General features: G+C 60.1%; 189 protein-coding genes, 3 tRNA genes, 1 other RNA gene and 4 pseudogenes. 72 read left to right on the top strand and 125 right to left on the bottom strand.

Annotated features, from left to right (window positions below):
- Positions 1–64: 64 nt before the first annotated feature.
- The 6 genes from kwaB to LCU97_RS07435 all read right to left on the bottom strand — a co-directional run bounded on the left by kwaB (position 65) and on the right by LCU97_RS07435 (position 5051).
- Entirely contained in the window at positions 65–1048 is a 984-nt protein-coding gene (gene kwaB, locus LCU97_RS07460; protein ID WP_232776021.1) for an anti-phage protein KwaB, read from the bottom strand.
- The gene (gene kwaA, locus LCU97_RS07455) at positions 1048–1632 is read right to left on the bottom strand and encodes an anti-phage protein KwaA (protein ID WP_232776020.1); all 585 of its coding nucleotides are present in this window, start codon (positions 1630–1632) and stop codon (positions 1048–1050) included. The genes kwaB and kwaA overlap by 1 nt, the downstream gene beginning before the upstream one ends.
- A gap of 191 nt (positions 1633–1823) precedes the next feature.
- Positions 1824–2474, bottom strand: coding sequence for an Eco29kI family restriction endonuclease (locus tag LCU97_RS07450; RefSeq protein WP_092151202.1), 651 nt, complete (start codon positions 2472–2474; stop codon positions 1824–1826).
- Positions 2471–3709: a DNA cytosine methyltransferase gene (locus LCU97_RS07445; protein ID WP_232776019.1), complete on the bottom strand. Its 1239-nt coding sequence runs from the start codon at positions 3707–3709 to the stop codon at positions 2471–2473. The genes LCU97_RS07450 and LCU97_RS07445 overlap by 4 nt, the downstream gene beginning before the upstream one ends.
- Positions 3669–4097: a very short patch repair endonuclease gene (locus tag LCU97_RS07440; RefSeq protein WP_232776018.1), complete on the bottom strand. Its 429-nt coding sequence runs from the start codon at positions 4095–4097 to the stop codon at positions 3669–3671. The genes LCU97_RS07445 and LCU97_RS07440 overlap by 41 nt, the downstream gene beginning before the upstream one ends.
- A gap of 153 nt (positions 4098–4250) precedes the next feature.
- Positions 4251–5051, bottom strand: coding sequence for a hypothetical protein (locus LCU97_RS07435; protein ID WP_139199645.1), 801 nt, complete (start codon positions 5049–5051; stop codon positions 4251–4253).
- Between the two features lie 205 nt (positions 5052–5256).
- On the opposite strand from LCU97_RS07435, the pseudogene LCU97_RS07430 reads away from it, so the two are divergent.
- Together LCU97_RS07430 and LCU97_RS07425 are read left to right on the top strand one after the other, a co-directional pair.
- Positions 5257–5550 (top strand): annotated as a pseudogene (locus LCU97_RS07430) (EI24 domain-containing protein); the annotation flags it as partial.
- A 39-nt stretch (positions 5551–5589) separates the two neighbouring features.
- The gene (locus LCU97_RS07425) at positions 5590–6789 is read left to right on the top strand and encodes a glycosyltransferase family 4 protein (RefSeq protein WP_053152336.1); all 1200 of its coding nucleotides are present in this window, start codon (positions 5590–5592) and stop codon (positions 6787–6789) included.
- A gap of 64 nt (positions 6790–6853) precedes the next feature.
- On the opposite strand, the gene LCU97_RS07420 is transcribed toward LCU97_RS07425, so the two are convergent.
- From LCU97_RS07420 to LCU97_RS07410, 3 genes are all read right to left on the bottom strand, one after another.
- On the bottom strand, positions 6854–7957 hold the full coding sequence (locus LCU97_RS07420; RefSeq protein ID WP_232776017.1) for an NADH:flavin oxidoreductase: 1104 nt from the start codon (positions 7955–7957) through the stop codon (positions 6854–6856).
- Between the two features lie 185 nt (positions 7958–8142).
- The gene (locus LCU97_RS07415; RefSeq protein WP_053152332.1) at positions 8143–8625 is read right to left on the bottom strand and encodes a glutathione peroxidase; all 483 of its coding nucleotides are present in this window, start codon (positions 8623–8625) and stop codon (positions 8143–8145) included.
- Positions 8626–8745: 120 nt separating this feature from the next.
- The gene (locus LCU97_RS07410) at positions 8746–9231 is read right to left on the bottom strand and encodes an FKBP-type peptidyl-prolyl cis-trans isomerase (protein WP_053152330.1); all 486 of its coding nucleotides are present in this window, start codon (positions 9229–9231) and stop codon (positions 8746–8748) included.
- On the opposite strand from LCU97_RS07410, the gene LCU97_RS07405 reads away from it, so the two are divergent.
- The 3 genes from LCU97_RS07405 to LCU97_RS07395 all read left to right on the top strand — a co-directional run bounded on the left by LCU97_RS07405 (position 9200) and on the right by LCU97_RS07395 (position 12608).
- On the top strand, positions 9200–9538 hold the full coding sequence (locus LCU97_RS07405) for a DUF3565 domain-containing protein (RefSeq protein ID WP_082339788.1): 339 nt from the start codon (positions 9200–9202) through the stop codon (positions 9536–9538). The genes LCU97_RS07410 and LCU97_RS07405 overlap by 32 nt on opposite strands.
- A gap of 61 nt (positions 9539–9599) precedes the next feature.
- Positions 9600–11699, top strand: coding sequence for a phosphate acetyltransferase (gene pta, locus LCU97_RS07400; RefSeq protein WP_053152326.1), 2100 nt, complete (start codon positions 9600–9602; stop codon positions 11697–11699).
- Positions 11700–12608, top strand: a complete 909-nt coding sequence (locus LCU97_RS07395) for an acyltransferase (protein ID WP_232776016.1) — start codon at positions 11700–11702, stop codon at positions 12606–12608.
- Positions 12609–12775: 167 nt separating this feature from the next.
- Here the strand turns inward: LCU97_RS07395 and cysN are convergent, their stop codons facing one another.
- The 3 genes from cysN to LCU97_RS07380 form a co-directional block, all read right to left on the bottom strand.
- Positions 12776–14674 (bottom strand): sulfate adenylyltransferase subunit CysN, encoded by a 1899-nt coding sequence (gene cysN / locus LCU97_RS07390; protein ID WP_232776015.1) that lies wholly within the window; start codon positions 14672–14674, stop codon positions 12776–12778.
- Positions 14675–14683: 9 nt separating this feature from the next.
- Positions 14684–15601, bottom strand: a complete 918-nt coding sequence (gene cysD, locus LCU97_RS07385; RefSeq protein WP_041020852.1) for a sulfate adenylyltransferase subunit CysD — start codon at positions 15599–15601, stop codon at positions 14684–14686.
- Between the two features lie 261 nt (positions 15602–15862).
- Complete coding sequence (locus tag LCU97_RS07380) at positions 15863–16621, bottom strand: Nif3-like dinuclear metal center hexameric protein (protein ID WP_053152320.1); 759 nt, start codon at positions 16619–16621, stop codon at positions 15863–15865.
- 104 nt (positions 16622–16725) lie between these two features.
- On the opposite strand from LCU97_RS07380, the gene algW reads away from it, so the two are divergent.
- The 3 genes from algW (at position 16726) to LCU97_RS07365 (ending at position 20975) form a co-directional block, all read left to right on the top strand.
- A complete protein-coding gene (gene algW / locus LCU97_RS07375) occupies positions 16726–17892 on the top strand; it encodes a Do family serine endopeptidase AlgW (RefSeq protein ID WP_053152318.1) in 1167 nt (388 codons plus the stop codon).
- Positions 17893–18137: 245 nt separating this feature from the next.
- Positions 18138–20243, top strand: coding sequence for a TonB-dependent siderophore receptor (locus LCU97_RS07370; RefSeq protein WP_232776014.1), 2106 nt, complete (start codon positions 18138–18140; stop codon positions 20241–20243).
- Positions 20244–20255: 12 nt separating this feature from the next.
- On the top strand, positions 20256–20975 hold the full coding sequence (locus LCU97_RS07365) for a DUF4198 domain-containing protein (RefSeq protein WP_232776013.1): 720 nt from the start codon (positions 20256–20258) through the stop codon (positions 20973–20975).
- A 143-nt stretch (positions 20976–21118) separates the two neighbouring features.
- On the opposite strand, the gene hisC is transcribed toward LCU97_RS07365, so the two are convergent.
- The 10 genes from hisC to LCU97_RS07315 form a co-directional block, all read right to left on the bottom strand.
- Positions 21119–22171: a histidinol-phosphate transaminase gene (gene hisC, locus LCU97_RS07360; RefSeq protein WP_232776012.1), complete on the bottom strand. Its 1053-nt coding sequence runs from the start codon at positions 22169–22171 to the stop codon at positions 21119–21121.
- A 2-nt stretch (positions 22172–22173) separates the two neighbouring features.
- Positions 22174–23496, bottom strand: a complete 1323-nt coding sequence (gene hisD, locus LCU97_RS07355; protein ID WP_232776011.1) for a histidinol dehydrogenase — start codon at positions 23494–23496, stop codon at positions 22174–22176.
- Positions 23497–23618: 122 nt separating this feature from the next.
- Positions 23619–24254 carry an ATP phosphoribosyltransferase gene (hisG, locus tag LCU97_RS07350; RefSeq protein ID WP_053152307.1) on the bottom strand — a complete coding sequence of 212 codons (636 nt, stop codon included), beginning with the start codon at positions 24252–24254 and terminating at the stop codon, positions 23619–23621.
- A gap of 129 nt (positions 24255–24383) precedes the next feature.
- Entirely contained in the window at positions 24384–25649 is a 1266-nt protein-coding gene (gene murA, locus LCU97_RS07345; protein WP_053152305.1) for a UDP-N-acetylglucosamine 1-carboxyvinyltransferase, read from the bottom strand.
- Positions 25650–25671: 22 nt separating this feature from the next.
- Positions 25672–25911 carry a BolA family protein gene (locus LCU97_RS07340; RefSeq protein ID WP_053152302.1) on the bottom strand — a complete coding sequence of 80 codons (240 nt, stop codon included), beginning with the start codon at positions 25909–25911 and terminating at the stop codon, positions 25672–25674.
- Between the two features lie 116 nt (positions 25912–26027).
- Positions 26028–26345 carry an STAS domain-containing protein gene (locus tag LCU97_RS07335; RefSeq protein WP_053152300.1) on the bottom strand — a complete coding sequence of 106 codons (318 nt, stop codon included), beginning with the start codon at positions 26343–26345 and terminating at the stop codon, positions 26028–26030.
- Positions 26342–26995, bottom strand: coding sequence for an MlaC/ttg2D family ABC transporter substrate-binding protein (locus tag LCU97_RS07330; protein WP_053152298.1), 654 nt, complete (start codon positions 26993–26995; stop codon positions 26342–26344). The genes LCU97_RS07335 and LCU97_RS07330 overlap by 4 nt, the downstream gene beginning before the upstream one ends.
- Positions 26996–27005: 10 nt before the next feature.
- The gene (gene mlaD, locus LCU97_RS07325; RefSeq protein ID WP_053152296.1) at positions 27006–27473 is read right to left on the bottom strand and encodes an outer membrane lipid asymmetry maintenance protein MlaD; all 468 of its coding nucleotides are present in this window, start codon (positions 27471–27473) and stop codon (positions 27006–27008) included.
- Positions 27473–28270: a lipid asymmetry maintenance ABC transporter permease subunit MlaE gene (gene mlaE, locus LCU97_RS07320; protein WP_053152294.1), complete on the bottom strand. Its 798-nt coding sequence runs from the start codon at positions 28268–28270 to the stop codon at positions 27473–27475. Before mlaE ends, mlaD begins: the two co-directional genes overlap by 1 nt.
- Entirely contained in the window at positions 28270–29079 is an 810-nt protein-coding gene (locus LCU97_RS07315) for an ATP-binding cassette domain-containing protein (protein ID WP_232776010.1), read from the bottom strand. Before LCU97_RS07315 ends, mlaE begins: the two co-directional genes overlap by 1 nt.
- Before the next feature lie 276 nt (positions 29080–29355).
- Between LCU97_RS07315 and LCU97_RS07310 the strand changes: the two genes are divergently transcribed.
- The 10 genes from LCU97_RS07310 to LCU97_RS07265 all read left to right on the top strand — a co-directional run bounded on the left by LCU97_RS07310 (position 29356) and on the right by LCU97_RS07265 (position 36352).
- The gene (locus LCU97_RS07310) at positions 29356–30330 is read left to right on the top strand and encodes a KpsF/GutQ family sugar-phosphate isomerase (protein ID WP_053152290.1); all 975 of its coding nucleotides are present in this window, start codon (positions 29356–29358) and stop codon (positions 30328–30330) included.
- Complete coding sequence (locus LCU97_RS07305) at positions 30330–30854, top strand: KdsC family phosphatase (RefSeq protein WP_053152288.1); 525 nt, start codon at positions 30330–30332, stop codon at positions 30852–30854. The genes LCU97_RS07310 and LCU97_RS07305 overlap by 1 nt, the downstream gene beginning before the upstream one ends.
- A 7-nt stretch (positions 30855–30861) precedes the next feature.
- Positions 30862–31431: an LPS export ABC transporter periplasmic protein LptC gene (gene lptC, locus LCU97_RS07300; protein ID WP_053152286.1), complete on the top strand. Its 570-nt coding sequence runs from the start codon at positions 30862–30864 to the stop codon at positions 31429–31431.
- A complete protein-coding gene (lptA, locus tag LCU97_RS07295) occupies positions 31418–31963 on the top strand; it encodes a lipopolysaccharide transport periplasmic protein LptA (RefSeq protein ID WP_053152283.1) in 546 nt (181 codons plus the stop codon). The genes lptC and lptA overlap by 14 nt, the downstream gene beginning before the upstream one ends.
- On the top strand, positions 31963–32688 hold the full coding sequence (lptB, locus tag LCU97_RS07290) for an LPS export ABC transporter ATP-binding protein (RefSeq protein ID WP_053152281.1): 726 nt from the start codon (positions 31963–31965) through the stop codon (positions 32686–32688). The genes lptA and lptB overlap by 1 nt, the downstream gene beginning before the upstream one ends.
- A 155-nt stretch (positions 32689–32843) precedes the next feature.
- Positions 32844–34340, top strand: a complete 1497-nt coding sequence (locus tag LCU97_RS07285; protein WP_232776009.1) for an RNA polymerase factor sigma-54 — start codon at positions 32844–32846, stop codon at positions 34338–34340.
- Positions 34341–34416: 76 nt separating this feature from the next.
- Positions 34417–34725: a ribosome hibernation-promoting factor, HPF/YfiA family gene (gene hpf, locus LCU97_RS07280; protein WP_053152277.1), complete on the top strand. Its 309-nt coding sequence runs from the start codon at positions 34417–34419 to the stop codon at positions 34723–34725.
- Between the two features lie 12 nt (positions 34726–34737).
- Positions 34738–35202 (top strand): PTS IIA-like nitrogen regulatory protein PtsN, encoded by a 465-nt coding sequence (gene ptsN / locus LCU97_RS07275; RefSeq protein ID WP_053152275.1) that lies wholly within the window; start codon positions 34738–34740, stop codon positions 35200–35202.
- A 1-nt stretch (position 35203) separates the two neighbouring features.
- A complete protein-coding gene (gene rapZ, locus LCU97_RS07270) occupies positions 35204–36061 on the top strand; it encodes an RNase adapter RapZ (protein WP_053152273.1) in 858 nt (285 codons plus the stop codon).
- A 15-nt stretch (positions 36062–36076) separates the two neighbouring features.
- Positions 36077–36352 carry an HPr family phosphocarrier protein gene (locus LCU97_RS07265; protein WP_053152271.1) on the top strand — a complete coding sequence of 92 codons (276 nt, stop codon included), beginning with the start codon at positions 36077–36079 and terminating at the stop codon, positions 36350–36352.
- Between the two features lie 9 nt (positions 36353–36361).
- Here the strand turns inward: LCU97_RS07265 and LCU97_RS07260 are convergent, their stop codons facing one another.
- The 6 genes from LCU97_RS07260 to pmbA all read right to left on the bottom strand — a co-directional run bounded on the left by LCU97_RS07260 (position 36362) and on the right by pmbA (position 41648).
- Positions 36362–37252 (bottom strand): ZIP family metal transporter, encoded by an 891-nt coding sequence (locus tag LCU97_RS07260; RefSeq protein WP_232776008.1) that lies wholly within the window; start codon positions 37250–37252, stop codon positions 36362–36364.
- 19 nt (positions 37253–37271) lie between these two features.
- On the bottom strand, positions 37272–37895 hold the full coding sequence (locus LCU97_RS07255; protein WP_232776007.1) for a superoxide dismutase: 624 nt from the start codon (positions 37893–37895) through the stop codon (positions 37272–37274).
- Positions 37896–37897: 2 nt separating this feature from the next.
- Positions 37898–38338 carry a hypothetical protein gene (locus tag LCU97_RS07250; RefSeq protein ID WP_053152265.1) on the bottom strand — a complete coding sequence of 147 codons (441 nt, stop codon included), beginning with the start codon at positions 38336–38338 and terminating at the stop codon, positions 37898–37900.
- A gap of 27 nt (positions 38339–38365) precedes the next feature.
- On the bottom strand, positions 38366–39742 hold the full coding sequence (locus tag LCU97_RS07245) for a class II fumarate hydratase (protein WP_053152263.1): 1377 nt from the start codon (positions 39740–39742) through the stop codon (positions 38366–38368).
- Positions 39735–40130: a hypothetical protein gene (locus LCU97_RS07240; protein ID WP_053152261.1), complete on the bottom strand. Its 396-nt coding sequence runs from the start codon at positions 40128–40130 to the stop codon at positions 39735–39737. Before LCU97_RS07240 ends, LCU97_RS07245 begins: the two co-directional genes overlap by 8 nt.
- Before the next feature lie 171 nt (positions 40131–40301).
- Positions 40302–41648, bottom strand: coding sequence for a metalloprotease PmbA (gene pmbA, locus LCU97_RS07235; protein ID WP_053152259.1), 1347 nt, complete (start codon positions 41646–41648; stop codon positions 40302–40304).
- A 152-nt stretch (positions 41649–41800) separates the two neighbouring features.
- On the opposite strand from pmbA, the gene yjgA reads away from it, so the two are divergent.
- Positions 41801–42325 carry a ribosome biogenesis factor YjgA gene (gene yjgA, locus LCU97_RS07230; protein ID WP_053152258.1) on the top strand — a complete coding sequence of 175 codons (525 nt, stop codon included), beginning with the start codon at positions 41801–41803 and terminating at the stop codon, positions 42323–42325.
- A 45-nt stretch (positions 42326–42370) separates the two neighbouring features.
- Here yjgA and tldD read toward each other — a convergent pair whose 3' ends face one another.
- The 8 genes from tldD to mreB form a co-directional block, all read right to left on the bottom strand.
- A complete protein-coding gene (tldD, locus tag LCU97_RS07225) occupies positions 42371–43813 on the bottom strand; it encodes a metalloprotease TldD (RefSeq protein WP_053152256.1) in 1443 nt (480 codons plus the stop codon).
- A 5-nt stretch (positions 43814–43818) separates the two neighbouring features.
- Complete coding sequence (locus LCU97_RS07220) at positions 43819–44682, bottom strand: carbon-nitrogen hydrolase family protein (RefSeq protein ID WP_232776006.1); 864 nt, start codon at positions 44680–44682, stop codon at positions 43819–43821.
- Between the two features lie 136 nt (positions 44683–44818).
- The gene (locus LCU97_RS07215) at positions 44819–48622 is read right to left on the bottom strand and encodes a YhdP family protein (protein WP_232776005.1); all 3804 of its coding nucleotides are present in this window, start codon (positions 48620–48622) and stop codon (positions 44819–44821) included.
- A 61-nt stretch (positions 48623–48683) separates the two neighbouring features.
- Positions 48684–50141, bottom strand: coding sequence for a ribonuclease G (rng, locus tag LCU97_RS07210; protein ID WP_041024433.1), 1458 nt, complete (start codon positions 50139–50141; stop codon positions 48684–48686).
- Positions 50142–50197: 56 nt separating this feature from the next.
- Positions 50198–50794 carry a Maf family protein gene (locus LCU97_RS07205; protein WP_053152250.1) on the bottom strand — a complete coding sequence of 199 codons (597 nt, stop codon included), beginning with the start codon at positions 50792–50794 and terminating at the stop codon, positions 50198–50200.
- 32 nt (positions 50795–50826) lie between these two features.
- Positions 50827–51315 (bottom strand): rod shape-determining protein MreD, encoded by a 489-nt coding sequence (mreD, locus tag LCU97_RS07200; protein ID WP_053152248.1) that lies wholly within the window; start codon positions 51313–51315, stop codon positions 50827–50829.
- Entirely contained in the window at positions 51312–52379 is a 1068-nt protein-coding gene (gene mreC / locus LCU97_RS07195; RefSeq protein WP_232776228.1) for a rod shape-determining protein MreC, read from the bottom strand. Before mreC ends, mreD begins: the two co-directional genes overlap by 4 nt.
- A 171-nt stretch (positions 52380–52550) precedes the next feature.
- Positions 52551–53588, bottom strand: coding sequence for a rod shape-determining protein MreB (mreB, locus tag LCU97_RS07190; protein WP_002555108.1), 1038 nt, complete (start codon positions 53586–53588; stop codon positions 52551–52553).
- Positions 53589–53838: 250 nt separating this feature from the next.
- On the opposite strand from mreB, the gene gatC reads away from it, so the two are divergent.
- From gatC to LCU97_RS07160, 6 genes are all read left to right on the top strand, one after another.
- Positions 53839–54126, top strand: a complete 288-nt coding sequence (gatC, locus tag LCU97_RS07185) for an Asp-tRNA(Asn)/Glu-tRNA(Gln) amidotransferase subunit GatC (protein WP_053152244.1) — start codon at positions 53839–53841, stop codon at positions 54124–54126.
- A 16-nt stretch (positions 54127–54142) separates the two neighbouring features.
- Positions 54143–55594: an Asp-tRNA(Asn)/Glu-tRNA(Gln) amidotransferase subunit GatA gene (gene gatA / locus LCU97_RS07180; RefSeq protein WP_232776004.1), complete on the top strand. Its 1452-nt coding sequence runs from the start codon at positions 54143–54145 to the stop codon at positions 55592–55594.
- Positions 55595–55604: 10 nt separating this feature from the next.
- A complete protein-coding gene (gene gatB, locus LCU97_RS07175) occupies positions 55605–57050 on the top strand; it encodes an Asp-tRNA(Asn)/Glu-tRNA(Gln) amidotransferase subunit GatB (protein ID WP_053152240.1) in 1446 nt (481 codons plus the stop codon).
- A gap of 179 nt (positions 57051–57229) precedes the next feature.
- Positions 57230–57607, top strand: a complete 378-nt coding sequence (locus LCU97_RS07170) for a septal ring lytic transglycosylase RlpA family protein (protein ID WP_053152238.1) — start codon at positions 57230–57232, stop codon at positions 57605–57607.
- 50 nt (positions 57608–57657) lie between these two features.
- Positions 57658–58716 carry a calcium/sodium antiporter gene (locus LCU97_RS07165; RefSeq protein WP_053153223.1) on the top strand — a complete coding sequence of 353 codons (1059 nt, stop codon included), beginning with the start codon at positions 57658–57660 and terminating at the stop codon, positions 58714–58716.
- On the top strand, positions 58713–59093 hold the full coding sequence (locus LCU97_RS07160; protein ID WP_053152236.1) for a carboxymuconolactone decarboxylase family protein: 381 nt from the start codon (positions 58713–58715) through the stop codon (positions 59091–59093). The genes LCU97_RS07165 and LCU97_RS07160 overlap by 4 nt, the downstream gene beginning before the upstream one ends.
- 136 nt (positions 59094–59229) lie before the next feature.
- On the opposite strand, the gene LCU97_RS07155 is transcribed toward LCU97_RS07160, so the two are convergent.
- The 5 genes from LCU97_RS07155 to kdgD all read right to left on the bottom strand — a co-directional run bounded on the left by LCU97_RS07155 (position 59230) and on the right by kdgD (position 65881).
- Entirely contained in the window at positions 59230–60171 is a 942-nt protein-coding gene (locus LCU97_RS07155; protein ID WP_053152234.1) for an AEC family transporter, read from the bottom strand.
- Between the two features lie 206 nt (positions 60172–60377).
- Positions 60378–61931: a galactarate dehydratase gene (gene garD / locus LCU97_RS07150; RefSeq protein ID WP_232776003.1), complete on the bottom strand. Its 1554-nt coding sequence runs from the start codon at positions 61929–61931 to the stop codon at positions 60378–60380.
- A gap of 13 nt (positions 61932–61944) precedes the next feature.
- On the bottom strand, positions 61945–63309 hold the full coding sequence (locus LCU97_RS07145) for an MFS transporter (RefSeq protein WP_053152230.1): 1365 nt from the start codon (positions 63307–63309) through the stop codon (positions 61945–61947).
- 85 nt (positions 63310–63394) lie between these two features.
- The gene (locus LCU97_RS07140) at positions 63395–64840 is read right to left on the bottom strand and encodes an aldehyde dehydrogenase family protein (RefSeq protein ID WP_232776002.1); all 1446 of its coding nucleotides are present in this window, start codon (positions 64838–64840) and stop codon (positions 63395–63397) included.
- 129 nt (positions 64841–64969) lie between these two features.
- Positions 64970–65881, bottom strand: coding sequence for a 5-dehydro-4-deoxyglucarate dehydratase (kdgD, locus tag LCU97_RS07135; RefSeq protein WP_053152226.1), 912 nt, complete (start codon positions 65879–65881; stop codon positions 64970–64972).
- 302 nt (positions 65882–66183) lie between these two features.
- Between kdgD and LCU97_RS07130 the strand changes: the two genes are divergently transcribed.
- Positions 66184–66552: a hypothetical protein gene (locus LCU97_RS07130; protein ID WP_232776001.1), complete on the top strand. Its 369-nt coding sequence runs from the start codon at positions 66184–66186 to the stop codon at positions 66550–66552.
- A 2-nt stretch (positions 66553–66554) separates the two neighbouring features.
- Here LCU97_RS07130 and LCU97_RS07125 read toward each other — a convergent pair.
- From LCU97_RS07125 to LCU97_RS07105, 5 genes and pseudogenes are all read right to left on the bottom strand, one after another.
- Positions 66555–66701 (bottom strand): annotated as a pseudogene (locus tag LCU97_RS07125) (GntR family transcriptional regulator); the annotation flags it as partial.
- 530 nt (positions 66702–67231) lie between these two features.
- The gene (locus LCU97_RS07120) at positions 67232–67978 is read right to left on the bottom strand and encodes a FadR/GntR family transcriptional regulator (protein ID WP_232776000.1); all 747 of its coding nucleotides are present in this window, start codon (positions 67976–67978) and stop codon (positions 67232–67234) included.
- Between the two features lie 198 nt (positions 67979–68176).
- Positions 68177–69904 carry an ABC transporter ATP-binding protein/permease gene (locus LCU97_RS07115; protein ID WP_053152219.1) on the bottom strand — a complete coding sequence of 576 codons (1728 nt, stop codon included), beginning with the start codon at positions 69902–69904 and terminating at the stop codon, positions 68177–68179.
- A gap of 87 nt (positions 69905–69991) precedes the next feature.
- Positions 69992–70552 carry a response regulator transcription factor gene (locus LCU97_RS07110; RefSeq protein ID WP_053152217.1) on the bottom strand — a complete coding sequence of 187 codons (561 nt, stop codon included), beginning with the start codon at positions 70550–70552 and terminating at the stop codon, positions 69992–69994.
- Positions 70545–71807: an ATP-binding protein gene (locus LCU97_RS07105; RefSeq protein WP_053152215.1), complete on the bottom strand. Its 1263-nt coding sequence runs from the start codon at positions 71805–71807 to the stop codon at positions 70545–70547. Before LCU97_RS07105 ends, LCU97_RS07110 begins: the two co-directional genes overlap by 8 nt.
- Before the next feature lie 271 nt (positions 71808–72078).
- On the opposite strand from LCU97_RS07105, the gene LCU97_RS07100 reads away from it, so the two are divergent.
- Positions 72079–72798, top strand: coding sequence for an SIMPL domain-containing protein (locus tag LCU97_RS07100; protein WP_053152213.1), 720 nt, complete (start codon positions 72079–72081; stop codon positions 72796–72798).
- Positions 72799–72842: 44 nt separating this feature from the next.
- Here the strand turns inward: LCU97_RS07100 and LCU97_RS26775 are convergent, their stop codons facing one another.
- Positions 72843–72935: a DUF6124 family protein gene (locus LCU97_RS26775; protein ID WP_371259587.1), complete on the bottom strand. Its 93-nt coding sequence runs from the start codon at positions 72933–72935 to the stop codon at positions 72843–72845.
- 1000 nt (positions 72936–73935) lie between these two features.
- Here LCU97_RS26775 and LCU97_RS07095 point away from each other — a divergent pair.
- The 9 genes from LCU97_RS07095 (at position 73936) to LCU97_RS07055 (ending at position 86548) form a co-directional block, all read left to right on the top strand.
- On the top strand, positions 73936–75537 hold the full coding sequence (locus tag LCU97_RS07095) for an ABC transporter substrate-binding protein (RefSeq protein ID WP_232775999.1): 1602 nt from the start codon (positions 73936–73938) through the stop codon (positions 75535–75537).
- A gap of 255 nt (positions 75538–75792) precedes the next feature.
- Positions 75793–77418, top strand: a complete 1626-nt coding sequence (locus tag LCU97_RS07090) for an ABC transporter substrate-binding protein (RefSeq protein WP_053152209.1) — start codon at positions 75793–75795, stop codon at positions 77416–77418.
- A gap of 304 nt (positions 77419–77722) precedes the next feature.
- A complete protein-coding gene (locus tag LCU97_RS07085; RefSeq protein WP_053152207.1) occupies positions 77723–79327 on the top strand; it encodes an ABC transporter substrate-binding protein in 1605 nt (534 codons plus the stop codon).
- Between the two features lie 168 nt (positions 79328–79495).
- Positions 79496–80911, top strand: coding sequence for an OprD family porin (locus LCU97_RS07080; protein ID WP_232775998.1), 1416 nt, complete (start codon positions 79496–79498; stop codon positions 80909–80911).
- A 75-nt stretch (positions 80912–80986) separates the two neighbouring features.
- Positions 80987–82582, top strand: a complete 1596-nt coding sequence (locus tag LCU97_RS07075; RefSeq protein WP_232775997.1) for an ABC transporter substrate-binding protein — start codon at positions 80987–80989, stop codon at positions 82580–82582.
- Between the two features lie 74 nt (positions 82583–82656).
- Positions 82657–83667 (top strand): ABC transporter permease subunit, encoded by a 1011-nt coding sequence (locus LCU97_RS07070; RefSeq protein WP_053152201.1) that lies wholly within the window; start codon positions 82657–82659, stop codon positions 83665–83667.
- A gap of 10 nt (positions 83668–83677) precedes the next feature.
- Positions 83678–84589, top strand: a complete 912-nt coding sequence (locus tag LCU97_RS07065; protein ID WP_053152199.1) for an ABC transporter permease subunit — start codon at positions 83678–83680, stop codon at positions 84587–84589.
- A 10-nt stretch (positions 84590–84599) separates the two neighbouring features.
- Positions 84600–85568, top strand: coding sequence for an ABC transporter ATP-binding protein (locus LCU97_RS07060; protein ID WP_053152197.1), 969 nt, complete (start codon positions 84600–84602; stop codon positions 85566–85568).
- Entirely contained in the window at positions 85568–86548 is a 981-nt protein-coding gene (locus tag LCU97_RS07055; protein WP_053152195.1) for a peptide ABC transporter ATP-binding protein, read from the top strand. The genes LCU97_RS07060 and LCU97_RS07055 overlap by 1 nt, the downstream gene beginning before the upstream one ends.
- Before the next feature lie 136 nt (positions 86549–86684).
- On the opposite strand, the gene LCU97_RS07050 is transcribed toward LCU97_RS07055, so the two are convergent.
- The 3 genes from LCU97_RS07050 to LCU97_RS07040 form a co-directional block, all read right to left on the bottom strand.
- Entirely contained in the window at positions 86685–87146 is a 462-nt protein-coding gene (locus tag LCU97_RS07050; RefSeq protein WP_232775996.1) for a hypothetical protein, read from the bottom strand.
- Between the two features lie 183 nt (positions 87147–87329).
- Positions 87330–87575 carry a hypothetical protein gene (locus tag LCU97_RS07045; RefSeq protein WP_232775995.1) on the bottom strand — a complete coding sequence of 82 codons (246 nt, stop codon included), beginning with the start codon at positions 87573–87575 and terminating at the stop codon, positions 87330–87332.
- A 332-nt stretch (positions 87576–87907) separates the two neighbouring features.
- Positions 87908–89491 carry a peptide chain release factor 3 gene (locus tag LCU97_RS07040; RefSeq protein ID WP_053152188.1) on the bottom strand — a complete coding sequence of 528 codons (1584 nt, stop codon included), beginning with the start codon at positions 89489–89491 and terminating at the stop codon, positions 87908–87910.
- A gap of 357 nt (positions 89492–89848) precedes the next feature.
- On the opposite strand from LCU97_RS07040, the gene LCU97_RS07035 reads away from it, so the two are divergent.
- The 5 genes from LCU97_RS07035 to LCU97_RS07015 all read left to right on the top strand — a co-directional run bounded on the left by LCU97_RS07035 (position 89849) and on the right by LCU97_RS07015 (position 94919).
- Positions 89849–90538 carry an ABC transporter permease gene (locus LCU97_RS07035; protein WP_232776227.1) on the top strand — a complete coding sequence of 230 codons (690 nt, stop codon included), beginning with the start codon at positions 89849–89851 and terminating at the stop codon, positions 90536–90538.
- A 24-nt stretch (positions 90539–90562) separates the two neighbouring features.
- Entirely contained in the window at positions 90563–91456 is an 894-nt protein-coding gene (locus tag LCU97_RS07030) for a glycine betaine ABC transporter substrate-binding protein (protein WP_232775994.1), read from the top strand.
- Positions 91457–91468: 12 nt separating this feature from the next.
- On the top strand, positions 91469–92122 hold the full coding sequence (locus LCU97_RS07025; RefSeq protein ID WP_053152182.1) for an ABC transporter permease: 654 nt from the start codon (positions 91469–91471) through the stop codon (positions 92120–92122).
- A complete protein-coding gene (locus LCU97_RS07020; RefSeq protein ID WP_232775993.1) occupies positions 92119–93276 on the top strand; it encodes an osmoprotectant ABC transporter ATP-binding protein OsmV in 1158 nt (385 codons plus the stop codon). The genes LCU97_RS07025 and LCU97_RS07020 overlap by 4 nt, the downstream gene beginning before the upstream one ends.
- A gap of 479 nt (positions 93277–93755) precedes the next feature.
- Positions 93756–94919: a type III PLP-dependent enzyme gene (locus tag LCU97_RS07015; protein ID WP_053152177.1), complete on the top strand. Its 1164-nt coding sequence runs from the start codon at positions 93756–93758 to the stop codon at positions 94917–94919.
- A gap of 42 nt (positions 94920–94961) precedes the next feature.
- Here the strand turns inward: LCU97_RS07015 and LCU97_RS07010 are convergent, their stop codons facing one another.
- Positions 94962–95840, bottom strand: a complete 879-nt coding sequence (locus LCU97_RS07010) for a hypothetical protein (RefSeq protein WP_232775992.1) — start codon at positions 95838–95840, stop codon at positions 94962–94964.
- A gap of 122 nt (positions 95841–95962) precedes the next feature.
- Positions 95963–98191 carry an alpha-xenorhabdolysin family binary toxin subunit A gene (locus LCU97_RS07005; RefSeq protein ID WP_232775991.1) on the bottom strand — a complete coding sequence of 743 codons (2229 nt, stop codon included), beginning with the start codon at positions 98189–98191 and terminating at the stop codon, positions 95963–95965.
- Positions 98192–98756: 565 nt separating this feature from the next.
- Here LCU97_RS07005 and LCU97_RS07000 point away from each other — a divergent pair.
- A complete protein-coding gene (locus LCU97_RS07000; protein WP_232775990.1) occupies positions 98757–101282 on the top strand; it encodes a PepSY domain-containing protein in 2526 nt (841 codons plus the stop codon).
- A gap of 132 nt (positions 101283–101414) precedes the next feature.
- Here the strand turns inward: LCU97_RS07000 and LCU97_RS06995 are convergent, their stop codons facing one another.
- The 4 genes from LCU97_RS06995 to ptsP form a co-directional block, all read right to left on the bottom strand.
- The gene (locus LCU97_RS06995; protein WP_232775989.1) at positions 101415–102956 is read right to left on the bottom strand and encodes an alkaline phosphatase D family protein; all 1542 of its coding nucleotides are present in this window, start codon (positions 102954–102956) and stop codon (positions 101415–101417) included.
- Between the two features lie 194 nt (positions 102957–103150).
- The gene (locus LCU97_RS06990; protein ID WP_232775988.1) at positions 103151–104893 is read right to left on the bottom strand and encodes a PTS fructose-like transporter subunit IIB; all 1743 of its coding nucleotides are present in this window, start codon (positions 104891–104893) and stop codon (positions 103151–103153) included.
- Between the two features lie 14 nt (positions 104894–104907).
- Positions 104908–105849 carry a 1-phosphofructokinase gene (gene pfkB, locus LCU97_RS06985; RefSeq protein ID WP_053152168.1) on the bottom strand — a complete coding sequence of 314 codons (942 nt, stop codon included), beginning with the start codon at positions 105847–105849 and terminating at the stop codon, positions 104908–104910.
- Positions 105849–108713 (bottom strand): phosphoenolpyruvate--protein phosphotransferase, encoded by a 2865-nt coding sequence (ptsP, locus tag LCU97_RS06980; protein WP_232775987.1) that lies wholly within the window; start codon positions 108711–108713, stop codon positions 105849–105851. The genes pfkB and ptsP overlap by 1 nt, the downstream gene beginning before the upstream one ends.
- Before the next feature lie 276 nt (positions 108714–108989).
- Here ptsP and cra point away from each other — a divergent pair, with 276 nt between their 5' ends.
- The gene (gene cra, locus LCU97_RS06975; RefSeq protein ID WP_053152164.1) at positions 108990–109985 is read left to right on the top strand and encodes a catabolite repressor/activator; all 996 of its coding nucleotides are present in this window, start codon (positions 108990–108992) and stop codon (positions 109983–109985) included.
- 2 nt (positions 109986–109987) lie between these two features.
- Entirely contained in the window at positions 109988–110764 is a 777-nt protein-coding gene (locus LCU97_RS06970) for a TatD family hydrolase (protein ID WP_053152161.1), read from the top strand.
- Between the two features lie 504 nt (positions 110765–111268).
- Here the strand turns inward: LCU97_RS06970 and LCU97_RS26770 are convergent.
- The 4 genes from LCU97_RS26770 to LCU97_RS06950 all read right to left on the bottom strand — a co-directional run bounded on the left by LCU97_RS26770 (position 111269) and on the right by LCU97_RS06950 (position 117127).
- The gene (locus LCU97_RS26770) at positions 111269–111973 is read right to left on the bottom strand and encodes a methyl-accepting chemotaxis protein (RefSeq protein WP_408636366.1); all 705 of its coding nucleotides are present in this window, start codon (positions 111971–111973) and stop codon (positions 111269–111271) included.
- A 1473-nt stretch (positions 111974–113446) separates the two neighbouring features.
- Positions 113447–114283: a regulatory signaling modulator protein AmpE gene (gene ampE, locus LCU97_RS06960; RefSeq protein ID WP_232775985.1), complete on the bottom strand. Its 837-nt coding sequence runs from the start codon at positions 114281–114283 to the stop codon at positions 113447–113449.
- Positions 114280–114852: a 1,6-anhydro-N-acetylmuramyl-L-alanine amidase AmpD gene (gene ampD / locus LCU97_RS06955; protein ID WP_232775984.1), complete on the bottom strand. Its 573-nt coding sequence runs from the start codon at positions 114850–114852 to the stop codon at positions 114280–114282. Before ampD ends, ampE begins: the two co-directional genes overlap by 4 nt.
- 64 nt (positions 114853–114916) lie before the next feature.
- Complete coding sequence (locus LCU97_RS06950; protein WP_232775983.1) at positions 114917–117127, bottom strand: DUF1631 domain-containing protein; 2211 nt, start codon at positions 117125–117127, stop codon at positions 114917–114919.
- Positions 117128–117418: 291 nt separating this feature from the next.
- Between LCU97_RS06950 and nadC the strand changes: the two genes are divergently transcribed.
- A complete protein-coding gene (gene nadC / locus LCU97_RS06945) occupies positions 117419–118267 on the top strand; it encodes a carboxylating nicotinate-nucleotide diphosphorylase (protein ID WP_053152152.1) in 849 nt (282 codons plus the stop codon).
- A gap of 39 nt (positions 118268–118306) precedes the next feature.
- On the opposite strand, the gene LCU97_RS06940 is transcribed toward nadC, so the two are convergent.
- Positions 118307–118612 (bottom strand): DUF6388 family protein, encoded by a 306-nt coding sequence (locus tag LCU97_RS06940; RefSeq protein ID WP_232775982.1) that lies wholly within the window; start codon positions 118610–118612, stop codon positions 118307–118309.
- 320 nt (positions 118613–118932) lie between these two features.
- On the opposite strand from LCU97_RS06940, the pseudogene LCU97_RS06935 reads away from it, so the two are divergent.
- Both LCU97_RS06935 and LCU97_RS06930 read left to right on the top strand, forming a co-directional pair.
- Positions 118933–119067: pseudogene (locus tag LCU97_RS06935) on the top strand (type II toxin-antitoxin system HicA family toxin); the annotation flags it as partial.
- Positions 119064–119405, top strand: coding sequence for a type II toxin-antitoxin system HicB family antitoxin (locus LCU97_RS06930; RefSeq protein ID WP_053152146.1), 342 nt, complete (start codon positions 119064–119066; stop codon positions 119403–119405). The pseudogene LCU97_RS06935 and the gene LCU97_RS06930, both read left to right, overlap by 4 nt.
- Positions 119406–119418: 13 nt before the next feature.
- Here LCU97_RS06930 and LCU97_RS06925 read toward each other — a convergent pair.
- The 16 genes from LCU97_RS06925 to rlmE all read right to left on the bottom strand — a co-directional run bounded on the left by LCU97_RS06925 (position 119419) and on the right by rlmE (position 134941).
- Positions 119419–119494, bottom strand: a tRNA-Thr gene (locus tag LCU97_RS06925).
- A gap of 125 nt (positions 119495–119619) precedes the next feature.
- Positions 119620–121725, bottom strand: coding sequence for a polyribonucleotide nucleotidyltransferase (gene pnp / locus LCU97_RS06920; RefSeq protein WP_053152145.1), 2106 nt, complete (start codon positions 121723–121725; stop codon positions 119620–119622).
- Between the two features lie 175 nt (positions 121726–121900).
- Positions 121901–122170: a 30S ribosomal protein S15 gene (gene rpsO, locus LCU97_RS06915; RefSeq protein WP_039592311.1), complete on the bottom strand. Its 270-nt coding sequence runs from the start codon at positions 122168–122170 to the stop codon at positions 121901–121903.
- Between the two features lie 144 nt (positions 122171–122314).
- On the bottom strand, positions 122315–123232 hold the full coding sequence (gene truB / locus LCU97_RS06910; protein ID WP_053152143.1) for a tRNA pseudouridine(55) synthase TruB: 918 nt from the start codon (positions 123230–123232) through the stop codon (positions 122315–122317).
- A gap of 3 nt (positions 123233–123235) precedes the next feature.
- Positions 123236–123631, bottom strand: coding sequence for a 30S ribosome-binding factor RbfA (rbfA, locus tag LCU97_RS06905; RefSeq protein WP_053152142.1), 396 nt, complete (start codon positions 123629–123631; stop codon positions 123236–123238).
- Positions 123632–123791: 160 nt separating this feature from the next.
- Positions 123792–126317, bottom strand: a complete 2526-nt coding sequence (infB, locus tag LCU97_RS06900) for a translation initiation factor IF-2 (protein WP_053152140.1) — start codon at positions 126315–126317, stop codon at positions 123792–123794.
- Positions 126318–126344: 27 nt separating this feature from the next.
- The gene (nusA, locus tag LCU97_RS06895; RefSeq protein ID WP_053152138.1) at positions 126345–127826 is read right to left on the bottom strand and encodes a transcription termination factor NusA; all 1482 of its coding nucleotides are present in this window, start codon (positions 127824–127826) and stop codon (positions 126345–126347) included.
- 59 nt (positions 127827–127885) lie between these two features.
- Positions 127886–128344, bottom strand: coding sequence for a ribosome maturation factor RimP (rimP, locus tag LCU97_RS06890; RefSeq protein ID WP_053153211.1), 459 nt, complete (start codon positions 128342–128344; stop codon positions 127886–127888).
- Positions 128345–128481: 137 nt separating this feature from the next.
- Positions 128482–128558 (bottom strand) — tRNA-Met (locus LCU97_RS06885).
- A 97-nt stretch (positions 128559–128655) separates the two neighbouring features.
- A tRNA-Leu gene (locus LCU97_RS06880) sits at positions 128656–128741 on the bottom strand.
- Positions 128742–128763: 22 nt separating this feature from the next.
- Positions 128764–129147, bottom strand: a complete 384-nt coding sequence (secG, locus tag LCU97_RS06875) for a preprotein translocase subunit SecG (protein WP_053152136.1) — start codon at positions 129145–129147, stop codon at positions 128764–128766.
- 4 nt (positions 129148–129151) lie between these two features.
- On the bottom strand, positions 129152–129907 hold the full coding sequence (gene tpiA, locus LCU97_RS06870) for a triose-phosphate isomerase (RefSeq protein ID WP_053152134.1): 756 nt from the start codon (positions 129905–129907) through the stop codon (positions 129152–129154).
- Positions 129908–129973: 66 nt separating this feature from the next.
- Complete coding sequence (gene glmM / locus LCU97_RS06865; RefSeq protein ID WP_053152132.1) at positions 129974–131311, bottom strand: phosphoglucosamine mutase; 1338 nt, start codon at positions 131309–131311, stop codon at positions 129974–129976.
- Positions 131312–131327: 16 nt separating this feature from the next.
- Positions 131328–132179: a dihydropteroate synthase gene (folP, locus tag LCU97_RS06860; RefSeq protein WP_232775981.1), complete on the bottom strand. Its 852-nt coding sequence runs from the start codon at positions 132177–132179 to the stop codon at positions 131328–131330.
- Positions 132180–132187: 8 nt separating this feature from the next.
- The gene (gene ftsH / locus LCU97_RS06855) at positions 132188–134098 is read right to left on the bottom strand and encodes an ATP-dependent zinc metalloprotease FtsH (protein ID WP_053152129.1); all 1911 of its coding nucleotides are present in this window, start codon (positions 134096–134098) and stop codon (positions 132188–132190) included.
- Positions 134099–134290: 192 nt separating this feature from the next.
- Positions 134291–134941, bottom strand: a complete 651-nt coding sequence (gene rlmE / locus LCU97_RS06850) for a 23S rRNA (uridine(2552)-2'-O)-methyltransferase RlmE (RefSeq protein ID WP_053152126.1) — start codon at positions 134939–134941, stop codon at positions 134291–134293.
- 106 nt (positions 134942–135047) lie between these two features.
- Here rlmE and LCU97_RS06845 point away from each other — a divergent pair, with 106 nt between their 5' ends.
- Complete coding sequence (locus LCU97_RS06845; RefSeq protein WP_053152124.1) at positions 135048–135356, top strand: YhbY family RNA-binding protein; 309 nt, start codon at positions 135048–135050, stop codon at positions 135354–135356.
- A 10-nt stretch (positions 135357–135366) separates the two neighbouring features.
- On the opposite strand, the gene LCU97_RS06840 is transcribed toward LCU97_RS06845, so the two are convergent.
- The 8 genes from LCU97_RS06840 to grpE all read right to left on the bottom strand — a co-directional run bounded on the left by LCU97_RS06840 (position 135367) and on the right by grpE (position 145840).
- Complete coding sequence (locus LCU97_RS06840) at positions 135367–135771, bottom strand: hypothetical protein (RefSeq protein ID WP_053152122.1); 405 nt, start codon at positions 135769–135771, stop codon at positions 135367–135369.
- 28 nt (positions 135772–135799) lie between these two features.
- The gene (gene greA / locus LCU97_RS06835) at positions 135800–136276 is read right to left on the bottom strand and encodes a transcription elongation factor GreA (RefSeq protein ID WP_053153208.1); all 477 of its coding nucleotides are present in this window, start codon (positions 136274–136276) and stop codon (positions 135800–135802) included.
- A gap of 2 nt (positions 136277–136278) precedes the next feature.
- A complete protein-coding gene (carB, locus tag LCU97_RS06830) occupies positions 136279–139500 on the bottom strand; it encodes a carbamoyl-phosphate synthase large subunit (RefSeq protein WP_053152120.1) in 3222 nt (1073 codons plus the stop codon).
- 103 nt (positions 139501–139603) lie between these two features.
- Complete coding sequence (gene carA, locus LCU97_RS06825; protein WP_053152119.1) at positions 139604–140740, bottom strand: glutamine-hydrolyzing carbamoyl-phosphate synthase small subunit; 1137 nt, start codon at positions 140738–140740, stop codon at positions 139604–139606.
- A gap of 254 nt (positions 140741–140994) precedes the next feature.
- The gene (gene dapB, locus LCU97_RS06820; protein ID WP_232775980.1) at positions 140995–141801 is read right to left on the bottom strand and encodes a 4-hydroxy-tetrahydrodipicolinate reductase; all 807 of its coding nucleotides are present in this window, start codon (positions 141799–141801) and stop codon (positions 140995–140997) included.
- Between the two features lie 9 nt (positions 141802–141810).
- The gene (dnaJ, locus tag LCU97_RS06815; protein WP_053152115.1) at positions 141811–142935 is read right to left on the bottom strand and encodes a molecular chaperone DnaJ; all 1125 of its coding nucleotides are present in this window, start codon (positions 142933–142935) and stop codon (positions 141811–141813) included.
- Positions 142936–143255: 320 nt separating this feature from the next.
- Positions 143256–145172, bottom strand: a complete 1917-nt coding sequence (gene dnaK, locus LCU97_RS06810; protein ID WP_053152113.1) for a molecular chaperone DnaK — start codon at positions 145170–145172, stop codon at positions 143256–143258.
- Between the two features lie 101 nt (positions 145173–145273).
- Positions 145274–145840, bottom strand: coding sequence for a nucleotide exchange factor GrpE (gene grpE / locus LCU97_RS06805; protein ID WP_053152111.1), 567 nt, complete (start codon positions 145838–145840; stop codon positions 145274–145276).
- 241 nt (positions 145841–146081) lie between these two features.
- On the opposite strand from grpE, the gene recN reads away from it, so the two are divergent.
- Entirely contained in the window at positions 146082–147755 is a 1674-nt protein-coding gene (gene recN, locus LCU97_RS06800) for a DNA repair protein RecN (RefSeq protein WP_053152109.1), read from the top strand.
- A 58-nt stretch (positions 147756–147813) separates the two neighbouring features.
- Here recN and fur read toward each other — a convergent pair whose 3' ends face one another.
- Positions 147814–148218, bottom strand: coding sequence for a ferric iron uptake transcriptional regulator (gene fur, locus LCU97_RS06795; RefSeq protein WP_042730876.1), 405 nt, complete (start codon positions 148216–148218; stop codon positions 147814–147816).
- A gap of 97 nt (positions 148219–148315) precedes the next feature.
- Here fur and LCU97_RS06790 point away from each other — a divergent pair, with 97 nt between their 5' ends.
- Entirely contained in the window at positions 148316–148843 is a 528-nt protein-coding gene (locus LCU97_RS06790) for an outer membrane protein assembly factor BamE (protein WP_232775979.1), read from the top strand.
- A 63-nt stretch (positions 148844–148906) separates the two neighbouring features.
- Here the strand turns inward: LCU97_RS06790 and LCU97_RS06785 are convergent, their stop codons facing one another.
- The 3 genes from LCU97_RS06785 to LCU97_RS06775 are packed head-to-tail and all read right to left on the bottom strand — an operon-like array spanning position 148907 to position 151057.
- Complete coding sequence (locus LCU97_RS06785) at positions 148907–149206, bottom strand: RnfH family protein (RefSeq protein WP_053152105.1); 300 nt, start codon at positions 149204–149206, stop codon at positions 148907–148909.
- Positions 149203–149646 carry a type II toxin-antitoxin system RatA family toxin gene (locus LCU97_RS06780; protein WP_041025009.1) on the bottom strand — a complete coding sequence of 148 codons (444 nt, stop codon included), beginning with the start codon at positions 149644–149646 and terminating at the stop codon, positions 149203–149205. The genes LCU97_RS06785 and LCU97_RS06780 overlap by 4 nt, the downstream gene beginning before the upstream one ends.
- 7 nt (positions 149647–149653) lie before the next feature.
- On the bottom strand, positions 149654–151057 hold the full coding sequence (locus LCU97_RS06775; RefSeq protein ID WP_232775978.1) for a sodium-dependent transporter: 1404 nt from the start codon (positions 151055–151057) through the stop codon (positions 149654–149656).
- 118 nt (positions 151058–151175) lie between these two features.
- On the opposite strand from LCU97_RS06775, the gene smpB reads away from it, so the two are divergent.
- Positions 151176–151658: an SsrA-binding protein SmpB gene (gene smpB, locus LCU97_RS06770; RefSeq protein ID WP_053152101.1), complete on the top strand. Its 483-nt coding sequence runs from the start codon at positions 151176–151178 to the stop codon at positions 151656–151658.
- 115 nt (positions 151659–151773) lie between these two features.
- On the opposite strand, the gene LCU97_RS06765 is transcribed toward smpB, so the two are convergent.
- The gene (locus LCU97_RS06765; RefSeq protein WP_053152099.1) at positions 151774–152541 is read right to left on the bottom strand and encodes an FCD domain-containing protein; all 768 of its coding nucleotides are present in this window, start codon (positions 152539–152541) and stop codon (positions 151774–151776) included.
- Between the two features lie 263 nt (positions 152542–152804).
- Between LCU97_RS06765 and LCU97_RS06760 the strand changes: the two genes are divergently transcribed.
- The 8 genes and pseudogenes from LCU97_RS06760 to LCU97_RS06725 all read left to right on the top strand — a co-directional run.
- Positions 152805–154499 (top strand): lactate permease LctP family transporter, encoded by a 1695-nt coding sequence (locus LCU97_RS06760; RefSeq protein ID WP_053152097.1) that lies wholly within the window; start codon positions 152805–152807, stop codon positions 154497–154499.
- Between the two features lie 150 nt (positions 154500–154649).
- Complete coding sequence (locus tag LCU97_RS06755; protein ID WP_232775977.1) at positions 154650–155474, top strand: (Fe-S)-binding protein; 825 nt, start codon at positions 154650–154652, stop codon at positions 155472–155474.
- Positions 155471–156928: a LutB/LldF family L-lactate oxidation iron-sulfur protein gene (locus tag LCU97_RS06750; protein WP_232775976.1), complete on the top strand. Its 1458-nt coding sequence runs from the start codon at positions 155471–155473 to the stop codon at positions 156926–156928. The genes LCU97_RS06755 and LCU97_RS06750 overlap by 4 nt, the downstream gene beginning before the upstream one ends.
- Positions 156925–157596, top strand: coding sequence for a LutC/YkgG family protein (locus tag LCU97_RS06745; protein ID WP_053152091.1), 672 nt, complete (start codon positions 156925–156927; stop codon positions 157594–157596). Before LCU97_RS06750 ends, LCU97_RS06745 begins: the two co-directional genes overlap by 4 nt.
- Complete coding sequence (locus tag LCU97_RS06740) at positions 157593–160403, top strand: FAD-binding and (Fe-S)-binding domain-containing protein (protein ID WP_232775975.1); 2811 nt, start codon at positions 157593–157595, stop codon at positions 160401–160403. Before LCU97_RS06745 ends, LCU97_RS06740 begins: the two co-directional genes overlap by 4 nt.
- 124 nt (positions 160404–160527) lie before the next feature.
- On the top strand, positions 160528–160815 hold the full coding sequence (locus LCU97_RS06735) for a hypothetical protein (protein WP_232775974.1): 288 nt from the start codon (positions 160528–160530) through the stop codon (positions 160813–160815).
- Between the two features lie 94 nt (positions 160816–160909).
- Positions 160910–161303, top strand: a transfer-messenger RNA (tmRNA) gene (gene ssrA / locus LCU97_RS06730).
- 183 nt (positions 161304–161486) lie between these two features.
- Positions 161487–161801 (top strand): annotated as a pseudogene (locus tag LCU97_RS06725) (integrase arm-type DNA-binding domain-containing protein); the annotation flags it as partial.
- Here LCU97_RS06725 and LCU97_RS06720 read toward each other — a convergent pair.
- From LCU97_RS06720 to zorA1, 8 genes are all read right to left on the bottom strand, one after another.
- Positions 161771–161986, bottom strand: coding sequence for a winged helix-turn-helix domain-containing protein (locus LCU97_RS06720; protein WP_269802869.1), 216 nt, complete (start codon positions 161984–161986; stop codon positions 161771–161773). The pseudogene LCU97_RS06725 and the gene LCU97_RS06720 overlap by 31 nt on opposite strands.
- 54 nt (positions 161987–162040) lie before the next feature.
- Positions 162041–165241, bottom strand: a complete 3201-nt coding sequence (locus tag LCU97_RS06715) for a type I restriction endonuclease subunit R (RefSeq protein WP_232775972.1) — start codon at positions 165239–165241, stop codon at positions 162041–162043.
- Positions 165241–166608, bottom strand: a complete 1368-nt coding sequence (locus LCU97_RS06710; RefSeq protein WP_232775971.1) for a restriction endonuclease subunit S — start codon at positions 166606–166608, stop codon at positions 165241–165243. Before LCU97_RS06710 ends, LCU97_RS06715 begins: the two co-directional genes overlap by 1 nt.
- Positions 166605–168581 carry a type I restriction-modification system subunit M gene (locus tag LCU97_RS06705; protein ID WP_232775970.1) on the bottom strand — a complete coding sequence of 659 codons (1977 nt, stop codon included), beginning with the start codon at positions 168579–168581 and terminating at the stop codon, positions 166605–166607. The genes LCU97_RS06710 and LCU97_RS06705 overlap by 4 nt, the downstream gene beginning before the upstream one ends.
- 252 nt (positions 168582–168833) lie before the next feature.
- The gene (zorD, locus tag LCU97_RS06700; RefSeq protein WP_232775969.1) at positions 168834–172082 is read right to left on the bottom strand and encodes a type I Zorya anti-phage system protein ZorD; all 3249 of its coding nucleotides are present in this window, start codon (positions 172080–172082) and stop codon (positions 168834–168836) included.
- A complete protein-coding gene (gene zorC / locus LCU97_RS06695) occupies positions 172082–173710 on the bottom strand; it encodes a type I Zorya anti-phage system protein ZorC (RefSeq protein ID WP_232775968.1) in 1629 nt (542 codons plus the stop codon). Before zorC ends, zorD begins: the two co-directional genes overlap by 1 nt.
- A complete protein-coding gene (zorB1, locus tag LCU97_RS06690) occupies positions 173707–174450 on the bottom strand; it encodes a type I Zorya anti-phage system protein ZorB1 (RefSeq protein ID WP_232775967.1) in 744 nt (247 codons plus the stop codon). Before zorB1 ends, zorC begins: the two co-directional genes overlap by 4 nt.
- 13 nt (positions 174451–174463) lie before the next feature.
- Complete coding sequence (zorA1, locus tag LCU97_RS06685) at positions 174464–176656, bottom strand: type I Zorya anti-phage system protein ZorA1 (protein ID WP_232775966.1); 2193 nt, start codon at positions 176654–176656, stop codon at positions 174464–174466.
- Between the two features lie 884 nt (positions 176657–177540).
- On the opposite strand from zorA1, the gene LCU97_RS06680 reads away from it, so the two are divergent.
- From LCU97_RS06680 to LCU97_RS06665, 4 genes are all read left to right on the top strand, one after another.
- Entirely contained in the window at positions 177541–178284 is a 744-nt protein-coding gene (locus LCU97_RS06680; RefSeq protein WP_232775965.1) for an SDR family NAD(P)-dependent oxidoreductase, read from the top strand.
- Between the two features lie 237 nt (positions 178285–178521).
- Entirely contained in the window at positions 178522–179427 is a 906-nt protein-coding gene (locus tag LCU97_RS06675) for a LysR family transcriptional regulator (protein ID WP_232775964.1), read from the top strand.
- A gap of 139 nt (positions 179428–179566) precedes the next feature.
- Positions 179567–179995, top strand: coding sequence for a DoxX family protein (locus LCU97_RS06670; protein ID WP_053152076.1), 429 nt, complete (start codon positions 179567–179569; stop codon positions 179993–179995).
- 61 nt (positions 179996–180056) lie between these two features.
- On the top strand, positions 180057–180980 hold the full coding sequence (locus tag LCU97_RS06665; protein WP_232775963.1) for an NADP-dependent oxidoreductase: 924 nt from the start codon (positions 180057–180059) through the stop codon (positions 180978–180980).
- 95 nt (positions 180981–181075) lie between these two features.
- Here LCU97_RS06665 and LCU97_RS06660 read toward each other — a convergent pair whose 3' ends face one another.
- A complete protein-coding gene (locus tag LCU97_RS06660; protein ID WP_232775962.1) occupies positions 181076–182014 on the bottom strand; it encodes an AraC family transcriptional regulator in 939 nt (312 codons plus the stop codon).
- A gap of 24 nt (positions 182015–182038) precedes the next feature.
- The gene (locus LCU97_RS06655; RefSeq protein ID WP_232775961.1) at positions 182039–182872 is read right to left on the bottom strand and encodes an oxidoreductase; all 834 of its coding nucleotides are present in this window, start codon (positions 182870–182872) and stop codon (positions 182039–182041) included.
- A gap of 197 nt (positions 182873–183069) precedes the next feature.
- Here LCU97_RS06655 and LCU97_RS06650 point away from each other — a divergent pair, with 197 nt between their 5' ends.
- The 3 genes from LCU97_RS06650 to LCU97_RS06640 all read left to right on the top strand — a co-directional run bounded on the left by LCU97_RS06650 (position 183070) and on the right by LCU97_RS06640 (position 187049).
- Positions 183070–183585, top strand: a complete 516-nt coding sequence (locus LCU97_RS06650) for a sigma-70 family RNA polymerase sigma factor (RefSeq protein WP_053153205.1) — start codon at positions 183070–183072, stop codon at positions 183583–183585.
- Entirely contained in the window at positions 183572–184555 is a 984-nt protein-coding gene (locus LCU97_RS06645) for a DUF4880 domain-containing protein (protein WP_232775960.1), read from the top strand. Before LCU97_RS06650 ends, LCU97_RS06645 begins: the two co-directional genes overlap by 14 nt.
- A 121-nt stretch (positions 184556–184676) precedes the next feature.
- The gene (locus tag LCU97_RS06640; RefSeq protein ID WP_232775959.1) at positions 184677–187049 is read left to right on the top strand and encodes a TonB-dependent siderophore receptor; all 2373 of its coding nucleotides are present in this window, start codon (positions 184677–184679) and stop codon (positions 187047–187049) included.
- Between the two features lie 220 nt (positions 187050–187269).
- Here LCU97_RS06640 and LCU97_RS06635 read toward each other — a convergent pair whose 3' ends face one another.
- The 7 genes from LCU97_RS06635 to LCU97_RS06605 form a co-directional block, all read right to left on the bottom strand.
- Positions 187270–188754: a leucine-rich repeat domain-containing protein gene (locus LCU97_RS06635; protein ID WP_232775958.1), complete on the bottom strand. Its 1485-nt coding sequence runs from the start codon at positions 188752–188754 to the stop codon at positions 187270–187272.
- Positions 188755–188845: 91 nt separating this feature from the next.
- Positions 188846–189187 (bottom strand): DUF6124 family protein, encoded by a 342-nt coding sequence (locus LCU97_RS06630; protein WP_232775957.1) that lies wholly within the window; start codon positions 189185–189187, stop codon positions 188846–188848.
- A gap of 416 nt (positions 189188–189603) precedes the next feature.
- A complete protein-coding gene (locus tag LCU97_RS06625) occupies positions 189604–190047 on the bottom strand; it encodes a hypothetical protein (protein ID WP_232775956.1) in 444 nt (147 codons plus the stop codon).
- Positions 190048–190239: 192 nt separating this feature from the next.
- Positions 190240–190563 (bottom strand): hypothetical protein, encoded by a 324-nt coding sequence (locus LCU97_RS06620; protein WP_232775955.1) that lies wholly within the window; start codon positions 190561–190563, stop codon positions 190240–190242.
- A 332-nt stretch (positions 190564–190895) separates the two neighbouring features.
- Positions 190896–191252 carry an immunity 8 family protein gene (locus LCU97_RS06615; RefSeq protein ID WP_232775954.1) on the bottom strand — a complete coding sequence of 119 codons (357 nt, stop codon included), beginning with the start codon at positions 191250–191252 and terminating at the stop codon, positions 190896–190898.
- Between the two features lie 3 nt (positions 191253–191255).
- The gene (locus LCU97_RS06610; protein ID WP_232775953.1) at positions 191256–198635 is read right to left on the bottom strand and encodes a two-partner secretion domain-containing protein; all 7380 of its coding nucleotides are present in this window, start codon (positions 198633–198635) and stop codon (positions 191256–191258) included.
- 37 nt (positions 198636–198672) lie between these two features.
- Entirely contained in the window at positions 198673–200382 is a 1710-nt protein-coding gene (locus LCU97_RS06605) for a ShlB/FhaC/HecB family hemolysin secretion/activation protein (protein ID WP_408636357.1), read from the bottom strand.
- A 469-nt stretch (positions 200383–200851) separates the two neighbouring features.
- On the opposite strand from LCU97_RS06605, the gene LCU97_RS26975 reads away from it, so the two are divergent.
- Positions 200852–202771 (top strand): HAMP domain-containing methyl-accepting chemotaxis protein, encoded by a 1920-nt coding sequence (locus LCU97_RS26975; RefSeq protein WP_232775951.1) that lies wholly within the window; start codon positions 200852–200854, stop codon positions 202769–202771.
- 53 nt (positions 202772–202824) lie between these two features.
- Here the strand turns inward: LCU97_RS26975 and LCU97_RS06595 are convergent, their stop codons facing one another.
- The 6 genes from LCU97_RS06595 to LCU97_RS06570 all read right to left on the bottom strand — a co-directional run bounded on the left by LCU97_RS06595 (position 202825) and on the right by LCU97_RS06570 (position 207761).
- A complete protein-coding gene (locus LCU97_RS06595) occupies positions 202825–203244 on the bottom strand; it encodes a type II toxin-antitoxin system VapC family toxin (protein WP_053152051.1) in 420 nt (139 codons plus the stop codon).
- Positions 203241–203486, bottom strand: a complete 246-nt coding sequence (locus tag LCU97_RS06590) for a FitA-like ribbon-helix-helix domain-containing protein (RefSeq protein WP_053152049.1) — start codon at positions 203484–203486, stop codon at positions 203241–203243. Before LCU97_RS06590 ends, LCU97_RS06595 begins: the two co-directional genes overlap by 4 nt.
- 72 nt (positions 203487–203558) lie before the next feature.
- Positions 203559–203927, bottom strand: coding sequence for a glyoxalase superfamily protein (locus LCU97_RS06585; protein ID WP_232775950.1), 369 nt, complete (start codon positions 203925–203927; stop codon positions 203559–203561).
- 116 nt (positions 203928–204043) lie between these two features.
- Positions 204044–205522: an N-acyl-D-amino-acid deacylase family protein gene (locus tag LCU97_RS06580; RefSeq protein ID WP_232775949.1), complete on the bottom strand. Its 1479-nt coding sequence runs from the start codon at positions 205520–205522 to the stop codon at positions 204044–204046.
- A 1-nt stretch (position 205523) separates the two neighbouring features.
- Positions 205524–206384 carry a MurR/RpiR family transcriptional regulator gene (locus LCU97_RS06575; protein WP_053152044.1) on the bottom strand — a complete coding sequence of 287 codons (861 nt, stop codon included), beginning with the start codon at positions 206382–206384 and terminating at the stop codon, positions 205524–205526.
- A 27-nt stretch (positions 206385–206411) separates the two neighbouring features.
- Positions 206412–207761 (bottom strand): GntT/GntP/DsdX family permease, encoded by a 1350-nt coding sequence (locus LCU97_RS06570; RefSeq protein WP_232775948.1) that lies wholly within the window; start codon positions 207759–207761, stop codon positions 206412–206414.
- A gap of 349 nt (positions 207762–208110) precedes the next feature.
- On the opposite strand from LCU97_RS06570, the gene LCU97_RS06565 reads away from it, so the two are divergent.
- Positions 208111–209556, top strand: coding sequence for a SulP family inorganic anion transporter (locus LCU97_RS06565; RefSeq protein ID WP_232775947.1), 1446 nt, complete (start codon positions 208111–208113; stop codon positions 209554–209556).
- 19 nt (positions 209557–209575) lie between these two features.
- Here LCU97_RS06565 and LCU97_RS06560 read toward each other — a convergent pair whose 3' ends face one another.
- On the bottom strand, positions 209576–210478 hold the full coding sequence (locus LCU97_RS06560; protein WP_232775946.1) for a LysR family transcriptional regulator: 903 nt from the start codon (positions 210476–210478) through the stop codon (positions 209576–209578).
- 51 nt (positions 210479–210529) lie between these two features.
- Positions 210530–211120 (bottom strand): NAD(P)H-dependent oxidoreductase, encoded by a 591-nt coding sequence (locus LCU97_RS06555; RefSeq protein ID WP_232775945.1) that lies wholly within the window; start codon positions 211118–211120, stop codon positions 210530–210532.
- A 195-nt stretch (positions 211121–211315) separates the two neighbouring features.
- Between LCU97_RS06555 and LCU97_RS06550 the strand changes: the two genes are divergently transcribed.
- Positions 211316–211630: a putative quinol monooxygenase gene (locus tag LCU97_RS06550; protein ID WP_232775944.1), complete on the top strand. Its 315-nt coding sequence runs from the start codon at positions 211316–211318 to the stop codon at positions 211628–211630.
- Here the strand turns inward: LCU97_RS06550 and LCU97_RS06545 are convergent.
- Complete coding sequence (locus tag LCU97_RS06545; RefSeq protein ID WP_232775943.1) at positions 211620–212384, bottom strand: sulfite exporter TauE/SafE family protein; 765 nt, start codon at positions 212382–212384, stop codon at positions 211620–211622. The two genes, LCU97_RS06550 and LCU97_RS06545, sit on opposite strands and share 11 nt — an antisense overlap.
- A gap of 211 nt (positions 212385–212595) precedes the next feature.
- Between LCU97_RS06545 and LCU97_RS06540 the strand changes: the two genes are divergently transcribed.
- Complete coding sequence (locus LCU97_RS06540; RefSeq protein ID WP_232775942.1) at positions 212596–213480, top strand: LysR substrate-binding domain-containing protein; 885 nt, start codon at positions 212596–212598, stop codon at positions 213478–213480.
- 99 nt (positions 213481–213579) lie between these two features.
- A complete protein-coding gene (locus LCU97_RS06535) occupies positions 213580–213924 on the top strand; it encodes a cupin domain-containing protein (RefSeq protein ID WP_232775941.1) in 345 nt (114 codons plus the stop codon).
- A gap of 75 nt (positions 213925–213999) precedes the next feature.
- Here the strand turns inward: LCU97_RS06535 and LCU97_RS06530 are convergent, their stop codons facing one another.
- The 3 genes from LCU97_RS06530 to LCU97_RS06520 all read right to left on the bottom strand — a co-directional run bounded on the left by LCU97_RS06530 (position 214000) and on the right by LCU97_RS06520 (position 217754).
- A complete protein-coding gene (locus LCU97_RS06530; RefSeq protein WP_232775940.1) occupies positions 214000–215208 on the bottom strand; it encodes an MFS transporter in 1209 nt (402 codons plus the stop codon).
- 121 nt (positions 215209–215329) lie between these two features.
- The gene (gene mmsB, locus LCU97_RS06525; protein WP_053152027.1) at positions 215330–216217 is read right to left on the bottom strand and encodes a 3-hydroxyisobutyrate dehydrogenase; all 888 of its coding nucleotides are present in this window, start codon (positions 216215–216217) and stop codon (positions 215330–215332) included.
- 10 nt (positions 216218–216227) lie between these two features.
- Entirely contained in the window at positions 216228–217754 is a 1527-nt protein-coding gene (locus tag LCU97_RS06520) for a CoA-acylating methylmalonate-semialdehyde dehydrogenase (RefSeq protein WP_053152024.1), read from the bottom strand.
- Positions 217755–217894: 140 nt separating this feature from the next.
- Here LCU97_RS06520 and LCU97_RS06515 point away from each other — a divergent pair, with 140 nt between their 5' ends.
- Positions 217895–218842, top strand: coding sequence for a LysR family transcriptional regulator (locus LCU97_RS06515; protein ID WP_053152022.1), 948 nt, complete (start codon positions 217895–217897; stop codon positions 218840–218842).
- Here the strand turns inward: LCU97_RS06515 and LCU97_RS06510 are convergent.
- The 6 genes from LCU97_RS06510 to recC all read right to left on the bottom strand — a co-directional run bounded on the left by LCU97_RS06510 (position 218839) and on the right by recC (position 230539).
- Complete coding sequence (locus LCU97_RS06510; protein ID WP_053153198.1) at positions 218839–219291, bottom strand: OmpA family protein; 453 nt, start codon at positions 219289–219291, stop codon at positions 218839–218841. The genes LCU97_RS06515 and LCU97_RS06510 overlap by 4 nt on opposite strands.
- 72 nt (positions 219292–219363) lie before the next feature.
- Positions 219364–220614: a diguanylate cyclase domain-containing protein gene (locus LCU97_RS06505; RefSeq protein WP_053152020.1), complete on the bottom strand. Its 1251-nt coding sequence runs from the start codon at positions 220612–220614 to the stop codon at positions 219364–219366.
- On the bottom strand, positions 220611–221186 hold the full coding sequence (locus LCU97_RS06500) for a YfiR family protein (protein WP_053152018.1): 576 nt from the start codon (positions 221184–221186) through the stop codon (positions 220611–220613). The genes LCU97_RS06505 and LCU97_RS06500 overlap by 4 nt, the downstream gene beginning before the upstream one ends.
- A gap of 121 nt (positions 221187–221307) precedes the next feature.
- Entirely contained in the window at positions 221308–223404 is a 2097-nt protein-coding gene (gene recD, locus LCU97_RS06495; RefSeq protein ID WP_232775939.1) for an exodeoxyribonuclease V subunit alpha, read from the bottom strand.
- Positions 223401–227090 (bottom strand): exodeoxyribonuclease V subunit beta, encoded by a 3690-nt coding sequence (recB, locus tag LCU97_RS06490; protein ID WP_232775938.1) that lies wholly within the window; start codon positions 227088–227090, stop codon positions 223401–223403. The genes recD and recB overlap by 4 nt, the downstream gene beginning before the upstream one ends.
- A complete protein-coding gene (recC, locus tag LCU97_RS06485; RefSeq protein ID WP_232775937.1) occupies positions 227087–230539 on the bottom strand; it encodes an exodeoxyribonuclease V subunit gamma in 3453 nt (1150 codons plus the stop codon). Before recC ends, recB begins: the two co-directional genes overlap by 4 nt.
- Between the last annotated feature and the right edge of the window lie 147 nt (positions 230540–230686).

Raw genomic sequence — 230686 nt, 5'->3', positions numbered from 1 at the left:
GTCACTTTTTAGATAGAAATTCACCTCAAATGACCCTACTAAGCAGGGTCAACATCTTCGAAAATCATACCGCCTCGGCAACGGCATCTGCCACTCCCGCATCAATAGCATCTTTTGCCAAACTATCATAGTATCGCTTAGTAAGCTCAGACTGAAGAAAGTCATCATTCAATAGCTTCAAAAACAATCCCTGAGATTTTTTAGTGCGCAAACTAAACCGCTCTCCATCAGCTGTGAATTTGAATCGTCCACGCAATGCCGGATGCGTACTCGCAAAGCTGATAACGTCTGCATTAGGTATCAAATTAAGAACCGGAGAAGAGCTAGCCGCCTTTACTAGTTTTCTCGAAAATGAAATATCATCCAGCCTATCAGAAAACACTTGTACGCTTTCAACCAAATCCGCTTGCCTGATATTTTCAATGCCTTGAGTGGCTATATTCTTGATGGCATCATGAAACCCAAAGAAACGCTCCAACGCTTTCAAGTCAAGAATATAATACTGCCCACCTATCTTGAAAAACTCAAACTTCGCATTAATTTTCAGCACATCTTCATCGAGCTTTTTGAATCTATTACTACCCCGAGCACGCATCAAATTGAAGCCTGTATCTTTACGCAGCAAAGCAACAGGGTACTGATACTTATACAACGCCATCTGATGTTCTGCATTACCGAGCAAAATCAATATACCCTCAAGATTATTAAGCCTATCTTCAGCGAAAGAAAACTCGTCAAAATTATCAGCCGCAATGATGCTTCTCAAGTGTTGTAATTCAGAAGGGATATCAGGAAGATCATAATGATAAACCGTTTCTCTACGATCATCGGCGCTCGAAAGCTCAATCAAGGAAAGATCATCATTCAGTAGAATCTTGTTCGTTATCGCATCAACGAACATACTAGTCAACTCAGATTGTGGAACCTCATCAATATCAGCTTTTTTTACCTGCATGCCATCGTCGGACTCTAAAAGAAAATAGATTTCAGCCCCACATCCATCGGCAGTAACCGCTGATATCTGCGCTTTCAACTCATCTATAGTCATTACGCTTTCCTTACGAAAAAGACTTTATCATCCAGGCTCAAGCGACTTATCTGGTCCCCCACAGCCAAGCGTTCTTTTGAAATAACCACTGCACCTTCCACCAACCCCACGCGCGTCTGCAAGTTTACTTTATATACCCTAAAACCAAGTACCGCCAAAGTCGGATTAGCATAAAATTTATCAGTCTTAACGTATATAACGCCGATGATAAACAGCAAAACTCCCAGGGCAAGCAGATATCTTGCACTCGTCAAATTAAAACAAATCAACGGAATAATATAGGTAGTTAAAAACGTAAGATGCTCATAATTCACATCTTCGATTTTAATCACTCTCGCCGCGATACTTTTAGTTCCCGCAATACGATAATCAAACCGAAAATAATACATCGTGCCGAAAAGTAAAAAAGCGAAGGCAATGACAGAAACGAAATTCCGCGTAAGCAATGATGAAAATCCGATAAATTTACATTTATCACCATAACAAAACGGAATATCAACTGTAATTACTATAATCAGCAGGAATAAAAACCATAGAGAAAGTATATATAACTCAAACTTCTCTCTACTTTCATGTATTCGCATTGAGTCATGATCCCTTCGCTCAAGCCACTATGAATAAGCAGTTTTCTGCACCGTATTCCATTACGCCGTAGATGTCTATAGGCCATCACAAGACAACCCACCATGATTACATGGCGAGTTGCACGGGTCTTAAAATTAGGCGGTTAAGCGATTGGGCGCGATGGCAAAGATACTAGCTGCCTGGAGAGCAGCTATTCGCCTTCCGCTTTAATGAATTGAGTAGAGAGGCTTGGGGCTCGCTCACGAAGATAAGTAGCAGCGTCGTCTGCAATGTCCTTCGCTTTCTCATGCCGCTCAGCAAGATTCATTGCCCATGATCGCCCTGGATGTAACACGTCCCAGCGCGGACGCATCCCAGCATGGCGCCCCTTCCCAGGGTTGTGGTTGCCGAAGCCATCAATTAGCGAATTCCACACGGGGGTAAATCTCGCGATAATTAGCGATTCACCCAATGGAATCCAAATGTCGTCCACGACCAAAAAACGGCAGTGGAAATCATCGAGATTCAGGTTCTCAGCCGCTCGAATACTGTCAGCGTGTTCTTTCAATCGCTTATGTAGAACCTTTCCAGGTGACGATCCTAAATCGCCGCCCATTCGGGCACCGGCAGGAACAGCCTTGCCTACGTAAATCGGCAGCATGAACTGCCCATTTTGGTTCAATAACGCTAACCGCGCATATGCCGGAAAGTCACCAGTGTAGTAAATCGCATACACCCCCGCCCCATCGAACGCAGGTAATGCGCCTAGTGGGTGAACCTCCTTGGATAGCAACGCTTCGGCAACGCTGGCGCCTAGGTTTTTCTTGTCCAACGGATTGAATGGAATAACCTTGCCCGTCATGCGACGTTTACCACCTTCTTGACGGTTTTTTGGATACGGATGATCTCAGCAATTGCTAGCTTTTCCGCAACACTCGAAGCCACGTGCTGCGCTAGTAATACTGGTACCGCATTACCAAGCTGTCGCATCGTTTCGGACCAGCTTCCATGGAACCGGAAGCCGTCTGGGAAGGTTTGAATACGAGCGCTTTCACGCACAGTGAAATAACGCACATCGCCATTTGGCTTGACCAACATATTTTCGCCACCCGGTACGCCATGGTCGCCAGCTTTCAGAGTTTTGGCTGGTAAATCCAACGGGCTACCGGTGTGCCCTGGGTATGAGCGAGCACCGCCCTGGAAGGTATGGTTAGGCACTTTCAATGCAGCCTTGGTTTCAGGATCGGGAAGATCGGCAATCGCATCACGAACGGTCCTCCACGGTGCCTTATCCATGGGAAGCAGATCGCTCCTAAGCTTCCGGACACGTGACAAAAGCTTGGTAGGTACTTCTGGCATTTTGAGACCATGCCTAGCCCAGTATTCCCCGGTGACCCACTGTGAATGCAACAACGCATCATAGCTGTGAGTTTCTTCAGGAAAGGACCATTCAACTCCGAGATCGTCCCTAAAACCAACGATGAAAACCCGCTCCCGTTTCTGTGGAACACCATAATCAGCGGCATTCACAAGTGTCGGCACAACGTTGTAGGTGTGACCCTTACCCTTGCGCTTACCCGAGGTTCGCTCAGCTTGCAGGCGCATCAAATGATCATGCCAACCCTCGTCTTTTCGACGTGGCAATTCTGGGAACTCAAGCTGGAGCAAAATGTACTGGTAGTAATTAGCGAAAGCAGCTCGCGTTAGCCCTTTCACATTTTCGACGATGAACGCCTTCGGCTTTAATTTTCGGATGATTTCAACAGTTGCGGGAAACATGTCGCGGCTATCATCGTACGCGCCATGTTTACCGCCGATGGAGAACGGTTGACAAGGAGGACCACCCGCAAGCAGCTCAATACCTTCAGGAATGCTGCTCCAGTCAAAACCGCGCACATCACCTTCATGTAGCTTCCAGTGGTGCACCAGGGGATAGCCACGCTTTTGGTTTTCACGAACAGTATCGCAAGCCCACCTGTCCCACTCGACGACGGCCAGATGTGAAAATCCAGATATTTCACATCCCATGGCAAGGCCACCCGCCCCCGCGAATAGCTCAACGGATTTCATCGCCTGTTCCCCCACCAAGAAAGCCATTCAGCTTTTTCTCTAATAAATTCAAATCTTTAAGCTCGCATTCCCAAATCACAAGAACATCCCATCCCAGTGACCTCAGCTGATGCAATGTGCGGATATCGCGTTCTCGGTTGCCTTCCAATTTCGGAATCCAGAAGTCCAATCGAGACTTGGGTAATCTTGCGAGTGGACAGCCATCGTGTCGGTGCCAAAAACATCCATGGACGAAAATGACTTTCTTCTTACCCTTGAAAATGATGTCCGGGCGGCCTGGAAGGCTACGATCGTGAAGTCGATAGCGAAATCCCATCGAAAAAAGTAACCGACGCACAACCATTTCAGGCTTTGTGCCCTTCGACTTTACCTTCGCCATGCGAAGGCTGCGGTCAGAGGGGGACAGCGTGTCCACGAATCTTACCAGTCACAGGGGATTCCTTCATTACCAAAAACTACGAATAGTGATGCCTGCAAGCACCAAAAAAATACCGTCAAGGCAGGTAAGGGATCGTCGCGGATCCCATACCTGATGATCATTGCTGGACTCGGTACCCGACAAACGGATTCACCTTTGGGTTGCCCACGTAGGAACCAAGCTTGGTTCGATTGCCATGTAGCTCAACCCAAGCCCAGCGGCCATAACAAAAAACCATAGCTTCCCCGAGAAAAAAATCGTGGAGCCAGTCAAGAACATCCAAAAACCTTGCAGCGGGCCATAGCTACGCTGGTTCATCAATGCCAGATAGTGAAGCAGCGCGACACCAGTGAAAACCATGACAAGGAAAATCAATGCCACGCCGATCACCTGAAAAATCATCAGTGATTGCCCGTACGCCGATAGGCTATGCGCGTAAAAATCCAAAAACGTACGCTGAGATGCCAGTTGCGTTAGCTCAGGATCGAAGGAAGCCTTCGCCAGCAGCAAAAGACGGCCACAAGCAGCAAGAATAGCTATCGGTGCAGCGATGTAAACGCTCCAACTGCTTGAGGTGAATTGCCCTTTAACCAGTGACACCAGGGCAATAGTCAAGTTGAAAGACAGCAAGGTAGCCAAAAGCGCCCAAAGACATTCATGAACAAGGTCAATGTGGATCGCATATTTCCAGACCAAGAAGACCAAACCTAACCCAGCCGCGATCAAAACAGCGATCACACCGCTAGCGTCGTCGCCAGAACCTGATCGTTGTTGATTCACAACGATTTTGGTGATGTAAGTTTTTCTCGTCTGGGACACGGTGATGGGTGCATTCACAGTTGGCGAATTGGTCACCCCCGCGAACAATGCACCAAAGACCACCCCCATCAAAGGTCCCCAAATCCACGCCTGCATCGTCGCGTTATCGATCAAATCCAAGATTGTCTGCATCAAATGCTCTCTGAGAAATTTAGCCAGAACACTGTTTAAAAAAACAGTGATGGCCAATAGAACCATGCGCTTGAAAACAATGCAATTTTGACGTCAAAAAAATTTCTTCCTGTTGGCATCCGTTAACCTTTTCCCATCAACTCAAGACGCCTTCCAAAAAAACTAGGCCGATTCGTACCTTTCGGTAGGTCCATACAACTGGTACATTTTCTACTCACCCCTTTGGGAAAGGGCAGTGAACGGCGTGGCTTTCGGTCAATGTATGCTCACTTTCCAATACATCGACTACCCGGCGGACAACCACAAGCTGGGCTGGAACGAAATGCTCGCCTGGCTGCGGGAAAAACGCTGGCAGAGCCTGGGTTTTGGCGGCAGCGTGTACCTGGTGCTGCTGATCCCGGTGGTGAACATCCTGATGATGCCGGCGGCGGTGGCTGGGGCGACCTTGTTCTGGGTGCGCGAGCAAGGCGCCGAGACCGCGCTGGCCCGGCAAGGCTGAGCCGTCACAAATCCATCATCCTGACGTCACAATGGCGACATGGCCCCGGCCGACACTGGGGTCATGATCACACACCTGCACGTTACCCTCATTACCGAAACCTTCCCGCCGGAAATCAATGGCGTGGCCAACACCCTCGGTCGCCTGTATGACGGCTTGCGTGCCCGCGGACACCGGGTTGAGCTGGTACGACCTCGCCAGGCCACCGACCCACGCCAGCCCGGAGATGAACACGTGTTGCTGTGTCGAGGCTGGCCGTTACCAGGGTATCCAGGCTTGCAGTGGGGCCAGGTCTCCATGCACAAATTGCTGCGCCGCTGGAAACGTCATCGACCGGATGTGCTCTACATTGCCACCGAAGGGCCGTTGGGGTTGTCGGCACTGCGAGCGGCACGACGCCTGGGCATCTCGGTGGTCAGTGGTTTCCACACCAACTTCCAGCAATACACCCAGCAGTACGGTCTCGGATTGTTGAGCCGTGTACTCACCCATTACCTGCGCTGGTTTCATAATCGCACCGCCGTGACGCTGGTACCCAGCCTCAGCCAGCGGCTGGAGCTGGAGCGCCGCCACTTCGAACGCGTTTCGCTGCTGTCCCGCGGCGTGGACAGCCAGTTGTTTCATCCGATCAAGCGGTCAGCAGCCCTGCGTGACGCCTGGGGCCTGGACGATGATGACATTGCCGTGATCCATGTCGGACGTCTGGCGCCGGAGAAGAACCTGGGGCTGCTCAAGCGCAGTTTCGAGACATTGCGCGGCGCTTTCCCGGAGCGGCGCCTGAGGCTGGTGGTCATCGGTGACGGCCCGCAGCGGGCCGCGCTCGAACAGGAACTGCCCGAAGCGATTTTCTGCGGCACCCAGCGGGGCGAAGCACTGGCGAGCCATTATGCGTCGGGGGATGTGTTTGTCTTTCCGAGCCTGACCGAAACCTTCGGCAATGTCGTACTGGAGGCGCTGGCGTCAGGGTTGGGTGTGGTGGCCTACGATCAGGCCGCAGCGGCGCAGCATATCCGCCATGGCTATAACGGCGTACTGGCCATGCCGGGAGATGAAGAAGCGTTCTGTGACGCAGCCCGCTGGTTGCTGGAGGAGCGCGAGACCTTGCGCTGCGTGAGGCTCAATGCTCGTCAGCACGCCAGCCGCCAAGGTTGGGCGTCGGTGATCGAGCAGTTCGAGGCGCAGTTGCGGGGGGCTTTTGTCGGCGAACAGGTGATGCCTGCTGCGCCGACCGTGCCCTGAACCTCCAGTGATGCCGGAGCCGCCATCGCGAACCAGCTCGCGATGGCGTCAGCGCAAACGCCGCTCAGACCAACGTCATCAACGCCTCGCGACTGAACGGCAGAATCTCCTGCTCCCGTCCGTCGCGCACTTTCCGAGCCCAGTCCGGGTCCACCAGCAGCGCACGTCCTACCGCCACCAGGTCGAACTCATCGTTGTTCAAACGTTCCAGCAGCTTTTCCAGACTGGCCGGCTGCGCGACTTTGTCGGTATTGACCATGAACTGCAGGAACTCACCATCCAGGCCAACGCTGCCCACGGTGATGGTGGGCTTGCCGGTGAGCTTGCGGGTCCAGCCGGCCAGGTTCAGCTCGGAACCTTCGAACTCCGGCTCCCAGAAGCGTCGCGTCGAACAGTGGAAAATATCCACGCCGGCCTCGGCTAATGGCTTGAGGAATTCGCCCAGGGCTTCGGGGGTCTGCACCAGACGCGCCGTGTAGTCCTGCTGCTTCCATTGGGAAAACCGGAAAATGATCGGGAACCCTTCGCCCACCGCCGCACGCACGGCACGGATCAATTCAATGGCAAAACGCGAACGGTTGGCCAGGCTGCCGCCATAACCGTCGGTGCGCTGGTTACTGCCTTCCCAGAAGAACTGGTCGACCAGGTAACCGTGGGCGCCGTGGATCTCCACGCCGTCCATGCCAATGCGCCGGGCATCCTTTGCCGCTTGGGCAAAGGCGGCGATGACGTCGTCGATGTCCGCCTGGGTCATGCCATGCACCACGACTTGACCGTCCTTGAGCTTTTCCGAGGGACCGTAGCCCGGCACGCTGGCGTCCGGCTCGGTCCCGATGCGGCGCACGCTGCCGACGTGCCATAGCTGTGGCACGATCTTACCGCCTTCGGCATGGACCGCATCGACCACCTGCTTCCAACCGGTCAGCGCGTCTTCACCATAGAAGTGCGGCACGTTCGGATAGCCGTTGGAAGCCTTGTGCCCGACCGTGGTGCCCTCGGTGATGATCAGGCCAACGCCGGCTGCCGCGCGACGACGGTAGTACTCGACCACTTTGGCATTGGGCACGCCACCTGGCGAAAAGGAACGGGTCATCGGGGCCATCACCACCCGGGTCGGCAGCTCGAAGGCGCCGAGTTGGAAGGGCTTGAACAAGGCTTCTACTGGCATGGGGCACTCCATGGAAATGGGATCGCAGGTCTATATGACGGCGATAATATGCAGCGCCAGCAGTGGTGGGTAGCACTATTGATTGGAGTGATTAAGAGTCAGAAGGCAGCGCTGGAGTATATCCACCGCAATACCTGTGGCGAGGGAGCAAGCTCCCTCGCCACAGTGGACCATGCCCGCCTGGGTCAGCCCAGCGCTTTTTCTATCGCCTGGATCACGGCAGGGTCATCCGGCGCCGTGCGTGGCGAGAAGCGCGCCAGTACGCGGCCGTCCTTGCCCAGCAGGAATTTCTCGAAATTCCAGGTGATCTCCCCTGGAAACTCGGCACCCTCGCCCGCCAGCAGGCGATAGAGCTGATGGCGATCGGGACCGTTCACGTCCAGCTTGCCGGACAGCGGAAACGTTACCCCATAGTTGAGGCTGCAGAACGATTGGATCTCCTGCTCGGTACCCGGCTCCTGCCCGGCGAATTGATTGCACGGCAGGCCCAGCACACTGAAGCCCTTGTCCTTGTAGCGCTGATGAAGCTCCTCCAGCGCCTTGTACTGCGGTGTCAGTCCACATTTGGAGGCGACGTTGACCACCAGCACGACTTGCCCCTTGAAGGGCGCCAGAGCAAGCTCCTGACCATTCAGGGCTTTCAGTTTCAGGTCGTGAAAAGCACTCATGACGAACTCCACATTAGGCTCTAGCCAATCTTTCAAAACAACTGTGGGCGATGCTAACAGCAAGCGACAAAAAAGGCGCCGCAAGGCGCCTTTCCCGTTCACCTGAGCGTAGCGCAGAAATCAGTGATGATGGCCGCCTTCGCCATGGACGTGACCATGAGCAATTTCTTCCTGGCTGGCGTCACGGATGTCGACGACCTTGACCTTGAAGTTCAGACGCTGGCCGGCCAACGGGTGGTTGCCGTCGACGGTGACGTCGTCGCCTTCCAGGTCACGGATAGTGACGATCTGCATCTGACCATCGGGCGCCGAAGCGTGGAACTGCATGCCCACTTCCAGCTCGTCCACACCTTCGAACATGCTGCGGCTCAGCGTGCTGACCAGCTCGGCAGAGTATTCACCGTAAGCGTCTTCCGGCTCGACGGCAACGTTCAGCTCATCACCGGCGGTTTTACCTTCCAGGGCTTTTTCCAGGCCCGGAATGATGTTGCCTGCGCCATGCAGGTAGACCAGCGGAGCGCCGCCGGCAGAGCTGTCGATGACCTCACCAGCGTCGTTGGTCAGGGTATAGTCGATGGAGACAGCCTTATTGGCGGCGATCAGCATGGGGCAAGACCTTTTGCAAAAGAATGAAGAACGGACAAGTCTAAACAAGGATTTGCCCGAAAGCGAACGGAACCCGGACAAACGGGCTCGTCCGAACAGACCGACGGTCACCGGTTTCCATCAGGACGAGGACGGCCACTGGGTGGTCGAGCTGTCCTGCGGACATACACAGCATCTGCGCCACCAACCACCGTGGCAAGCCCGGGCCTGGGTTCTGGACCCACTGCAACGTATTGAAAAAATAGGCCAGTCCTTTGATTGCGGCTGGTGCGCGCAGGCCTCGGTTAGCGATAACCTTGGCGACTGAATTCGATGGCAGGGGCCAACCATAGGCCTCGCCCTTTGTCATGCACCTCTAGGGAATCGGCATGCAAACTTTTTTTATCGCGCCCACCGATTTTGGTGTGGGTCTGACCTCCATCAGCCTCGGGCTGGTGCGTACGCTGGAACGGGCCGGGCTGAAAGTCGGCTTTTTCAAACCCATTGCCCAACCCCATCCTGGCGACACCGGGCCGGAACGCTCCACCGAACTGGTGGCCCGCACCCACGGCCTCAAGCCGCCCCAGCCCCTGGGCCTGGCCCACGTCGAGCGCATGCTTGGCGACGGACAGCTGGATGAATTGCTGGAAGAAATCATCACCCTCTACCAACAGGCAGCCGTCGGCAAGGACGTGCTCGTCGTAGAAGGCATGGTGCCCACCCGCAGCGCCAGTTACGCCGCCCGGGTCAACCTGCACCTGGCCAAGAGCCTGGACGCCGAGGTGATCCTGGTATCGGCCCCGGAAAACGAAGTGCTGACCGAACTTTCCGGACGCGTGGAGCTACAGGCGCAATTGTTTGGCGGGCCGAAGGATCCGAAAGTCCTCGGGGTCATCCTGAACAAGGTGCGTACTGACGAAAGCATCGAAGCGTTCAGCGCAAGGCTGCGGGAACACTCCCCCCTGCTGCGCAGCGGCGATTTCCGCCTGCTGGGCTGTATTCCGTTCCGACCTGAACTCAACGCCCCCCGCACCCGCGACGTCGCCGACCTGATGGGCGCGCAGGTGCTCAATGCCGGCGACTACGAAACCCGGCGCATGAGCAACATCATCATTTGTGCCCGCACCATGCGCAACACGGTGGAACTGCTCAAGCCCGGCGTGCTGGTGGTGACCCCTGGCGATCGCGACGACATCATCCTGGCCGTGAGCCTGGCGGCGATCAACGGCGTACCGCTGGCCGGCCTGCTGCTGACCAGCGACACCCTGCCCGACCCACGCATCATGGAGCTGTGCCGAGGTGCCTTGCAGGCGGGCTTGCCAGTCTTGTCGGTAAGCACCGGCTCCTATGACACCGCCAACCTGCTCAATGGCCTGAACAAGGAAATTCCAATCGATGACCGCGAACGTGCGGAGATCATCACCGATTTCGTCGCCAGCCACCTGGATGCCCAATGGCTGCACCAGCGCTGTGGCACGCCTCGGGAAATGCGCCTGTCGCCGGCAGTGTTCCGCTATCAACTGATCCAGCGCGCCCAGGCTGCCAACAAACGCATCGTCCTGCCCGAAGGCAGCGAACCGCTGACCGTACAGGCCGCCGCCATTTGCCAGGCCCGGGGCATCGCCCGCTGCGTGCTGCTGGCCAAACCGGCCGACGTCGAAGCGGTGGCCCGGGCCCAGGGCATCGAACTGCCGCCAGGGCTGGAGATTCTCGATCCGGACGCGATTCGTGAGCGTTACGTCGAACCCATGGTGAAACTGCGCAAGAGCAAGAGCCTGAACGCACCGATGGCCGAGCAACAACTGGAAGACACCGTGGTCATCGGCACCATGATGCTGGCGCTCGATGAAGTGGACGGCCTGGTTTCCGGGGTGATTCACTCCACCGCCAACACCATCCGCCCGGCCTTGCAACTGATCAAGACGGCCCCGGGTTGCTCCCTGGTGTCGTCGGTATTTTTCATGCTGTTCCCCGAGGAAGTGCTGGTCTACGGCGACTGCGTGATGAACCCGCATCCCAGCGCTGCGGAGCTGGCTGAAATCGCCCTGCAAAGCGCCGACTCGGCCGCCGCGTTCGGCATCACGCCACGGGTGGCGATGCTCAGCTATTCCAGCGGCGAATCGGCCAGTGGCGAAGAGGTGGAAAAGGTCCGCGAGGCCACATTGCTGGCCCATGAGGCGCAGCACGGACTACTGATCGACGGCCCGCTGCAATACGACGCCGCCGCCAACGAAACCGTGGCGCGGCAACTGGCCCCAAACAGCCAGGTGGCTGGCCGGGCGACGGTGTTCATCTTCCCGGACCTGAACACCGGCAACACCACCCACAAGGCCGTGCAGCGCAGCGCCGATTGCGTCAGCCTCGGGCCGATGCTGCAAGGCCTGCGTAAACCGGTGAACGACTTGCCCCGCGGCGCCCAGGTCGATGACATCGTGTACACCATCGCCTTGACGGCGATCCAGGCTGCCAACCGACCCATGGATATTTAAATGCTGGACTTCCTACCCGCCGCCCTGCGCGGCGTCATCGCTTCGCTGCTGTTGGCGCTGAACACGATCCTCTGTTGTACGCCGCTGTTCGTCGTGGCGATCTTCAAACTGTTGCTGCCCTTCCCCGCCGCCCAGCGCTTCACCGATTGGTTGATGAGTCATATCCACGAGGCCTGGATCAGCAACAACAAAGGCTGGATGAACCTGCTGCGCCGCACCCGCTGGCACCTAAGCGGCCTGGAAGGGCTGGATTACCAGCACTCGTACCTGATCACCAGCAACCATCAGAGCTGGGTCGACATCATGGTGCTGCAATACGTATTGAACCGGCGCATCCGCCCGTTGAAGTTCTTTCTCAAGCAGGAATTGATCTGGGTACCCGTGATCGGTCTGGCATGGTGGGCCCTGGGCTTTCCGTTCATGAAGCGCTACTCCAAGGCTTACCTGGAAAAGCACCCGGAGAAGAAAGGCAAGGACTTGGAAACCACCCGCCGGACCTGCGCGAAATTTCGCGACAATCCCGTAGGGATTTTCAATTTCGCCGAAGGCACCCGCTTCACCGAAGACAAGCACGCCCAACAGCAGTCACCGTTTCGCTACCTGCTCAAGCCCAAGGCCGGCGGCATCGCGTTCGTGCTCGATGCCATGGGTGAACAATTGGAGTCGATCATCAATGTGACGATCCATTATCCGGGCGGTCGTCCGGGCTATTGGGATTTGCTGTGCGGCAAGGTCGACGAGGTGGTGGTGCATTTCCAGGAGCTGACAATTCCGCCACAGTTCGTTGGCAAGAACTACGACCAGGACGGCGTCTATCGTCTGGAGTTCCAAGGCTGGATCAACCAGCTGTGGCAGGACAAGGATGCATTGCTTGAGCAGATGCATCAGGAATTCCCAAGCCGCCGCTGACTCCCCCTTGTGGGAGCGGGCTTGCTCGCGAAAGCGGACTGACACTCAAAACAGATGTTGACTGATACACCGCATTCGCGAGCAAGCCCGCTCCCACAGGGTCCGAGTCAATGAAAAAAGCCCGCCGATGATTGCTCACCGGCGGGCTTTTCATTTGCGGCTGACGCTTAGATCGCGCCCCGCTTGCGCAGCAACTCCAACACCTGCTTGACGCTCTCTTCCAGTGTCAGCGACTGGGTATCGATTACCAGGTCGGCATCCAGCGGCACGTCATATGGGAAGGATTCACCCGGGATGTTGTCGCCGGCGGCGGCATACAGCCCTTGCGGATCACGCTGAGCACACACCGTCGGCGAGGCCTGGACGTAGACCGTCAGCAGACGTTCACGACCGATCAGATCCTTGGCCTGCTCACGCCCTTCGGCGCTCGGCGCAACGAAGGCCGCCAGGGTCAGCAGGCCGGCTTCGTTGAACTGGCGGGCGACGTGAGCCGCACGGCGCCAATTTTCGGTGCGCCCGGCACGATCCTGCGGCAGGCCCTTGTTCAGGTCATGGCGCAGATTCTGGCCGTCGAGTACGAAGACCGCACGGCCCATGTCGAACAGCTTGCGCTCCACGGCATAAGCCAAGGTGCTCTTGCCGGCGCCCGACAGGCCGCTGAACAGCACCGTCGCCGGCTGCTGGCCGAAGCGCTGGGTGCGCTCTTCCACCGACACATGGGCCAGCTTGCCGTGGTGGCTACTGCTGCCGTGGGCCAGCGGCTGGGCAACGATCATGCCGGCGCCGACGGTGCCGTTGGTCAAGCGATCGATGACGATGAAAGCGCCGGTGGTGCGGTTGCTCTCGTAGCCGTCCAAGGCAATCGGCGCATCCAGGGCGATCTTCACCTTGCCGATTTCATTGAGCTGCAACGCGCTGGCCGGACCTTCTTCCAGGGTGTTCACGTCGACCCGGTTGACGATGCTGGCAATCGAGCCCGGCACGTAGCTGGTGGCGCGCTTGATGTCGTATTTCTTGCCCGGAAGCATCGGCTCCTCAGCCATCCACACCAGCATGGCTTCGAAGCTGTCGGTGACCGGCGGCACGTTGTCGGCATGCACCAGCAGGTCGCCACGGGAGATATCGATCTCATCTTCCATGGTCAGCGTCACCGCCTGGCCAGGGCCGGCGTGTTCCAGCTCGCCTTCGAAAGTGACGATGGATTTCACGCGGCTGCTCTTGCCCGACGGCAGAACGACCACTTCGTCGCCCTTGTGCACGATGCCGCTGGCCAGGGTGCCGGCGAAACCGCGGAAATTCAGGTTCGGACGGTTGACGTACTGCACCGGGAAACGCAGGTCGGTGAAGTTGCGGTCGCCCGACACTTCCACGGTTTCGAGGATCTCCATCAGCGACTGGCCGGTGTACCACGGCGAGCGCTCGGACTTGTTCACCACGTTATCGCCCTTGAGGGCGGACATGGGCACGAAATGCAAGGTGGTGGGCTTCATCTTCAAGCCCTCGGCGAACTTCAGGTAGTCGGCCTTGATCGACTCGAACACACTCTGGTCGAAGTCCTTGAGGTCCATCTTGTTGATGGCCACGACGATGTGCTTGATGCCCAGCAACGAGGCGATGAAGCTGTGGCGACGAGTCTGGGTCTGCACGCCGTAGCGGGCATCCACCAGGATGATCGCCAGGTCACAGGTGGAAGCACCGGTGGCCATGTTGCGGGTGTACTGCTCATGGCCGGGAGTGTCGGCGATGATGAACTTGCGCTTGGCGGTAGAGAAATAGCGGTACGCGACATCGATGGTGATGCCTTGCTCGCGCTCGGCCTGCAGGCCGTCGACCAGCAGCGCCAGGTCGATGTCGTCACCGGTAGTGCCGACTTTCTTCGAATCGCGGGTGATGGCTTCCAGATGATCCTCGTAGATCATCTTGGAGTCGTGCAGCAGGCGCCCGATCAGGGTGCTCTTGCCGTCATCGACGTTACCGCAGGTCAGGAAGCGCAGCAGTTCCTTACGCTCGTGCTGGCCCAGGTAGGCGAGGATGTCCTCGCTGATCAAATCAGATTGGTGCGACATGACAACCCCTTAGAAATAACCCTGACGTTTCTTATCTTCCATCGAGCCTGCGCCATCGTGGTCGATGACCCGGCCCTGGCGCTCGGAAGTTCGCGTCAGGAGCATTTCCTGAATGATGTCCGTCAGGCTTTCAGCCTCGGACTCCACCGCGCCCGTCAACGGGTAGCAGCCAAGGGTACGGAAACGCACTTTCTTCTTGACGATACGGGCCTTTTCTTCCTCGGACAGGTGTTCGAGGATGCGCTCGTCATCGATCATGATCAGCGTGCCGTTCTTCTCGATGACTTCGCGCTCGGCGGCGAAGTACAGCGGTACGATCGGGATGCCTTCAAGGTAGATGTACTGCCAGATGTCCAGCTCGGTCCAGTTCGACAGCGGGAAGACGCGAATCGACTCGCCCTTGTTGACCTTGCCGTTGTAGACATTCCACAGCTCGGGACGCTGGTTCTTCGGGTCCCAGCGGTGCTTGCTGTCGCGGAACGAGTACACGCGCTCCTTGGCGCGGGATTTCTCTTCATCGCGGCGGGCACCACCGAAGGCGGCGTCGAAACCATACTTGTCCAAGGCCTGCTTCAAGCCTTCGGTCTTCATGATGTCGGTGTGCTTGGCGCTGCCGTGGGTAAAGGGGTTGATACCCTGTGCCACGCCGTCCGGGTTCACGTGGGTAATCAGGTCCAGGCCCATTTCCTCGACCATGCGGTCGCGGAATTTGTACATTTCCTGGAATTTCCAGCGGGTGTCGACGTGCATCACCGGAAACGGCAGCTTGCCAGGGAAAAACGCCTTGCGTGCCAGGTGCAGCATCACGGCGGAATCTTTACCGATGGAGTACAGCATCACCGGGTTATCGAACTCGGCGGCCACCTCGCGGATGATGTGGATGCTTTCCGCCTCCAGCTGTTTCAGATGCGTCAGTTTGTCGACCATGGCTACTCACGAAAACTTTCTTATGAACGGCCAGCGGGCCGTGTTCGAGCGAAGAATCCTAGCACAGCGACCTCTTCTAATCAGGGCGCCTACTAGATCGAAACAGCATATGGATATGCCTGGGGGTTCGGGTGTTGCAATGCCCTGTGCGGGAGCACCTCTGTGGGAGCAAAGCTTGCTCGCGATGACGTCGGCACATGTAACGCCGCTATCGCGAGCAAGCTTTGCTCCCACAGAGTGAACCCACGGGATCTGGTTGCTTCAAATCGGATTCGGGCAATCGATAAAGATATGCTCCAGCGCAAACCGCCTCGCCAGGTAGTCACCCAGCGCCTGGACGCCATAGCGCTCGGTGGCATGGTGCCCGGCGGCGATGAAGCTGATGCCGTTTTCCCGGGCGCTGTGGAAGGTCTGTTCCGATGCTTCGCCGCTGAGGTACAAGTCGACGCCGGCCAATACCGCCTGATCGATGTAGCCCTGGCCGCCACCGGTGCACCAGCCGACCCGGCGGATCATCTGGTCGCCTTCGATCAGCAACGGCTCACGGCCCATGACCTCCTGGACCCTGCGCGCGAAATCCCGAGCCGTCATCGGTTCGGACAAAGAGCCCACCAGGCCGACGACCTTGGGGTTTTCCGGATCCAACGGCCCTTCGACGGTGATCTCCAGTTGCCGGGCCAATTGCACGTTGTTCCCCACTTCGGGATGCAGGTCCAACGGTAGGTGATAAGCCAGCAGGCTGATATCGTGTTTGAGCAGGGTCTTGAGGCGACGCTGTTTCATGCCGGTGATACAAGGGTTCTCGCCCTTCCAGAAATAGCCGTGATGCACCAGCACCAAGTCCGCATCGGCGTCCACGGCGGCATCGAGCAGGGCCTGGCTGGCGGTCACACCGCTGACGATCCGCATCACTTGGGGCGCCCCTTCGACCTGCAGGCCGTTGGGGCAGTAATCGGTAATCCGGCTGCTTCCCAGGTAGCGGTCCGCTTCTTCGACCAGGGTGCTCAGGGCTACGGCCATGAAAAGACTCCTAAATATCCCGTTCAGAGGCACGCGCGGCCTCGTATAATGCGCGACATTATGGGCGGTCCCATCCCGCCTGCAACCTTCGTAGGACGTGTTTAATGCTCAAGGCGCTGCGTTTTTCCGGCTGGCCGCTGTTGGCTGGCGTGCTTGTTGCTCTACTGATAATCCAGCGTTACCCGGAATGGGTCGGCCTGCCCAGCCTCGATGTCAATCTGCAACAGGCACCGCAGGCCAAGGCGCCGCAACAGGGGCCGGTGTCTTATGCCGACGCCGTGACCCTCGCCGCGCCAGCGGTGGTCAACCTGTACACCACCAAAGTCATCAACAAGCCCAGCCATCCACTGTTCGAAGATCCGCAGTTCCGACGTTTCTTCGGCGACAACTCGCCCAAGCAGAAACGCATGGAGTCGAGCCTGGGTTCGGGCGTGATCATGAGTCCGGAAGGTTACATACTGACCAACAATCACGTCACTGCCGGCGCCGACCAGATCGTAGTCGCCCTCAAGGACGGTCGTGAAACCCTGGCCCGCGTGATCGGCAGCGACCCGGAGACCGACCTCGCGGTCCTGAAGATCGACCTCAAGAACCTGCCCGCTATTACCATCGGCCGCTCCGACAGCATCCGCATCGGCGACGTCACCCTGGCTATCGGCAATCCGTTCGGTGTAGGCCAGACCGTGACCATGGGCATCATCAGCGCCACCGGGCGCAACCAGCTCGGCCTCAACAATTACGAAGACTTCATCCAGACCGATGCCGCGATCAACCCCGGCAACTCCGGCGGCGCGCTGGTGGATGCCAACGGCAACCTCACCGGGATCAACACGGCGATCTTCTCCAAATCCGGCGGCAGCCAGGGCATCGGCTTCGCCATCCCCGTGAAACTGGCAATGGAAGTGATGAAATCCATCATCGAACACGGCCAGGTGATTCGCGGCTGGCTGGGCATCGAAGTGCAGCCGCTGACCCAGGAACTGGCTGAGTCCTTCGGCCTTTCCGGGCGTCCCGGCATCGTGGTGGCGGGAATCTTCCGCGACGGCCCGGCACAGAAGGCCGGCCTGCAACTGGGCGACGTGATCCTGAGCATCGATGGCGAACCGGCCGGCGATGGCCGCCGTTCGATGAACCAGGTGGCGCGGATCAAGCCCACCGACAAGGTCACTATCCAGGTGATGCGTAACGGCAAGGAGCTCAAGCTCACGGCTGAAATCGGCCTGCGTCCGCCACCGGCACCGGTGCCCGTGCCGGCCAAGGAAGAACAGTAACGCCCCCGCCTCTCGTGGCGAGGGAGCTTGCTCCCGTTGGGCTGCCCAGCAGCCCTGAAGCCTGTTTTCTCGAAACAGCAGACTGACCACATCCGACACTCCCGCTGCTGCCCACAGCACAGCGGGAACGGTGGTGCTTGCCCTATGCGCACTTTGCGGCTTGGTTTTCGCCCAAAACACAGATAGCATAGATTCTCATTGGTAGTGTTATATTGTTTCAATTATCAAAATTGGAACAACATAACATGTCATCTTCCAAACGGATTTCTCTCGCCAGCCTGGCCTTGGGCCTGCTCGGTAATCCGGTTTTCGCCGAAGACTCCTTGCCTCTGGAACTGGAAACGATCAGCGTGAGATCCGATTACGAATCCCCCACCGGACCGGTGGCGGGCTACCGCGCCACCCGCTCCGCCAGCGCAACCAAAACCGATACCGCCCTGCGCGATATTCCGCAATCGATCAGCGTGATCCCCGCCAGAGTGCTCCAGGACCTGGGCAGCACCCGTGTCGAACGGGCACTGGAGTTCGCCGGTGGCGTATCGAAACAGAATAACTTCGGCGGGCTGACCCTCTACGAATACAGCGTGCGCGGGTTCACGACATCGGAATTCTACAAGGATGGCTTCAGCGCCAACCGAGGCTATCCGAGCACACCGGATGCGGCCAATATCGAACGCATCGAAGTGCTCAAGGGGCCGGCGGCCAGCCTGTACGGGCGTGGTGATCCGGGTGGCACGGTGAACATCGTCACCAAGAAGCCCCAGCCTGAAGCATTCACCACGCTGCAAACCAGTGCCGGCAGCTGGGATCGCTACCGCACCGCCCTGGATGTCAACACGCCTCTGGACGCCGAAGGCAACCTGTTGTCACGGGTCAACCTGGCGGTCGAAGACAACCACAGCTTCCGCGATTATGTCGGTAGCAAGCGGGTCTTCGTTGCTCCCTCCTTCAGTTGGCAATTGAATCCCGACACCCGACTCCTGGTGGAAAGCGAGATCGTGCGCCACAGCTCGACGTTCGACCGCGGCATCGTCGCACCGAACAACCGCTGGAGCGGCGTTTCCCGTTCCACGTTCCTGGGCGAACCCAACGACGGCGACATCGACAACCACAACAACATGCTCCAGGCCGCTCTGGAGCGTCAGCTCAGCGACGCATGGCAACTGCGCCTGGCCAGCCACTACAAGCAGGGTGAGCTCTGGGGATTCGCCTCCGAAGCGCGCCCGCTCAACGCCGACGGGCACACCGTGAACCGACGTTACCGTGAGCGCGATAACGATTGGCACGACAGCATCACCCAACTGGAACTGCGCGGCCTGTTCGATCTTGGCCCCTGGCAGCATGAACTGCTGATCGGTACTGAATACGAGGATTACCGCAAGAACGAACGCGTGACCACCATCAACGGTGGCACCTATCCCATCGATATCTATCAACCGATCTACGGGCAGCCAAAACCCAACGGCCTGCGCACCGGCACGGATTTCTTCGAGCATGTGCAGAGCCGGGCACTGAACCTTCAGGACCAGATTGTCTTCACCGACAAGCTGCGAGGCATGCTGGGCGTACGTTACGAGCATTTCGAACAGAGCATCGACGATCACACCCGCAACGTCACCGATCGCCAACGCCACGACGCCCTGACGCAACGCGCCGGCCTGCTGTACCAACTGACGCCCGAAGTCGGGCTGTTCGCCAACGCCTCCACTTCGTTCAAGCCCAACAACGGTCTGGACGCCAACGGCAAGTCCTTCGATCCGGAAGAAGGCGTGGGTTACGAAGTCGGGATCAAAAGCGAACTGTTCGATGATCGCCTGAGCAGCACCCTGGCGGCGTTCCATATTGAAAAGGAAAACGTTCTGGCGCTGGACCCGGCGACCGACACCAACCGGGCCATGGGCAAGGCACGCAGCCAGGGGATCGATTTGCAAGTGACCGGTCAGGTGACCGACGCCATACGGGTCATCGGCGCCTTTGCCTACATCGATGCGCAAGTCACCCAGGGCGACAAGACCCTTCCCACAGGCAGCCGGATCCTGGGCGTTGCCAAGCGCAGCGGCAGCCTGTTGGGGGTGTACGAATTCCAGAATGGCCATCTACGCGGCTCGGATGTCGGAGCGGCGTTCACCTACGTCGGGGATCGCTCCGGACAGGCCGGTAGCGATTTCGAGTTGCCGGCCTACCACACCGTGGACCTGCTGGCCCATTACAAGGCCAGCGATCAGGTCACCGTGGGCCTGAACCTGAACAACCTCTTCGACGAGAAATACTACGAGCGCTCCTACAGCAACTACTGGGTCAACCCCGGAGAGCCACGCAACTTCACCGTCAGTCTCACCCTCGATCTGTAAAAGGAAATCAGCATGAAATACCCCAAGACTCTCGCCCTTCTCGGCCTGCTCCTGGCAACACAGGCTTCGGCCCATGGCCTGTGGACCGAACAACGGCGTGGCAATATTGAGGTGATCTATGGTCACGGCGCCGAAGACAATGCCTTCAAGGCGCAAAAAGTCAGCGGTGCCTGGGCCTATGACCTGGGCGGCAAGATGATCCCGGTGACGGTGGAGCGCCCGCCGGACCACGCCCGCCTGAAACCGCTCACGTCACCGGCTGTGTTGGCAGTGGCGTTGGACAACGGCATGTGGTCCCAGACCGCCGACAAGAAATGGATCAACGAAGGTCGCAGCAAGGTGCCCGGTGCGATCGAGTCGACTCATACCTTCAAATACAGCCTGGCGATTTATGAGCCAGGGGCGAAGCTGCCGAAGCTGGACGCGGTGAAGTTCCTGATCCTGCCGGAAGTCGACCCGCTGACCGTAGGTCCGGGCCAGTCGCTGCCGGTACGGGTATTGCTGGACGGCAAACCGGCGGCAGGCGTGAAACTGGTGGGAGATTACCGCAGCGCGCCAGACACTGTGTCCGCTGAAACCGACACCGAAGGCCGCGCCAAGGTGCTGGTGCGCAATGAAGGGTTGAACGTGATCGCCGCGCAGATGGAGATTGCGCTCAAGGACAACAAGGACGTAGCGACACGCGGCGTGTTCACCTCGCTGACGTTCGTCGGCGAACCGCATCACGATTAAAGTCCTGCCTGCACAAAACCCTGTGGGAGCAAGGCTTGCCCGCGATGACGGAATGCCAATCGACTGAGATGTCGACTGATAGTCCGCCATCGCGGGCAAGCCTTGCTCCCACAGGTCTGTGACTACCCTTAACGGGGGAGGCTTTAGAGCTCGCCGAGGCCGTCGATCAGCGCCTGGTTCTGCTCCGGCGTGCCGATGCTGATCCGCAGGAACTGGGCGATCCGCTCCTGCTTGAAGTGCCGCACGATCACGCCCTGCTCCCGCAGTTTCGCCGCCAGCCCTGCCGCATCGTGCCGGGGATGACGGGCAAAGATGAAGTTGGCCGCCGACGGCAGCACCTCAAAGCCCTTGGCCTGCAGTTGCGCCACGACCCACTCACGGTGCTCGATGACCAGCCGGCAGGTCTGCTGGAAATACTCACGGTCATCGAACGCCGCCGCGCCACCGACATTAGCCAGGCGGTCCAACGGATAGGAGTTGAAGCTGTTCTTGATCCGCTCCAGCGCCTCGATCAGGTCCGGATGGCCCACGGCCAGGCCCACCCGCAGCCCCGCCAGCGAGCGGGATTTGGACAAGGTCTGGGTCACCAGCAGGTTCGGGTAACGGTCCACCAGGGCGATGGCCGTCTCTCCGCCGAAGTCGATATAGGCTTCGTCGACCACCACCACCGAATCCGGATTCGCCTTGAGGATCTGCTCCACCGCCTCCAGTGCCAGCAGGCAACCGGTGGGGGCGTTCGGGTTGGGGAAAATGATGCCGCCGTTGGGACGGGCATAGTCCGCCGGATCGATCCGGAACTGCTCGTCCAGCGGTACGGCATCGTATTGAATGCCATACAACCCGCAATACACCGGATAGAAGCTGTAGCTGATGTCCGGGAACAGCAGCGGCTGATCGTGTTGCAGCAGACCGTGGAAAATGTGCGCCAGTACCTCGTCCGAACCGTTGCCCAGGAAGACTTGGTTGGCCTGCACGCCGTAATACCGGGCCACGGCGTTTTTCAGCAAGTCGCTGTTGGGGTCCGGATACAGGCGCAGGTTGTCGTTCAGCTCAGTCTGCATCGCGGCCAGGGCCTTGGGCGATGGGCCGTACGGGTTCTCGTTGGTATTGAGTTTGACCAGACGGGTCAGCTTCGGCTGCTCGCCCGGCACGTAGGGCACCAGGTTCTTGACGAACGGGCTCCAGAATTTACTCATGCTCAGTTCCCCTGATCATCAAGAATGCGGTATTCGGCGCTGCGGGCGTGGGCGCTCAGCGATTCGCCACGGGCCAGCACGGAAGCGGTCTTGCCCAGTTCGGAGGCCCCCTGCTCGGAGCAGAAAATGATCGACGAACGCTTCTGGAAGTCGTACACCCCCAGCGGCGAGGAGAAACGCGCCGTGCCGGAGGTTGGCAATACGTGGTTGGGGCCGGCGCAATAGTCGCCCAGGGCCTCGCTGGTGTGGCGGCCCATGAAGATCGCGCCGGCATGACGGATCTGCGGCAACCAGGCCTGTGGATCAGCCACTGACAACTCCAGGTGCTCCGGCGCGATACGGTTGGCCACCTCGATGGCCTGCTCCATGTCATCGACCTTGATCAGCGCCCCGCGACCATTGATCGAGGTGTTGATGATCTCGGCGCGATCCATGGTGGGCAGCAGCTTGTCGATGCTGGCCGCGACTTTGTCGAGGAAATCAGCATCCGGGCTGACCAGGATCGCCTGGGCGTCTTCGTCGTGCTCAGCCTGGGAAAACAGGTCCATGGCGATCCAGTCCGGATCGGTCTGGCCGTCACACACGACGAGGATCTCCGAAGGACCGGCGATCATGTCGATGCCAACCTGGCCGAACACGTGGCGCTTGGCCGTGGCGACATAGATGTTGCCCGGTCCGACGACTTTGTCGACCCGCGGCACGCTTTCGGTACCATAGGCCAGCGCCGCCACGGCCTGGGCGCCCCCAATGGTGAATACTCGGTCAACCCCGGCGATACAGGCCGCAGCCAGCACCAGCTCATTGATTTCACCGCGCGGGGTCGGAACCACCATGACCACTTCGGTCACACCGGCGACCTTGGCCGGGATTGCATTCATCAACACCGAGGACGGGTACGACGCCTTGCCCCCCGGTACGTACAGGCCGGCGCGGTCCAGCGGCGTGACCTTCTGGCCCAGCACCGTGCCGTCGGCTTCGGTGTAGCTCCAGGAGTCCTGTTTCTGCCGTTCGTGATAGCTGCGCACGCGGGAGGCGGCTTTTTCCAGGGCTTCGCGCTGAGGCACGCTGATGCGAGTCAGGGCCAGTTCCAGGCGCTCGCGCGGCAGGATCAAGTCGGCCATGGATGCCGCTTGCAGGCCGTCGAACTTCTGGGTGAATTCCACCAGGGCCTCATCCCCACGCTCGCGCACGGCCTGGATGATGTCCAGCACCCGCTGATTGACCGAGTCGTCGGACACACTTTCCCAGCTCAGCAGATGATCCAGATGACGGGCAAAATCCGGGTCGGCAGCGTTGAGTCGGCGAATCGAAGTGGGAGCGGTCATAGCGAGGGCCTCATTAATGGCAAATGCTCAGGCGCCCTAAGCTACCAGTCCATTCGCGTGGGCACCTGAGAAAATTGGCTATGACACGGATAGACGGGCGCGACCGCAGTCGCGCAGGTATATCAGCCGCGGTGTCGCGATTCCACTGCGTTGCGCAGGGTATCGATCAAAGCCTGGATGCGCGCGTGCTGCATTTTCATCGACGCCTTGTTGACGATCAGTCGGGAGCTGATCTCGGCGATGAAGTCCTGGGGCTCCAGACCGTTGGCCCGCAGGGTGTTACCCGTGTCGACCACGTCGATGATCTTGTCCGCCAGGCCGATCAGCGGTGCCAGCTCCATCGAGCCGTACAGCTTGATGATGTCGACCTGACGGCCCTGCTCGGCGTAGTAACGCTTGGCAACGTTGACGAACTTGGTGGCCACCCGCAAGCGCCCCTTGGGTTCCGGCACGCCGACCTTGCCGGCGGTCATCAGCTTGCAGCGGGCGATTCGCAGGTCCAGCGGCTCGTACAAGCCCTGGCCGCCGTACTCCATCAATACGTCCTTGCCGGCAACGCCCAGATCGGCTGCGCCATGTTCAACGTAGGTCGGCACATCGGTGGCACGCACGATCAGCAAGCGCACATCGGCCTGGGTCGTGGGGATGATCAGCTTGCGGCTCTTGTCCGGATTCTCGGTCGGCACGATGCCCGCTTCAGCCAGAAGCGGCAAGGTGTCGTCAAGGATGCGGCCCTTGGACAGTGCGATGGTCAACATGGGAAACGTCAGTCCTTATCAAGGTACTCATGCCCGGTCGCAAGCGGCGCCGGACACACATCGAGGGTGCAAACACCCTCGATCTGAAACGAAATCAACGGGCAAATCCATATGCCCATGCAGCCGGGACTAGCCCGGCACGCGGCGGATCTTGGCGCCCAACATCTGCAGTTTCTCTTCAATGCACTCGTAGCCACGGTCGATGTGGTAGATGCGATCGATCAGGGTATCGCCTTCAGCGACCAGGGCCGAGATGACCAGGCTGGCCGAGGCCCGCAGGTCGGTGGCCATGACAGGCGCACCCTTGAGCTTCTCGTTACCGGTGACGATGGCGGTGTTGCCTTCCACCTGAATCTTGGCGCCCATGCGGTGCAATTCATACACGTGCATGAAACGGTTTTCGAAGATCGTCTCGATCACCGCGCCGGTGCCTTCGGCAATGGCGTTGAGGGAGATGAACTGGGCCTGCATGTCGGTCGGGAACGCCGGGTACGGAGCGGTCCGCACGTTCACGGCTTTAGGCCGCTTGCCGTGCATGTTCACTTCGATCCAGTCTTCACCGCAGGTCACTTCGGCGCCGGCTTCCTTGAGTTTTTCCAGGACAGCTTCGAGGATGGTCGGATCGGTGTCCTTGACCTTGACGCGGCCGCCGGTAACGGCAGCGGCCACCAGGTAGGTACCGGTCTCGATCCGGTCCGGCATCACCTTGTAGGTGGCCGAGTGCAGGCGCTCGACGCCATCGATGGTGATGGTATCGGTGCCGGCGCCGCTGATCTTCGCGCCCATGGCGATCAGGAAATTCGCCAGGTCGACGACCTCGGGCTCACGCGCGGCGTTCTGCAGTACGCTGCGGCCTTTGGCCAGTGCGGCGGCCATCATGATGTTCTCGGTCCCGGTCACACTCACCGTGTCGAAGAAGAAGTGCGCACCGCGCAGGCCACCCTCAGGCGCCTTGGCCTTGATGTAACCGCCTTCGACGTCAATGACCGCGCCCATGGCTTCCAGGCCACGGATGTGCAGGTCCACCGGACGCGAACCGATGGCGCAACCACCCGGCAAGGCGACTTCGGCCTCACCGAAACGGGCAACCATCGGGCCCAGTACCAGGATCGACGCACGCATGGTCTTCACCAGTTCGTACGGGGCGACCAGGGTCTTGATGGTGCGCGGGTCGATTTCGACGCTGAGCTTCTCGTCGATGACAGGCTCGATGCCCATGCGGCCGAACAGCTCGATCATCGTGGTGATGTCGTGCAGGTGCGGCAGGTTGGCCACGGTCACCGGACCGTCGCACAGCAAGGTTGCGGCCAGGATCGGCAGGGCGGAGTTCTTTGCCCCGGAAATACGGATTTCGCCATCAAGACGAACGCCGCCGGTAATAATCAGTTTATCCATTGGAATCTCGACGCCCTTGGGCTCAGGTGCGCTCGGCCCAGGCCGCGCGGCTGAAAAATTTCATAGTGACCGCGTGGATGCTGCCATCGGCGATCCATGGGTTCAAATGGGCATAGATGCTCTGCTGACGCTTCACCGGGCTCAACGCCGCCAGTTCATCGCTGATAACGTTCAACTGGAAATTGCAGCCTTCGCCTTCAACTTCCACCTGCGTACCTGGCAGCTTTCCTTCAAGAAAGTGCTTCACTTCGTAAGCCTGCATGCTCAACCTCAATCGGCGCCCAGTGCGCGCGGGTCGCACATCATACAAAAAAGCCCCGCGCCTGCGAACCCCGCGAAGCCGGACTCTGACGGGGGGCTTGTTTCAAAGGGTACGGCTCAGGAATGTACCAGCAACTCGGTCAGTTCACTGACCTGGGCGATCTCACGCATGTCATCGGGCATGTTACGGATGCTCCAGGCCTTGCCGGCCGCCTGAGCGTCCCGCATGAAGCACAGCAGCAGGGACAGCCCGACACTGCTGGACTTGTGCACCGCCGAGCAGTCGATAACCAGCTCGGCGGCGCTGGCGGACTTGATCAGCGCCTGGCCCTGCTTGCGCAGGGCCGGACCGGTACGGTAATCCAGCACACCGCTGAGCAGCAATTCGCCACCCTCGCCCAGACGGACGGCAGACTCGCTTACCGTCTCGTTCATTGTTCCTGCTTCTCTTTGGCTTCTTCGGCCACTTCCTTGGCCTTGGCGACTTCACCCGCCCAACCGTTGATGGTCTTGTCCAGGTCGTTGCCATTGCGCTGCATCGCGTCGGCGAACTGGTCGCGGAACAGCTTGCCGATATTGATGCCGTTAATGATCACATTACGCACCTTCCACTCGCCGTTCAGCTTCTCGAGTGTGTACGACACCGGGTAGATCGCGCCGTTGTTACCCTTGACCTGCATGTCGACGCTGGTGCGGGTGCCGCTTTCATCCTTGGCCGGCGAAACGGTGATGCCCTGGTTGTTGTATTCGAGCAGGGCGTTGCCATAGAACTGCATCAGGCTGCGCTTGAAGTTTTCCTGGAAGCGGGTCATCTGCTCCGGGCTCGCCTTGCGCGAATACTTGACGGTCATGATGCTGCGGGAGATACCGTCGGCGTCCACCACGGGACCGACGATACCATTGAGCGCATCATAGAAGGCGCCAGGGTCCTGCTTGTATTTCTCTTTGTTGGCAGAAAGATCGGCCAGCAACCGGTTCGTGGTGTCCTGGATGATGTCGTGCGCCGAAGGCGCCGCCACGGCGTTGGCCATCAGCGGCAAGGCCGCCAGCAGGACCAACAGGGTGCGTCGCAGGATAGAAATCATCGAAAGCTCCTTATTTAGCGTCTTTGCTAACAGTATTGAGCAGGAATTTCCCGATCAGGTCCTCGAGCACCAACGACGATTGCGTATCGTGGATGGTGCCACCATCCTTGAGCAGGGTTTCCTCCCCGCCCACGCTGATACCGATGTATTTCTCGCCCAGCAAACCGGCGGTGAGGATGGATGCAGTGGAGTCGGTCGGCAGGTTATCCACCCGCTTTTCCAGCTGCAGCGTCACCCGGCCGGTGAACGTGTCGCGGTCCAGATCGATTGCCGTGACCTTGCCAATCGTCACGCCGGCCATGGTCACTTTGGCTCTGACCGTCAAACCGGCGATATTGTCAAAATAAGCATAGAGTTTATAGGTATCGGTGTTGGCGGTCGGCGCCAGGCCACTGACCCGCAGGGCCAGCAGCAGCAAAGCCAGGATGCCAGCCAGCAGGAAAAGGCCGACACCGATTTCCAGGGTGCGGTTTTGCATCAGAAATCTCCAAACATCAAGGCGGTCAAAATAAAGTCAAGGCCCAGGACTGCCAGCGAGGCGTACACCACGGTCTTGGTTGTGGCACGGCTGATCCCCTCTGACGTGGGCTCACAGTCATAGCCTTGAAACACGGCGATCCAGGTCACCACGAAGGCGAATACGGCGCTCTTGATGATGCCGTTGAGTACATCGTCGAGGAAATCGACGCTGTTCTGCATATTGGACCAGTAGGAACCTTCGTAGACCCCCAGCCAGTCGACAGCCACCCATGAGCCTCCCCAGATCCCGACGACGCTGAAGATCATTGCCAGCACCGGCAGGGAAATGAAACCGGCCCAGAGGCGTGGCGCGATGATGTACTTGAGCGGGTCGACACCGATCATTTCCAGGCTCGACAACTGCTCGGTGGATTTCATGTTGCCGATCTCGGCCGTCAGCGCCGAACCTGCGCGTCCGGCGAACAGCAACGCGGTGACCACGGGACCGAGCTCGCGCAACAGTGTCAGGGAAACCATCTGCCCGACCGCTTGCTCGGACCCATAGCTGGACAGGATATTGAAACCCTGCAGTGCCAGTACCATGCCGATGAAGATCCCGGAGACCACGATGATCACCAGGGACATCACGCCCACCGAATGCAATTGCTTGACCAGCAGGCCAAAACCACCGCCCGTCGCGTTGCGACCGAGCAGAGCATGGACCAGGAACAGCGTCGAGCGACCCAGTACCGCCAGCACGTCGATGCCGGAGTGACCGAACAGGCGAATTCTTTCTATCAGCGATTTCTTGCGCATCAGCGCTTCCCCAGCAGATCGGTACGGTAATCCGTGGCCGGAAAATGGAACGCCACCGGGCCGTCCGCATCGCCCTTCATGAATTGGCGAATGCGTGGGTTGTCCGATTCCTTCAGCTCTTGAGGCGTACCCTGCCCCAGCACCTGTCCATCACCCACCACATAGATGTAGTCGGCAATGCTGGCGGTTTCGGCCAGGTCATGGGATACCACGATGCTGGTGATGCCCAGCGCATCGTTGAGCAGGCGGATCAGGCGCACGAGCACGCCCATGGCAATGGGGTCCTGCCCGACGAAGGGCTCGTCGTACATGAGGATCTTCGGGTCGAGGGCAATCGCCCGCGCCAGTGCGACACGGCGCTTCATGCCGCCGGACAGTTCGTCCGGCATCAGATCGATGGCGCCACGCAACCCGACCGCCTGCAACTTGAGCAGGACGATGTCGCGGATCATTTCTTCCGGCAGGTCGGTGTGAACCCGCAGGGGAAAAGCCACGTTCTCGAACACATCCAGGTCGGTGAACAGCGCACCGCTCTGGAACAGTACGCCCATGTTCTTGCGCGCATCGAACAGGTCACTGCGCGACAATGTCGGAATATTCTGGCCGTTGACCCAGACTTCGCCGGCGCTGGGGCGCAACTGGGCCCCCATCAGGCGCAGCAGCGTGGTTTTGCCGCACCCGGAAGGTCCCATGATGCCGGTGACCTTGCCGCGCGGGATGCGAATATCGATATTGTTGAAAATGCTGCGCGTCCCTCGCTTGAAGGACAGCCCCTTCAGCTCGACCGCGTAGGCGTTGTCGGCACTCATCTAAACTCCTTGCGATGCAGCCTCAGATCCGGATGCCTGGCCAGTCGGCCAAATTGTCGCGACTGCCGGGCATTCGAACCGGCGGCGAACTATATCACTGCAACGGTCGGGCGCCCAAGGGTTACCCCCCTCCGGTTAAGCGTGGATTAAGGTAAAAGCCCCGGTTTTATGGCAAACCTTGCGAGGCGTTCGCACAAAGCATGACGAACTAGCGTGAGGGAATTGTTCATTGCCGCTATAATCGCCGCCTTTTCATCGGGCTATACGATTTCTGACATGAGCCAATCCAGCGACCTGATTCAATCGGCACAACGTACCATCCGCCTCGAGCTCGAAGCCGTGCAAGGCTTGCTGCCCCATATCGACGCTGATTTCGTACGCGCCTGCGAGATGATTCTGGCCAGCACGGGCCGCGTCGTCGTCGTTGGCATGGGCAAGTCCGGGCACATCGGCAACAAGATCGCCGCGACCCTGGCCAGCACGGGCACCACTGCATTTTTCGTCCATCCTGCCGAGGCCAGCCACGGCGACATGGGCATGATCACCCGGGACGATGTCATCCTGGCCCTGTCCAACTCGGGCTCGACCAACGAAATCCTCACGCTGTTGCCGCTGATCAAGCGCCTTGGCATCCGGATGATCAGCATCACCGGAAATCCAGACTCCCCCCTGGCCAAGGCCGCCGAAGTGAATCTCAACGTACATGTCGAGCACGAAGCCTGCCCGCTGAACCTCGCCCCGACCTCGTCCACCACCGCGGCCCTGGTCATGGGCGACGCCCTCGCCGTGGCGCTGCTGGAGGCCAGGGGGTTCACCGCCGAGGATTTCGCTTTTTCCCATCCCGGCGGCGCCCTGGGTCGCCGCCTGTTGCTAAAAGTCGAAAACGTGATGCACGCCGGCGAAGAGTTGCCGCACGTCCAGCGAGGCACGCTCCTCAAGGACGCCCTCATGGAAATGACCCGCAAGGGACTGGGCATGACAGTGATTCTCGAAACCGACGGCAAGCTCGCCGGTATCTTCACTGACGGCGACCTGCGTCGCACCCTCGACCGCCCCATCGACATCCGCAATGCAACCATCGACGAAGTCATGACCCTTCATGGCAAGACGGCCCGCGCCGACATGCTCGCCGCCGAAGCCTTGAAAATCATGGAAGACCACAGAATCAACGCACTGGTAGTGGTGGATGACGAGGACCGCCCGATCGGCGCCTTCAACCTGTCCGACCTGCTGCGCGCCGGAGTAATGTGATGACGACCGACCTGCTGCTACGAGGCAAAGATATCAAGCTCGCCGTTTTCGACGTTGACGGCGTACTCACCGATGGCCGCCTGTACTTCCTTGAAGATGGCAGCGAATTCAAGACCTTCAACACGCTCGACGGTCAGGGCATCAAGATGCTGATGGCCGCCGGCGTGCAGACCGCCATCATCAGCGGTCGCAAGACTCCCGTGGTCGAGCGACGCGCGAAGAACCTCGGCATCCCCCATCTATACCAGGGACGCGAGGATAAACTGGTGGTACTGGACGAGCTTCTGGGCCAGCTCAATCTAAGCTACGAACAGGTCGCCTATCTGGGTGACGACCTGCCGGACCTGCCGGTGATCCGCCGTGTCGGCCTGGGAATGGCGGTGGCCAACGCCGCCGGTTTCGTGCGCGAGCACGCCCACGGCGTCACCACGGCACGAGGCGGCGAAGGCGCGGCCCGTGAATTCTGCGAACTGATCCTGCGCGCCCAGGGCCGCCTCGAAGCGGCCAACGCCGCGTACCTGTGAGCCATTTATGCTGAGCAAGAAGATTCGCACCATCGTGGTGTTCGGCTGTATCGCAGCGATTTTCGCGGCGGTAGGCTACTGGAACATCAGTCCGGAACGCTTTCTCGACCGGCCTGCGGCCCAGGTCGAAGAGAAGATAGACTGGTACGCGACCAACACGCACACCCTGCAGTACCTGCCCGACGGCAAGGTGCAGTACGAAATGACGGCCGACAAGGTCGATCATGTGAAGGCCACCGACATCACGTTGGTGACCACGCCGGACCTGAACATGTTTCGTGGCACCGATTTCCCGTGGCATGTGCAAAGCAAGCACGCCGAAGTCAATTCCGGTGGCACCGAAGTGGAGCTCATCGACTCGGTACGCGTGGCCCGCACCGACGAGAAAAACCGTACGACCATCATCACCACAAGTCGCATGACCGTGTTCCCGCAGCAGGAATATGCGCAGACCGAGCAACCCGTTAGAATCGACGGCGCCGGCGGTGTATCGACCGGCACGGGAATGAAAGCGTATCTGAAGGAAAGCAGGATACACCTGCTATCGAACGTAAGAGGACAGTATGAAGCTCGCTAAAACCCTCCCTATTTTGCTCAGTCTGGGCGCAGCACTGGGAAGCGCGAGCGCCTGGTCCCTCCCCAACGACCGCGACCAGCCTATCCGCATCCAGGCCGACGACGCTCAGCTTGACGACAAGAACGGCGTGGCGACCTATAAAGGTGACGTGATCATCACCCAGGGCTCGATGAAGGTGACCGGCAATACCGTGACCATCACCCGCACCCAGTCCGGCGATATAGACGTGGTGACCTCCGTGGGCAACCTGGCCTATTTCGAGCAACTGCAGACAGCCGGCGACACCAAGCCCGTCCAGGGCTACGGCGTGACCATCCAGTATCACGCCTCCCAGGACCGCGTTGTGCTGATCGACCGCGCCAAGGTCATCGACAAGGACAACAACGTCACCCAGGGCGAAAAAATCGTCTACGACACCAACAAGAAACTCGCCAGCGCCGGTCGCGCCACCGGCAGCAAGGTGACCGAGCAGCGCCCACGGATCGACATGGTCATCCAGCCGAAAAAGAAAACCGAGCAGAAGGCCCAGTAATGGCAACTCTGAAAGCTCAGCACCTGGCCAAGAGCTACAAGGGCCGCCAGGTTGTGCGTGATGTCAGCCTGTCCATCGACAGCGGGCAGATCGTCGGCCTGCTCGGCCCCAACGGCGCGGGCAAAACCACCTGTTTCTATATGATCGTCGGCCTGGTACAGGCCGATCAGGGCCGCGTACTGATCGACGACCTGGACGTCAGCCACCAGCCCATGCATGGCCGGGCGAAAGCCGGCATCGGCTACCTGCCTCAGGAAGCATCGATCTTCCGCAAGCTGTCGGTGGCCGACAACATCATGGCGATCCTCGAAACCCGCAAGGATCTCGACAAAGCCGGCCGCCGCCAGGAGCTGGAAAGCCTGTTGCAGGAATTCCACATCAGTCATATCCGTGACAACCTGGGCATGAGCCTCTCCGGCGGCGAACGACGCCGGGTGGAAATCGCGCGAGCCCTGGCCACCGCGCCGAAATTCATTCTGCTCGACGAACCGTTCGCCGGCGTGGACCCGATCTCGGTAGGCGACATCAAGCAGATCATTCACCACCTCAAGGCCAAGGGGATCGGCGTGCTGATCACCGACCACAACGTGCGTGAGACCCTGGACATCTGCGAAACCGCCTACATTGTCAATGACGGACAACTGATCGCCGAGGGCGACGCGGCGACCATCCTGGCCAATGAACTGGTCAAGGAAGTCTATCTGGGTCATGAGTTCCGCTTGTAGGCATAACGTGTTTGGTAAATTGGCCCGGCACCGCTGATTTTATTGCTAGGCAAACACTTCAGTTTCAGGCATATAATTTGCTTAAGGTTTGGCGCTCCGGCGCCATGTAGTGGATGGCGCATGTGCGCCGGCGAATAAGGTGTTAAGCCCCTGCCATGAAACCATCGCTAGTCTTGAGAATGGGCCAGCAGCTGACGATGACGCCGCAGCTGCAACAGGCTATCCGCTTGCTCCAATTGTCGACCCTGGACCTGCAACAGGAAATCCAGGAGGCCCTGGAATCCAACCCGATGCTCGAGCGCCAGGAAGAAGGCGACGACTTCGATAACACCGATCCGCTGGCCGACAACGTCGAGCAGAAAACCAGTACCGAGATCCAGGAACCGTCCTTTCAGGAACAATCCGCGCCGACAGTGGACAATCTGGAGGATGGCGAATGGAACGAACGCATTCCCAACGACCTGCCCGTGGACACCGCTTGGGAAGACGTCTACCAGACCAGTGCCAGCAGCCTGCCCAGCAGCGATGACGACGAGTGGGACTTCACCACCCGCACCTCCGCCGGCGAGAGCCTGCAAAGCCACCTGTTGTGGCAGTTGAACCTGGCACCGATGTCGGACACCGATCGCCTGATTGCGGTGACCCTGATCGACTGCATCAACAACCAGGGCTACCTGGACGAGACCCTCGAAGAAATCCTGGAAGCCTTCGATCCCGAGCTGGACATCGAGCTGGACGAGATCGAAGCCGTCCTGCACCGCATCCAGCAGTTCGAACCGGCCGGCATCGGCGCCCGCAGCCTCGGCGAGTGCCTGCTGCTGCAACTGCGCCAATTGCCCGCCAAGACGCCTTGGCTGGCCGAAGCCAAGCGGCTGGTTACCGACTACATCGACCTGTTGGGCGGTCGCGACTACAGCCAGCTTATGCGGCGCATGAAACTCAAGGAAGATGAACTGCGCCAGGTGATCGAACTGGTCCAGAGCCTCAACCCGCGGCCGGGCTCGCAGATCGAGGCCACCGAACCCGAATACGTGGTCCCCGACGTGATCGTGCGCAAACACAACGATCGCTGGCTGGTGGAGTTGAACCAGGAAGCGGTCCCCAAGTTGCGGGTCAATGCCCAGTATGCAGGGTTTGTAAAGCGCGCCGACACCAGTGCCGATAACACCTTCATGCGCAACCAGCTGCAAGAAGCGCGCTGGTTCATCAAGAGCCTGCAAAGCCGTAACGAAACCCTGATGAAAGTCGCCACCCAGATCGTCGAGCATCAGCGCGGTTTCCTGGAGTATGGTGACGAAGCCATGAAGCCGTTGGTCCTGCATGACATCGCCGAGGCGGTGGGCATGCACGAATCGACGATTTCCCGCGTCACCACTCAGAAATTCATGCATACCCCGCGGGGAATCTATGAATTGAAATACTTTTTCTCCAGCCACGTCAGTACCTCCGAAGGCGGCGAATGCTCGTCCACGGCCATCCGCGCGATCATCAAGAAACTGGTGGCGGCGGAAAATCAGAAAAAGCCGTTGAGTGACAGCAAGATCGCTGGTTTACTGGAGGCACAAGGCATTCAGGTGGCCCGCCGTACCGTCGCCAAATACCGCGAATCCCTCGGGATCGCGCCTTCGAGCGAACGCAAGCGGTTGATGTAACAGGCCACGCCACAGCGTTCCAGTGGCAGGTATTTCTGCCTGCCGCTTTATGCACTGGCAACGAAGGAGAAGCTGTATGCAAGTCAACATCAGTGGACACCAACTGGAAGTGACCGAACCTCTTCGTCAATACATCGGCGAAAAACTCGACCGACTGGAGAGGCATTTCGACAAGATCACCAACGTTCAAGTCATCATGACCGTCGAAAAGCTGCTGCAGAAAATCGAAGCCACGTTGCATATCCCCGGTGGAGAAGTGGTCGCCAACGCCTCGCATGAAGACATGTATGCCGCGATTGACCTGCTGACCGACAAACTGGATCGCCAACTCAAAAAGCATAAGGAAAAGACCCAGAGCCTCCTCCAGGGCGCGACCGGTCGTTAATCTCCCCAATCCATGATTCGACTAGAAACCATCCTGACCCCCGGCCGTTCCAAGGTGAACGCGCCGGGAGGCAGTAAAAAGAAAGCTCTCGAACAGATTGCAAACCTGATCCATCACGAAGTCGAGGATCTGGAAATGCAGGACGTCTTCGAGGCCCTCGTTGCCCGAGAAAAGCTCGGTTCGACCGGTTTTGGCAACGGCATCGCCATTCCCCATTGCCGCCTCAAGGGTTGTACCGCACCGATCAGTGCGCTGTTGCACCTTGAAGCCCCTATAGATTTCGACGCCATCGACGGCGCACCGGTCGACCTGCTGTTCGTATTGCTGGTCCCCGAAGCGGCCACCGATGCACACCTTGAACTGCTACGTCAGATCGCCAGCATGCTGGACCGCAAGGAAGTTCGCGACAGACTGCGCAGCGCATCGAGTAACGAAGCCTTGTATCAGGTTGTCCTGGACGAACAGAACGGTCATTAACATGCGCCTGATCATCGTCAGTGGCCGCTCCGGCTCCGGGAAGAGTACAGCCCTCAATGTACTCGAAGACAACGGCTATTATTGTATCGACAACCTGCCGGCAGGCCTGCTGCCGGAGCTGGCCGAGCGCGCCCTGATCCATACCGAACTGGCGCAACCGCTGGTGGCGGTTTCCATCGATGCACGCAATCTGCCCAGCCACCTGTCGCGGTTTCCCGAACTGCTCGCAGAAGTACGCAGCAAGCACATCCAATGCGATGTGCTGTACCTGGACGCCGATGAAGAAACATTGCTCAAGCGCTTTTCCGAAACCCGTCGCCGCCACCCGCTGAGCAATGCCAGCCGTTCCCTGGCCGAAGCCATCCACGACGAAAGCCAGTTGCTGGGGCCGATCGCCGACCTGGCGGACTTGAAGCTCAATACCACGCACCTGAACCTTTATCAGCTGCATGACACCATCAAATTACGTCTGCTGAACCAGCCCGAGCCAGGCACGGCGTTCTTGCTGGAGTCATTCGGGTTCAAGCGTGGCATGCCAGTGGATGCCGACCTGGTGTTCGATGTGCGCTGCCTGCCCAACCCGTATTGGAAGCCGGAACTGCGCGACCAGTCCGGGCTTGACCAGCCAGTGATCGACTACCTGGAGGCCCAGGCGGATGTAGAGGAGATGTTCCAGGACATTTCCGCCTACCTGCTCAAATGGCTGCCCCGCTTCGCCGCGAGCAATCGCGCCTATGTCACCATCGCCATCGGCTGTACCGGTGGTCATCATCGTTCCGTCTACCTGACTGAGCGCCTGGGTCGCCTCCTGCAGCCCTCCCTGAAGAATGTCCAGGTTCGCCACCGCGACCTCAGCTAAAGGATTCACATCGCGATGCCAGCTCAGGAAATTGAAATCATTAACAAACTGGGTTTGCATGCCCGTGCGTCAGCCAAGTTCGTGGGTGTAGCGGGTAGATTTCCTGGTACAGAGATCAGAGTCGGACGAACGAAAGATGCCACGATCGACGGCAAGAGCATCATGGCAATGATGATGCTCGCCGCTGGCAAGGGCACCAAGATCTACCTGGAAACCAAGGGCGAAGAGGAGCGGGAAGCGATGGATGCGCTGGTGGCCTTGATCAACAATTACTTCGACGAAGGCGAATAACCCCCCCTGTCACGCCAACGCCGTATCCAGCACCATCATCAGGCAAAAACCCACCAACAATCCCAGGCTCGCCAGTTTCTCGTGCCCATTGCGGCGGGATTCGGGAATGACCTCGTGGGTCACCACCAGCAGCATCGCCCCAGCCGCCAACGCCAGGCCCAGGGGCAAGAACATCTCGGCCAGGCTCACCACCCAGGCGCACAACAGCGCGAACACGGGCTCGACCAGCCCTGACGCCGCACCAATCAAGAACGCCTTGACCCGCGACATGCCCGCCGTAGCCAGCACCAGCGCGATCACCAGCCCTTCGGGGACATCCTGCAAGGCGATACCCATCGCCAGGCTGTCAGCATCGGGCATGCCGCCCCCTGCCGACACGCCCACCGCCATGCCTTCTGGAATGTTGTGACCGATGATGGCGAACACGAACAACCAGATCCGCGGCGCGATGATCGAACGTCCTGGTGCTGCCACCAGCCTCTCGGGGCTGGCCGAAACCTTGCGGTCCATCAGGTACAACCCGAACGCCCCCGACAGAATGCCAAAGCAGGTAAGGCCGCTGGCGGCCCAAGGCGTGAATCCCAATTGCTCCGCTGCGGCAATGCCCGGCACGATCAGCGAAAACGCCGTGGCAGCGAGCATCACCCCGGCACCGAAGCCCAGTAGCGAATCGCCCACGGCCTGGGGCATGCGCCGGATGACCAGCACCGGCACGGCCCCCAGCGCGGCGCCCAAGGCACAGAGCCCGCCGCCTTGAAGGGCCCGCAGCAGCCTGGGCTCCAGGTCCAGCCACGCCAAGCCCTGGGCCGCCAACAACATCGTCCCGGTCAACACCAGCAATGACCCCAAGGCATAGCGGAACATCCGTCCGCTTCCAATCGCCAGTGTTTGAGTGTCCATAGTCAGCCTTGGAAGGTGTTCATGAAGGACTCGACGCCAGCGCCGCCTGATAGCGTCGGGCGACTTCAGGCCAATTGATCACGTTGTAGAAAGCGTTGATGTATTCGGGCCGACGGTTCTGGTACAGCAGGTAATACGCGTGCTCCCACACGTCCAGGCCCAGGATCGGCGTATTGCCGTTCATCAGCGGGCTGTCCTGGTTGGCGCTGCTCTCCACCACCAGGGTCTTGCCCGGGGTCACGCTCAGCCAGGCCCAGCCGCTGCCGAATCGGCTCAGCGCAGCCTTGGTGAATGCTTCCTTGAATCGCTCCAGCCCCCCCAGTTGTGTCTCGATCGCTGCGCCAAGCGCACCGTCCGGTTGACCGCCGCCCTCGGGGGACATCACTTCCCAGAACAAGGAATGATTGGCATGGCCGCCGCCCTGATTGATCACCGCCGCCCGTAGGTTCTGTGGCAACTGCTCCACGCTGGCCACCAGTTTTTCGATAGGCCATTGGGCGTACTCGCTGCCCTCCACCGCGGCGTTGAGGTTATTGATATAGGTCTGGTGGTGTTTCGTGTAGTGAATCTCCATGGTTTTCGCATCGATGTGCGGTTCCAGGGCATCGTAGGCGTAGGGCAGCGCAGGCAAGGTAAAAGCCATTTTCAATGAACTCCATAATGAAGAGGGGCATTGCGGTGCAAGGGTGACGTGTCTTTGCTGTGGAGCAACCGTTGGGTGCGGGGGTACTCGCCATGCTCACTGATGAAACCCAGCAGTTCGACATAAGTCCTGTGGCTCTGGCGCATCGCGGCCGCACGCAGGGCCGCCGGCATGCACTCGTCCTGCAGGGTCTGCAGCAACCGTTGATGGATGGCGCACAAGTATTCGGCGCTCTCCTCTGGCTGGTTCAGGCGCAGGTGCAAGTCCGCCAGATTGTGGTGGGAGACGACGCAGGCGGCCACGGCCTCATCGGCGTCAGGCCAGCGTTCATAAAGCACCTGGGCCAGGGCCAGGGCTTGCAGGTAGGCTTCGCGGGCATCCACCAGTTCGCCCAGCATGAAATGACGATTGGCTCGTTCGATTGTGCGTTTCCAGTGCTCCATGATGAGTCCTCCACACAGGGATCGGAATTACACACCACCCGCCGTGAGCTTCTCGGGGTCCAGCAAGACCTCCAGTTCGCTACGCGACAGGTCGGTGTGTTCCAGGGCGACATCGATGACCGGGCGGCCTTGTTGATAAGCCGTCTTGGCGATTTGCGCGGCTTTCTGGTAACCGATGATCGGGTTCAGTGCTGTAACCAGGATCGGGTTGCGCGACAGCGCCTCCTTGAGCCTGGCCTCGTTGACCTTGAAAGTGGCAATGGCCTTATCCGCCAGCAACCGGCTGACATTGGCCATCAAGGCGATGCTGCTCAGCAGGTTCTGGGCGATGATCGGCAACATCACGTTCAGTTCGAAGTTGCCCGACTGGCCGGCCACGGTGATCACCGTGTCGTTGCCGATCACCTGGGTCGCGACCATCGCGGTGGCTTCCGGGATCACTGGGTTGACCTTGCCGGGCATGATGGAAGAGCCCGGCTGCAAGCCCTCCAGCTCGATCTCGCCCAGGCCAGCCAGGGGCCCGGAATTCATCCAGCGCAAGTCGTTGGCGATTTTCATCAACGACACCGCCGTGGTCTTGAGTTGCCCGGAAACCGCCACCGCGGTGTCCTGGGAACCGATCAGGGCGAAGAAGTTCTTGCCAGGCGTGAATTGCACCTGAGTCAGCAGGGTCAGCTGTTGGCTGAACAGCTCGGCGAAGCGAGGGTGGGCATTGACCCCGGTTCCCACCGCCGTGCCCCCCTGGGCCAGGGCCTGCAGGCTTGGCAGCAGCTCCTGCAAATGGCCGATATTGGCTTTCAACTGCTGCGCCCATCCCTCCAGCACCTGGCTCAGGCGGACCGGCATCGCATCCATCAGGTGGGTACGACCGGTCTTGATGAACGGATGAACCTCCATCGCCTTGTGCTCGATCACCTGGACCAGATGTGTCAGCGCCGGCAACAACTGCTCATGCAAGGCCAGTGCGGCGCTGACATGAATGCAGGTGGGGATGATGTCGTTACTGCTCTGCCCGCAGTTGACGTGATCGTTCGGGTTGACCGTCTCTCCCAGTAACCGGCTGGCAAGGGTGGCGATCACTTCGTTGGCGTTCATGTTCGAACTGGTGCCGGAGCCGGTCTGGAAGATATCCACCGGGAAGTGATCCATGAAATGACCTTCGAGCAGCCCTTGCGCCGCATCGACAATGGCTTTGCCCTGAGCCGCGCTGATCTGTCCCAGCTCCACGTTGGCCCGGGCGGCGGCGGCCTTGGCAAGGATCAGTGCGCGAATGAACGGCGCAGGCATGCGCTGGCCGCTGACGGGGAAGTTATCCACGGCACGCTGGGTCTGCGCGCCGTACAGGGCATCTGTCGGGACGTGGAGCTCGCCCATGCTGTCGCGTTCGATACGGGTATTACTCATCGGGAAATCCTTGTACCGGTTCATTAAGAGAGAGGGAGGGTGCCAAGACGCAGGTCGCCAGCGCCCAGGCATGGCTCTGCCAACGCCTCAGGCGACATTGGCAGAGTGATTGGCGTTCGAGATCGCGCAATGGGCGCCAGGCCTGATCGAGACAGAGCGCCCGCCAGTGCCAGGGCAGCGCGATATCCGAGGCGGTGTCGAGCAGCAAGCGAAAGGCCGTTTCGCCGATCATCCATGGCGAAGTGGCGGTACAGCAGGCCAGATAGCGCCCTTCGGCCAGGTAGTGCTCGATCAACCGCGGTTCGTCCGGGTTCATCGCACATCGGATCTGACGACTCATCCAGCGCCAGCTTTCAAGGTAAGGCTGTTCGTGCAAGGCAAGACTCATGACCGGGGCTCAATCGGCTAATGAGATTAATTATTAGATGATAATAAGAATCAACACAAGCCTTGAGAGAAACACATTGTTGCCAGGCCCTGGGTCCAAACAGGGTCAAGCGGACATAAAAAAAGCGCGTCACCCGCTAGGTTGACGCGCCGTCCTTATTGCGATGACAGGTCAGCTGCCCGCCACCGTCATCCGCTCGATCAGCACGGAACCGGTGCGGATGTTGCTGCGCAGTTCCAGGTCGTTCCCCACGGCCAGGATCTGCTTGAACATGTCGCGCATGTTGCCGGCGATGGTCACTTCCTGGACCGGGAATTGGATCTCGCCATTTTCGACCCAGAACCCCGCCGCGCCACGGGAGTAATCCCCGGTCACCATGTTCAGGCCATGGCCCATCAGTTCGGTCACCAGCAACCCACGTCCCATGCGGCGCAGCAAGGCCGCCTGGTCCTCTTCGCCATGGCTGACGAACAGGTTGTGCACGCCACCGGCATTGGCGGTACTCGGCATACCGAGCTTACGGCCCGAATAGGTGCCCAGGATGTAGGACACCAGCTCGCCCTTCTCCACGAACGGTTTGGCATAGGTCGCCAGCCCATCGCCGTCGAAGGCCGAACTGCCCATGGCCCGCATCAGATGCGGACGTTCATCGATCGTCATCCATTCCGGGAACAGTTTCTGCCCCAGCGCACCTTCGAGGAACGAAGACTTGCGGTACAGGTTGCCACCAGACACCGCCGACAGGAAGCTGCCGAACAGCCCACCGGCCAGCTCGGCGGCAAACAATACCGGCACTTCGCAGGTGGGTACCGGGCGAGCGCCCAGACGACTGGCTGCTCGCTGAGCGGCTTTCTGACCGATGCTCACCGGATCCGCCAACAAGTTGCCCTGACGGTTCACGTCATACCAATAGTCGCGCTGCATCTGGCCGTCGGCCTCGGCAATCATCACGCAGCTGAGGCTGTGACGGGTCGAGGCATAACCACCAATGAAACCGTGGCTGTTGCCGTACACCCGGCAACCTTGATGGGTATTGAGCGTGGTGCCATCGGCGTTCCTGATCCGGCTGTCGGCGTCGAATGCCGCCGCCTCGCAGCGCAACGCCTGCTCGATGGCCTGCTCGGGCGTAATGTCCCAGGCGTGGAACAGGTCGAAATCCGGCTGTTCCTTGCACATCAGCGCGGCATCGGCCAGGCCCGAAGCTTCATCTTCGGACGTGTGTTTGGCGATTGCCAACGCAGCGGCGACGGTTTCACGAATGGCATCGGGGCCACTGGCCGACGTGCTGGCCGAACCCTTGCGCTGCCCCACATACAAGGTGATACCAAACCCTTGGTCGCGGTTGAATTCGACGGTTTCCACCTCGCGCTGGCGCACCGACGTCGACAGGCCCTGCTCCAGGGACACTGCCACTTCGCAGGCACTGGCGCCCTGTCGCCGGGCTTCGGCGAGGATCTGCTCGACTTGTTCCTGCAGTGCCGGCAACGCTTGCGGACCGACGCTTTGAACTGCACTCATGGTGTTCTCCACTCAAATTCTGCTTTCGGTCGGGGCCTGCGGGAAAAGTGCCTGCGCGACTTTTCATACAAACCCGAGGCCTTCGAGCGACCGGGCCGGACAAGCGGCCCCCGACTGGTTATCATGGCGGCGTTTCTTTGCGGACTGCCCCCATGGTTGATTCTTACGACGACTCCCTCTACGAGGGTGAAAAAAGCAAATCCCAGGTCAAGCGCGAGCTGCATGCTCTGGTTGACCTTGGCGAGCGCCTGACAACACTCAAGCCCGACTTGCTGGCCAAACTGCCCCTGACCGACGCCTTGCGCCGGGCCCTGGCCGATGCGCCCAAGCACACCGCGAACATCGCGCGTAAACGGCACCTGCAGTTCATCGGCAAACTGATGCGCGATCAGGACACCAGCGCCATCCTGGTTCTGCTCGATCAACTCGATGCCTCCACCCGGCAGTACAACGAACGCTTCCACAACCTGGAACGCTGGCGCGATCGCTTGATCGCAGGCGATGACGGCACCCTGGAAAAATTCGTCATCGACTACCCGGAGGCTGATCGCCAGCAACTGCGCTCCCTGATCCGTCAGGCCCAGCACGAGGTGGCGCATAACAAGCCCCCGGCCTCGAGCCGTAAAATCTTCAAGTACATCCGCGAGCTGGACGAAACCCAACGCGGCCTGCGCTGAGTAACGTCAGCGGGTGGAGGCTCAATACTCCACCCGCGGCTCCTGTCATGCGCCCGTGCCACCCACGGTAATCGCATCGATCTTCAAGGTCGGCTGGCCGACACCTACGGGCACCGATTGCCCATCCTTGCCGCATGTGCCCACTCCACTGTCCAGTGCCAGGTCGTTACCGACCATCGAAACCTTGCTCATTGCCTCCGGTCCGTTGCCGATCAGCGTCGCCCCTTTGACCGGTGCGGTGATCTTGCCGTCCTCGATCAGGTAGGCCTCGCTGGTGGAGAACACGAACTTGCCGCTGGTGATGTCCACCTGGCCGCCACCGAGGTTGGCGCAGTAGATGCCTTTTTTCACCGAGGCGATGATCTCCGCCGGATCGCTCTGGCCACCCAGCATGTAAGTGTTGGTCATGCGCGGCATCGGCAGGTGCGCGTAGGACTCCCGCCGACCATTGCCGGTGCGGGCCACGCCCATCAGCCGAGCGTTGAGCTTGTCTTGCATGTAACCCTTGAGCACGCCGTTTTCAATCAGCGTGGTGCACTCGGTCGGCGTGCCTTCATCATCGACGCTCAAGGAACCGCGACGCCCGGCCAGGGTGCCGTCATCGACGATCGTGCAGAGTTTCGAGGCAACCATTTCGCCCATGCGTCCGCTGTAGGCCGAACTGCCCTTGCGGTTGAAATCGCCTTCCAGGCCATGCCCCACCGCTTCATGCAGCAGCACGCCGGACCAGCCTGACCCCAGCACCACCGGCAATGTGCCGGCCGGCGCCGGAATGGCTTCCAGATTGACCAGTGCCTGGCGCAACGCTTCGCGTGCGTAGCTCATGGCGCGGTCTTCGCTGAGGAAATAACGGTAGTCTGTGCGCCCGCCGCCACCATGACCACCGCGCTCGCGGCGACCGTTCTGCTCGACGATCACACTGACGTTGAAGCGCACCAAAGGCCGAACGTCCGCCGCCAGGCCACCGTCGGTGGAGGCCACCAGGATCCGCTCCCAGACGCCGGCCATGCTCACCGACACCTGCTGGATACGCGGATCGAGGGCTCGAGTGGCAACGTCGATGCGCTTGAGCAGCTCGACCTTTTCAGCGCGGCTCATGACCTCCAGCGGGTTGTCCGGCGCATACAGCTGCGCAACATCCCGGCTGCTGAAAGCCTGGACCTTGCCGTTCTGCCCGGCTCGGGAAATCGAACGGGCGGCACGGGCGGCGGCGCCGAGGGCTTCCAGGGTAATGGCGTTGCTGTAGGCAAAACCGGTCTTTTCCCCGGACTGGGCCCGCACGCCAACGCCCTGGTCAAGGTTGAAGCTGCCTTCCTTGACGATACCGTCCTCCAGCGACCAGGACTCGGAAATCTGGCCCTGGAAATACAGGTCGGCGGCATCGATGCCCGGCCCGGCCAGGTCGCCCAGCACGCCCTGAAGGCTTTCCAGGGTGACGCCGCCAGGGGCTAAAAGGTGTTCGCTGACTGAGGACAACAACCCGCTCATATGTTCTACGCCTTGAATTCGTCGTCTTGGACAGGCCGCTGTCGAGCGCCCTGCGAGAAAAAGCGCCGATGGCTCGCCACCGGCATGCGCGCCCGGATGGACGCTTGTTCGTTGCTGTCCAGTTCGGCCAGCAGCACGGCTTCACCTTGATCCTGTTGCGCCAGCACCCGTCCCCAAGGATCGACAATGGCGGCGTGGCCGAAGGTTTCACGCGGTCCTGGATGCACGCCGCCCTGGGCGGCCGCCAGCACGTAGCACTGAGTTTCGATGGCCCGGGCGCGAATCAGCACCTCCCAATGAGCGGCGCCGGTCACCGCGGTGAACGCCGAGGGTGCGCTGATCAGTTCCGCCCCGGCAGCCCGCAGCTCGCTATAAAGCTCCGGAAAACGCAAGTCATAGCAGACCGTCAGGCCGACCCGCCCCACTGGCGTATCGGCGACCACCATGTTACTGCCGTAAGCATAGTCATCCGACTCGCGATAGCGTCCACGATTGTCCGCCACGTCCACATCGAACAAGTGCAGCTTGTCGTAGCGCGCCACCACCTGGCCCTGATCGTCCACCAACAGCGAACAGGCATGCGCCTTGGCCTCAGGCCGATCCACCGGCGGCAAGGGCAACGTCCCGGCCACGATCCATAACCTGAGGTCGCGGGCGACCTGTTTCAACCAGGGCAGGATCGGTCCCTGACCAAAGGCTTCGGCGCGACCGATGTCGGCGACGTCCCGCCGGCCCATGGCGGCGAAGTTTTCCGGCAGCACCGCCAGCCGTGCACCACCGGCGGCCGCCCGTTCCAGTAGCACCCGGGCACGCGCCAGATTGGCGAGCACATCGCTCTGGCTGACCATTTGGATTACTGCGACTGACATGGTGCTTCCCCTTGTCGTTGTCTTCCCCTGTGGGAGCGAGCCTGCTCGCGATAGCGGTGGATCAGTCAACATGCATGTTGGATGTACCGGCCTCATCGCGAGCAGGCTCGCTCCCACAGGGAATGGTGTCGATCCGTCAAAACGGCTTGTCAAAGGTGATCTTCGGCTCTTTCCAGGGTCCCTTGACGTCGTATCTTACGCTGGCAAACCGCGCCACGCGGTCACCGATCAGCTTGTCGATCAGAAACAATGCGCCTCCCACCGCCGGGGCGCCCACGATCAGCGCGGCAATCGGCAGATTGTTGGTCACCGGCAGCGTCACCAGCAGCTTGGCATCGACCCGGTCGGCCACCATGTCCAGCGTACCGTTGAGCTCCAGGTTGCTCGATGGGCCCGTCAGCATGATGGGTTCGCGGGTCACGTAAACGCCATTGCTCGCCACCAGCAGTCCCTTGACCCGGTCGTAGCTCAGCCCCTTGCCGAACAGATCGGAGAAATCCAGGCGCAGCCGCCGGCCGATGGAGTTGAAGTTCAGCAGGCCGAAGACCCGCAGTGCCTGGGCGCTGCCTTCGACCTCGACGAACTGGCCCTTGCTCAGCGAAGCATCGAGGCTGCCGGAAAAGCGCTTGGTGGCGACCCAGGCCGGTGATCCGGGCCAACGGCCATCGACATCCAGGCGGAATTCCTGGCTGGTCACGCTGGGAGCGAACCCCCAGCCCTTGAGCACGTCGGCCAGGTTCTTGCCGCTGATGCGCCCCTTGTACCAACTGCTGGTGGAGCCAGGCGCGCCCTCCCAGCCACCACTGCCGTTCAAAACCATCCCCTTGAGACCCATGTCCAGATTGTTCAGCGCGATGCCCTTGGCGGTCGGCCTTACTTTCAGAGACCACGCACCAATGAGATCAGTGCCCTGGAACAGCTGATCGATGGTGATATCCATCGCCGGGATCCGCGAAGGATCGACCGATGCCAGTGGGTCCGGTGCGTTCTCGTCGGCTTGTACCGTCGGATCCGCGGCCGGCAAGCGGACGTAATCGAGGTTGATACCGATCGGGGCAGCCTTCGCATCCGGCAGGTTGACATTGCCCTTGGCCTGCTGGCTGTCGAGCCGCAAGGCCCAGGCGTCCGCTTTGCGATCGAGCTGCAGCGACGCCTGGTCCAAGGTGGTGCCCATGGCCGTAAGCTTGCCTACCTTCAGGTCAGCACCGCTGAGCAACTGCCTGGCGCTGCCGCCCGGGTCCTGCCCGGCGTACTTGTTCACCAGATCCTGCCAGGGTTCCACGTCCAGCGCCGGGAGCGTCCCTCGCAGCCGAACCCCTTTGGCGCCCGGCAAGACTGCATCTCCATCCCCCAACAACAGTTCCCCGCGCCCTTCGGCAACCTTCCCGTTCGGTGCCGCATAGGTGAAGCTGGCCACATCGCCATAATCCACCCAGTAGCGTCGCTCCGCCCCTTGCAACGTCATGCGCAACACCGTATCGCGACCGGCATCTGCTGCCAGGCCAAAGGGTGCCGGCAGATTCACGGCCACGCCCTTGAGGTTGGAGTTGACCGATAACTGGCTATCGGCGCCGTCGAGAATCACCTGCAACTGGTACGGAATGATTCCGGTGACCGGCAATGGCTGGGTGACGTTCAGCCAGTCGGTGAGTTTCTTGACCTCCACCCGCCCGGACGCCGCCACCCGGGTGTTGAGCGCACCCGCACGGCCTTCGGCAAAGATCTGCGCCGTCACGGGCCGGTCGAACGCTTGGGCAGCGATGTTCTTGCCGCTCAGTCCCTTGCTGCTGTCGAAGCGGAAATCCCCCTTGAGCTGGGTGAGCTCCAGCGCCGGTTCACTGAGCTTGAGCCGGGCCTTGTCGGTACTGAAGTCCACCAGGATCTTCGGCTGCTCACTTTTGACCAGGGGGATGTCGAGCTTCACGCGGCCTTGCAGGTCGCCGTCGCCTTCCCAGCCAGCGAACGTCTCGGCGGTGCCGATCGGTGCCGTCTGCAGTATTTTCAGGCCGTCTTTCAGGCCCCCGGCGAACCCGCCGTCCAGCAGCAGATGCGAGGGTTGCCCGCTCGGGACATGGGGGATTTCCACCGACACGTCCTTGACTTGGGTGTCCAGCAATTGCCCCTGGGTGGCGTAGATGCGCACGCCGCTGTCCTCGACGAAGACGTCGCCGTTGACCTTGCTGACCGAAGGCCAGCCCGGCTGGAACGCCAACTCGGCGTCGTGCACCTTGAAAAACAGGCTGATGCTGCGGGCCGCGTCACCGGCACCGTGGTTCAGCGAACCTTGATACTGGAAGAAGCCCTGGTCCACCGCCCCTTTGACGATGGCCGTACGCAACCACTCGTCCAGGGCCGGGCTCAGGACCGCCGGCAGGTACTTGGCGGTGTAGCGCCCGTCGCCATCCACCAGGCCGACCCGCAGGTCCATGTAGTCTTCCTGGCTATGATCCAGATGCAGTCGGATCAGGAAATCGCCTGCGATTCTGCCCTCTTCTCCCAGCACCTTCAGATACGGCGCGATGAGAGTGAAGCTTTGCTTGTCCAGCTTCCAGGTCAGCCGGGCGTTGGCCTGCAGATACTGCCAGGGCTTGGCGAAAATCGGGTCCAGGTGCAGGACAAAATCCTTGCTGTCCATGCGCAGTTCACCGCCACCGAGGTCGCCACTGAGGCTGCCCGAGACATTGCGCGCCGCCGGTGCACCGCGATAGGCATCGAACCCCACTGTATCCAGATTGGTGGCGAAGCTGACCTTGCGATCGCCGGCGTTCTGTGGCCGGTAGTCCACCAACACGTTGCGCAAGGCGCCGGTCACCTTGAGCCGGTCGATCGTCGTTGCGACGCCTTCGGGCAAGGGTGCAAGAGAATGGATCAGAGGCGTAAGCGGGGTCAGGTCAAGGCGATCGGCCTGCAGATGCCAGAGCTCTTCGGCCTTCTCGGTGGCGGCGCTCTGCTGCAATTGCAGGCGCGACGTCCAGCGGGTCTCCCCCAGGCTCATGGCCAGGGAATCGAACGTCGCGGTGAAGCCGTCCGCACCGCGCTGGAAATACCCATCGAGCGCCAGGTTGCGGATCTGCACCGGCGTGCGTTCGGCATAGGCACCCGTGAGTTCCGGGGCGTTCAACCGTACGGCCGCGCTTTGCAGCGTGCCGTCTCCCCAGCTCAGCCATATTTCGCCGCCGGCCTTGATCCGGGAAAAATTCCACTGCCGGGTCAGGCCGTTCGGTAGCCATTTCGACCAGTCACTCTGGGGCAGGCTCAGGTAGGCATCGGCCCGTCCGTTCCTCCAGTCGCTGGCTCGAATACGGGTGCGCAGGTTGAGCGCCACCGGCTGGCCGTCGGGCAGGGTCAGGCGGGCATCCAGACGCTGACGGGTGGCTCCGGTCTTCAGACTCAGGCCGACATAGGTCAGGGTCAGTGGCGCTTGCTCCAGCGGTTGCAAAGTGACTTGACTATCGAGGATCGACAACCTGGAAATCACCTGCATCCGTTCCAGCAGTTGCTGCGGGTCGACTGGCTGATCACCCTTCACCGGCAGGCCTTCCAGGGCCCATTGGCCGTCGGCGGCTTCCTTGAGGCTGATCTTGAGACCGCCAAGCTCCAGATGAGCGATGCGTGCCTGACGCGCCAGCAGACTGTCCCACACGTCGGGCACGGCCCGCACCTGGTCCAGGTGCAGCGCATTGGCACCCTCCCCGACCGTCACGTCGTGAGCCGACAGAACAGGGGACAAGGCACTCCAACCACCTTCCAGGCTACCGATGCGTACGGGCAAGCCCAGGGCATCACTGGCGCGGGTCTCGACTTCAGCGCGATATTCCGCCACCAGGGGCGCCAGTTCCCGGCCGAGGCTGACATACAACGCCAGGAGTACCAGCAGCAGCGCACAAAGGCCCAGCCCCCAGCGGGTCAACGCGGCTAAAATGCGTGTCAAACGCTCCATGTCAGCAGACTCCCCTGGCAATGGTGTTCACGTCAGCGAGATCGCTGTTTCAGGAGCCACGTCAGAGCAGCACAACGTCGTATTGTTCCTGGGAATACATGGTTTCGACCTGGAAGCGAATCGTACGCCCGATAAAAGCCTCCAGTTCCGCGACATTACCCGACTCCTCATCGAGCAGGCGATCCACCACTTTCTGGTTCGCCAACACTCTATAGCCAGTGGCCTGGTAGGCGCGCGCCTCCCGGAGAATTTCCCTGAAGATTTCGTAACACACGGTTTCCGGGGTCTTCAGCTTGCCCCGCCCCTGGCAGGCGCTGCACGGCTCGCACAGCACCTGCTCGAGGCTTTCGCGGGTGCGCTTGCGGGTCATCTGCACCAGGCCCAACTCGGTGATGCCGATGATGTTGGTCTTGGCGTGGTCGCGCTCGAGCTGCTTCTCCAGCGTCCTGAGTACCTGCCGCTGATGCTCCTCATCCTCCATGTCGATGAAGTCGATGATGATGATCCCGCCCAGGTTGCGCAGGCGCAATTGGCGGGCAATGGCGGTGGCCGCTTCCAGATTGGTCTTGAAGATGGTTTCTTCGAGGTTGCGATGACCGACGAACGCCCCGGTGTTGACGTCGATGGTGCTCATGGCTTCGGCCGGATCGACCACCAGGTAGCCACCGGACTTGAGCGGCACCTTGCGCTCCAGGGCCTTCTGGATTTCGTCCTCGACGCCGTACAGATCGAAAATCGGCCGCTCGCCGGGATAATGCTCTAGGCGGTCGGCAATTTCCGGCATCAACTCGGCTACGAACTGGGTGGTCTTCTGGAAGGTTTCCCGGGAGTCGATGCGGATTTTCTCGATCTTGGGGCTGACCAGGTCCCGCAGCGTGCGCAGCGCCAAGCCCAGGTCCTCGTAAATCACGCTGGGCGTGGCAATGGTCTTGATCTGGGCGGCGATCTGGTCCCAGAGTCTGCGCAGGTAGCGGATATCCATGAGGATCTCATCGGCCCCGGCCCCTTCGGCGGCAGTGCGCAGGATAAAGCCACCGGCTTCCTTGATGCCTTCCTTCTCCACGCAATCGCTGACCACCTGCTTGAGGCGTTCGCGCTCGGCTTCGTCCTCGATTTTCAACGAGATGCCGACGTGGGCGGTGCGTGGCATGTACACCAGGTAACGCGACGGAATGGACAGTTGCGTGGTAAGCCGCGCGCCCTTGGAACCGATGGGGTCCTTGGTCACCTGCACCACCAGGCTCTGGCCTTCATGAACCAGGGCGCCGATGCTCTCCACGGCCGGGCCTTCGCGCATGGAGATTTCCGAGGCATGGATGAACGCTGCGCGGTCCAGGCCGATATCCACGAACGCCGCCTGCATGCCCGGCAACACCCGCACCACCTTGCCCTTGTAGATATTGCCGACGATGCCGCGCTTCTGCGTGCGCTCGACATGCACTTCTTGCAACACACCGTTTTCAACCACCGCCACGCGCGACTCCATCGGCGTGATGTTGATCAGGATCTCTTCACTCATGGCAGGGTCTCGTTCAGGCATGTTCACGATAATGGCCGCATCAGGTCAGACGGCGCTCATTGCGCGCTCAAGGTTTGCCAACAGGGTATGCCGAAATGGCCCAACAATTCTGCCGTTTCACACAGCGGCAGGCCGACCACCGCAGAATAGCTGCCCTCGAGCCCGGTAACGAACACCGCGCCCAGCCCCTGGATGCCATAGCTGCCGGCCTTGTCCCGAGGCTCGCCGCTGGCCCAGTAGGCAAGCGCCTCCTGCTCGGTGATGGCGCGAAAGCGCACCCGACTGCGCACGACCCGGGACTCGCAGCGTTGCCCATCCAGCACGGCAATGGCGGTCAACACTTCGTGATCGCGACCGGACAGCGCCATGAGCATTGCCACGGAGTCCGCCTGGTCCAGCGGCTTGCCAAGGATCCGCCCGTCCAGCACCACGGCCGTGTCGGCCCCCAATACGCAGCCATCCGTACTGACTTTCAAAGCACGTCGCCCAGCCGCGGCCTTGCCGCGCGCCAGGCGCTCGACGTAGGCCGATGGGCTTTCGTGGTCCAGGGGAGTTTCGTCAATGTCGGCGCCGACAGTCGTAAAGGCCACACCAATCTGGGTGAGCAGCTCACGTCGACGCGGTGAGCCTGAGGCGAGGTAAAGCGGTTTCATCAAGACACTTCCCTCTTACATGCCCGAACGGATCAGTTGATCTTGAAACGCAGGCGCAGACCGCGCAAAGCGAAGCTGACCCAGGGCCAGAGCAAGGCACTGACCAGGGCGGGCAGCACCATCGCCAGGGTGGGCTGGCGATTGCCCGTTAACGCACTGAGCCACAATTGCACCAGCTGGGCGAGGCCGAAGATCACCAGGATCACCAGGCATTGCTGCCACATCGGGAACATGCGCAGGCGTTGCTGCAGCGACAGCACCAGGAAGGTGATCAAGGTCAGGATCAGTGCGTTCTGGCCCAGCAACGTGCCATAAAGCACGTCCTCGGCCAGCCCCAGGCACCAGGCGGTGACCATGCCCACCTTGTGCGGCAGCGCCAGTGCCCAGAAGGCCAGCAGCAGGGCCAGCCACAGTGGACGCAGGATCTCCATGAACTGCGGCAGTGGCGAGATACTGAGCAACAGGCCCAAGGCGAAAGTCAGCCAGACCATCCAGCCGTTACCGGATTGAGTACTGCTCATTCTTCTCGTGCTCCCCTGGTGGCTGGCGTGGCGGCAGGTGGCTTGGGCGCAGGACGGGTCGCCGGTGTGTGAGCTGCCGGCCTGGCAGGTGTCGCAGCAGGTGCGGGAGCGGTAGCCGGCGCCGTTGCCGGGGCTGGTGCGGTCGGTGGCACCGAGGGGGTCGGCGTCGTGGCCGGTGCCGGGGCCGAAGTGCCGTGCGCTGTCGCTTCGCCCCCCTGCCGATCCTGCGCCTCCTGGGCGACAGCGGCATCATTGGCGCGCTCTTCCGGCGTACGGTTATCACTGAATACCAATAGCAGGTATCGGCTGCGGTTCAGGGCAGCCGTTGGCACCGCGCGGACGATGGCGAATGGCTGGCCGGAGTCATGAATGACTTCCTTGACCGTCGCCACGGGGTAACCGGCCGGGAATCGCTGGCCAAGGCCGGAGCTGACCAGCAGGTCGCCCTCCTTGATATCGGCAGTATCAGCCACGTGCCGCAGTTCCAGGCGCTCCGGGTTGCCGGTACCGCTGGCAATCGCCCGCAAGCCGTTGCGGTTCACTTGCACGGGAATGCTGTGGGTGGTGTCGGTCAGCAACAGCACACGAGAGGTGTACGGCATCAACTCCACCACCTGGCCCATCAGGCCTCGGGCATCGAGCACCGGCTGGCCAAGGACCACGCCGTCGCGCTCACCCTTGTTGATGATGATTCGATGGGTGAAGGGGTTGGGGTCCATGCCGATGAGCTCGGCCACTTCGACCTTTTCGTTGACCAGCGCCGAAGAATTGAGCAACTCGCGCAGGCGCACGTTCTGCTCGGTGAGGGCCGCCAGCTTCTGCATGCGCCCCTGCAGCAGCAGGTTTTCAGTCTTGAGTTTCTCGTTTTCGGCGACCAGCTCGGTCCGGCTGCCGAACTGGCTGGCCACACCTTGCCACAACCGCTGCGGCAGGTCGGTGATCCAGTAGGACTCCATAAGGACCAGCGACATCTGGCTGCGCAGAGGCTTGAGCAGCGTGAAACGGGCATCGACCACCATCAGCGCAACCGATAGCACGGCCAGCACCAGCAGGCGCACACCCAGCGAGGGGCCTTTGGCAAAAAGCGGTTTAATAGGCCGCTCCTCCCAGGCAGATGTTCTCTTTATTCATACGGTATCGAACCGGCCTGGCTACGAATGACAGAAGATAAACGCCAACAGGCAGCACTGCAAAGTGCTGCCTGTGCGCTCACCCATGTAATGCAAATCCGGCGATTATTCGCTGGAGAGCAGGTCCATGGTGTGCTTGTCCATCATTTCCAATGCACGGCCACCGCCGCGGGCAACACAGGTCAGCGGGTCTTCGGCAACGATCACCGGCAGCCCGGTTTCCTGGGCCAGCAGTTTGTCGAGGTCGCGCAACAACGCACCACCACCGGTCAGCACCAGGCCGCGCTCGGCGATGTCGGAAGCCAGTTCCGGCGGCGACTGTTCCAGGGCACTTTTCACAGCCTGGACGATAGTAGCCAGGGACTCTTGCAGAGCCTCCAGCACTTCGTTGGAGTTCAGGGTGAATGCACGTGGAACGCCTTCGGCCAGATTGCGACCGCGCACATCGACTTCACGTACTTCGCCACCCGGGTAGGCGGTGCCGATTTCCTGCTTGATGCGCTCGGCGGTGGATTCGCCGATCAGGCTGCCGTAGTTGCGGCGTACGTAGGTAATGATCGCTTCGTCGAAACGGTCGCCGCCCACACGCACGGATTCGGCATAGACCACACCGTTGAGGGAGATCAGGGCGATTTCGGTGGTACCACCACCGATGTCGACGACCATCGAGCCACGGGCTTCTTCTACCGGCAAGCCGGCACCGATGGCGGCTGCCATGGGCTCTTCGATCAGGAACACTTCGCGGGCACCGGCGCCGAGGGCCGATTCACGGATGGCGCGACGCTCCACCTGGGTGGACTTGCATGGAACGCAGATCAGCACGCGTGGGCTGGGCTGCAGAAAGCTGTTTTCGTGAACTTTGTTGATGAAGTACTGCAGCATCTTTTCGCAGACGCTGAAGTCGGCGATCACACCGTCTTTCATCGGGCGAATGGCCGCGATGTTGCCCGGCGTACGGCCCAGCATGCGCTTGGCTTCCGTACCGACAGCCACGACACTTTTCTGGTTGCCGTGGGTGCGGATGGCCACGACCGAGGGTTCATTCAGGACGATACCGCGCTCGCGCACGTAAATAAGGGTGTTGGCAGTGCCCAGGTCAATGGAAAGATCGCTGGAAAACATGCCACGCAGTTTCTTGAACATGGGAAAGGGACCCTAGGCAACGCGTGGGTAAAAAAGTGCGGCAAACTCTAACAACGACAGGGATTTTGGGCAAGGCGCCAATATGTTAAATTGGCCGCTTTTCTGTGCACCAAACCCTACAATCGCGGCCAATGCCCTGTTTCGAACAGTATTTGTGATACACGGCACTGGACCGTAGAAATGCGGTAGTGTTCCGACAATCTAACACACGGACAGACTGCGTCCGTTTTGTTTTCCACTGGAGAATCCCATGGCGCTTGAACGCTCCGACGTGGAAAAAATCGCTCATCTGGCCTGCCTGGGCCTCAATGAAGCCGATCTTCCACACATCACTTCTGCCCTGAACAGCATTCTGGGGCTGGTCGACGAGATGCAGGCGGTCAATACCGACGGTATCGAACCCCTGGCCCACCCACTGGAAGCCAGCCAGCGCCTGCGCGCAGACGTCGTGACCGAGCCGAATAACCGCGAGGCCTACCAATCCATCGCACCCGCGGTCGAAAACGGCCTGTACCTGGTTCCGAAAGTCATCGACTAAAGGGAAAGAGCCTCTCATGCATCACATGACCCTGGCCGAGATCGCCCGCGGACTCGCCGATAAAAAGTTTTCTTCCGAAGAGCTGACCAAGACTCTGCTGGCGCGCATCGCCCAGCTCGACCCGCAGCTCAACAGTTTCATCAGTCTCACCGAAGAACTGGCCATGAGCCAGGCCAAGGCCGCCGATGCCCGTCGCGCCAACGGTGAAACCGGCGCCCTGCTCGGCGCGCCGATTGCCCACAAGGACCTGTTCTGCACCCAGGGCATCCGCACCAGCTGCGGCTCGAAGATGCTCGACACCTTCAAGGCCCCGTACGACGCTACCGTGGTCGCCAAGCTGGCTGCCGCCGGGACCGTAACCCTGGGCAAGACCAACATGGACGAATTCGCCATGGGCTCGGCCAACGAGTCGAGCCACTACGGCGCCGTGAAGAACCCATGGAACCTGGCACACGTGCCGGGCGGCTCGTCCGGCGGTTCCGCCGCGGCCGTGGCCGCGCGATTGCTGCCAGCCGCTACCGCCACCGACACCGGCGGCTCGATCCGCCAACCGGCGGCGTTCACCAACCTCACCGGCCTCAAGCCCACCTACGGTCGCGTATCGCGCTGGGGCATGATCGCCTACGCCTCCAGCCTCGACCAGGGCGGTCCACTGGCCCGCACCGCCGAAGACTGCGCGATCCTGCTGCAAGGCATGGCCGGCTTCGACCCGAACGACTCCACCAGCATCGACGAACCGGTGCCGGACTACAGCACCAGCCTCAACGACTCGTTGCAGGGCCTGCGCATCGGCGTGCCAAAAGAGTACTTCGGCGCCGGCCTCGACCCACGCATCGCCGATCTGGTCCAGAACAGCATCAAGGAACTGGAAAAGCTCGGCGCGATCATCAAGCAAATCAGCCTGCCAAACATGCAGCACGCGATTCCGGCGTACTACGTGATCGCCCCGGCTGAAGCCTCCTCCAACCTGTCGCGTTTCGACGGCGTGCGCTTCGGCTACCGCTGCGAGAACCCGCAGAACCTGGTAGACCTGTACAAGCGCTCCCGTGGCGAAGGCTTCGGCGCCGAAGTGCAGCGCCGGATCATGGTCGGCACCTATGCGCTGTCCGCTGGCTACTACGATGCCTACTACCTCAAGGCCCAGAAGATCCGCCGCCTGGTGAAGAACGATTTCATGGCCGCCTTCAACGAGGTCGACATCATCCTCGGCCCGACCACGCCAAACCCGGCCTGGAAACTCGGCGCCAAGAACAGTGACCCGATCGCCGAGTACCTGGAAGACGTCTACACCATCACCGCCAACCTCGCCGGTTTGCCGGGCCTGTCCATGCCGGCCGGTTTCGTCGATGGCCTGCCGGTGGGCGTGCAGTTGCTCGCGCCGTATTTCCAGGAAGGCCGCCTACTCAATGTGGCGCATCAGTACCAGCTCAATACCGACTGGCACACCCGCACCCCAACCGGCTTCTGAGGAGACACACATGCAATGGGAAGTCGTGATCGGGCTGGAGATTCACACCCAGCTCACCACCCGGTCGAAAATCTTTTCCGGCAGCGCCACCACGTTCGGTTCCGAGCCCAACACCCAGGCCAGTCTGGTCGACCTGGGCATGCCCGGCGTACTGCCGGTGCTCAACGCCGAAGCAGTGCGCATGGCGGTGATGTTCGGCCTGGCGATTGACGCCGAGATCGGCCAGCACAACGTCTTTGCCCGCAAGAACTACTTCTATCCGGACCTGCCGAAGGGCTACCAGATCAGCCAGATGGAATTGCCGATCGTCGGCAAGGGCCACCTGGACATTGCCCTGGAAGACGGCACGGTCAAGCGCGTCGGTATTACCCGGGCGCACCTGGAGGAAGACGCCGGCAAGAGCCTGCACGAGGAATTCAGCGGCGCCACCGGCATCGACCTGAACCGCGCCGGCACGCCACTGCTGGAAATCGTCTCCGAACCGGACATGCGCAGCGCCAAGGAAGCCGTGGCCTACGTCAAGGCAATCCACGCGCTGGTGCGTTACCTGGGCATCTGCGACGGCAACATGGCCGAAGGCTCGTTGCGCTGCGACTGCAACGTATCGGTCCGGCCCAAGGGCCAGGCTGAGTTCGGTACGCGCTGCGAGATCAAGAACGTCAACTCGTTCCGCTTCATCGAGAAAGCGATCAACAGCGAGATCCAGCGCCAGATCGAACTGATCGAAGACGGCGGCAAGGTCATCCAGCAGACCCGCCTGTACGACCCGAACAAGGACGAGACCCGTCCGATGCGCAGCAAGGAAGAGGCCAACGACTACCGTTACTTCCCCGACCCGGACCTGCTGCCGGTGGTCATCGAGGATTCGTTCCTCAATGACGTGCGCGCCACCCTGCCTGAACTGCCGCCGCAGAAACGCGAGCGCTTCCAGGCCCAGTTCGGCCTGTCGAGCTATGACGCCAACGTCCTGGCCACCAGCCGCGAACAGGCCGATTACTTCGAAAAAGTCGTGAGCATCGGCGGCGATGCCAAGCTGGCGGCCAACTGGGTGATGGTCGAGTTGGGCAGCTTGCTGAACAAGCAAGGCCTGGAGATCGAAGAGTCGCCGGTGTCGGCCGAACAACTGGGCGGCATGCTGCTACGGATCAAGGACAACACCATCTCCGGCAAGATCGCCAAGATGGTCTTCGAAGCCATGGCCAATGGCGAAGGCAGCGCCGACGAGATCATCGAGAAGCGCGGCTTGAAGCAGGTCACCGACACCGGGGCGATCAGCGCCGTGCTCGATGAAATGCTCGCGGCCAACGCCGAGCAGGTCGAACAGTACCGTGCGGCAGACGAAGCCAAGCGCGGCAAGATGTTCGGCTTCTTCGTCGGCCAGGCCATGAAAGCCTCCAAGGGCAAGGCCAACCCGCAACAGGTCAACGAACTGCTGAAAAGCAAGCTCGAGGGCTGATTGTCATGGAGCCAGATGTTCGACCTGGCTCCACTCTCCCTTGTGGGAGCGCCTCGGTGGGAGCAAAGCTTGCTCGCGATGAAAACGCCTCGATCCGTCAGAAGATCGCGTTATCGTTCATCGCGAGCAAGCTTTGCTCCCACAGGCTCGCCTCCATATTTATATTCGGAAACTTCCAGATGAAGCGTCTCCTTGGCGCCTGCGCCCTGCTGTCCCTGCTGGCCGGCTGCGCCAGCCAGAGCGGGACGGTCGATCCACACGGCTACGACCAGACTGGCGTTGCCTCGTATTATGGTTCCCGCCATCATGGCAAGCGCACCGCCAGCGGCGAGCGTTTCGACCAGCACAGCCTGACTGCCGCCCATCGCCAGTTGCCGTTCGGCACACGGGTAAAGATCACCAACCTGGGCAACAACGACAGTGTTGTGGTGCGCATCAACGACCGTGGTCCGTATACCCGCGGTCGCCTGATCGACGTATCGCAAGCGGCAGCCAAACAACTGGGTATGTTGCGTAGCGGCACTGCCCGGGTGCGCGTGCAGGCCCTCGACGACTGATAGGCGGAGCCCAGGCCATTTCTCTATTGTCAGCCTTGCCACTGTTCAGCCTGATCGAATTATTCGGTGCGCTGCTGCTACTGATCGCTGGCGCCGAGCTTTTGGTGCGGGCTGCCGTTGGCCTGGCCGCACGCCTGCAGGTGCGACCACTGATCATCGGGCTGAGTGTCGTCGCCTTCGGCAGCAGCGCGCCGCAAATGGCCGTCAGCCTGCAGGCGACCCTGGCCCAGAACGCCGACATCGCTGTGGGCAGCGTAATCGGCAGCGGCATTTTCAACATTCTCGTCACGCTGGGACTGTCGGCCCTGATCATCCCACTGCGCGTTTCGCGCCAGTTGGTGCGCCTGGACATTCCGCTGATGATCGGCGCCAGCCTGCTGGTGTTCGTGCTGGCATGGAATGAGGCACTGACACGGCTGGACGGCGTGCTGCTGTTGATGGCCCTGGCGGTCTACCTGGGTCTGCTACTGCGCCAGTCGCGCCACTCGGGTCGTCCCCATGCGGTGATCGAAGTCACACAGGCATCCTGGTTCAAGAGCCTTTCGATGATCGTGCTGGGGTTGGCCATGTTGATATTCGCCGGCCATCTGTTACTAGGCGCTGCCGTGGAAGTGGCCACCGATCTCGGGCTATCGGAACGCATCATTGGCTTGACCATCGTCGCCGTCAGCACATCACTACCGGAACTCGCCACGTCCCTGATCGCCGCGCTGCGTGGCCAACGTGACATTGCGGTAGGCAACGTGATCGGCAGCAACCTGTTCAATCTGCTGGGCGTCCTGGGAGTGACCGCCCTGGTGGCGCCCTCGCCACTGTCGGTCTCCCCCAACGCCTTGGATTTCGACTTACCGGTGATGCTCGGCGTGGCCGTGCTGTGCCTGCCGGTGTTCTATTCCGGCTACCGCGTCACCCGCGCCGAAGGGCTGCTGTTGCTGGGCCTGTACCTGGCTTATGGGCTGCATGTGGTGTCGTTCACCACGGGCATGCCACTGGCCGGCCAGCTGGAACGGCTGATGCTGTTCTACGTGCTGCCAGCCCTGCTCGCCTTCCTGCTGTTCACTTCCGTGCGCGCCTGGCGCCGCCAACACCACAAGAGGGATTTGCCATGACCGATATTCCAAAGACCGGCCTGGACATGCGTCGCCAGGTGATGGGCGACGCCTTTGTCGACCGCGCCCTGGGCAACGCCACCGAATTCACCCAGCCGCTGCAAGACTTCGTCAATGAACACGCCTGGGGCAGCGTCTGGAGCCGCGAAGGTCTGCCGCTGAAGACCCGCAGCCTGATCACCCTAGCCGCCCTCACCGCCCTCAAATGCCCGCAGGAACTCAAGGGTCACGTGCGCGGCGCGTTGAACAATGGCTGCACGGTGGAGGAGATTCGCGAGGCGTTGCTGCATTGCGCAGTGTATGCCGGGGTGCCGGCGGCGATCGATGCGTTTCGGGCGGCGCAGGAAGTGATCGATAGCTACCAGAAACCTGAGTGACTGAAAGACTGCTATCGCGAGCAGGCTCGCTCCCACAGCAGATTGATGGCGTACACAAAATTCGTGTTCAACACTGACCCACGGTGGGAGCGAGCCTGCTCGCGGTTGGGCCTGAAGGTCACCACAAACCCTGACCTTAGATCCACCCACCCCACTGCAACACAAAGATCCCAAGGTTGGTGGTGATCGCCGCCATCAACGTGGTGATGACGATGATCGCCGCCGCCAGTTCGTGGTTGCCATCGGCAGCCCGGGCCATGACGAAGCTGGCGGCTGCGGTGGGGCTGCCGAAGTACAGGAACAGAATCCCCAGTTCCGCCCCGCGAAAGCCCCAGAGCCAGGCGCCAAGCGTGGTGATCAACGGCAGGCCGACCATCTTCACCAGGCTGGAACTCAGGGCCATCTTGCCGCTCTTGCGCAGGGCCGCCAGAGACAGCGTGCCGCCGATACAGATCAACGCTAGGGGCAAGGTCATCTGCGCCAGGTACTTGCCCGAGGTCTCGAGCCAGTTCGGCAGGCCAATCTGCCAGTAGGCGAACGGTGCAGCGGCAATCACGCTGATGATCAGCGGATTGCTGATCACGCTTTTGCAGATGCTCCAAGGGTCGGACTTGATCACCGGGCTGTAGACCGCCAGCACGATGGTCGACAGGGTGTTGTAGAACAGGATCACCAGCGCCGCGAGGATCGCGCCCAGGGAAATCCCATAGTCGCCATACATGCTCGCCGCCAGCGCCAGGCCGATCACGCCGTTGTTGCCGCGAAACGCGCCCTGGGTGTAGATGCCGCGATCCTGACGCGGACAACGCCAGATCGCCCAGCCCCAGGCCATGGCGAAACTCACCAAGGTCGCAATGGAAAAATAGATCAACAGGTCCGGCTGTAATGCGGCGTGCAGATCGGCGTGCAAGATCCCCAGGAACAGCAGCGCCGGCATGGTGACGTTGAACACCAGCGACGAGGCGATATGGATGAAGTTATCGTTGATCCAGTAGACGCGCTTGAGCAACACCCCCAGAAACAGCATGGCAAACACCGGCGCGGTGATGTTCAGGGTTTCGAGGAAAATGGCCAGCATGCCGGGGACCTTTGGAGAGGGTGTCGTTAGGTAGCTAATGATAAGCCACTTACGGCACTGGCGTCTGGTGATTCCTGTGGGAGCGGGCTTGCTCGCGAATGCGGTATGTCATCCGATGCATGTGTTGAATGACACACCGCTTTCGCGAGCAAGCCCACTCCCACATTGGATTATGGGCGAGCGCAACATCTGCGCTCGCCGCCGGCTCAGGTAATCGGCGCCGGGTTGAACAGGGTGATGTCGTTGAACAGTTTGTGCTGTTCGGCCCAGGTCTTCTTCTTGCCGCTGGCCACATCCAAGTAGTAGTGGAACAGCTCCCAACCCAACTCTTCGATCGTCGCCCGCCCCGTAGCGATCCGACCGGCGTCGATGTCGATCAGGTCCGGCCAGCGCTGGGCCAGTTCGGTACGGGTCGAGACCTTCACCACCGGTGCCATCGCCAAACCGTACGGCGTGCCGCGACCGGTGGTGAACACGTGCAGGTTCATCCCTGCTGCCAACTGCAAGGTGCCGCAGACGAAATCGCTGGCCGGCGTGGCGCAGAAGATCAGGCCCTTTTGCTTGAAGCGCTCGCCCGGGCCGAGCACGCCGTTGATCGCGCTGCTGCCGGACTTGACGATCGAACCCAGGGATTTCTCGACGATGTTCGACAACCCGCCCTTCTTGTTCCCCGGCGTGGTGTTGGCACTCCGGTCGGCCTCGCCCTTGGCCAGGTAACGGTCGTACCAGTCCATTTCCCGCACCAGCTCTTGAGCAACTTCCTGGGTCTGCGCCCGGGAGGTCAGCAGGTAGATCGCATCGCGCACTTCGGTGACTTCGGAAAACATCACCGTCGCCCCGGCACGCAGCAGCAGGTCCGAGGCATAGCCCAGCGCGGGGTTGGCGGTGATGCCGGAAAACGCATCGCTGCCGCCGCACTGCATGCCCAGGATCAACTCCGAAGCCGGCACGGTCTCGCGACGGCGCTGGTCGAGTTTTTTCAGGCGGGTCTCGGCCAGTTCCATGATCTGCTCGATCATTTCGGTGAAGCCGTGGCTGGAATCCTGCAGGCGATACAACCACGGCTCGCTCAAGTCCACCGAAGTGTCGTTCTCGTGCATCACCTGCCCGGCCTGCAATTTCTCGCAGCCCAGGCTGATCACCAGCGCTTCTCCCCCCAGGTTCGGATTGCGTGCCAGGTTGCGCACGGTACGAATCGGGATGTAAGCGTCGGTGGCGGTGATCGCCACGCCACAGCCGTAGCTGTGGGTCAGCGCCACCACGTCATCGACGTTCGGGTACTTGGGCAGCAGCTCATCCTTGATGCGCTTGACCGCATGATCCAGCACCCCGGTCACGCACTGCACGGTGGTGGTGATGCCCAGGATGTTGCGCGTGCCGACGGTACCGTCGGCGTTGCGATAACCCTCGAAGGTATAGCCTTCCAGTGGCGCATCGGCCGCCGGCACGTCGGTGGACAGCGGCAGGCTGTCCAGCGGCGGCGCGGTCGGCATGCGCAGCTGGTCTTCCTTGACCCAGCTGCCACGGGGGATCGGCTGCAACGCATAGCCAATGACCTGACCATAGCGAATGACCTCGCCGCCCTCGGGAATGTCCTGCAACGTGACCTTGTGGCTCTGGGGCACAAAGTCCACGGTGACCAGGCCATCCGGGAACTCGGTCCCGGCCGGTACGCCCTGGTCGTTGACGACGATCACCACGTTGTCCCGCTCGTGCAGGCGGATGTAACGGGGCGAGTCGGCATGTTCAATCAATTGCATTGCTGCCGCTCCTTCAGGATTTGGCTTCAGACAGACTGGTGATACCGGCATCCTTGGCCGTGGGTTCCTTGAGCACGACACGCTTGATCGGCCCGACGATAACCAGGTAGCTGAACACCGCCATCAGCGCGTTGCAGCCGACGAACACCAAGGCCCATTTGAACGAACCAGTGGAGCTGATGATGTAGCCGATGACGATCGGGGTAGTGATCGAGGCCAGGTTGCCGAAGGTGTTGAACAGGCCACCGCTCAGGCCGGCGATCTGTTTTGGCGAAGTGTCGGACACCACCGCCCAGCCCAGCGCACCCACGCCTTTACCGAAGAAGGCCAGGGCCATGAAGCCCACCACCATCCATTCGATGTCCACGTAGTTGCACGCCACGATGCTGCTGGACACCAGCAGGCCGCCAATGATCGGCGCCTTGCGGGCGAAGGTCAGCGAGTGGCCCTTGCGCAGCAGGTAATCGGAAATCACCCCGCCCAGCACACCACCGATGAACCCGCAGATGGCCGGCAAGGAGGCGATGAAACCGGCCTTGAGGATAGTCATGCCGCGCTCCTGCACCAGGTACACCGGGAACCAGGTCAGGAAGAAGTAGGTGATACCGTTGATGCAGTACTGGCCCAGGTATACGCCCAGCATCATGCGGTTGGTCAGCAGTTGGCGGATGTAATCCCACTTCGGACCGTCGGCTTTCTTTTCCTTGCCTTTGTCCTGGTCCATGTCGACCATCGCACCGTTGGCGGCGATGTGATTGAACTCGGCCTCGTTGATCATCGGGTGTTGGCGCGGGCTGTAGATCACCTTCAGCCAGATCAGCGAGAACACGATGCCGATCACGCCCATCACGATGAACACATGCTGCCAGCCGAAGCGATAGACGATCCAGCCCATCAGCGGCGCGAACAACACGGTGGCGAAATACTGCGCCGAGTTGAAGATCGCCGAGGCGGTGCCGCGTTCTGCGGTCGGGAACCAGGCGGCGACGATACGTGCGTTACCCGGGAAGGACGGCGCTTCGGCCAACCCCACCAGAAAGCGCAGCATGAACAGCGCAACCACGGCGGTGGACAGGCCGAACTCACCCACATAGCCTTGCAGCACGGTGAACAGCGACCAGGTGAAAATGCTCAGGGCATAGATTTTTTTCGACCCGAAACGGTCGAGCAGCCAGCCGCCAGGAATCTGCCCGGCCACGTAGGCCCAGCCGAAGGCGGAGAAGATGTAACCGAGGGTGACCGCGTCGATGCCGAGGTCTTTTTGCAGGCTGGAGCCTGCGATGGCGATGGTGGCGCGGTCGGCATAGTTGATCGTTGTCACCACAAACAGCATGAGCAGGATCAAGTAGCGGACGTGCGTCGGCTTGGTCGCTTGCATGTAACAGTACTCCCACTATTTATTTTTATGCGGGTCAGCAGATTGTACGACCGGGGCTGGATCACCAGCCCCGCCGGTGTTGCGTTTACGAACCGATGTAGGCGGTTTTCACCACGGTGTAGAACTCTTGTGCGTAGCGACCTTGCTCACGCGAACCATAGGACGAACCTTTGCGCCCGCCGAACGGCACGTGGTAATCCACGCCGGCGGTCGGCAGGTTGACCATTACCATGCCCGCCTGGGAATGGCGCTTGAAGTGGTTGGCGTACTTCAAGGAGGTGGTGGCAATACCGGCCGACAGACCGAACTCGGTGTCGTTGGCCATCGCCAGCGCCGCCTCGTAGTCCGCCACGCGCACCACGTTGGCGACCGGGCCGAAGATCTCTTCACGGCTGATGCGCATCGAGGCTTCGCTATCGCTGAACAGCGTCGGCGCCAGGAAGTAACCTTCGGTGTCGCAGGTCACCAGACCACCACCGCTGACCAGCCGAGCACCTTCGCTCTGACCGATGTCGATGTATTTCAGGTCCTGGCTGAGCTGGGCTTCGGAGACGACCGGGCCGATGTCGGTACCGGCCTTCAATGCGTGGCCGACCTTGATCGACTGCATGCGCTCGGCCATGGCCGCGACGAATTTGTCGTGGATGCCGGCGGTCACAATAAGGCGGCTCGAAGCCGTGCAACGTTGGCCGGTAGAGTAGAACGCACTCTGCACCGCCAGTTCGACGGCCTGCTTGAGGTCGGCATCGTCGAGGATGATCTGCGGGTTCTTGCCGCCCATTTCCAACTGCACCTTGGCCTGGCGCGACACGCAGCTGACGGCGATCTGCCGGCCCACGCCCACGGAACCGGTGAAGCTGATGCCGTCGACTTTCGGGCTGTTGACCAGGATGTCACCGACCACACGACCGCTGCCCATCACCAGGTTGAACGCACCGGCCGGGAAACCGGCGCGGGAAATGATTTCCGCCAGGGCCCAGGCGCAACCCGGTACCAGCTCGGCGGGCTTGATCACCACGCAGTTGCCGTAGGCCAGGGCCGGGGCGATTTTCCATGCGGGGATAGCAATCGGGAAATTCCATGGGGTGATCAGGCCGACCACGCCGAGGGCTTCACGGGTGACTTCGACGTTGACGCCCGGACGCACCGACGGCACGTAGTCACCGGAAAGACGCAGGCATTCACCGGCGAAGAACTTGAAAATGTTGCCGGCGCGGGTCACTTCGCCGATGGCTTCGGGCAGGGTCTTGCCCTCTTCCCGGGCCAGCAGTTGACCGAGCTCTTCGCGACGGGCGAGGATCTCGCTGCCGACTTTATCCAGCGCATCGTGACGGGCCTGGATGCCCGAAGTCGACCAGGCCGGGAACGCAGCACGGGCAGCTTCGATGGCGGCATTGACTTGAGCTGCGTCAGCCTTGGCGTATTCACCGATGACATCGGACAAGTCAGATGGGTTGATGTTGGTGCAATAGTCGGCACCGGCTACCCACTCACCGTTGATGTAGTTATCGAAACGCTTTGCATCAGTCACGGAGCTACTCCTTTTACAAAAGCTGTCTAGGAACGCCGAGCGTCCCTGGCTGCATTCCCACGCAGAGCATGGGAACGATCAAGCCTTACGTAAAAAGCCGCTGATTGCTCAGCGGCCTCGTCGGGTCTGTTATTGCTTGCCTTGCTTGTCGATCAGCGCGGCCAGGGCTTCGTATTCTTCCGGCAGCAGGTCGGTCAGCGGCGTGCGCACAGGGCCCGCGTCGTAGCCAACGATCTTCGCACCGGCCTTGACGATGCTCACGGCATAACCGGCTTTGCGATTACGGATATCCAGGTAAGGCAGGAAGAAGTCGTCGATGATTTTGCCGACGGTGGCGTGGTCGTCGCGGGCAATGGCGTTGTAGAAGTCCATCGCGGTTTTCGGGATGAAGTTGAACACCGCCGAGGAGTAGACCGGCACACCCAGGGCCTTGTAGGCCGCGGCATAGACTTCAGCGGTCGGCAGGCCACCCAGGTAGCTGAAACGATCGCCGAGGCGACGACGGATCGATACCATCAGTTCGATGTCGCCCAGACCATCCTTGTAGCCGATCAGGTTCGGGCAACGCTCGGCCAGTTGTTCCAGCTGAACCGCGTTCAGGCGGCAAACGTTGCGGTTGTACACCACTACGCCGATCTTCACCGACTTGCACACGGCTTCAACGTGGGCGGCAACACCGTCCTGGCTGGCTTCGGTCAGGTAGTGCGGCAGCAACAGCAGACCCTTGGCACCCAGACGCTCGGCTTCCTGGGCGTATTCAATGGCCTGGCGGGTCGCACCGCCGACACCGGCGAGGATTGGCACGCTGCTGGCGCAGGTATCGACCGCAGTCTTGATGACTTGGGAGTACTCACTGGCGGCCAGGGAGAAGAATTCGCCGGTGCCACCCGCTGCGAACAGCGCAGAGGCGCCGTACGGGGCCAGCCACTCGAGGCGCTTGATGTAGCTGTCGCGATTGAAATCGCCTTGGGCAGTGAAATCGGTGACCGGGAACGACAGCAGGCCAGACGAGAGGATGGACTTCAGTTCTTGTGGATTCATTATTCGAACACCCTGGGACGCAAATGTGTGTGTGTGAGGTTAAGCTTCGGCCAGAAGTTGTAGGTCATCGTACAACTTAAAATGTAGACGTCAACTGTATTTCGTCTTTTGTGTGGTGCGCATGCGCCAGAAAATCCGTCAAACCCTTTTAAAACCGGGCTTTGAATGGCTATAGGGTCCGTTCATCGTGACTGTCAGATCTATCAGTAGGCGTCGTTGCGGGATGAGGGCATAACGCAAGGGAGACCTCTGCTTGCGCATAAAGCCAGACTGCTGCGGTCGATCCTTCAAGGAGTGACGCTATGAGCACCTATAAAAAGCCTGTCCTGGTTCAGTTTCCAGATGCCGATGAAGTCATCATCAATTTGTCGGACGTAGAAGACGGACTGAAATTCACTATCCCGGAGCTGGAGAAAATCGTATATGAGTGGGACGTCGCTCCGATACTCGACTCGGAACCCGTCGAATGGGCGGATCGAAAGTCCCTGGTGACTTGGGACGAAGAAGGCAACCCCCAGAAACTCGCCGTACTGGAGCTGAGCGTGCCCAAGGCCAGGCTGGAAAAATATCTCGGCCAGGTGGTTGAACTGCGTTACAAATTCTTTAGCGAATCAGAGGACTATGGCGACGCGATGGTGTCGTCGCCGGTTCGACTGAAGATCGAAGCCTGAATTCAAGCCTGTGCGTATGCCTGCGCCTCGTCATGAGCCTGTCGCAGCCGTTCGCGGCTGTTGGTCAGGTGCAGGCGCATGGTCGCACGGGCCGCGTCGGAATCCTGGCGAGCGCTGCTTCGTAGATTTCCTTTGTGCTCACGGCTCAATACGATCCAGATGTCTGGATCTCGATGAACAGAAGCACCGATGGAATGCGCCACTCGTCGTCACTGTAAGATTTGACAGTAGGCCCATGGCAGCTTCAGGTCCTTACTGAAACGGCTCGAATTGAGCACGGAATGGCTATCAATAAGGCCATTCGTTCAGTTATCAAGAGGATCCGATCATGACAGAATCGACAGCCTTGCCTGCACCTATATTCGAATATGTCCAACTAGTAGTTGAAGTATCCAAACTACCTGACCCGGCAGTGGCGAAAATCCCGGAATACACTCTGTGGCGCCCAGGCGATATAGTCTGGTTCGAAGCGACGACCAGTGCTGGCAACTGGTCCAAGGAGATCCAACTGGCATCTGACTCACAATTCCCGCTGCCTTTTGCAATACCGAAGTCCCTTTTCGAAAAGGGATTGGGGCCTGACGCCACAGCCACATTGACTTACAAAGTTATAACGGGGGGCGGCAACCCTAGTCCTCCCCAAACCCTGACACTGTCCCTCCGACCCTGAACACGATGTTCACGCCTGCGCCTGCGCCTCTTCATGAGCCTGGCGCAGCCGTTCACGGCTGTTGGTCAGGTGCAGGCGCATGGCCGCGCGGGCGGCGTCGGAGTCCTGGCGGGCGATGGCCTCATAGATTTCCTCATGCTCGCGGCTCAGGCGGTCCATGTAGTGCTGCTGGTCATCGTGGGCCAGGCGCGCCGAATTCACCCGAGTACGCGGGATGATGCTGGTGCCCAGGTGGGTCATGATGTCGGTGAAATAGCGGTTGCCGGTGGACAGGGCGATTTCCAGGTGGAAGGCGAAGTCCGAGGCCACAGCGTCGGTGGCGTGGGTCGCGCTTTCGTTCAACGCGTCGAGGGCGGCGCGCATGGTCGCCAGTTGCTCGTCGGTGCGGCGTTGGGCCGCGAGGCCGGCCGATTCCACCTCCAGGCTGATGCGCAACTCCAGGATCGCCAGCACATCGCGCAATGTGACCACCGTGGCCGGGTCGATCCTGAATCCGCTCGGGCTGGGTGTGTCCAGCACGAACGTGCCGATGCCGTGGCGGGTTTCCACCTGCCCTGCCGCCTGCAAGCGGGAAATCGCCTCGCGCACCACCGTGCGGCTGACGCCGTGGGCCTCCATGATCGCCGACTCGGTGGGCAGTTTATCGCCGCGCTTGAGCACGCCGTCGCGAATCTGCTCGGACAGCACCGTCACCAGCTCCTGCGCCAGGCTGCGGCGCTTGCGGGGAAGTCGTGGGACGTCGATCGGGTTTTCCATGAGTCTGTGTCTCGGGCAGGCGGCTGAATGCGCATCATCATAGCGCAACGTGGTTGTATGATCACTTTTTGCGCAAGGAAGCATTAATCACATCCCCTGCGAGGGCGGCTTGCTCGCGAAAGCAGTACGTCAGTTGTAGTGAAGGTGTCTGATATACCGTCTTCGCGAGCAAGCCCGCTCCCACAGGGTTTGCGGTGTTCACGCGATCACGGCATGCTCCACCAGTTGGCCATTTTCAATGCGCACCTGTCGCGGATGGAAGCGTTTCAAACTGCTTCGGTGACCAACGCTGACGATACTCAACCCCGGTAACTGGTCGATCAGCGCCTGATACAGCGTCGCCTCGTCTTCCTCATCCATCGCCGACGTGGCTTCGTCCATGTACAGCCACAGCGGCGCATAGAGCAAGGCGCGGGCAAACGCCAGGCGCTGTTGTTCGCCAGGCGAGAGCATGCGTTGCCAATGATTACTTTCATCCAGCCGCGGGATCAGGTGCGGCAGACGGCAGGTTTCCAGTACCTGTGCATAACGTTCATTGGGGTAGACGTCCCCGGGCTGTGGATAACTCAGCACCTCGCGCAGGCTGCCAATAGGCAAATAGGGTTTTTGCGGCAGGAACAGATACCGCGCCGCCGGCAACAGGATGCGTCCGTGGCCGGTGGGCCACAGATGCCCCATCGCCCGGAACAGCGTGGATTTACCGCTACCGGAACGGCCGCTGAGCATCACCCGCTCCCCCGGCTCCACGGTCATGTCGGCGTTGGAGAGCAAGTGTCGGCCATCGGCCACATCCAGTCCCAGGCCTTTCACTTGCAGCAGGTTGCCTTGGTTCTCCACGTCGATGGCCGGCACGCGGTCCTCGTTATCGCTCATGGCCTGGCGGAAGCTCAGCAGACGATCACACGTGGCGCGCCACTCGGCGAGCTGGGCGTAGGCATCGATGAACCAGCTGAAGTTCTCCTGCACATTGCCGAACGCCGAGTTGATCTGCATAAGCTCACCCAGCTGGATCTTGCCAGCGAAGTAACGCGGGGCGGCGACGATAAAAGGAAAGATGATTGCGATCTGACCGTAGCCGGAGGTGAAGAAGGTCAACCGCTTGGACACCCGCATGATGTCCCAGAAGTTATGCCAGACCAGGCCAAAACGTCCGCTCAGGCGCCGGTTCTCGTTGGGTTCGCCGTTATACAGCGCAATGCTTTCGGCATTCTCGCGCACCCGCACCATGGAGAAACGCAAGTCCGCCTCGAAGCGTTGCTGATTGTTGTTCAGACCGATCAGGCGCCGGCCGATCAGGTGCGTCAGCCAACTGCCCACCGCGGCATACACCAGGGCGCACCAGAACATATAGCCTGGAATCGTATAGCCGAACACTTCGATGCTGCCCGACACGCCCCATAGGATGATCGAGAACGACACCAGGCTGACCACGGTGCGCAACAACCCCAACCCCAGGCCGAGGGTGTTGGTGGTGAAGCTGTTGAGGTCTTCGGAAATCCGCTGGTCCGGGTTGTCGGTATAGCCGCCCTGCTCCAGCCGGTAGTAATTCTTGTCCTTGAGCCAGCGCGCGAAATGCTGCTCGGTGAGCCAGGCTCGCCAGCGGATAGTGAGCATCTGCGTCAGGTACAAGCGATACACTGCCCCCAGGATCGCCACCGCAGCGATGCCACAGAAGTACAGGATCAGTTGCCAGAATGCAGTGTCGTTCTTCTCTTGCAGGGCATTGTAGAAATCCTTGTACCAACTGTTGATCCAAACCGAAATCGCCACGCTGAACAACGACAGCGCAATGACTGCGATCAACAGCGCCCAGGCCTTGCCCTTCTCCTCGCTACGCCAGTATGGCGTGGTCATCTGCCAGACACGGCGGAAAAACTGTCCGCGCACCGCGTCATTGACCGCGGAATATTCAGCGTTCTGATTCATGGTTAGAGCCCGATAAAAACAATCGGGCCGATCATAGAGCATCGGCCCGATTTATCGCGAGGGGGACAACATCCGTTCAGCGCAGGTTCAGCGACGCACGGGGCGCTTCTGCAATTTGCGCTGCAAGGTGCGCCGGTGCATGCCCAGGGCGCGGGCGGTGGCGGAAATATTGCCTTCGTGCTCGGTCAGCACCCGCTGGATATGCTCCCACTGCAGGCGGTCCACCGACATGGGGTTTTCCGGCACCAGGGAGTCGAGGTCGGCGTGTTCGGACAGCAGCGCGGCCAGCACGTCATCGGCATCCGCCGGTTTGCACAGGTAATTGCAGGCGCCGCGCTTGATGGCCTCGACCGCCGTGGCGATGCTCGAATAACCGGTGAGGATCACCACGCGCATTTCCGGGTCCAGTTCCAGCAGCTTGGGCAGCAATACCAGGCCCGAGTCGCCGTCCATTTTCAGGTCCAGGGCCGCGTAGTCCGGCAGGTCGGCCTGGGCAATGGTCAGGCCCTCTTCGGCGGAACCTGCGGTGCTGACGCGAAACCCGCGACGGGACATGGCCCGTGCCATGACGCGGGTGAACGTGGCGTCGTCATCTACCAGCAACAGGTGCGGCAGTTCTTCGCCGTCGACTTGGATCTCGTCACTCATATTCGTCTCCTCGGTCGGCACGAGGCAGGCGCAGCTCGGTGAGCGTGCCGCCTCCCTCATGGGGGTAGAGTTTCACCGAGCCGCCGGCGCGTGTCACGCTGGCCTTGCTCAAAAACAGGCCAAGGCCCAGACCTTTGCCCTTGGTGGTAAAGAAAGGCTTGCCGATCTGCTCGGCAATCGCCAGCGGCACACCGGCGCCATGGTCGCGGATGCAGATGGTCAGTTCGTAGTCATTCCAGTCCAGCGCCACCTCCAGGCCTTCGGGGCAGGCATCGGCAGCGTTGTTCAACAGGTTCAATAACGCCTGGGTCAAATCCGGCGGCGGCGCCATGCGTGGAACCACACCCTTGCCCAAGTGCTGCAAGCGATAACTGGCTTCAGGGCGCATCAGGTGCCAGCGGTTCAAAGCTTCGTCCAACCAGAAAGTGACTGCCTGCATGTCGATGTCCAGGCGCCGGTTGGCCTCGGCGGCGCGCACCAGGTATTGCAGGGTTTCCTTGCAAAGCTTGACCTGATCCTGCAGCACACTGAGGTCGTCCTGCAGCGCCGGGTCGGGGTGATCCTGGCGCATTTCCTTGAGCAGCACGCTCATGGTTGCCAACGGGGTGCCCAATTCATGGGCAGCGCCAGCGGCCTGAGTCGCCACGGCCAGCAGTTGCTCGTCCCGCAGGCCTTCTTCACGGCGAATGGCCCGCAGTTCTTCCTGGCGACGCAACTCCTCAGCCATGCGCGCGGCGAAAAAGGTGATGACTGCCGCGGCCAGGGCGAAACTCAGCCACATCCCGTAGATCTGCAGGTTTTCCCGGGCGATGGGAAAGGTTTCCAGCGGATAAAAGCGCGCCAGCAGCAAGGTGTACAGCGCCAGGGCGATGCCGGACAGGATCAACGAATAACGCCAAGGCAACGTCACCGCGGCAATGGTCAGCGGCACCAGGTAATAAGAGACAAACGGGTTGGTGGAACCGCCAGAGAAATACAGCAGCGCACTGTGGATAAACAGGTCACAGGCCAGTTGCACGGCGTACTCGAGCTCGGTTACTGGCCACGAGGTGCGCAGGCGGACGGCCGTCAGCGCACAGAGCACACTGGAACAGACCAGAGTGATCGCCAGTTGCAGCCAGGGCAGCGGCAGCAGGTCGAACCAATAGGCGAGCCCCACCGAGCCGGCCTGGGCCGCCAGGACCAGAATGCGGATGAATGTCAGGCGCCAGAGGTTCTGGCGAGAGGCGGATGTCATTTGCAAAGGGGCGAGCATGAGCTCTCCTGATGAGCGCTCCAGGCGGATCGCACGGAGTATACCCAAGGCGCGGGTGACACAGGCAGATATGCGGCAAAGCGCCACAGCGTCCAAACGTTACACATCATCCTGTGGCGAGTGGATTTATCCCTTCGCCACAAAAGCATGCCCTGCGTTGCCATTCGATCTGTATAGAAGTTGTAACTGTGCGAACCCACTCATAAAAGCTAGAGTCTTATCGTTCACGCAGGCCCGGACCTACCCCTGCGCCTCATCCCAAGGAGCTTTCATGCACACGTTCCGCCGCCACGTCACCCTGCTCGCCCTCAGCCTCGGCACCGTCGCCAGCCTGCCGGCCCTGGCCGCTGACGAGCTTCACTACAACCAGATTTCCCTGCGCGCCGAAGTCAGCCAGGAAGTGGCCCGCGACCTGATGATCGTCACCCTCTACACCGAGGAACAGAACACCGACCCGGCCAAACTCGCCGCTGCCGTCAGCACCACGTTGAACAAAGCCATCGGCCAGGCCAAGCAGGTCAAGGACATCACCCTGCGCCAGGGCAGCCGCAACAGCTACCCTATCTACGACGGCAAAGGCCAGAAAATCACCGGCTGGCGCGAACGCGCCGAACTGCGCCTGGAAAGCGCCGACTTCGCAGCCTTGTCCAAGCTCACCGGCGAACTGCTCACCGACATGAAAATGGGCGGCATGGACTTCGCTATCGCCACCGCCACCCGCCAGAGCAGCGAAGACGCCCTGCTCAAAGACGCCGTCAACGCCTTCAAGGCCCGCGCCCAACTGGCCACCGAGGCCCTGGGCGGCAAGGGTTACAAGATCGTCAACCTGAACCTCAACACCAACGGTTATCCACAACCCTACATGCGCGCGCCAACGATGATGATGAAAAGCGGTTCCATGGATGCTGAATCCGTGACGCCTGACGTGGAAGCGGGTACCAGCAAGGTGACCATGACGGCGGATGGGTCGGTTGAAGTGTTGATGCAATAAAGCAGAGCAAGGTGCCCGACCTTGAATGGTCGGGCAACCCCACGCTAAACCCCGGCCATGGCTTTGACCGAAGCCAGAGTTTCGGAGGTGCTGGTGAGCAGCGTGTCGGCATCGGCCTTTGCGGTCACTGAAAACATAGTAATCGTTCCTACGTACCTCATGGCTAGCCACCTCAGATCAGGCATGCAAAGTCGAACTGTGTGCGAGTGCTCGCGATAGCGCTCTGTCATTCAGCATTCGCATCGACTGACCCACCGCCATCGCGAGCAGGGCTCGCTCCCACAATGGGTCGGTGCATCCTTTCAAGAGCCGTGTCGAGCTATAAGCCGCGCCGCGGCTTTTGATCTTCCGCCCCTTCGGGAGGCTGAGTGGAGGCGTTCATCAGGGGGGATGGCGCACAGCGCCGTTCGACGTAGTCGAACCCATCGAGTGGAGGTCAAGCGCAGCGGATCGGAGCCGATGCCCCCTGATGAATGCCGGAGCGAAGGAACCCCGAGCTTCGGCGAGGGGCCGTACGCTGGGGCGAGCCCTTTTGGTTACTTTTGGCTGGGCCGGCATTCCGGGCGTCTGCCAAAAGTGACCCGCTGTAAAAGCGGAACCATAAGTAGCCGTTACCGAAGCAATGGATATACACCCGGTCGACAAAACCCGGACACAGCCATCGCGAGCAAGCTTTGCTCCCACAGTGAGATCTGTGGTCGGCTGCGAATGATCAGTCACCGCAAAATCCTGTGGGAGCGAGCCTGCTCGCGATAGCGGTGAATCAGTCGATGCAGATGTTGAATGACAGACCGCCATCGCGAGCAAGCCCGCTCCCACAATGGGTCGATGTAAGCCTTCAAGACCGTACCGAGCAATAGGACGCGCCGCGGCTTTTGATCTTCCGCCCCTTCGGGAGGCTGAGTGGAGGCGTTCAGTAGCCGTTTCGGAAGCAATGGATATGTACCCGGTCAACAAAATCCCGGATACAGCCATCGCGAGCAAACTTTGCTCCCACAGTGAAATGCGCGCCCATCAAGCCCAGATACCGGGCCAGCTATGCCCAAACCCAAGGGTCCCCCTCACTTTTGGCTATTTCCCCCGCCGCCCTCCAGAACGCTACTCTTCGCCAATCGTCGCCATCGCCCAAGGGATTTCATGGACAGAACCACCTTCAAGCCCCTCCTGCTCGCCCTCGCCCTGATCAGCAGCGCCCCAATGGCCCAGGCCGCCACAACCCTGGTCTACTGCTCCGAAGCCAGCCCCGCCGGGTTCGATCCCAGCCAATACACCAGCGGCACCGATTTCGACGCTTCGGCCGAAACCGTCTTCAACCGCCTCACCCAATTCAAGCGCGGCGGCACCGAAGTCGAGCCGGGGCTGGCGACAAGCTGGGACGTGTCTACCGACGGCCTGGCCTACACCTTCCACCTGCGCGAAGGCGTCAAGTTCCATACCACCGACTACTTCACGCCCACCCGCGATTTCAACGCGGACGATGTGGTGTTCACCTTCCAGCGCCTGCTCGACCCCCAGCACCCGTTCCGCCAGGCCTACCCCACCGAGTCGCCTTACTTCACCGACATGGGCCTGAACACCACGATCAAGCGCGTCGAAAAAATCGACGAGCACACCGTGCGTTTCAACCTGAACAACGTCGATGCCGCTTTCGTACAGAACCTGGCGATGAGTTTTGCGTCGGTGCAATCCGCCGAATACGCCGCGCAGCTATTAAAGGAAGGCAAGGCCGGCGACCTCAACCAGAAACCCATTGGCACCGGCCCGTTCGTGTTCAAGCGCTATCAGAAGGATTCGCAGATCCGCTACGCCGCTAACACCGCGTACTGGAACCCCGAAGATGTCAGAATCGACAACCTGATCTTCTCCATCACCCCCGACGCCGCCGTGCGCCTGCAAAAGCTCAAGCGCAATGAATGCCAGGTCAGCGGCTATCCGCGCCCCGCCGACATCGAGATCATGGAACAGGATCCGAACCTGCGGGTGCTCAGGCAGCCCGGCTTTAACCTGGGCTTCCTGGCCTACAACGTGACGCACCCGCCCCTGGACCAACTCAAGGTCCGCCAGGCGCTGGACATGGCCATCGACAAGCCGGCAATCATCAGAGCCGTGTACCAGAGCGCCGGACAACTGGCGCAGAACGCTTTGCCGCCGGCCCAGTGGTCGTTCGACCCGGCCATCAAGGACGCGCCCCATGACGTGACCAAGGCCAAGGCGCTACTCCAGGAAGCCGGGGTTGCGCCGGGTACTACCATCAATTTATGGGCGATGACGGTGCAGCGCGCCTCCAACCCCAACGCGCGGATGTCAGCGCAGATGATCCAGCAGGACTGGGCGAAAATCGGGATCAAGGCCAACATCGTCAGCTACGAATGGGGCGAGTACATCAAGCGCGCCAAGAACGGCGAGCACGACGCGATGATCTATGGTTGGACCGGCGACAACGGCGACCCGGACAACTGGTTGGGGGTGCTCTACAGCTGCGCGGCGGTCAAGGGCAGCAACTACGCCAAGTGGTGCGACCCGGCCTACGACAAACTGATCCAACAGGCCAAGGTCTCCACCGACCGCCAGCAGCGCATCGACCTGTACCGGCAGGCACAAGAAATCCTCAAGCAACAGGTGCCCATTACACCGATTGCCAACTCCACGGTGTTTCAGCCGATAAACAAAAACGTGGTGGATTTCAAACTCAGCCCCTTTGGTCTCACACCCTTCTACGGCGTGGGTTTGCAGAAGTAAAACCCGCCCCAAACCGGTGCTCTGCGTCTTCGACGCGCACCGGTAAAGGGCGCCTTTTGCACCTAAAAAACCCACGCAAACGATCAACAGCGTCAGAAGTTACACGGATGCGACATTAAGGTACGTTCGTGCCACTGTTTCAGATTTGGAACCGCTCTGGATCTTGCATTGGGTATGGGGCCTGCATAAGTATCCGCAGGACGACTCACGAGGTCGCCCTCAAATCCAAAAATGACAACAAATCATGAGGCCAACATGCTTAAACACGCGGTCATTCCGTTTTTAGTCGGCGCAGGCTTATTGGCCAGCGCACCCTTCGCCCAAGCGGCGGCTAACCTGGTGTTCTGCTCCGAAGGCAGCCCCGCCGGCTTCGACCCGGGTCAATACACCACCGGAACCGACTTCGACGCCTCTGCAGAAACCATGTTCAACCGCCTCACCCAGTTCGAGCGCGGCGGCACCGCCGTGATTCCTGGCCTGGCGACCAAGTGGGATATTTCCGAAGACGGTCTGAGCTACACCTTCCACCTGCGTGAAGGCGTCAAGTTCCACACCACCCCTTACTTCAAGCCGACTCGTGAGTTCAACGCCGACGACGTGCTGTTCACCTTCAATCGCATGATTAACAAGGATGATCCGTTCCGTAAGGCGTACCCAACCGAATTTCCGTACTTCACCGACATGGGGATGGACACCAACATCACCAAGATCGAAAAAGTCGACGACCACACCGTCAAGTTCACCCTCAAGGATGTCGACGCTGCATTCATCCAGAACATGGCCATGAGTTTTGCCTCGATCCAGTCCGCCGAGTACGCGGCCCAGCTGCTCAAGGACGGCAAGGCACCGGACATCAATCAGAAACCGATCGGCACTGGCCCGTTCGTGTTCAAGAGCTACCAGAAAGACTCCAACATCCGCTACACCGGGAACAAGGATTACTGGAACCCTTCCGACGTGAAGATCGACAACCTGATCTTCGCCATCACCACCGACCCGTCGGTGCGTATCCAGAAGCTGAAGAAGAACGAGTGCCAGGTCACCCTGTTCCCGCGTCCCGCCGACCTCAAGGCGCTGAAGGACGACAAAGCTTTGAAGATGCCTGACCAGGCCGGCTTCAACCTGGGCTACATCGCCTACAACGTGATGGACAAGATCAAGGGCAGCAACGAGCCGAACGTACTCGCCAACCTGAAGGTCCGCCAGGCGCTGGACATGGCGGTCAACAAGCCGCAGATCATCGACTCGGTCTACCAGGGCGCCGGCCAGCTGGCGGTCAACGCCATGCCTCCGACCCAATGGTCCTACGACACCACCATCAAGGATGCCAAGTACGATCCTGAGAAAGCCAAGGAGCTGCTCAAGGAAGCCGGCGTCAAGGAAGGCACCAACATCACCCTGTGGGCGATGCCGGTCCAGCGTCCGTACAACCCGAACGCCAAGCTGATGGCTGAAATGCTCCAGTCCGACTGGAAGAAAATCGGCCTGAACGTGAACATCGTCAGCTACGAATGGGGCGAGTACATCAAGCGTTCCAAGGGCGGCGAGAACCAGGCGATGATCATCGGCTGGAGCGGTGATAACGGTGACCCGGACAACTGGCTCAACGTGCTGTTCGGTTGCGACTCCCTGAGTGGCAACAACTTCTCCAAATGGTGCGACAAGAAATTCGACGGTCTCGTCAAGGAAGCCAAGCGCACCACCGACCAGGCCAAGCGCACCGAACTGTACAAACAGGCACAACACGTCCTCAAGGACGCCGTGCCAATGACACCTATCGCTCACTCGACGGTGTATCAACCCATGCGCGCCAACGTGCAGGACTTCAAGATCAGCCCGTTTGGCTTGAACTCCTTCTACGGCGTCAGCGTCAGCAACTGAAGGTATGCAACGGCGCCGTCTTCTGACGGCGCCGTTGCTTCATCTGCCAAGACCCAGGAAATCGCCTGCGTCCTTCCCCTCCTGCGCATTGCCGTAGCCGGTCGAGGATGTATCGCCCTTTCTCACAAGTCTTTCAGGCGTTACGCATTTACTGCCCGAACCACGGCCCATACCGCTGGAACCGGGCAGATCTGCCAGCCCTGCGGCATTGCTGTACACAATGGAATGAGCCCGGTGTTCCCGGACCTGTCCCACCAAGGACGCCGGTTCACTGTCAAACACACCGAACGAGAGAGGGAGCGTCATGCGCCATACCCTGGTTTTATCCGCATTGCTGAGTACCGGCCTGCTGGCCGCGACATCCGCCGCCCACGCCGCCACCGCTGGTAGCCTGGTGTTCTGTTCCGAAGGCAGCCCCGCCGGCTTCGACACGGCGCAATACACCACCGCCACCGACAACGATGCCGCTGAACCGCTGTACAACCGCCTGGCCGAGTTTGAAAAGGGCGCGACCAATGTCGTACCGGGCCTGGCGACGAGCTGGGATATTTCCGAAGACGGTTTGAAGTACACCTTCCACCTGCGCGAAGGGGTGAAGTTCCATACCACCGACTATTTCACGCCAACCCGGGACTTCAACGCCGACGACGTGGTGTTCACGTTCACCCGCATGCTCGATCCGCAGCATCCGTTCCGCAAGGCCTACCCCACCGAGTTCCCGTACTTCAACGGCATGAGCCTGAACAAGAACATCGCCAAGGTGGAAAAGACCGGGCCGTTGACGGTGGTCATGACCCTCAACAGCGTGGACGCCGCGTTCATCCAGAATATCGCCATGAGCTTCGCCTCGATTTTGTCGGCCGAGTACGCCGACCAGTTGCTCAAGGACGGCAAGCCGAGCGACATCAACCAGAAGCCCATCGGCACCGGGCCGTTCGAGTTCAAGAGCTACCAGAAGGACTCCAACATCCGCTACGTCGCCAACAAGCAGTACTGGGCGCCGGAACGAGTCAAGCTGAACAACCTGATTTTCTCCATCAACACCGACGCCTCGGTGCGAGTGCAGAAGCTCAAGGCCAACGAATGCCAGATCACCCTGCATCCGCGTCCGGCCGACGTGCCCGCCTTGAAGAACGATCCCAAGCTGCAACTGATCGAGAAGCCCGGCTTCAACCTCGGCTACATCGCCTATAACACCCGCCACAAACCGTTCGATCAGGTGGAAGTACGCCGGGCACTGGACATGGCGGTGAATAAGCAGGGCATCCTCAATGCCGTGTACCAGGGCGCGGGGCAGCTGGCGCAGAACGCCATGCCACCGACCCAGTGGTCCTACGACGACACCATCAAGGACACCCCCTACAACCCGGAAAAAGCCAAGGAGCTGCTCAAGGCCGCCGGGGTCAAGGAAGGTACGGAAATCACCTTGTGGGCGATGCCCGTGCAACGCCCGTACAACCCCAACGCCAAGCTGATGGCCGAGATGCTCCAGGCCGACTGGGCGAAAATCGGTCTGAAGGTGAAGATCGTCAGCTACGAATGGGGCGAGTACATCAAGCGCACCAAGAACGGCGAGCACGACGTCAGCCTGATCGGCTGGACCGGCGACAATGGTGACCCGGACAACTGGCTGGGCACGCTGTACAGCTGCGATGCCATTGGCGGCAACAACTACTCCATGTGGTGCGACCAGGATTACGACAAGCTGATCAAGCAGGCCAAAGTCGTCACTGATCGCGACCAGCGCACCGTGCTCTACAAACAGGCCCAGCAGTTGCTCAAGCAGCAAGTGCCGATCACTCCTGTTGCCCACTCGACGGTCAACCAGCCGCTGAGTGCCAAAGTCGAAGGGTTCAAGGTCAGCCCCTTCGGTCGCAACGTGTTCTCGGGCGTCAGCCTGAACCCATAACCGATTAGCCCTGCAGCGAGGGCCCCCAGGGGCTCTCACGCACACGTCTTGCCTGAATTCGTCGATCAGGCGCCATGCAAACGTTTGCGACTGTGATGAGTTGTAAAACCGATAGCCGTATCACCAAAAAAGACCGGCATAAAAAAGAAAGAAAAAGGAGCGTTACCCATGAAGTTGAGCAGCACCGCGATACTGGCCTTGGCCATCAGCAGCATCACCGCGACGGCCTTTGCAGAATCTCAGAGCCAGGCCGTCACCCCGGTGACCCTCAAGACCACCAGCGAGCAAAGCGAAGCCAAAGGTTTCATCGAAGGCCAATCGGTGACCGGCACTACCCGTAACTGGTATGCCAACGAGCAATTCAAACGCGGCACGAAACTGACCTATCGCAAGGACGGCCAGCCGCGCGAAACCGATCGTCGTATCAACTGGGTGCAGGGCACCATTGTCAAATACAACTCCGGCTTCACTCAGGGCACCGTCGGCTTCAGCACCGAAGTGGCGGCCTACAACGCCATCGCCCTGGACCGGGATCGCAAGGATCTGGCGTCCAACAACGGCGGCGCCCCGACCACGCGCCCAGGTGCGGGCAACAACCGTACCCTGACCCACGAAGGCGGCGACGCCGTCGGCCAGTGGAGCAAACTGGGCCTGGCTAACGTCAAGGCGCGCGTGTCGAACACCACCCTGACCGCCGGCCGCCAGAACTTCAGCAGTCCGATGGTCGATGTCATCGGTAACCGCGCCCTGCCCTCCAGCTTCCAGGGTGTGAGCCTGCACAGCGAAGAGTTCGAGAACCTCGCGTTCGATATCGCGACCTTCGACCGCAACTCGCCACGAACCGAGGAAAGCCAGCGCAAATTCCGCTCCGAATACGGCGACAGCAGCGTTGAAACCGATCACGTCAACACCGCCGGTATCACCTACCAGCCACTGGCCAGCTTGAAAACCAGCCTCTGGGCGACCCAGGCCGAAGATATCTGGAACCAGTACTACTTCGGCGCAACCCATGAACTGGGCGACAGTTCGGTATTGAGCCTGACCACCGGCCTGAACTACTACAAGACCGTGGATGCGGGCAAAAGCAAGCTGGGCGACATCGACAACGACACCTACTCCCTGTCGTTCGGCCTGACCCATCAGGCCCACAGCCTGACGTTCTCGTACCAGGAAGTGAACGGTAACGAGTACTTCGACTACCTGCACGAAACCAACGGCATCTACCTGGCCAACTCCCTGCTGTCGGACTTCAACGGCCCGAACGAGAAATCCTTCCAGATCGCCTATGGTCTGAACATGGCCGAATACGGCGTGCCCGGCCTGAAATTCAACATCTACCAGGCGCGCGGCTGGGGCATCGACGGTACTCATTACAGAAGCACCGGCTACAGCGACGTGACCGCGATGGACGGCGAACACCACTACGAATACGGCATCGGTGCATCCTATGCCGTACAGAGCGGCCCGCTCAAAGCTACCGCAATTCGTGCGACCTATACCGCACACCGCGCCAGTGAAAACCAGGCCGACGGCAGCCTCAACGAGTTCCGCCTGGTCACCACCATCCCGTTCAACATCCTGTAAACCCTGCGCCGGACGGTCGACCCACAAGGTCGGCCGTCCGGCTTTAACCGTTCAACCGATTGCAGAGGATTGACGATGAACATGATTCCCCTACGCGCAGCCATCACCGCCGCGCTGCTGAGTGTCGCCGTTGGCGCCACGGCCAAACCCCTGGTGGTTTGCACAGAAGCCAGTCCGGAAGGCTTCGACATGGTCCAGTACACGACTGCAGTCACCGCCGACGCCGTGGCAGAAACCATCTTCAACCGCCTGGCCGACTTCAAGCCCGGCACCACCGAAGTGATTCCGGCCCTGGCCGAATCCTGGGACATCAGTGACGATGGCCTGACGTACACCTTCCACCTGCGCAAGGGCGTCAAGTTCCACACCACCGAATACTTCAAGCCGACCCGCGACATGAACGCCGACGACGTGGTCTGGAGTTTCCAGCGCCAGCTGGACCCGAACCACCCATGGCACAAACTCTCGAGCGTGGGCTTCCCCTACTTTGAAAGCATGGGCTTCAAAGAGCTGCTCAAGAACGTCGAGAAAGTCGACGAGCACACCGTCAAGTTCACCCTGACCCGCCGCGAAGCACCGTTCCTGGCCGACATCGCCATGGCCTTCTCCTCGATCTACCCGGCCGAATACGCGGACCAGCTTCTCAAGTCTGGCAAGACCGGCGACCTGAACAGCAAGCCGGTCGGCACCGGGCCATTCGTGTTCCAGCGCTACAACAAGGACGCCCAGGTGCGTTTCAAGGCCAACCCGGATTACTTCCGCGGCAAGCCGCCAGCCGATGCCCTGGTACTGGCCATCGCCACCGACAACAACGTACGCCTGCAGAAACTCAAGGCCAACGAATGCCAGATCGCGCTGTATCCCAAGCCCGATGACATTCCAAGCATCAAGAAAGACGCCAACCTGAAAGTCGACGAACTGGACGCCATGACCGTGTCCTACGTCGCCATGAACACCCAGCACAAGTACCTGAGCGATGTGCGGGTGCGCAAGGCCATCGACATTGCCTTCGACAAAGAGGCTTACGTCAATGCCCTGTTCGGCAAGGGCAACGCCACCGTGGCGGTCAACCCGTACCCACCGACCCTGCTGGGCTTCAATCACGAACTGAAGAACCCGCCGCGGGACCTGGACAAGGCCCGCCAGTTGCTCAAGGAAGCCGGCGTGCCGGAAGGCACCGTGCTGACGTTGTTCACTCGCAACGGCGGCGGCCCGACCAACCCCAACCCGATGTTGGGCGCGCAGATGATGCAGGCCGACCTGGCGAAAGTCGGGATCAAGGTCGACATCCGCGTGATGGAATGGGGTGAAATGCTCAAGCGCGCGAAAAACGGCGAGCACGACATGGTGTCCGCCGGATGGGCGGGTGATAACGGCGACCCGGATAACTTCCTGACGCCTATGCTCAGTTGCGAGGCGGCCAAGAACGGCGAAAACTACGCCCGCTGGTGCAACGAGAAATTCCAGGCGCTGATCGACCAGGCCCGCGCCACAGTGAACCCCGAGGAGCGGACCAGGCTCTATGAACAGGCCCAGGTGATTTTCAACCAGGACCAACCGTGGATCAGCATGGCCCACACCCGGATGTTCACGGCAATGCGCAAGAACGTAGAGGGCTATTCCATTAGCCCGCTCACCACCAATAACTTCGCCACCACCCAGGTGAAGTAGATAAGAAAGTCCCCGGCAACCCTTATCCAAGGGCTGCCGGGCACGCCTAACCGGCTGATGAGGTACACCTGAAGATGTTTAGTTTTATTGCCCGCCGACTGGGATTGTTGATTCCCACGTTCTTCGGCATCACCTTGCTGACCTTCGCGTTGATTCGCATGATCCCCGGCGACCCCGTGGAAGTGATGATGGGCGAACGTCGGGTCGATCCCGAAATGCATGCTCAGGCAATGGAACGCCTTGGCCTCAATAAACCGCTGTATGCCCAGTATCTGGACTACATCGGCAAACTGGCCCACGGCGATCTCGGCGAATCGCTGCGCACCCGCGAAAGCGTCTGGACCGAGTTCAGCTCCCTGTTTCCCGCGACCCTGGAACTGTCCATGGCCGCCCTGTTGTTCGCCGGTATCCTGGGCCTGCTGGCCGGGGTGATCGCGGCACTCAAGCGAGGATCCCTGTTCGACCATGGGGTAATGGGCGTCTCCCTGGCGGGTTACTCGATGCCGATCTTCTGGTGGGGCCTGATCCTGATCATGTTCTTCTCGGTGTCCCTGGGCTGGACGCCGGTGTCCGGGCGGATCGACCTGCTCTACGACATCGAGCCGAAAACCGGCTTCATGCTGATCGATACGCTGTTGGCCGACGAGCCAGGCGCGTTCCTCGATGCCCTGCATCACCTGATCCTGCCGGCCATCGTGCTGGGGACCATTCCGCTGGCGGTGATCGCCCGCATGACCCGTTCTTCGATGCTCGAAGTATTGCGCGAAGACTACATCCGCACCGCCAAGGCCAAGGGCCTGTCGCCGACCCGCGTGGTGTTCGTGCACGGCCTGCGCAATGCGTTGATCCCGGTGCTGACCGTGGTCGGCCTGCAAGTCGGCACGCTGCTGGCCGGTGCGGTCCTGACCGAAACGATCTTCTCCTGGCCGGGCATCGGCAAGTGGCTGATCGAAGCCATCGGCGCCCGGGATTATCCCGTGGTGCAGAACGGCATCCTCTTAATCGCCTGCCTGGTGATTCTGGTCAACTTCGTCGTGGACATCCTCTACGGCTTTGCCAACCCACGTATCCGTCACCAGCGCTGAGATCAAATCCATGAGTACTCCAACTCCTTCGGTAGCAGTCGATCAAAGCCTGCTGTATCCGTCTCCTTATAAAGAATTCTGGCAGGCGTTTTCCCGTAACAAGGGCGCCGTGGCCGGGCTGCTGTTCATGATCCTGGTGGTGTTCTGCGCCATCTTTGCGCCGTGGGTCGCGCCCCATGACCCGAGTGAACAGTACCGCGACTTCCTGCTGACCCCACCGGCCTGGCTCGAAGGTGGGCAGATGCAGTTCCTGCTGGGCACCGACGAGCTGGGTCGCGACCTGCTGTCGCGGCTGATCCAGGGTTCGCGCCTGTCGCTGCTGATCGGCTTGTCGTCGGTGGTGATGTCGCTGATCCCTGGCATCCTGCTGGGGCTGTTCGCCGGGTTCTTCCCGCGCATCCTCGGCCCGACCATCATGCGCCTGATGGATATCATGCTGGCCCTGCCCTCGCTGCTGCTGGCCGTGGCGATCGTCGCCATCCTCGGCCCAGGTCTGATCAACACCGTGATCGCCATCGCCATCGTCTCGCTGCCGTCCTATGTACGCCTGACCCGCGCCGCGGTGATGGGTGAGCTGAACCGCGACTACGTGACCGCCGCCCGCCTGGCCGGTGCCGGCCTGCCGCGCCTGATGTTCATCACCGTACTGCCAAACTGCATGGCGCCGCTGATCGTACAGGCAACCCTGAGCTTTTCCTCGGCGATCCTCGACGCCGCCGCCCTGGGCTTCCTCGGCCTCGGCGTCCAGCCGCCCACCCCAGAGTGGGGCACCATGCTGGCCTCGGCCCGCGACTACATCGAACGCGCCTGGTGGGTCGTGAGCCTGCCTGGCTTGACCATTTTGCTCAGCGTGCTGGCAATCAACCTGATGGGCGACGGGCTGCGCGATGCGCTGGACCCGAAACTCAAGAATGCCGCCTGAGGAGATTCCCATGTCACTGCTAGAAATCAAGAATCTCAACGTCCGCTTCGGCGACGCCACCGCCGTCCCGGTGGTCGACGGCCTGGACCTGAGCGTGGAAAAAGGCGAAGTGCTGGCTATCGTCGGCGAATCGGGGTCGGGTAAGTCCGTGACCATGATGGCGCTGATGGGCCTGATCGAGCACCCCGGCATCGTGACCGCCGACGCGCTGAATTTCGACGGCCATAACATGCTCAAGCTGAGCGCCCGTCAGCGCCGGCAGATCATCGGCAAGGACCTGGCAATGGTGTTCCAGGACCCGATGACCGCGCTCAACCCCAGCTACACCGTGGGTTTCCAGATCGAAGAAGTGCTGCGCCTGCACCTGAAGATGTCCGGCAAGGCCGCCCGCAAGCGTGCCATCGAGCTGCTGGAAAAAGTCGAGATCCCCGGCGCCGCCAACCGCATGGACGCCTACCCTCACCAACTGTCCGGCGGTATGAGCCAGCGCGTGGCAATTGCCATGGCAATTGCCGGCGAGCCGAAACTGCTGATCGCCGACGAACCGACCACCGCCCTGGACGTGACCATCCAGGCGCAGATCATGGACCTGCTGCTGGCGCTGCAAAAAGAACAGAACATGGGCCTGGTGTTGATCACCCACGACCTGGCCGTGGTGGCCGAGACCGCCCAGCGCGTGTGCGTGATGTACGCCGGCCAGGCCGTGGAAGTGGGCAAGGTGCCCGAGCTGTTCGACATTCCGGCCCACCCGTACAGCGAAGCACTGCTGGCGGCCATTCCGGAGCACAGCATGGGCGCCGAGCGCCTGGCGACGCTGCCGGGCATCGTTCCCGGTCGCTACGACCGCCCGCAGGGCTGCCTGTTGTCGCCGCGCTGTCCGTACGTGCGGGATAACTGTCGTCAAGAGCGTCCTGCCCTCGACCCGAAAACCAACAGCCTCGCCCGCTGCTTCTACCCGTTGAACCAGGAGGTGGCGTGATGGCCGTCGTACTTACCGCCCGTGACCTGACCCGTCATTACGAAGTGTCCCGCGGCATGTTCAAGGGCCACGCGACCGTGCGTGCCCTCAATGGCGTTTCGTTCGAACTCGAAGCCGGCAAGACCCTGGCCGTGGTGGGCGAATCCGGTTGCGGCAAATCCACCCTCGCCCGGGCCCTGACACTGATCGAGGAGCCGTCCGCAGGCTCGTTGAAAATTGCCGGCCAGGAAGTCGCCGGTGCCAACAAGGCCGAACGCAAGCAACTGCGCAAAGACGTGCAGATGGTGTTCCAGAGCCCTTATGCCTCCCTCAACCCACGGCAGAAAATCGGTGATCAACTGGCCGAGCCGTTGCTGATCAACACCAACCTGTCGGCGACGGAGCGGCGTGAAAAAGTCCAGGCGATGATGAAGCAGGTGGGTTTGCGCCCCGAGCATTACCAGCGCTACCCACACATGTTCTCCGGCGGTCAGCGCCAGCGCATCGCCCTGGCCCGCGCCATGATGCTGCAACCCAAAGTGCTGGTGGCGGACGAACCGACGTCGGCGCTGGACGTGTCGATCCAGGCCCAGGTGTTGAACCTGTTCATGGACCTGCAGCAGGAGTTCAACACGGCCTACGTGTTCATCTCCCACAACCTGGCGGTGGTGCAGCACGTCGCGGACGATGTGATGGTGATGTACCTCGGTCGCCCGGTGGAAATGGGCCCCAACGAGTCGATCTACAGCCGCCCGCTGCACCCGTACACCCAGGCGCTGCTGTCGGCCACGCCCACCATCCACCCGGACCCGAACAAGCCGAAGATCAAGATCGTCGGCGAACTGCCCAACCCGCTCAACCCACCACCCGGCTGCGCCTTCCACAAGCGCTGCCCGTACGCTACCGAGCGCTGCAAGACCGAAGAGCCGGCCTTGCGTCCGCTCGATAACCGGCTGGTAGCGTGCCATTACGCCGAGCAATTCCTCAACGGCGCGGCATAAGGAGTCTGGTCTAATGGGGGTGTTGAACAACACCGCCCCCTGTGGCGAGGGAGCTTGCTCCCGCTGGGCTGCGCAGCAGCCCCATTCTTGTGAGCGCTACGCACTCAAGCGGGAGCAAGCTCCCTCGCCACAGGAATCAGGCTGAGGCAAAGCGCTGGCGCATGCTCCTGCCCCACGGCGATGCGCCGGTGACCTCGCCCTCACCTTTGATCCACACAGCCTGACCATCGAGGCTGACCTCGAAATTGAACCCCATCACCACCTGCCATTGCCTGGGGTCGAACGAAGTAAAATCCACTCGCTCCCGGGTGATGGAACCGCCCTCCCAATCCATGGTTCGCTCTCCCGCGATCTCATAGTACGCGCCGGCCCCTTCAGCCGAAGGAAACCGATAGATCTTTGGCTCCCGGTCCCGTTCGGGAATATAGAAGATCAGCTCCCTCTGACGCCCATCGTCGCCTACCCAAACGGCCTGGATCACAAAATCCTCACTGCTCCCGTCGGCCATCAACGTGAGCGAAGTTGAATCAAACGCGACGCCACCTACCCATCCGTTCAAGTATCCCGACGCTTTTTCTGATTGGTCGCTGGTGCTCATTTTGCTCTCCGATCCCAGATAATCGTTGCACCTGAGTTATAAGAGCCGACCACATAAGCGTCTACTGTCAAACCTGACAGGTCAGCGCATCGGACATTCAGGGATAGCTTCCTCGCTACAGGTTCGGTGGTGCGCCATGGACAGCGTTGCGGTTATCAATGGAGCAAGCGATTCACGACGATCTCAGGACTGGCTATCGCCTTCATCAGCATCGTCGTCTGGATTCGGCTGATCGACGCTCGAATCATCACCATCCTGATCGCCGGTGTCTTTTTGATCATCAGTCGCCAGCATCATCCCGCCCTGCATCACCTGCCCACCCGCGGCGTGCTTTTCATGCTCATCGCATTCGGCCCATGCGGCTGTAGAGCCCAGGGACAGCATGACCACGACCTTCAGCAGCAACATGCCCCGTAGAAACCTGTTCATAGCCAACTCCCTCTCTTCTGAATAAAGCCGCGACCCGACGGCGTCCAGGACACAGTCCCGAACAGGTTGGCTTACAGAATAGGACGCAGAACCCCAGGCAGAATGCCCCTCATCGACAGACCGCTTTCGAATAGAAGTTAGTTCGAACAGTTATGCCTGGAATGCAATCCATTGTGGGAGCGGGCTTGCTCGCGAAAGCGGTGTGACAGCCAATGAAGAGGCTGAATGTGAAGGCCTCTTCGCGAGCAAGCCCGCTCCCACCGTTGGTGAGTTAGCACCAACAAAAAACCCCGCTGCTCTCACAACGGGGTTTGGGTCTTGCTACTCAGCGCTTAGTGATGCTCGCGGGTCGCGCGGAATTTCACGTCTGGCCAGCGTTCTTCCATCAGCGCCAGGTTGACCCGGGTCGGCGCGAGGTAGGTCAGGTGACCGCCGCCGTCCAGTGCCAGGTTTTCCACAGCCTTATTGGAAAATTCCTCGAGCTTCTTCTTGTCGCTGCAATCGACCCAGCGGGCTGAGTACACGGTGATCGGCTCGTAGGAACACTCGACCTTGTATTCCTCTTTCAAGCGGCTGGCGACCACGTCGAACTGCAGCACGCCCACGGCGCCGAGGATGATGTCGTTGCTGCGTTCCGGGAAGAACACCTGGGTGGCGCCTTCTTCGGCCAGTTGCTGCAAGCCCTGGCGCAGTTGCTTGGACTTGAGCGGATCCTTCAGGCGTACGCGGCGGAACAATTCCGGGGCAAAGTGCGGGATGCCGGTGAAGCCCAAGGTTTCGCCTTCGGTGAAGGTGTCGCCGATCTGGATGGTGCCGTGGTTGTGCAGGCCGATGATGTCACCGGCGAACGCTTCTTCCAGTTGCTCGCGTTCCGAGGAGAAGAAGGTCAGGGCGTCGCCGATGCGCACGTCCTTGCCAGTACGCACGTGGCGCATCTTCATGCCTTTCTCGTATTTGCCGGAACAGATGCGCATGAAGGCGATGCGGTCGCGGTGCTTGGGGTCCATGTTCGCCTGGATCTTGAAGATGAAGCCCGAGAACTTCTCTTCCACCGGCTCCACGGTGCGCTCGTTGGCGACCCGGGCCAATGGGCGCGGGGCCCAGTCGACCACGGCGTCGAGCACATGGTCCACGCCGAAGTTGCCCAGTGCGGTACCGAAGAACACCGGGGTCATCTGACCGTCGATGAAGGCCTGCTGGTCGAACTCGTGGCAGGCGCCCTGCACCAGCTCCAGTTGCTCGATGAAACGCTCGTACTCGTCGCCCAGGTGCGCACGCGCCTCGTCGGAGTCCAGCCGTTCGATGATCTTGGTTTCGGTGCGCTCATGCCCGTGGCCCGCGGTGTAGACGATGATGTAGTCGCCCGCCAGGTGGTACACGCCCTTGAAGTCGCGGTAGCAGCCAATCGGCCACGTGATCGGCGCGGCCTTGATCTTCAGGACGGCCTCGATTTCGTCGAGCAGCTCGATGGGGTCGCGGATGTCGCGGTCGAGCTTGTTGATGAAGCTGACGATCGGCGTATCCCGCAGACGGCAGACGTCCATCAGGGCGATGGTCCGTGGCTCGACCCCCTTACCACCGTCGAGGACCATCAGCGCCGAGTCCACCGCGGTCAGTGTGCGGTAGGTATCTTCGGAGAAGTCTTCGTGGCCCGGAGTATCGAGCAGGTTGATCATGTGCTCGCGATACGGGAACTGCATGACCGACGTGGTAATGGAAATGCCCCGCTGCTTTTCCATCTCCATCCAGTCGGAGGTGGCATGGCGGTCGGACTTGCGGGATTTCACCGTGCCGGCCACCGCAATCGCCTTGCCCATCAGCAAGAGCTTTTCGGTGATGGTGGTCTTACCCGCGTCGGGGTGGGAAATAATGGCGAAAGTGCGGCGTTTCGCGACTTCGGCGGCCTGTTTGGTCATGGGAAATCGCCTGGCAGGTGATTCAAAAAAGGGCGGCGATTATAGCTCAACTTGTACCAGGAACCGAACCGTTGAGCACATCGAAGGTGACCCGTTCCTTCCCGACAGGGGAACCTTTTGCCGCGTGCGGACGTCCACCTCCCTGTTACAGCCATTCGTCAGGGTCTTGAAAATCAGCCACTTAGCCTGACGGGGCTGCGCTCATGGCTCGAATGAACCGTCGTTTACCGACGGTAAAAAGAGCTGCTTCTCGCGAACGTTTTCCTCGGCAAACCATGGGGCTTGCCGCCAGAGGAGGCGTGCGCCGACTGAAAGAAAAGGAGTCCGCCTGTGGCTATCCGCTATGGCAAAGGGCTTATGGGGGGTGTCGTCGTCATCGCTCTCCTGGCCCTGTTGGTCCACTGGATCGGCATCGATACGATCCAACATTACCGTGACGACCTGCTGTTTTATCTCCAGGCACACCTGATGCTGGTCCTGGTTTCCATGCTCGCGGCCCTGATCATGGGCCTTCCCGCCGGCATCGCCCTCAGCCGTCCTGCTATGGTCGGGCGCGCCGAACGCTTCATGCAAATCTTCAACATCGGCAACACCGTGCCGCCCTTGGCCGTACTGGCCATCGCCCTGGGCATCCTGGGCATCGGCAGCGGGCCCGCCATCTTCGCCCTGTTCCTCGCCTCGCTGCTGCCCATCGTGCGCAACACCTATGAGGGCCTGAAGAACGTCCAGGGTTCTCTCAAGGAAGCCGCCACCGGCATCGGCATGACCCCGCGCCAGGTGCTGTGGAAAGTCGAGTTGCCCAACGCCGTGCCGATCATCGTCGGCGGCGTGCGCGTGGCCCTGGCCATCAACGTCGGCACCGCACCACTGGCCTTCCTGATCGGCGCCAACAGCCTCGGTAGCCTGATCTTCCCCGGCATCGCCTTGAACAACCAGCCGCAACTGTTGCTCGGCGCGGCCTGCACCGCCCTGTTGGCGCTGCTGCTCGACGGTCTGGTGACACTGGCCAGCCGCCTCTGGCTGGAACGTGGCCTGCGCCCGTCATAAACCCGGTTGGATAAAGGAATCGTGATGAAGAAGACAAGCTTGTTGCTGGGCTGCCTGCTGCTGTTCGCAGGGATAGCCCAGGCGGCGGAAAAACCGCTGATCCGCCTCGGCGCCAGGGTGTTCACCGAACAGACGCTGCTGGCGGAAATCACTGCCCAGTACCTGCGCGGCAAAGGCTACGACGCGCAGATCACCGGCGGCCTGGGCAGCAACCTGGCCCGCAGCGCCCATGAGACCGGGCAACTGGACCTGCTTTGGGAATACACCGGGGTGTCACTGGTGTCCTACAACCATGTCACGGAAAAACTCGACAGCGCCCAGTCCTACGCCCGGGTGAAAGAACTCGATGCGAAAAAAGGCCTGGTCTGGCTTTCGCCGTCGAAATTCAGCAACACCTACGCACTGGCACTGCCTGAGAAAGTCGCCCGGCAGTATCCCAAGATCAACAACATCAGCCAGCTCAACGCCGTGCTGCAGGCCGAAGCCGACGAGAATCACCTGGTGGCGCTGGACACCGAATTCGCCAACCGCTCCGACGGACTGGCCGGCCTGGTCGAACAGTACGGCCTGAACCTGACCCGCAAGAACATTCGGCAGATGGATGCGGGGCTGGTTTACACCGCCCTGCGCAACGCCCAGGTGTTCGCCGGCCTGGTGTACACCACCGATGGCCGACTGAACGCGTTCAAGTTGAAGTTGCTGGAAGACGACAAGCATTACTTCCCCGACTACACCGCCGCGCCGGTGGTGCGCCAAGCCTTCCTTGACACACACCCGCAACTGGCCGCCCAGCTCAAGCCCCTGGCCGAGCTGTTCGACGACGAAACCATGCGCCAGCTCAACGCCCGCGTGGACGTCGGTCATGAAAGCCCTTCCGCTGTGGCCGCCGACTTCCTGCGCCAACACCCCATCGACTGAAGAGGAAAAGCCATGGAATTCTTGAACGCCTTTTCTCATCTCGACTGGCAACAAGTGCTGCACCTGACCTGGCAGCACATCACCCTGGTCGGTATCGCCGTCACCCTGGCGATCATCATTGGCGTACCGTTGGGTATCTTCATGACCCGCTTCCCAGCGCTCGCCGGCCCGTTGCAGGCCAGCGCCACCGTACTGCTGACCATTCCATCGATTGCGCTGTTCGGCCTGTTACTGCCGTTTTATTCGAAATTCGGCCAGGGCCTGGGGCCGATGCCGGCGATCACCGCCGTGTTTCTCTATTCCCTGCTGCCGATCATGCGCAACACCTATCTCGCCCTGACCGGCGTCGAACCCGGCATTCGTGAAGCCGCCCGAGGCATCGGCATGACCTTCGGCCAGCGCCTGCGCATGGTCGAACTGCCTATCGCCGTGCCGGTGATCCTGGCCGGCGTGCGCACCGCCGTGGTCATGAACATCGGCGTCATGACCATCGCCGCCACCATCGGTGCCGGTGGCCTGGGCGTGCTCATCCTCGCTTCCATCAGCCGCAGCGACATGTCGATGCTGATCGTCGGCGCCGTGCTGGTCAGTCTCCTGGCCATCTTCGCCGACCTGCTTCTGCAATGGCTGCAACGCTCGCTGACTCCTAAAGGATTAACCAAATGATCGAACTTCAAAACCTCAGCAAAACCTTCAAGAGCAACGGCAAGGACGTCAAGGCCGTGGACTCGGTGAACCTGACCGTCAACGAAGGCGAGATCTGCGTGTTCCTCGGGCCGTCGGGCTGTGGCAAAAGCACCACGCTGAAGATGATCAACCGGCTGATCCCGCCGACGTCGGGCAAGGTGCTGATCAATGGCGAAGACACCACCGGCCTGGACGAGGTGACCCTGCGCCGCAATATCGGCTATGTGATCCAGCAGATCGGCTTGTTCCCGAACATGACCATCGAGGAGAACATCGTGGTGGTGCCGAAGTTGCTCGGCTGGGACAAACAGAAATGCCACGACCGCGCCCGCGAGCTGATGAGCATGATCAAGCTCGAACCCAAGCAATACCTGCATCGCTATCCGCGTGAATTGTCGGGTGGCCAGCAGCAACGGATCGGCGTGATCCGCGCCCTGGCCGCCGAGGCACCGCTGTTGCTGATGGACGAGCCGTTTGGCGCGGTGGACCCGATCAACCGCGAGATGATCCAGAACGAGTTCTTCGAGATGCAACGGGCGCTGAACAAGACCGTGATCATGGTCAGCCACGACATCGACGAAGCCATCAAGCTCGCAGACAAGATCGCAATCTTCCGCGCCGGCAAACTCATTCAGTGCGATCACCCGGACACCTTGCTGGCGCACCCGGCCGATGAGTTCGTCAGCAACTTCGTTGGCCAGGACAGCACCCTCAAGCGGCTCTTACTGGTCAAGGCCGAGGACGCGGCGGACAACGCCCCGTCGGTCAGCCCCGAGACGCCGGTGGCCGAGGCGCTGGAGCTGATGGACGAACACGACCGGCGCTACGTGGTGGTCACCTGCGCCGAGAATAAGGCCCTGGGCTATGTACGCCGTCGCGACCTGCACCGCCAGAGCGGCACCTGTGGACAGTACCTGCGCGAGTTCAACGCCACCGCGGCCTACGACGAACACCTGCGGATCCTGCTGTCACGCATGTACGAATTCAACCGCTCTTGGCTGCCGGTGATGGATGCCGAGCGGGTGTTCCTCGGCGAGGTCACCCAGGAATCGATTGCCGAGTACCTCAGCTCCGGGCGCTCGCGTGGCGGCAAAACCCGTATCGTGTCGCCGGCGGAGATTGCGCAGGTTTGATGGACGCTTTCGCGAGCAAGCCCGCTCCCACATGGGATAGGCATCGGCCGACCAGTTTGTGGCTGAACGCAGACCACTGTGGGAGCGGGCTTGCTCGCGAATGGAGCACCACAAATTTCCCTGAAACGCCTCAATAACAGCTTCAGCGGGAACATCAATCTGTCACGCAGGTCGGTTACATCAGGAGCTGTCGCGTGCCGCACGACGAATGCGTGCAAAAACGCGACATTTTTAGTTGATCTCAGGCCCCTCACGCCCTAAAGTTCGCGCCGAACGTCCATGCTGGAAACGATCCATCCGGCTCAAGTACTGACGACGAGACAGCAAGGCCAAGGGAACACGCGTCCCATGGCCTTTTTGCTTTCGGCGACATGCCTTGGGAAGTAGGCGAACCAAAGTGGGGATACGGAGGACGTTCACGAAGGCTGCCAGCCTTCACACCCATTGATCCTGATGTTTGCCAGTAGGAGTCCCAACGTATGTCGATCCAGGTCGAAGATTATTTCGCGCGCGATACCTTTCAGAAAATGAAGGCGTTCGCCGACAAGCAGGAAACCCCGTTCGTGGTCATCGACACCGCGATGATCGCCCAGGCCTATGATGACCTGCGCGCCGGTTTCGAATTCGCCAAGGTCTACTACGCCGTCAAGGCCAACCCGGCGGTGGAAATCATCGACCTGCTCAAGGAAAAAGGCTCGAACTTCGACATCGCCTCGATCTATGAGCTGGACAAGGTCCTGAGCCGCGGCGTGCGCCCGGACCAGATCAGCTATGGCAACACGATCAAGAAATCCAAGGACATCCGCTACTTCTACGACAAGGGCGTGCGCTTGTACGCCACCGACTCCGAAGCCGACTTGCGTAACATCGCCAAAGCCGCACCGGGTTCGAAAGTCTACGTGCGCATCCTCACCGAAGGCTCGACCACCGCTGACTGGCCGCTGTCGCGCAAATTCGGCTGCCAGACCGACATGGCCATGGACCTGCTGATCCTGGCCCGCGACCTGGGCCTGGTGCCCTACGGCATCTCGTTCCACGTTGGCTCGCAACAACGCGACATCAGCGTCTGGGACGCGGCGATTGCCAAGGTCAAGGTGATCTTCGAGCGCCTGAAAGAAGAAGACGGCATCGAGCTGAAGCTGATCAATATGGGCGGCGGCTTCCCGGCCAACTACATCACCCGCACCAACAGTCTGGAAACCTACGCCGAGGAAATCATCCGCTTCCTCAAGGAAGACTTCGGCGACGACCTGCCGGAAATCATCCTCGAGCCGGGCCGTTCGCTGATCGCCAACGCCGGTATTCTGGTGAGCGAAGTGGTGCTGGTGGCGCGTAAATCCCGTACCGCCGTCGAGCGTTGGGTGTACACCGACGTGGGCAAGTTCTCCGGCCTGATCGAAACCATGGACGAAGCCATCAAGTTCCCGATCTGGACCGAGAAGAAAGGCGAGATGGAAGAAGTGGTCATCGCCGGCCCGACCTGCGACAGCGCCGACATCATGTACGAAAACTACAAGTACGGCCTGCCGCTGAACCTGGCGATCGGTGACCGTTTGTACTGGCTGTCGACCGGTGCCTACACCACCAGCTACAGCGCCGTGGAGTTCAACGGCTTCCCACCGCTGAAGTCGTTCTACGTGTAACGTAACCTGTCGCTAAAAAGGTCCATGACATCATGGACCTTTTTATTTGCGCAGCCAGGTTTCGAAATTCTCCAGCAACATCATGCACTGCTGAAGCTCCTTCATTACCGTGCTTAACTTCGAATTCAACTCTCCCAGCCGGACGGCATAGCTTGCGCGCCTGAGCTCCAGCACCACGCCCTCCATACGCTGATACAGATCCTGAGCCAGTAACCCCATCTGCGCGTTCAGCTTGTTGACAGCCTTGAATAACAAGGCGATATCCGCCTGATACTCCATCGCCCGGATCGATGCATCCCGAGAAGAATAAGCGATGTCCCAGACAGGCGTGGTAAGCGTCTCCTGGAATAACACCTGTGCCACGGTCGGTTGGGTGTGGCAACGACAGGAACGATGGGCCATGGCCCTCATGAACACCGCATCCAACCCGAACGACTCTTGATACAGCTCGTTGAATCGAAACACCCACTGCCTGATCGCGCTTCTGAGGTCGATGAAGCGCAAATGAAACTCATGGGTCAGGTCCTCTACCTTTGTTGGCGCCGCCAATAACCAGCGTTGCGAAGCGGCCAGACTGAACAATCTGAAATCCACCTGTTCGATCGGTTCTCTTCTGGAAGTCCGTGAGGTGATGCCGAGCGCCTCTTCGGTGTAAACCGCCAGCGCCGTGACCTCGTTTGCGAAGCGTATTTTGACTTCATTGACGTGCCCCCAAAGCGCCGAGAGATACTGCCCGTTGAACGAAGCGTTGTTCCACCGTGAATCCACCGCAAGCACGGCAAGTTGATGGCCGATTTTTTTTCGGCGCTCGAGCGCGACCGGTATGTTGTTCAGGATCGAGCGCAGGGAGCCAAGAAATTGAGCGTAACGATCCAGGGTTTTTCGCTGCGCCCCGGTAAACTCATAGTTGAATTGATTCATGATCTGCCTTGGCGATGGCAGAGGCCAGCGTCCTGTTTCGCAAGGAAACCGAACACCTGCTCCACCACCGCTTCACTAAGGGAAATGACCATTGCGCTCGGAATGGTTCCGTGTCTGGCCCTTTATGCAGCTTCTCCACGGATCGGCAGCAGGTAATTGACAATGCCCGGGATAAGCCCACAAGCGGTGCGCACGCGGTCCTCGACAGGCTGCGACTTGTCATGCTCGAAGGCCTGCGTGAACCGCTCAAAAGCTTCCACGATGTTCTCGAACGTTTTGACGTAATCCCAACGCCCGCCATCCAATAGATCGAGGCTCTGGACCAACTCCACTTTTCGCCCGATCAAGGTAATGTCCCTGGCATACGCTTCGGCCTCCAGCTGCAGTTGCCTGACCTGCTCCTGAAGCCTGTTCAACCCGGCGACCATGCTGAGATAAGAAATGCTTTCGGCAATGCCCGAGAGCGTTTTCTTCAGTGTCTCCATGGCCAGCAATGCAATCTGGACTTGAGGAGGCGCCATGCCCATTGCTATCAGACTGTCCACGGTCAATTGAGCCTGCTGACCGATTTTTTCCACGCCGCTTTTTTCAAGCAATCGAATCGCATCAGCAACCGACTTCATCTGCGCATTCAGTTCAACGCGCTTGGCCTCGGCCTTGTTTTTCTGTCCGTCGGCAAATGCCCGATCCTGTTCCAGGGTAACGATCCATTGCGCCGAGGCGTTCTGGTCGTAGCGAGTACTGAGGTCAATCCGGATTTTTTTCAGTTCATTGGTCTGCCCAGAGAGCTTTAGAAACACCCCTCGAAGCTCATCCTCCAATTCCTTGGACATTTCATATTTTTCATGGATGTCTTGCGAGCTTTCAAAATCCTCCTGAATTTCCTCAAGGTTACCGAGCGCTCGCCGCAATTCATAAATCGTTGTCTGGGCACGGCTACGCAGACCAAACGTCGTGCGGTCGATCACAAGCGCCAGACCGGTCATCCGCCCCACCACGCCGGGTAGATACTCATGCTGTTGAAAGAGCATCTGCGCCCGAACGCTGGCATTTTGAACAACCGAATTATGACCGCGCAACACTGCCATATCGAAAGTGGGATAATCGGAAACCTTCAACATCATTCGCCCCATCCTCCTTGAAATTAAATTATCCATTTCGTATTCCTTCTGGGCCTCTGCAAACACAGCGAGCAATGCATCGGAACTTGTTCTTATGGCAAACCAGGGACTGAACACCTTACGCACATTACGGATAAAAGCCCGCAAGCTCACGGCATTGTTTATCTTGTCCACTTCCTGCAGCGAAGAAGTGATATATAAACCGAGCGCCTCCCACACCAGCATCAGGTTCTGGGTTGCCACTTCCGCTTCAATGGTAACGGCACTCAGATCCTGCAGATCCCCTCGTACGCGATTCAAGGAACTCAGCGTCTGGTTCTTACTGGCCATTTTCTGGATGGCAATGTCTTGCGTTTCTTTCAACTGTTTACGTTTAGTGCGCACCTGCTCAGCCTTGACCCCCTGATAGATGCCCATGATCAACCCGCCCACATTCATCGTCGCGGCTGAAATGATCGCTTCCTTTACCATCTGATCGTATTGCTTATTGAGCTCGTCGATCTCTGCGGCCCGTAGGTCGATATCCTCCTGAAGCGCCTGAATGTCCTGCTTATAGGTATTCTCACTGACGGCTTTCAATCGCAGCTTGACTTCCGGCAAGACCTTTTCACGCAAATCGATGCCGAAGCGATCCAGCTCCAGCCTGACTTTTTCTGCCTTCGTTCGGCAGTCCCTCACATCCGCAAGCATGGAATCGAGGTAGTACCTGATCTCTGGAATATCCCCCGAAGGCAGCGTGATATCGGGAAGGCGGGGGTGTTTGAGCTTGAGCTGCAAATAGCCCTCCACCGTGTTGATTTCATGCTCGTCGAGATACTTGGAAATCTCGCTATCCCGATAGACGTCTACAATCCCTTCGCCATTCTCGATGATTTTTCCAGCGAACAATTTCAGATGGGTGCCTGTCAGCATGATCTCCTGGCGTAAGGGCGCCCAACGCTTGGCATGGTCATATGTCATTGAAAATGTCCGCAGGAAATCCCTGGCCGTCAGCCCAAGCCCGCCCTCGTCTCCCGCGCCATAATTCAAGTATGCAACCACATCGTTGTATCGATAAGGCAGCGACAAGCCGAGAACTTCATACTTGCGCAAACTGATGATTTGTTCTTTGGTCAGTTGTATACCGGGATCTCGATTATACTCTGCCCCCTCCCCCAAGGAGGCCGCTACAAATACTTCGGGGGCTTGCGCCGCAGCGTCGACAATCCTGTCGTCCACATTGAATTCCATCACAGACTTCCTGTCTTCTAATTCACTCAAAAATATAATTTCGTCGAACGCCATCAACTGAGATAACACTTCACATAATGACCGATCGCGCAAAAAGACTCTAAGACACTTTCGCGTCCAGCCACCACTCTTCAAATATTAGAAAACGAGACAACCAGAACAACCTGCAAGCCACAGCAGGACAAACTACGCATGCGCAGTCATTACCAGACATTAAATGACAGTCCCTCTCAACTTAAAACACAAAACAGCGCCAAATCGACGACATCACTACTACTTCGCCAGTTGTCAATAACGCTGCCGATAAACAAGGGCCATGGCGCGAATCTCAGGATGGAGGGCTTCCTGCAACGATTCGCCACTCCAGACCCAACGCTACACCCTGGACGGCAACTACCAGTCCTTCGCGAGCACGCCCGCTCCCGCAGGATTCGCTACCCACTCCACTCAAGCCCCGGTCATGCACCTGGCAGGGGCTTTTTGTACGTATTTATGAATGCTTCTCGATAACACACGGCATAATGCGCGCCGTGATGAACAGTATTGATTGAACAAGGCGGGCGACGTGTTGAAGAAAACCCTGTTCCAGTTGCATTGGTTTTTCGGCATCAGCGCCGGGCTGGTGCTGGCGTTCATGGGCATTACCGGTGCGGCGGTATCGTTCCAGGACGAGATCCTGCGGGCGTTGAACCCACACGTGTTGACGGTCGAAAAACAACCGGCCGGCGTCCTGCCGCCCGCCGAGTTGGTGGAGCAGATCGAGGCCGCCTCGGGCAAAACCGTTGCCATGCTCTGGGTCGAGATCGACAGCGGCAACGCCGCACGGGCGATCTTCACCGCCCCGCCCGGTGAAAAACGCGGGGCGATACGTTACTTCAATCCGTACAACGGCCAGTTCGTGGGCGATGTGGTGGGCCAGGATTTCTTCGTCCTGCTGCTCAAGCTGCACCGCATCCTGGCCCTGGAAGACGTGGGTCGGCAAATCACCGGCGCTTGCACGCTGATTCTGGTGTTTTTCTGCCTGTCCGGCCTTTACCTGCGCTGGCCGCGCCAATGGAAAAACTGGCGCGCCTGGCTCACTCTCGATTGGGCGAAGAAAGGCCGCGGTTTCAACTGGGACCTGCATTCGGTGGCCGGCACTTGGTGCCTGGTGTTTTACCTGCTGGCGGCGTTGACCGGCCTGACCTGGTCCTACGAGTGGTACAACAAAGGCGTGACCCGCCTGCTGTCCGACTCGCCCAAGGACGAGCGGGTGCGCAACCGAGGCCCGGCGCCGGAAGGTCCGCCGCCGGTGGCCGACTACCGGGCCATGTGGAGCAGCATCTACAGCGCCGCCGGTCCGGACCTGTCTTCCTATAACGTGCGCATGCCACCCGTAGCCGGGCAACCGGCGACGGTGTTCTATCTGCTGAAGAACTCGCCTCATGACCGGGCACTGAACCAGCTCATGCTTGATCCGGCCACGGGCGCTATCAGCCGCCACAGCCGCTATAGCGACAAGAGCCTCAAGGCCCAGCTGTTGACCAGCGTCTATGCCTTGCACGTAGGCAGTTATTTCGGCCTGGTCGGGCGAATCCTCGTGACGGTTGCCGCACTGACCATGCCGTTGTTCTTCATCACCGGTTGGTTGCTGTACCTGGATCGCCGCCGCAAAAAACGCCAGGCCAGGCAGGCTCGCCAGGCGCTGGTCACCCGCCCCGGCGACGCGCCGGCCTGGTTGATCGGCTTCGCCAGCCAGAGCGGTTTCGCCGAGCAACTGGCCTGGCAGACCGCCGGCCAGCTCCAGGCCGCCGGCCTGCCTGTGAAGGTCCAGCCCTTGGCGGCTGTCAGCGAACAGGACCTGAGCCATTCCACCCACGCTCTGTTCGTGGTCAGCACCTTTGGCGACGGCGAAGGACCAGACAGCGCACGGGGGTTCGAACGCAAGGTGCTGGGTCGCACCCTGAGCCTGGAGCGTTTGCAATATGCAGTGCTGGGCCTGGGAGATCGGCAGTACGAAAACTTCTGCGGCTTCGCCCGGCGCCTGCACGCCTGGCTGGCCGAGCATGGCGGCAAGACGTTGTTCGCCCCCGTTGAAGTGGACAGCGGCGATCCTTATGCCCTGCGCCATTGGCAACAGCAACTGGCCGAACTCACCGGCCAGGCTCCGCTGGAGACCTGGAAAACCCCTAACTTCGAGAACTGGACATTGAGCCAGCGCACCTTGCTCAACCCCGACAGCAGCGGTTCGGGCGTGTACCTGCTGGGCCTCACCGCCCCTGGGCCCGGCAGCTGGCTGGCCGGTGATCTGGTGGAGGTCATGCCACGCAATGACTTGTGGGCCATCGAGCACTTTCTCGACGGCCTGGGCATCGCCGGCAACGCTCGCGTGCAGGTCGACGGTCTGCCTCAAAGCCTGGAACAAGCGTTGGCCAGCCGCCAGTTGCCGGAGAACCGTGCCCACCTGGTGGGCTTGCATGCCCAGGCGCTGCTGGATGCGTTGGCGCCCTTGGCGATTCGTGAATACTCCATCGCCTCGATCCCGGCCAATGGCGTGCTCGAACTGATCGTGCGCCAGGAGCGTCATGCCGACGGCAGCCTGGGTATCGGCTCCGGTTGGCTCACCGAGCACGCTCCGCTGGGCGGCAGCATCACGCTGCGGATACGCCGCAACAGCGGTTTCCATCTGCCGCCCCAAGGCGTGCCGATGATCCTGCTGGGCAACGGCACGGGCCTGGCGGGCCTGCGCAGCTTGCTCAAGGCCCGTGTCGCCCAAGGCATGCAGCGCAACTGGTTGCTGTATGGCGAACGTCAGCGCGAACACGACTTCCATTGCCGCGATGAGCTGCAAGAATGGGTGACTTCGGGCGACTTGGAACGCCTGGACCTGGCGTTTTCCCGGGACCAGGAACAGAAAGTCTACGTCCAGCATCGCCTTCTGGAATCCGCCCCGCTGCTCAAGCAATGGCTGGCCGACGGCGCGGTGATCTACGTTTGCGGCAGCCTGCAAGGCATGGCTTCAGGGGTGGATCAGGTGCTTCACAATGTGTTGGGCGCCGAAGAGGTGGAGCGGTTGATCGAGCAGGGGCGATACCGGCGGGACGTTTACTGATCTAAAGCCAACACCTTCCTTTGTGGGAGCGGGCTTGCTCGCGAAAGCGAAATGTCAGGCAACAAATCGCTGACTGACCCAACGTCTTCGCGAGCAAGCCCGCTCCCACAGGGCTAGATTTGCGGCAGGCATTCAGACCGGCTGCAACTTCTTCTCAAACACCGCCACGCCTGCAAGGTCCCGCAACACCACGCTCATCTCGCCACTCTGCCCGTCGATGTTCACCTCGCCAAAGAACTGGTACCCGGCAAACGGCGAGGTGTTCTGGGCCGGTGGGGCTTTCTGGAATACCACTTCGGGACCGAAGGTCTTGTCCAGGGCGTTGGGCCCGAAGCTGCCGGCATTCAACGGCCCGGCGACGAACTCCCAGAACGGTTCGAAATCCTGGAATGCAGCCTGTTCCGGATGATAGTGATGGGCGGCGCAGTAATGCACATCCGCGGTCAGCCAGACGTAGTTGCGTACCTGATGCTTGCGCAGGTACCCCAGCAGCTCGGCAATCTCCACTTCACGGCCCTGGGCCTCACCGGGATCGCCGTTGGCCACGGCCTCCCAGCGCGGGACGCCAGGGCTGACTTCGCCATCGGGCACACTCAGGCCGATGGGCATGTCGGCGGCGATGACTTTCCATTGGGCACGGGACTGCTTGAGCTCGCGCTTGAGCCAATTCAACTGTTCGCGGCCCAGGAAAGGTTTCGCCGCCCCCAGGTTGGCGTCATTGGCGCCGCGGTAGCTGCGCATGTCCAGCACGAACACGTCCAGCATCGGCCCATAACCGAGCTTGCGGTAGATCCGCCCACCGCCGTCGGCCTTTTGCAGGCGCATCGGCGCGTATTCCAGCCAGGCCTGCCGCGCCCGGCCTACCAGGCTTTGGATATCCTTGGTCTGGTAGCGCTCGTCCAGTTGTTTGCCCGGCGACCAGTTGTTGACCACTTCGTGGTCGTCCCACTGCCAGATCTGCGGCACCTCGGCGTTGAAACGCCGCACGTTTTCATCCATCAGGTTATAGCGATAGTTACCGCGATACTCATCCAGGGTCTCGGCGACCTTGCTCTTGGCTTCGGTGGTCAGATTGCGCCAGACACGGCCGCCTTCGACGGTGATCTGCGCGGGCACCGGGCCGTCGGCGTAGATGGTGTCACCGCTGTGGATGAAGAAGTCCGGCATGCGCAAGCGCATGGCTTCGTAGATGCGCATACCGCCGATGTCCGGGTTGATCCCGAACCCCTGGCCGACGGTGTCGCCACTCCAGACAAAACGGATGTTGCGTCTGAATTGCGGCACGCTGCGCAGGTGACCGAACCAAGGCTCGCTGGCGACTCCGGTTCGGGCATCCTCGAAACGCACGCGGTAGAAAATCGCCTGGTCGCGCGGCAACCCGGTCAGCTCGACCCGGGCGGTGAAATCGCTGCGGCTGTCGGCCAAGGGCGAGACAAACCGCCGGGGGTTGTGGAAACGGCTGCGGGTGTCCCACTCCACCACCATCCGCGCCGGACGGTCGCAGCGACTCCAGATCATCGCCCGATCGCCCCTCAAGTCGCCTGACTGCACGCCATCGGTGAGCACCGGACGATCCTTCACCGAGGCAATCACCGCCGGTGCCAACCCCGGCAACAACAACCCCGCCCCCACGGCTTGCATGACACGACGACGGCTCGGATCGAATTCGCTCATGGTGCTCTCCCTGAAATGGGGAAACTAAACCATGGCTGTGTTAATCGGGTGTGACAGGTTTTTTGAACGCTGCAAAACAAAAGGTGGGAGCGGGCTTGCTCGCGAAGGCGCTGGGTCAGGCAACATTTTCATCGACTGACCCCGCGCTTTCGCGGGCAAGCCCGCTCCCACATCGGGATGCGGTGTGGTTTTGATCAAGCCTTGGCCGGTTCCAACGCCATCTCCACCGCTTCCGGCCGCTTGAGCAGCGCATACGCCACGCCGGTCAGCAGACTTCCCGCCACGATCGCCAGCAGGTACAACAGCGCATGGTTGATGGCATTGGGGATCAGCATCACGAACAGGCCGCCATGGGGCGCCATGAGTTTGCAGCCGAAGTACATCGACAGCGCACCGGTCAGCGCGCCGCCGGCGATGCTGGCGGGGATCACCCGCAGCGGGTCCTTGGCGGCGAAGGGAATAGCGCCTTCGGAGATGAAGCACAGCCCCAGCACCAGGGCCGCCTTGCCGGCCTCGCGCTCGGTCTGGGCGAATTTGCGGCGGGCGATGAACGTCGCGATGCCCAGGCCAATCGGCGGCACCATGCCGGCGGCCATGGTCGCGGCCATCGGTGCATAACTCTGCGAAGCCAACAGGCCCACCGAAAACGCATAGGCTGCCTTGTTGATCGGCCCGCCAAGGTCGACGCACATCATCGCCCCCAGCAACACACCCAGCAGAATCGCGTTGGTGGTGCCCATGCTGTCGAGGAAATGAGTCAGGCCTTCCAGCATGCCCGCCACCGGTTTGCCCACCACATAAATCATCACCAATCCGGTAAACAGGCTCGCCAGCAACGGAATGATCAGGATCGGCTTGAGGGCTTCCAGGCTCTGGGGCAGGCGGGCATAACGGTTGATCGCCTTGGCCACATAGCCGGCCAGGAAACCGGCGATGATGCCACCGATGAAGCCGGCGCCGAGGGTACTCGCCAGCATCCCGCCGATCATCCCCGGTGCCAGGCCCGGCCGGTCAGCGATGGAATAGGCGATGTAACCGGCCAGCAACGGCACCATCAATTTGAAGGCGGTGTCACCGCCGATCTGCATCAACGCTGCCGCCAGCGTGCCGGGCTCCTTGAACGCGGTAATGCCGAACACAAAGGACAACGCGATCAACAAACCACCCGCCACCACCATGGGCAGCATGAACGACACGCCAGTCAACAAGTGCTTGTAGACGCCGGTCTTCTCCGACTTCGCCGGTTCTGTACTGGCGTTCGAGGCGCTTTCCTGGCGGCCTTCGGCCAGGGCTTTTTTCAGCGTGGCTTCGGGCTGCTTCAGGGCGATACCGGTGCCGCAGCGGTAAATCTTCTTTCCGGCAAAACGCTCCGTAGCGACCTCGATGTCGGTGGCCAGCAGCACCACGTCCGCATCCGCGATGGCCTGAGGGCTCAACGGATTGCGTGCCCCCACCGACCCCTGGGTTTCAACTTGCAGGTCATAACCCAATTTCGTCGCGGCTTGTTGCAAGGCTTCGGCGGCCATGAAGGTATGGGCGACACCGGTCGGGCAAGCGGTGATGGCGACGATGCGTGGGGCGCTCTCGCTCGATACCGCAGGAGCTTCTTCCAGGACATCCGTTTCACGTAGCACCTGGGCTTCTTCGGCACCGCGCCGCAACACCGAGTCGACGTCCTGCAATGCCTGGGACGGGGTGCTGCGGAACAGGCGTTTGCCGACGAACCGCGACAAATCCACCGGGCCGCTGGCAACCAGCAGGACCCATTCGGCCGCTTCAAGGGTAGCCGCCGACAATTGGCGTTCCGGATGGGCCGCATCGTGGACTTCGACGCTGGTGCTCCATCCCTGGCGCTGGGCCGCCGCGTCCAGCAGGCGGGCGCACAACACACTGGTGACCATGCCGTTCGGGCAGGCCGTCACAATGGCTAATTTCATTCTTGCGAACCCTCTTATTGTTCTGTCAGGGAGCGCACGCGCACGCCCTGTTCAAGCGACGCCAGCAACGCGGTGTCGTGGATGCCAAAACCGATCTGTGTAACAGCCATGGCGGCGATGGCCGTTGCGGTACGCAGGGTCTGCTCCGGAGTGTGGACTCCGAGCAGGCCATGCAGCATGCCCGCCAGCAGTGAGTCCCCGGCGCCCACGGTGCTGGCAACGGTGACCTTGGGCGGCGAAGCGTGCAGCGCCGAACCGCCACTGAACCAGTTCACACCCTCGGCACCGTGGGAAATCACCACATGTTCGACGCCCTCGGTGTGCAGCCGTTGGGCCGCGTGTGCCTGGGCCCGCTCCGTCACCACCTCGCAGCCCAGCGCATCGGCCAGCTCTTCAGTGTTCGGCTTGATCAGCCAGGGGCCGGCCGCCAGCGCGACGCGCAACGCTTCGCCGCTGGTGTCGAGGGCCACTTTCAGGCCGAGGCTTTTCAAGCGCGTGACCAGTCCCTGCAACCATTGTGGACTGACCCCTCGGGGCAAACTGCCCGCCACCACCACGACATCGTGCTCCGGGGCGATCTGGTCCAGTCGCGCCAGCAAGGCTTGTTGCGCGGCCTCGTCGACCATCGGGCCGGGACCATTGAGATCGGTGATGCGTCCATCTTGCTCGGCCAACTTGATGTTGCTACGGGTTTCACCGGGCACCCGGATAAAGGCATCGACGAAACCGCGCTGGGCGAACAGCGTCTCGAACGCCTGGGCGTTGTCTTCGCCGAGAAAACCGCTGACGGTCAGCGTATGCCCCAGGTCGGCCAGGACCTGGGCCACGTTCACGCCTTTACCGGCGGCGTGGCTGTGCATGGCATCGCTGCGGTTGACCTGGCCGGGTTCCAGGCGCACGAGTTCCACCGTGAGGTCGAGCGCCGGGTTGAGGGTCAGGGTAAGAATCTTCGCCATTACAGCGCCTCCACTAATGCGCGCACGTCATTGGCGCTACCCACAGCCAGCGCCTCCTGGGCGAGGGCCTTGGCCTGTTCGAGGGTCAGTTCGCGTACCCGTGCCTTGACCTCGGCGATGCTGCGGGCCGACACGCTCAGTTCATCCACACCCAAGCCTACCAGCACCGGCACCGCCAGCGGGTCGGCCGCCAGCTCACCGCACACACCGACCCACTTGCCATGGGCATGGGCGGCGCGCACGGTGATGTCGATCAGTTGCAACACCGCCGGATGCAGGCCATCGGCCTGGGCCGAAAGGCTTGGGTGACCACGATCGATGGCCAAGGTGTATTGGGTCAGGTCGTTGGTACCGACACTGAAGAAATCAACTTCCTTGGCCAGCACCGGCGCCAGCAACGCGGCGGACGGCACTTCGATCATGATCCCCAGTTGCAGGTCCGCCACGGGGATTTCCTGGCGCAAACGCTCGGTCATGTCCCGGGCCTGGCGCCACTCCTCGACGCTGCCGACCATGGGGAACATGATCCGCAACGGACGGTTGTCCGCCGAACGCAGCAAGGCACGCAGTTGCGCTTCCATGATCTGCGGGCGTTGCAGGGTCAGACGAATGCCGCGCACGCCGAGGAAAGGGTTTTCTTCCTTGGCGATCGGCCAATATGGCAGCGGTTTGTCGCCCCCCACGTCGAGGGTGCGCACCACCAGCGGCCGACCGGCCAGGCCATCGAGCACCTTGCGGTATTCGGCTTCCTGGATGGCTTCGTCCGGTGCCTGGGTGTGGGCCATGAAAATCAGTTCGGTGCGCAACAGGCCGATGCCTTCGGCGCCCTGCTCCACCGCGCTGGCGACGCCGGCGCTTTCGCCGATGTTGGCGAACACCTCCACCGGATGGCCGTCGCGGGTCAGGGCGGGTTGGTGACGCTGTTCGGCAGCGATCTTGAGACGCTGCTCGCGGGTGTCCCGTTCTTCGGCGGCCCGTTGCAGGGTGGCTGCGTCCGGGTCCACGTGCAGGCGACCGCGCTGGCCGTCGAGCAGCAGCGACGTACCCGGTGCCAGCAGCAGCACCGCCTCCCCGGCGCCCACCAGCGCCGGGATACCCAGGGCTCGGGCGACAATCGCACTGTGGGCGGTGGCGCCGCCGCGCGCCGTCAGAATCCCCGCCACACGGGTCGGGTCCAGACGCGCCACATCGGACGGGCCGACCTCGTCCATCACCAGGATGTACGGTTGATCGGGTTCGTTCGGCGTTTCGACGCCACACAATTGCGCCAGCACCCGGCGGCCCACGTCCCGCAGGTCGGCGGCACGTTCGGCGAGCAGTGCGTCCTGCAAGGCTTCCTGTTCTTTCGCGGCGGCTTCGATCACGCCCATCCACGCCGCTTGCGCGCTCTCACCCAGCTTCAAACGGGTGTCGACTTCATCGGTCAGCTCCGGATCGTCGAGCATTTCCTGGTGGGTCACGAAGATTTCGCGGATGGCCTTGGCCTTGGCGCGCTCGATCAGCCCTTCGATATCACGGCGCACTTGATTCAAGGCGTTTTGCAGGCGCTCGCGCTCGATGGCCGCCGACTCGCCGCGCAGCGGATAATCGATGGCCTGCTGGACCTGGACGTGGGCCGGCCCGATGGCAATGCCGGGAGCGGCTGGCACCGCCTGGATCACGCTGCCGGACTCAGGCGCCAGGACAACGGTCGCCACTTCGGCCAGGGTGGACTCCTGCGGAGCACTGGGCGCAGGCAACGGTTCAACGTCTTCGCCAAGGCCTTCCTCGATGGCGGCCAGCAGGGCCGGCAACGCATCGGCGGCAATGGTCGGTTCAGCGATGAACTCCAGCACCTGACCACGACGGGCCCCCAGGCTCAGCAACTTGCTCAGGCTTTTAGCCGACACCGCGCTGTCCTGGCCGTCGACGATGCGCACACGAATCTCGCCTTCGAAGCTTTTCGCCAGTTGCGCCAGAATCTTCGCCGGACGGGCATGCAGACCATGGGCGTTGGCCAGACCGATGCGGGCGCTGGGCCAGTCGGCGGGCAGTTCACCGCCCAGCACTTCCAGCACCTTGCGGCTGCTGGTGGCGCGGCCCAGTTCGTGGCCGCGGCCTTCGATCAGCAAGGCACAGAGCCGTTCCAGCAAGGCCTGGTGAGCCTCGCCAAGGCTGGCGAGACAGAACAGACCGCTCAGGGGCTGGCCCAGATAACGGATGGGCTTGTCCGGCGTCACGAACGCCAGGCCCGGACGCTTGACGGTCTGCTCACTGTGCAGCCACCACAAGCCGTCCCCCAGGGGCAGCGCGTCAACCTGCTGCAAGACGCCGGCGAACCCGTTGCTCACGCAATCGGCCTGACGCAGCAGCCGGGCGCCACGCCAGACCAGCTCTTCGAAATCGTCGGCCGATACGCCCAGACCGATCATCTGCGCGTCCAGGGCCAACTCCTGTGGTGCGCCTTGCAGCAATTTCAACAACGCCTCGGCGGAACTGGCACGCCGCAGGGCCTGGCCCAGATCGGTCTCGCCAAGGGCACGGGTCAACAGTTGCAGAAGACGCAGATGCTCGTCGGATTTGGCCGCGATACCGATCGCCAGGTAAACGATTTGACCATCGCCCCAATCCACGCCGTCGGGGAACTGCAACAAGCGCACGCCAGTCGCATGAACCAGGTCGCGGGTTTCAGGAGTACCGTGGGGAATGGCGATACCTTGGCCAAGAAAGGTCGAGCCCTGCGCTTCGCGGGCCTGCAAGCCGGCGAGATACCCCTCGGCCACCAGGCCATCGGCAACCAGTTTGTCAGCGAGCAATTGCAGCGCGGCGGCTTTATCCACAGCCGTCTGGGCCATGGAAATCTGCTCTGGATTGAGCTCGAGCATGCTTTCTCCTTTTTGGCGTCGGAGGGCGCCAGGTATTGTTTTGAATGACAGCTTAGCGTTACAGGATGGCTTTTGGCGGTATCGCGGCAGAACGGCCAAAAAAGCCTACTAAGCTAGAAAATACGCTTGCTGAAACGTTTAATCTAGAAAGAATGGCACGTTACTCGATAATCTTTCATCCTTGAAGTGCAACTTGTCGAAAGCGTCTGTCACGCTGAATCGGGTAGGATGGCTGCTCATTGTCGCGGCAACCTCGAAAACACAAGGAAAACCGGGTTGAAACTCAGTGATATCGCCCAGTTGGCCGGTGTGTCCGTCACCACCGCCAGCTACGTCATCAACGGCAAGGCCGAACAGCAACGCATCAGCAACGCGACTGTCGAACGGGTCCGTGCGGTGGTCGAGGAACATGGCTTCACGCCCAACCCCCAGGCCGCCGGGCTGCGCAGTCGGCACACCCGTACGCTGGGCTTCATCCTGCCGGATCTGGAGAACCCCAGTTACGCACGCATCGCCAAGTTGCTGGAACAGGGCGCCCGGGCGCAGGGCTATCAATTGCTGATCGCCAGCTCCGACGACGCGCCCGACAGCGAGCGGCAGCTCTTGCAACTGTTCCGCGCCCGCCGCTGCGATGCGCTGATCGTTGCCAGTTGCCTGCCGGCAGGCGATGACAGTTATCACCAGTTGCAGGCCAAGGGTATTCCGATTATCGCCATTGACCGGGTGATGGAACCCGCCCGCTTCTGCTCGGTGATCAGCGACGATCGCCAGGCCAGTCTGCAACTGACCCGCAGCCTGCTGGAGACCCAACCCCGGCAAATCGCCCTGATCGGCGCCCGCCCCGAACTGAGCATCAGCCAGGAACGGGCCGCGGGTTTCCGTGAAGCCTTGACGGGGTTTGACGGCCAGGTGTTGATCGAACAGGGCGAATCGTTCAGCCGCGAATGCGGTCGCCAATTGATGGAAGAGATGCTCGAGCGCCTGGGTCACCTGCCCGATGCGCTGATCACCACCTCTTATGTACTGCTGCAAGGGGTGTTCGACGCCCTGCACGACTTTCCGCTCAAATCCCGCCCCTTACGCCTGGGCACGTTTGGCGACACGCAACTGTTGGACTTCCTGCCGTTGCCGGTCAACGCCATGTCCCAGCAGCACCAACTGATCGCCGACAAAGCGCTGGAGCTGGCCCTGGCGGCCATCGAGAACGATCAGTACCAACCCGGCGTGCAGGCCATCGCGCGGACATTCAAGCAGCGCATCCATCCAGGCTGACCATGGAACTGATCGACACCCACACCCACCTGGACTTTCCCGACTTCGACGCGGACCGCCCGGCACTGCTGGCCGAAAGCCGTGCCCTGGGGGTTCGCCAGATGGTGGTGCTGGGGGTGTATCGAGACAACTGGCAGCGTGTCTGGGACCTGGTGCAGAGCGACCCGGATCTGCATGCCGCGCTGGGCCTGCATCCGGTGTACCTCGATCAGCATCGCGCCGACGATCCCACGCAATTGCGGGACTGGCTGAACCGCCTGGCCGGGCATCGGCAACTGTGTGCGGTGGGGGAAATCGGCCTGGATTACTACATCCAAACCCTGGACCGCGAGCGCCAGCAAACGCTGTTCGAAGCGCAACTGCACCTGGCGGCAGAGTTCGAGCTGCCGGCACTGATCCACGTACGCCGCAGCCATGCGGCGGTGATCGCGACCCTCAAACGCATCGAACTCAAACGCGCCGGGATCATCCATGCCTTCGCCGGCAGTTTTGAAGAAGCCCGCGAATACATCAAGCTCGGCTTCAAGCTCGGCTTGGGCGGCGCCGCGACCTGGCCCCAGGCCCTGCGCATGCACCGGGTATTGGCGAAGCTGCCCCTCGACGCCGTGGTGCTGGAAACCGACTCACCGGACATGGCCCCGGCGATGTTTGCGGGCCAGCGCAACAGCCCAGCGCATCTGCCGGCCATTTGCGAGGCATTGGCGCGGATTATGTCAGTGGGTCCTGAGCGGCTGGCCGAGGCCAGCACAGCCAACGCCCGCCAATTATTCGGTTGGTAAAAAATCGGTGGGAGCGAGCCTGCTCGCGATTGCGGTCTGTCATTCAACATTTGCATCGACTGACTCACCGCCTTCGCGAGCAAGCCCGCTCCCACAATGGGCCGGTGTATGCCTTCAAGAGCCGTGTCGAGCCATAGGCCGCGCCGCGGCTTTTGATCCACCCGCCCCTTCGGAAGGCTGAGCGCAGGCGTTCATCAGGGGGATGGCGCGCAGCGCCGTTCGACGCCGTCGAACCCATCGAGTGGAGGTCAAGCGCAGCGGACCGGAGCCGATGCCCCCTGATGAATGCCGGAGCGAAGGAACCCCGAGCCTTGGCGAGGGGCCGTACGCTGGGGCGGAGCGTTCTTTGCTTATTTTCTTTCTGGGCCGGCATTCCGGGCGTCTGAAAGAAAGTAAGTCGCCGTAAGGGCGAAACCATAGGTGGCCGTCACCGAAGTAACGGATATACCCCCGGTCAATCATCAGTCCGCTATCGCGAGCCTGCTCGCTCCCACACTGGAACAGCTACACCCGAAACGCATTGATCAACTGCTTGAGCCGCACCACCTGGGCGGACAGTTCCCGGCTGGCGTTTTCCGTCTGGTGCGCGCCTTCGGCGGTGCGTTCGCCGGCGCGGTTGATTTCGACGATGTTCTGGTCGATGTCGTGGGCCACGGCTGTCTGCTGCTCTACGGCGGCAGCGATCTGCTGGTTCTGGTCGACAATCATTCCGACGGCACCGAGGATATTTTCCAGCGCCTGTTGGACCTTTTCCGACTGCCCCACCGTGCCGCTGGCCATTTCATGACTGGTCCCCATCGCCCTGACGGCAGCGCCTACACCGCCGTGTAGCCGACTGATCATCGCTTCGATTTCTTCGGTCGATTGCTGGGTCCGCTTGGCCAGTGTCCGCACCTCATCCGCCACCACGGCAAAGCCACGGCCCTGTTCGCCCGCCCGAGCTGCTTCGATGGCGGCGTTGAGGGCCAACAGGTTGGTCTGTTCGGCGATGCTCTTGATCACGTCCAGCACGCGGCTGATGGACTGACTGTCGGTCGCCAATTGATTGATCACCTGAACCGACTGGTCGATCTCACTGGCCAGCCGGGCGATGCTGCCTTGCTGGGATTCCACCAGCCCACGGCCACTGAGGGTTTCGTCGTTCACGCTGTGGGCGCTGCTGACTGCGGCGGCCGCGCTGCGAGCCACTTCCTGGGCGGTAGCGGACATCTGGTTCATCGCCGTGGCCACCAGCTCAATCTGGCTGCGTTGGCCGGCAACCGCCTGGTTGCTCTGCGCCGATACCGTTTCCACTTGTCCGGCCTGACGCTCAACCTCAGCGACGGTGCGACCAACCTGCTCGATCAGGTCATGAATCTTCGCGACCGTACCGTTGAACACCTCGCCCAACTCACCCAATTCATCCTTGCTGCGGGCCACGAAATTGACCGTCATGTCCCCCGCCGCCACTTTGTCCATCATTTGCCCCAAGTGTTGCAAGGTAGTGCGGGTCGAGGCATAGAAGCCGGCATACAAATAGAAAATCAGCAAAAACACCGCCGCCAGCGCCACGGCTTGCATCACCATGTGGCTGCGGTTCTGTTCCAGGCGGTGTTGCAACTGGACGCCAAGGAACCCCTGAGTCGCCTCGTTCAACCGGTAAGTCTGCTCCATCAATCCGCTGACCTGATCGTAGAAGGCCGGCCAGGGTGCATCGAGGGTATCAGCCATCACCACCTGCTCTTCGATCAGCTCCGCCGCCTTCTTGAGGGTGTTCTTGCTGGCCCCTGCAGGCTCGGCCAGCGCTTGTCCCGCCGCCCGACTCGAGCCCAGGGCGTCCTGTAACTTCAGGTCGTATTCGCCCTGGAGCTTTTCGATCTGCACCAGCAATTCGTCGAACCGGGTGCTGGACGCCGAATTAAGGAACCCAAGCCCCAACGACGAAGCACCCAGCGCGCGACCTTCGCCCAGGACTTGGGTCACGTTAGGGGTCACGGCGGTGATCAACTCGCTGAGCTGGCGGATATCGCCCTGACCGTCACGACTCAGGCCTGCCTGGCTGGCGATGATCTGGCTGAACATCTGCGCGCTGTTGAGCAGCTTGCCGATCAGGGCACTTTTACTCTGCAGGGAGCTTTCGGCCTGCTGGGCTTTGAATGCAGCGATCATTTCGTCGCGCTTGGCATCGAAGGCCGCCACGTGCTCGGGCTCCACGGCCATGGCAGTCATGCCTTGCAGGCGCGCGAGGACTTGTTGCTCGAGCGTGCCGATCTTTGCTTCCACATCGCCGGCCTTGCCGGACTGGCCCAGGCTGGCATTGATTTGCACCAGGTTATTCAGGGTTTCCAGATCGCGGCGCAGGGCCAGGCTGCTGCCCAGCAGGTCGAGGCTCTGCAATTCCACTTGGGTGCCCTGGAATTCACGGTAGGAGTCACGCACCAGAAAAAAGTTGGTCACCAGCATCGGCAGCAGGAACAGCACACTGATCAGGCTGAACTTCATGCCAAAGCTCAGGCGGTTCATCAGGGCGACGGCGGGCCAGAGCAAACTCTTCACAAGGAAGCCTCCCGGTAGTGTTTTTATTCTTATGGTCGCGCGCACAGAGACAGCAGAAAGCCACTACTCGTGGCGCTGTCCCTGTATAGCCTAAATCGAAGGGGAGATTTGTAACTTAAGGTTAACGAGGCCGACCTGAGCCATCGTTCAGGCCAGCACGGTCCACAACGCGAACCCGGCGTACCAAAGCACTGCCGCACGCAACAGCAGCTCCCAGAGTCGATCCAGGCTGTTGATGCCGTCCGGCCCGGCCACGGGTTGGGAAATCTCTCCTGCGGCGAGACCCACCTTATCGATCAGCTGGGCGGCACTGATGTTCCAGTTCAGCAATTCATGCAGCATGATCCGGCTGACCGCCACAAAGTTGCCCACCAGGGCGAAACTGGCCGCCAACAGCCGCACCGGTACCCAGTCGAATGCATGGCGCAGTTGTGCCGCCCGCTCGGCTACGCCGGGGTTCTGGCTGTGTCCGGCGGCCAGCGCCAGCAGGCGATAGCTCAGGGCCGCCACCGGACCCAGCAGGAAGTACCAGAAAATCACCGCGAAGAAGCTCTGGTAGGCTTGCCACAACAGATGCCCCTGGACGCGATCCAGCAGTTGCTCGCCCGTGTCCGCCTCGATAGCCAGATCACGCTTGGCCACATGGGTCGCTGCTTGCAGGTCTTCACGCCGCCAGGCATCGCGAAACGGCCCCAGGTCGGCCAGCAGATCCCCCCGCCCCAGACTGTAGATCACCACCAGCAAGTGTACCGGTAGGGCCAGCAGACCATAGGCCACCGGTTCCAGCACCCACAACAATAACGCCAGCACTGCGACGGGGAGCACGACCATCACGCTCAACACCAGCCAAGGCCGATTGACCCAACGCGGGCTTGCCTCGAGCCTGTTCAACTCCCGCAGCCACCCGCCGTCGCGCTGGATACGCTGGCGCAAGGCCGAGAACTTCTCGATCCAGATGGCCAGCAGCAATACCAGAAAACTCATTGTCCTTTTCCTTCTGTCAGCGCCCCTGTCAGAGCCCCGCGATAGCGCGTCCAGTCGAATGCCGGACCCGGATCGGTCTTGCGCCCCGGAGCGATGTCGCTGTGCCCGCAAATGCGCTCCACGGTGATCGAGCTGAACGCGAACTGCAACTGCCGCGTCAGGTCTACCAGGACGGCATATTGCGCGTCGGTGTAGGGCAGATCGTCGGTACCTTCCAACTCGATGCCAATGGAAAAATCGTTACAGGTCTCCCGGCCTTCGAAGCACGAAACCCCGGCGTGCCATGCCCGCTCCAGGCAGGAGACAAATTGGGTGACGACGCCGTCCCGCTCGATCAGGAAATGCGCGGACACGCGCAGCTCGGCGATACCTTCAAAGTAGGGGTGTTCCGTGACATCCAGACGGTTCTGGAAGAATTCCTGGACCTTGCCCGTGGCGAACTGGGCCGGTGGAAGGCTGATGTTATGGATCACCAGCAGGGAGATCTCGCCCTCGGGGCGCGCATTGAAGTTGGGCGAGGGGCAATGACGCACGCCTTCGCACCACCCGCTCACGGGGTCCAGCTGCATACAGGTTCCTTCGATGACGACGATGAATACCGTCAGTATGCCGTGATCGGTCCGGACTATGCGATCACTTGCCGCGATTGAGTTGCCGCAGATTACCCAGCACCGACTCCAGGGCCCGGTCGAACAACAAGGTGTCGTCCAATACCCGCGCCGCGCCACGGCGGAACTCCAGCGCCAGGCTGGTACGGCTGTGCTCCTGCACCTTGAGACCGGTGCGGTTGACGAACACGTATTTGCCGGTGCTTTCGATAATCGCCGCCAGCTTGCAGCGCAAGCTGTTTTCCTCATCTTCCTGGAACTCGACCCAGCTTCCCAGGCGCAACTGGTCGACCTGAAGCAGGCCCACGTCATCGGCCGGCAAGCGCACCGCCATGTTGTCGGCAGGTGCCTTGTGCGCGGGACGCAGGACAATTTTCTCCGAAACCTCGACCATGACTGGCGAGTCGGACGACCGGGCTTGTTCCGTCGCCTGGCCCATACGCTGCAGGGCCTGCACATGCAGGACTTCCAGCTCACTGAAAAATTCGCTGGTAGCGAACGGGTCGAAAGCCGAACGGCTCAACCCTTCGCGCAACGCCTTGAGCAACTCCGGCACCATGGCCAACAGCCGCAGGCCTGCGTCGGGTTCATCGTGACTCTGAACGCTCCAGATCAACTGTTCCAGGGTCAGAACGTCGGCCCGCCACTCCTGCGAATCCTCGCCGTGCTTGAAACCTGTCAGCAACAGCACCTGGCTCCAGGCTTGTTGCACAAACTCCACCACCGCCTGAGGCAGCGTCTTGCCGAGCATCACCTGGTTCAACGCGCCCTCGACCCGTTGACGCGCCAGTTCGGCCTTGGCCCGCCCTTCTTCCGCGTCTCGGATGCGCTGTTCGAGCAGCTCGCAGCGGCGTCGCTCATCGCTGGTGAAGGCCAGAAAATCCGCCAGCACTTCGGAGAAAATCGCCGGATCATCGACGAAATCATTCAACAGACGCTGCACAACCTGTTCGATGCGCAAGTAAAGGCTGTCACGCTGATGATCGTCGCAGGCGCCCCAGCCCATGGCCGCGGCGGCGATTTCATTGAGCAGACGCCGGGCCGGATGGTTGCCTCGGCTGAAGAAACTCTTGTCCTGCACCGCCACCTTGAGCATCGGGATTTGCAGGCGACCGATCAGCGCCTTGAGGGAGTCCGGCAGATTATGGTCATCGAGGATGAATTCGAACATCATCGCGATCAGGTTGATCACGTCTTCATCGGCACCTTCGACGACCCGCGATTTGCCGCTCTTGACACTGACGCGGGTCAGCAGTTGTTCAAGCTGGCTGCGCAGATCGAATTCGTCCTGCTGGGTGGGCGCCGGCACGTACTGCTGCAAATGAGAGAGCAGCCGCAGCAGGTCACGGGTCGAAATCGGCTGGGCGGGCGCGCTGGGCTCCAGGGTCGGCGCGACGCTGCCGCGCACCTGCATCAACAGCTTCTGCAACGCAGCGAATACTTCCTGCACGCTGTCATCGACGTCGGCGGCGCTCGGCCTGGCCGTTCTCTCTGGCACGGCTTGGGGAGTATCGTCGATGCGATCCGAGGCACGTCGAGACGGCGAAATCTTGAGGTCCGGCAAGATGCCTGTGGCAGCCAGCAATTGATTGGCCTCGGCATAGAACCGGTCGCACTCGCTGAGCACATAACGCTCGAACAGCTTGAGCAGGATCAGCTTGACCTTGATCTCCACTCCCAGGTTGCGGCCGGCCTGCAGGAAATTTTCGCACAACAGTGCCGGGCTCAAGGGATTCTGGGCGTTGGTCATCGGCCGAGCCAGCAACGCGCTGAGCCGGGCCGTCAGCTGATCGAGCGACGCCCCATCGCGGCCAAGCACGCGGGTGACCATGGCCTCCACTGCCAGATGGCGCTCCAGGTCGTCGTGGCTCGACTGGATCTGAGGGCCGGCCACAGCGGGAGCCAGCGTTGCCTGGGTCACGTCGTACTGGGCGAGCCTGACGAACGCTTCGAAAAACTGATCAATGAACTCGCGCTCGATGCTCTTGCGTTTGAGCCGCACGTCCCGCATGGCTTCGAAGAACAGGTTCTGCTCGACATCGTTACGCGCCCGGTCGGCCATTTCGAACAGGGTGTCGTCGGCGTTATCGAACAGTTCCTGCAGACCCAGGCGCAACTGCTGGGCAGCCTTGTCGCGAACCTGAAGCAGAATGACAGGCAAACGGGCGAGCGGCGAACGGTTCGCCTGATCGGTAGAAACCTTGTGCAAGGGCACTACATTCCCGTCGTTGTGCATCCTGGCCTCCTGAAACGGTGTTCTTCGGTTGGCAACGTCAAAGCCATGACGTCAATCGAAAGGCGGATTATCTGGTAAAAGAACCCCGTCGCACCAGAGGACTCTGTGACCCAGCTCGAAATACATCGCAATAAGTGACCGGGAAATCGGGAAAATGTTGCGTGGAGCCGACCAAATGCAGGCCAACCGGCTCGGACGACATGACGGGCACATCCGCCGTCGGGAAGGAACAATGCTTGTGGGACAGGGCGCTGGCCCTATAATCGGGCCACTTTGTTTGTGGAGCCCGCTATGCCGAACCTACGTCTCGCCGACCTGACCGCTGAAATCGAAGCCAATGTGCGCCGTGCGTTACTCGAAGACATCGGCGGCGGCGATATCACCGCGCAATTGATCCCCGCCGAACGCCTGGCCAAGGCCACCATCATTACCCGCGAGTCGGCGATCATCAGCGGCACCGCCTGGGTCGATGCAGTCTTCCGGCAACTGGACCCACGCGTCGCGGTACATTGGCAAGTGCGCGACGGCGACCGGGTCAGCCCCGATCAAGCGCTATTCCATCTCGAAGGCCCGGCCCGCTCATTGCTGACCGGCGAACGCAGTGCGCTGAACTTCCTGCAAATGCTCTCGGGCGTCGCCACCCGTGCTCGCTACCTGGCCGATTTCGTCGCCGATACCCAAGTCAAGCTTCTGGACACCCGCAAGACCCTGCCTGGGTTGCGCCTGGCCCAGAAGTACGCCGTGACCTGCGGTGGCTGCCATAACCACCGCATCGGCCTCTACGACGCCTTCCTGATCAAGGAAAACCACATCGCAGCCTGTGGCGGCATCGCCCAGGCCATTGCCGCCGCCCACAGGATCGCGCCGGGCAAACCGGTGGAAGTCGAAGTGGAGAGCCTGGAAGAGCTGAAAGAAGCACTGGCGGCCGATGCCGACATCATCATGCTCGACGAACTGAGCCTGGACGACATGCGCGAAGCCGTACGCCTGAACGGCGGCAAGGCCAAACTGGAAGCCAGCGGCGGGATCAACGAAAGCACCTTGCGCCCGATTGCCGAAACTGGCGTGGATTACATTTCGATCGGGGCGATGACCAAGGATGTGAAGGCGGTGGATCTATCGATGCGACTGAGCCTTTGATACGAAAAAACGCCAGCCCCGAAGAGGCTGGCGTTTTTCTCAGACCTCCAGATTATTCATCTCGCAGTACTCTTCCCACTCCACACCCAGCACCTCGGCCGCCTCCTTGTGCAAGGCCAGGCGCTGCGCCTCGAACTCTTCAGGCGTGCTGGTGTACTTGAGCGTCAGCTCCCAAGGCTGCAACCCCTGGGCCTCGGCCTCGTCTTCGAACGCCCACTGGATCTGGTCTTTCTGGTCCTCGGCGCTCAGGTCCTTGATTTCTTCCAGTAACTGAGGCGTGTCCAGGGCGTACTTGCGCAGGGCTTCTTCGTGTCTGGCTTCTTGCGTCAGTTCTTTAGCCGTCATGTCGTTCTCGCTGATCGGAGGAATGGGGATGGATCTGGATCATTCAAGGATCTCTCTGACACAGGACACCGTGACTTGCCCGGTTTACCTGGCCTTCAGAACCATTCGGAGGATCATCTGAAAACAGAGCAATGTTTCGTTGAGGCAAGGAATCCTAGCAGAGACGCAAGCCAGTGCAACAACCGGAGTCGAAGAGAAAGGTTAGAAGGGACGCGTCCGGTTACAGTTTCTTGTTACCCATTCATGATGCCTAGCCCTTATAAATTTCGCTGCCCAACACTCCGGCTTCAGTGGCCATGCATGCCCATTGACCAGTCAGCAGCAGGGTCAAATTCGATAACGGGAATCCAAGCGCGATGATCAGTCTGCACAGACCCCATCCGGGTAACGAGCTCAAGACGTATATAAGGCGTCAGATTATTGAGCAGCTAAAAACGGGAGGTTTGATTCCATGAGCGCTCAGCTACAGTACAAAGGCTATGTCGGCTCAATTGAAGCAAGCACCGAGGACAAATGTCTGTTCGGGAAGCTATTGTTCATACGGGCGCTGGTGAGCTATGAGGGACAAACCGTGGCCGAACTTGAAACGGCCTTCCGCGAAGCGGTGGACGATTATCTGCAAACCTGCCAACGACTGGGACAGAAGCCAGAACTCCCATGTAAAGGCTCGTTCAATGTGCGCATCGGTCATGACCTGCACCTAGCAGCAGCTCTGGCTGCGACCCGTCAAAACGTATCGCTGAACGACCTGACGCGCCAGGCGCTGAACGAATATCTACAGCACCACGCGTAGACGAAGGAAGCGTTGGTGCCCGAGACAGGAATCGAACCTGCGACCTTCGCGTTACGAGTGCGCTGCTCTACCGACTGAGCTACACGGGCGGTGGCTAAACCTAGCATCGTCACCTGTGGCCAGGCAACCGGCGGCGCAAGGATTTTCGCCACACAGCAAAACGCCCCGAACCAGTCGGGGCGTTTTGCTGTTCAGCGGTCAGGCAAAGGGCTGATTAAACGCCCGATGCCTTGGCTGCTGCGACGTCCTTGATGGACAGCTTGATACGGCCGCGGTTGTCCACGTCCAGTACCAGCACTTCCACTTCCTGGCCTTCCTTCAGGATGTCGGTCACTTTTTCCACACGAGCGTCGCTCAGCATGGAGATGTGAACCAGACCGTCCTTGCCAGGCAGGATGTTGACGAAGGCGCCGAAGTCAACGATACGCTCGACCTTGCCGACGTAGATCTTGCCGATCTCGGCCTCGGCGGTAATACCCAGGACGCGCTGGCGTGCTGCCTCTGCCGCTTCCTTGGTTTCGCCGAAGATCTTGATCGAGCCGTCGTCTTCGATGTCGATCGAAGCCTTGGTTTCTTCACAGATCGCACGGATGGTCGCGCCGCCCTTACCGATGACATCACGGATCTTGTCGGTGTCGATCTTCATCGAGATCATGGTCGGAGCGTTTTCCGACAGCTCGGTACGGGACTGACCGATGACCTGGTTCATTTGGCCGAGGATATTCAGGCGCGCTTCCAGGGCCTGGCCCAGGGCGATTTCCATGATCTCTTCGGTGATGCCCTTGATCTTGATGTCCATCTGCAGTGCGGTCACGCCCTTGGCGGTACCGGCCACTTTGAAGTCCATGTCGCCCAGGTGGTCTTCGTCGCCCAGGATGTCGGTCAGGACGGCGAACTTCTCACCTTCCTTCACCAGGCCCATGGCGATACCGGCAACCGGTGCCTTCATCGGCACGCCCGCATCCATCAGCGCCAGGGAAGCGCCGCAGACCGAAGCCATGGAGCTCGAACCGTTGGACTCGGTGATTTCCGAAACCACGCGGATGGTGTACGGGAACGAATCGGTTTCCGGCAGCATGGCCTGGACCGAACGACGGGCCAGGCGGCCGTGACCGATTTCGCGGCGACCGGCACCACCCATGCGGCCACACTCGCCCACCGAGAACGGAGGGAAGTTGTAGTGCAGCATGAACGGGTCTTTCTTCTCGCCTTCCAGGGTGTCCAGCAGTTGCGCGTCACGGGCGGTGCCCAGCGTTGCAACGACCAGAGCCTGGGTTTCGCCACGGGTGAACAGCGCCGAACCGTGGGTCTTCGGCAGAACGCCGACTTCGATGTTCAGCGGACGTACAGTGCGGGTATCGCGACCGTCGATACGTGGCTTGCCGTTGACGATGTTTTCACGAACGGTGCGGTATTCGATCTCGCCGAAAGCGGCTTTGACGTCGCTGGCCGAAGGCTGGCCTTCTTCGCCGGAGAACTTGGCAACCACCTGGTCACGCAGCTCGCCCAGACGCGCGTAACGGTCGGCCTTGATGGTGATGGTGTAGGCCTGGGAGATCGCTTCGCCGAACTCGGCACGGATCGCGCCCAGCAGTTCGGTGGCTTCTGGCTGGGGAGCCCAGGTCCAGGTTGGCTTGGCGGCTTCGGCGGCCAGCTCCTTGACGGCGTTGATCACGACCTGGAACTCGTCGTGGGCGAACAGTACGGCGCCCAGCATCTGGTCTTCGGTCAGTTCCTTGGCTTCGGACTCAACCATCAGCACGGCTTCGGAAGTACCGGCCACGACCATGTCCAGGCTCGACGCCTTCAGTTGCTCGTAGGTCGGGTTCAGCAGGTAGCCGGTGCTTTCGTGGAACGCAACGCGGGCAGCGCCGATAGGACCGTCGAAAGGGATGCCGGAGATGGCCAGCGCAGCCGAGGTACCGATCATCGCAGCGATGTCCGGATCGGTCTTCTTGCTGGTGGAAACGACGGTGCAGACAACCTGCACTTCGTTCATGAAGCCTTCAGGGAACAGCGGACGGATCGGACGGTCGATCAGTCGGGAAGTCAGGGTTTCCTTCTCGGAAGGACGACCTTCGCGCTTGAAGAAACCGCCAGGGATCTTACCGGCAGCGTAAGTCTTTTCCTGGTAGTGGACAGACAGAGGGAAAAAGCCCTTGCCTGGATCAGCCTGCTTGGCACCGACGACGGTCACCAACACGCTGACGTCATCGTCAACGGTGACCAGCACTGCGCCGGAGGCCTGACGGGCGATACGGCCAGTCTCGAGGGTGACGGTCGACTGACCGAACTGGAATTTCTTGATTACCGGGTTCACGGTGTCCTACCTTCTTTGTGGCTCTTGGGGAAACTTGTCTTCTTGCGAAATTCTTGGGCAGTGCGGGGAATCGGCCCAACGACTGTCCAGATAAAACTTGAGGCTGGGAGCCTGCCGGCCACCGACGCGAACGCGGGCAACTGGCAGACCACCAACCTCATAGCGCAATCGCTGATTAGCGACGCAGGCCCAGGCGGCCGATCAAGGTGCTGTAACGATTAACGTCCTTGCCCTTGAGGTAGTCCAGCAGCTTGCGACGCTGGTTTACCATGCGGATCAGACCACGACGGGAGTGGTGATCCTTACCGTTGGCCTTGAAGTGACCTTGCAGTTTGTTGATGTTGGCGGTCAGCAGTGCAACTTGCACTTCTGGCGAACCAGTGTCACCAACAGCTTGCTGGTAGTCGGTCACGATCTGAGCTTTTTCTTCAACGCTGAGTGCCATGTGGCTTTCCTCTTGTTCAAGGTACCGTTTCCGAGGAAACCGTACCAACAGGCCAGGGACAGATCCCTGTATCTATAAATGAGTGATGACCGTGCCTGTTGACAGCCACACTCGCCCGCCTGCTGTTACACAGTCGGGTTCCGGTCATTCCGACCGAATCAGTCGACGCGGCGCAATACGCCCGTCCTCGCTCACTTCGCCAATACCGATGAAGCGACCGGTGTGATCCTGTACCCGGACCATGCCGAACTTCGGCGCATCCGGGGCACGTACCGGCTGGCCGTTGAGCCAGTAGAACGCGCTGTGTTCCGAGAACTGCAGCAGCGGCCAGTCCAGCAGCCCGCTGTCCGACGGCATCAGGAAACGATCCACCGCTTCGTTGCCGCCTTCGGCATGTGCCGCTTCCAGTTCTTCCAGCGTGACCGTCTGGGCCAACGTGAAAGGTCCCGCCTGGGTCCGTCGTAATTGCGCCACGTACGCACCACAGCCGAGCTGTTCACCAATATCTTCCACCAGGGTCCGGATATAGGTGCCTTTGCTGCAATCCACGGCAAGCCGGACAGTATTACCGTCAAAGGCCAGCAATTCCAAGCGCGCAATAGTAACAGAACGCGGTTCACGCTCCACTACTTCACCTGCACGGGCCAGCTTGTACAGCGGCTGCCCGTCACGCTTGAGCGCGGAGTACATCGGCGGTATCTGGTTGATTTGCCCGCGAAATCCCGGCAACACAGCTTCGATATCAGCCTGACCAACGGTCACCGGACGCTCGCGCAAAACCTCACCTTCGGCATCCGCCGTGGTGGTGGTCTTGCCCAGTTGTGCCACGGTCTCGTAACCCTTGTCGGAATCGAGCAGGTACTGGGAAAACTTTGTCGCCTCGCCAAAGCACAACGGCAGCACACCGGTGGCCAGCGGATCGAGGCTGCCGGTATGCCCTGCCTTCTCGGCGTTGAGCAACCAGCGAACCTTTTGCAAGGCCGCGTTGGAGGTGAACCCCAACGGCTTGTCGAGCAGGATGATACCGCTCACGTTACGACGTATACGCTTGACCTGAGCCACCGGTTACTCCTTGGTGTCTTCGGGTTCGGCGGCGTGCTGGCTGTCTTCAGCCACGGCGCGCTCGATCAGCGCCGACAAATGGGCACCCCGTGCGACGCTTTCGTCGTAGTGGAAATGCAGCTGTGGAACACTGCGCAGCTTCATTTCCCGGGCCAACTGCATGCGCAGGAAGCCGGCGGCCGAGTTGAGCACCTTGATGCTCTGGCCGATGTCATCGGCGCTGTCCTGGCCCATCACGGTGATGAAAATCTTCGCATGACCGACGTCACGACTGACTTCCACCGCAGTGATGGTGACCAGGCCTACACGTGGATCCTTGACTTCGCGGCGGATCAACTGGGCCAGCTCGCGCTGCATCTGATCGCCGATGCGTTGGGTACGGCTATATTCTTTTGCCATGTCTTGTTACCTGTTACTGCCCCGCGGTGAAACCCGCAAGGTCTGAAAGCGGCAAACGCCCGGCCTGGCGAAAAGCCGGACCGGGCGTTGCGTTTAGAGTCCGCCGGCGAGACCGCGCATGTTCATGCGACGACCCACCGAGGCTCTTGAAGTACGCGAGTCAGAGGCTGCGAGCAACCTGGACCTTCTCGAAGACTTCGATCTTGTCGCCGACCTTGACGTCGTTGTAGCTCTTGACGCCAATACCGCATTCCATGCCGGCACGCACTTCGGAAGCGTCATCCTTGAAGCGACGCAGGGACTCCAGCTCGCCTTCGAAGATCACGATGTCTTCACGCAGTACACGGATCGGACGGTTACGGTGAACGACACCCTCGACCACCATGCAACCGGCGATGGCGCCGAACTTCGGCGAACGGAACACGTCGCGTACTTCGGCCACGCCCAGGATGTTCTCCCGGACATCGCTGCCCAACATACCGGTCAGCGCTTTCTTGACGTCTTCGATGATGTCGTAGATCACGTTGTAGTAACGCATATCCAGACCTTCCTGCTCGACGATCTTGCGAGCACCGGCATCGGCACGCACGTTGAAGCCGAACAGTACAGCGTTGGAAGCCAGCGCCAGGTTGGCGTCGCTTTCGGTGATACCACCGACACCACCGCCGACTACGCGCACTTGCACTTCGTCGTTGCCCAGGCCGTTCAGAGCGCCCTGCAAGGCTTCCAGCGAACCACGGACGTCGGATTTGAGGACGATGTTGAGCGTCTTCTTCTCTTCCTGGCCCATGCTTTCGAAGATGTTTTCCAGCTTGCCGGCGTGAGCGCGAGCCAGTTTGACTTCGCGGAACTTGCCTTGACGGAACAGAGCCACTTCACGGGCTTTCTTCTCGTCAGCCACAACGCTCATCTCGTCGCCAGCATCTGGCGTGCCGTCCAGGCCGAGGATCTCGACCGGAATGGCCGGACCGGCTTCCTTGATAGGCTTGCCGTTCTCGTCGAGCATGGCGCGAACGCGGCCATAGTTCGAACCGACCAGCACCATGTCGCCCTGACGCAGCGTACCGTCCTGAACCAGGACAGTGGCCACCGGACCGCGGCCCTTGTCCAGGCGCGATTCAACCACGACACCACGACCTGGGGCCGATGGGGTGGCGGTCAGCTCGAGCACTTCTGCCTGCAGCAATACCGCTTCGAGCAATTCGTCGACGCCGGTACCCATCTTCGCGGAAACCGGAACGAACGGAGTATCGCCACCCCAATCTTCGGAAGTCACGCCATGAACCGAGAGCTCGCTGCGGATGCGATCGAGGTCGGCACCCGGCTTGTCGATCTTGTTCACGGCAACCACCAGCGGCACGCCAGCAGCCTGGGCATGCTGGACGGCTTCGACGGTCTGAGGCATCACGCCGTCGTCCGCCGCAACCACCAGGATCACGATGTCGGTCGCCTTGGCACCACGGGCACGCATGGCGGTAAACGCGGCGTGACCCGGGGTATCGAGGAAGGTGACCATGCCGCGTTCGGTTTCAACGTGGTACGCACCGATGTGCTGGGTGATACCGCCGGCTTCGCCAGCCGCGACCTTGGCACGACGAATGTAGTCGAGCAGCGAGGTCTTACCGTGGTCGACGTGGCCCATGACGGTCACGACCGGCGCACGAGGCACCGCTTCACCTTCGAACTTCAGGGACTCGGCCAGGGAATCTTCCAGGGCGGTGTCGCTGATCAGGGTCACTTTGTGGCCCAGCTCTTCGGCAACCAGCTGGGCAGTTTCCTGGTCCAGCACCTGGTTGATGGTGGCCGGCGTACCCAGCTTGAACATGAACTTGATGATTTCAGCAGCCTTGACCGACATCTGCTGGGCCAGGTCGCCCACGGTGATGGTCTCGCCGATCTTCACTTCGCGCACGACAGGGCCGGTAGGGCTCTGGAAACCGTGGGCGTTGCGCTTCTTCAGTTTGGCCTTGCCGCGACCGCCACGACGGAAGCCATCGCTTTCTTCGTCGGTAGTGCGCGGAGCAACACGCGGCGCCGGAGCCTTTTCCTTGACGGAAGCACGATGCGGAGCGTTCTTGCGCTCGCCATCGCCACCGCCACGACGGTTTTCGTCGGAACGCGACTTGTCAGGACGACGCTGCTGGTCGTCACGCTTGCGGGTATCAGCCGCAGGCGCTGGAGCAGGCTCCAGGACCGGCACGCTTTCGCGCACAGGTTCAGCGACCGGCGCAGGTGCCGCAACAGCTTCCACCGGAGCGGATTGCACAACGGGAGGCTGGCGACGCGCTTCTTCTTCGGCGCGACGCTTGGCTTCTTCTTCAGCCTTCTGACGCGCAGCATTTTCCGCCGCGCGACGTTCTTCCAGCTCACGCTTGCGCTCGGCTTCGATTTCTTCCGGGCTGCGCTGCACGAAAACTTTCTTCTTGCGCACTTCTACGCTGATGCTCTTGCTACCGGCAACACGCAGTGTGCTGGTGGTTTTACGCTGCAGCGTGATCTTGCGCGGTTCTTCCGCTTTTGCCTTGTGACTGCTCTTTAAGTGGGTCAGCAGGGATTGCTTCTCACTGTCGGTCACATGTTCCTCGGCGGCGGTGTGCGGCAGACCTGCCTCACGCATCTGCTGCAACAGGCGCTCTACCGGTGTTTTGACCTCATCGGCCAGTTGTTTCACCGTGACTTGCGTCATGCACTTCTCTCCTCAGGCCGCGCCTAATTACTCGAACCAGTGGGCTCGGGCGGCCATGATCAACTTGCCGGCACGATCATCGTCAATGCCGTCGATGTCGAGCAGATCGTCAATAGACTGCTCGGCCAGGTCTTCGCGGGTAATTACGCCGCGCACCGCCAGTTCCATCGCCAAATCCTTGTCCATGCCCTCAAGCGAGAGCAGGTCTTCGGCCGGATGGGCGTCTGCCAGCTTTTCCTCAGTAGCGATGGCTTTGGTCAACAAACGATCCTTGGCCCGAGCGCGAAGCTCGTTGACGATATCTTCGTCAAAGCCGTCGATGTTGAGCATTTCCTCCACCGGCACGTAGGCAATCTCTTCCAGGCTGGTAAAGCCTTCATCCACCAGCACCTGGGCCAGCTCTTCATCGACTTCGAGTTCTTCGATGAAGTTGCGCAGGATGTCGCCGGTTTCAGCTTGCTGTTTGGCCTGGATGTCCGATTCGGTCATCACGTTCAAGGTCCAGCCAGTCAGTTGGCTGGCCAGACGTACGTTCTGACCACCGCGACCGATAGCCTGGGCCAGATTGTCTGCGCCAACGGCGATGTCCATGGCATGGGCATCTTCGTCGACGATAATGGCCGCCACTTCGGCAGGCGACATGGCATTAATGACGAACTGAGCCGGGTTATCATCCCACAGGACGATGTCCACGCGCTCGCCGCCCAACTCGCCGGATACGGCCTGGACACGCGAGCCCCGCATGCCGATACAGGCACCTTGCGGATCGATGCGTTTGTCCTTGGAACGGACGGCAATCTTGGCACGCGAGCCTGGGTCACGGGAGGCACCCATGACTTCAATCAGGCCCTCGGCAATTTCCGGCACTTCGATGCGGAACAGCTCGATCAGCATTTCAGGCGCGGTACGCGACAGGATCAGCTGCGGGCCGCGGTTTTCGGTGCGGATTTCCTTGAGCAGCGCACGCAGCCGCACACCCACCCGGAAAGTTTCGCGGGAAATGATGTCTTCACGAGCCAACAGCGCTTCGGCGTTGTTGCCCAGGTCGACGATCACGTTGTCGCGGGTCACTTTCTTCACGGTACCGGAAATGATCTCTCCGAGTTTCTCGCGATAGGCGTCAACGACTTGTGCACGTTCGGCTTCGCGAACTTTCTGCACGATGACCTGCTTGGCAGTCTGTGCAGCGATGCGACCAAACTCGATGGACTCGATCTTTTCTTCGACCACGTCACCTACCTTGGCGCCCGGATGCGTTTGCGCAACCTTGCTCGGCCAGGTTTCGATCGCCGGATCATCCAGGTCGGCCTCTTCGACTACCGTCCAGCGACGGAAAGTCTCATAGGAACCGGTGTGGCGGTTGATCTCCACACGCAAATCAACTTCATCTTCAAACCGCTTTTTGGTCGCAGTGGCCAGAGCCAACTCCAGCGCTTCAAAAATAACGCCAGCCGGTACGCCCTTTTCATTGGACACCGATTCAACAACCAGCAGTACTTCTTTGCTCATCGTACGCCTCGCCTTTCGCAAGCCATTGGATCCGCGGGATCCGCAGTATCTGGCACGTATCAGTCAAAACTGGGAATAATGTTGGCCTTGTCGATCATATCGATCGGCAACAGGAACTCATGGTCATCTACCTGCACCACGACGTCCTGCTCTTCTACACCGCGCAGAAGGCCTTGAAAGTTGCGTCGGCCTTCAAAAGGCGAGCGCAGCTTGATCTTTACTTGCTCTCCGGCAAACGAAGCAAACTGTTCGAGTGTGAACAGCGGGCGTTCCATGCCGGGCGAGGAAACTTCAAGGGTGTATTCGGTGCTGATTGGATCTTCAACATCCAGGACACCGCTGATCTGACGGCTGACGATGGCACAGTCGTCCACCAGCACGCCGCCTTCCTTATCGATATAAACGCGCAACAGTGAGTGGCGGCCTTGAGCCGAAAACTCAATACCCCAGCATTCATAGCCAAGGGCCACGACCACCGGGGCCAACAAGGCCTGCAACTGTTCTAGCTTGCTCGACACCTGAACCCCCTCGTGCATGTTTGTGCATGCTGCAAATAAAAAAAAATGGGCGAATCGCCCATCCCTGAAACGCCGTTGAACAGCGGCGTTGTAAAGTGTCCAGCTAACAAAAAGCCCCTTGGAAGGGGCCCTGAAACTGGTTGCGGGAGCCGGATTTGAACCGACGACCTTCGGGTTATGAGCCCGACGAGCTACCAGGCTGCTCCATCCCGCGACAAAGCTGGGGCGCAAGTATACGGCTGATCCCCTATAGGGTCAATGTAACCTTCCACCTACAAGAAAGCCCGCGATTGCGGGCTCCCCTGTTCAATTGGTACCGAGAAGGGGACTCGAACCCCTACACCCTATGGGCACAACCACCTCAAGGTTGCGTGTCTACCAATTCCACCACCTCGGCAAATACAGCGTTTGAAACCTTCTTACTTCTGCTCTTGAGCTGGAGGCACGTCAGTCGCCGGGTTGGCCGACTTTTGCTCTTGAAGCACCGGGACATCATCAGAAGCCGGTTGTTGCTTTGGTACTTCCAATACCGCCGGGTTTGGCAAACCTACTTGAGTCAGCTCTTGAGCTTTCTCTTTAGCAAAGTAACCTAACCCCAAGCTGGTCAAGAAGAAACCGGCGGCGAGTATAGCAGTAAACTTACTAAGAAAGGTAGAGGAACCTTGGCTTCCGAATACAGTATTTGAAGCACCTGCACCGAAAGACGCACCAGCATCCGCACCTTTACCCTGCTGCAGCAATACGAGAGCGACTACACCCAGCGCGCCCAGCAGATGAAAAACGACTACGACTGTTTCCAGCATTTTTTCAGTTTCCCGCGGCGCGACAGATCGCACCGAACTCATCTGCATTCAGGGAAGCTCCACCAATGAGCCCCCCATCGATATCCGGCATGCCGAACAGTTCGGCCGCATTGGCCGCCTTCACGCTGCCGCCGTATAGAAGCCGCACACCTCGTGCCACTTCAGCATTCTCTGCCGCCAACTGCGCGCGGATGGCGGCGTGCACATCCTGCGCCTGTTGCGGCGAAGCAGTCAGCCCGGTGCCAATGGCCCAGACTGGCTCGTAAGCGATGACCGCCTTGGCGAAAGCGCCAACGCCCAGGTCTTCGATGATGCTGCCCAGCTGACGCCCGACAACCTCGAGAGTCTTTCCGGCTTCGCGCTGCTCCAGGGTCTCCCCTACACACAGCACCGGAACCAGACCACAAGCCTGAGCCGCGGCAAACTTGCGGATCAGCATCTTGTCTTGCTCGCCCATGATCTGACGCCGCTCGGAATGCCCGATCAACACCAGGGAGCAACCTGCATCCACCAGCTGACTCGGCGCAATCTCGCCGGTCAATGCGCCTTGCATGGATTCCACCGCAGAATTCTGCGCGCCGACCGAAATCGACTTGCCTTTCAAGCCATCAACCACTTGGTTGATATACAAGCAAGGCGGGAATACCGCGACATCAACACCGCTTGGCAAGGCCAGATGACGAAGGCCGTTGATCAGCTCAGCGACGCTGGCGCGGGTACCGTGCATCTTCCAGTTACCAGCTACCATAGGGCGACGCATGCTGTACCTCGTCGGTCAAAGTGGGCGCAGATGTTACCCAACCGATTCATGACTGGCAAGCCGAATTCAGGCAGAAACTTCAGTAACGAGTTTTGCCAGCTCTTCGGCATAACCACGAACCTGCGCTTCATCCTCACCTTCGACCATGACACGCACCAAGGGCTCGGTACCGGACTTGCGCAGCAACACCCGCCCACGCCCAGCCATCGCCTGGGTCACACGCTCGCTGGCCTGCTTGACCGTGGCATGCTCGAGAGGGTTCGCACCGCCACCAAAACGCACATTGATCAACACCTGAGGGCATTTGCGTAATGCCTGACGCGACTGAGCCAGGCTCTCGTTGCGCGCCTTGAGTGCCATCAGCACCTGAAGCGCGGCAATGATTGCATCGCCGGTGGTGGTGTGATCGAAACATACGATGTGACCGGAGTTCTCTCCCCCGATCACCCAGCCACGCTCCAACAGCTCCGAGATGACATAACGGTCACCGACGTTAGCGCGCACAAAGGGAATGTCCATATCCGCCAGGGCCAGCTCGAGCCCGAGGTTGCTCATCAATGTGCCGACCACACCGCCCTGCAATTTGCCACGCTCATGCAGATCGCGGGCAATGATGAACAGTAACTCATCCCCATCGACGACCGTGCCAGTGTGATCCACCATCAGGACCCGATCACCGTCGCCATCGAAAGCGATCCCGAGATCGGCATGCTCGGCCAGGACAGCGGCCTGCAACGAATCGGTATGGGTGGAACCGCAGTTATGATTGATGTTCAACCCGTTAGGCTGGGCGGAAAGCACCACCACCTCGGCACCCAACTCACGAAACACGCTAGGTGCAACCTTGTAGGTAGCGCCATGGGCACAATCGACGACGATTTTCAGCCCCTCGAAGCTGGTGCCGGTCGGCACGCTGCCCTTGCAGAACTCGATGTAACGACCCGAGGCGTCGTTGATCCGCGACACTTTGCCGATCTTGCTCGACTCGACCACAGTCATCGGCGTATCCAGCAGTTCTTCGATCATCAGCTCGACTTCATCCGGCAGCTTGGTGCCCTTGCCGGAGAAAAACTTGATGCCGTTATCATCATGAGGGTTATGCGAGGCACTGATTACGATGCCGGCCTGCGCATGGAAGGTCCGCGTCAGATAGGCAATGGCCGGCGTCGGCATTGGCCCCAGCAACATCACATCGGCGCCCGCCGAGGTCAGACCGGCCTCGAGCGCCGATTCGAACATGTAGCCGGAAATTCGTGTGTCCTTGCCAACCAGCACCTTGCAGGCGCCCATCTTGCGGAATGCCATGCCGGCGGCCCAGCCGAGCTTGAGCATGAAATCGGGGGTAATAGGGTATACACCGACCCGACCACGAATACCGTCGGTGCCAAAATATTTCTTGCTCATAAGTGCTCCGTCATTCTTATTCGGCTGATTGCACCGCTGCGATCATCCGCACGATATCCATCGTTTCGGCTACATCATGCACCCGCAGCAGGCGCGCGCCTTTTGTTATCGCCAGAGCCGCAAGTGCAAGACCGCCATACAGACGCTCCCCCACCGGGCGACCCAAGGCATTGCCTATCATGCTCTTGCGCGAGACGCCGACCAATAACGGCCGCCCCAGAGCATGCAAGGCTTCCATATGCTTGAACAGGCTCAGGTTATGAGCCAGCGTCTTGGCGAAGCCGAATCCGGGATCAAGCACCACCTTCTCGGCCGGGATACCCGCCGCGACGCACATACTCAAACGCTCCGCCAGAAATTCGCCGACCTCTCGAGTCACGTCACCATAGCGAGGATCGTCCTGCATGGTTCCGGGCTCACCGAGCATATGCATCAGGCAAACCGGCAACCCGGTGGCCGCCGCGGCATCCAGAGCACCATCGCGCCGCAAGGCACGAACGTCGTTGATCAGCCCCGCCCCGAGTCGCGCACTTTCGCGCATGACCGCAGGCGTGGACGTATCGACCGAAATTATGACATCAAGTTCGCGATGTATGCGCTCGACAATCGGCGCCACTCGCTCCAGCTCTTCGAGAGGCGAAACCGGCCTCGCGCCCGGCCGGGTCGATTCGCCGCCGACATCGATCAGCGTCGCCCCAGCCGCCACCATGGCTTCGGCATGCCGCAGCGCAGCGTCGAGTTGGCTGAATCGGCCGCCGTCGGAAAAGGAATCGGGAGTGACATTGAGGATACCCATGACATGTACATGGGCCAAATCAAGAACCCGGTTGCCGCAAGGCAACCGGGTCGAGGACTGAGCAGAAGTCATTTCAAACCTTAGACGTCAGCAGCCGGACCACCGATCGGTGTTTCCGGGCGTTCGCCCTGCACCGCTGGAGGGGTACCCGAAGTCCCCGTACCACCCGACCAGTCGCGGGGTTCACGAGGCGGACGCCCCGCCATGATGTCGTCGATCTGCTCGGCGTCGATGGTTTCATACTTCATCAGGGCATCGGCCATGGCGTCGAGCTTGTCACGGTTGTCCGTGAGGATCTGCTTGGCGGTACCGTAGCACTGGTCAATGATGCTGCGTACTTCGGAGTCGATCAGCTTGGCGGTCTCACCGGAAAAGCTGGCATGTTGGCCGGTGCCGCCACGCCCCAGGAACACCTCGCCCTCTTCCTCCGCATACATGAGAGGACCAAGCTTTTCTGACAACCCCCACTTGGTGACCATGTTCCGGGCAATCTGACTGGCACGCATGATGTCGTTGGATGCGCCAGTGGTCACGCCATCGAAGCCCAGGGTCATTTCTTCAGCGATACGACCGCCGTACAGAGAACAGATCTGACTGATCAAGGCGCGCTTGGACAAGCTGTAACGATCCTCTTCCGGCAGGAACATCGTTACCCCCAGCGCACGACCACGCGGAATAATCGAAACCTTATAGACCGGATCGTGCTCAGGCACCATGCGACCGACGATCGCGTGACCCGCTTCGTGGTAGGCCGTGTTCTGCTTTTCCTTCTCCGACATGACCATGGTCTTGCGCTCGGCACCCATCATGATCTTGTCTTTGGCCAGCTCGAACTCTTTCATCTCCACGATGCGCTTGCCGGAACGGGCAGCGAACAGCGACGCCTCATTCACCAGGTTAGCCAGGTCCGCACCGGAGAAGCCCGGCGTACCACGGGCAATGACCGCAGGAGCGACGTCGTCGCCCATCGGCACCTTGCGCATGTGGACCTTGAGGATCTGCTCCCGGCCACGGATATCCGGCAGCCCCACCACCACCTGGCGGTCGAAGCGGCCTGGACGCAGCAACGCAGGGTCGAGCACATCCGGACGGTTGGTCGCGGCAATCACGATGATGCCGTCATTCATCTCGAAGCCATCCATCTCGACCAGCAATTGGTTGAGGGTCTGCTCGCGCTCATCGTGACCACCGCCCATGCCGGCGCCACGGTGGCGACCGACGGCGTCGATTTCATCGATGAAGATGATGCATGGCGCGTGCTTCTTGGCCTGCTCGAACATGTCGCGCACACGACTGGCGCCGACACCCACGAACATTTCGACGAAATCGGAACCGGAAATCGTGAAGAAAGGCACCTTGGCTTCGCCGGCAATCGCCTTCGCCAGCAGGGTTTTACCGGTACCGGGCGGGCCGACCATCAGCACGCCGCGAGGGATGCGGCCACCCAGGCGCTGGAACTTGCCCGGATCACGGAGAAACTCCACCAGCTCGCCGACTTCTTCCTTGGCTTCGTCACAACCGGCGACGTCAGCCAGCGTGGTCTTGACCTGGTCTTCGGAGAGCAGCCGGGCCTTGCTCTTGCCAAAGCTCATCGGCCCGCCCTTGCCACCGGCGCCCCCCTGCATCTGGCGCATGAAGAACATGAACACCGCGATGATCACGAGGATCGGGAAGCTGGCTACCAGGAGCTGAGTCCAGATGCTTTGCTGCTCAGGCTGCTTGCCTTCGATTACGACATGGTTGTCGACCAGGTCGCCGATCAGGCCATTGTCCTGGATGGCCGGACGAATGGTCTTGAAGCTGTCGCCATCGGTACGTTTGCCGGTAATCACATAGCCATCGACGGCAACGCGCTCGACCTTGCCATCCTTGACCTGCTGAATGAAGTCGGAATAGTTGAGGGTCTGCGGCTCGTTAGGGCTGGAGAAGTTGTTCATCACCGTCACAAGGACAGCGGCGATGATCAACCACAGGATCAGATTCTTTGCCATGTCGTTCAATTAACTACCCTCTGAAGCTGGCTCCGCTGACGGCGCGCGCCTCGCATGATATTCACCGGCCTAACTTACTACATTACCTACGACCCTGGCAGGCGCCGTCTGTAACCCTTTGTGAAACTTTCGACCGCTCAATTTTCGTTACGCGGCTTTTGCAATGCGAAATAAAAAAAACTATCGGCCCTGTCAAAGGCGCTCATCGCTGGCCGAACCCTCGATTCCACGGAAGCCTCGGGCCAACAGGTACTGCTCGCGAGAGCGGTCACGGGACGACAATGGCTTGCGCATCTGCACCTTGTCGAACAATTTGCGGATGCCCTTGTGGTATTCGTCGAAGCCCTCCCCCTGGAAGACCTTGATCAGAAAATCACCGCCTGGACGCAGAACCCGCCCTGCAAGATCCAGGGCCAGCTCGCTGAGAAACATTGCACGGGGCATGTCGACAGCCGCCAATCCACTCATATTGGGGGCCATATCAGAAATCACAAGGTCTACCTGCGTATTTCCGACGGCCTCCAGGATTTTCGCCAGCACGGCATCTTCCGTGAAATCGCCTTGAATGAAGGTCACATCGGGGATGCTGTCCATTTCCAGGATGTCGGAGGCAATCAAACGTCCTTGACCGCCAATCAGACGACTGGTCACCTGGGACCATCCACCCGGCGCAGCGCCGAGGTCGATCACGGTCATCCCTGGACGGATGAGCCGATCCTTTTCCTGGATCTCCAGCAGTTTGTAGCTGGCACGCGAGCGATAGCCATCCTTCTGCGCCATTTTGACGTACGGATCGTTGAAATGCTCTTTGAGCCAGTTCTGGCTAGTCTTGGAACGGGCCACAGGCCACCTCTGAATAAAACGGGTCGTGATTAAGTGGGCGGTCCCGGACTCGCTCGGGTAAACTGGCCGCCGCTTTTTTTACAAGATCAGACGCAGGGGTCAGATTATGCCGCTCACTCAAGAGCAGAAGAAACAATACAAATCCATTGGCCACCATCTGAAACCGGTTTTGACTGTGGCTGACAACGGTTTGACTGAAGGTGTACTGGCCGAGCTGGAACGCGCCCTGAGCGATCATGAGCTGATCAAGATCAAGCTCAACATCCTCGACCGCGAAGCCCGCCTGGCCACCATTGCTGAACTGTGCAAGACCGGCAAGGCCGACCTGGTGCAGGTCATCGGCAAGATGGCGTTGATTTATCGCAAGAATTTCAGCGTCAACAAGCAACTGTCGAACGTTCACCGCTTCAAGTGATGCCAAAAGCTCAAGGGTGTGCTTCGCGCACCCTGCCGCTCCATCCTGGCACCGGCTGCAACACCAGCACCAACCCGGAAAAACCCAGCACCAGGTAACTGAATACCTGCCACTGGCTCGCATCCGGCCAGCCGAGACGCACCGCAAAGTACATCCCGCACGCGTACAACGACATGAGCAACAATTGCCCACGCATGTCGCGCCACAGGCTGCCCAGGCCTTCGACCTGAACCAGCACCAACGCCTGAAACACCACACACACTGCCGAAAAAATGACCAGCAGAACCGTCAGCATGCCGGCGATTTCATCGATCAGCAGCGGTGCCAGGCCAATTCGCCCCAGCACCGGCAACATACCGATGTGCAGCAGCCAGAGGCCACCCACCCACAGCATCTGGGTGAGTTGCCAGAGCATGGCGCCAGCTCGCAGGAGGCGCCTTCGGTCAGATGTGACGGACTTCGACAATCTCATACTCGATGACGCCACCCGGCGTCTTCACCGACACCACATCCCCCTCTTCCTTGGCGATCAAGGCGCGAGCGATAGGCGAGCCGACGGATATCTTGCCAAGCTTGATGTCCGCTTCGTCTTCGCCAACGATCTGGTAAGTCACGCTTTCATCCGTCTCGACGTTGGCGATTTCCACGGTAGTGCCGAAAATCACCTTGCCGGTATGAGGAATCGTCGTGACATCGATGATCACGGCATTCTGCATGCGGCCTTCGATATCCCGGATGCGCGCCTCGACCATGCCCTGCTCTTCACGGGCGGCATGGTACTCGGCGTTTTCCTTGAGATCGCCCAATTCGCGGGCTTCACCGATCGCCTGGCTCAAGCGCGGACGCTCGACCTTGGTCAGGTGCGCCAGCTCTTCTTCCAGGGCGCGAGCGCCCTGAACAGTCATGGGGTACTTGGTTATGCTCATGCCTTCAATCCTGCGTGTAAATCCTGCAAGCGACGCACGGTCTTCTCGGGACCGAACTTGAGCGCTTCGCAGATCGCTTCGCCGGCAGCAATGGTCGTGGTGCAGTAGATCTTGTGCTGCAGCGCGTTGCGACGAATGGAGTAGGAATCAGCGATCGACTGGCGACCCTCGGTGGTATTGATGATCAGCGTGACTTCGTCATTCTTGATCATGTCGACCACATGTGGACGCCCCTCGGTCACCTTGTTCACGCGGCGCACCTTCAGGCCTGCCGCTTCGATCAGCCTGGCGGTCCCGGCGGTAGCAACCACTTCGAAGCCCAAGTTGATCAGATCACGGGCCACGCCTGCAACCAGAGGTTTGTCGTCATCACGCACGCTGATGAAGGCCGTGCCGCCGGTCGGCAGGACTTCGCTGGCGCCCATCTGGGCTTTGGCGAAGGCTTCGCCGAAGGTGTCGCCCACACCCATCACTTCGCCGGTGGACTTCATTTCCGGGCCGAGGATCGGGTCGACACCCGGGAACTTGGCGAACGGGAACACCGCTTCTTTCACGCTGTAGAAGTTCGGAATGATTTCCTTGGTAAAGCCCAGCTCTTTAAGGGTCTTGCCCGCCATGACGCGCGCAGCGATCATCGCCAGGGAGACGCCGATGCACTTGGACACGAACGGCACGGTCCGGGAAGCGCGCGGGTTGACCTCGATGACGTAGATGTCCTCGCCCTGCAGGGCCAGCTGTACGTTCATCAGACCGACCACGCCCAGTTCCAGGGCCATTTTCTTGACCTGCTCGCGCATTTCGTCCTGCAGGTGAGCCGGCAACGAATATGGCGGCAGCGAACAGGCCGAGTCACCGGAGTGAACGCCCGCCTGCTCGATGTGCTGCATGATCGCGCCGATCACCACGTCGGTGCCATCGCTGACCGCATCCACGTCCATTTCAATGGCACAGTTGAGGAAGTGATCCAGCAGCACAGGACTGTCGTTGGACACCTGGACCGCTTCGCGCAGGTAGCGCTTGAGCTCTTCTTCCTTGTAGACGATTTCCATCGCCCGGCCGCCCAATACATAGGATGGGCGCACCACCAGTGGATAACCGATCCTGGCCGCAGCCTTGACCGCTTCGTCTTCGCTGCGCACGGTGGCGTTAGGCGGCTGACGCAGGTTCAGGCGCTCGACCATTTGCTGGAAGCGCTCACGGTCTTCGGCGCGGTCGATCGCATCCGGGCTGGTACCGATGATCGGTACGCCAGCGGCTTCCAGGGCGCGAGCCAGTTTCAGAGGTGTCTGGCCGCCGTACTGGACGATCACGCCCTTGGGCTTCTCGACACGGACGATTTCCAGCACGTCTTCCAGGGTGACCGGTTCGAAGTACAGGCGGTCGGACGTGTCATAGTCGGTGGACACGGTTTCCGGGTTGCAGTTGACCATGATGGTCTCGTACCCGTCGTCACGCAGGGCCAGCGCGGCGTGTACACAGCAGTAGTCGAACTCGATGCCCTGGCCGATCCGGTTAGGACCGCCACCCAGGATCATGATCTTGTCACGGGTCGATGGCGCGGCTTCGCACTCTTGCTCATACGTGGAGTACAGGTAGGCGGTGTCGGTGGCGAATTCGGCGGCGCAAGTGTCGACGCGCTTGTAGACCGGGAACACTTCCAGCTTGTGGCGATGGGCTCGCAGGCTCTTCTCGGTCACACCCAGCAGCTTGGCCAGGCGCTGGTCGGAGAACCCCTTGCGCTTGAGGCGGAACATGGTGTCGCGGTCGATGCTGGACATGCCCAGGGTCTTGACCTTCTCTTCTTCCTTGACCAGATCTTCGATCTGCACCAGGAACCAAGGGTCGATCATGTTCATGCCGAAGATCTGCTCGACGGTCATGCCGGCACGGAACGCATCCGCCACGTACCAGATACGCTCGGCACCCGGCACGGTCAGCTCGCGCTTGAGCTCGCTCATGCTTTCCGGGCTGCTCAGGTCCAGTTTCGGATCGAGGCCGCAAACGCCCACTTCCAGGCCGCGGAGGGCCTTCTGCAGGGACTCCTGGAAGGTCCGGCCGATGGCCATGACTTCACCGACCGACTTCATCTGAGTGGTCAGACGAGCGTCGGCCTTGGCGAATTTTTCGAAGGCAAAACGCGGCAACTTGGTGACGACGTAGTCGATGGACGGTTCGAAGGACGCCGGGGTCTTGCCGCCGGTGATGTCGTTCGACAGCTCGTCCAGGGTGTAGCCCACGGCCAGCTTGGCGGCGACCTTGGCAATCGGGAAGCCGGTGGCCTTCGAGGCCAGAGCCGAGGAACGGGACACCCGCGGGTTCATCTCGATGACCACCATGCGACCGGTGTTCGGGCAGATGCCGAACTGGACGTTGGAGCCGCCGGTTTCAACACCGATCTCACGCAGCACCGCCAGGGAAGCGTTGCGCAGGATCTGGTATTCCTTGTCGGTCAGGGTCTGGGCCGGCGCGACGGTGATCGAGTCGCCGGTGTGCACGCCCATCGGGTCGAAGTTTTCGATGGAGCAGACGATGATGCAGTTGTCCTTTTTGTCGCGGACAACTTCCATTTCATACTCTTTCCAGCCGATCAGGGATTCGTCGATCAGCAGTTCCTTGGTCGGCGACAGGTCCAGACCACGGGAGCAAATTTCTTCGAACTCTTCACGGTTGTAGGCGATGCCGCCACCGGTGCCGCCCATGGTGAAGGACGGTCGGATGATGCATGGGAAGCCCAGCTTCTCGAGGACCGCGTTGGCCTCTTCCATGCTGTGGGCGATACCGGAACGCGGGCATTCAAGGCCGATGGCCTTCATGGCCTTGTCGAAACGGGAACGGTCTTCAGCCTTGTCGATGGTGTCGGCGTTGGCACCGATCATCTCGACACCGAACTTCTCCAGAACGCCTTCGCGCTCCAGGTCCAGTGCGCAGTTCAGCGCAGTCTGGCCACCCATGGTTGGCAGCAGCGCGTCCGGACGTTCCTTTTCGATGATCTTGGCAACGGTCTGCCACTTGATCGGCTCGATGTAGGTGGCGTCGGCCATGGCCGGGTCGGTCATGATCGTGGCCGGGTTGGAGTTCACCAGGATGACGCGATAACCCTCTTCGCGCAGGGCCTTACAGGCCTGGGCGCCGGAGTAGTCGAACTCGCAGGCCTGGCCGATCACGATCGGGCCAGCGCCGAGAATCAGGATGCTTTTTATGTCTGTACGTTTTGGCATGGGTTTGTCACTCAAATCCGCAGGTCAGTCGGCTAGGCCGTCGAACAATCTTTGCAGCGCCTGAGGGGGCCGCCGTACTGGGGCCGCCCTCGGGCTTACGCGGTCAGCGTCGCTTGGCCATCTCATTGATGAAGCGATCGAACAGCGGAGCCACGTCGTTCGGGCCCGGGCTCGCTTCAGGGTGGCCCTGGAAGCTGAACGCGCTCTTGTCGGTGCGCTCGATGCCTTGCAGCGTGCCGTCGAACAGCGATTTGTGAATCGCCCGCACGTTGGCCGGCAGGGTCGCTTCATCCACTGCGAAACCGTGGTTCTGGCTGGTGATCATCACGACGCCGGTGTCCAGATCCTGGACCGGGTGGTTGGCGCCATGGTGGCCGTGGCCCATCTTCAGCGTCTTGGCGCCCGAGGCCAGGGCCAGCAACTGGTGCCCGAGGCAGATGCCGAATACCGGTATCTCGGTTTCCAGCACGTCCTTGATCGCCTGGATCGCGTAGTCGCAAGGCTCCGGGTCACCCGGGCCGTTGGACAGGAACACGCCATCCGGGTTGAGAGCCAGCACATCGGCGGCCGGGGTTTGCGCCGGCACCACGGTCACGCGGCAGCCACGCTCCACCAGCATGCGCAGGATGTTCAGCTTGACGCCGTAGTCGTATGCAACCACGTGGTACGGCAGCTCGGACGCTTCGATCGTCGGATGGCTGTCGGTCTTCAGGTTCCAGACCGAGGAACGCCACTCGTACTGTTTCTTGGTGCTGACGACTTTCGCCAGGTCCATGCCTTTCAGGCCAGGGAAACCCTGGGCAGCAGCGATCGCAGCTTCTTCGGAAATGTTGTCGCCGGCCATGATGCAGCCGTTCTGCGCGCCTTTTTCCCGCAGGATACGGGTCAGGCGACGCGTGTCGATGCCAGCGATCGCCACGACATTGTTGGCTTTCAGGTAATCGGACAGGGACATCGTGTTACGCCAGTTGCTCGCTACCAGCGGCAGGTCACGGATGACCAGGCCAGCGGACCAGACGCGATCGGATTCGGCATCTTCCGGCGTGGTACCGGTGTTGCCGATGTGCGGGTAGGTCAGGGTAACGATTTGCTGGGCGTAGGAAGGATCGGTAAGAATTTCCTGATAGCCGGTCATTGCGGTGTTAAACACCACCTCACCAACGGTCTGACCGTCGGCTCCAATGGCTTCGCCGCGAAAAATGCTGCCATCAGCAAGGGCGAGTATGGCTGGCTTAGTCAAGAAGACCTCCCGTAAATAAAGCCTGAAAGGGCGATCGCAGGTTGTAAAAAAGCGGAGTGACGTATGGACACGTCACCCCGCTTCTTTCACTGAATTATTCTGCGCGCTTTTAGTGGACACACTAAAGCTGTAGCTTACAGAAAAAGGCTTTTTTGGTCCACCGCTAATGAGCCTAAAAGGCTGGGGAATGCGACAGGCCGTCGCGAGGCGGTGTAAAACGGGGCGCAGTATAACCCGAACCCCGTATTCAATGATCAACGCAGGTCGAGAACGTCCTGCATGTCGTACAGCCCCGGCTCGCGACCGTCCAGCCACAGCGCGGCGCGCACGGCGCCCTTGGCGAAGGTCATGCGGCTGGACGCCTTGTGGGTGATCTCCAGTCGCTCGCCTTCGGTGGCGAACAGCACCGTATGATCCCCCACCACATCACCGCCCCGCACGGTAGCGAAACCGATGGTATCCCGCTCACGGGCACCGGTATGCCCCTGACGCCCATACACCGCCACCTCTTGCAGATCACGTCCCAGCGCATCGGCAATCACTTCGCCCATGCGCAAGGCAGTGCCTGAAGGCGCGTCGATCTTATGGCGGTGATGCGCTTCGATGATTTCGATGTCCGCGTCATCCCCCAGGACCCGGGCCGTCAGATCCAGCAATTTCAGCGACAGGTTCACACCCACGCTGAAGTTCGCCGCGAACACGATCGGAATCTCCTTGCCGGCGTCGGCCAGCAATTGCTTCTGCGCAGCATCCAGTCCTGTCGTGCCGATGACCATGGCCTTGCCGTTCTTGCGGCAGATGGCGAGGTTTTTCAGCATCACCTCCGGCAGGGTGAAGTCGATGAGCACATCGAATTCGTCCAACACCTTTTCCAGCCCACCGGACATCGGAACACCGATACGCCCCAGCGAAGCCAGCTCACCAGCATCGGCGCCGACCAGGGTGCTGTCGGGCCGAACGATGGCCGCGGTCAGCCCCGAGAGCGGCGAGCGCTGCTGCACCGCCTCGACCAGCACTTTGCCCATGCGCCCTGCAGCGCCCATCACAGCTATACGTCGCATGCGACCTCCTTACAGATCGCCGAAGAAGCGCTTCACGCCTTCGAACCAACCGGTGGTTTTCGGGGAGTGGCTGTTATCACCCTCCAGCGAACTGCGGAACTCTTCCAGCAACTCACGCTGGCGCCGACTCAGGTTGACCGGTGTCTCTACCGCAACGCGGCACATCAGGTCACCGGCACCGCCGCCACGAACCGGCGCAACGCCTTTGCCGCGAATGCGGAACTGCTTGCCGGTCTGCGTACCCTCAGGAATCTTCAGCTTGACGCGACCATCGAGGGTCGGGATCTCAAGCTCGCCACCCAAGGCCGCATCGACAAAGCTGATCGGCACTTCGCAGAACAGATGCTTGCCATCGCGCTGGAAGATCGCGTGCTCGCGCACGTTGATCACTACATACAGATCGCCGGTCGGACCGCCCTGCGCACCCGCCTCACCCTCGCCGGACAGGCGAATACGGTCACCGGTATCGACACCGGCCGGCACCTTGACCGACAACGTCTTGTACTCTTCGACGCGCCCTTCACCGTGGCAGGAATCGCACGGATCGGAAATGATCTTGCCCTGGCCATGGCAACGCGGGCAGGTCTGCTGCACCGAAAAGAAGCCCTGCTGCATGCGAACCTGGCCAATACCACCGCAAGTCGGGCAGGTGACCGGGGAAGACCCCTTCTTGGCACCCGAACCGTCGCAGGGTTTGCAGTTGACCAATGTCGGAACACGGATATTGACGGTGGTACCGCGCACCGCTTCTTCCAGGTTCAGCTCCAGCGTGTAGCGCAAGTCGCTGCCACGCTGCGCGCCGCCCCGGGCGCCACCGCGACCGCCGCCGAAGAAATCGCTGAACACATCACCGAAGATATCGGAGAAGTTCTGGCCGCCGAAACCAGCACCGCCACCCCCCATGCTCGGGTCGACGCCCGCATGACCGTACTGGTCGTAAGCCGCGCGCTTGCTGGAGTCCGACAATACCTCGTAAGCCTCATTGGCTTCCTTGAACAGCTCTTCCGACGCTTTATCGCCAGGGTTACGGTCCGGGTGGTGCTTCATCGCCAGACGGCGATAGGCCTTTTTCAGCTCTGCCTCGCTGGCCCCCCGCTCAACACCCAATACTTCGTAGAAATCACGCTTTGCCATTAGTCTTCGCACTCTTATAGGACGTCCGGCGCAACTCTCCTGAGCTTCGCCAAACTCGCTGAGCCCCCATGCAGGCCCGGACCCAGCTCACGTCGAAACGATCCTGGTCTTAAATCTTTCAGCCAGGGATCCGGCCAAAATGCGGCCTTTCGCCGACCGGAAAGCAGGAGCATTCCCGATCAGGCCGCCAGCACCCGAACGCTGTCGCATGCTGTAAAAATTCGTTGTCTCCAGACACGCCAACGCGGGAGCAAGCTCCCGCGCGGCGACATCCTACCAGCCACCGCACAAATGCAGTCAACCGGCCGACCAACAAGCGATTACTTGTTTTCTTTCACTTCTTCGAACTCAGCGTCGACGACGTCGTCAGCCTTGCCTGCCGACTCGCCTTGCTGTGCAGCACCTTCAGCCGGCTGAGCCTGCTCGGCGTACATCTTCTGAGCCACTGGCGCGGAGACTTTGGACAGCTCTTCGATCTTCGCTTCGATGGCAGCCTTGTCGTCGCCCTTGACGGCGGCTTCCAGGGCAACCACGGCTGCTTCGATCGCAGTCTTCTCTTCAGCAGTCACTTTCTCGCCAGCATCGGCAATCATCTTGCGAGTCGAGTGCACCAGGGCATCACCCTGGTTGCGGGCGCTGGCCAGCTCTTCGAACTTGCGATCTTCCTCGGCGTTGACTTCAGCATCGCGAACCATCTGCTGAATTTCTTCCTCGGACAGACCGGAGTTGGCCTTGATCACGATCGACTGGGTCTTGCCAGTGGCCTTGTCTTTCGCGCCGACGTGCAGGATGCCGTTGGCGTCGATGTCGAAGGTCACTTCGATTTGCGGCACGCCACGTGGAGCCGGTGGAATCTCGGCCAGGTCGAACTTGCCCAGGGACTTGTTCTGTGCGGCCTGCTTGCGCTCGCCCTGCAGCACGTGAATGGTCACGGCGCTCTGGTTGTCATCGGCAGTCGAGAACACCTGGGATTTCTTGGTAGGAATCGTGGTGTTTTTCTCGATCAGCGCGGTCATCACGCCGCCCATGGTTTCGATACCCAGGGTCAGCGGGCTGACGTCGAGCAGCAGAACGTCTTTCACGTCACCGGCCAGTACGGCGCCCTGAATGGCAGCACCCATGGCAACGGCTTCGTCCGGGTTCACGTCCTTGCGTGGCTCTTTGCCGAAGAAATCGGTCACCAGCTTCTGAACCAGCGGCATACGCGTCTGGCCACCGACCAGGATTACGTCGTTGATCGCGCCAACGTCGATACCGGCGTCCTTCATAGCGATGCGGCAAGGCTCGATGGTGCGTTGAACCAGGTCTTCCACCAGCGCTTCGAGTTTGGCGCGAGAGATCTTCACGTTCAGGTGCTTAGGACCGGTAGCATCTGCAGTGATGTACGGCAGGTTCACGTCGGTCGACTGGCTCGAAGACAGCTCGATCTTGGCTTTCTCGGCGGCTTCTTTCAGGCGCTGCATCGCCAGCGGGTCGCCCTTGAGGTTCATGCCGGTTTCTTTCTTGAACTCGTCGACGAGGTAGTCGATCAAGCGGATGTCGAAGTCTTCACCGCCGAGGAAGGTGTCGCCGTTGGTGGCCAACACTTCGAACTGGTGCTCGCCATCGACTTCAGCGATCTCGATAACGGAAACGTCGAAGGTACCGCCACCCAGGTCATAAACGATCACGGTATGATCGCCCTTGGCCTTGTCCATACCGTAGGCCAGAGCCGCAGCGGTCGGTTCGTTGATGATACGTTTTACGTCCAGGCCCGCGATGCGGCCGGCGTCCTTGGTGGCCTGACGCTGGCTGTCGTTGAAGTAGGCAGGAACGGTGATGACCGCTTCGGTCACGGACTCGCCGAGGTAGTCTTCGGCGGTTTTCTTCATCTTCTTCAGAATTTCGGCCGAGATCTGAGGTGGAGCCATCTTCTGGCTGTTCACTTCAACCCAGGCGTCGCCGTTATCAGCCTTGGCGATCTTGTAAGGCACCATCTTGATGTCTTTCTGAACGACTTCTTCGTCGAACTTGCGACCGATCAGACGCTTCACCGCGTACAGGGTGTTATGCGGATTGGTCACTGCCTGACGCTTGGCCGACTGGCCGACCAGGATTTCGCCATCGTTGGCGTACGCAATGATCGACGGCGTGGTGCGCGCGCCTTCAGCGTTTTCAATCACTTTGGCCTTGCCGTTTTCCAGCACGGAGACGCACGAGTTGGTGGTCCCCAGGTCGATACCGATAATCTTGCCCATGTTAACTCTCCCGGAACTTGGATTTTGTTGCCGCAGCAGTGGTGGCTAACTGCGGTAGCACTTAAACGCTTGACTTCTAGATGGGGCCGCTGCGCCCGATTTCAAGCCTGCTCGTCGATAGAAGGTGAAACCGGCGCTGGCGCCTTGCTGACCACAACCATGGCCGGGCGTAGCAAGCGGCCGTTGAGCAGGTATCCTTTCTGGAAAACCTTCAGAACACTGTTTGGCTCGACGTCGGCGCTTTCCTGCATCGCCATGGCCTGATGATGCTCGGCGTTGAAGGGTTCGCCATGGGGATCGATGGCTTCGAGCTGATAACGCTTGAGGGTGTCCTGGAACATCTTCAGGGTCAGTTCAATACCTTCGCGCATCGGACGAATGTTCTCGTCGTCCGGGCTGGACAGTTCCAGACCGCGCTCCAGGCTATCGATGATCGGCAGCAGGTCGCCGGCAAAACGCTCCAGGGCGAATTTGTGAGCCTTTTCTACATCCTGCTCGGCGCGGCGGCGGACGTTCTGCAGGTCGGCCGCGACACGCAACGCCTGATCCTGCGCACCCGCCAGTTGCTCCTCGAGCACCTGCACACGAGCCGCCAGGCCTTCGCTCGAATCCTGGGAAGCCTGATCGGTATCTAGATTTTGCGTATCCGGTGTCTGTTCGTCAGCCATAGATTTCTCCTTTCAATTTCGTCCGCGAGCTCGACTCGCGCTTCTGCCCCGTATATGGGGTCGGGTTTTTCAGCTTCAAGGGCCGCCAAACGAATTAACCCTACAAAAAACATTTGCTTATTTATTACTCAAAAGCATCAAAAAGCCTCGTGCTCCAAGCGAATCGAGCTAAGGCAAGGCATTGTCAGCTCAAAACAAAACACTGTATAAATAACCAGACCTGAAACCTGGGAGCGGCCTTATGCTGGTTCACCTGTCCGTACACAATTACGCCATCGTGGAACACCTCGACCTTGAACTCGATCGAGGCATGAGCGTGATCACCGGTGAAACCGGTGCCGGCAAGTCGATCATGCTCGACGCCCTGGGCCTGACGCTGGGCGATCGCGCCGACAGTGGCGTCGTGCGCCCCGGCGCGGACAAGGCCGACATCCTGGCGACCTTCGACCTGGGCGATATTCCCGAAGCCAGCGCCTGGCTGGCCGAGCGCGATCTGGATACCGACGGCCTGTGCATCCTGCGCCGGGTCATCACGGCAGAAGGTCGCTCCCGTGGCTACATCAATGGCACCCCCTGCCCGCTGGGCGATCTCAAGGCCCTTGGCGAGTTGCTGATCGACATCCACAGCCAGCATGAACATCAGTCCCTGCTCAAGACCGATACCCATCGCCGCCTGCTCGATGAATATGCCGGCGCCACCGACCTGGCGCGCCAGGTCCAACTGGCCGCCCAGCGCTGGCGCCAGACCCGGCAGGAACTGGACCGGCTCTCCAACTCCGGTGATGAACAACGGGCTCGCCATCAATTGTTGAGCTATCAGCTCGAGGAACTGGAAAACCTCGCGCTGGGTGAGAACGAGCTGGAGGAACTGGAGCAGGAGCACAAGAACCTGACCAACGCCGAAACCCTCCTGGGTATCTGCCGGCAAGTGGTCGAGCAATGCAGCGAGAGCGACTCAGGCAACGTGCTAAGCGCGCTGACCGCAAGCCTTAACCGGCTTACCAGCGTGAACAACTCCGTCGGCTCCCTGAGCGAGGCGACCAATCTGCTGACCAGTGCGCAGATCCAGGTCGAAGAAGCCGTCGGGGAATTGAACCGGTTCATCGATCACTTCGATGCTGACCCGGCGCGCCTGCAATATCTGGAAGAACGCCTGGACACTATTTATACGCTGGCTCGTAAACATCGCGTCCAGCCAACCGACGTTATCGAGCTGCAACAACGCCTCCTGGAAGAACTGGAAACCCTGAACGCCAACGATGAATCCATCGAGCGTCTGGGCGACGAACTGGCCTCCTATGCCCGTCATTACCAGGAAAAGGCCAGCGAACTCAGCGCACTACGCCGTCAAGCCGCGACAGGGCTGGCCAGTGCCGTGGAGCAGGAAATCCAGCGTCTGGGCATGCCGGGCGGTCGCTTTACCATCGAACTACGCCCGAACACTGGCGACGAACTGCAGCCCAACGGATTGGAACAGGTCGAGCTGCTGGTCAGCGCCAACCCCGGGCAACCACTCAAGGCGCTGGCAAAAGTCGCGTCCGGTGGTGAGTTGTCGCGGATCAGCCTGGCTATCCAGGTCATTACGGCGCAAACCTCACGGGTGCCGACCCTGGTATTCGACGAAGTGGATGTGGGCATTGGTGGGCCAACGGCAGAAATCGTCGGCCAACTGCTGCGTCGGCTCGGAGAGCGCGGGCAAGTCCTGACGGTCACGCACCTGCCCCAGGTCGCGGCACAGGGACACCAGCACCTGTTTGTGCACAAGGTACGGGGCGAGAAAGACACCCGCACGGCGGTATCCAGGCTCGACAAGACAGAACGCGTGGAAGAGGTAGCACGGATGCTGGGGGGGATCGACCTCACCAAGGAATCCCTGGCCCATGCGAAGAAAATGGTGGTCGCGGCAAAATCCTGAGAAACAGCGATAAAAAGAAGGCGACCTCTAGGTCGCCTTCTTTATTTACGTCGCAAACTTACTTTTTCTTGCGCACATGCAGGACAAGATGGTGATCGATCAGCTCGAAACCATATTCCTCGGCAATTGCTTTTTGCAGCTTCTCAATTTCAGGACTGACGAATTCGATGACTTCACGGGTTTCCACGTTCACCATGTGATCGTGATGTTCCCCGTCCGCCAGCTCAAACACCGCATGACCGCCATCGAAATTATGACGAGCCACCAGCCCGGCAGCTTCGAATTGAGTCAATACACGGTAAACCGTGGCCAGACCGACGTCCTCACCCGCTTCCATAAGGGCCTTGTAGACGTCTTCGGCACTCATGTGCCGCTGCTCTGCGGAATCGAGCATTTGCAGAATCTTGACCCGTGGCAGTGTCACCTTGAGGCCGGCTTTGCGTAGTTCGCTATTTTCAACCATGGTCAGCTTTCTCGCGATGCTGCTTCGCAGCTTCTCTTAATGCGGGTATGATCGGGGTTTACGTTGTCCCAGCCAAGATAGTGGAAGTCGCCCACCGATGCAAAACACCAAGCTCTTGCTAACCAGTTTCACCTTCGTGGGACTGCTCGCACTCGCCGGTTGTTCATTCCCCGGGGTTTACAAAATCGACATCCAGCAGGGCAATGTCGTCACGCAGGACATGATAGACCAGTTACGCCCGGGAATGACCCGTCGGCAAGTACGGTTTATCATGGGCAACCCTTTGCTGACCGACACGTTCCACGCCGATCGCTGGGATTATCTCTATAGCTTGCAGCCAGGTGGCGGCGAGCGCCAACAGGAACGCATCAGCGTTATCTTCAACGCCAATGACCAACTTGTCAGCCTGTCGGGCGATTTCATGCCTGGCGTGAGCCGCGACGAAGCCATCATGGGCCAGGACAGCGGCACCACCATCACCGATCCGACCAAGAACGCCGAACAGCCGAAACCGGAAAAACCGGCCAAGCCTGGGTCGTTGCTGGATCAGATCCAGAAGGACGTGGACAGCGTCGAGACCGTACCTGTCCCGACACCCGAGCCTCTGGATACCTCGCCGCAATAAGCTGCATCCAATAAAAAACCCGGCGCGCCGGGTTTTTTATTACCTGCGAAACAGGCTTGACGCTTACTTGGACTGACGCGCCTGGGCAGCCTTGGCAGCCCGCAGACGACGGATCTCTTTAGGGTCCGCCAGCAGCGGGCGATAGATTTCAAGCCTATCCCCTGCCTGCACCACCTGGCGCTCCGGATCGGCAACCACTTTGCCGAAAATCCCTACCGGACAAGTCGCCAAGTCCAACCCGGCCACCACCTGCGCAAGGCCGGATACGCCCAGCGCGGCGCGAACCGTCGTTCCTTCCTGCACGGCAAACGCCCGCAGGATCTGCCGTTCAGCAGTGGCATACACCACTTCTATCTCGATCAACGCTTGAGCTCTGCGTTCTGCTTGGCACGCTGGCAGAACGCGTCGACCAGGGTGTTGGCCGCCTGATTGAACAACGGCCCCAGCGTGGCCCGCACCAGGGGCCCCGCATAGTCGAACGAGAGATCCAGGCTGATCTTGCAGGCCTTCTCACCCAACGGCTTGAACACCCAGATCCCATGAAGCTGATTGAAAGGCCCTTCTTCCAGGTTCATTTCAATGGACTGCCCCGGCACCAGGGTATTGCGTGTGACGAAATGCTGGCTCAGCCCACCCTTGGCGACATTGAGGCTGGCGCGCATATGGGTTTCGGAGCTCTCAAGCACCTCGGCCGATGAGCACCAGGGCAGGAACTGCGGGTAGCTCGCCACATCATTGACCAAGTCGTACAGCGCCTGCGCCGGGTAGGGCAACAAGGCCGAGCGTTGAATATGTGTCGTCATGTAAGCGTCACTTCCACAGCTGGGCGGCAAACACTACGAGGATGCCGATGGGGGCCACGTAGCGCATCAGGAACAGGCTCAAGGCGAACAGCATCGGGCTGCGCAGCGACAGCTCATCGCGCACGGCATCACGCCCCATGATCCACCCTGCAAACACCACGAAACACAAACCGCCCAGTGGCAGCATGATCCGTGATGTGAAGAAATCAATCACGCCGAAGAAGTCCAGCCCTCCGGTTGCTCCCCATTGGTAGAGATGGAACAGCCCGTCTTCGTTCACGAAAAACTTCGCCTGCTTCCATATATTGAAGGAAAACACCGTGCCCAGGCCAACGAACCAGCAGGTGAAGGCCAGCCAGAATGTCACCCAGGCGCGACTGATCCGGGTTCGCTCGACCAGGTAAGCCACCATGGGTTCCAGCAGGGAAATCGCCGAACTCCAGGCTGCGATGGCGACCAGGACGAAAAATATCACCCCCATCACTTGGCCGAACGCCATGCTGCCGAAGGCAAAGGGCAAGCTGACGAACATCAGCCCCGGCCCCTCGCTGGGGTTCAGGCCTGCCGCGAACACAATCGGAAACAATGCCACGCCCGCCATCAACGACACGAAGGTATCCAGCAGCGCGACACCGAACACCGTCCGGGTGAGGGAGGCGTTCTTCGGCATGTAGGCACCGTAGATCATGATCGAGCCAACACCGACGCTCAGGGAGAAAAATGCATGCCCCATGGCGGGCAGCAAGCCGTCCAGAACTTTTTCCGGCTTGAAATCAAACATGAAGTGCAGGCCTTCCATGAAATGCCCGGTGGTCATGCTGTAGCCCAGCAGCACCAGGATCATCACGAACAGCAGCGGCATCATGATCCGCAGGCTGCGCTCGAGCCCCGCGACCACGCCCTTGGCAATCACGACGGCGGACAGCACCATGAAAATCGTATGCCAGAGCGTCAGCCGCCAGGGATCGGAAATCACCTTGCCAAAATAGGCACCCACCTGATCGGGCGGCACGCCCTGGAAGTCGCCGCGCCCCATATCGATGATGTAATCCAGCGACCAACCGCCGACCACGCTATAGAAAGACAGGATCAGCAGCGCCGTTATCATCCCGGCGAACGCGCCCCACGACCATTTGGTCGAGTGCCCCGCCTCCACCGCCAGCACTTTCAGGGCGTTGGCCGGGCTTTGCCGGGCGCGACGACCGATCAGGGTCTCGGCCAACATCACCGGCGCGCCGATGAGCACGATACACGCCAAAAACATCAGTACGAAGGCACCGCCACCGTAGACGCCGACCATGTAGGGGAATTTCCAGATACTACCCAGCCCCACGGCCGAACCGGTGGCAGCGAGTATGAAGACCCAGCGGCTAGCCCAACTGCCGTGGACAGAGACCTTGTCTGTCGACATCGTTATCACGCCCAAGCGTTCAAAAAAGAGGCCGCATTGTCCGGGATTCACTCAAGGTGCTCAAGCACGCTGCATCACCGTAGCCGACACGCACGCAACTGCCTATAATGCCGCCCCTATGGCTAAACAGAAGAAACACCCCACAGGGACCATCGCGCAAAATAAAAAGGCGCGACACGATTACTTCATCGAACAACGTTTCGAGGCCGGCATGGTCCTGGCCGGTTGGGAAGTAAAGAGCCTGCGCGCGGGCAAGGCACAACTGGTCGACAGCTACGTGCTGCTCAAGGACGGCGAGGCCTGGCTGCTGGGCAGTCACATCACGCCACTGACCACCGCCAGCACCCACGTCATTGCCGACCCGGTGCGCACCCGCAAGCTGCTGCTCAACAAACGCGAGCTGGAAAAGCTTTTCGCCGGCGTCCAGCAGAAGGGCTACACCTGCGTTTGCACGTCACTGTACTGGAGCAAGCACTTGATCAAGTGCGAGATTGCGCTGGGCAAGGGCAAGAAGGAATACGACAAGCGCGACACCGAGCGCGAGCGCGATGCCGGTCGTGAGTTGCAGCGTGCCGTGCGCAACAAGGGCAAGGAAGACTAGCCTTCGCGAGATTGCCTGTGGGAGCGAGCCTGCTCGCGATTGCCGTGGATCAGTAAACATTGATTTGACTGACACACCGCAATCGCGAGCAGGCTCGCTCCCACAGGTTTCATCGCTATATTCCCTTGCGCCGCTCCGCCCGCGCCACACGCTGCACTTCCTGGCGCACTTCCTCCAATACTTCCTGCACATACAGGATGTGTCGGCTGGACACTTCCCTCGCCTGTTCGGCATGCCCATCCATGATCGCCTGGTACAACTCCCGGTGTTGGCTGATCAGCATGTCACGGGTTTCGCTGCGCTGCTTGTACATGCCGCCGATGTTAGTCACCACGTTGCGCTTGAGCAGGTCGAACAGACCACGAATGGTGTGCAGCAGCACCGCGTTATGACTGGCCTCGGCGATGGCCAAGTGGAACCGCGCATCCGCCGCGCCCTCCTCCGCCCGACTCACTTCCTCGTGGCGGGAATAACAATCCTGCAACTCTTCGAACGCCGCCGTCAGCCGCTCGCGATCCACATCGGTGGCGCGCAATGCTGCGTAATAGGCGCAGGACGCTTCCAGAGTATGACGAAATTCCAGCAAGTCCCGCTGAGCCTCGGGATTGCTTTCCAACAGTTGCAGCAAAGGATCACTGAACGTCGAACCCAGTGACTCCACGACATAATTGCCACCGCCCTGACGGCTGACGAGCAGCCCCTTGGCCGTCAGTTTCTGGATCGCCTCGCGCAACGAAGGGCGTGACACGCCGAACTGATCGGCCAGGGTGCGCTCAGCCGGCAGCCGTTCGCCGGCCTTCAGCGTGCCTTCGAGGATCATGCCTTCCAGCCGCTCGACAATATCGTCAGACAAACGGCGCTGACGAATCTGATCAAACCCCATCACTCGACTCTCCACCATCCCGACGGCTCGTCGGGCTCTCTATTCTGGCCTATCCGGGCCCTGACCACACCCATCAAAAGCCATTGGCATCACCGGAGCAGATGCGATCCGCACCGCTTATTCGACGAAAGTTTTGCGGGCGGCAAATTGACACACCACAACCAAGGCTTTTACCCTAGCCAACAGCGCTTGTAAATTGGTCTTACCAATTACCCAAATCCGCTGACCAGTGCCTGACCAACAACAATTAGGGGCCCACCCACATGCAAACCTGGCAACAGCTTTACAGCCCGCTCGGCAGTCTCGGCCTGTCCGCTCTCGTGGCCGTTATTCCCATCATTTTCTTCTTCCTGGCCCTGGCGGTGTTTCGCCTCAAAGGACATGTGGCCGGTAGCATCACCCTGGCCCTGGCGATCGCCGTGGCAATCTTCGGCTTCAACATGCCTGCCGACATGGCCTTTGCTGCCGCTGGCTACGGCTTCGCCTATGGCTTGTGGCCTATCGCCTGGATCATCGTCGCCGCAGTGTTCCTCTACAAACTGACGGTCAAGAGCGGCCAGTTCGAAGTGATCCGCAGCTCGGTGCTGTCCATTACCGATGACCAACGCCTGCAAGTGCTGCTGATCGGCTTCTGCTTCGGCGCATTCCTGGAGGGCGCCGCCGGCTTCGGTGCGCCGGTGGCGATCACTGCCGCCTTGCTGGTCGGCCTGGGCTTCAACCCGTTGTATGCCGCCGGCCTGTGCTTGATCGCCAACACCGCCCCGGTCGCGTTCGGCGCCCTGGGCATCCCGATCATCGTGGCCGGCCAGGTCACCGGGATCGACGCGTTCAAGATTGGCGCCATGACCGGCCGCCAACTGCCGCTGCTGTCGCTGTTCGTGCCGTTCTGGCTGGTATTCATGATGGATGGCCTGCGCGGCGTACGGGAAACCTGGCCGGCGGCGCTGGTGGCGGGCCTGAGCTTCGCCATCACCCAATACTTCACGTCCAACTTCATCGGCCCGGAACTGCCGGACATCACCTCGGCCCTGGCCAGCCTGATTTCCCTCACCCTGTTCCTGAAAGTCTGGCAGCCCAAGCGCGCCGCCGGCGCCCAGATTGCCGGCGCCACTTCGAGCGCGACGCTCACCGCCAGCGCCGGCGGTTTCGGCCAACCACGCAGCACACAGGCTTCGCCCTACAGCCTGGGTGAAATCATCAAGGCCTGGTCCCCTTTCCTGATCCTCACCGTGCTGGTCACGATCTGGACCCTGAAACCGTTCAAAGCGATGTTCGCCGCGGGCGGTTCGATGTATGGCTGGGTGTTCAACTTTGCCATCCCGCACCTGGACCAGCTGGTGATCAAGGTTGCGCCCATCGTGGTCAACCCCACTGCCATCCCGGCCGTGTACAAGCTTGACCCGATTTCCGCCACGGGCACGGCGATTTTCTTCTCTGCGCTGATCTCGATGCTGGTGCTGAAAATCAACCTCAAAACTGGTCTTACCACTTTCAAAGAGACCTTTGTCGAGCTGCGTTGGCCGATCCTGTCCATCGGCATGGTGCTGGCATTCGCCTTCGTCACCAACTACTCGGGCATGTCCTCGACCATGGCTCTGGTGCTGGCCGGCACCGGCGCAGCGTTCCCGTTCTTCTCACCGTTCCTGGGTTGGCTGGGGGTGTTCCTGACGGGTTCCGATACGTCGTCCAACGCCCTGTTCAGCTCGCTGCAAGCCACCACCGCGCACCAGATCGGCGTCAACGACACCCTGCTCGTCGCGGCGAATACCAGCGGCGGAGTGACCGGCAAGATGATTTCGCCACAGTCGATCGCCGTGGCCTGCGCCGCGACCGGGCTGGTGGGCAAGGAATCGGATCTGTTCCGTTTCACCCTGAAACACAGCCTATTCTTTGCAACGATCGTCGGCCTGATCACGCTGGCCCAGGCCTATTGGTTCACCGGCATGCTGGTGCATTGAGTCCTACAGGAAACACCGAAAGAACCGACGCCGATCCCCGAATCGGCGTCCGCATTCGATAACCGGGTCTGCAAGGCTGCTGAAAGATTGGCTCTCTATATTCAGCAGCCTCAGCGGACGGATAACCGGGACCACCCGGAGACACGCCTGATGAGCGAGCTTTTTTACAACGCCGTGCCGAACGCGACCCGTGTCGCCCCGCCATTGCCCGAACCCCGGCAGTACCCCAGCGAGAAACCGCAACGGGTCTACCTGTTCGGCACCTGCGTGGTGGACCTGTTCTACCCCGAAGCCGGGATGGACGCGATTCATCTGCTGGAGCGCGAAGGGATCCGGGTGGAGTATCCCCAAGGGCAAACCTGTTGCGGCCAGCCGGCGTACACCTCCGGCTACACGGAGCAGGCCCGGACGGTGGCGCGGGCGCAACTGGCCCTGTTTGCCGAAGACTACCCGGTAGTGGTGCCCTCGGGCTCCTGTGCCGGCATGATCCGCGAGCATTACGCCGACCTGTTCAAGGACGAGCCCGAGACACTCAAGCAGATCCAGGCCCTGGCGGCACGGACCTATGAGCTGGCCGAGTTCCTGCTGTTTGTCTGCAAGGTGCAGCTTGAGGACAACGGTGAGCCGGTGAAAATTGCGCTGCATACGTCCTGCTCGGCACGACGGGAAATGAACACCCACCTGCATGGCCGCGCCCTGTTGGCGCAGCTGGGTAACGTGGAACGGGTCGAGCACAGCCACGAAAGCGAATGCTGTGGTTTCGGTGGGACATTCAGCGTGCGCATGCCGGACATTTCCGGCGCGATGGTGGCCGACAAGACTCGGGCGTTGAAGGAGTCCGGCGCGCACAAGGTCGTCAGTGCCGACTGCGGCTGCCTGATGAACATCAACGGTGCGTTGGAGAAACAGCAGGAGGCGTTGCGCGGCCAACACCTGGCGAGCTTCCTCTGGCAGCGTACCGGAGGTGTGGCATGAGCACGCCGACGCTGATCCCGACCATCGAGGTGCGGGACGATTTTCGCGCCCGGGCCCACAAGGCTTTGGACGACACGCAACTGCGAAACAACTTTCGCAGTGCGATGGATTCACTGATGACCAAGCGGGCGACGTCCTTCAGCGACGCCCACGAAAGAGAACACTTGCGGGTGCTGGGCAATGCCGTCCGCGCCCGTGCGTTATCCAAGCTGCCCGACCTGCTCGAGCAGCTTGAAAGCAACCTGACCCGCAACGGTGTGAAAGTACACTGGGCGGAAACGGTGGACGAAGCCAATGGCATCGTCCTTTCGATCATCCGTGCTCACGAGGCGCGGCAAGTGATCAAGGGCAAATCGATGGTCAGCGAAGAGATGGAAATGAACCATGTCCTCGCGGCTCAAGGCATTGAATGCCTGGAATCGGACATGGGCGAGTTCATCGTCCAGCTCGATCACGAGAAGCCTTCACACATCATTATGCCGGCGATCCACAAGAACGCCGGTCAGGTCGCGTCCTTGTTCCACGACAAACTCGGCGTGGAGTACACCAAGGACGTCGACCAACTCATTCAGATCGGACGCAGAGTACTGCGGCAGAAATTCTTCGAGGCCGACATCGGCGTCTCGGGCGTCAACTTCGCCGTCGCCGAAACCGGCACACTGTTGCTGGTGGAAAACGAAGGCAATGGCCGGATGTCCACCACCGTGCCACCGGTGCACATTGCCGTGACCGGCATCGAAAAAGTGGTGGAAAACCTGCGCGATGTGGTGCCGCTGCTCTCGCTGCTGACCCGCTCGGCCCTTGGCCAGCCGATCACCACCTACGTCAACATGATCTCCGGCCCGCGCAAGGCCGACGAGCTGGACGGCCCCCAGGAAGTGCACCTGGTGTTGCTGGACAATGGACGCAGTCAGGCGTTTGCCGACAGCGAACTGCGTCAGACCCTGAACTGCATCCGCTGCGGCGCCTGTATGAATCATTGCCCGGTCTATACCCGAATCGGCGGCCACGCCTATGGCGAGGTTTACCCTGGGCCTATCGGAAAAATCATCACGCCGCACATGGTCGGCCTCGCCAAAGTACCGGATCACCCGAGCGCATCTTCGCTGTGCGGCGCTTGCGGTGAAGTGTGCCCGGTGAAGATCCCGATCCCGGCCTTGCTGCGACGGCTGCGGGAAGAAAACGTCAAGGCCCCGGACAGCCCCCACCAGGTGATGCGCGGCCAGGGCAGCAAGTATTCGTCCAAGGAACGCTTCATCTGGAATGCCTGGGCACGGCTCAACAGCTCGCCGCGGCTGTACCGGCTGTTCGGCTTCCTCGCCACGCGCCTGCGCGCCCTGACGCCCCGTAACGTCGGCCCGTGGACGCAAAACCACAGCGCCCCCAAACCCGCCGCCCGCTCATTGCATGATCTGGCCCGCGAACACCTGGACCGACAAGGAGACCGTCGATGAGCGCCAAGGAAAATATCCTCGCCAAGCTGCGCAAAAGCCTCACAGGCACCACGCCCGTTGCTGACAACTTCAATGTCGAGCTGGTGACGCAAACCTATCGCTACGCGCCCGAGGAACGCATCGCGCAACTGCGCAAACTGATGGAGGCGGTGCACACCGAAATCCACCTGACCTCCGGCGAAGACTGGCCGGCGCTGCTGGCGCAGCTGCTGCGCGACCGACAACTGCCGAGCCTGCTGATCGCCCCGACCACATCCCATGGGCAAAAAATCACACAGTTCTGGGCGAACAATCCGGACCTGCCGGTGCTCAAGGCCTACGACCGCCCGGTGGAGGAATGGAAAGCCGAACTGTTCAACGACACCCCCGCCAGCCTGACCGGAACCCTCGGCGCTATCGCCGCCACCGGTAGCCTGATTCTCTGGCCAACGCGGGAAGAACCGCGGCTGATGAGCTTGGTGCCGCCGGTGCATTTCGCCCTGCTCAAGGCCAGCGAGATCCGCGACAACTTCTACGAAGTGCAGCAGGAATTCGAATGGGCCCAAGGCATGCCCACCAACGCCCTGCTGGTCTCGGGCCCGTCGAAAACCGCCGACATCGAACAAGTCCTGGCCTACGGCGCCCACGGACCGAAAGACCTGGTGGTACTGATTCTGGAGGACCAATGACGCTTCCGGTCCCTTTCCTGCGTGACGTACGCCAACTGATCCCACAGAAACGACTGTTCGACGATCCTCTGTCGACCCTGGCCTTCGGCACCGACGCCAGTTTCTATCGGCTGATTCCGAAACTGGTGGTGCGGGTCGAGAACGAAGACGAAGTGGTGGCGCTGCTGCAACTGGCCCAGCGCGACCGGGTGCCCGTCACCTTCCGCGCCGCCGGCACCAGCCTGTCCGGGCAGGCCATCAGCGACTCGGTGCTGATCGTGCTGGGAGACAACTGGAATGGTCGGCAGATTCGCGAGCAAGGCACGCAGATTCGCCTGCAACCCGGCGTCATCGGCGCCCAGGCCAACGCCTGGCTGGCACCGTTCGGCCGCAAGATCGGCCCCGATCCGGCCTCGATCAATGCCTGCAAAATCGGCGGCATCGTCGCCAACAACGCCAGCGGCATGTGCTGCGGCACGGCGCAGAACACCTATCACACCCTGGCCGGTATCCGGCTGGTATTGGCCGATGGCACCCGCCTCGACACCGAAGACGACGCCAGCGTGGCCGCCTTCCGCGCCAGCCATGGCAAACTGCTCGAACGCCTGGCCACCCTCGGCCACGAGACATGCGCCAATACAGAACTGGCCGCACGAATCCGCCACAAATACCGTCTGAAAAATACCACCGGCCTGTCACTCAATGCCCTGGTGGATTTCGACGACCCTGTGGATATCTTGAGCCACCTGCTGGTGGGCTCCGAAGGCACCCTCGGCTTCATCAGTGCCGTGACCTACAACACGGTGGTCGACCATCCGAACAAGGCGTCGGCACTGATCGTGTTTCCGGACGTGGAAACTTGCTGCAATGCAGTCACCGTGCTGAAAAGCCAGCCGGTATCGGCCGTGGAACTGCTCGACCGGCGCAGCCTGCGTTCGGTGCAGGACAAACCCGGCATGCCGGATTTCGTACGGCATCTGTCGATCAATGCCTGCGCCCTGCTGATCGAATCCCGCGCCGCTTCCTCCTCTCTCCTACAAGAACAACTGGCCCTGATCATGGCCTCCCTGGCCGGTTTCCCGGTGGAAAAGCAGATCGACTTCACTGAAGACCCCAAAGAAAACGCCTGGCTCTGGGCCATCCGCAAAGACACCTTTCCAGCGGTGGGCGCAGTACGCAAGACCGGCACCACGGTTATCATCGAAGACGTGACCTTCCCCGTGGAGCAACTCGCCATCGGCGTGAACCGCCTGATCGAGTTGTTCGAGAAACATCACTACGACGAAGCGATCCTGTTCGGACATGCGCTGGAAGGCAATCTGCACTTTGTCTTCACCCAAGGCTTCAACAGCGCTGAAGAAGTCGCACGCTACCAGGCGTTCATGGACGACGTGGCGCAGTTGGTCGCGGTGGAATTCGGCGGCTCGCTGAAGGCCGAGCACGGCACCGGACGCAACATGGCGCCGTTCGTCGAGCTGGAATGGGGCAGCGATGCCTATCAGCTGATGTGGCAACTCAAGCGCCTGCTCGACCCCAACGGCATTCTCAATCCGGACGTGGTCCTCAGCGAAGATCCACAGATCCATCTCAAGCACCTCAAACCGTTGCCGGCCGCCGATGAGATCGTCGACAAATGCATCGAATGCGGGTTCTGCGAGCCGGTGTGCCCGTCCAAAGACCTGACGCTAAGCCCGCGCCAGCGCATCGTGATCTGGCGCGACATCCAGGCGAAAAAACGCACGGGCGTCGACACGGCGGAACTTGAAACGGCGTATCAGTACCAGGGCATCGACACCTGCGCCGCCACCGGACTCTGCGCGCAGCGTTGCCCGGTAGGCATCAACACCGGCGAGCTGGTGAAAAAACTCCGCGGCCGTACCGCAACACGTAAGAAAACCGCCGATTGGCTTGCAGGCAACTTCGCCACTGCGTTGCAAGGCGCACGCTTCACCCTGCACGTCGCCAACGGTGCGCGCATGCTGCTCGGAGCGCCACGGCTGGCTCGCTTGTCCACCGGGCTGAACCGCCTGTCCAAGGGCCAAGTGCCACAATGGACCCACGCCATGCCGCAACCGGAACGTGCCATCCGTTTCAGCCCTGCCGTGGCGGACGAGCGTCCGAGAGTGGTGTACCTGGCGGCTTGTGTGTCGCGAGTCATGGGCCCGGCCGCCGGAGACACGGAACAGGCTTCACTGCATGAAAAAACCCAGCGACTGCTGGAAAAGGCCGGTTATCAGGTGGTCTTTCCAGACAACCTGGACAACCTCTGCTGCGGCCAACCTTTCGCCTCCAAAGGCTATGCCGAACAAGCCGAAGACAAACGCCAGGAACTGATCGGCGCGTTGCTGCATGCCAGCCGCGGCGGGCTCGATCCGATCTACTGCGACACCAGCCCCTGCACCCTACGGCTGGTCCAGGACCTCGGCGATGCACGACTGGACGTGTACGACCCGGTGCGCTTCATCCGCACCCACCTGATGGACCGCCTCGACTTCACGCCCCAGGAAACGCCTATCGCGGTGCACGTCACTTGCAGCACCCAGCATCTGGGCGAGAGTCAGGCGTTGATCGATCTGGCGCGCAAATGCAGCAAGAACGTGATCATCCCGGAAGGCATTCACTGCTGCGGTTTCGCCGGAGACAAAGGCTTCACCACCCCGGAGTTGAACGCCCATTCGCTGCGTAGCCTAAAGGATGCGGTACAGCATTGCAGCGAAGGAATATCCACCAGCCGTACCTGTGAGATCGGCCTGACGCAACACGGCGCCATCGACTACCACGGGCTGGTCTACCTGGTAGATCGGGTGACCCAGGCCAGGGCGAGGTAAAGAAAAATAGAACCCTGATGAACGCCGACAGTCCACTGTTCAAGTCCCGCAAACGCGGGACCTCCCTCAAATTGGTAGTACTGATGGCCAGCGACGCCTGAGCCCTCGGTTCAAGGAGAGACACATGAAACGCTCTGTACTGCTCGGTTTGTTCGTTACTGCCTCCATGCTGGCGTCGTCCTCGTTTGCCGCTGGCGAGGGCGATCTATGTGATACCAATATCAAGACCATTGAGAACCTCAAGACCCAAATCCAGGGCACGGACCTGGAGGCGCGCGCCGCCACCAGCGTGCAACAGGCCAAGGCCTACCGGGACCAGAAAACCGAAGAAGGCACCAAGAAATGCATCTCCGAAACCACTCAAACCCTTCAGGAAATCCAGAAGGTGAACAAGGACGGTAAAAACTCCTAAACGCCGAGGGCCAACCTACGGGTTGGCCTGCGCCGCAGATTGGCGTACACTGCGATTGCCTGTCGCTCCAGCAGATTTCCGAAGCGACAGGTTCGGGGCCGTTTAGGATTCGACGCCGGTTGCGAAACTTTAGGTGCATGCCGAGTTGGTAACAGAACTCGTAAATCCACTGTTGCAACTTCCTATAGTTGCCAATGACGAAACCTACGGGGATTACGCTCTCGCTGCGTAAGCAGCCTTAGCTCTTCCCTTCTGGTACCTTCGGGTCCAGCAATCATCAGGGGATGTCTGTAAACCCAAAATGATTGTCATATAGAACAGAATCGCCGTGCAGTACGTTGTGGACGAAGCGGCTAAAACTTACACAACTCGCCCAAAGCACCCTGCCCGTCGGGTCGCTGAGGGTTAACTCAATAGACACGGCTAAGCATGTAGTACCGACAGCGGAGTACTGGCGGACGGGGGTTCAAATCCCCCCGGCTCCACCAAATGATCAAAAAAAGACGTCCATGGACGTCTTTTTTTGTGCCTGAAATCCAGTGAATACGGGGCTTTCAGCGCCATCAAGCTCCATAGCACTTCACGCAGATCCATTTTGAAATGTATTCCAAGGCGTATTCCAAGCCCGCGGCTGGTAAATTTTGGAATACACAAACAGCGTTGGAGTACCCATGGGCGCCCAAGCCACACGCCTTTCAGACCTGAAAATCAAAGCCGCCAAACCCAAAGCCAAGGACTACATACTGACCGATGGCAACGGCCTCCAACTACGAGTCCGCACCAACGGTTCAAGGCTATGGAATTTCAACTACGTCCATCCCGTGACGAAAAAACGGATCAACATGGGACTGGGTACATTCCCCGAGCTCAGCCTGGCCCATGCGCGAAAACGCACTGTCGAGGCTAGGGAACTGGTTGCCCAAGGACTGGACCCTAAAGAACAGCGCGATGCGGATCACACCAAGCCCTTGGCGGGAATGCATAGCAGGCCCGCCTTGTTCAAATAGGTGCGAGCCCAACCCACGCGGTTATTGATCAATGTCTGATGACCAGAAGGTAGGCGCTCCTTGCGTTCGTCTTCGGTCAGTTGAAACTGATCCGCCACCCGCTCGCGCAACTCATTGAGCGGCAGCGGCGCACCGCTCTGCACGGTACTCAATACCGGGCGCATCACACTTTGGAAATCCGGAATAGCCACCGTTACTCCCTCATTTAAACGACCGTCTTAGGCCCCGCCCACGCGGCGCTCATCAAAAGCCACTGCGGTCTTGATCATTTTTAAAATCACTAGCGCAAATGCTCGGCTCTTTGTCTCGTTATCCAGCACTTCCAGCGAGAGCTTCTCGTAGTCGGTCATGGCGTCCAGCACGGTGTCGAGGACGCGCTTGGGAAACAGGCCATGCATCACTTGATCAACCGAATGATTGTTCACTTGGGCCATCACATCTTCCTGACGGCTGATGCGCTGGGCGATGCCGGTAAGGAACTGCAGTTGGTCGTCGTCGCTCACTTCGGCACCAAAGATATCGTTCAGCGCCTCAATAATTTCGGATAGGCGCTTCTTCTCCGGATCATGCGGCTTACCGCTCCCCACGTCACTGCCGGGTTTTACGGTGTATTTGCCCGTTTCCTCGTTCAGACGCAGCACGTGTTCAGCTCGCTTGCTCAGGCGGTAGTGGCTCAGTTGCAGCTCACCCACATCCACGTCATCTTCCAGCAGGCGATCTACACGCAGCAATGGGTGCAGATGTTTGGCGTACACACATAGCTGTTCTAGTTCGCGATCTTCGTAAGGCACGATCTGCGACAGAAACTCGTACAGGCGCACAAAGCTCTGCAGGTTCTTGCGGAACAGGTCGAGCTGATTGACCTGCTCGCCAGCTTCTTTCAATGCGTGCTCGGCTTTTTTCAAGCCGGCGCTATCCCCGTTGGCTTCGGAGGTACGTTTGTAATCAAGCGCCTGCTGACGAGATTCCAGCGAGAAGGCATAGCGCTTGGCAAAACGCTCTTTGGCCGGCGCGCAGTAATAACTGAGCTTGCTGGCTTGCGCCTTGGGGTCGAAGAAGGCCAAGGCAAACGCTTCGACCTCTTGCCAGTGATAGATGCCCTCTGCATCCAGCTTCTTCTGCACGTCATAGATGATCTGCGGGTCGGTCACGTCGGTCAGCTCGGCCTTGGTGTAGTAAGGCAAAAAGGCGTCGAGAATATCCTGTGGCTCGTTGAAAAAGTCGAGGATGAAGGTTTGTTTGCTATCACCGAAAGTGCGGTTCAATCGCGAGAGGGTCTGCACGCAGTCCACGCCTTGCAGCTTCTTATCCACATACATGGCGCACAGTTTGGGCTGATCGAAGCCGGTCTGGTACTTATTGGCGGCGATCATCACGTTAAAGTCCTGGGTGTCGAAAGCGTCCGCCAGATCTCGGCCATTCAGGCCCGCGTTGAGCAAGCTGCTGTTTTCTGTCACCTCTTCGGGGATAACTTCATCCGGTAACACACTGCCGGAGAACGCCACCAGCGGGTGCACATCGCTGTAACCCATCTGCTGCACATAGGTTTTCAATGCCAACTGATAACGAACCGCTTCTTGACGGCTGCTGGTCACTACCATTGCCTTGGCTTGACCATTGAGCAAACCGCGGATATTGGCGCGGAAGTGCTCGACGATCACTTCGACCTTCTGGCTGATGTTGTACGGGTGCAAACGCACCCAGCGTGCCAGCTTGATGCGCGCTTTTTTACTGTCCACCTCATCGTCTTCGCCATCCGGGTGGGCGATCTTCCAGGCGGTGCTATAGGTGATGTAGTTGCGCAGCACGTCGAGGATAAAACCTTCTTCGATAGCCTGACGCATGGAATACAGGTGAAACGCTTCAGGCTTATTGCTGGTGCTCGCGGGCAGCGTGGGGTCGGCCGGACGACCGAACAGTTCCAAGGTTTTAGCTTTTGGAGTGGCGGTAAAGGCGTAGTAACTGATGCGCTCATTGGGCTGGCGCGCTTGTACGGCGGCATCCAGTAACTCGTCGGCGCTGACTTCTTCCGCCTCCAGAGCATCGCTGCCGAGAATCTGTTTCAATTTGCTGGCCGATGAGCCAGTTTGCGAGGAGTGCGCCTCGTCGGCGATCACGGCATAACGCCCGCTGGCCAGCTTGGGGTACTTGTCCAGCGCATCGAACAGCGCCGGGAAGGTCTGGATGGTGACGATGATGATGCGCGTCTGTTCAGACAGCGCGTCGGCCAGTTGCTCGGACTTGCTTTGGTTGCCGACATCCCGGCCGATCGGTTTGACCACGCCCTGAGCGTGTTCGAACTGGTAGATGGTGTTTTGCAGTTGGCTGTCCAGCACCGTGCGGTCGGTGACTACGATCACCGAATTGAACAAGCGCTGACCGGCATCGTCGTACAGCGAGGCCAGTTGATGCGCGGTCCAGGCGATGGAGTTGGACTTGCCTGAGCCTGCGCTGTGCTGAATCAAATATCGCTTGCCCGGCCCTTCGGCGCGGGTGGTATTGATCAGCTTATTGACCACTTCCCATTGATGGTAACGGGGGAAGATCATCGTCTCCTTGGTCACCAGCGTGCCGTCGAAGCCTTCACTGGTTTTCTTGTCCAGATGCAGAAAGCGCCCCAGCACTTTGAGCCACGCATCCGGTTGCAATAGGCGTTGCCAGAGGTAACTCGTGGCATATTGGCTGTCGTCCTCAGGCATCGGGTTGCCCGCACCGCCTTCCTCGTTGCCGAGGTTAAACGGCAGGAAGAAGGTTTCTTTACCCGCCAGCTTGGTGGTCATCGCGACTTCGTTTTGGCCCACAGCAAAGTGCACCAGCGCGCCACGCTTAAAAGCCAGCAGGGGCTCGGGCTTGCGTGTCAGCGGATCTTTTACCGGACGGTCATTGCGGTACTGGCGCTTGGCATTTTCCACCGACTGTTTGAACTCGCTTTTCAGCTCAAGCGTGGCGGTGGGGATGCCATTCACGAACAGCACCAGATCCAGACGCGGGTCGTAGCTCTGCCCGTCCTTGCCAGAAACACGCGCATGCGGCGAGTAAGACACCTCCGGCACCACGCGCAGGCGATTGCACTGATAGCGTTTGAGGGTGTCCGGGTTCATGTCGTGGTCGGGCTGGAAGCTGCACAGCTCGACCTTCACCGCCGGCAGCTTAAAGCCATGGCGCAGCACATCCAGGGTGCCGCTCTGCTCCAGCTCGCGCACCAGCTTTTGCACCAGCACATCGTCCGGGTTATTCGGGTTGGCTTTGGCGAACTTTTCCCAACGCTCCGGCCATGCGTCTTTGAAGTACCCCAGCACATCTTCGGTATACAGCGCCGTGCGACGGTCATAACCGCTGGATGTGCCGACAAGCCAGCCTTGGGTTGCCAAGGCCTCGGTAATGTCCTGCTGGAATTGCGCTTCCTTGCTGCTCGCCATTACACGGCCTCTTTTGCTAATTCGGGGGATGGCGCATCGGTCGGTGGCTGCCAGCCGCGCACGTCGATTTTGCCTGTAACAGCGGCGGAGATTAGTGCAGAGCGGCGTTCTTGGAGTAGGCGACGTTGAATAGTGACATCCTCAACTAGCTCATCGGAGCGTTTCAGTGTGTCACCTAGGAGGCGCAAGATGGCCTCCTGCTCGCCAACTGGCGGCAAGGGCAGAGGCATATCCATAACTACTGACTGCGATATATTTTGCATCGAGTCACTTGCGCCACTTGCAGCTAATTCAATCTGACTCCTAGGAGCACTTGATCCGAGGTACAACGCCAAGAGCTCGGGAGCAACCCTCTCAGTGTTTAGACGCAATCGATAGATTTTGTCGCAGAGCATCAGCCATGGATAATCGCTGACGGCAACAGCAGCGCTGCCAACAAGATCCCGGGTGTTTGCTCTTGAGATCAATAAGTCCCCTTGCTTAATCGCTAAGCTCGCATCTGGCTCAAGCTCTTCCGGCAGGCGCTTATTTTCAGCTGGATTAAACACCCCTCCATTTACACACCCTACTTTTAATACACCCCACTCACCATCCTGCGCAGGATAATTGTCGCACTGAGGACTCCATCCTTGACTCATGCTCTCAACCACATATTTTACAGCGGTTAATTCCCAATGTGCCGGCACCTCGCCTAGCCACTCCACGCCGGAGTCTTTCATCGGCGCGGTGGGGTCGAGGCCTTTGGTGACGGCGTGGGAGATCACGGCCTGGCGCTTTTCCTTGAGTAGTTCGATCAGGCGCTGCTGCTCTTCGATCAGCGCGTCGATGCGAGCGGTTTCATAGTCGAGAAAGCGGGCGATTTGGGTTTGTTCCTGCTCATTCGGAAGCAATATCGGCAGCCACTTCATGTCGCTGTATTTCATGGACTGTCTTAGCCCACCACCCATTGAATAAAAAACCTTACGAGTGTCATACGCCCTGAATAAATGGCTCGCGAACTCCGGCAGGATTTTTTTGCACGCGCCCGCAAGGTATGCAGATGTAATAATCCCCACCTCACGGACAATCGCACTTCGCAGGCTTCTCTTATCGTTCTGCAGGTCGGTCAAACGAAATACGATGTCACCGGGATAGACCACTTGATAGGTCTCAAACGAGGCAGGCAACAGACCATCTAGGGTATTGATGTCTTTGTTTATTATGCGGCCGTAACTCAGCGACAAAAGGTTGTCCTGCTTCATGCCCGAGTTAGATTCAGATCTCTCGCTGATCAGGCTGAAGAAAGGCTTTTCCTCCCAATGCGCGGGCACCTCGCCAAGCCACTCCACACCAGAATCCTTGTACGCCGGATACGCAGGGAAGCTCATGCCGACAGCCCCTCAATCATCTGCTTGATGCGGTCGGTGCAGGCTTTCAGGTCGCGGTCGATCTCGACCAGCGGACGCGGTGGCTGGAACACGTAGAAGTGGCGGTTAAAGGGAATCTCGAAGCCGACAGTGCCGACTTCGCCGTCCTGCGCATCGGTCTTGCTCTCGTCGATCCAGGCATCCGGCACATGGGGAATGACTTCGCGCTGAAAGTAGTCGTACACAGATTCGCCCAGCGGCACATTCTCGTTATCGCGCAGGCTGGCGTCGGCTTCCGGCTGGCCTTTGGTCATACAGATATCTGCTTCGGGGTCGCGCTCGCTTAGGGCGCCCATCAGGGCCTTGAGTTCCGGCGCACTCAGGCTGACGCTGTGTGCGGTGAGGGCTTTTTTCAGCAGCTTGCTGAACTGCTCGCGGTTGCGGTGCAACACGCTGGCGTCCATCGCTTGCAGGGCGGTCAGTAGCTGATGTTGAGCGGCGCTGTCGAGCTTCTGCAGGGCTTTTTCTTCCAGCACCTTGGCGATGCGCTCGGCGCTGGTTTGGAAATTCAGGCGCAGCGGGCGTTCGACGGTGATGCGGCGGTAGCCGAAGGCGTCGATGGGGAAGATTTTGCTCTGCGCGGTTTGCTCGAAGCTGCCATACAGGCGCACCAGCTCGCTGATTTGATCTTCAGTGATGTACTGGCGCTTGCTACCCAGCGACTTGCGCATTTTGGCGAAGTGCTGGCTGCCGTCGATCAACTGCACCTTGCCCTGGCGCGCACTGGCTTTGTGGTTGGAGAGAATCCACACATAGGTGGCGATGCCGGTGTTGTAGAACATGTCGGTCGGCAACGCGACGATGGCTTCGATCAGATCGTTCTGCAGCAGGTAGCGGCGAATCTCCGACTCACCCGAGCCCGCGCCGCCGGTAAACAGCGGCGAGCCGTTGAGGATGATGCCGATGCGCGAGCCACCGTCGCGCGGGTCTCGCATCTTGCTGACCAAGTGCAGGAGGAACAGCAGCGAACCGTCGGACACTCGCGGCAGGCCGGGGCCGAAGCGGCCGTCGAATCCCTTGTGGCTGTGCTCGTCGGTGATCTGCTTTTGCACCTTCTTCCATTCCACACCGAACGGCGGGTTGCTGAGCATAAAGTCAAAGCGCTTATCGGCCAACTGGTCGTTGGACAGGGTGTTGCCGAGCTTGATGCTGGCCACGTCCTGGCCCTTGATCAGCATATCCGCCTTGCAGATGGCGTAGGACTCGGGGTTGAGCTCCTGGCCGTGCAGCGACACGCTGACCTTCTCGCTGATGGACTGGATGTACTCATCCCCCTCAGACAGAAAGCCACCGGTGCCGGCGGTTGGGTCGTAGATGGTGACGATGCTATTGGGCGCGAGCTTGTGGTCCTGATTGGTGATCACCAGCGAGGTGGTGAGGTGCACGATATCGCGCGGGGTGAAGTGCTCCCCGGCGGTTTCGTTGGAGCTTTCGGCAAACTTACGGATCAGCTCTTCGAAAATGATGCCCATGCCGAAGTTGCTGATGAACTCGGGGCTCAGATCAGTGGCGGCAAAGCGCTGCGTAACCTGATAAAGCAGGTTGGCGGTTTCCAGTTGCTGAACGAAGTCTTCAAAGTGGAAGTGCTCGAAGATCTCGCGGGCATCCTTGCTGAACGCCTGTACGTAGCTCATCAGGTCGGCGGCGGTCTGGGTGTCGGACAGCGTGCCGAGGGTCAACGAGGAAGAGTTGAAGAACTGCTGGCCAGCGGCGCGCAGCATGTACATTTCACGTACGGTGTCCGGGCGGCCTTCCTGGGCGTAGGACTCGCGAATCACGGCATCCTTGGTCGGCGCCAGCACACACTCCATCCGCCGCAGTAGGGTGAATGGCAGGATTATGCGCCCGTACTGGGACTGCTTGAAATCACCACGCAGTAGGTCGGCAATCGACCAAAGGAAGGCGGCCGTCTGGGAATGATTTTCCGTGTTCACTCAATAATTCCTTGGAATACACAGGCAAAAGGGTGAGTTTACCTTTCGAGCCGACTGAATCTCACAGCCCGAGGGCTAATGGGCGCCCTGGATGCCGCGCACATTAATCCTCAGAACGTCCAATGCCAACACTTGACGTGCGAACAGATAAACAATCCTCTCAGTTACCACTGACGCACCCGCCCTAGATCGCAGGTTCTTGCGGATTGGCACGTTTCGGAGATGAGCGCGCCTGTACCCAAAGTTGACATATCAATGCGTGTTCAGCACGGCCTCAAAATCAGAAGCCTGCAGCTCCGAGGTCCCACTCAACATATCTCGCGCCAACGCTCGCCGCTTACTCAGCAGCTCATCCAGCGTCGCCTCAAACGTCGGCATCGCCGCATCTCGAACCGTCGGATAGTACACATACACATCCTTCTGCTGCCCAATCCGATAGGCGCGATCGGTCGCCTGATCTTCCTTGGCCGGGTTCCAGCAGCGCGTGAAGTGAATGACGTGGTTGGCAGCCTGCACATTCACCCCGAATCCAACGGCGATGGTGGACAGGATGATGACGGCGAAACCTGGCAGCTCCTGGAATTGTTCGATCAGCCTCTGCCGGCTATTGGCGCTCTGACTGCTGGTACTGGTATCGCCATTGATGACCGTCGCCCGAAAGCCGAAATGCTGCTGAATCGCGTGCTGTAGTTCCCGCTGAATATCTCGCAACTCAGTAAAGACGATGACCTTGTCGCCGTTGCCGGCCCGTTTGATCGACTCGAGCGTCTGCATCAGCCACTGAAGCTTCGGCGAGTTGTCGCGCAACCGCGTGTCTGGCTGAACGCTGTAAGGATGGGCACAAATCAACTTGAGCTTGTGCAGTAACCCCAGCATGCCAGAGGTCTTCTGATCGAGCTGCTCTTCGATCTGCCGCTTCTGGCTGTATGCGGATACTTCGGACAGATACAGGTTACGCTGCAGCGTATGCATGCCAAGTGAACGGCATGCTGCGTCTTCGATTTTGGCTGGCAGGTCCTTGGCGATGTCCTGTTTGGTCCGCCGCAACGTCTGCGGTTCGATAAGCCCACGCAGGCGCTCCAGCGCATCCGTATCACGCTCCAGTGCGGCTTCGATGGGGCGCTGATAATCGCGACCGAACTGGTTCAGGCCGCCCAGGAATCCTGGCTGAATGAAGTCGAACAGGCACCAGAGATCGATCAGGGTATTCTCGACCGGCGTACCGGTACACGCCACTCGGAACCGTGCGGGAATGGCTTTGATCGCCTGAGTCACCAGTGCCGCCGGGTTCTTCAGCTTCTGAGCTTCGTCACACACGACGATGGACCATTGCTGGCGCGCCAGGGAAAACTCCTGATCGCGCAATGTCTCGTATGTCGTCAGGACGATTCGGGCATCACCCATCCAACCTGGGCGCAGCAGGTTCTTGATGCCTTTGGCTTTCAAGTCCGCAGGGATTTCATCTTTCTTGAACTTCACCGCACTCAAGGCTGAGCCATACAGCTTCAATACGGGCAGTGCGTCAGCAAAGAAGAATCGGTGAAGCTCTCGCTCCCAGTTATCGAGCAACGAAACCGGAGCGACGATCAGTGTTGGCTGATCTTTTGGATACTGCTCCAAGTACCAGACCAGGAAGGTGAGCAGTTGGATCGTTTTCCCAAGCCCCATGTCATCGGCGAGCAAGCAACCCGATACGTCCGTGGGGGACAAGCGGAACAAATGCTGCAACCACGCCACACCTTGAAGCTGATGCTCACGCAGGACGACTTCAGGCTTGAGCAAGCTAGGCAACTCTGGCGTTGCCTCCGAAGCGGCGCGCAAGGCTGCTTGACGCACCTGAACGTAGGTCGGCTCATCAATATTGTGGCCGATTTGCAGTACGGCGCGGGCTACTTTCTCCCGTTGCTCAACCTGGCCGGTCTCAACAGGTGCAATCTTCTTCGACCAGGCATCCAACAGTTGTTCTGCTGCGGCAATCGAGAGTGGTGTTTCGGACTCTGGCAAACAGACCGTGTCATCACCGGCAGCGCGTGCTTCATCCAACCGCTGCCCAAACGCTCCAAATTGAGCACGATCGGAAGGATCCCACCGCCCCAAGATTTCTGCATCGATGCCCAGCGCTGCCACATCCTTCGGCAACCAGTTCTCGGTCGCCTCTTTGACCAGGAAAGGCGAAGTAATTCTTTCCGCTTCCCCAATACCCGTCACGCGGTCGCCGTAGAGGGAAAGGTCCAGGACCGAGTCAAACTCGATACCGGCCGCTTCGTTTTGCCAACGTTTAAGCAGGTCATTGATGCCTGCCAACTGGCGCAAATCAAAATCGCTGAGTTCCAGTTCATAGCCCTGCCAGAAGCCCGCAGGCATGCCGGCGGCCAACTTCAGCTGCAGTTCATGCACAAGCGGCGCGAATTCATGGGCGGCTTTGAACTCAATCTCGATAGGCACTTGCGGGGTTGGAGAAATCGGTTCGAGCGAAAGTGTTACCTGCTCAATACGCTGGCCCGCTTCATCCAGTTTGGGTTCCAGATGGAAGCGATAAAAGAAAATACCGGCCTCGGCGAGCTCGTCTTCATAGGCTTCGGCATCCAGCACTTGCACGGCACTTTCGCCGAGTGTGCTGTAAGGGTTACGGACGAATGAAAGGGCATCGTCACCAGCAACCCGACGTCCGGGCAACGAACGCACGTAGTCCAGTACCGATTTGACTTCAGGCTCAATCAGAACATGAGTCAGCGAGCCATCGTCACCCGTTACCCGGTATCGATCCTGAACCTGCTTGGCACCGTCAAAGCTCTCAAGCCAGTTGGCCGGCTGGCCTTCAAAGCTCGGTTGCAACTCGATAACCGGTGTGTCGCCTAGCGTCGACTTTCGTGGGTTGAGCCGCAGCTTCTCGGGTTTGATAACGACGGTCTTATCCAGGAAACCATCCATACCGGCGCCAGCCTTACGCGCCAGTTTTCTGATGCTGGCCCAGCCGATCTGATTGGTTACTTCTCCGGGTTCATTCTGTTGTGCCAGATAAAGCTGTCGTACCGCACCGGTCAGTTTCCAGGTCGCCTCAGGCAGAATTTCTGTGGCTCCCTGATATTGAACGATGGCCCCCGTTCGCTGCACCTGCACATTGGCATTGGACTGCGGATCACGCCAGCCACTGATGGAGACTTTGAAATCGTCGGAGGCAAGGCTGCCCTGGCTGCTCAATTGAGGAATGAGGGCTGTCTGCGGCGGCAACCCCAAAAGTGGCAGGCTTGTTAAGTGCTCGGGCTCATCCAGCAGCCGGTAGAGCTCATCCCACGTCAGCAGCCAGCGATCGCTCAGCTGGGAGACGAACTCCTCTTCTTCCAGCTGATCAAGATAACTGGCCAGCGACCAGAACTCGGTATTCTCCGCCAAGCTCAGGGGATAACAGATACCCTGCTCCTCAATGGAAAAAAACGGCTCAGTCTTTTCTGCAGCCGAATTCGGCTGCAGGCCAATGCCTTTGAGGAAACGCTTGAGCATTACTGCCTCCAGAACCGGAGTGGCTGGTTATTGACGGGCCTGAAGCCCAGACGCTGCAGTGCAGTTACGGCGGCAAGGTCATGGTCATCAAGCTGGACCTGAAATGCACCGCCGCGCTCGCGCTGATCATAGACCTTGTGCTTGACCGACTTGAGAGCGTCACGGACTTGATCTTCGAGAGGCAGCGGTTTAGCTGAGCCTGCCGCTGCGGTCTGACTCTGTACACGAATACCCCATTGTTCGAGGGCATAATCGAACTTGCTGAGCCAGCCCTCTATACGGTCCGGGCGGCTAGGTGCAGGCGAATGGCGCATTCGATCCAGTGCACGGCTAGGCTGCTTCAACTCACTCGCCAATTCGAGCTGCAACTTGTCTGGATTGAATGGTGACTTGTCTGCTTGATACACATAGCAGGCATTACCAGTACCGGAGAACTCCACGAAAAAGTAGTTCCCGATCTGCATGATGACGGCGTTGTTATGACCGGGGCCGCCTACCAGTCGGCTGAGGCGCCCCTTGTTCTTCTCTCGGAAGTGGACGAAGTCTCGCCCGCTGTCATGCCAGGCATCCGACCCCATGACAATCCGGGTGTAACTCATCTGATTGGCAAAACGCAGCCAATAATGCAGACGAGATTGATCGACTTCTGCTTCCCCTTTGAGCAGGTTGAAGAAGTGCTCCAGATCCTCCTTCGCAAACCACGCCACAACCATCGCACAGACATCATTGTCGACATACTGCAGCCAGCTGTTTTGTCTGGAGCGGATCTGCGGACTACCCCAATTGTCGAGCGCAAGCTGTTTGAGCAACGACGATGGCTTCTCCCGATAAGCTGCCAAGTGGTAACGCGACAGGCATGCACTCAGAATGTCGTTCATGTATCGCGGGTGCTGCCGACCGATGTCGACCAGGTCGGCCAAACGCTGAGAAAACTCAGCGTCATCCAACATGAAAATTCGAGAAATCAGTACGGTAAAAATCCTGCGCCACAACCAGCTGTTATCCGGGATCTGCGCAATCGTCTGCAATGCCGAAAGGTCGCTAATCTCGCCCTTGAACATCTGGTTACCCAGCGTGGCACCTGCCTGTTCGGAAAAGAGCTCCTGATGTTGCTGAACGATCTGCACCCATTCCTTCACACGCCTCTGCTGGTCTCTGACGCATTCGAAACCGAGCTGAACGTCTTCGCGCAACAGGCACCAATTGGCATTCTGCGCAGGCTTAGCGGCATCGTAGCCAAAGTAGCTGAAGCACAGGGCCAACCAATCCCGGCGGCTCAGCCTTCGCTTCTCGATACGCTGATGGACTTCTTCGTGTACCCGAGCGTAAAGCTGGTCATCGTCCAGAATCGGCCCGACTCGCTCACTCTTGTCTGAAAGGCCGGCGAACACCAAGCGCCATTCCGAGGCGTTGAGTGGCAGTACATTGCGAAACTTGCTTATCGCAGCACGGCGCTTTTCTTCGGGTGGCGGCAAGGCCTTTTCAGCGCGCTCGAATCGCTCGTAAAGATCGACTCCCGCAGCAGCCAGACGGGGGAAACACTCCAACGGCTCTGGGGCCTGCACCGTGCAATGAGCTGAGAGGCTTTGGCTTATGGCGGCGGAAAGTCTCGCGATCGAGCTGGTCATCGATTCATCGCCAACTGACATTTTTCCACGTCAGTGTTAGTGAACACCGGCACATCAGGCTTGAGACTGCCCTCCTTCTCCTTCAAGCCAAAGAACTGCATGCGCAACTCCACTCGCCGGCTTTCTTCCTTGGTGTCCTTTGCATTGTTGAAGGACACGCCCCCCGCCAGAAACATCGATCTGATCTGCTGCTGGTGCTCCGGCGACAATCCGACTTGTAGCGGGCTGCGACTATCAAGAAGGCTGCACATCACCCACTCCGAACGCTGCAGCGACAAGTGCAAGTTATAAAGGTAGGACCCGTCGGTGTCGGTCGAACCCTCAATCACAACCTGCTTGAACCACTTGCGTCCCTCTTCACTATTGGCCGCATCCAGAATCATCGGAACGACCTCCTGAAGTGCCGATTGGCCATCGTTGCTCAGCGCGTACTGGTTATGCCCGAAGCGGCCAGCATCGCCGAAGCTGATCCGGTTATCCTTGCAGTCCACGACGATGGTCTTGCTGGCAGTCTTCGCCTTGAGGCTCAGGTGCTCGCAAATCTGACTGATGTCCTTGCTCCGCTGCTTCTCCCCCTGCTCCGCCTGGTTGATCCGCTGCGTCACAGAGCTCAAAGCCGCCACCATGACCACAAGGAACAGAATCATCATCGCGGTCATCAAATCAGCGAAGGAGATCCAGAACGGTTTTTCTCCCTCATCCTTTGAACGGGCCGCCGAAGGCATTTGCTTACCAAACATCGACTAGCCTCCGTTACCGCTTGATGCGTTCCATGATGTCGCCGAAGTCTTCAAGACTTTCCTTCACCCCTTCCACACCGCCTGCGAGGCTCTTGACTGCTTTGTCGAGCTCGGTGTCGAGGCTACCCAGGGTTTGTCGCAACGCCCGATCCATGCCTTCACCGAATTCCTTGAAGCCGTTACCCAGCACACCACTGATGTTTTCGAGGTATTCATACACTTCGCGATTGAGCGCCTGCATCCGCTCGCTTTGAACCTTCAGGTCCTGGAGATACTGGCTGCGACCGCTGGCTTCCCCTTGCGCACTGGCAACTACCCCTTCAATGACCGCGAGCGTTTTCGCTAACGCTTCACGATTGTTCCGGTAGTCCGCGACAACGGTATTCAGCTCACGCGAAGCCTGTGCAAGCTCAGTACCCGCGCCCTGAACTGTACCCATCAGCCCCGCAGTCGACTCACTGGCTCGCGCAACGCTTTGTCCGGCAGTTTCAAACCGCTCAGCCGCCGCCCGCATCTTATCCGCACCCAGCTGCATACTTTGCAGATGCTGCTCAGTCTGGGCACTCAATGCATTGACGGTGTCCTGGGCAGACTTCTGTTGCTCGGAAACCGTCTGCAGCAACGCCTTGACCTGCTCGTCGAGGCCGCCCACCAGTTCGCGGGTACCTTGATGCAGGTCTGCCTGGGCAGCGCGGGTGGATTGATCCATCTGCTGCTGGCCCTGTTCCAGTTGCTTGAAGACTGCAGAAAGCTGCTCACCGAGCACCTCGACCGAGCCTGCAATCTTGGCCATGGTTTCCTGTTGGCCTTGGCCGATGCTCTGCTTGATCGACTCGACAAAAGCCTGGAGATTCTCAGCCATTGCCTGTTGGCGAGCCTCGCTTTGAGCGAACAGCTTCTCCAGTTGCTCGGCTATTCGCGCGCCAGCCCCCTCTCCTTCGTTGCCGATACGGGCAACCGAAGCCTGAAGATTGGCGAGCATCTCGTTCATCCCGGCTTGCATGGCGTTTTGTCCTGCCTGCATATCGGCCAGTAGCTGGGCAATCATGGTCGAACTGCTTTGATTCGAGGACTCGCTAGCCGAACGCATATCCTGGATCAGCGTCGAGAAGCCCTGCTGCATCGACTGCATGGCGGCAACCGACTGGCCCATCAACTCGTGCAGGCCATTGAACTGCTGGCCGAACGTACCTTCCAGCTTGTTCATGAAGGCAACCAGAACATCCTGAAGCAGATTCTGTACCTGTCCGGACTGATCGCCACTGGCGGCCTGCACGGCACCCGCGATGGCTTCAAGCGGCGATTTGAGGCTGTTCTCGATTGCACCGCTCACCTGATCGGCCAACAGCTGCCCAGAGTCGCGGTACGTCGTCGACAAGGTATCTGCCAATTTGAGGCTTTCACGGACCTGGGTATCAACCAGGTTCTGTAACATTTCCCGCAAATCGGTTACCAGGCTGTCTTTCAACTGACGGGTTTGCACCGAGCTTTCAGCACTTGACCGCACCAGCTCGGCCAGGTATTCCTCGCCGACACCGCTGTCAAAAAGCCCGTCGATGGTTTCATTGAATGCCTCAAGCAGCTTGTAGCAGTGTCCCAAGCGCCACTTTTCAGTAAGCGTGACGGCGATAGAGGCCATGATTGAAATGAAGGAGCCGATGAAAGCGAACAGCACGTCTTTCAACAGCTTATCGACGCTGGCGTTAACCTGTTCAGGCGTGCTTGGGTCGAAGTGCTGAAGACCTAGCATCAGGCCGAAGAAGGTTCCGACGATCCCGATACCGGTCAAGATACCCGGTAGGTGCTTATAGAACTCGGTCCCCAGCGGGGTATCAACCACACTTTGCGGTGAGAAGAAGTGTACAGCACCGGCAGTGGCTCGCGATCGGACAAGAACCTGTTCGCCCTCCTTGAGCTCGAACTGATCGTGCAGCGTTTCAGCATACTCACGCCAGGAATGCTCCAATCTGCCGCCACTGAACAGACGTTCAAGCTCAGAGCGCCGAAGAGGTGGGGCGAGAGTTTTCACGTTCTGCAAGCTAACAGTCAAACGTTTCAGCTGGGCGCTAAGCTTGAATGAGCTACAGAAGTAACGGACGAAATACCAAGCGCAAAGAATGAAAACGAGACCAACAACCATTTTGGGTGCGATCAGCTGCTCAGAGCTTGCTGCACCCCATAGGTGCAACAACGTCGAAAAATCCATACCTTCCGCCTTCAATTAAGCATTCTTGATGTTCAGCATGACCGCATTACCGACACTGATGCGTCAAAGACCAATCCAGTTGGATCAATGACAGCACCTTGCCAAGCGCGCGCTTCGGGGTGCCACAAACTCGGAATGGGCGGGCGCACCACGTGCTCCCTAGAACCTTCCGTGGACAAATGGTGGGAGATAATGTCCTTATGCCAGCACCTTAGCTTGAGCCGTAACTGTCGTAAAGCTGAAAGCTCAATCCCTATATTCGGCATCCTGAAGCGAAGCGATTTCCCATCTACCCGCTTAGCTTGAGAGCAGCCCTTTAGGTACATCTGATCAGGGTGAAAAACCTCAGGCAAGTCAGTGCAAGCTGATGGCGGGCTATGCCTTCAGTTCGATGCCCCGCGCCGGTGTCGAGCCGGGCCGACGATCGGATCAGGAGCTCGCGCAGGTCAGTCGAAGCAGGCTGACGCTTCGACCAGGTCGACCGCGATTTGGGCGCAGGTCGACTTACAGTCGTCACTGTTGTTTGTTGGCAGGCTAGGAATAGGTTTCTCAGTATTCCAGTTGGTATTCCAGGCTAAAATGCAAACCGAAATTAAGCCTATTAATCAATATATTAATCAGTCGATTCAACTTACCCCGGCTCGTCATCTAAAGACGTCCACGAACATCTTTTTTTGCTGAAACCCAGTAGCAGACATCCGCCACACTCCCAACCTGCGCTTCAAACCAAAGAGTCATAACGACCACATCGCTGTCAATACGACCAAACCCAAAGATAGTCATAACAACCACATAGACCTGTAACCCCATGATTCTATTGAACCCTCCAACGGGTTCACTTTTTGCACCTACCCCTACTCCACAAACCGTAGGGACAACATTCCATGAAAGACGATTTCAAAGACCGCATCACAGTAGTCACCGGCGCCAGCTCCGGCATCGGCCTGGCGGTCACTGATCGCCTAATTGCCAAAGGCGCCACCGTGATAGCAATGTCACGTAAACCGGGCGGTCTGGAGACGTTGATGCAAGAACACCCAGACAACCTACTTTGGGTTCCCGGCGACGTCACAAAACCGGAGGACCTTGCCCGGTTAGCCGAGCAGGCATCAAGCGTAGGCCCAGTTGATTATCTAGTACCCAACGCCGGCATCGCAGAACTCGCCGACGGGCTCGACATTCAAGCTTTCGACCGGCAATGGGCGGTTAACGGGGCAGGCGCTTTAAATACGCTTACCCACCTCTATAAGCACCTCGCAACCCCAGCATCGGTTGTATTTATCGGGACCTTTCTGGAGAACATCACCTTTGCGGGACTCGCTGCCTATATCGCGTCGAAAGCGGCCTTGAAAGCGCACGCGCGTACGCTGGCGGTGGAGCTGGCGCCCAAAGGTGTGCGGATCAATATGGTTTCACCTGGACCCACTGCAACACCTATCTGGTCGACTTTGGGTCTTGCTGAGCATGATCTGACGAGCGTTGCCAATGAAGTCAACAAACGTCTGCTGGGGGGTGCATTTCTAGAACCGGCTGCGGTTGCAGATGTCGTGTTGTTCCAGCTCAGTAACGGGGCGAAAAGCGTTTACGGTCAAGACTGGGTAGTGGATAGCGGTTATAGCATCCAGTAAGAAATCGCCCTTCCCTGTTCACCCAATCGCACGGTTACCTTGACGTTCGATCATTTCGCGCATCGTCTTCGGGTGACTTCGCATATGGGTGTTTATGGGAGGGGCGCGCTCGCTTTTCATGCCTCCCTTCTCGAAACGACGGATGCTCAAGGAAGGTGAGGCATTCATTCAATCGATGGACACGCCGCCGTCCTCGAAATTAGGATCATTTCACTCCAAACGTTCGAGAAAATAGAAATGATCGCCGACCCCGGAACCCCCACGCTGGACCAATTGAAGGTGTTCCTCACCGTTGTCGAGGTCGGAAGTTTTGCTGGTGCGGCGCGTAAACTTCACCGCGCCACTTCAGTGGTGAGTTATACGATCGCCAATCTGGAAATGCAGCTCGGGGTTGCGTTGTTCGATCGCAAGACTACGCGAAAACCTCAACTGACCGATGCCGGTCGAACGGTGCTTGCCGAAGCGCGCTCGATCACTAACGGCGTTAACGGGCTTCGGGCGAAGGTCTCCGGGCTGTTGCATGGGCTTGAAGCGGAAGTCCATCTCGCGTTGGACGTGATGCTTCCGGCAGACCGTGTCGTGGATGCGCTGAAGACCTTCAGGGAGCAATTCCCGACGGTCACGTTGCATCTGCATATGGAGGCGTTGGGGGCCGTGACGGAGCTTGTGATCAACAAGAAAGCGGTCGTCGGTGTCAGCGGGCCGTTGGATATGGGCCTCGATGGTCTCGAACGGATCAGGGTCGGCAGCGTCCAGTTGATACCGGTGGCCGCGCCAACGCATCCGCTTGCAATCGAGCGTCCCCAGTTGCCGGGGACAGCTAGGGAATTCGTGCAGCTGGTCCTGTCCGACCGTTCGACGCTGACCGGCGACAAGGACTTTGCCGTGGTCAGCACCAGGACGTGGAGGCTGGCGGATCTGGGCGCCAAACACATGCTGCTCAAGGAAGGCATCGGTTGGGGCAACATGCCCATCCCCATGGTTCAGGCGGACCTCGAAGCCGGTCGTCTCGTTGAGCTCGATTTGCCGGACTTCAAGGGCGGCACCTATACGTTCGATGCCGTTTATCGAACGGACTCGCCACCCGGCCCGGCTGGCAGATGGCTGATCGAGCGGTTCGGCCAGCAGGTCGCCACAGCCTGAATTCCAGACTTTGTCTTTTCAACTTTATAGAACGTAATCGTCGAAATTAGGCGTCTATTGCGAAAAGCGGGACGGTGACACTATCTCTTCCACACCGGCGCTTCATGTTGGAGCGCTGAACCAAAAGGGATCGACCATCATGTCTCAAGCCGCAAGCATTCGCGCCACCGTCGCAACCTCGAACAACCTGACCAGCACCGCTTCCTTGGCTGGTCGCATCTTCCTCAGTGCCATTTTCATTCTGTCCGGTATCTCCAAGATCGGCGCTCCGGCCATGATGATTGGCTACATCGGCTCTGTTGGCTTGCCATTCCCGTCATTGGCCCTGGGCATCGCTATCGCTGTGGAAATCCTGGGCGGCGCCGCCTTGATCGCCGGTTATCGCACCCGCACCACAGCGGCGATTCTGGCCATCTTCAGCGTGTTCACCGCACTGATTTTCCACAGTGCCCTGGCTGACCAGAATCAGTTCATCCACTTCTTCAAGAACATCGCCATGGCCGGCGGGCTTCTGCAGATCGTCGCGTTCGGCGCGGGCCGCTTCAGCCTCGACGCTCGTCGCCAGTAACCGCATGGCCGGCACGCCGAGAGTGGCCGGCTGATCTGACTCCTCCTATCGAGAGACTCTTATGAAAGCTATTCAAGTCGCACAGTACGGCCAGGCAGAAGCCCTTCAGCTCAAAGACGTTCCAGACCTGAAACCCAACGAAGACCAGGTATTGATCAACGTCGCCGGCAGCGGGATCAATCCCATCGATTGGAAAATCCTGTCCGGCGCCATGAAGCAATTCATCCCCCTGCCCTTGCCTTACACCCCCGGCGTGGAGGTGTCCGGCACCGTCGCGGCGGTGGGCAAGAATGTCAGCGAGTTCGTGGTCGGCGATGAGGTATTCGGGTTTATCGGGATTGTGGGTGGGTATGCGACCCAAGCACTTTCCACGGCGGATCGCCTCGCTCGCACGCCAAAAACGCTGTCGTTGCAAAAAGCCGCCGGCGTCCCGGCTGCGGCCCTGACGGCCTGGCAAGCGTTGCACGAACACGCCACGATCCAGGCTGGCCAAACGGTCCTGATCCATGGCGGCGCCGGCGGTGTGGGCAGCTTCGCAGTCCAGTTGGCGAAACTGGCCGGCGCTCATGTGATCGCCACCAGCTCGGCCAAGAACCACGACTACCTGCGCTCGCTCGGTGCCGACCAGGTCATTGACTACACCTCGGCCAGGTTCGAAGACACTGTTGCAGATGTGGACACCGTTATCGATCTGGTCGGCGGAGAGACACAGGCACGTTCCTGGAGCGTGATCAAACGGGGCGGCGTTCTGGTATCTCCCGTCAGCCCACCCGACGCCGAGAAGGCTCGTGAACAGGGCGTCAGCGGCAAAAATTTCGCCACCCGCTCGGATGGTCGTCAGTTGGCGGAAATCGCTGCGCTCTTCACGGCCGGCAAGCTCCGTCTGGAAGCAGAGGTCGTACCGCTCAGCGAAGTGGTCGACGCGGTGAAACAGAGTTGGAGTGGGCACACCCGCGGAAAAATCGTGCTCGATGTGAACCGTTGAAAACCGGTCGAAGGCGGTCCTGTATGGGGCCGTCTCGCGTTTCTGATAGTTACCCAGCTAGAAATGGGCTGCATCCCTCCCTTGTCTCAACCACCCTAATGCGACGACACATAAATGGACTGCGAAGCGGGCGCAGGCAACGCATACGTCGCCTTCATCCATTCAATCTCGGCCTGTGGCGTGCGACCAAAGAGACGTTTGAACTCACGGCTGAATTGCGAGGCGCTTTCATAGCCGACATTGAACGCTGCCGTCGAGGCGCTCATGGCGTTGCGCAGCATCAGCAGCCGCGCCTGATGCAAGCGCGTCGACTTCACGTACTGCATGGGGGATGAGTCGGTCACGCTGCGAAAATGCAGGTGAAAGTTGGGCACGCTCATGTTGGCTTCGCGAGCGAGCGATTCGACGTCCAGACGTTCCTGGTAACAACTGTGGATCTTGCGGATCGCACGGGTGATCTGACCAAAGTGTCCCTGACGCCTGAGCGCAGCACGCATCGAACCGCCCTGCTCGCCGGTAAGGATGCGGTAGTAGATTTCCCGAATCAGTGCCGGCCCGAGGATCTGCGCTTCGCCAGGACGGCTCATCGCTTCCAGAAAGCGCAGTACCGAACCGCAGAGCAAATCATCCATGGGTGAGGCATACATCCCCTTGGGTTGGGCATCGCTCGGCCCCAGGGTTTCATCCACTTGCAGCAGCAAATCGCTGGCCAACCGAAAGTCCAGGCGCATGTACACCGCCAGCATGGGTTCTGCCTCACTGGCGTCGGTCTCCATCGTAAACGGAACAGGAACCGAGACCACCAGGTAGTGCCGGGCGTCATAGACGTACACGTCGTCCCCCAGGTAGCCCCGCTTCCGACCCTGGCACAGGATGACAATACCGGGTTCGTACAACACCGGCGTTCGGGTCAGGGGCCGGTTGGAACGTAAAAAGCGAATGTCTTCCAGGACGCTGAGGTTATAGCCCTCGACCGGCGCAAGCTGTTCCATCAGTTGCACCATGCGCGAGGTAGGTGAGTCGGCTTGGGTCATCGGTATCTCTCACTTGCCTGTCGTTCAGCCGTCGGTCGAACGTGTCAGCGCTTCCCACTGATCAATCTCGCTGGCTGCACGGCTCAGCTTGTCGCGCACCAGATTCAGCGCATCGCTACCCAACAACAGGTGCGCAGGGGGCGTCGGGCTGGCGATCACTTGCAACATGGCCTGGGCCGCCTTCTGTGGGTCGCCCGGTTGCTTGCCGCTTCTGGCTTCGCGAGCCGTGCGGATCGGGTCGAAGAGCGCATCATAATCGTCGATGCTGCGCTGGGTACGCCGCATCGAACGCCCCGCCCAATCGGTGCGGAACGAACCAGGCGCGACGGCCGTCACGAAGATATTGAACGGTTGCAGTTCTTTGCTCAGCGTATCGGAAATCCCTTCGAGCGCGAACTTGCTGCCGCAGTAATAGGCGATACCCGGCATCGTGATCGTGCCGCCCATGGACGTGATATTGAGGATATGCCCGGCACGGCGTTGGCGAAAATAGGGCAGGAAGGCCTTGATCATCGCCACCGCGCCGAACACGTTGACGTCGAACTGGCGGCGCATTTCCTCCAGTGGCGATTCTTCGACGATGCCCTCATGCCCATAACCCGCATTGTTGACCAACACATCGACCGGGCCGTGAGCGATCTCTGTGGCGGCAACCACGCTGTCGATCCGGGCGAAGTCAGTGACATCGAGGAGGACGCCGTAAGCACGGTCGGCAGACAATTGCTCGAAGGCTTGCAAGTCCGTCTCGCTACGTACGGTGCCGATGACCCGGTGGCCGGCAGCCAGTGCCTGCTGGGCCAGGGCGTGGCCGAAGCCACTGCTGACGCCAGTGATGAACAGGGTTTTTATGCGTTGCATGACGATCTCCCATCGGTAGATGGGTGCCATGGTAGCCAGCGCTATCCGGGCGACCTATGCCGGTTTGCCTTGGAGCCTTGCCTATTCCTATCAAGGCAAGTACCCAGGCGAGCATCAGCTCCGGCAAAGTTGCCCTGGCCTCCTCGGCCTGAATATAATGCGATTCATTATCAATTATGTACGTTTCCGGGATGCTGATGCGCAGCAACGACACACTGGGCAATGCCGAGCTCGCGCTGCTCTATAGCAGCCACCATTCCTGGTTGCACAGCTGGCTGAGCCGGCGCATCGGCTGTCGCGAAAGCGCGGCGGATCTGGCGCAGGACACGTTTGTACGCCTGCTCAAATCGCGCCAGGCAAGCCCGTTGCGCGAACCCCGGGCTTATCTGAGCAGCATCGCCCGTGGGCTGATGATCGATCGGTATCGCCGTCGCGAACTTGAACGCGCCTACTTGGAAAGCCTCGCGCTAATCCCTTCCCATGATGTTCCCTCTGAAGAAGAGCGATTGCTGATTCTCGATAGCCTCGAGCGGATCGACCGCCTGCTGGACCTGCTCAAGCCGAGGGTCCGGGAGGCGTTTTTACTGGCCCAGCTTGACGGTCTGACCTGCCAGCAGATCGCCGACAAACTCGGTGTTTCCCGCTCTACCGTGGAACGCGACCTGGCCAAGGCCCTGCAGCACTGCTATCGCCTGCGCTATGCCGAACAGTAAAGCTCAAGCACTGGATCCGGCCGTGGTCGACCAGGCGATCCACTGGCTGGTGCGCCTGCGCTTCAATCCCGCCGATGAGCAAACCCAGCGCACTTTCGAGCACTGGTTGCAGCGGTGTCCGGAACATTTGCTCGCCTGGCAGCGTGTGGAAGCGCTTGGCGACGATTTCGCTGGCATTCCGTCCGATCTGGCCCGGCATACCCTCAAGGGCACCCGCTCGGGTATGCATCGGCGCAAAGCCCTGAAAGTGCTGGGTACATTGGCCACCGTGGGTGGAGCGACCTGGCTGGGCCGCGACTACACGCCGCTACCGGCCATGCTTGCCCAGCAACACAGCAAAACCGGGGAGCGCAAGCGCTTCCAGCTCGATGATGGCAGCCTTGTCCAGCTCAACAGCGACAGCGCGGTCGACAGCTATTTCACCCCACAGCGGCGCCTGCTCGTGCTGCGGCGCGGCGAAATCATCGTGAACACTGGCGCGGATTCCGGCTCGGCTCAACCGCGTCCGTTCTGGGTTCAGACACGCGACGGGCTCATACGCACCCAGAATGCCCGGTTCCTGACGTACGAGCGTGACGACGGAACGCTCATCTCGGTGCAGAGCGGCGCGGTCACCGTGTTTCCTGGGGCCAGCCAGCCCCTGGCGGTCAACGCCACTGTCCAGGCCGGTAACCAGCGGCTGTTTACCTCGGATGGCATGCGTGAGTTCAAGGATAACGGCCTGGATCTGTGGAGCTGGAGCGACGGGGTGATCAGCGCGCGCAATATGCGCCTGGTTGATTTCATCGGGGCTCTGTCGCGTTATCGCCCCGGCCTGTTGCGCTGCGCCGAAGAGGTCGCGGGCCTGCGCGTCTCCGGCACCTTTCAGCTTGCCGACACCGATCAGGTACTGGCCTTGGTTGCGCAGTCATTGCACTTACAAATTGAGTATCGCACCCAATATTGGGTGACGTTGAACGCTCTCAGTTAAGTGCTTTTTTGACGCACAAAAAATATCAAATAAAAATGAGGTGATTTCTCATTCTCGTTCGGCATGTAAGAAAGGCCGAATTACAGGCCTGTCTGCCGATTCCCTTTTACGGAGCGAGTAAATGAGTTCGTCCCCGGTTCCACAGCGTCATTTATTGAATCGCGCCTTACAGGGTGCGGTCCTTGGCGTCGTCGTCAGCAGCTATGCGCTACCGTCCCTGGCGCAAACCTCGACCGTCGATCAGACCCAACAGGTTCATCAGTGGAACATTCCTGCCGGCCCACTGGCACCGGCGCTTGACCGCTTTGCGCGTGAGGCAGGCATCAGCCTTTCCTTCGAGGCGTCGAGCGTGGCGAACCGCAATACCCAGGGCGTGAGCGGCATGCTCGATACATCCACAGCCTTATCGTCGTTGTTGCAGGGGAGCGACATCGAGATACAGCAGCAAGGCCCGAACGCTTACTTGCTGACGCCACAAGCCAAGGTGGACGGCGATCTTGAGGCCTTCCGCCTGGCGCCCATCCTCGTCAACGCCAAGGCCAGGGTCGATGCCACCGAAGACACCCACTCAGTGGTCGCCCAGGAACTCTGGGTCGGCGGCAAGGTGGCCACCAGCATCCTCAACACGCCCGCCTCGGTGTCCGTGGTGACCGACAAGGAAATGAAGCAACGCAGCGTCAGCACCACGGAAGAACTCCTGCAATACACACCAGGGGTCATTACCGACTATTACGGCACCGACGACCGCAACGATTACTTTCAGATCCGCGGCTTCCAAGCCACGACCTATCGGGATGGTCTGACCCTGGGCTCGATGCGCGGAGTACGCGAGGAGCCTTTCGCCTATGAGCGCGTCGAGGTGATACGCGGGGCCAACTCCACACTGTTCGGCCCGGCCGACCCGGGCGGCTCGGTGAACTTTGTCAGCAAGAAGCCACGCTTCGACAAGTTCGGCCAAGGCTATGTCACCTACGGTTCTTTCGACCATGTCGAATCCGGCATCGATGTCGGGGACTCGCTGAACGAAGAACAAACCCTGGCCGGTCGCTTCACCGCAAAGATGCAAGACAGTGATCGCGAGTACGACCATTCGCAGGACGACAACAAGTTCCTGATGGGTGGCCTGACCTGGGCCCCTACGGAGTTCACCTCGGCCTCCGTGATCGTGGACTACCTCAAGACCCAAAGCTCGCCCAACAGCGGCGGTTACCCGCTGGACAAGGAATACGACCGCGACAAGTTCTACGGCGAGCCCAGCTACAACTTCCACGATGTGGAACGTACCAATATCAGCGGCACCTTCAGCCATGACTTCGACAATGGCTTCGTGTTGCGCAGCAACCTGCGCTACAGCGAACTGACGGATGATTTCGGCTATGTGTTTCTCAGTGACTCCCCTACCCGCACGGGAACCACGGTCCCGCGTTATATCTTTGGCACTGACAGCGAAGCCGAGCAACTCAACGGCAACTTGATGCTGCAATACGATGCCCGCTTCGAAAACATCGACAGCAGTACATTGGTGGGCGTGGAGTATGGCGACTCTTCGACCGAGGAACGTTCGGTCTATTCGCCGATCGGCTCCATCGACCTTGCCAACCCTGTGTTCACGGGTGTGCCAAGCGGCGTAGCGCCCTACAGCAACGACAAGCTCGACACCAAGACTAAAGCTGTGTTTCTGCAGCAGAACCTGTCCTTCTACGAGCGCTTTATCGTCACCGCAGGCGTGCGCAACGACTCGCTGGACCTGTCCAGTACCGATATCAATCACGTAAAAGAATCGGATAATTTCTCGGAAACCTCCTATCGCGGCGCGTTGACCTATATCGTCAACGACGAAGTTTCCACTTACGTCAGCATGGTTGAATCGGTCTCGCCGCCAACGGTTGGCGTCATTCCGAAGACGGGCAGGCAATATGAACTGGGCGTGAAATATGCGCCCATGGGTATGGACGCATTGTTCTCGGCGGCTGTTTACGACCTGACCCAGGAGAATGTCAGCATCGCCGTCGTCCTGCCCAGTGGCGTCATCGAACAGCAAACCGTTGGCGAGTCACGTGTGCGCGGGCTGGACTTGGAAGCCAAGGCAGAGCTGACCGACAACCTGAGCCTGGTGGGTGGCTACTCTTACATGGAATCCGAAGTCATTCGCGGGACCTTGTACGACGGAAGTTCGCTCAAAGGGAATGAGTTCGCCACGGCACCGAAACACTCCGCATCGCTGTGGACCTATTACAACGTCCCCAATACCGATGTCAGCGTGGGCCTGGGTGCACGGTATGTCGGCTCCTACTACTTCGACGCGGCCAACACCGGAACCAGCGATGGCACGACACTCTTCGATGCGGCCTTCAACTACAACCTCTTCAAGGGCACTGACCTGGCGATCAACGTCAGCAACCTGCTGGATGAGCAACACGTCGTCGGTTCAGGCACCGCGAACTACTACAACCCGGGCCGCGAGATCACCGCAAAGCTGAGCTACAACTGGTAAGCCGGCCGTTCAGGACAGCCTTCGACCAGTGGGAGCAAAGCTTGCTTCCACTGGGGACGGCGGTCCTTCAGCTACACCAAGAACCACTGTGGGAGCGAGCCTGCTCGCGATGACGGCAGCCCATCCGACATCACAGGTGCAGACAAACCGCTATCGCGAGCAAGCTCAGCTCCCACAGACTTGAAGCGACTTCCATCAGCAGATACATCCCCGGCAAGCGTCAAATACCCGGACCACTGACTTGGGCCGGCAGCCTGGCTAGGCGATCCCATCCATCCGCGCTGATCTGCGAGCCATTGCGCAACGACAACCTCTCCAGTGGCAAGCGCTCCAGCACCGACACCATGGCTGACGTGAGCCGCGACTCCCCCGGCCCCGCCTCAAGCGTCAAGTCCCGCAGTGGCAGCCCGGCAAGGAGGGCGACGCCGGCATCGGTCAGCCAGGGGCTTTCGTACAAGCCGAGGCGTTTCAGCGGCAAGTTGCGCAGGCAGGCCAGGTCGGCATCGCGCAGGTCCAGGCCGCTGATCTCCAGTTGCTCCAACGGCAGGCCCATTTCGCAGAGCTTGCGCAACGTCTTGCCATCAACCCCTTGGCAGAAACTGAGATCCAGCCGCTTCAGCGGCAGGCCCTTCAACTGCTTCAGCTCCTTCCAGGAAATGTCATTCAACGAGAGGTCCAGCGCTTCCAGATCCAGCCCCTCCAGGTCCCGCAACGTTTGCTTGTCGACGCCTCGCACGTCACTGAGCCCCAACCGCTTCAGGGGGAACGCATGCAGCACGTCGAGCCGCTCGATGATCTGTCGGGAGGACTTGAGGTCCAGGTCCGCCAAGGGCATCCCTTCCAGGACCTCAAGGTCGTCCTCGCACAGGTAGGAAGACTGCAGCGATAGCCGCTCGATCGGCAGATCCCGGATGGCGTTGAGCGTGGCATCGGTTGCATAGCAATTATCCAGACTCAAGGAGCGCAACACGGTTAAACCCGAGAGCCAGGCAGGATCCTCCAGGATCTTGCTGTTCCAGCCAAGCGACAGGTGTTCGAGGGGATGGCTGCACAGATGCGCCGCCCCACGGGCGGTCAGTTGCCCGACACGCTCCAACGTGAGTGAGCGCAACTGGAGTGGCGAAAGCCCCAGAAGGCCGTCGTCGGTCACTTCATCGCAATGGTTCAACGACAAGACTTGCAGCCTGCTGTTGCTGCCCAGGTGCCTGAGGAAACGGTCGTCGAAATCCTCGCCATAGGTGTCCAGTTTCAATCGGCGCAAGCGCTCAAGAGAAGGAAGACTGGTGAGGTCATCGTCGCGGGAAAAATTGCTGATCTCCAAAGCCTCGAGGGCGACATCCGGCATACGCCGCCAAAGCGCCTGGTCGCAACTGAACCTCGGGCTGCCAAGCACCAGCGTACGCAGCGGCAACCCGGCCAGGGCGTCGAGCCACTGTGGCTCGGCGTTCTCCAGTTCCAGATGATCGACCGGCAACCCGCGAAGCTGCGGCAACAACGATGCCGGTCGATTCCTGTGTACCTTGACGTCCAACTCGGCAACCACGGCCATGGCGGCTGGATCGTACAGACCGGCGGCGACCCGCACGCCGTCCAGCGAAGCTTCGCCGCTGTCGAGCAGGTCGCGGTAAAGCGAAACCCGCGTGGTGATGTCATCCGGTGCGGCAGCGAGTCGGGCCATCAGGGCGTTGCGGTTGGAAGTCGGCACGGTCCAGGAATCCGAAGGGAACATGCGGCGTATGCTGCCGCAAAAAAGGGGTTTGATCGACACCCTTCGACCAAACCCGAACAGCCTCGTTTTACCTCGGATCAACCACGTCCAGCGCCCGGTTCGCCAGGAGCTGGCCCAGTTCAATCAACTGTTGCAGGCCCAACGCAAAATGCCGCCGGGAACTGTCCAGCTCGAACGCCAGGTCACCGGCCATGACATTGGCGCAGGCCAGGGTTTCGCTGAGGTTGGCCAACAGGCTCTCTGCATCCACGCCTTGGACGATGGTGAACAGTTGGCCTGGGGCAGGTTGCTTGTCGGGTGGGGTGGGTTTGGGGTTCAGGTAGGAATCGATGACGCGTTCGGCGTTGGCATCGGCGGCGATGTCCAGGTGCAGCGGTGGGACGGGTGGGTCTGGAATGAGTTTGTCCATGGGTACTCCTAACGTAGGTGGGAGCCGCCACGTTCGCTGCTAAACGAGGGGGTGGCAGCCGCGCGCAGGTTAGCAGACCGGTACGTTAGGAAACCGGCGCACCCGAGGATGCCCTGCGCACAGCCGCCATAAGCATTCAGGCAATAGCGATGCCTGCACTCATGGGATTGCCATGCGCCTAACGTGACTTCCGAGCTGCTAAACCCGACCGCTGATGGGCAGCGGCAAACACAGGCTAGACACCAAAATCAGCAGGCGCAAGAGGTTGGGATTTTCTAGGAAATGTCCTGCAAGTCAATGGGAAAGGTCCCTATACAAAGTGTTTCGCTTTGTATGCGTCGCCCACTTTTTATACGATCCTTTGCCGTGTTTTGCACTGACCCGGCCGAGGGCGGCCGCATCAAGGTATAGGAAAATCAATTAACCTCCTGCCCGGTCGATTCAGATGGCGTGGACATGACGGCCGGCTCGATTACCTTGGCGGAACGCCCTGTATCAATGTCTCGTATCTCGTAATACCACCACTTCATCGAAGAGGTACCATAAAGGCCATAAGTGTGACCTCCGACCAGGTCAACGGTCATTTCAACGGGTTGCGAGTATTCGGTTCCAATCGCACGGTGAACGGAAATTTTATGCCTTCCCGCTCCGAGTCGATACTCGGTTTGGCGGGCTAACCAATAGAGCGACGTATCGTCATCGATCTTGGCTATCGACAGCGCCTTGTCGAACTGCCGAATTGTCGCGACCTTGTCCCAAGGCTTTCCTTCGGCGCTTTTATGGTCGTAATGAATGCATCCCGTCAGCGAGAAGCAGGACAAAGTCATTGCTATAAAACGTAAGATGACAGCGTATTTCATTAAAATCCCTCCATGGTTAGTGGCGAAAAAGGGGAAAAAGGGGACGGATTTATTTAACGGCACGACAAATAAATCTGCCCCCTTTTCAAATGGTAATGACTACATACGCCATCTTAATTAACGTAAAAAAGAGGACAGATTTAGCGGAACAACTTAACCCGTCCCTTTCCTCTCGCTCGCCCCCTTGGACCTCTAACCAACAGAAAATGACGAGAAGCAAAATGACAACTTGTCATCCTCAAGATCGATCAATTGATAACGCATCCTATCAAAACCAGAATCCAGCTTATTCACGATCATATGCATTATTTGAGTCAACCCGCCGCCAAAATCATGAGACATAAACTGGCTGATATTAGTAAACATGATATGTATGACATCAGCCGCTGCTTTTTCAGAGGCCGAAATCGATAAAGACAAATCATAGCCCATCCCATCTTCATTCAGCTGAATGCTAATGGCATGCAAGCAGTTGTTAGCAACGAGTAACTCGTTCAATTCCAGAACATTAATCATTGTTTATCCTCGCCTCCCTCCCTTTGGGGCCATAGCCAGGACCACATTCGATATTCGTGGTGTAAAACGGTGTAAAAAAGGGGACATGTAAAAAAGGGGACTGTAAAAAAGGGGACAGATTTAATTACCAGCACGACAAATAAATCTGTCCCCTTTTCAGATAGCAGCGAAAAGTCAAATTCAGTCGGTAAAGAGTACATACACCACCTTGATTAAAGGAAAAATGGGCAGATTTATTTAGCGAGCACCAACAAATAAATCTGCCCCATTTCCCAATTTTCCCCAAACAGGTGCGCAATATCCAAGGGAGCGGCCTACCCTAATCACAGCTTTTAATCCACGTAACCTTCAAACTCCCAAAAGCCTAATCTAGATACTTTTTTTGAAACTTCGCTCCAGCTCTCCCCCGAGCAACCGACCAAAAAATTCTCAATAGCGAGAACAATCTTTTGATAGTTAAACTCACGAACGATAAGGTAATGCAACCCTATAAGAACCTCATCATCTCTAAGGTTTTTTTCAATCCACTTCGGGGTGCAAACCTCGATATCAAATGACTCCTCACCGTCCTCACCCGCCGGACCAATCATTGCCTGGAGGAGGAAGCAAAAGCAATCCGAACATTCGGGATGATAATTTTTAAGATCATAAATATCGGGGCTATGAACCCGCTTTAATTCTGCGTTCATAGTTTAGTCCGTGATGTCCAAATGAGCATTTGACTGCCATCTCTTAGTCTCTTGGCCCGGAAACCTTTGCTCAAAATTAGCCTGAGTTTCCTGCCGATTTGGTTTGTAGGTGGGCGGCCTATACTGCCTCAAGCCATCCTGACTAATTAATGTTTTTCCATCACTGGCTACTTTATACCCATTACCAACCCAAGCTTTTCCCATAACATCTGCTTGTTCTCTTGTACCAGAGCCAATGCCAAAATTTCCTTTCCCTTTCGTGGCCTCAGTGAGTTGGCCACTCAATTTTGCCCAATCGCCCGTGCCTTTTGTACCGTCAGTTCCTACAACCCCAACCTTAACCCCGGTTGTACCACCCTTCCCCCCAGCCGTCGACGCGAACAACCCCCGATCCGGACTCAATCCATTCGACGCAAGCTCGGCCAGTAATGCAGCACCATCGCCATTTTCGGTGCGTGTATTCTCGATAATGCCGGTGTTGATGGCCCGCTCGTTACTCCGCGTGATTTCCCATAGTGCTGCCGAGCGATCGAGCCCGGCGCGTCTACCGTCATGCAGCAATTTTTCATTGGCCGGAATCTCATCCGCCAGTTGCTTGGTCACTTGCAAACAAGCCGCCGGATTCTGCTGGCAGTACTGCCCAAACTCTCGGTTCCGGGCTGTGTCGAGGTTGTTGTAAAAATCCCGGATGGATTGGCAATCAGCTGGCGTTGTGCAGGTGTTGAGCTTCTGCTCTCTCTCCACCAGTTCCGCATGGAACAGGTAGTTGAACGTGGTCGCTTTCTCGGCAATCTTCGAACCGGTATCCAAATCGCCGTTGACCGCGGCCGCAGCCAATAGGCCCGTCAGTTGCGACAACATCAGCTGCAGGTGTTCGTTTTTATCCGCCACTTTGGCCATGCCGGGAATCAGCGCTTCATTCAAACCGGCGGCTACCGCGCCGGTCTTGAAGTCGCTGCCCGTCAGTTCAGCCAACAGGCCACCCATGATCGCGTGGGCAACAATTTTCTCAGGGCCGCCATCCGGGAACTTGATGGTATCGCCCACCCAGTTGAATCCGGTCGCCATCGCCACATTGCCGGCTTCTCCCAGCAGGGCAGCATTGAAGTTGCTGCCAAAGCTGCCACCGCCAATCGCGGTGGAAATGCCGCTGGAGATTACCGCTCGCCCCGTCGTGCGGATGGCCGTGTCAGTCGCGTTACTCCAGCGGAAGATGTCCTTGGAGGAGTTATTGGCGCTCGATGCCGAGCCTGCCGAACCCGCTGAGCCGGTCGACGGCTCGACGCCTTGAGTGGTAGTGCTGGCACTGTCGGCACTGGTAAACCAGTTCTCGTCTGCGTATCTGAGTGCACCAGCGGTGAACCCGGCAATGGCGGCGTTCTTCAGACTGTCAGCACTGGCGGTTTCCTTCAGCGCAAGACCCAGGTTGCCTTTGTTATCGATGGTGCTGGTGACTGCCGTGGTGCTCAGGCTGGCCGCGACAGCCAGGTTGCCGCCCGAAAGCCCGAAGCCGGCAGGCCCCATGATGAACGACATCAGGATCGCAATGGCAATCTTGGCGCCCGCGCCCAAGCCCGAGTTCTGGTATTTGAAGCTGTCGTGGATTTCCTTCACCTGGCGCCAGTCAATGTCGCCCCGCGCCTCGGCCTGTTTCATCCAGGCCAGGCCCGGTTCAGCCTTCACCATCGCGTCGATGGTCTGGCTGACACTCTGTTTATCGACTTGCTTGACGTCGATACGCAGGCCGTCAACGGCCTTGATGACCAACTGCCCTTGGGCGACGAGCTCACTCTGGCGCAAGGTTTCGTCGGTGCGTCCCTCGCCTTTCATCTTGTACCAGGCCAGGTCACCTTTGCTCTTGGTGTGGCTTTCGTCGTGGTAGTCCTTGACCCCCTCGAAGATGATCCGCCCACCACTGTCGAGGGTCAGATCATTGCCACTTTGCAGCTTCGCCACTTGGTAGGTCTGATCCCCACCGCTGATCAATTTCAGGTTGCTCCCGGCCTTGATCTCGCTGCCGATATGAGTGATCTGCGTCACCTCATCCCGCCTTGCGGCGTTACTGCCCCAGCTCCCCTTCTTCTTCATGTCATACAGCGAATAATCCCGGTTCTGCTCAGCCAGCAGACTTATCTGCTTGGCCGCAACCAGGTACGCCTCGCCACCCGCCGTAATCCTGCTCGCCACCACCGACAGGTTGTTGCGCGCAGCAATCGCTACATCCCCACCCGCATTGAGGGTGGTCGCCTGCTGCTGGACATGGTCTTCTTCCTTGTTGATCTTCTTGCCACTGCGCTTGTAACGGTATTCGCTGGAGGTCTCGTTCGCGGCGGCGATCAGGGATACGTCGTTACCGATGAGGTTGATATCGCCCTTGGCTTCCAGATGGCTGGCGACGACGGTCAAGTTGTTGCCCGCTTCGGCATTCAGGTCGCCGCCGGCCTTGATTTCGCTGGCATGCTGGACGGTCTGGCGCTGTTCCCAGAAGTGGCGCCTGTCCTTGCGCATCGAACCGCTTTCTTCGCGAGCCGCGGAGATGACGATGTCTTTTCCGGCGCTCAGTTCGATGTCGTTGCCCGCCGTCATCGCGCCGCCCACGTTGAGCAAATCCCCCGCTGCCCGCACGGTGAGGTTGTTGCCGGCCTCGATGCGCGCGGCATTGTCGACGACCGAGGTTTTCGAACTGAAGCCCGTGCCGCTGTTCTCAACAGTGGTGATGGTGCGGTCGTTGCGAATATCCCCGCTCAACGTCGACAGCTCGACGTCCTTGCCCTTGAGAATGCCGCCCTGGATGTTGACGAGGTCTTTGCCGGCGACCAGCTTGAGGCGCTCGCCGGCTTCGGCCAGGCGCGTGTTGACCAGGTTGTTCCCGGCCGCTGCCGAGAGGTTTTCACTGGCCCGCAGCGTGCCGAGGTTCTTCAGGTCGGTGCCTGCGATCAGCGTGAGGTTCTTGCCCTGGATCAGCGCGCCGTCCGCCGTCAGCCGGTTATTGGCCTGGGCCAGGTAAAGCACCGGCACCAGCACGTGCTCACCCCTGACCACCTGGTCTTCCATCCAGACGATGTCATGGGTCAGTGCGGCGACTTGTTGTGAGGTGAGGGTCACGCCAACGGCCAGGTTCAACTGATCCTTGCTGGCGATGGCATTGTTCATCAGGTACTTGAACATGCCTTCGTCGCTGGTCTGCCCGGCGATGAAGCGCTGGCCGGTGCGGGCAAGCACCGCTTGTTGAATCAGGCGTTGCTCGTACAGGCCATCGCCCAGGCGTTTCCAGCTGGTGTCGGGGTCATAACCCAGGTTGCGCAGCAGGTAATCCGAACTCATGAACCGCTTGAGGTCGGTGAGCGCAGGATTGGTTTCGATCAAGTATTTGGGACCGACGATGTCCCGGCTCGCATCCGATCCCTGGACGGTCGCACGGCTCTGGTCATGGCCGTTTTGCGCCGCAGCGCCGCTATCAACGACACGGAACAGGCCGTTATCGCCCGTCGGCAGGGAGAACCCAGGCATGCTGGTCGGGTTGACCTGTTGCTGCGCGAGGTCCGGCGGTAACTGCGGATTGAGCACCACCACCGCAGGCTGCGTGGAGGTGGCGACGTCCGTCGCCGCTGTTCTGGCCGCCCCCGCCGATGGTGCCTGGAACTGCACGAGACTGCTGTTTTCCAGTTTCTGGGTGGCCTGGATGTCGATGTTGCCCGCCGATTGAACGACCGCCGGCGCCATCGGCGCACCTGGTGTCACGGTGGTGATATCACCTACCTGACGGAACCTGTTGAGTGCATCGACAGGGACTTCCTTCGGGTTGGCTTGGGCGTTATACGGGAAGATGTATCTCGCCCGGAAACGCTCGTCGGTTCCGTCGGTCACCCTGCCGGTGTTCCAGGTACGCGTCCTGACGCTGGTGCCGGCGGCAGCGCCGACGTTGGCAAAGTTATCCGCCTTGATCAGCAGGTCGGCACCCGAGGCCATCACGCTGTGGTTGTTGGAGACCGAGGAGCCGTCAATGGTCAGCTTGCCGCCACTCATCAGCGTGGCGCTGGCCGAATCCTGAACCACTACGCTCTTATAGGTTTCAGTGGCGACATAATCGACGTTGTGGTGATCGCCACCACAGTCATAACACGTGACGCTGATGGAGCCCGACACCAGCTCATCGGTGGTGGTGAAGACGTCCTTGCGATTGATCAGGACGTTGCTGCGCAGCGACATGTCCTTTGCCGATTCCAGGGTGCCGGAGATGTTCTCGAGCAACTCACTGCGAGCGACGCCATCTCGCGCCGCGACGTTCAGTGCTCCAAGGCTGTAGACGTCGCCAAAGGAGTTGGTGAAGGTGTTGAAGCGCAGCGCCATGTCCGCGCCGCTGAAGATCAAGCCGCGATCGTTGCGCGCCTCGTTGGCGCTCAACTCGACAGCTTCGGCACCTCCGAGCGTGCCGGTGTTGGTCAGGCGGGTCGCGGCCAGGGAGAACTTGCCGCCCCCGGTGATTCGTCCGCCATTGTTCACCGCCCCCAGGCTGGTGATGCGGGTGTCGCCGCCTCCGGCCAGGCGCGAGCCGCTGGACAGATCGACGCTGGCCGCGCTCAGGTCAAACCGACCGAAGCCACTGGCCTGACTGTTTCCGGTACCGACATAGGCCCCGCTCAGTCGTAGATCCAAATCACCGTCGCTGCTGATGATGCCCGCGTTGTTCCAGGTGCCGCCCGTGGCGAGCAGGCTTTTGACGGCGAGCAAGCTACCGCTGTCGGATTGGTTGAGCTGACCGACCTTAAGGTCCAGCACATCGGCCTGGATATCCGAACTGTTGTCCCAACGCGCCGCGTCGACGGTCAGGGTGCCTGAGGTCGTCAGGCTGCCGCCGACGTTACTGAACGTGGCGATGTCCACGTCCAAAGTGCCGGCGCCCACATGACGGACATTGCCGCCAGCGTTCTGGAATGCCGCCATCTGCAAGGACAGATCCTGGGTGGCGGCCTCGATGGTGCCGCGCTGGTTGTTCAGCAATTGAGTAACCGTCAGAGTCGCGGAACCCTGGGGGCCGACCGAACGCAGCTTGCCGCCCTGGTTATCAATCGACGTAGCGCCGATCAGCAGGCCATGGGCCCCCTCCACCAGGCCGTGCTGGTTGATCAGTGCACCGGTCAGGCCGAAATCAATGGTGTCTCCCGCCGCTCGTCCATCGCTGTTGTCCAGGTCACGGGCCCGTACCGTGAGTGCCTGCTTGGCAAGCAGGTCACCGTTGCGGTTTTCGAGTGTGAGGGTGGTGACGTCAGCGGTCCCGGACAGAGCCGCCACTTGCCCGCCATTGTTGAGCAGCGTCTGCTTTGCATTGAGCTCGACAGACTGTGCCTGGATCAATCCGGCATCGCCGCCTCCGCTGGGCGATTCGCCATTGTCCAACACCTTGTCGAGCGTGGCTTTCAACCAGCCCTCGACACTGGCCAGCACGCCGCCACGGTTATCGAGATTGAGTGCCTCGACGTCCACGTTCCCGGCCTGGGTGATGGCGCTGCCGTCCCGGTTGACGAAGTCGCCGGAGACATCGATCTTCAAGTCACCCTGGCTGAGCAGGCTGCCGTTGTTGTTATCGACACTACCACCGCGGATCGTCAGCCCCTGTTCGGTGCTGATGATCGCCTTGCCGGTGTTGAGCAATTGCTGGTTGGCCGTCAGGCTCATGGCCTTGACCGAGGCGATATAACCGTCGTTCGTGTTGCTGATGCTGTCGGCGGTCAGGGTGAGTTTTCCCTGACTGATCAACGTGCCGTTCTGCTGGTTGAAGTTTTTCAGCGTGGCGACGAGGTCTCCCTGGCTGGTGACCTGTCCGCCGCTGTTTTCAACCTCGTTGCCTTCAAGGGTCAGCCCGGCGTCGGAGGCCATTTTGCCGCGGCTGTTATCGAGTTTTTTCGCGTCGATCTTCAGCGTGCTCTTGCCACTGATGACACCTTCACTGTTCTTTAGCGCCCCGGCGATCAGGGTCTGTTCGCCGTCGCTGGCGATGATGCCTTTGCCACGGTTATCGAGCGTTCCGGTCGCTGTCCCTTTCAGTTGGCCCTGGCTGACCAGGGTGCCGGCGCGGTTGTCGATGCTTTTGCCGTTGACGGTCAGGGTTCTTCCCGCAGAGAGCGTGCCGCCGCGGTTGTCGAGGGTCTGCGTGGTCGTGGCTTTCAAGTCACGACTGGCGACCACGCTTTGCCCACGGTTGTCGATGCTGGCCGCCGTGAGAACGACGTCACCCATCTGGTTGCGGGTGTTGTCCGCATTGACCCCGGCTTCGATGACACCCAGATTGTTGAGCTGGCCGTCGGTCGTCAGCGTGACGCTGTCACGCGCGGCAATGGCGCGTCGGTTGTTGATGTCGCCCTGGGTGGTTGCCTGGACATGGCGGCCCGCATAGATGGTGTCCTGAGCGTCCAGGCTCTTGGCGTTGATCTCGACGGCGCCCGCTGCCGTGGTCTGCGCCAGGCTCAAATGCCCATTGGCATCGAGCTGAATATCCCCACCGCTGGCGATCAGCTTGCCGTCCAGCTTCACGCCAACCCCGGCCTCGGTCCCTACCAACTTGATGGCGCCTGCGTACATGCCGCCCAGGGCCGAGGAGTCGATAGCCAGTTGCGGTTTGGCGCTGCCGTCGTCGGCGCGGGCGGTGGCGTTGAGGGTGTTGGCGTTGACGTCGTTGCGCCCGGCGACGATGGTCAGGTTTTTCGCCTGGATCTCGGCGTTGATTTTGGCGCTGCGAGTGATGATCTCGAAGCTGTCGATATTGTTGGCGTTGAGACCCGCGCCTTCGATGGCGACGCTACCCTGATCGACCTGATAACGACCCACTTGGCCATTTTCGATGATTGGCTTGCCGGTAGTGAGGGTCGCCTTGGGCGTGTTGATGAAGCCACAACCGTTACAGGTAATGCCGTAGGGGTTGGCGACGATGACGTGGGCCGACTGCCCCGCCACTTCGGTATAGCCGCGCAGTTGGCTGGGATTGCCGCCGTTGACTTCGTTGAGGATGATCCGGGCGGCCGTCCCCTTGAGGTTCGGGTTGCCGAGGATGATCCCGCCCAGTTGGGTGGATTGGGCGGGGTTGGTGGCGTTGTTGAGGATCACGCCGTTGGTGCCGACGTTGTAGTCCTTGAACTGGTTGTGGGACAGACCGTTGCCGTTGGGCTTGGCGATGTTGACGATAGGCACGCCATTGCCCGCCTGGCCGACGCTGGTACCCGGCTTGCTGACCACGATGCCATCGGCCTGGGCCCACAGCGGTTGCCAGAACATGACGTTGGCCAACAGGAATGCCAGGCCGCGCTTGGGCATGCCCCAGAACAGGTTACGGTTTTGCAGGCCAGCGGAAGGCTGGCGGGCCAGGAAGGCGTGTTGGCGGTCGTCCATGATCAGGTCTCGTTGCAGCAGAATTTATAGAGGCGAATCAGAAAAGGGCTTCTACGCGGAAGTAGATCGGCGCCTCACGCTCGGTCAGGGCATCCGGGCGTTCCAGGGAATGGGCAAAGGTCACGCTGGCGCTCAGGTGCTCGCCGCGGGCGAACAGTTCGAGCGAGTTGCTCGACATCCGCCCATGCTCGTCGCCGTTGTAGCGGGTCCCGGTGATGACACCCTGGTCGTAACCCAGACTGGCGCCGTACTCGGCGAACACCGGGCGCAGCCATTGCAACGTGATCGGCCGGCTCCAGCGCAGGTCGTTGCGCCAGTAGCCGCCGCTGTCGCCGGACAGGGTCTGGTCCTTGTAGCCTCGGATGGACGACTGCCCGCCCAGGCTCATGCGTTGTGGGCTGAACAGCGCGTCTTCGCTGCGCTGGCCGGTCATCAGGCTGCTGAAGCTGAAGGACTCTCCCCACAGCTGGAACGGTTGCAGATAACTCAGGGTCGCGGTGTATTTGCGATAGCGCGCATCCGGCACCCCTGGACGCGGTTCATGATCGCCCTGGGCGTCGAAGGCGCCGATGCCTTGCTGCATGCCCAGGTCAAGGTTGACGAAGGCATTGCCGACCCGCCGGCCATGGTTGATACCGAACTGCGCCTCGCTGAGGCGATTGCTGCTCTCGCGAAGCTTGCTGTCTTCGATGAAGTTGTTGGTGCGCAGGTAGGCCAGGCCCGTATTGAGGGAGGTCTTGCTGAAAGCGTCGCGATGAATCACCCGTTCCAGACGCACCTGATGGCTCTGGTTGTCACCGTTTTGCTTGAAGTTGAAGCCGTTGGCCTGACCCAGCGAGCGGTACTCGCTCTGGATGTAGGTGTAGCTGACGTTCCACCAGCCAAAAGGCAGGTTGTAATAGAGCATCGCGTTGCGCGAGGTTTTCTGATGATCGCTGAGTGCATCATGGCCTCCACGCAAGGCCAGTTGATCGGCCAGGCCCAAGGGGCCGTCCCAATCGAAGGAGGCGCCCCATTGCTGCTCGCCAGTGTCTTTTTGCCCGTCGTTATGCCGCGACAGGCCGACGCGCCAGGGTTTTTGCCGGGTGTTCTGAACCCGCACCTCACTGCCGCCGACCTTCTGGCCGGGGGTCAGCTCCATTTGCGCCTGGTTCGATGGCAAGCGATTGAGTTGATCGACCATCTGCTCGATCTCTCGCAGGTTGAGCAGGTCGCCGGTCTTACCGGGAAAGGCCATCGCCAATTCGCGGTCCGACAACTGGCTGTTCTCGGCACCCTTCAAGCCTTCCAGCCGTCCCTCGACCACCAGCACTTGCAGATGGCCGCCCGACAGGTCCTGTTGCGGCAGGTACGCACGACTGGTGACCAGGCCCTTTTCGATGTAGTGGTCGGTGATGGCTTTGAGCAATTCATTGAGCTGCGGCACGCCCAGGCATTGGCCGATGTAGGGCTTGAGCAGCTGCTCGCGCTCACGGGCCGAAAGACTGTCGGCGCCCTTGAGCTCGATGGTCTTGATGGGGAAGCAACGGGTATCGACAGGGGCCGTCGGCTGGGTCGGCGTCGCCTCTTGGCCGGGCAGGTCCTTGAGTTCCTCAAGACGGCGGCGCTGTTCTTCGAGCAAACGATTCTGGCGCTCGCGGATCAGGTCCGTGTCACCGGGGGACAGTGTGGCGGCGACGGCAGTGTGCATCGCTAGAAAACACAGCGACGCAAAGACGAGCCTCGTCCTTAAGGCGAATACGGACATGTTCGATCCCTCGAAACAGAAGTGATAGCAATCTGGCGCGCATACCAGACCGTGCTAATCGCTTTCGGTTCAAAGAAGAGAGGAGTACATGCGAAAAAAGAAGACACATCTCACAAGACGCATCGAAAACAACCGAGAAGGCCTGAACCAGAGGGCTGCGGCAGGATGCGCCGGCTCATGAACTATTCTTCACCCCACGCCTGCGCGTGATTCGGTAAAGTCCTCTCGCTCATTCAAGAAACTAAGGTTTTAGCCCGCTCTCCCGCGGGCTTTTTTTTGTCTGGATTTCCGCTCTTCGCCTGCCTCCGTCGTCACACCGGGACGAGCGGCGAAATGCCGACGCCAAAAAAATTTTTCAGATCCCGGGCCAGCAGCCGATACAGCCCTGTTCACTTTTTTTGCTGGCTTAACAACAACAATCTTCCAGCCAACCGACGATCAAGCAGCACAACGTTCCTGGAGGAATTTGATGAATAGCTGGTTTGGCAACATTAGCGTCAACATGAAACTGGGCCTGGGCTTCGGCCTTGTGCTGATCCTGACCTGCGTCCTGGCCCTGACCAGTTGGACCAGCCTGGGTGGGTTGATCCAACGCAGCAACTGGATGAGCGACATTACCCAGCTCAACGCAGGCCTGACCAAACTTCGCGTCACACGCCTGCAATACATGCTGACCAACGGCGACGAGACCGCCGCACAGAACGTACAGACCACCCTGGACGCTTTCGTGGCGCAACAGAACGCCCTGCTCAGCAGCTTCAAGAGCCCGGAAAACGTCAGGCTGCTCAAAGAGCAGAACGCGGTCATCAGTGCCTATCAGGTTTCCCTGAACAAGATGCGCGGTGCCTACCGCACCGGCAATACGGCTCGCGATGCCATGGCAGCGAACGCCGAGATCGCCTACAAACTGATCGAGACGATCTACAGCGACGTGAAACAAATGCCGCTGAGCGACCAGCGCTTCGAACAGTTCCAGGCCATCACCCAGGCCAAGCAGGAATTCATGCTGGCCCGCTACGAAGTGCGCGGCTACACCGCCAACAGCAACGCCGACACCGAACGCAAGGCCGTCGCCCAACTGGACGCCGCCATCGCTTCGCTCAAGCCGCTGAACGAGCATTTCACCAGCACCCACTCGGATGAATTGCGTCAGTTGGAAAACGCCCTGACCCAATATCGCAGCGCCTTGCAAGCCTTCAAGCTGGCCACGGCCGATGTGGTGCAAGCGCGCAAGGAAATGACTGACCAGGGCACGACCATCGTCAGCCTGAGCGAGCAGCTGTACCAGATCCAACTCGACCGCCGCGACGCCGAAAGCGCCCAGGCCCGCACCCTGCAGCTGTTCAGCACGTTGCTCGCCTTGCTGGTAGGCATCATTGCCGCCGTGATCATCACTCGGCAGATTACCCGCCCGCTGAGCGAAACCCTGACCGTGGTCGAGCGCATCGCCAATGGCGACCTGTCGCACAACATCATCGTGACCCGTCGCGATGAGCTGGGCGTGCTGCAACAAGGCATCGCCCGCATGGGCGTGACATTGCGCGACCTCATCGGCGGTATCCGCGATGGCGTGACCCAAATCGCCAGCGCTGCCGAAGAGCTGTCCGCCGTTACCGAGCAGACCAGCGCCGGGGTCAACAGCCAGAAAGTCGAGACCGATCAGGTGGCGACCGCGATGCACGAAATGACTGCAACGGTGCAGGAAGTGGCGCGCAACGCCGAAGAAGCTTCCCAGGCAGCCGCTGCCGCCGACGGCGAAGCGCGTGCCGGCGATCAGGTGGTCAACGAGGCCATCGCCCAGATCGAACGCCTGGCCAGCGAAGTGGTACGTTCCACCGACGCCATGACCATGCTGCAACAGGAAAGCGACAAGATCGGCAGCGTCATGGATGTGATCAAGTCGGTGGCCGAACAGACCAACCTGCTGGCCCTCAACGCTGCGATCGAAGCGGCACGCGCCGGTGAAGCCGGTCGGGGCTTTGCGGTCGTTGCCGATGAGGTCCGTGGCCTGGCCCAGCGCACGCAGAAATCCACCGAGGAAATCGAAGGCCTGGTGGCCGGCCTGCAAAACGGCACCCAGCAAGTGGCCGCCGTGATGAACAACAGCCGCAGCCTCACCGACAGCAGCGTGGCCTTGACCCGCAAGGCTGGCGCATCGCTGGAGAACATCACCCGCACGGTGTCGAACATCCAGTCCATGAACCAGCAGATCGCCGCAGCCGCCGAACAGCAAAGCGCCGTGGCCGAGGAAATCAGCCGCAGCATCATCAACGTGCGCGACGTCTCCGAACAGACCGCCGCCGCCAGCGAGGAAACCGCCGCCTCCAGTGTTGAACTGGCCCGGTTGGGGAATCAGTTGCAGATGATGGTGAGTCATTTCCGGGTTTGATCATGACAAGCGCCCATTTCCCGAGGGAGAGGCGCTTTACCCGAACTCGCGTCTCATGGTTTCCAGGGATTGATTATTTCAATTCCTGGAAACTCAAAGTCCTTGGTATTACGTGTCGCAATGGGAGCTCCATGAACTCGGCAAATGGCGGCAATTTGCGCATCTGCCATACCCGCTGCCCTCCCCTTAGCCTCACATAATGCAACAATGGCTGCGTATTCAACTGCGGCATGGGCGTCGAAAGGCAGAATTCTGTCGGCAAAATCTTCTTCGAACATTGCCATCGCGTGAGATTCAAGCTTCTGCTTACGCTTGCCGAAAGGCAATCGAGCAATGCCATGCAGAATCTCCGCCACAGTGATAGCGCTGATTACCAGATCTATCGCAGGCTGCGAATCGATCCAGGCGAGCACATTCCCATCCGGCTCCGCACGCATGAACTCCGAGATAACATTCGTATCGAGCACTATCATTCAGACAGATCCACCGCACGGGCTTTTTCGCCACGCGAAGGCAGCTCCAACTCGACGCCCCCCAACTTACCGAACCTGTTTCGGATACGGCTTCCCAGCCCACCCGCTGGGCTTATTGGCGCTAAAGCACGTCCTAAAATCAGGCGCGCCTCCTCCTCCATGGAGCGTCCATTGTGAGCCGCAGCAATGCGTAGCTGCTCTTTGACTTGGTCATCAAGGTTACGAATAGTGATGCTGGCCATATTTGCCTCTCGCAATCAATGAAATCATTGATTTCAAGCTAAGGCATGACCGGTTAGCTTGTCCAGCTCTCTTTACACACAAATCCCATTGGTAAACACCAACCGATTCCCAAAGGGATCAATCACCGTCATGTCCTGGCTGCCCCACGGCATTGCCTGGATCTGCGGGCGGGCGAAGGGGTATTGGCGGGTGAGCAGTTGCGCCTGGAAGGCTTCCAGTTCGTCGGTTTCGATGCGCAGCGCCGAGCCCGGTGTGCAATCGCCGTGGTGCTCGCTCAGGTGGAGCACGCATTCGCCGCGGGAGACTTGCAGGTACAGCGGGAAGTCGTCCCCGAAGCGGTGTTGCCAATCGACGGTAAAGCCCAGGAAGTCGACATAGAACGCCAGTGCCTTGGCTTCATCGAAGATCCGCAGGATCGGGGTGGTTTTACCAAAGCTCATGGGGTGCTCCCTGGCTGAATAGGCCCAGTCTAGGTGGGTTGACCCCAGTGCTTCGGCCTTGGCTCCGGCTTCTTTAGTGTCGCAGTGCCATTATTGTGACGCCAATCAAAACGATATCAGCCACTTACGCCACCCGATGGGCTGAATCCCAAGCGCAGATCGCCCTCGCGCGCCAGGAACCGCCCTTCTCGACGTCCGTTTGCCTGCCCTTCGAGATAACTCAGGACACCATTGACCCACACCCTGTCGATACCTTCGGCAGCCCGTTGCGGTTCGATGAAATCGGCGACGTCGCGAACGGTCTGTGGATCGAACAACACCAGGTCCGCCCAATGTCCTTCACGGATTTCGCCGCGTGCCTTCAGGCCGAAACGCGCCGCTGAAAGACCGGTCATCTTGTGCACGGCGGTGTGCAACGGAAAAAGCCCGACGTCGCGACTGAAATGTCCCAACACCCGTGGGAAGGCGCCCCACAAGCGCGGGTGCGGAAACGGATCTTCGGGCAACCCGTCGGAGCCCACCATGGACAGCGGATGAGCCAGGATCCGGCGTACATCACCTTCGTTCATGCCGTAATACACCGCACCGGCCGGTTGCAGGCGACGGGCCGCCTCCAGCAGCGACACGTCCCATTCGACAGCGATCTCTGCCAGGTCGCGCCCGCCCATGCGTGGATGAGGTGTCGACCAGGTGATGGTGATGGGATGGGCGTCGGTCACCTGCTTGAGATCGAGCGTCGAAGAGCTGGCAGCGTAGGGATAACAGTCACAACCAACGGGATGGGTACTGGCGGCATTTTCCAGGGCGGCGAGCACCTGTGGGCTACGCCCCCAGTTACCGGCGCCGGCGCATTTGAGGTGGGAAATGATCACTGGGCTCTTCGCCTGACGGCCAATCTGGAAGGCTTCGTCCATGGCTTCGAGCACCGGTTCGAATTCGCTGCGCAGGTGAGTGGTGTAGACCCCGCCGAATGCGCTCAACTCCTCGGCCAACTGCATGACTTCGTCGGTGGAGGCCGAGAAGGCGTTGGCGTAGGCCAGGCCGGTGGACAAGCCCAGCGCACCGGCCTCCAGACTTTCGCGCAGTTGCCGACGCATGGCAGCGATTTCTCCCACGCTGGCCGTACGCAACAGATCGTCCATGTGGTTACTGCGCAGCGCGGTATGCCCCACCAGTGCCGCCACGTTGACCGCTGGCGTGGCGGCCTCTACCGCCGAACGATAATGGCCGAAGCTCGGGTAGGCGAACGCCTCGGCCGGGCCGAGCAGGTTCATCGGATCCGGCGGCTCGCCCCGCAAGGTGACCGGTGATGCACTGATGCCACAGTTGCCGACGATGACGGTGGTCACGCCTTGACTCAGTTTGGGCAGCATCTGCGGTTGGCGGATCACCACCGTGTCGTCGTGGGTATGGACATCGATGAAGCCCGGCGCCAGCACGCGGCCGGCGGCGTCCACCTCCTCGATGGCCTGCGCATCATGCAAGGCGCCAATGCGCTCGATACGGCCGGCGCGAATCGCCACGTCGGCGACGTAACCAGGGGTGTCACTGCCGTCGATCACCAGGGCATTGCGAATCAGCGTGTCGTACAACATCTCAGTCTCCCAGCGGCAGATCGTCGTCGCCGCCTCGGTAATCGTCGAGGGCGAGCTTGACCCGCCGCAGACGCTCTTGATTGTCTTCGGGATGAGCCAGGGCAAGCTCGGTGGCGAGCACATCGATCGCCAACAGCATGCCGTAGCGGGCCGCCGTGGGTTTGTAGATGAACGAGGTTTCGGCGCCTTGCAGGGGCAGCACCACATCCGCCAGCCCGGCCAGGGGCGAGTCGGCACGGGTAATGGCCAGGATCGCCGCACCGTAGCTGCGCGCCACCTCGACGGCCGCCAGCAATTCCGGGGTAATGCCGGTGAGCGAACAGGCGATGACCAGGTGTTCCTCACTCAGCGAAGTCGCCGTGATGCGCATCATCACCGGGTCGCGACACGCGGCAATCGGATAGCCAAAACGCACCAGCCGCACCTGGAGTTCCTCACTGCACAAGGCCGACCAGCCACCCAGCCCGAATGCATGGATCATCCGCGCTTTGCCGAGCAGCCGCACGGCATCGCTGAATCGCGACTCTTCGAATGCCGACAGGTGTTGGCGCAGGGTCGACTCGATGTCGCCGACGATCTGCCCATAGAACGCCGACTGCTCCGGCGCGCCGGCCGGGTCGAGAAACCGGCTGCCGACGCCGCTGGCCTGGGCCAGTTGCAGGCGCAAGTCCCGCAGGTCCCGGCAGCCGACCGTACGGGCAAAACGCGACAGCGTGGCGCTGCTGACTTCGGCACGCTGGGCCAGTTCTTCGAGGCTGGCGGACGCGGCGAAGCCTACGTCATCGAGCATCAGGCGGGCGATCCGTCCTTCGCCGGCGCTGAAGAAATCCTGGCGCGAGCGGATCTGGTAGAGGATGTCCATGACGACTCCTGTGTAATGGCGCGGCGATCAGAGCACGTATGCAAGGCCCAGAGTCAGACCGAACGCCACCAGGGAGATCAGCGTTTCCAGCACGGTCCAGGTCTTGAAGGTTTGTGCGACGGTCATATTGAAGTATTCCTTGATCAGCCAGAAGCCACCGTCATTGACGTGGGAAAAGATCACCGAGCCGGCCCCGGTGGCCAGTACCAACAGTTCAGGATGAGGATACCCCAGGCCTATCGCCACGGGCGCCACGATGCCCGATGCGGTGGTCATCGCCACCGTGGCCGAACCGGTGGCGACGCGCATCAACGCAGCGAACAACCAGCCCATGACCAGTGGAGACAGCTGGAATTCCTGGGCCAGCCCAACGATCTGCTGGGTGACGCCAGCATCCACCAGGATCCGGTTCAACCCGCCACCGGCGCCCACCAGCAGGGTGATGCTGGCAGTCGGGGCCAGGCATTCGTTGGTGAACTTGAGGATCGAGTCCCGGTTGAAGCCTTGCGCCAGGCCGAGGGTCCAGAAGCTGAGGATGGTTGCCAGCAGCAAAGCGATCACCGAGTTGCCGATAAACTGCAGAAACTGGTTGAAACCGCTCCCTGGCGTGGAGATCAGGTTGGCCCAACCGCCGATGAGCATCAGGACCACCGGCAGCAAAATGGTCCCCAGGGTGATACCGAACCCTGGCAACCGGGCCCGAGGCTCGCGGTCGAGAAACTGCCGCTCCAGCGGATTCTCGGCTGGCAGTTGGATACGGGGCACGATGAACATGGCGTAGAGCGGACCGGCGATGATCGCACTGGGAATGCCGATCAGGATTGCGTACAGCAACGTCTGCCCCACCAAGGCCTGGAACGCCTGCACCGCCAGCATCGCCGCCGGATGCGGCGGCACCAGGGCATGGACCACCGACAGTCCCGCGACCATGGGCAGCCCCACCATCAGGATCGATACGCCGACACGTCGGGCCACGGTGAACGCGATGGGCACCAGCAACACGAAACCCACTTCGAAAAACAACGGCAGCCCCACCAGGAAGGCGATGCAGACCATTGCCCAGTGGGCGTTGCGCTCGCCGAAACGCTCGATCAGCGTCTGTGCCATGCGCTCCGCCCCGCCGGACTCGGCCATCATCTTGCCGAGCATCGTACCCAAGGCCACCACCAACGCGATGTGCCCCAGCGTCTTGCCAACGCCCGCCTCGTAAGCCCCGACCACCCCCGCCGGCGGCATTCCGGCCAGCAGCGCAAGGCCGATGGACACCAGCGTGATCACGATGAACGGGTTAAGGCGATAACGGGCGATCAGTACAATCAACGCAATGATGGCGATGGCTGCGTAGACCAAGAGCCAATAACCGAAAGCAGGTGCCATGCGGTACTCCTCGAGCGGGTCACGTCTATGAGTTGTGAAACTCATAAATCATCTCGACGAGCGTTTTTCAAACGTACTGAAAGTAATTTTCGTGCCTGGGTAAGGAATGTCGCTGATGGCAATGCCAGAACGGCATCCATGAAAATCCGCCAAGAAACTTTCACATTCGGTGACAAGGGGATTTATCCCCACTGATCTGCGAAGCAGCCCCATGAACCGACCGTTCGCCAATCATCGAAACAACCGCCCAACCGCTGGCCGCCTCACCTTCAAATCCGTACCATCGCCCCCCTGTTTTTGCACACTTCTCCGGCAGCCGTTCTTCAACCGGCGCCCAATCAGGTCATTCATGAAACCAGCACGTCTTCGCGCCGACGCCCTCGCCGGCCTCACCACGTCCTTCGCCTTGCTCCCCGAGTGCATTGCCTTCGCCCTGGTGGCGCACCTCAACCCGTTGATGGGGTTGTATGGCGCTTTCATTCTCTGCACGCTGACGGCGCTGTTCGGCGGACGGCCGGGCATGGTGTCCGGCGCGGCGGGATCGATGGCGGTGGTGATCGTCGCGCTGGTGGTGCAACACGGCGTGCAGTACCTGTTGGCCACCGTGCTGTTGAGCGGCTTGATCATGCTGGCGTTCGGGCTGTTGCGGCTGGGCAAGCTGGTACGCATGGTGCCGCACCCGGTGATGCTCGGCTTCGTCAACGGCCTGGCAATCGTCATTGCGTTGGCCCAACTGGAACATTTCAAAAACGCCGACGCTTGGCTGAGCGGCGCTCCGCTGTACTGGATGACGGGCCTGGTGGCCGTGACCATGGCCATCGTCTATCTGCTGCCGCGCCTGACCCGCACCGTGCCGCCGGCCCTGGTGGCGATCCTGGGTGTCGGTGTGGCGGTCTACCTGCTGGGCCTGCCTACTCGGACGCTGGGCGACATGGCACACATCGCCGGCGGCCTGCCGGTCTTTGCCTTGCCGGACCTTTCCTGGAACCTGGACACCCTGCGAATCGTGGCGCCTTACGCTGTGATCATGGCGATGGTCGGCTTGCTGGAAACCCTGCTGACCTTGAACCTCACCGATGAAATCACCGAAAGCCGCGGTTATCCGGACCGCGAGTGTGTCGCCCTCGGCGCGGCGAATATCGCGTCCGGTCTGTTCGGCGGCATGGGCGGCTGCGCCATGATCGGCCAGACGGTGATCAACCTCAGCTCTGGCGGTCGTGGCCGCCTCTCCGGCGTGGTGGCCGGGGTGATGGTGCTGCTGTTCATCCTGTTCCTGTCGCCCTTGATCGAACGCATCCCCCTCGCCGCACTGGTGGGGGTGATGTTTGTCGTAGCGCAGCAGACTTTTGCCTGGGCCTCGCTGCGGGTGATCAACAAGGTGCCCAAGAACGATGTGCTGGTGATCGTCGCGGTGACCATCATCACCGTGTTCACCGACCTCGCCGTCGCCGTGTTGTGCGGGATCATCATCGCGGCGCTCAACTTCGCCTGGCAGCAGGCCCGCGAGTTATACGCCGACACCTATCTGGAAGCGGACGGCAGCAAACTGTATCGCTTGCATGGCACGCTGTTCTTCGCCTCCACAACGCCGTTCCTCAACCAGTTCGACCCGGCCAACGATCCGTCCCTGGTCACGCTGGATTGCCGTCACTTGCGCTTCGTCGATTACTCGGCCATCGCCGCGCTGAAAACCCTGCGCGAGCGCTATGGCAAGGCCGGCAAGCACCTGCGGGTGTTCCACTTGTCCGAGCGCTGCAAGCAAATGCTCAAGCGCGCAGGCGTGCACCACGACTGAAGCCCCCCACAGTGACGGGCTATGGCCGCGAGGCGTAGTCCGCAAGCTTGCCCTGGATGAAGTCGAGGAAGCACTGGATTCGCAACGCCAGTTGAGAGTTGCGGTAGTAGACGGCGTTGATCGGCTGGCGATAGCCACTGTTGGCCTCGGCCAGCAGCACCTTCAGCCGGCCGGCCCGAATGTCTTCGCGGGTCATGAAGTCCGACAAGCAGGCGATCCCCTGCCCCGCCAGTGCCAACTGGCGCACCGTCTCGCCGCTGGAAGCGCTGATGGCCGGCTGGATCGGCCAGCGATCGCCGTGAAGATGGCGTAGAGGCCATTGATTGAGGCCATCGTTCTGGGCGAATCCCAGCAGGGCATGCTTCGCCAGCTCGGCGACGCTTGACGGCGTGCCGTGCCGCTTCAAGTAGGCGGGGCTGGCCAGAATGTGCAACGGGCTGCAACCCAGGGGACGGGCATGTAACGTCGAGTCGGTGAGGGTGCCGATGCGAATGGCGATGTCCGTGCTTTGTTCCAGCAGGTCGATGATCAGGTCGTTGCTGTTGAGTTCGAGCTGGATGTCCGGGTAGAGCGCCCGGAACTCCTCGACGTGCGGAACGATGGCATGCAGCATGAATGGCGACGCGGCGTTGATCCGTAACCGCCCGGCCGGCTTTTGCTGGCGGGACGACAGGCGCTCTTCCAGCGCCTCCATCTGGTCGAGAATCCCTTTGGCCTGCTCGAAGAAGTACTTGCCCTCCTCCGTCAGGTCCATGCGCCGCGTGGTGCGGTTGATCAGGGTAGTATCGAGCTTGGCCTCCAGGCGCGACAGGGTGCGGCTGACCGCAGACGGCGTCTGCCCGACCTGTTCTGCGGCAGCGGAAATCGAACCGCACTCGATCACACAGACGAAAATCTGCAACTCATCGGATCTGGCCTTCACCAGTGTCCCCTTATCAAACGCACATGCCATGGCGTCCCGATAGTAGCCCGGTTATCGCGAAAGACCGAACACCTCGATCAAATGCTGCTCATACCGCGCTACATCGGCCTCGATGTTCGGGCGCTTCATCACGTCCACACACAGGAAGGTCGGCAAGCCAGTCATGCCCAGGAACTGGTTGGCCTTGTGGAACGGAAAGTACACCGCGTCCACACCCTTGGCCTCGAAGAAGTCGGTCGGGTCGTCGAAGGCCTGCTGCGGCGCATTCCAGGTCAGCGACAACATGTAGTGCTTGCCCTGGATCAGACCACCGCTGCCGTACTTCTGCGATGCATCGGAGCGGGTGCGGCCGTCGCTGGCGTAGAGGCTGCCATGGCCTTCGGTGAAGACTTCGTCGATGTATTTTTTCACGGTCCACGGCGCGCCCATCCACCAGCCCGGCATCTGGTAAATGATCACGTCGGCCCAGAGGAACTTGGCAACCTCTTCCTTGATGTCGTAGCCGCTATCGATGAAGGTGGTTTTGACGTCCAGCCCGCCACGGTCCAGCACACTGAGCGCCGTCTCGTGGAGTGTGGCGTTATAGCGACCGTCGGAATGAGCGAACTGTTTACCACCGTTGAGCAGCAGGACTTTTTTCATGGGGAGCCTCATCGGATTCCATGGCGCAGTTCAGGAAGCGCCGCATGGAAAGGTTGAAAATGATGGCGGCAGAGTACCGATGAGTTTCGCGCGGAATAAGCACCGCAACGGCAAAACTGATTTGATCCATACGCACGAATCAACGCCTGATTGTTGCCGTAGAATCCGATTCACCTTTCATTCAGGAGTCCCCCGATGAGCCAACCGTACGGTTTCATCCTGCACGCCAAGACCCGCCCGGAAAAAGCCGAAGCCTTCGAAGCTCTGTTTCGCGCCTACGTCGAACCGAGTCGCGCCGAGCCCGGTTGCATCGAATACCACATGCTACGGGACCAGGAAGACCCGACGCTGTTTATCTTCTATGAGATCTGGCAATCCCAGGCCCACCTCGACGTGCATTCGAACCTGCCGCACATGAAGCAGTTTTTCGAGCAACGCATGGATTACCTGGAGCGCGACTTCGAGATCCGCCGCGTCGAGATGCTCAGCCCGTCCTCGGCTAGCCGCTGATCAACAGATGGGCACCGAGCGCGCCCAGGCCGATAAAAAATACCCGCCGGAACAACACGGCGCTGATCCGCTGGCGCAACCATTGTCCCAGCCACATCCCCAACAACGCCGGCGCCAGCGCCAGCAACGACGCGCTCAACTCCCCCCCACCCAAGGCGCCGCGCCACAGCAGGCCGGCCGCCAGGGCCAGTGTCGAAACCGTGAACGACAGGCCCAGGGCCTGCACCAACGCGTCCTTGCTCAAGCCCAGCGCTTGCAGGTAAGGCACCGCCGGGATCACAAACACCCCCGTGGCAGAAGTAATGATCCCGGTGAGCAAACCACAGAGCGGGCCAAGCCATGGCTCGACGTCAGCACCCACCCGCAGCGTCGGCAGCGCCAGCCCACTCAGTGCATACAGCAACAACGCCCCGCCCAGAGCCCGCACCGCCCAGGGGCCGCCTGCCATGCCGATCCATAAGGTGCCAAGGCCAGTGCCGATGAAAATCGCCAGCAGCAACGGCCACAGACGCCGGATCAAGGCCCTGAGATGACCGCCGAAAGCCAGTTGCCAGACATTGGTCAGCGTGGCCGGAATGATGAGCAACGCAGCAGCCTGAACCGGCGCCATAGCCAGCCCGAGCAACCCCATGGAAATGGTCGGCAGGCCGAGGCCGATCACGCCCTTGATGGTGCCGGCCACCAGGAAAGTGGCGAAGACCAGCAGGGACAGCGCCAGGCCGAGGTTCTGGTAGAAAGTGATGAACGTGTTCATGGGGCCATGGTGGACTGGGGCAGGCGGATTGGAAATCTGCTATATGCTGAGGCTGCCTCTTTCCTGGCAAGAGGCTGAAATTTTGTCGATGCGTCTGGCGTCTTCGCGAGCAAGCCCGCTCCTACAGGTAAACGCGGCCCTCTGTGGGAGCGAGCCTGCTCGCGATAACGATGCACGCGTCACCACAAAACCGGCACAGGAACCGCCCCCCATGCACTTCGACCTCACCGACCTGCGCCTCTACCTGAACATCCTCGACACCGGCAACATCACCGCCGGCGCGTCCCGCAGCCACCTGTCCCTGGCGGCGGCCAGTGCGCGGGTCCGGGCCATGGAGGCATCCCTGGGCATCGAGTTGCTTGAACGGGGTCGGCGCGGCGTCACGCCCACACCGGCCGGCAAGGCCTTGGCGCAACATGCGCGGGGCCTGTTGCAACACGCCGAACACCTGCAACAAGACCTTGCCGAGTACGCCCGAGGTGTGAAGGGTCAGGTACGCCTGCTGTGCAACACCAGCGCCATGAGCGAATACCTGCCCGAGCTGCTGGCGACGTTCCTCAAGGCCCATCCCCATCTCGACATCGACTTGCAGGAGCTGCCCAGCTCAAGGATCACCCATGCCTTGCGCCAGGGTGCGGCGGACCTGGGTATCGTATCCGACGCAGTCGAAACCGATGACCTTCATACCCGCCCCTTTCGACACGATCCCCTGGTACTGATCCTGCCGTCCGGACATCCCCTGGGTGACGGTCGCACGGTCAGTTTCAGCGAAACCCTCGGCCACGATTACGTCGGCCTGAATGCTTCATGCGCCTTGGCGGTATATCTCGAAGAACAAGCCCTGCACGCTGGGCTGCGCATGCAGATCCGCATCCGCGCCGACAGTTTCGATGGGGTGATCCGCATGGTGACCCACGGCGCCGGTATCGCCATCGTGCCACGGGCCGCCATCGAACGACGCCCGCCAGAGCCGGCGTACCGCTGCGTGCCGTTGCACGAAGCCTGGGCACAGCGGGCCTTGCTGCTGGCGGCTCGTGATTTCGAGGCGTTGCCTGCCTATGCCAAGGCCCTCGCCCTGCACCTGACCGAGGGTTGATTAGCGCTTCTGGGCAACCCGATGTCGAACCTGGACAACTGAGCGGGCGTGCGGGCCTATAGGGTGCCTCTTCAGCTTATCCCTCTGCCCGGAGTCCACATGACCGCACCTATCACCGTTCTGCGCGATACCCATCCATTGCCCGTACTCGATGCTTGCAAATGGGAAAAGCTCGAAGGCGACCCGCACACCGTCAACCTCAACGCCTACACCAGCGAAGATGGCAGCAAGATCATGGGGACCTGGATCTGCACGCCGGGCAAATGGCGCGTGGACTACGTGAAGTGGGAGTACTGCCACTTCCAGGAAGGCTACTGCATCATCACCCCGGATGGACATGCGCCCATCCACCTGAAAACCGGCGATATCTTTGTCGTGGAGCCAGGCATGAAAGGCACCTGGGAAGTGGTCGAAACGGTGCGCAAGTACTTCGTGTTTGCTTGAGGGCTTTGAGGTCGATGCGCTGCGCTCACAGAGGTTGAGCACAGCGCATCAGGACTGCCAGACGTTAACCAGCGATCACCCCGTGCGCCTCGATCCGAGGAAATAGAAGACCCCGGCCACGACGACGCACAGCGACAAAACATAGAACACCGATTGTGGCGCGTACGAGGACAGTACGACACCACACAAGACCGGCCCCAGCGCCGCTCCCAGGTTGGACAGGTTTTGCGCGCCGTAGTACACGCCCCGCATGTCTTCCGGCGCGATGTAGTCGATGAACAGGTACTCCGCCGGGATCACGATGATTTCGCCCACGGTGAAAATGATCATGGCGACTACCCAGGCCAGCCAGGCCTGCGAATGAGCGAAGCCAATCAGCCCGACGATGAAAAACAGCATGCCCAGCAACAACATGCGGAAGAGGTTGTTCTGATTGATCCTGGCACCGATCAGGTATTGCAGACCAATGACCATGCAAGCGTTGGTGGTGACCAGATAGTTGATGATCCGGTAGGTGTTTTCCGGGGTACTGGTAACGATCAGGTATTGCGACAGATAAGCGGTGAACTGTCCGAATACGATCGCACTGAGAACGCCGCCGATCGTAAAGCAGACCAGCCTGTAGTGACGCACCAGATGCCCCAGTACTTGGATGAAATCCTTGTTTGGCTGCTCTGGGAGCGCGGTGCGTGGAAGCCGTTCGCCCAACCCGCCGTACAGCACCACAAAAGCCACCGCGACCAGGCCGGCGACCGCGAATGGAAGGCCGGGGCTGATCTTCGCGACCAACACGCCCAGGAATGGGCCGATGGCGTAACCGACGTTGGTCAGCGTGTATTTCATTGAGAACACGCCGGCCCGCTTGTCCGGTGTCACCAGGAAACCTATCCCTGATTTCACCGCGATATCGACTACCGCATAAGACAAGTTCACCACGACGATGGCGATGATGAACGGAATCAGGCTGGCAACCTGATAGGCCACGGCAAAGGCCAGGGCGAACAGACTCGCCGCGCCGAGCAGGATCCGGTAATTGGAAAACCTGTCCACCAGGAAACCGCCGTAGACGCCCAGAATGGAACTGGCAATCAACGCCCCGCCCACCACCAGACCGATGTCTTTCACCCCCAAGCCAAAAGCCTGGGAGCAATAGACCACCAGATAGGGCAAGGCGAGGGCCCGGGCAACGGTCAGCACAAACGTCGCCGACAACAGTAACACCACGGGCCGGGTATACACCCTGCTCTTTTCCGGCACGGCGAGCTCTTCCAACACTCCCTTCATATCAACGCTTCCCTGTCATCACGTTGTTCTTCTGATAGCGGCACGGCCACAGTCAGAGATAAGAACATGACCAGGGCAGTTTTCCAAGGGAGCGGTCACCTCACCACGACGCCCCTCACAGTCATTGAGGCTTGCGATAACTGTTCACGATGGCCGAAAAATCCTTGCCGCCCTCGCCTCTCTGGCTCATCGCCTGGTAAAGCTGCTGCGCCACCGCCCCGAGCACAACCGGTTGGTGAGCCTGGCGCGCGGCCTCGGTGGCCAGGCCAAGGTCCTTGAGCATGAGGTCGGCGCCGAAACCGCCGGTGTAGCCTCGCGAAGCCGGCGCCGTTTCGATCACCCCCGGCCAGGGATTGTAGGTATCCGAACTCCAGCAACGGCCCGTGGAACTGTTGATGATGCCGGCCAGCACCTGAGTATCGATGCCCAGCGCGTCACCCAGGGCCATGGCCTCGCTGACGCCCACCATCGAGATTCCCAACAACAGGTTGTTGCAGATCTTGGCGATCTGTCCGGTACCGACCTCACCGCAATGCACAATGTTACGGCCCATTTGCGCCAATACCGGTTGCAGGGTGGCGAACAATTCGGCGGTGGCGCCGACCATGAAAGTCAACGTACCGGCCGCCGCACCGCCGGTACCGCCCGAGACGGGCGCATCAGCCATCGGCACGCCTTGCCTGGCCGCTGCGGCGGCCACGTCACGGGCAGTCTGCGGATCGATAGTGCTGCAATCCACTGCCGGGATGCCGGCGGCAATTCCAGCCAACACGCCCTCTTCCCCCAGCCACACGCTGCGCACATGGGCAGCGGCCGGTAACATGGTAATCACCAACTCCGCGCCCTGGGCCGCATCGCGAGGTGAACGGCTGATCGTGCCTCCCAGCGTCGCCAGCTCAGCCAGCACCGTCTGGTTCAGGTCGAACAGGTTCAGCGAATGGCCAGCCTTGAGCAGGTTGCGCGCCATCGGGGCGCCCATGTTGCCCAGGCCGATAAATGCGATGTTCATGTCCGGCTCCTTAACGCAGGTTGATGGTGGTGTTCACACCGTCATTGACGCTGTCATCGTCGAACCAGCGCGCGGTGACGGTCTTGGTCTGAGTGTAGAACTGCACCACCTGTTTGCCGTACGGACCCAGGTCGCCAAGCTTCGAGCCTCGGGAGCCGGTGAAGCTGAAGAATGGCACCGGCACCGGGATCGGAATATTGATGCCCACCTGGCCGACGTCGATCTCGCTCTGGAATTTACGCGCCGCCGCGCCGCTCTGGGTGAACAGACCCGTGCCGTTGCCGAACGGATTCGCGTTGACCACGGCAATGGCCTCGTCGAGGGTGTCGACTTCCAACACCACCAGCACCGGACCGAAGATCTCTTCGGTGTAGATGCGCATGTCGGTGGTCACACCGGAGAACAGGGTCGGGCCGACAAAGTTGCCTTGCTCGTAGCCCGGCACACTGACGTCACGGCCATCGAGCTCCAGCTTCGCCCCCGCCTGCACGCCGCTTTCGATCAACTCAAGAATCCTTGCCTTGGCCCGCTTGGAAATCACCGGGCCGACATCGGTGCCCGGCTCGCAGCCCGCATTGACCTTGAGCTTCTGCGCCAGGGCCTTGAGCTCCGGCAGCCATTGTCTGGCCGCGCCCACCATGACCACCACGGAGGTCGCCATGCAACGCTGGCCCGCCGCGCCGAAACCGGCACCGACTAGGGCATTGAGGGTTTGTTCGCGGTTGGCGTCCGGCAGCACCACGGCATGGTTCTTGGCGCCCATCATCGATTGCACGCGCTTGCCATGGCGACCCGCCAGGTCATACACGTGGGTACCGACCGCCGTCGAACCGACGAAGGACACCGCCTTGATGTCTTTATGGGTGCATAGCGCATCCACCACGTCTTTGCCACCGTGTACCACGTTGAGCACACCCGCCGGCACACCGGCTTCGATCGCCAGCTCCACCAGCAACATGGTCGACAGCGGATCCTGTTCCGACGGCTTGAGGACGAAGGTATTGCCGCAGGCAATGGCCATCGGGAACATCCACAGCGGGATCATCGCCGGGAAGTTGAAGGGGGTAATGCCGGCACACACGCCGATGGGCTGGCGCAAGGTGTAGGTATCGACGCCGCCGGCGACGTTCTCGGCGAACTCGCCCATCTGCAGGGTGCCGATGGAACAGGCATGCTCGACCACTTCCAGGCCTCGGAAAATATCGCCCTCGGCATCCGCCAGGGTCTTGCCCTGCTCGGCACTGAGCACCGCGGCAATGCGTTTCGAATGCTCGCGAATCAATGCCTGGAGCTTGAGCATGATGCGCATCCGCGCACCGATGGGCGTCAGCTTCCAGGTCTGGAAGGCACGTTGGGCGGCGGCGATGGCCGCGTCGACTTCCGTTGCGGTGGCGAAGGGGACTTTCGCCAGCACCTGTTGGGTGGCGGGGTTGACGATGTCGTGCCACTCGCTGGAGCGGGATTCAACCCACTCGCCGTCGATCAACAGCTTGACGGTCTGTAGAGCGGTGTCGCTGGGCGTGAGTGAAACGTTCATGCTGGCCTCCGGGATTGTTCTTGTAGGGGGAGCGCTGCTTGAGCACAGACCAAGGCGTTCAGAGACCTTGGTGATGAGACGGTTTTTGGAGTATAGATGTGCAAACTTCTAATAAGAACGCACATAAAAACCGGTCCATCATGCAAAAAAACATTACCTCATTGGGGTCGTTGAATTGGGACGACCTCAAGTTTTTCCTGGAAGTGGCCCGCACCCGCAAGGCCAGCACCGCGGCCAAGCGCCTCGCTGTCGACTACACCACGGTGTCTCGCCGCATCAGCTCGCTGGAAACTTCACTGGGCACGCTGCTGTTCGAAAAATCCCGGACCAACGGCTTCGTGCTGACCGCTGAGGGCCAACGCCTGCTGAGCTATGCCGAATCGATCGAAAGCACCCTGCACATGGCCTGCGAACAGGTGTCCGGATCCGGCGTCGCGTTGTCCGGCCACGTGCGCATGGGCTGCACCGAAGGCTTCGGCAGTTTCTTTATCACGCCGCAGCTGAGCCACTTCGTCGATGCCTACCCGGCCATTTCAGTGGATATCCTTCCGCTGCCCCACTTCATCAGTCTCTCCAAGCGAGAGGCCGATATCGTCATCGCACTCGAGCGTCCCGAACATGGCCCGTATGTGTGCTGCAAGTTGTGCGACTACCGCCTGCAGCTCTATGCCACCCGGCAATACCTCGACAACCATCCACCCATTCACCGCCCGGCGGACCTGAACAAGCATTCGTTCATCAGTTACGTCGACGATCTGGCGTTCAGTTCCGAGCTGCTCTACCTGGCGAACGTCCTGCCTGGCGCCAATGCTCACCTGCGCAGCACCAGCGTGATCGCGCAGTACGTAGCGGCGCTGCAAGGACGCTCATTGGCCATCCTGCCGTGCTTCCTCGCCGCTCAGGATGCTCAACTGCTGCCCGTGCTACCGGAGGAAATCAGCGTTACCCGACAGTTCTGGATGTACTGCCGGGAGGATCTGCGCAAGTTGAAACGGATCACCCTGTTGTGGGATTACATCCGCGAGGTGACCGAACAGAACCGCCCGCTGCTGATGGGCGACAGCCGGGAAATGGTATTCGCCGACTAATCAGCGATGACCACAATGGCAACCCGACGGTTCTCGGTACGCCCACTGGCGGTGTCGTTGGAAGCGACCGGCATGGTGCTGCCCAGGCCGCGCAGTTGGATATTCTCTTCGCGCATGCCGACACTCTTCAAAACCGTGCCGACACTGTTGGCACGACGCATCGACAATTGTTCGTTATACGCCTGGGAGCCTGACGCGTCGGTGTGGCCATCGACGCGTACCCGCTCGATTCCAGCTCCCAACAGCGCCTTGCCAATCCGCTCGACAATTTCGGTACTGGCCGGGTTGAGACTTTCCACATCGCTACCGAACAGCACCTTGCCCGACAAGCCAAACGCCCAGCCTTCATCGGTCAGTTTGAATCCTTGCTCCTTCAACACAGCGATTTGCGCCGGGGTCAGCCCTTTCGGTGGGGTGGTCTGGCAACCAGCCAGCGCCAGGAGGGTCATGAAAAGGAATGCGATGGTTCGTTGCAGGCTGGGTTGGAAGAATGAACGCACGAATTGGCTCCTGATTGTGGATTATGCAACGGGGTGCTCCGCCCCCGAGGAATGTCGCCCGCCCCGGGCGAGACGCTTGGCCTGGTACATCGCGGCATCGGCAGCGTGCAACAAGGCGCCCGGAGTGGCGCCATGATCGGGATAGACCGCGATGCCAATGCTCAGAGAGGTCAGCACCGAAGCATTGCCGGGCAACTGGATCGGCATTTCCATGCTGGCGATGATTTTCTCTGCGATCATTTCGGCATCTTCCAGCTTGTGCAGCGGCGAGAGCAGTACGGCAAACTCATCCCCGCCCAGACGCGCCACCAGATCATCCTCACGCAACTGCGCCCGGACACGGGTCGCCACCGCCGTCAGCACCGCATCCCCCGCGGCGTGACCAAAATTGTCGTTGATACCCTTGAACCGATCGCTGTCCAGATACAGCACCGCCACTTGCTCATCGAGTTTGCTGGCGTTGCGCAAGGCGCGAATCAGCCGGCCTTCGAAATACGCTCGGTTTGGCAATCCGGTCAGGCTGTCGTGGCTGGCCTGGTGGGCAAGGCTTTCGTTCTCGCTTTGCAGATGGGTTTGCCAGGATTCGAGCTCGGCGAGCAGCGCGTTGAAGTCATTGCCCAGATTATCCAGTTCGGCGATGGCGGCCGGAGGTACGCGCCGGTCCAGCGCCCGTTCGCTGCGCGCCGCGTGGGCCACTTCCGCCAGGTAGCGCAACGGGCCGGTAATCGCCCGCAACTGGCGTCGGGCCAGATACAACGCCATCCAGGCACTCACCGCCGTACACAGAATGATCCCCGCCAGACCGCTGAGCAAAAAGCGCAACAGGCTGCCTCCGTGACCCGCCAACAGAATGCTGCCAATGGCCCGGCCCTGGTGAATGATCGGCAGGCTGATGGGCTTTTCCAGGAAGGCCTTGGCGATGTGCATTTCCAGATCCGACAACAAGCCAGTCTCCGGACGCTGCCAACGCGCCAACAAGCGACCATGTTCATTGAATACCTGGGCCTCGGCGACTTCTTCGGTGTTGGCAATCAAGGCCAATGCTTCGGTGGCAGCCGCCGAATCGCCGAACACCACGGCCGCTTCCACTGTGTAATTGATCGAGCGTGCGATCAGGTGCAGATTGTGGTCGGCATACACCCGCAGCGCCAGGACACCGAGCAGTGTCAGTGAAACGCTGGCCATGGCGATTGCCACCAGCGCGACGATCAAGTGACCGCGCCCGATGACCGAGCCCAGAGTAGGACGAATCCGTGGTGTAGGCAGGCTCATGGTGCCGTTGACCTGCGTCGGGATAGCTGCAACACACTGGGGTGGATGCGTACGCCGCTGCGCGCCACGGAATCCAGATTGACCTCGAACGACACCTGCTCATCACCCACTCGCAGGCAGAACAGACTGCCCACAGTGCAAGGATCGCCCCCTTCGCTGATGCTCAACACGGGCTTGCCGATCAAGGAGGCATACAGGCGGGTGCGCTCTTCGCTGGTCAACCTTCCGACATAGACCGCGTTACAGTCGGTCTCGATGCCGGGATGATCCGCCAACAGACGCTGGACGGTGACCGGCCGCCCCGTGGCCTGGGCAGTGCCCTTGACCAGGTCATCGGTATATTGGGTCGGCCCGACGATGCACAGCTGCAGTTGCGTGGGCTCCACCGGCCAACGGGCATAGCTGAGGATCCCCAACACCACTTGGGTCACCGACTCGGCCCGCTGTTCGGCCCGAGTAGCGGATGCCTGTTCCTGAGCAGCGATCACAGGCGGCAGCAGCCCCAGAAAACCGGCCAGCAAACAATGCCTCCAGCCCTTGCTGCGCGCTGCCTCTCGACCAGCCACATCCATGAAGAGTCTCTTGTCGGTACGATAAATGCCGGAACGATAGCACAGTGCCAAAAACCCGGCGAGACAGCGTCCTACGACGCTTCCGACAGAAGCAGGCAGAATCGCGCCTCGACGAATCGATTCAATTGTCCCGTTCCAGATCCAGCATCAAACCGCTCAAACGCTTGACCTTGCGCCGAACCGCCTCCTCGAACACGCCCGCTCGCGGTTCGATCAAACTGAACCACTGCCTGGCCCGGGTAATCGCGGTGTACACCAGCTCTTTGGTCAATACGGGGTTCAGCGCATCCGGAAGAATCAGGGCCGTGTGGGTGAATTCGGAGCCCTGGGATTTGTGCACCGTCATGGCGTACACCGTTTCCACGTCATTGAGGCGGCTTGGCAGGACGAAACGCACACCGCCTCGCCCATCGTTACGAGGGAACGCGACCCGCAAAACCTGCTTGCCCGCATCCGGCCCCTCACGCTCGGGCAGCCTGAGGGCAATGCCAATATCGCCATTCATCAGGCCCAGCCCGTAATCGTTACGGGTCATCAACACCGGACGCCCCTCGTACCAGTGGTGATCACTGTCAATGAGACGGGCCTTGAGCAATGCGGCGGTGACTCGCTGGTTCAAGCCTTCGACACCCCAGGGTCCCTTGCGCACTGCGCACAGCAGCTGGAAAGCGTCGAATGCCGACAGCACCTCCCGGGCCCAGTCAGCCCAGCAGCTGTCTTCCAGTGGGCGGGAAATGGCTGGGCGCCGCTGTTGCAATACATTCAGGTAGTGCCGGTACCCTTGAGGGCCTTCGGTATGCCCCTCGAGCAATAAACGCTCCAGCGCGCCGTCGTGCTCCCCCCGCAGCGCCAGGGAAAACAGATCCGCATATTGCTTGCCCTGCAGCACCTGCCGGGCCTTTTCCGGTTGTTGCTGATTGACCCAGCGAGCCAGTTGCCCGATGCCACTGCCCTCGCCGAAGCGTCGTGAATGCCTGAGCATGACCACCTGCTGGGCCAGCGGATGGCTGCCGTCGAGGTCTTGCTGCAGTTCACTGGTCGTCAGGCGTTCGCCGCTGACTGACTCAAGCCAGGCCCGGGTCTGGGGGGTGTACCACCCTTCCTCGGCGTCTCGGCACAAGTCCCCCAGCACCGCACCAGCCTCCACCGAGGCCAGTTGATCCTTGTCCCCCAACAGAATCAGTCGCGCATGGACTGGCAACGCATCCAGCAGATTGGCCATCATTTCCAGGTCGATCATGGAGGCTTCATCGACTACCAGCACATCCAATGGCAACCGGTTGCCCGCATGATGGCGGAAATGTCGGGTTCCGGGCCGGCTGCCGAGCAACCGGTGGACAGTGGTCACGTCACAGGGAATGCGCTCACGTACGGCGGCGCTCACGTCCAGGCTCAGGACCTGCTGACTGATGGACTCAGTCAGGCGCGCCGCTGCCTTGCCAGTGGGCGCGGCCAGGCGAATGCGCAACGGCTTGCCTGTTTCGACGGCAGGAGCCTGGAGTAACGCCAGCAAGCGCACGACGGTGGTGGTCTTGCCGGTGCCCGGCCCTCCGGTCACGATGCTGAAGGCTCCCCGGGTGGCCAACGCACAGGCGAGTTTCTGCCAATCGATCGGCCCCGCGCCGGTAGCCGCCCCGAACAGGCCGTCCAGGCGCTCGCGCAGATCGTTGGGGGCAGCGTCCTGTTTGGCAAGCCGCTGCCGCAACGCCTCATCGATCCGTCGCTCGTAGGTCCAGTAACGACGCAGGTAGAGGCGTTTACCCGACAGCACCATCGGACGTTGCCGCGCCTCCTCCCCCACGTCCTCGGCCAAGGCCACCAAGCGACTGGAGGCCAGGATCCTGCACCATCGCGCGCCGTCCAGTGTCTGCAGTATCTGTGAAGGCAACAGCATCACACCGGCCTGCAGATCTCCCTCGGGGGGCAATGACAAGGCGAAATCCGGCTCCTTGAGGGTTTCGAACAGGTCCAGGCAGACATGCCCATGTCCCAGCTGATGGCTGGTGAGCGCCGCGGCGAGCAGCACCAGCGGATCATCATCAGGCGCCAGTTCCTGGAGAAACGCAACGAAAGCCTTGTCCAGGGCTCGCAACCACCCACGCTCGACCCAACGTGTCAGGAGCAGGAGCAGATCGTCCGAACGGCTCAAGGGCGACAGGTTGATCAAGCTGTCGTCTTCGGACGACTTCGGCAGCAGATCGGCGAAAGAACGACTCATAGCAACTCTCCCTGTACCCATGCCGGCTCGGCCTTGGGTTCGGGCAAGCCCTGGAACAGACGATCCAGCTGTTCGATCAAGGCTCGTGGGGGCTTGGTGAAATAGACACCCTGACTGGCTGCACGAGTGCCGCGAAGGAACAGGTACAGCGCGCCGCCCACATGGCGGTCATAGTCATATCCGGGCAAGCGTGCCTTGAGCTGGCGGTGCAGCGCCAGCAGGTACAGGACGTACTGCAGATCGTAGCGATTATCCAGAATCGATTGCTCCATTGCCTGGGAGGTATAGGCCGTATCATCGACTCCCAACCAGTTGGATTTGTAATCCGCCACGTAATAGCGGCCGTCGTGCTCGAACGTCAGGTCGATGAACCCCTTGAACATGCCGTTGAGCAGCACCGGTTCGGCGGCGACGCGGGCCACGCCACCGTGGGTGAACTGGCAGACCAGTTGGTCCAGCTTGAGCACATCGACCTTATGACTGGCGAACCAGAACTCCATCTCGACCTGGAACTGGCTCAGGTGTGCAAGCACCACGGGCGCCTGGTTGTTGCCGATCTGCAAAGGCAGGGTCATGAGGTGTTGCAGCCAGTCATTGAGCGTCGTGATCCAGCCTTTCCAGCCCCGACGATTGCAACGTCGGGCAACGACGTCTTCGATGGCCGCTGGCGCAGCCATAAACCCTTCGCCGGCAATCCACTCCAGAAGCCCATGAAGGAACGTGCCTGGGTTGGGGCCGCGGGGGAAGCGATGGATATCGCCGCCCATCGCGGCAACGCCCCTTGGAGCGTCCGGATCGAGACGCTCATCGTCGAACAGCTTCTGGGCTTGTGGATCTTCCGGCGCCGCATCGCTGCCAGCACTCAGGTTTTCGCCGATACGCAGCGCGCTATAGGAGGCAATCCACCAGTTTTCGCTGGCTTTACGGGTAGGCTTGAGCGGATCGAGCAACACCGCCTCATTGCGAGGAGGTTGGTAATGTTCGTCGGTTGCCTGGGGCATTTCCTGACAGCTAACGGCCGAGCTGCCTTGCTGCAACTCTTCAAGCCAGCGTTCCAATGCCGCCGAGTCGGCCAACGGCGTCCCGCCCCCCAGCAGATAGCCCAGCGCGGACAAGTGCAGGACCGAGTTGTTGTGACTGCCCCGCTTGAGATCGGCGACACCCAGCCAGCAGGCATGCTGGGCACGGGTAAGCGCCACGTAGAGAAGACGCAAGTCCTCGGCCAGGCGCTCGTCATCAGCCCTGGCAATCAACTCGGCGGTGGGCGTGAGGCTGACCTGCGCCTTACCTTTCTCATCGTGATAATGCAAAGGCAAACGTGTACCGTCCACCGGTTTGGTCGAGCAGATGAACGGCAGGAAAACCAACGGATACTCAAGTCCCTTGGACTTGTGGATCGTAACCACCTTGACCAATTGCTCATCGCTTTCCAGACGCAGGATCTGCTCCTCCCCTGCCTGCCCGGACAAGACCAGGTGCTCCGACAGATGTCGAATCAGGGCTTGCTCGCCATCCAGCTCACCCGCGGCCTGCTGCAGCAGCTCGCTCAGGTGCAGCAAGTTGGTCAGCACCCGCTCACCGTCGCTGCGCGCCATCAAGGCCCGGGGCAACTCGAAATCATGCAGCAGCCGTCGCAACATGGGCAGTACGCCCTGGGTGCGCCAAACGGTGCGATAGCCGCGAAATTGCATGACCCGCGCTTCCCATACGAGCTCGTCCTGGTTGAGTCGTTCCAGCTCCGTCAATGGCAGATTCAAGGTAATGCTGGCCAACGCTGCTCGCAGCGGCCGCTCGGCATCCGGCTCGGCGCAGGCCCTGAGCCAGATCAACAGGTCGCGTGCCTCCTGCGAGCCAAAGACTGAATCCTTGTCGGATAGATAAACGCTGCGCACGCCCCGTGCAGATAATTGATCGCGCACGGCCTGCGCTTCCTTGCCATCTCGCACCAGAATGGCAATATCGGCCGGCAACAGTTCACGCAGTACGTTTTCATGATTCATGAAGCCGTTGCGACCGGCTTGGCCACCATTGAGCAACGCCGTGATTTCACTGGCGCAGGCCGCCGCCATCTGCTGCCGATACACCGCACCGGAGAGCGGTTGTTCCGATGACAGGTACCAGATGTTCATCGCCGTGATGGCTTGTCCCGCAATCTGCAAGGACTCCTTGCGCCCCTGTGACTCGACAGGCAGGAAGGGCACCGGGTTCACCCCCGAAGCGTCACGAAACAGAAACGCCCCGCGCCCCTTCGGACGAGTTTCGGCGTACTGGAAAACATGATTTACCGCACCCACCATGGCATGGCTGGAACGGAAGTTCGTCCCCAGTGTGTGCAACCTGCCAACCGTAGCCTCACGGGCCCGAAGGTAAGTGTGGATATCGGCACCGCGAAAGGCATAAATGGCCTGTTTCGGATCTCCGATCAAAAACAGGCCGGTTTCAGGGTTGTTGTCTTCGATGCGGTAGATGCTCTCGAAGATCCGGTATTGAACCGGGTCGGTGTCCTGGAATTCATCGATCAGCGCGACCGGAAACTGCTCGCGGATCAGGCTCGCCAGCCGCTCGCCGCCCTCGGCTTGCAACGCCGCATCCAGACGCAGCAGCATGTCGTCGAATCCCATCTCCGCGCGTCGACGCTTCTCGGCCTCGAAGCGTGCGCCGACCCATTGCGCGGCATGCTGCAACACCGCGGCATCTGGAGTGGGCAAGGCGTCCAGGCTGGCCTTGAGACTGACCATAGCGTCCAGTCCCGGATGGCTGGGCACCTCCCCTTTCCAGGCCTGCGCCATGCCCTCGGGCGTCAGTCGGGTGAAGCCCGTACCGATGTCCAACGATTCGAGGCTTTCATCTTCCACCCAGGCAGAAATTTTCTGGAACCACGGCTCGAAGTACCGGGCCTGCATCTTGCGCGCATCGACACTCTTGCTGGCAACGCCTTGCTGACAGATTTCCAGCAGTTCCACGGCCCACTGCCGCCAGGGCGCCTTGAGGTCGAGCAAGGCGGCACTGCGTTCGCGCAGCGATGCCGCGATGAGTTCGGCCGGTTCAGTTTCCCGGCCATCATCTTGCGCACTGGCGAAGAGCCCTCTGACTCGCGGCAGCAGGGAGGCAGGCCCTCCCCAATGGGTGCGCACCCAGTTCAACGCCTCACCCTGCATCGAGTAGCAGAACATCCGCCAGTAATCGCGCAGCACCTCTGCGAGCAATTCGCTGTGGTCGGTTTCCAGGGTCTGGGTAAACAGGCTGCCGCTGTCGAAAGCGTGTTCACGCAGCATGCGCTGGCACCAGCTGTGAATGGTTGAGACCGCCGCTTCGTCCATCCATTGCGCGGCGACATCCAGCCGGTTGGCGCAGCCAGGCCAATGTTCCTCGGCAAACTCATCACGCAATTGGACAATCAGTGAGTCCGGGGCAGGAATCTCATCTCGAAAGAAACGCGCCGCTTCGGCCAGGCGTGTACGGATACGTTCGCGCAGCTCCTTGGTGGCGGCGTCAGTGAAGGTCACCACCAGGATCTGCGGCGGAAGCAGCTCGCGACCAAATCCGGTCGCCTGACCACCATGCCCCAATACCAGGCGCAGGTATAACGCCGAGATGGTAAAGGTCTTGCCAGTACCGGCACTGGCCTCGATCAATTGGCTCCCGTGCAGGGGGAAAGCCAGGGCCAATGGCGTATGCCGACTCATGACGGTGTCTCCTCTCCAGCCGTCGAACGCCACGGGGCCTCGAACAGTGGCCGATAAAGTGCATCGCACCAGTCCACAAATGTCTCGTCAGCCATCAGGGCTTGGAAGTCGGCAAATTGCCGGGCCAGGGCCGGGCTCTCTCGTCGTTCGCCTTCAGAGGTCTGACCATCGCCTTCGTAGGCTTTTCGAGCAGCCGCCATGGCCTTGGCCGGCTCGGATTGGCCGAGCCAGGCAAAGGCAGTCTTCACCGCGACCGGAAGCGGCTGGCGCATACCAGCCTGCCAGGCCTGCAACAGATCGCCGAGCAGCCTTCGCGCCATGGGTTCCTCGAAAGGAGGCAACAGCAGGCTGTCATCGCTGGCCACCAGCGCGCTAGTCATCGACAGACCATTGGCGCAAGCCACCAGGTGGTTCACCCAGAGGCGAATGAGGCGATGCCACTTGCGGGTTTTGGCAGAGCCAATGCTATTGGGTATTGCCGTGATGGCAAGGACTGCGCCATCGGAACGCTGATGCAGGCCACTTAGCCACCCTTCGACACTCACCCCCTGCAATCGAAGACTGACCGGGATCGCGGTGGTCAGCGGCGTCGGCCATAGAGCCAGAAGCTGCTGATAACGCTGAAGCAGATCCGGCAGGGGCTCGATCAACTCCCGTTGCAGACATTCACCAAAACCGGCCATTGGTAACAGGCCGCTGTTCTGCAGTCTCCGGGCGTGGGCCGTAAGGGCAAGGTCCGGCTGGTCGAGTCGAACCAGGGCAGCCTCCAGCAGACTGTCGCTCAGGCTGTAGCGTTGGAGCGCATCGAGAACGAAGGGTTCGTCATCGGCCAGCGGCACTTCAGCGGCCTCGAAGAACACTTTCAGTCGCTGGTTGAAAAAATGGCGGATGGGGTTGCGCATGAAATCCTGCAACTGACCGATGCTCAAGGGTTCTTCCTGGACATATGGCGCCAGTAAATGTGGACTGACCGCAACATTGCGGTCGTCATGCAATAGCCGCCATTCGTTGGCATAACTGAACAACTCATCGCCCTGAATGAAATAACGGGCGTTGAAGGGCTGCAAGGGATGCTCTTGGGTCAGCGCCTCGAGAAGGTTGCTGCCTGCGTCCGTCAGTCTCCATCCGCTGGCGATATGATCACGCAACTGGCCGATCAGCACCGATGCCGGTCGTTCGCTGTTATCGCGGATACTGCGTCCCACCCAACTGATATAGAGCTTTTCACGAGCCGAAAGCAATGCCTCCAATAACAGATAGCGATCATCCTCACGCCGGGAACGGTCCCCCGGTCGATAGTCGCTCCCCATCAGGTCGAAATCCAATGGCGGTTGAGCCCGCGGATAATCGCCGTCGTTCATCCCCAACAGGCAGACCAGCTTGAAGGGAATCGCCCGCATCGGCATCAGGGTACAGAAGTTCACCGCTCCAGCGAGGAAACGCTGGGACAGCCGCCCCTGATCGAGCCCTGCCAGCCAGGCTTCACGCACGACCGTCAGCGGCAGCTCATCGTGCAAACCGACCGACTCACAGGTTTCCAGCCAGGTTTCACGCAGGTCTTCGAGCTGGGCCAGCAGATAGTCGTCATGCTCGTTACCTGCCAGGAAAAACAACTGCATCAGATCGCGTAGACGCGCTCCCCAGATTTGCGGCGCTGCCGGCTGGGTGAACTCCTGATGGGCCACTTGCAGCGCGTCCAGCAGAGCGACCAATGGACCAATCAACGCCGCATCGAGACCGCCTATTTCATCGTAGGGTTCGATACCTTCATAAGCGTCCGAACGGCCGACGGCGTATCCCAGCAGCATGCGACGCAACCCAAAACGCCAGCTGTTCTGCTCAAGCTCCGCAGGCAGCCCCAACGCTGCTCGATGATCTGCGTCCATGCCCCAACGGATACCCGCGCCCTCAATCCATCTATGCAAGGTTGGCAGGTCAGCCTCGTCAATGCCGAAACGTCTACGCAACGCCGGGACATCCAGCAGATCGAGAATTTCACTTACCGGGAAGCGACTATCGGGCAGCTTCAGCAAATGTTCGATAGCAATCAGCAACGGATCTCTTCCACGCTGCCCCTGGTCGGTCAGGGTGAAAGGAATGAAACGTGAGTCCGTTCTGTCGATCTGTCCAAATACGGCGCGAATATGCGGCGCATAACTGTCGATGTCCGGCACCATAACGATGATATCCCGGGGACGCAGCGTGGGATCCGCACTGAAGTGGGCCAGCAACTGGTCATGGAGAATCTCCACCTCGCGCTGGGCGCTATGGGCAACATGGAACCGGATCGACTCATCTCGTCCTTCATCCACCGGAGGCCACTTGGTCCGGGTCTCTTCCAAGGGGCGCAGCTCAAGAATGTCATCCTGCAACTGACCGAGGAGAGTCGTGGGATGGCTGTCACTGAACAGGTCGATTCGCCCCTCTCGAAAAACCGAGCGATAACTGCTGGGATCGTCATAGCTGTCGAGCAGGTTGATATAGTCACGCCCTTGCTTGCCCCAGGCTGCCAGCAAAGGATGTGCATGCTGGTGCAGGGTTTGTGGATCGAGGACGGCGGGCATACCTGCCTTGCGAGCCTGGCGTTTGTATTGATGTCGCAGCAGGTCCTTGTCGGCCACGATGTCCGCCCAATGATGGCGGCATGGATTATGGACACATAACAGCACCTGGCTGAACCGAGAGAGACCGGCGAGCGCTTCGAGGACCTGGGCGGGTAGCGAAGAGATGCCGAACACGATGACCCGGCCGGGAAGGCCTTTCGGAGCGCTGTCCAGGCTGTTGATACGCTCGATGTATCGTTGGTGGACGCCTGCACGGCTTTGCGCCATACCTTGCTCTCCCACATCCAGCAGCAGGGCTCGCCACAGTTCGGCTTGCCAGCAATTGGCCGGCGCAAGTGCCTTGACTTCGCCACGGACATTTCTTGTTTGATGCAGTCCTTCAGCCCAATCTTCAAGCCAATCGGCCCGGTACACCTGGTATTGATCGAAGAGATCGGCAAGGCGCTCGGACAATTGGTAGCGCTTGCGCAGGTCGGTGTCATGGGTCAGGAACCGGCGCAGAGGCTCGAAATGAGGCTGTTCGATCAACTGCGGCAGGAGACGCATCAGACGCCAGGTTAGCGGGGCCTTGTCGAGCAGGGACTTGGCGGGAATTTCGTCACGCCCCAGAACCGTACGATAGAGTTGCCACATGAAGCTGCCGGGTAGCTGTACATCAATGGCCGCTGCAATACCACAGCCACCGCTGTCATCGTCTTCCGGGTCCTCGGCCAGCGCGAGCTTAAGCCACTGGGCAATGCCATTGCTTTGTACGAGTGCGATTTCGTTTTCGAGAGGGGCCAGCGGATACCGCCGCATCAAGCTGATGACCAGACTGCGCAACTCATCCAGGCGATTACCGTGAACCACCATGAAAGCAGGGCTGAGGGACGTTGCGTCCGGCATAAAGGCATCCTTGAAAAAGGGCAAAAGCTAGGGCCGAACCTTAGCACTGTCGGCCAGCTGTGGCAGCCGGGAACGCTCCGTGCTTATCGTAAGAACTTTCCTGCGGGCAAAACAAAACCCCTACCTGCATCAGCAGATAGGGGTTTC

The organism is Pseudomonas uvaldensis, from assembly GCF_021271205.1.
GTDB lineage: Bacteria > Pseudomonadota > Gammaproteobacteria > Pseudomonadales > Pseudomonadaceae > Aquipseudomonas > Aquipseudomonas uvaldensis.
This window is presented reverse-complemented; position numbering and strand designations above follow the sequence as displayed.

Coding starts and splice junctions, on each gene's coding strand:
- LCU97_RS07030 (WP_232775994.1), top strand. CDS start 90,563: ATGAAGAAGACAAGCTTGTTGCTGGGCTGCCTGCTGCTGTTCGCAGGG.
- LCU97_RS06520 (WP_053152024.1), bottom strand. CDS start 217,754: ATGAACGTTTCACTCACGCCCAGCGACACCGCTCTACAGACCGTCAAG.
- LCU97_RS07310 (WP_053152290.1), top strand. CDS start 29,356: ATGAGCCAATCCAGCGACCTGATTCAATCGGCACAACGTACCATCCGC.
- LCU97_RS07050 (WP_232775996.1), bottom strand. CDS start 87,146: ATGAGCACCAGCGACCAATCAGAAAAAGCGTCGGGATACTTGAACGGA.
- LCU97_RS06745 (WP_053152091.1), top strand. CDS start 156,925: ATGAGCGCCAAGGAAAATATCCTCGCCAAGCTGCGCAAAAGCCTCACA.
- LCU97_RS06505 (WP_053152020.1), bottom strand. CDS start 220,614: ATGAGCCTGCCTACACCACGGATTCGTCCTACTCTGGGCTCGGTCATC.
- LCU97_RS06715 (WP_232775972.1), bottom strand. CDS start 165,241: ATGGCGAGCAGCAAGGAAGCGCAATTCCAGCAGGACATTACCGAGGCC.
- LCU97_RS06755 (WP_232775977.1), top strand. CDS start 154,650: ATGAGCGAGCTTTTTTACAACGCCGTGCCGAACGCGACCCGTGTCGCC.
- glmM (WP_053152132.1), bottom strand. CDS start 131,311: ATGAGCAAGAAATATTTTGGCACCGACGGTATTCGTGGTCGGGTCGGT.
- LCU97_RS06670 (WP_053152076.1), top strand. CDS start 179,567: ATGTCTCAAGCCGCAAGCATTCGCGCCACCGTCGCAACCTCGAACAAC.
- hpf (WP_053152277.1), top strand. CDS start 34,417: ATGCAAGTCAACATCAGTGGACACCAACTGGAAGTGACCGAACCTCTT.
- LCU97_RS07035 (WP_232776227.1), top strand. CDS start 89,849: ATGGGGGGTGTCGTCGTCATCGCTCTCCTGGCCCTGTTGGTCCACTGG.
- LCU97_RS06640 (WP_232775959.1), top strand. CDS start 184,677: ATGAGTTCGTCCCCGGTTCCACAGCGTCATTTATTGAATCGCGCCTTA.
- ptsP (WP_232775987.1), bottom strand. CDS start 108,713: ATGCTCGAGCTCAATCCAGAGCAGATTTCCATGGCCCAGACGGCTGTG.
- LCU97_RS06510 (WP_053153198.1), bottom strand. CDS start 219,291: ATGACCCTCCTGGCGCTGGCTGGTTGCCAGACCACCCCACCGAAAGGG.
- smpB (WP_053152101.1), top strand. CDS start 151,176: ATGGCTAAACAGAAGAAACACCCCACAGGGACCATCGCGCAAAATAAA.
- cysN (WP_232776015.1), bottom strand. CDS start 14,674: ATGTCGCACCAATCTGATTTGATCAGCGAGGACATCCTCGCCTACCTG.
- LCU97_RS06585 (WP_232775950.1), bottom strand. CDS start 203,927: ATGAGCTTTGGTAAAACCACCCCGATCCTGCGGATCTTCGATGAAGCC.
- fur (WP_042730876.1), bottom strand. CDS start 148,218: ATGGTTGAAAATAGCGAACTACGCAAAGCCGGCCTCAAGGTGACACTG.
- pfkB (WP_053152168.1), bottom strand. CDS start 105,849: ATGGCGAAGATTCTTACCCTGACCCTCAACCCGGCGCTCGACCTCACG.
- pmbA (WP_053152259.1), bottom strand. CDS start 41,648: ATGAGTGCAGTTCAAAGCGTCGGTCCGCAAGCGTTGCCGGCACTGCAG.
- secG (WP_053152136.1), bottom strand. CDS start 129,147: ATGCTGGAAACAGTCGTAGTCGTTTTTCATCTGCTGGGCGCGCTGGGT.
- cysD (WP_041020852.1), bottom strand. CDS start 15,601: ATGGTCGACAAACTGACGCATCTGAAACAGCTGGAGGCGGAAAGCATC.
- LCU97_RS06750 (WP_232775976.1), top strand. CDS start 155,471: ATGAGCACGCCGACGCTGATCCCGACCATCGAGGTGCGGGACGATTTT.
- LCU97_RS07220 (WP_232776006.1), bottom strand. CDS start 44,682: ATGTCAGTCGCAGTAATCCAAATGGTCAGCCAGAGCGATGTGCTCGCC.
- LCU97_RS07410 (WP_053152330.1), bottom strand. CDS start 9,231: ATGCTGATCGCCGCCAATAAGGCTGTCTCCATCGACTATACCCTGACC.
- dnaK (WP_053152113.1), bottom strand. CDS start 145,172: ATGGGCAAGATTATCGGTATCGACCTGGGGACCACCAACTCGTGCGTC.
- recD (WP_232775939.1), bottom strand. CDS start 223,404: ATGAGTCGTTCTTTCGCCGATCTGCTGCCGAAGTCGTCCGAAGACGAC.
- hisG (WP_053152307.1), bottom strand. CDS start 24,254: ATGTTGACCATCGCACTGTCCAAGGGCCGCATCCTTGACGACACCTTG.
- grpE (WP_053152111.1), bottom strand. CDS start 145,840: ATGGCTGACGAACAGACACCGGATACGCAAAATCTAGATACCGATCAG.
- LCU97_RS06995 (WP_232775989.1), bottom strand. CDS start 102,956: ATGAGCGAATTCGATCCGAGCCGTCGTCGTGTCATGCAAGCCGTGGGG.
- LCU97_RS07055 (WP_053152195.1), top strand. CDS start 85,568: ATGGCCGTCGTACTTACCGCCCGTGACCTGACCCGTCATTACGAAGTG.
- LCU97_RS07130 (WP_232776001.1), top strand. CDS start 66,184: ATGAGCACCTATAAAAAGCCTGTCCTGGTTCAGTTTCCAGATGCCGAT.
- LCU97_RS06605 (WP_408636357.1), bottom strand. CDS start 200,382: ATGTCCGTATTCGCCTTAAGGACGAGGCTCGTCTTTGCGTCGCTGTGT.
- LCU97_RS07335 (WP_053152300.1), bottom strand. CDS start 26,345: ATGAACGAGACGGTAAGCGAGTCTGCCGTCCGTCTGGGCGAGGGTGGC.
- zorD (WP_232775969.1), bottom strand. CDS start 172,082: ATGCTCAAGCGTTTCCTCAAAGGCATTGGCCTGCAGCCGAATTCGGCT.
- pta (WP_053152326.1), top strand. CDS start 9,600: ATGCAAACTTTTTTTATCGCGCCCACCGATTTTGGTGTGGGTCTGACC.
- kwaB (WP_232776021.1), bottom strand. CDS start 1,048: ATGACTATAGATGAGTTGAAAGCGCAGATATCAGCGGTTACTGCCGAT.
- LCU97_RS06675 (WP_232775964.1), top strand. CDS start 178,522: ATGATCGCCGACCCCGGAACCCCCACGCTGGACCAATTGAAGGTGTTC.
- LCU97_RS06540 (WP_232775942.1), top strand. CDS start 212,596: ATGCACTTCGACCTCACCGACCTGCGCCTCTACCTGAACATCCTCGAC.
- LCU97_RS06665 (WP_232775963.1), top strand. CDS start 180,057: ATGAAAGCTATTCAAGTCGCACAGTACGGCCAGGCAGAAGCCCTTCAG.
- LCU97_RS06575 (WP_053152044.1), bottom strand. CDS start 206,384: ATGGACATCCTCTACCAGATCCGCTCGCGCCAGGATTTCTTCAGCGCC.
- lptA (WP_053152283.1), top strand. CDS start 31,418: ATGAAGCTCGCTAAAACCCTCCCTATTTTGCTCAGTCTGGGCGCAGCA.
- mmsB (WP_053152027.1), bottom strand. CDS start 216,217: ATGAACATCGCATTTATCGGCCTGGGCAACATGGGCGCCCCGATGGCG.
- LCU97_RS07145 (WP_053152230.1), bottom strand. CDS start 63,309: ATGCAAGCGACCAAGCCGACGCACGTCCGCTACTTGATCCTGCTCATG.
- LCU97_RS06580 (WP_232775949.1), bottom strand. CDS start 205,522: ATGTTGTACGACACGCTGATTCGCAATGCCCTGGTGATCGACGGCAGT.
- dapB (WP_232775980.1), bottom strand. CDS start 141,801: ATGCGACGTATAGCTGTGATGGGCGCTGCAGGGCGCATGGGCAAAGTG.
- mreB (WP_002555108.1), bottom strand. CDS start 53,588: ATGTTCAAGAAACTGCGTGGCATGTTTTCCAGCGATCTTTCCATTGAC.
- carB (WP_053152120.1), bottom strand. CDS start 139,500: ATGCCAAAACGTACAGACATAAAAAGCATCCTGATTCTCGGCGCTGGC.
- LCU97_RS06940 (WP_232775982.1), bottom strand. CDS start 118,612: ATGACGGCTAAAGAACTGACGCAAGAAGCCAGACACGAAGAAGCCCTG.
- LCU97_RS06570 (WP_232775948.1), bottom strand. CDS start 207,761: ATGGCACCTGCTTTCGGTTATTGGCTCTTGGTCTACGCAGCCATCGCC.
- LCU97_RS07075 (WP_232775997.1), top strand. CDS start 80,987: ATGAACATGATTCCCCTACGCGCAGCCATCACCGCCGCGCTGCTGAGT.
- LCU97_RS06775 (WP_232775978.1), bottom strand. CDS start 151,057: ATGTCGACAGACAAGGTCTCTGTCCACGGCAGTTGGGCTAGCCGCTGG.
- LCU97_RS07170 (WP_053152238.1), top strand. CDS start 57,230: ATGAAGCGTCTCCTTGGCGCCTGCGCCCTGCTGTCCCTGCTGGCCGGC.
- LCU97_RS06550 (WP_232775944.1), top strand. CDS start 211,316: ATGAGCCAACCGTACGGTTTCATCCTGCACGCCAAGACCCGCCCGGAA.
- LCU97_RS07445 (WP_232776019.1), bottom strand. CDS start 3,709: ATGGCTTTCTTGGTGGGGGAACAGGCGATGAAATCCGTTGAGCTATTC.
- LCU97_RS07435 (WP_139199645.1), bottom strand. CDS start 5,051: ATGCAGACAATCTTGGATTTGATCGATAACGCGACGATGCAGGCGTGG.
- zorB1 (WP_232775967.1), bottom strand. CDS start 174,450: ATGTTTGGTAAGCAAATGCCTTCGGCGGCCCGTTCAAAGGATGAGGGA.
- LCU97_RS06845 (WP_053152124.1), top strand. CDS start 135,048: ATGCCGCTCACTCAAGAGCAGAAGAAACAATACAAATCCATTGGCCAC.
- LCU97_RS06930 (WP_053152146.1), top strand. CDS start 119,064: ATGAGCGCTCAGCTACAGTACAAAGGCTATGTCGGCTCAATTGAAGCA.
- LCU97_RS06625 (WP_232775956.1), bottom strand. CDS start 190,047: ATGAAATACGCTGTCATCTTACGTTTTATAGCAATGACTTTGTCCTGC.
- LCU97_RS06760 (WP_053152097.1), top strand. CDS start 152,805: ATGCAAACCTGGCAACAGCTTTACAGCCCGCTCGGCAGTCTCGGCCTG.
- kdgD (WP_053152226.1), bottom strand. CDS start 65,881: ATGAATCCACAAGAACTGAAGTCCATCCTCTCGTCTGGCCTGCTGTCG.
- LCU97_RS07380 (WP_053152320.1), bottom strand. CDS start 16,621: ATGGCCGTAGCCCTGAGCACCCTGGTCGAAGAAGCGGACCGCTACCTG.
- LCU97_RS07155 (WP_053152234.1), bottom strand. CDS start 60,171: ATGCTGGCCATTTTCCTCGAAACCCTGAACATCACCGCGCCGGTGTTT.
- LCU97_RS06655 (WP_232775961.1), bottom strand. CDS start 182,872: ATGCAACGCATAAAAACCCTGTTCATCACTGGCGTCAGCAGTGGCTTC.
- LCU97_RS06615 (WP_232775954.1), bottom strand. CDS start 191,252: ATGAACGCAGAATTAAAGCGGGTTCATAGCCCCGATATTTATGATCTT.
- LCU97_RS07080 (WP_232775998.1), top strand. CDS start 79,496: ATGAAGTTGAGCAGCACCGCGATACTGGCCTTGGCCATCAGCAGCATC.
- LCU97_RS07025 (WP_053152182.1), top strand. CDS start 91,469: ATGGAATTCTTGAACGCCTTTTCTCATCTCGACTGGCAACAAGTGCTG.
- recN (WP_053152109.1), top strand. CDS start 146,082: ATGCTGGTTCACCTGTCCGTACACAATTACGCCATCGTGGAACACCTC.
- LCU97_RS06545 (WP_232775943.1), bottom strand. CDS start 212,384: ATGAACACGTTCATCACTTTCTACCAGAACCTCGGCCTGGCGCTGTCC.
- LCU97_RS06565 (WP_232775947.1), top strand. CDS start 208,111: ATGAAACCAGCACGTCTTCGCGCCGACGCCCTCGCCGGCCTCACCACG.
- murA (WP_053152305.1), bottom strand. CDS start 25,649: ATGGATAAACTGATTATTACCGGCGGCGTTCGTCTTGATGGCGAAATC.
- LCU97_RS07040 (WP_053152188.1), bottom strand. CDS start 89,491: ATGACCAAACAGGCCGCCGAAGTCGCGAAACGCCGCACTTTCGCCATT.
- mlaD (WP_053152296.1), bottom strand. CDS start 27,473: ATGCAAAACCGCACCCTGGAAATCGGTGTCGGCCTTTTCCTGCTGGCT.
- hisD (WP_232776011.1), bottom strand. CDS start 23,496: ATGACCGCTCCCACTTCGATTCGCCGACTCAACGCTGCCGACCCGGAT.
- LCU97_RS07420 (WP_232776017.1), bottom strand. CDS start 7,957: ATGCCAGTAGAAGCCTTGTTCAAGCCCTTCCAACTCGGCGCCTTCGAG.
- LCU97_RS07340 (WP_053152302.1), bottom strand. CDS start 25,911: ATGCAGGCTTACGAAGTGAAGCACTTTCTTGAAGGAAAGCTGCCAGGT.
- LCU97_RS07010 (WP_232775992.1), bottom strand. CDS start 95,840: ATGAATCAATTCAACTATGAGTTTACCGGGGCGCAGCGAAAAACCCTG.
- LCU97_RS07285 (WP_232776009.1), top strand. CDS start 32,844: ATGAAACCATCGCTAGTCTTGAGAATGGGCCAGCAGCTGACGATGACG.
- lptB (WP_053152281.1), top strand. CDS start 31,963: ATGGCAACTCTGAAAGCTCAGCACCTGGCCAAGAGCTACAAGGGCCGC.
- LCU97_RS07260 (WP_232776008.1), bottom strand. CDS start 37,252: ATGGACACTCAAACACTGGCGATTGGAAGCGGACGGATGTTCCGCTAT.
- LCU97_RS06990 (WP_232775988.1), bottom strand. CDS start 104,893: ATGAAATTAGCCATTGTGACGGCCTGCCCGAACGGCATGGTCACCAGT.
- mlaE (WP_053152294.1), bottom strand. CDS start 28,270: ATGCGCAAGAAATCGCTGATAGAAAGAATTCGCCTGTTCGGTCACTCC.
- LCU97_RS07305 (WP_053152288.1), top strand. CDS start 30,330: ATGACGACCGACCTGCTGCTACGAGGCAAAGATATCAAGCTCGCCGTT.
- LCU97_RS07120 (WP_232776000.1), bottom strand. CDS start 67,978: ATGGAAAACCCGATCGACGTCCCACGACTTCCCCGCAAGCGCCGCAGC.
- LCU97_RS07060 (WP_053152197.1), top strand. CDS start 84,600: ATGTCACTGCTAGAAATCAAGAATCTCAACGTCCGCTTCGGCGACGCC.
- LCU97_RS07205 (WP_053152250.1), bottom strand. CDS start 50,794: ATGAAACCGCTTTACCTCGCCTCAGGCTCACCGCGTCGACGTGAGCTG.
- LCU97_RS06555 (WP_232775945.1), bottom strand. CDS start 211,120: ATGAAAAAAGTCCTGCTGCTCAACGGTGGTAAACAGTTCGCTCATTCC.
- LCU97_RS06500 (WP_053152018.1), bottom strand. CDS start 221,186: ATGGATGTGGCTGGTCGAGAGGCAGCGCGCAGCAAGGGCTGGAGGCAT.
- LCU97_RS07365 (WP_232776013.1), top strand. CDS start 20,256: ATGAAATACCCCAAGACTCTCGCCCTTCTCGGCCTGCTCCTGGCAACA.
- hisC (WP_232776012.1), bottom strand. CDS start 22,171: ATGAGTAAATTCTGGAGCCCGTTCGTCAAGAACCTGGTGCCCTACGTG.
- LCU97_RS06630 (WP_232775957.1), bottom strand. CDS start 189,187: ATGGACAAACTCATTCCAGACCCACCCGTCCCACCGCTGCACCTGGAC.
- LCU97_RS07250 (WP_053152265.1), bottom strand. CDS start 38,338: ATGGAGCACTGGAAACGCACAATCGAACGAGCCAATCGTCATTTCATG.
- LCU97_RS06660 (WP_232775962.1), bottom strand. CDS start 182,014: ATGACCCAAGCCGACTCACCTACCTCGCGCATGGTGCAACTGATGGAA.
- LCU97_RS06780 (WP_041025009.1), bottom strand. CDS start 149,646: ATGACGACACATATTCAACGCTCGGCCTTGTTGCCCTACCCGGCGCAG.
- LCU97_RS06620 (WP_232775955.1), bottom strand. CDS start 190,563: ATGATTAATGTTCTGGAATTGAACGAGTTACTCGTTGCTAACAACTGC.
- zorC (WP_232775968.1), bottom strand. CDS start 173,710: ATGACCAGCTCGATCGCGAGACTTTCCGCCGCCATAAGCCAAAGCCTC.
- LCU97_RS06645 (WP_232775960.1), top strand. CDS start 183,572: ATGCCGAACAGTAAAGCTCAAGCACTGGATCCGGCCGTGGTCGACCAG.
- LCU97_RS06720 (WP_269802869.1), bottom strand. CDS start 161,986: ATGCGCCCGGTATTGAGTACCGTGCAGAGCGGTGCGCCGCTGCCGCTC.
- LCU97_RS06840 (WP_053152122.1), bottom strand. CDS start 135,771: ATGCTCTGGCAACTCACCCAGATGCTGTGGGTGGGTGGCCTCTGGCTG.
- LCU97_RS06595 (WP_053152051.1), bottom strand. CDS start 203,244: ATGATAGTGCTCGATACGAATGTTATCTCGGAGTTCATGCGTGCGGAG.
- LCU97_RS07015 (WP_053152177.1), top strand. CDS start 93,756: ATGTCGATCCAGGTCGAAGATTATTTCGCGCGCGATACCTTTCAGAAA.
- LCU97_RS07090 (WP_053152209.1), top strand. CDS start 75,793: ATGCTTAAACACGCGGTCATTCCGTTTTTAGTCGGCGCAGGCTTATTG.
- LCU97_RS06680 (WP_232775965.1), top strand. CDS start 177,541: ATGAAAGACGATTTCAAAGACCGCATCACAGTAGTCACCGGCGCCAGC.
- LCU97_RS07095 (WP_232775999.1), top strand. CDS start 73,936: ATGGACAGAACCACCTTCAAGCCCCTCCTGCTCGCCCTCGCCCTGATC.
- rng (WP_041024433.1), bottom strand. CDS start 50,141: ATGAGTGAAGAGATCCTGATCAACATCACGCCGATGGAGTCGCGCGTG.
- mreD (WP_053152248.1), bottom strand. CDS start 51,315: ATGAGCAGTACTCAATCCGGTAACGGCTGGATGGTCTGGCTGACTTTC.
- LCU97_RS06515 (WP_053152022.1), top strand. CDS start 217,895: ATGCAAAAAAACATTACCTCATTGGGGTCGTTGAATTGGGACGACCTC.
- kwaA (WP_232776020.1), bottom strand. CDS start 1,632: ATGCGAATACATGAAAGTAGAGAGAAGTTTGAGTTATATATACTTTCT.
- LCU97_RS07110 (WP_053152217.1), bottom strand. CDS start 70,552: ATGAGTGACGAGATCCAAGTCGACGGCGAAGAACTGCCGCACCTGTTG.
- garD (WP_232776003.1), bottom strand. CDS start 61,931: ATGCAATTGATTGAACATGCCGACTCGCCCCGTTACATCCGCCTGCAC.
- folP (WP_232775981.1), bottom strand. CDS start 132,179: ATGACTTCTGCTCAGTCCTCGACCCGGTTGCCTTGCGGCAACCGGGTT.
- LCU97_RS07450 (WP_092151202.1), bottom strand. CDS start 2,474: ATGACGGGCAAGGTTATTCCATTCAATCCGTTGGACAAGAAAAACCTA.
- nusA (WP_053152138.1), bottom strand. CDS start 127,826: ATGAGCAAAGAAGTACTGCTGGTTGTTGAATCGGTGTCCAATGAAAAG.
- LCU97_RS06650 (WP_053153205.1), top strand. CDS start 183,070: ATGCGCAGCAACGACACACTGGGCAATGCCGAGCTCGCGCTGCTCTAT.
- LCU97_RS07215 (WP_232776005.1), bottom strand. CDS start 48,622: ATGGAGCGTTTGACACGCATTTTAGCCGCGTTGACCCGCTGGGGGCTG.
- LCU97_RS07265 (WP_053152271.1), top strand. CDS start 36,077: ATGCCAGCTCAGGAAATTGAAATCATTAACAAACTGGGTTTGCATGCC.
- LCU97_RS06740 (WP_232775975.1), top strand. CDS start 157,593: ATGACGCTTCCGGTCCCTTTCCTGCGTGACGTACGCCAACTGATCCCA.
- LCU97_RS07240 (WP_053152261.1), bottom strand. CDS start 40,130: ATGAGTCTTGCCTTGCACGAACAGCCTTACCTTGAAAGCTGGCGCTGG.
- LCU97_RS07425 (WP_053152336.1), top strand. CDS start 5,590: ATGGCCCCGGCCGACACTGGGGTCATGATCACACACCTGCACGTTACC.
- LCU97_RS07070 (WP_053152201.1), top strand. CDS start 82,657: ATGTTTAGTTTTATTGCCCGCCGACTGGGATTGTTGATTCCCACGTTC.
- LCU97_RS07115 (WP_053152219.1), bottom strand. CDS start 69,904: ATGAATCAGAACGCTGAATATTCCGCGGTCAATGACGCGGTGCGCGGA.
- gatB (WP_053152240.1), top strand. CDS start 55,605: ATGCAATGGGAAGTCGTGATCGGGCTGGAGATTCACACCCAGCTCACC.
- infB (WP_053152140.1), bottom strand. CDS start 126,317: ATGACGCAAGTCACGGTGAAACAACTGGCCGATGAGGTCAAAACACCG.
- LCU97_RS06710 (WP_232775971.1), bottom strand. CDS start 166,608: ATGAGCTTCCCTGCGTATCCGGCGTACAAGGATTCTGGTGTGGAGTGG.
- LCU97_RS06735 (WP_232775974.1), top strand. CDS start 160,528: ATGAAACGCTCTGTACTGCTCGGTTTGTTCGTTACTGCCTCCATGCTG.
- tpiA (WP_053152134.1), bottom strand. CDS start 129,907: ATGCGTCGCCCTATGGTAGCTGGTAACTGGAAGATGCACGGTACCCGC.
- tldD (WP_053152256.1), bottom strand. CDS start 43,813: ATGAGCGGGTTGTTGTCCTCAGTCAGCGAACACCTTTTAGCCCCTGGC.
- LCU97_RS07395 (WP_232776016.1), top strand. CDS start 11,700: ATGCTGGACTTCCTACCCGCCGCCCTGCGCGGCGTCATCGCTTCGCTG.
- LCU97_RS07405 (WP_082339788.1), top strand. CDS start 9,200: ATGGAGACAGCCTTATTGGCGGCGATCAGCATGGGGCAAGACCTTTTG.
- nadC (WP_053152152.1), top strand. CDS start 117,419: ATGCCGAACCTACGTCTCGCCGACCTGACCGCTGAAATCGAAGCCAAT.
- LCU97_RS26770 (WP_408636366.1), bottom strand. CDS start 111,973: ATGTCCGCTACCGCCCAGGAAGTGGCTCGCAGCGCGGCCGCCGCAGTC.
- LCU97_RS06530 (WP_232775940.1), bottom strand. CDS start 215,208: ATGAAGGGAGTGTTGGAAGAGCTCGCCGTGCCGGAAAAGAGCAGGGTG.
- LCU97_RS07160 (WP_053152236.1), top strand. CDS start 58,713: ATGACCGATATTCCAAAGACCGGCCTGGACATGCGTCGCCAGGTGATG.
- LCU97_RS06950 (WP_232775983.1), bottom strand. CDS start 117,127: ATGCACAACGACGGGAATGTAGTGCCCTTGCACAAGGTTTCTACCGAT.
- ptsN (WP_053152275.1), top strand. CDS start 34,738: ATGATTCGACTAGAAACCATCCTGACCCCCGGCCGTTCCAAGGTGAAC.
- zorA1 (WP_232775966.1), bottom strand. CDS start 176,656: ATGGATTTTTCGACGTTGTTGCACCTATGGGGTGCAGCAAGCTCTGAG.
- LCU97_RS07065 (WP_053152199.1), top strand. CDS start 83,678: ATGAGTACTCCAACTCCTTCGGTAGCAGTCGATCAAAGCCTGCTGTAT.
- gatC (WP_053152244.1), top strand. CDS start 53,839: ATGGCGCTTGAACGCTCCGACGTGGAAAAAATCGCTCATCTGGCCTGC.
- LCU97_RS07330 (WP_053152298.1), bottom strand. CDS start 26,995: ATGATTTCTATCCTGCGACGCACCCTGTTGGTCCTGCTGGCGGCCTTG.
- ftsH (WP_053152129.1), bottom strand. CDS start 134,098: ATGGCAAAGAATCTGATCCTGTGGTTGATCATCGCCGCTGTCCTTGTG.
- LCU97_RS06970 (WP_053152161.1), top strand. CDS start 109,988: ATGGAACTGATCGACACCCACACCCACCTGGACTTTCCCGACTTCGAC.
- LCU97_RS07105 (WP_053152215.1), bottom strand. CDS start 71,807: ATGCTCGCCCCTTTGCAAATGACATCCGCCTCTCGCCAGAACCTCTGG.
- LCU97_RS07415 (WP_053152332.1), bottom strand. CDS start 8,625: ATGAGTGCTTTTCACGACCTGAAACTGAAAGCCCTGAATGGTCAGGAG.
- ampE (WP_232775985.1), bottom strand. CDS start 114,283: ATGAGTTTTCTGGTATTGCTGCTGGCCATCTGGATCGAGAAGTTCTCG.
- LCU97_RS07045 (WP_232775995.1), bottom strand. CDS start 87,575: ATGAACAGGTTTCTACGGGGCATGTTGCTGCTGAAGGTCGTGGTCATG.
- dnaJ (WP_053152115.1), bottom strand. CDS start 142,935: ATGGCAAAGCGTGATTTCTACGAAGTATTGGGTGTTGAGCGGGGGGCC.
- LCU97_RS07245 (WP_053152263.1), bottom strand. CDS start 39,742: ATGAGTAATACCCGTATCGAACGCGACAGCATGGGCGAGCTCCACGTC.
- LCU97_RS06765 (WP_053152099.1), bottom strand. CDS start 152,541: ATGGGGTTTGATCAGATTCGTCAGCGCCGTTTGTCTGACGATATTGTC.
- LCU97_RS06535 (WP_232775941.1), top strand. CDS start 213,580: ATGACCGCACCTATCACCGTTCTGCGCGATACCCATCCATTGCCCGTA.
- recB (WP_232775938.1), bottom strand. CDS start 227,090: ATGAGTCGGCATACGCCATTGGCCCTGGCTTTCCCCCTGCACGGGAGC.
- algW (WP_053152318.1), top strand. CDS start 16,726: ATGCTCAAGGCGCTGCGTTTTTCCGGCTGGCCGCTGTTGGCTGGCGTG.
- rapZ (WP_053152273.1), top strand. CDS start 35,204: ATGCGCCTGATCATCGTCAGTGGCCGCTCCGGCTCCGGGAAGAGTACA.
- gatA (WP_232776004.1), top strand. CDS start 54,143: ATGCATCACATGACCCTGGCCGAGATCGCCCGCGGACTCGCCGATAAA.
- LCU97_RS06790 (WP_232775979.1), top strand. CDS start 148,316: ATGCAAAACACCAAGCTCTTGCTAACCAGTTTCACCTTCGTGGGACTG.
- LCU97_RS07085 (WP_053152207.1), top strand. CDS start 77,723: ATGCGCCATACCCTGGTTTTATCCGCATTGCTGAGTACCGGCCTGCTG.
- LCU97_RS06590 (WP_053152049.1), bottom strand. CDS start 203,486: ATGGCCAGCATCACTATTCGTAACCTTGATGACCAAGTCAAAGAGCAG.
- rbfA (WP_053152142.1), bottom strand. CDS start 123,631: ATGGCAAAAGAATATAGCCGTACCCAACGCATCGGCGATCAGATGCAG.
- ampD (WP_232775984.1), bottom strand. CDS start 114,852: ATGCAGCTGGACCCCGTGAGCGGGTGGTGCGAAGGCGTGCGTCATTGC.
- LCU97_RS07100 (WP_053152213.1), top strand. CDS start 72,079: ATGCACACGTTCCGCCGCCACGTCACCCTGCTCGCCCTCAGCCTCGGC.
- LCU97_RS07020 (WP_232775993.1), top strand. CDS start 92,119: ATGATCGAACTTCAAAACCTCAGCAAAACCTTCAAGAGCAACGGCAAG.
- LCU97_RS07315 (WP_232776010.1), bottom strand. CDS start 29,079: ATGAGTGCCGACAACGCCTACGCGGTCGAGCTGAAGGGGCTGTCCTTC.
- LCU97_RS07005 (WP_232775991.1), bottom strand. CDS start 98,191: ATGGAATTCAATGTGGACGACAGGATTGTCGACGCTGCGGCGCAAGCC.
- lptC (WP_053152286.1), top strand. CDS start 30,862: ATGCTGAGCAAGAAGATTCGCACCATCGTGGTGTTCGGCTGTATCGCA.
- yjgA (WP_053152258.1), top strand. CDS start 41,801: ATGGTTGATTCTTACGACGACTCCCTCTACGAGGGTGAAAAAAGCAAA.
- LCU97_RS26775 (WP_371259587.1), bottom strand. CDS start 72,935: ATGTTTTCAGTGACCGCAAAGGCCGATGCCGACACGCTGCTCACCAGC.
- recC (WP_232775937.1), bottom strand. CDS start 230,539: ATGCCGGACGCAACGTCCCTCAGCCCTGCTTTCATGGTGGTTCACGGT.
- LCU97_RS26975 (WP_232775951.1), top strand. CDS start 200,852: ATGAATAGCTGGTTTGGCAACATTAGCGTCAACATGAAACTGGGCCTG.
- rpsO (WP_039592311.1), bottom strand. CDS start 122,170: ATGGCACTCAGCGTTGAAGAAAAAGCTCAGATCGTGACCGACTACCAG.
- LCU97_RS07255 (WP_232776007.1), bottom strand. CDS start 37,895: ATGGCTTTTACCTTGCCTGCGCTGCCCTACGCCTACGATGCCCTGGAA.
- LCU97_RS07370 (WP_232776014.1), top strand. CDS start 18,138: ATGTCATCTTCCAAACGGATTTCTCTCGCCAGCCTGGCCTTGGGCCTG.
- LCU97_RS06610 (WP_232775953.1), bottom strand. CDS start 198,635: ATGGACGACCGCCAACACGCCTTCCTGGCCCGCCAGCCTTCCGCTGGC.